185 protein-coding genes and 3 tRNA genes (2 of these 188 only partly in view) are annotated in these 230,686 nt (G+C 61.9%); 69 read left to right on the forward strand and 119 right to left on the reverse strand.

What is annotated here, in order from left to right; genetic code table 11:
* From LVD10_RS13580 to LVD10_RS13590, 3 genes are all read right to left on the reverse strand, one after another.
* Positions 1–1,906: the 5' portion of an EAL domain-containing protein gene (locus tag LVD10_RS13580; RefSeq protein ID WP_237063966.1), read on the reverse strand. It extends 1,022 nt beyond the left edge of the window; the window shows 1,906 of its 2,928 coding nt (coding positions 1–1,906); its start codon is at positions 1,904–1,906; its stop codon lies beyond the left edge, outside the window.
* Between the two features lie 169 nt (positions 1,907–2,075).
* Positions 2,076–4,052, reverse strand: coding sequence for an ATP-binding protein (locus tag LVD10_RS13585; RefSeq protein ID WP_237063968.1), 1,977 nt, complete (start codon positions 4,050–4,052; stop codon positions 2,076–2,078).
* A gap of 51 nt (positions 4,053–4,103) precedes the next feature.
* The gene (locus tag LVD10_RS13590) at positions 4,104–4,445 is read right to left on the reverse strand and encodes a hypothetical protein (protein ID WP_233005945.1); all 342 of its coding nucleotides are present in this window, start codon (positions 4,443–4,445) and stop codon (positions 4,104–4,106) included.
* A gap of 260 nt (positions 4,446–4,705) precedes the next feature.
* On the opposite strand from LVD10_RS13590, the gene LVD10_RS13595 reads away from it, so the two are divergent.
* Positions 4,706–5,848 (forward strand): acyl-CoA desaturase, encoded by a 1,143-nt coding sequence (locus tag LVD10_RS13595; protein ID WP_233005946.1) that lies wholly within the window; start codon positions 4,706–4,708, stop codon positions 5,846–5,848.
* A 102-nt stretch (positions 5,849–5,950) separates the two neighbouring features.
* Here the strand turns inward: LVD10_RS13595 and LVD10_RS13600 are convergent, their stop codons facing one another.
* From LVD10_RS13600 to LVD10_RS13625, 6 genes are all read right to left on the reverse strand, one after another.
* On the reverse strand, positions 5,951–6,955 hold the full coding sequence (locus tag LVD10_RS13600) for an alpha-L-glutamate ligase-like protein (protein ID WP_233005947.1): 1,005 nt from the start codon (positions 6,953–6,955) through the stop codon (positions 5,951–5,953).
* Positions 6,956–8,488 carry a UUP1 family membrane protein gene (locus LVD10_RS13605; protein WP_233005948.1) on the reverse strand — a complete coding sequence of 511 codons (1,533 nt, stop codon included), beginning with the start codon at positions 8,486–8,488 and terminating at the stop codon, positions 6,956–6,958.
* A 71-nt stretch (positions 8,489–8,559) separates the two neighbouring features.
* A complete protein-coding gene (locus LVD10_RS13610) occupies positions 8,560–9,153 on the reverse strand; it encodes an ATP-dependent zinc protease family protein (protein ID WP_233005949.1) in 594 nt (197 codons plus the stop codon).
* Between the two features lie 313 nt (positions 9,154–9,466).
* Entirely contained in the window at positions 9,467–9,790 is a 324-nt protein-coding gene (locus LVD10_RS13615; protein WP_233005950.1) for a YqcC family protein, read from the reverse strand.
* A gap of 44 nt (positions 9,791–9,834) precedes the next feature.
* Positions 9,835–11,973, reverse strand: coding sequence for an ATP-dependent DNA helicase DinG (dinG, locus tag LVD10_RS13620; RefSeq protein ID WP_237063970.1), 2,139 nt, complete (start codon positions 11,971–11,973; stop codon positions 9,835–9,837).
* A gap of 87 nt (positions 11,974–12,060) precedes the next feature.
* Complete coding sequence (locus LVD10_RS13625) at positions 12,061–13,230, reverse strand: 1-acyl-sn-glycerol-3-phosphate acyltransferase (RefSeq protein ID WP_233005952.1); 1,170 nt, start codon at positions 13,228–13,230, stop codon at positions 12,061–12,063.
* 295 nt (positions 13,231–13,525) lie between these two features.
* On the opposite strand from LVD10_RS13625, the gene nhaC reads away from it, so the two are divergent.
* The 3 genes from nhaC to pgi (LVD10_RS13640) all read left to right on the forward strand — a co-directional run bounded on the left by nhaC (position 13,526) and on the right by pgi (LVD10_RS13640) (position 18,673).
* Positions 13,526–14,998, forward strand: a complete 1,473-nt coding sequence (gene nhaC / locus LVD10_RS13630; protein ID WP_233005953.1) for a Na+/H+ antiporter NhaC — start codon at positions 13,526–13,528, stop codon at positions 14,996–14,998.
* A 28-nt stretch (positions 14,999–15,026) separates the two neighbouring features.
* Positions 15,027–16,079, forward strand: a complete 1,053-nt coding sequence (locus LVD10_RS13635) for a DUF3549 family protein (RefSeq protein WP_233005954.1) — start codon at positions 15,027–15,029, stop codon at positions 16,077–16,079.
* A 956-nt stretch (positions 16,080–17,035) separates the two neighbouring features.
* On the forward strand, positions 17,036–18,673 hold the full coding sequence (pgi, locus tag LVD10_RS13640) for a glucose-6-phosphate isomerase (protein WP_237063976.1): 1,638 nt from the start codon (positions 17,036–17,038) through the stop codon (positions 18,671–18,673).
* A gap of 29 nt (positions 18,674–18,702) precedes the next feature.
* Here pgi (LVD10_RS13640) and LVD10_RS13645 read toward each other — a convergent pair whose 3' ends face one another.
* The 5 genes from LVD10_RS13645 to sbcB all read right to left on the reverse strand — a co-directional run bounded on the left by LVD10_RS13645 (position 18,703) and on the right by sbcB (position 24,465).
* Positions 18,703–19,332 carry a MarC family protein gene (locus tag LVD10_RS13645; RefSeq protein WP_237063978.1) on the reverse strand — a complete coding sequence of 210 codons (630 nt, stop codon included), beginning with the start codon at positions 19,330–19,332 and terminating at the stop codon, positions 18,703–18,705.
* A gap of 77 nt (positions 19,333–19,409) precedes the next feature.
* Positions 19,410–20,183 carry a slipin family protein gene (locus tag LVD10_RS13650; protein WP_233005957.1) on the reverse strand — a complete coding sequence of 258 codons (774 nt, stop codon included), beginning with the start codon at positions 20,181–20,183 and terminating at the stop codon, positions 19,410–19,412.
* Positions 20,184–20,214: 31 nt separating this feature from the next.
* Complete coding sequence (locus LVD10_RS13655) at positions 20,215–21,669, reverse strand: NfeD family protein (RefSeq protein WP_233005958.1); 1,455 nt, start codon at positions 21,667–21,669, stop codon at positions 20,215–20,217.
* Positions 21,670–21,877: 208 nt separating this feature from the next.
* Complete coding sequence (locus LVD10_RS13660; protein WP_233005959.1) at positions 21,878–22,894, reverse strand: aspartate carbamoyltransferase; 1,017 nt, start codon at positions 22,892–22,894, stop codon at positions 21,878–21,880.
* Between the two features lie 143 nt (positions 22,895–23,037).
* Positions 23,038–24,465 (reverse strand): exodeoxyribonuclease I, encoded by a 1,428-nt coding sequence (gene sbcB, locus LVD10_RS13665; RefSeq protein WP_233005960.1) that lies wholly within the window; start codon positions 24,463–24,465, stop codon positions 23,038–23,040.
* 184 nt (positions 24,466–24,649) lie between these two features.
* Between sbcB and argS the strand changes: the two genes are divergently transcribed.
* A complete protein-coding gene (gene argS, locus LVD10_RS13670) occupies positions 24,650–26,386 on the forward strand; it encodes an arginine--tRNA ligase (RefSeq protein ID WP_233005961.1) in 1,737 nt (578 codons plus the stop codon).
* Between the two features lie 86 nt (positions 26,387–26,472).
* On the forward strand, positions 26,473–27,375 hold the full coding sequence (locus LVD10_RS13675) for a dTDP-4-dehydrorhamnose reductase family protein (protein ID WP_237063981.1): 903 nt from the start codon (positions 26,473–26,475) through the stop codon (positions 27,373–27,375).
* 85 nt (positions 27,376–27,460) lie between these two features.
* On the opposite strand, the gene LVD10_RS13680 is transcribed toward LVD10_RS13675, so the two are convergent.
* A complete protein-coding gene (locus LVD10_RS13680) occupies positions 27,461–27,748 on the reverse strand; it encodes a hypothetical protein (RefSeq protein WP_233005963.1) in 288 nt (95 codons plus the stop codon).
* Positions 27,749–27,991: 243 nt separating this feature from the next.
* Positions 27,992–29,713 (reverse strand): GGDEF domain-containing protein, encoded by a 1,722-nt coding sequence (locus LVD10_RS13685; RefSeq protein WP_233005964.1) that lies wholly within the window; start codon positions 29,711–29,713, stop codon positions 27,992–27,994.
* A 570-nt stretch (positions 29,714–30,283) separates the two neighbouring features.
* Between LVD10_RS13685 and gcvP the strand changes: the two genes are divergently transcribed.
* The gene (gene gcvP, locus LVD10_RS13690) at positions 30,284–33,175 is read left to right on the forward strand and encodes an aminomethyl-transferring glycine dehydrogenase (protein ID WP_233005965.1); all 2,892 of its coding nucleotides are present in this window, start codon (positions 30,284–30,286) and stop codon (positions 33,173–33,175) included.
* A gap of 156 nt (positions 33,176–33,331) precedes the next feature.
* Here the strand turns inward: gcvP and LVD10_RS13695 are convergent, their stop codons facing one another.
* From LVD10_RS13695 to LVD10_RS13730, 8 genes are all read right to left on the reverse strand, one after another.
* On the reverse strand, positions 33,332–33,820 hold the full coding sequence (locus LVD10_RS13695) for a hypothetical protein (RefSeq protein ID WP_233005966.1): 489 nt from the start codon (positions 33,818–33,820) through the stop codon (positions 33,332–33,334).
* A gap of 319 nt (positions 33,821–34,139) precedes the next feature.
* Positions 34,140–35,360 carry an acetyltransferase domain-containing protein gene (locus tag LVD10_RS13700; protein ID WP_237063983.1) on the reverse strand — a complete coding sequence of 407 codons (1,221 nt, stop codon included), beginning with the start codon at positions 35,358–35,360 and terminating at the stop codon, positions 34,140–34,142.
* A gap of 150 nt (positions 35,361–35,510) precedes the next feature.
* A complete protein-coding gene (locus LVD10_RS13705) occupies positions 35,511–36,158 on the reverse strand; it encodes a DUF1294 domain-containing protein (RefSeq protein WP_237063986.1) in 648 nt (215 codons plus the stop codon).
* Positions 36,159–36,219: 61 nt separating this feature from the next.
* On the reverse strand, positions 36,220–38,778 hold the full coding sequence (hrpB, locus tag LVD10_RS13710; RefSeq protein WP_237063988.1) for an ATP-dependent helicase HrpB: 2,559 nt from the start codon (positions 38,776–38,778) through the stop codon (positions 36,220–36,222).
* Positions 38,779–38,859: 81 nt separating this feature from the next.
* The gene (locus LVD10_RS13715; RefSeq protein ID WP_233005970.1) at positions 38,860–40,881 is read right to left on the reverse strand and encodes an acyltransferase family protein; all 2,022 of its coding nucleotides are present in this window, start codon (positions 40,879–40,881) and stop codon (positions 38,860–38,862) included.
* Positions 40,882–40,959: 78 nt separating this feature from the next.
* Complete coding sequence (locus tag LVD10_RS13720; protein WP_237063990.1) at positions 40,960–42,120, reverse strand: hypothetical protein; 1,161 nt, start codon at positions 42,118–42,120, stop codon at positions 40,960–40,962.
* Between the two features lie 176 nt (positions 42,121–42,296).
* Positions 42,297–43,595, reverse strand: coding sequence for an ATP-dependent RNA helicase RhlB (gene rhlB, locus LVD10_RS13725; protein ID WP_439651240.1), 1,299 nt, complete (start codon positions 43,593–43,595; stop codon positions 42,297–42,299).
* Between the two features lie 370 nt (positions 43,596–43,965).
* Positions 43,966–44,613, reverse strand: coding sequence for an HvfX family Cu-binding RiPP maturation protein (locus LVD10_RS13730; protein WP_233005973.1), 648 nt, complete (start codon positions 44,611–44,613; stop codon positions 43,966–43,968).
* Positions 44,614–44,876: 263 nt separating this feature from the next.
* Here LVD10_RS13730 and LVD10_RS13735 point away from each other — a divergent pair, with 263 nt between their 5' ends.
* Positions 44,877–46,265, forward strand: a complete 1,389-nt coding sequence (locus tag LVD10_RS13735) for an MATE family efflux transporter (protein ID WP_237063994.1) — start codon at positions 44,877–44,879, stop codon at positions 46,263–46,265.
* 97 nt (positions 46,266–46,362) lie between these two features.
* On the forward strand, positions 46,363–47,835 hold the full coding sequence (locus LVD10_RS13740) for a succinylglutamate desuccinylase/aspartoacylase family protein (protein ID WP_233005975.1): 1,473 nt from the start codon (positions 46,363–46,365) through the stop codon (positions 47,833–47,835).
* A gap of 40 nt (positions 47,836–47,875) precedes the next feature.
* Here the strand turns inward: LVD10_RS13740 and LVD10_RS13745 are convergent, their stop codons facing one another.
* The 4 genes from LVD10_RS13745 to hemA all read right to left on the reverse strand — a co-directional run bounded on the left by LVD10_RS13745 (position 47,876) and on the right by hemA (position 52,112).
* Complete coding sequence (locus tag LVD10_RS13745) at positions 47,876–48,787, reverse strand: cation diffusion facilitator family transporter (protein WP_233005976.1); 912 nt, start codon at positions 48,785–48,787, stop codon at positions 47,876–47,878.
* A gap of 51 nt (positions 48,788–48,838) precedes the next feature.
* Positions 48,839–49,666, reverse strand: coding sequence for a peptide chain release factor N(5)-glutamine methyltransferase (gene prmC, locus LVD10_RS13750; protein ID WP_233005977.1), 828 nt, complete (start codon positions 49,664–49,666; stop codon positions 48,839–48,841).
* Between the two features lie 71 nt (positions 49,667–49,737).
* On the reverse strand, positions 49,738–50,820 hold the full coding sequence (gene prfA / locus LVD10_RS13755) for a peptide chain release factor 1 (RefSeq protein ID WP_233005978.1): 1,083 nt from the start codon (positions 50,818–50,820) through the stop codon (positions 49,738–49,740).
* Entirely contained in the window at positions 50,817–52,112 is a 1,296-nt protein-coding gene (gene hemA / locus LVD10_RS13760; RefSeq protein ID WP_233005979.1) for a glutamyl-tRNA reductase, read from the reverse strand. Before hemA ends, prfA begins: the two co-directional genes overlap by 4 nt.
* 265 nt (positions 52,113–52,377) lie before the next feature.
* Between hemA and LVD10_RS13765 the strand changes: the two genes are divergently transcribed.
* The 11 genes from LVD10_RS13765 to LVD10_RS13815 all read left to right on the forward strand — a co-directional run bounded on the left by LVD10_RS13765 (position 52,378) and on the right by LVD10_RS13815 (position 61,251).
* Entirely contained in the window at positions 52,378–54,171 is a 1,794-nt protein-coding gene (locus tag LVD10_RS13765) for a tetratricopeptide repeat protein (protein WP_237063996.1), read from the forward strand.
* Positions 54,155–54,784 (forward strand): lipoprotein insertase outer membrane protein LolB, encoded by a 630-nt coding sequence (gene lolB / locus LVD10_RS13770; protein ID WP_233005981.1) that lies wholly within the window; start codon positions 54,155–54,157, stop codon positions 54,782–54,784. The genes LVD10_RS13765 and lolB overlap by 17 nt, the downstream gene beginning before the upstream one ends.
* 86 nt (positions 54,785–54,870) lie before the next feature.
* Entirely contained in the window at positions 54,871–55,785 is a 915-nt protein-coding gene (ispE, locus tag LVD10_RS13775) for a 4-(cytidine 5'-diphospho)-2-C-methyl-D-erythritol kinase (RefSeq protein WP_237063998.1), read from the forward strand.
* 15 nt (positions 55,786–55,800) lie between these two features.
* Positions 55,801–55,875: transfer RNA gene (locus LVD10_RS13780), tRNA-Gln, on the forward strand.
* A 446-nt stretch (positions 55,876–56,321) separates the two neighbouring features.
* A complete protein-coding gene (locus LVD10_RS13785; protein ID WP_255774742.1) occupies positions 56,322–57,254 on the forward strand; it encodes a ribose-phosphate pyrophosphokinase in 933 nt (310 codons plus the stop codon).
* A 194-nt stretch (positions 57,255–57,448) separates the two neighbouring features.
* Positions 57,449–58,093 (forward strand): 50S ribosomal protein L25/general stress protein Ctc, encoded by a 645-nt coding sequence (locus LVD10_RS13790; RefSeq protein WP_237064000.1) that lies wholly within the window; start codon positions 57,449–57,451, stop codon positions 58,091–58,093.
* Between the two features lie 5 nt (positions 58,094–58,098).
* Complete coding sequence (gene pth / locus LVD10_RS13795) at positions 58,099–58,707, forward strand: aminoacyl-tRNA hydrolase (protein ID WP_233005985.1); 609 nt, start codon at positions 58,099–58,101, stop codon at positions 58,705–58,707.
* Between the two features lie 84 nt (positions 58,708–58,791).
* Entirely contained in the window at positions 58,792–59,883 is a 1,092-nt protein-coding gene (gene ychF, locus LVD10_RS13800; RefSeq protein ID WP_237064002.1) for a redox-regulated ATPase YchF, read from the forward strand.
* 78 nt (positions 59,884–59,961) lie between these two features.
* Complete coding sequence (locus LVD10_RS13805) at positions 59,962–60,876, forward strand: DMT family transporter (RefSeq protein ID WP_233005987.1); 915 nt, start codon at positions 59,962–59,964, stop codon at positions 60,874–60,876.
* Positions 60,877–61,062: 186 nt separating this feature from the next.
* A tRNA-Met gene (locus LVD10_RS13810) sits at positions 61,063–61,139 on the forward strand.
* 37 nt (positions 61,140–61,176) lie between these two features.
* Positions 61,177–61,251: transfer RNA gene (locus tag LVD10_RS13815), tRNA-Gln, on the forward strand.
* Between the two features lie 430 nt (positions 61,252–61,681).
* Here LVD10_RS13815 and LVD10_RS13820 read toward each other — a convergent pair.
* The 12 genes from LVD10_RS13820 to pgi (LVD10_RS13875) form a co-directional block, all read right to left on the reverse strand.
* On the reverse strand, positions 61,682–62,764 hold the full coding sequence (locus LVD10_RS13820; RefSeq protein WP_233005988.1) for a sulfite exporter TauE/SafE family protein: 1,083 nt from the start codon (positions 62,762–62,764) through the stop codon (positions 61,682–61,684).
* Complete coding sequence (locus LVD10_RS13825; protein ID WP_237064004.1) at positions 62,754–64,280, reverse strand: tryptophan halogenase family protein; 1,527 nt, start codon at positions 64,278–64,280, stop codon at positions 62,754–62,756. Before LVD10_RS13825 ends, LVD10_RS13820 begins: the two co-directional genes overlap by 11 nt.
* A gap of 22 nt (positions 64,281–64,302) precedes the next feature.
* On the reverse strand, positions 64,303–65,832 hold the full coding sequence (locus tag LVD10_RS13830; protein WP_237064006.1) for a tryptophan halogenase family protein: 1,530 nt from the start codon (positions 65,830–65,832) through the stop codon (positions 64,303–64,305).
* Between the two features lie 57 nt (positions 65,833–65,889).
* Complete coding sequence (locus LVD10_RS13835) at positions 65,890–66,606, reverse strand: SapC family protein (RefSeq protein ID WP_233005991.1); 717 nt, start codon at positions 66,604–66,606, stop codon at positions 65,890–65,892.
* 121 nt (positions 66,607–66,727) lie between these two features.
* On the reverse strand, positions 66,728–69,274 hold the full coding sequence (locus LVD10_RS13840; protein WP_233005992.1) for a TonB-dependent receptor: 2,547 nt from the start codon (positions 69,272–69,274) through the stop codon (positions 66,728–66,730).
* Between the two features lie 393 nt (positions 69,275–69,667).
* Entirely contained in the window at positions 69,668–71,104 is a 1,437-nt protein-coding gene (gene pyk, locus LVD10_RS13845) for a pyruvate kinase (protein WP_233005993.1), read from the reverse strand.
* A gap of 65 nt (positions 71,105–71,169) precedes the next feature.
* Complete coding sequence (gene gap / locus LVD10_RS13850; RefSeq protein ID WP_233005994.1) at positions 71,170–72,204, reverse strand: type I glyceraldehyde-3-phosphate dehydrogenase; 1,035 nt, start codon at positions 72,202–72,204, stop codon at positions 71,170–71,172.
* A 70-nt stretch (positions 72,205–72,274) separates the two neighbouring features.
* Complete coding sequence (locus LVD10_RS13855) at positions 72,275–72,907, reverse strand: bifunctional 4-hydroxy-2-oxoglutarate aldolase/2-dehydro-3-deoxy-phosphogluconate aldolase (RefSeq protein WP_237064008.1); 633 nt, start codon at positions 72,905–72,907, stop codon at positions 72,275–72,277.
* A gap of 51 nt (positions 72,908–72,958) precedes the next feature.
* On the reverse strand, positions 72,959–73,672 hold the full coding sequence (gene pgl / locus LVD10_RS13860) for a 6-phosphogluconolactonase (protein WP_334079078.1): 714 nt from the start codon (positions 73,670–73,672) through the stop codon (positions 72,959–72,961).
* Positions 73,673–73,730: 58 nt separating this feature from the next.
* Positions 73,731–75,191: a glucose-6-phosphate dehydrogenase gene (zwf, locus tag LVD10_RS13865; RefSeq protein WP_233005996.1), complete on the reverse strand. Its 1,461-nt coding sequence runs from the start codon at positions 75,189–75,191 to the stop codon at positions 73,731–73,733.
* Positions 75,192–75,263: 72 nt separating this feature from the next.
* Positions 75,264–77,081, reverse strand: a complete 1,818-nt coding sequence (gene edd, locus LVD10_RS13870) for a phosphogluconate dehydratase (RefSeq protein WP_233005997.1) — start codon at positions 77,079–77,081, stop codon at positions 75,264–75,266.
* Between the two features lie 23 nt (positions 77,082–77,104).
* A complete protein-coding gene (pgi, locus tag LVD10_RS13875) occupies positions 77,105–78,769 on the reverse strand; it encodes a glucose-6-phosphate isomerase (protein ID WP_237064010.1) in 1,665 nt (554 codons plus the stop codon).
* Between the two features lie 375 nt (positions 78,770–79,144).
* Here pgi (LVD10_RS13875) and LVD10_RS13880 point away from each other — a divergent pair, with 375 nt between their 5' ends.
* Entirely contained in the window at positions 79,145–80,194 is a 1,050-nt protein-coding gene (locus LVD10_RS13880; protein WP_233005999.1) for a LacI family DNA-binding transcriptional regulator, read from the forward strand.
* Between the two features lie 222 nt (positions 80,195–80,416).
* Here LVD10_RS13880 and LVD10_RS13885 read toward each other — a convergent pair whose 3' ends face one another.
* Genes LVD10_RS13885 through nagK form a run of 4 tightly spaced genes read right to left on the reverse strand, consistent with a single transcriptional unit; the run spans position 80,417 to position 84,947 of the window.
* Complete coding sequence (locus tag LVD10_RS13885; protein WP_237064012.1) at positions 80,417–81,733, reverse strand: sugar MFS transporter; 1,317 nt, start codon at positions 81,731–81,733, stop codon at positions 80,417–80,419.
* A gap of 36 nt (positions 81,734–81,769) precedes the next feature.
* A complete protein-coding gene (nagA, locus tag LVD10_RS13890) occupies positions 81,770–82,900 on the reverse strand; it encodes an N-acetylglucosamine-6-phosphate deacetylase (RefSeq protein ID WP_237064014.1) in 1,131 nt (376 codons plus the stop codon).
* Between the two features lie 34 nt (positions 82,901–82,934).
* On the reverse strand, positions 82,935–83,978 hold the full coding sequence (gene nagB-II / locus LVD10_RS13895) for a glucosamine-6-phosphate deaminase NagB-II (RefSeq protein ID WP_233006002.1): 1,044 nt from the start codon (positions 83,976–83,978) through the stop codon (positions 82,935–82,937).
* Between the two features lie 24 nt (positions 83,979–84,002).
* A complete protein-coding gene (gene nagK / locus LVD10_RS13900; RefSeq protein ID WP_233006003.1) occupies positions 84,003–84,947 on the reverse strand; it encodes an N-acetylglucosamine kinase in 945 nt (314 codons plus the stop codon).
* Positions 84,948–85,292: 345 nt separating this feature from the next.
* Between nagK and LVD10_RS13905 the strand changes: the two genes are divergently transcribed.
* From LVD10_RS13905 to LVD10_RS13915, 3 genes are all read left to right on the forward strand, one after another.
* A complete protein-coding gene (locus LVD10_RS13905) occupies positions 85,293–86,606 on the forward strand; it encodes a substrate-binding domain-containing protein (RefSeq protein WP_233006004.1) in 1,314 nt (437 codons plus the stop codon).
* Positions 86,607–86,813: 207 nt separating this feature from the next.
* Positions 86,814–87,707, forward strand: coding sequence for a DUF6279 family lipoprotein (locus LVD10_RS13910; RefSeq protein ID WP_237064016.1), 894 nt, complete (start codon positions 86,814–86,816; stop codon positions 87,705–87,707).
* A gap of 101 nt (positions 87,708–87,808) precedes the next feature.
* Positions 87,809–89,083, forward strand: a complete 1,275-nt coding sequence (locus LVD10_RS13915; RefSeq protein WP_237064018.1) for an aspartate aminotransferase type Ic — start codon at positions 87,809–87,811, stop codon at positions 89,081–89,083.
* A gap of 110 nt (positions 89,084–89,193) precedes the next feature.
* Here LVD10_RS13915 and olsF read toward each other — a convergent pair whose 3' ends face one another.
* From olsF to LVD10_RS13940, 5 genes are all read right to left on the reverse strand, one after another.
* Complete coding sequence (olsF, locus tag LVD10_RS13920; RefSeq protein ID WP_233006007.1) at positions 89,194–90,867, reverse strand: bifunctional ornithine lipid synthase OlsF; 1,674 nt, start codon at positions 90,865–90,867, stop codon at positions 89,194–89,196.
* Positions 90,864–91,655 (reverse strand): UDP-2,3-diacylglucosamine diphosphatase, encoded by a 792-nt coding sequence (locus LVD10_RS13925; RefSeq protein WP_237064020.1) that lies wholly within the window; start codon positions 91,653–91,655, stop codon positions 90,864–90,866. The genes olsF and LVD10_RS13925 overlap by 4 nt, the downstream gene beginning before the upstream one ends.
* A gap of 131 nt (positions 91,656–91,786) precedes the next feature.
* Positions 91,787–92,572 (reverse strand): hypothetical protein, encoded by a 786-nt coding sequence (locus LVD10_RS13930; RefSeq protein ID WP_233006009.1) that lies wholly within the window; start codon positions 92,570–92,572, stop codon positions 91,787–91,789.
* Positions 92,572–93,945: a coiled-coil domain-containing protein gene (locus tag LVD10_RS13935; RefSeq protein WP_233006010.1), complete on the reverse strand. Its 1,374-nt coding sequence runs from the start codon at positions 93,943–93,945 to the stop codon at positions 92,572–92,574. The genes LVD10_RS13930 and LVD10_RS13935 overlap by 1 nt, the downstream gene beginning before the upstream one ends.
* A 274-nt stretch (positions 93,946–94,219) precedes the next feature.
* A complete protein-coding gene (locus LVD10_RS13940; RefSeq protein WP_233006011.1) occupies positions 94,220–94,552 on the reverse strand; it encodes a DUF1820 family protein in 333 nt (110 codons plus the stop codon).
* Positions 94,553–94,867: 315 nt separating this feature from the next.
* Between LVD10_RS13940 and miaB the strand changes: the two genes are divergently transcribed.
* From miaB to LVD10_RS13970, 6 genes are all read left to right on the forward strand, one after another.
* Positions 94,868–96,247, forward strand: coding sequence for a tRNA (N6-isopentenyl adenosine(37)-C2)-methylthiotransferase MiaB (gene miaB / locus LVD10_RS13945; RefSeq protein WP_237064022.1), 1,380 nt, complete (start codon positions 94,868–94,870; stop codon positions 96,245–96,247).
* A gap of 177 nt (positions 96,248–96,424) precedes the next feature.
* Positions 96,425–97,459, forward strand: a complete 1,035-nt coding sequence (locus LVD10_RS13950; RefSeq protein WP_233006013.1) for a PhoH family protein — start codon at positions 96,425–96,427, stop codon at positions 97,457–97,459.
* A gap of 20 nt (positions 97,460–97,479) precedes the next feature.
* A complete protein-coding gene (gene ybeY, locus LVD10_RS13955; RefSeq protein WP_233006014.1) occupies positions 97,480–97,977 on the forward strand; it encodes an rRNA maturation RNase YbeY in 498 nt (165 codons plus the stop codon).
* A gap of 88 nt (positions 97,978–98,065) precedes the next feature.
* Complete coding sequence (locus LVD10_RS13960; RefSeq protein ID WP_370636787.1) at positions 98,066–98,962, forward strand: CorC family transporter; 897 nt, start codon at positions 98,066–98,068, stop codon at positions 98,960–98,962.
* 31 nt (positions 98,963–98,993) lie between these two features.
* Positions 98,994–100,553, forward strand: a complete 1,560-nt coding sequence (gene lnt / locus LVD10_RS13965) for an apolipoprotein N-acyltransferase (RefSeq protein WP_237064024.1) — start codon at positions 98,994–98,996, stop codon at positions 100,551–100,553.
* Positions 100,554–100,696: 143 nt separating this feature from the next.
* Positions 100,697–101,611 carry a TIGR01777 family oxidoreductase gene (locus tag LVD10_RS13970; RefSeq protein WP_233006016.1) on the forward strand — a complete coding sequence of 305 codons (915 nt, stop codon included), beginning with the start codon at positions 100,697–100,699 and terminating at the stop codon, positions 101,609–101,611.
* A 52-nt stretch (positions 101,612–101,663) separates the two neighbouring features.
* Here LVD10_RS13970 and LVD10_RS13975 read toward each other — a convergent pair whose 3' ends face one another.
* From LVD10_RS13975 to LVD10_RS13985, 3 genes are all read right to left on the reverse strand, one after another.
* Positions 101,664–102,032: a hypothetical protein gene (locus LVD10_RS13975; protein ID WP_233006017.1), complete on the reverse strand. Its 369-nt coding sequence runs from the start codon at positions 102,030–102,032 to the stop codon at positions 101,664–101,666.
* 326 nt (positions 102,033–102,358) lie between these two features.
* Complete coding sequence (locus tag LVD10_RS13980) at positions 102,359–103,138, reverse strand: YdcF family protein (RefSeq protein ID WP_233006018.1); 780 nt, start codon at positions 103,136–103,138, stop codon at positions 102,359–102,361.
* The gene (locus tag LVD10_RS13985) at positions 103,138–103,587 is read right to left on the reverse strand and encodes a zinc ribbon-containing protein (protein ID WP_233006019.1); all 450 of its coding nucleotides are present in this window, start codon (positions 103,585–103,587) and stop codon (positions 103,138–103,140) included. The genes LVD10_RS13980 and LVD10_RS13985 overlap by 1 nt, the downstream gene beginning before the upstream one ends.
* Before the next feature lie 91 nt (positions 103,588–103,678).
* Between LVD10_RS13985 and leuS the strand changes: the two genes are divergently transcribed.
* The 5 genes from leuS to LVD10_RS14010 all read left to right on the forward strand — a co-directional run bounded on the left by leuS (position 103,679) and on the right by LVD10_RS14010 (position 110,252).
* The gene (gene leuS / locus LVD10_RS13990; RefSeq protein ID WP_233006020.1) at positions 103,679–106,276 is read left to right on the forward strand and encodes a leucine--tRNA ligase; all 2,598 of its coding nucleotides are present in this window, start codon (positions 103,679–103,681) and stop codon (positions 106,274–106,276) included.
* Between the two features lie 91 nt (positions 106,277–106,367).
* Positions 106,368–106,856, forward strand: a complete 489-nt coding sequence (locus LVD10_RS13995) for a hypothetical protein (RefSeq protein ID WP_233006021.1) — start codon at positions 106,368–106,370, stop codon at positions 106,854–106,856.
* Positions 106,853–107,380 carry an LPS-assembly lipoprotein LptE gene (locus LVD10_RS14000; protein WP_233006022.1) on the forward strand — a complete coding sequence of 176 codons (528 nt, stop codon included), beginning with the start codon at positions 106,853–106,855 and terminating at the stop codon, positions 107,378–107,380. Before LVD10_RS13995 ends, LVD10_RS14000 begins: the two co-directional genes overlap by 4 nt.
* A 17-nt stretch (positions 107,381–107,397) precedes the next feature.
* Positions 107,398–108,399 (forward strand): DNA polymerase III subunit delta, encoded by a 1,002-nt coding sequence (gene holA / locus LVD10_RS14005; protein WP_237064026.1) that lies wholly within the window; start codon positions 107,398–107,400, stop codon positions 108,397–108,399.
* Between the two features lie 182 nt (positions 108,400–108,581).
* Positions 108,582–110,252 (forward strand): acyl-CoA dehydrogenase family protein, encoded by a 1,671-nt coding sequence (locus tag LVD10_RS14010; RefSeq protein WP_233006024.1) that lies wholly within the window; start codon positions 108,582–108,584, stop codon positions 110,250–110,252.
* A 32-nt stretch (positions 110,253–110,284) separates the two neighbouring features.
* On the opposite strand, the gene LVD10_RS14015 is transcribed toward LVD10_RS14010, so the two are convergent.
* The 10 genes from LVD10_RS14015 to LVD10_RS14060 all read right to left on the reverse strand — a co-directional run bounded on the left by LVD10_RS14015 (position 110,285) and on the right by LVD10_RS14060 (position 123,315).
* On the reverse strand, positions 110,285–111,028 hold the full coding sequence (locus tag LVD10_RS14015; RefSeq protein ID WP_237064028.1) for an SDR family oxidoreductase: 744 nt from the start codon (positions 111,026–111,028) through the stop codon (positions 110,285–110,287).
* Between the two features lie 63 nt (positions 111,029–111,091).
* Positions 111,092–113,065, reverse strand: a complete 1,974-nt coding sequence (locus LVD10_RS14020; RefSeq protein WP_237064030.1) for an aminotransferase class I/II-fold pyridoxal phosphate-dependent enzyme — start codon at positions 113,063–113,065, stop codon at positions 111,092–111,094.
* A gap of 156 nt (positions 113,066–113,221) precedes the next feature.
* On the reverse strand, positions 113,222–113,626 hold the full coding sequence (locus LVD10_RS14025) for an NUDIX hydrolase (RefSeq protein WP_233006027.1): 405 nt from the start codon (positions 113,624–113,626) through the stop codon (positions 113,222–113,224).
* A 99-nt stretch (positions 113,627–113,725) separates the two neighbouring features.
* Complete coding sequence (locus tag LVD10_RS14030) at positions 113,726–114,913, reverse strand: phospholipase A (protein ID WP_237064032.1); 1,188 nt, start codon at positions 114,911–114,913, stop codon at positions 113,726–113,728.
* Positions 114,914–115,126: 213 nt separating this feature from the next.
* Positions 115,127–115,957, reverse strand: coding sequence for a phospholipase A (locus tag LVD10_RS14035; RefSeq protein WP_237064035.1), 831 nt, complete (start codon positions 115,955–115,957; stop codon positions 115,127–115,129).
* A gap of 296 nt (positions 115,958–116,253) precedes the next feature.
* Entirely contained in the window at positions 116,254–116,976 is a 723-nt protein-coding gene (locus tag LVD10_RS14040; RefSeq protein ID WP_237064037.1) for a hypothetical protein, read from the reverse strand.
* Between the two features lie 235 nt (positions 116,977–117,211).
* Positions 117,212–118,522, reverse strand: coding sequence for a lysine N(6)-hydroxylase/L-ornithine N(5)-oxygenase family protein (locus LVD10_RS14045; RefSeq protein WP_237064039.1), 1,311 nt, complete (start codon positions 118,520–118,522; stop codon positions 117,212–117,214).
* 12 nt (positions 118,523–118,534) lie between these two features.
* Complete coding sequence (locus LVD10_RS14050; protein ID WP_237064041.1) at positions 118,535–120,244, reverse strand: IucA/IucC family protein; 1,710 nt, start codon at positions 120,242–120,244, stop codon at positions 118,535–118,537.
* A gap of 106 nt (positions 120,245–120,350) precedes the next feature.
* Positions 120,351–121,319 carry a GNAT family N-acetyltransferase gene (locus LVD10_RS14055; RefSeq protein ID WP_237064043.1) on the reverse strand — a complete coding sequence of 323 codons (969 nt, stop codon included), beginning with the start codon at positions 121,317–121,319 and terminating at the stop codon, positions 120,351–120,353.
* Positions 121,320–121,479: 160 nt separating this feature from the next.
* The gene (locus LVD10_RS14060) at positions 121,480–123,315 is read right to left on the reverse strand and encodes an IucA/IucC family protein (RefSeq protein WP_237064044.1); all 1,836 of its coding nucleotides are present in this window, start codon (positions 123,313–123,315) and stop codon (positions 121,480–121,482) included.
* Positions 123,316–123,599: 284 nt separating this feature from the next.
* Between LVD10_RS14060 and LVD10_RS14065 the strand changes: the two genes are divergently transcribed.
* Positions 123,600–124,826 (forward strand): MFS transporter, encoded by a 1,227-nt coding sequence (locus tag LVD10_RS14065; RefSeq protein ID WP_237064046.1) that lies wholly within the window; start codon positions 123,600–123,602, stop codon positions 124,824–124,826.
* A gap of 50 nt (positions 124,827–124,876) precedes the next feature.
* Here the strand turns inward: LVD10_RS14065 and LVD10_RS14070 are convergent, their stop codons facing one another.
* Positions 124,877–125,398: a GNAT family N-acetyltransferase gene (locus tag LVD10_RS14070; protein ID WP_237064048.1), complete on the reverse strand. Its 522-nt coding sequence runs from the start codon at positions 125,396–125,398 to the stop codon at positions 124,877–124,879.
* A gap of 466 nt (positions 125,399–125,864) precedes the next feature.
* On the opposite strand from LVD10_RS14070, the gene can reads away from it, so the two are divergent.
* From can to LVD10_RS14090, 4 genes are all read left to right on the forward strand, one after another.
* Positions 125,865–126,521 (forward strand): carbonate dehydratase, encoded by a 657-nt coding sequence (gene can / locus LVD10_RS14075; RefSeq protein WP_233006036.1) that lies wholly within the window; start codon positions 125,865–125,867, stop codon positions 126,519–126,521.
* Positions 126,522–126,660: 139 nt separating this feature from the next.
* Complete coding sequence (locus LVD10_RS14080) at positions 126,661–128,325, forward strand: FAD-dependent oxidoreductase (RefSeq protein ID WP_233006037.1); 1,665 nt, start codon at positions 126,661–126,663, stop codon at positions 128,323–128,325.
* Between the two features lie 137 nt (positions 128,326–128,462).
* On the forward strand, positions 128,463–128,975 hold the full coding sequence (locus LVD10_RS14085; protein ID WP_233006038.1) for a flavin reductase family protein: 513 nt from the start codon (positions 128,463–128,465) through the stop codon (positions 128,973–128,975).
* A 146-nt stretch (positions 128,976–129,121) separates the two neighbouring features.
* Positions 129,122–129,895, forward strand: a complete 774-nt coding sequence (locus tag LVD10_RS14090; protein WP_237064050.1) for a glycerophosphodiester phosphodiesterase — start codon at positions 129,122–129,124, stop codon at positions 129,893–129,895.
* 102 nt (positions 129,896–129,997) lie between these two features.
* Here the strand turns inward: LVD10_RS14090 and LVD10_RS14095 are convergent, their stop codons facing one another.
* On the reverse strand, positions 129,998–132,589 hold the full coding sequence (locus tag LVD10_RS14095; RefSeq protein ID WP_233006040.1) for a TonB-dependent receptor plug domain-containing protein: 2,592 nt from the start codon (positions 132,587–132,589) through the stop codon (positions 129,998–130,000).
* A gap of 815 nt (positions 132,590–133,404) precedes the next feature.
* Here LVD10_RS14095 and LVD10_RS18005 point away from each other — a divergent pair.
* Both LVD10_RS18005 and LVD10_RS14115 read left to right on the forward strand, forming a co-directional pair.
* Complete coding sequence (locus LVD10_RS18005) at positions 133,405–135,381, forward strand: S8 family serine peptidase (RefSeq protein WP_305080409.1); 1,977 nt, start codon at positions 133,405–133,407, stop codon at positions 135,379–135,381.
* A 264-nt stretch (positions 135,382–135,645) separates the two neighbouring features.
* Positions 135,646–136,116 carry a SpoIIAA family protein gene (locus tag LVD10_RS14115; RefSeq protein WP_237064052.1) on the forward strand — a complete coding sequence of 157 codons (471 nt, stop codon included), beginning with the start codon at positions 135,646–135,648 and terminating at the stop codon, positions 136,114–136,116.
* On the opposite strand, the gene LVD10_RS14120 is transcribed toward LVD10_RS14115, so the two are convergent.
* Positions 136,082–137,278: a pyridoxal phosphate-dependent aminotransferase gene (locus tag LVD10_RS14120; RefSeq protein WP_233006042.1), complete on the reverse strand. Its 1,197-nt coding sequence runs from the start codon at positions 137,276–137,278 to the stop codon at positions 136,082–136,084. The genes LVD10_RS14115 and LVD10_RS14120 overlap by 35 nt on opposite strands.
* Positions 137,275–138,717 carry an amidase gene (locus LVD10_RS14125; RefSeq protein WP_233006043.1) on the reverse strand — a complete coding sequence of 481 codons (1,443 nt, stop codon included), beginning with the start codon at positions 138,715–138,717 and terminating at the stop codon, positions 137,275–137,277. The genes LVD10_RS14120 and LVD10_RS14125 overlap by 4 nt, the downstream gene beginning before the upstream one ends.
* A 313-nt stretch (positions 138,718–139,030) precedes the next feature.
* Here LVD10_RS14125 and LVD10_RS14130 point away from each other — a divergent pair, with 313 nt between their 5' ends.
* Complete coding sequence (locus tag LVD10_RS14130) at positions 139,031–139,657, forward strand: DUF2799 domain-containing protein (protein WP_233006044.1); 627 nt, start codon at positions 139,031–139,033, stop codon at positions 139,655–139,657.
* Positions 139,658–139,694: 37 nt separating this feature from the next.
* On the opposite strand, the gene LVD10_RS14135 is transcribed toward LVD10_RS14130, so the two are convergent.
* From LVD10_RS14135 to arfB, 4 genes are read right to left on the reverse strand one after another with little or no spacing between them, the layout of a single operon-like run.
* Positions 139,695–140,273, reverse strand: coding sequence for an HD domain-containing protein (locus tag LVD10_RS14135; protein ID WP_233006045.1), 579 nt, complete (start codon positions 140,271–140,273; stop codon positions 139,695–139,697).
* An 11-nt stretch (positions 140,274–140,284) separates the two neighbouring features.
* A complete protein-coding gene (locus LVD10_RS14140; RefSeq protein ID WP_237064054.1) occupies positions 140,285–140,686 on the reverse strand; it encodes a GFA family protein in 402 nt (133 codons plus the stop codon).
* 9 nt (positions 140,687–140,695) lie between these two features.
* Positions 140,696–141,751, reverse strand: coding sequence for an Ldh family oxidoreductase (locus tag LVD10_RS14145; RefSeq protein ID WP_233006047.1), 1,056 nt, complete (start codon positions 141,749–141,751; stop codon positions 140,696–140,698).
* Positions 141,752–141,803: 52 nt separating this feature from the next.
* Positions 141,804–142,220 (reverse strand): alternative ribosome rescue aminoacyl-tRNA hydrolase ArfB, encoded by a 417-nt coding sequence (gene arfB / locus LVD10_RS14150; protein ID WP_237064055.1) that lies wholly within the window; start codon positions 142,218–142,220, stop codon positions 141,804–141,806.
* Positions 142,221–142,336: 116 nt separating this feature from the next.
* Here arfB and LVD10_RS14155 point away from each other — a divergent pair, with 116 nt between their 5' ends.
* The 3 genes from LVD10_RS14155 to LVD10_RS14165 all read left to right on the forward strand — a co-directional run bounded on the left by LVD10_RS14155 (position 142,337) and on the right by LVD10_RS14165 (position 146,981).
* Complete coding sequence (locus LVD10_RS14155; protein WP_233006049.1) at positions 142,337–144,322, forward strand: BCCT family transporter; 1,986 nt, start codon at positions 142,337–142,339, stop codon at positions 144,320–144,322.
* A gap of 105 nt (positions 144,323–144,427) precedes the next feature.
* Complete coding sequence (locus tag LVD10_RS14160) at positions 144,428–146,416, forward strand: BCCT family transporter (RefSeq protein ID WP_233006050.1); 1,989 nt, start codon at positions 144,428–144,430, stop codon at positions 146,414–146,416.
* Positions 146,417–146,465: 49 nt separating this feature from the next.
* Entirely contained in the window at positions 146,466–146,981 is a 516-nt protein-coding gene (locus LVD10_RS14165; protein ID WP_237064056.1) for a GNAT family N-acetyltransferase, read from the forward strand.
* Positions 146,982–147,112: 131 nt separating this feature from the next.
* Here LVD10_RS14165 and LVD10_RS14170 read toward each other — a convergent pair whose 3' ends face one another.
* The 3 genes from LVD10_RS14170 to LVD10_RS14180 are packed head-to-tail and all read right to left on the reverse strand — an operon-like array spanning position 147,113 to position 150,531.
* Positions 147,113–148,819 carry a sodium:solute symporter family protein gene (locus LVD10_RS14170; protein WP_237064057.1) on the reverse strand — a complete coding sequence of 569 codons (1,707 nt, stop codon included), beginning with the start codon at positions 148,817–148,819 and terminating at the stop codon, positions 147,113–147,115.
* Positions 148,820–148,828: 9 nt separating this feature from the next.
* Entirely contained in the window at positions 148,829–149,146 is a 318-nt protein-coding gene (locus tag LVD10_RS14175; protein WP_233006053.1) for a DUF4212 domain-containing protein, read from the reverse strand.
* A 53-nt stretch (positions 149,147–149,199) separates the two neighbouring features.
* Positions 149,200–150,531, reverse strand: a complete 1,332-nt coding sequence (locus LVD10_RS14180) for a DcaP family trimeric outer membrane transporter (protein WP_237064058.1) — start codon at positions 150,529–150,531, stop codon at positions 149,200–149,202.
* Positions 150,532–150,782: 251 nt separating this feature from the next.
* Here LVD10_RS14180 and acs point away from each other — a divergent pair, with 251 nt between their 5' ends.
* Positions 150,783–152,741: an acetate--CoA ligase gene (acs, locus tag LVD10_RS14185; RefSeq protein ID WP_237064059.1), complete on the forward strand. Its 1,959-nt coding sequence runs from the start codon at positions 150,783–150,785 to the stop codon at positions 152,739–152,741.
* Positions 152,742–152,950: 209 nt separating this feature from the next.
* On the forward strand, positions 152,951–153,661 hold the full coding sequence (locus LVD10_RS14190; protein WP_233006056.1) for a response regulator: 711 nt from the start codon (positions 152,951–152,953) through the stop codon (positions 153,659–153,661).
* Here LVD10_RS14190 and LVD10_RS14195 read toward each other — a convergent pair.
* A complete protein-coding gene (locus LVD10_RS14195) occupies positions 153,627–157,082 on the reverse strand; it encodes a hybrid sensor histidine kinase/response regulator (RefSeq protein ID WP_237064060.1) in 3,456 nt (1,151 codons plus the stop codon). The two genes, LVD10_RS14190 and LVD10_RS14195, sit on opposite strands and share 35 nt — an antisense overlap.
* 182 nt (positions 157,083–157,264) lie before the next feature.
* On the opposite strand from LVD10_RS14195, the gene LVD10_RS14200 reads away from it, so the two are divergent.
* Together LVD10_RS14200 and LVD10_RS14205 are read left to right on the forward strand one after the other, a co-directional pair.
* Positions 157,265–157,564, forward strand: a complete 300-nt coding sequence (locus LVD10_RS14200) for a DUF1540 domain-containing protein (RefSeq protein WP_233006058.1) — start codon at positions 157,265–157,267, stop codon at positions 157,562–157,564.
* A 181-nt stretch (positions 157,565–157,745) separates the two neighbouring features.
* The gene (locus LVD10_RS14205; protein ID WP_233006059.1) at positions 157,746–158,495 is read left to right on the forward strand and encodes a 4'-phosphopantetheinyl transferase family protein; all 750 of its coding nucleotides are present in this window, start codon (positions 157,746–157,748) and stop codon (positions 158,493–158,495) included.
* Positions 158,496–158,568: 73 nt separating this feature from the next.
* Here the strand turns inward: LVD10_RS14205 and LVD10_RS14210 are convergent, their stop codons facing one another.
* From LVD10_RS14210 to LVD10_RS14290, 16 genes are all read right to left on the reverse strand, one after another.
* Positions 158,569–160,398: a DUF885 domain-containing protein gene (locus tag LVD10_RS14210; RefSeq protein WP_237064062.1), complete on the reverse strand. Its 1,830-nt coding sequence runs from the start codon at positions 160,396–160,398 to the stop codon at positions 158,569–158,571.
* Positions 160,399–160,613: 215 nt separating this feature from the next.
* Positions 160,614–162,344: an AMP-binding protein gene (locus LVD10_RS14215; protein ID WP_233006061.1), complete on the reverse strand. Its 1,731-nt coding sequence runs from the start codon at positions 162,342–162,344 to the stop codon at positions 160,614–160,616.
* A 217-nt stretch (positions 162,345–162,561) separates the two neighbouring features.
* Positions 162,562–164,727, reverse strand: coding sequence for a prolyl oligopeptidase family serine peptidase (locus tag LVD10_RS14220; RefSeq protein ID WP_237064064.1), 2,166 nt, complete (start codon positions 164,725–164,727; stop codon positions 162,562–162,564).
* A 366-nt stretch (positions 164,728–165,093) separates the two neighbouring features.
* Positions 165,094–166,092: a lipoyl synthase gene (gene lipA, locus LVD10_RS14225; RefSeq protein ID WP_233006063.1), complete on the reverse strand. Its 999-nt coding sequence runs from the start codon at positions 166,090–166,092 to the stop codon at positions 165,094–165,096.
* Entirely contained in the window at positions 166,085–166,801 is a 717-nt protein-coding gene (gene lipB, locus LVD10_RS14230; RefSeq protein WP_233006064.1) for a lipoyl(octanoyl) transferase LipB, read from the reverse strand. Before lipB ends, lipA begins: the two co-directional genes overlap by 8 nt.
* Positions 166,801–167,082, reverse strand: a complete 282-nt coding sequence (locus LVD10_RS14235; protein ID WP_237064066.1) for an HP0495 family protein — start codon at positions 167,080–167,082, stop codon at positions 166,801–166,803. Before LVD10_RS14235 ends, lipB begins: the two co-directional genes overlap by 1 nt.
* A 182-nt stretch (positions 167,083–167,264) precedes the next feature.
* Entirely contained in the window at positions 167,265–168,428 is a 1,164-nt protein-coding gene (locus LVD10_RS14240) for a D-alanyl-D-alanine carboxypeptidase family protein (protein ID WP_370636792.1), read from the reverse strand.
* A gap of 90 nt (positions 168,429–168,518) precedes the next feature.
* Positions 168,519–169,400, reverse strand: a complete 882-nt coding sequence (locus tag LVD10_RS18010; protein WP_305080411.1) for a septal ring lytic transglycosylase RlpA family protein — start codon at positions 169,398–169,400, stop codon at positions 168,519–168,521.
* Between the two features lie 178 nt (positions 169,401–169,578).
* Positions 169,579–170,568 carry a lytic murein transglycosylase B gene (gene mltB / locus LVD10_RS14255; protein ID WP_233006067.1) on the reverse strand — a complete coding sequence of 330 codons (990 nt, stop codon included), beginning with the start codon at positions 170,566–170,568 and terminating at the stop codon, positions 169,579–169,581.
* 91 nt (positions 170,569–170,659) lie between these two features.
* Entirely contained in the window at positions 170,660–171,805 is a 1,146-nt protein-coding gene (gene rodA, locus LVD10_RS14260) for a rod shape-determining protein RodA (RefSeq protein ID WP_233006068.1), read from the reverse strand.
* Positions 171,798–173,687, reverse strand: coding sequence for a penicillin-binding protein 2 (gene mrdA / locus LVD10_RS14265; protein ID WP_233006069.1), 1,890 nt, complete (start codon positions 173,685–173,687; stop codon positions 171,798–171,800). Before mrdA ends, rodA begins: the two co-directional genes overlap by 8 nt.
* 129 nt (positions 173,688–173,816) lie before the next feature.
* Complete coding sequence (gene rlmH, locus LVD10_RS14270) at positions 173,817–174,293, reverse strand: 23S rRNA (pseudouridine(1915)-N(3))-methyltransferase RlmH (RefSeq protein WP_233006070.1); 477 nt, start codon at positions 174,291–174,293, stop codon at positions 173,817–173,819.
* Complete coding sequence (rsfS, locus tag LVD10_RS14275; protein ID WP_233006071.1) at positions 174,290–174,634, reverse strand: ribosome silencing factor; 345 nt, start codon at positions 174,632–174,634, stop codon at positions 174,290–174,292. The genes rlmH and rsfS overlap by 4 nt, the downstream gene beginning before the upstream one ends.
* Before the next feature lie 6 nt (positions 174,635–174,640).
* A complete protein-coding gene (nadD, locus tag LVD10_RS14280) occupies positions 174,641–175,336 on the reverse strand; it encodes a nicotinate-nucleotide adenylyltransferase (protein ID WP_237064068.1) in 696 nt (231 codons plus the stop codon).
* A gap of 37 nt (positions 175,337–175,373) precedes the next feature.
* The gene (locus LVD10_RS14285; RefSeq protein WP_255701158.1) at positions 175,374–176,666 is read right to left on the reverse strand and encodes a glutamate-5-semialdehyde dehydrogenase; all 1,293 of its coding nucleotides are present in this window, start codon (positions 176,664–176,666) and stop codon (positions 175,374–175,376) included.
* Between the two features lie 119 nt (positions 176,667–176,785).
* The gene (locus LVD10_RS14290; RefSeq protein ID WP_233006073.1) at positions 176,786–177,361 is read right to left on the reverse strand and encodes an LON peptidase substrate-binding domain-containing protein; all 576 of its coding nucleotides are present in this window, start codon (positions 177,359–177,361) and stop codon (positions 176,786–176,788) included.
* Between the two features lie 127 nt (positions 177,362–177,488).
* On the opposite strand from LVD10_RS14290, the gene ypfJ reads away from it, so the two are divergent.
* Positions 177,489–178,397 carry a KPN_02809 family neutral zinc metallopeptidase gene (ypfJ, locus tag LVD10_RS14295; protein ID WP_233006074.1) on the forward strand — a complete coding sequence of 303 codons (909 nt, stop codon included), beginning with the start codon at positions 177,489–177,491 and terminating at the stop codon, positions 178,395–178,397.
* Positions 178,398–178,491: 94 nt separating this feature from the next.
* Positions 178,492–178,773: a peptidylprolyl isomerase gene (locus tag LVD10_RS14300; protein WP_233006075.1), complete on the forward strand. Its 282-nt coding sequence runs from the start codon at positions 178,492–178,494 to the stop codon at positions 178,771–178,773.
* A 108-nt stretch (positions 178,774–178,881) separates the two neighbouring features.
* On the opposite strand, the gene LVD10_RS14305 is transcribed toward LVD10_RS14300, so the two are convergent.
* The 4 genes from LVD10_RS14305 to mpl form a co-directional block, all read right to left on the reverse strand.
* Positions 178,882–181,473 carry an efflux RND transporter permease subunit gene (locus tag LVD10_RS14305; protein ID WP_237064070.1) on the reverse strand — a complete coding sequence of 864 codons (2,592 nt, stop codon included), beginning with the start codon at positions 181,471–181,473 and terminating at the stop codon, positions 178,882–178,884.
* A gap of 107 nt (positions 181,474–181,580) precedes the next feature.
* Entirely contained in the window at positions 181,581–181,841 is a 261-nt protein-coding gene (locus LVD10_RS14310; protein WP_255701159.1) for an Rdx family protein, read from the reverse strand.
* A gap of 8 nt (positions 181,842–181,849) precedes the next feature.
* Positions 181,850–182,494: a flavin prenyltransferase UbiX gene (locus LVD10_RS14315; protein ID WP_255701160.1), complete on the reverse strand. Its 645-nt coding sequence runs from the start codon at positions 182,492–182,494 to the stop codon at positions 181,850–181,852.
* Between the two features lie 25 nt (positions 182,495–182,519).
* Positions 182,520–183,911 carry a UDP-N-acetylmuramate:L-alanyl-gamma-D-glutamyl-meso-diaminopimelate ligase gene (mpl, locus tag LVD10_RS14320; protein ID WP_233006077.1) on the reverse strand — a complete coding sequence of 464 codons (1,392 nt, stop codon included), beginning with the start codon at positions 183,909–183,911 and terminating at the stop codon, positions 182,520–182,522.
* Between the two features lie 161 nt (positions 183,912–184,072).
* On the opposite strand from mpl, the gene LVD10_RS14325 reads away from it, so the two are divergent.
* The gene (locus tag LVD10_RS14325) at positions 184,073–185,335 is read left to right on the forward strand and encodes a 6-phosphofructokinase (protein ID WP_237064072.1); all 1,263 of its coding nucleotides are present in this window, start codon (positions 184,073–184,075) and stop codon (positions 185,333–185,335) included.
* Between the two features lie 75 nt (positions 185,336–185,410).
* Here LVD10_RS14325 and LVD10_RS14330 read toward each other — a convergent pair whose 3' ends face one another.
* Entirely contained in the window at positions 185,411–186,406 is a 996-nt protein-coding gene (locus tag LVD10_RS14330; protein WP_237064074.1) for an LLM class flavin-dependent oxidoreductase, read from the reverse strand.
* Between the two features lie 285 nt (positions 186,407–186,691).
* Between LVD10_RS14330 and LVD10_RS14335 the strand changes: the two genes are divergently transcribed.
* Entirely contained in the window at positions 186,692–188,167 is a 1,476-nt protein-coding gene (locus LVD10_RS14335; protein WP_233006081.1) for a M20 family peptidase, read from the forward strand.
* Between the two features lie 156 nt (positions 188,168–188,323).
* Here LVD10_RS14335 and LVD10_RS14340 read toward each other — a convergent pair whose 3' ends face one another.
* The 10 genes from LVD10_RS14340 to LVD10_RS14385 all read right to left on the reverse strand — a co-directional run bounded on the left by LVD10_RS14340 (position 188,324) and on the right by LVD10_RS14385 (position 198,510).
* Complete coding sequence (locus LVD10_RS14340; protein WP_237064076.1) at positions 188,324–188,515, reverse strand: DUF3185 family protein; 192 nt, start codon at positions 188,513–188,515, stop codon at positions 188,324–188,326.
* 350 nt (positions 188,516–188,865) lie between these two features.
* The gene (locus tag LVD10_RS14345; RefSeq protein WP_233006083.1) at positions 188,866–189,120 is read right to left on the reverse strand and encodes a hypothetical protein; all 255 of its coding nucleotides are present in this window, start codon (positions 189,118–189,120) and stop codon (positions 188,866–188,868) included.
* 69 nt (positions 189,121–189,189) lie between these two features.
* Positions 189,190–189,528 (reverse strand): hypothetical protein, encoded by a 339-nt coding sequence (locus LVD10_RS14350; RefSeq protein ID WP_237064078.1) that lies wholly within the window; start codon positions 189,526–189,528, stop codon positions 189,190–189,192.
* A gap of 81 nt (positions 189,529–189,609) precedes the next feature.
* The gene (locus LVD10_RS14355; protein ID WP_237064079.1) at positions 189,610–189,942 is read right to left on the reverse strand and encodes an excalibur calcium-binding domain-containing protein; all 333 of its coding nucleotides are present in this window, start codon (positions 189,940–189,942) and stop codon (positions 189,610–189,612) included.
* A gap of 109 nt (positions 189,943–190,051) precedes the next feature.
* Positions 190,052–190,405, reverse strand: a complete 354-nt coding sequence (locus LVD10_RS14360) for a hypothetical protein (RefSeq protein WP_237064080.1) — start codon at positions 190,403–190,405, stop codon at positions 190,052–190,054.
* 288 nt (positions 190,406–190,693) lie between these two features.
* Entirely contained in the window at positions 190,694–193,528 is a 2,835-nt protein-coding gene (locus tag LVD10_RS14365) for an ExeM/NucH family extracellular endonuclease (RefSeq protein ID WP_237064081.1), read from the reverse strand.
* Between the two features lie 301 nt (positions 193,529–193,829).
* Positions 193,830–194,417, reverse strand: a complete 588-nt coding sequence (gene msrA / locus LVD10_RS14370) for a peptide-methionine (S)-S-oxide reductase MsrA (protein ID WP_237064082.1) — start codon at positions 194,415–194,417, stop codon at positions 193,830–193,832.
* A 78-nt stretch (positions 194,418–194,495) separates the two neighbouring features.
* Positions 194,496–195,665, reverse strand: a complete 1,170-nt coding sequence (locus LVD10_RS14375; protein ID WP_237064083.1) for an iron-containing alcohol dehydrogenase — start codon at positions 195,663–195,665, stop codon at positions 194,496–194,498.
* Between the two features lie 15 nt (positions 195,666–195,680).
* On the reverse strand, positions 195,681–197,069 hold the full coding sequence (locus LVD10_RS14380) for an aldehyde dehydrogenase family protein (protein WP_237064084.1): 1,389 nt from the start codon (positions 197,067–197,069) through the stop codon (positions 195,681–195,683).
* Positions 197,070–197,112: 43 nt separating this feature from the next.
* Positions 197,113–198,510, reverse strand: a complete 1,398-nt coding sequence (locus LVD10_RS14385; RefSeq protein ID WP_237064085.1) for a glutamine synthetase family protein — start codon at positions 198,508–198,510, stop codon at positions 197,113–197,115.
* Between the two features lie 185 nt (positions 198,511–198,695).
* Here LVD10_RS14385 and ppa point away from each other — a divergent pair, with 185 nt between their 5' ends.
* Positions 198,696–199,232, forward strand: coding sequence for an inorganic diphosphatase (gene ppa / locus LVD10_RS14390; RefSeq protein WP_233006094.1), 537 nt, complete (start codon positions 198,696–198,698; stop codon positions 199,230–199,232).
* Positions 199,233–199,313: 81 nt separating this feature from the next.
* Here the strand turns inward: ppa and LVD10_RS14395 are convergent, their stop codons facing one another.
* The 3 genes from LVD10_RS14395 to LVD10_RS14405 all read right to left on the reverse strand — a co-directional run bounded on the left by LVD10_RS14395 (position 199,314) and on the right by LVD10_RS14405 (position 201,505).
* The gene (locus LVD10_RS14395; RefSeq protein WP_233006095.1) at positions 199,314–199,823 is read right to left on the reverse strand and encodes a hypothetical protein; all 510 of its coding nucleotides are present in this window, start codon (positions 199,821–199,823) and stop codon (positions 199,314–199,316) included.
* Between the two features lie 78 nt (positions 199,824–199,901).
* The gene (gene cysE / locus LVD10_RS14400) at positions 199,902–200,729 is read right to left on the reverse strand and encodes a serine O-acetyltransferase (RefSeq protein WP_370636794.1); all 828 of its coding nucleotides are present in this window, start codon (positions 200,727–200,729) and stop codon (positions 199,902–199,904) included.
* Between the two features lie 65 nt (positions 200,730–200,794).
* Complete coding sequence (locus LVD10_RS14405) at positions 200,795–201,505, reverse strand: M15 family metallopeptidase (RefSeq protein ID WP_233006684.1); 711 nt, start codon at positions 201,503–201,505, stop codon at positions 200,795–200,797.
* 294 nt (positions 201,506–201,799) lie between these two features.
* On the opposite strand from LVD10_RS14405, the gene LVD10_RS14410 reads away from it, so the two are divergent.
* From LVD10_RS14410 to LVD10_RS14425, 4 genes are all read left to right on the forward strand, one after another.
* Entirely contained in the window at positions 201,800–202,084 is a 285-nt protein-coding gene (locus LVD10_RS14410) for a TfoX/Sxy family protein (RefSeq protein WP_233006096.1), read from the forward strand.
* Positions 202,085–202,199: 115 nt separating this feature from the next.
* A complete protein-coding gene (gene htpX, locus LVD10_RS14415; RefSeq protein ID WP_233006097.1) occupies positions 202,200–203,078 on the forward strand; it encodes a protease HtpX in 879 nt (292 codons plus the stop codon).
* Positions 203,079–203,162: 84 nt separating this feature from the next.
* Positions 203,163–204,218: a S1C family serine protease gene (locus LVD10_RS14420; RefSeq protein WP_233006098.1), complete on the forward strand. Its 1,056-nt coding sequence runs from the start codon at positions 203,163–203,165 to the stop codon at positions 204,216–204,218.
* A 44-nt stretch (positions 204,219–204,262) separates the two neighbouring features.
* Positions 204,263–204,607: a Rieske (2Fe-2S) protein gene (locus LVD10_RS14425; protein ID WP_233006099.1), complete on the forward strand. Its 345-nt coding sequence runs from the start codon at positions 204,263–204,265 to the stop codon at positions 204,605–204,607.
* A 73-nt stretch (positions 204,608–204,680) separates the two neighbouring features.
* On the opposite strand, the gene sfsA is transcribed toward LVD10_RS14425, so the two are convergent.
* Positions 204,681–205,382: a DNA/RNA nuclease SfsA gene (gene sfsA / locus LVD10_RS14430; protein WP_237064087.1), complete on the reverse strand. Its 702-nt coding sequence runs from the start codon at positions 205,380–205,382 to the stop codon at positions 204,681–204,683.
* A gap of 324 nt (positions 205,383–205,706) precedes the next feature.
* Here sfsA and dksA point away from each other — a divergent pair, with 324 nt between their 5' ends.
* The 10 genes from dksA to LVD10_RS14480 all read left to right on the forward strand — a co-directional run bounded on the left by dksA (position 205,707) and on the right by LVD10_RS14480 (position 216,857).
* Positions 205,707–206,144: an RNA polymerase-binding protein DksA gene (gene dksA, locus LVD10_RS14435; RefSeq protein WP_233006102.1), complete on the forward strand. Its 438-nt coding sequence runs from the start codon at positions 205,707–205,709 to the stop codon at positions 206,142–206,144.
* 90 nt (positions 206,145–206,234) lie between these two features.
* Positions 206,235–207,131, forward strand: a complete 897-nt coding sequence (gene gluQRS, locus LVD10_RS14440) for a tRNA glutamyl-Q(34) synthetase GluQRS (RefSeq protein WP_237064088.1) — start codon at positions 206,235–206,237, stop codon at positions 207,129–207,131.
* Positions 207,132–207,178: 47 nt separating this feature from the next.
* The gene (locus LVD10_RS14445; RefSeq protein WP_233006105.1) at positions 207,179–207,355 is read left to right on the forward strand and encodes a hypothetical protein; all 177 of its coding nucleotides are present in this window, start codon (positions 207,179–207,181) and stop codon (positions 207,353–207,355) included.
* Positions 207,345–210,305, forward strand: a complete 2,961-nt coding sequence (locus LVD10_RS14450; RefSeq protein ID WP_233006106.1) for an ATP-binding protein — start codon at positions 207,345–207,347, stop codon at positions 210,303–210,305. Before LVD10_RS14445 ends, LVD10_RS14450 begins: the two co-directional genes overlap by 11 nt.
* Positions 210,306–210,435: 130 nt before the next feature.
* Positions 210,436–211,827, forward strand: coding sequence for a sigma-54-dependent transcriptional regulator (locus LVD10_RS14455; protein ID WP_237064089.1), 1,392 nt, complete (start codon positions 210,436–210,438; stop codon positions 211,825–211,827).
* Positions 211,828–212,631: 804 nt separating this feature from the next.
* Positions 212,632–213,987: a polynucleotide adenylyltransferase PcnB gene (gene pcnB, locus LVD10_RS14460; RefSeq protein ID WP_233006108.1), complete on the forward strand. Its 1,356-nt coding sequence runs from the start codon at positions 212,632–212,634 to the stop codon at positions 213,985–213,987.
* A gap of 5 nt (positions 213,988–213,992) precedes the next feature.
* Positions 213,993–214,469: a 2-amino-4-hydroxy-6-hydroxymethyldihydropteridine diphosphokinase gene (folK, locus tag LVD10_RS14465; RefSeq protein WP_233006110.1), complete on the forward strand. Its 477-nt coding sequence runs from the start codon at positions 213,993–213,995 to the stop codon at positions 214,467–214,469.
* Between the two features lie 98 nt (positions 214,470–214,567).
* Positions 214,568–215,224 (forward strand): deoxynucleoside kinase, encoded by a 657-nt coding sequence (locus tag LVD10_RS14470; RefSeq protein ID WP_233006685.1) that lies wholly within the window; start codon positions 214,568–214,570, stop codon positions 215,222–215,224.
* Between the two features lie 4 nt (positions 215,225–215,228).
* Positions 215,229–216,044 carry a 3-methyl-2-oxobutanoate hydroxymethyltransferase gene (panB, locus tag LVD10_RS14475; RefSeq protein ID WP_233006111.1) on the forward strand — a complete coding sequence of 272 codons (816 nt, stop codon included), beginning with the start codon at positions 215,229–215,231 and terminating at the stop codon, positions 216,042–216,044.
* A 15-nt stretch (positions 216,045–216,059) separates the two neighbouring features.
* A complete protein-coding gene (locus LVD10_RS14480; RefSeq protein ID WP_237064090.1) occupies positions 216,060–216,857 on the forward strand; it encodes an acyl-CoA thioesterase in 798 nt (265 codons plus the stop codon).
* 112 nt (positions 216,858–216,969) lie between these two features.
* On the opposite strand, the gene zntB is transcribed toward LVD10_RS14480, so the two are convergent.
* The 10 genes from zntB to infB form a co-directional block, all read right to left on the reverse strand.
* The gene (gene zntB, locus LVD10_RS14485) at positions 216,970–217,971 is read right to left on the reverse strand and encodes a zinc transporter ZntB (RefSeq protein WP_233006113.1); all 1,002 of its coding nucleotides are present in this window, start codon (positions 217,969–217,971) and stop codon (positions 216,970–216,972) included.
* Positions 217,972–218,841, reverse strand: coding sequence for a D-hexose-6-phosphate mutarotase (locus LVD10_RS14490; protein WP_237064091.1), 870 nt, complete (start codon positions 218,839–218,841; stop codon positions 217,972–217,974).
* Positions 218,842–218,911: 70 nt separating this feature from the next.
* Complete coding sequence (locus LVD10_RS14495; RefSeq protein ID WP_233006116.1) at positions 218,912–219,322, reverse strand: GFA family protein; 411 nt, start codon at positions 219,320–219,322, stop codon at positions 218,912–218,914.
* Positions 219,312–219,950: a hypothetical protein gene (locus tag LVD10_RS14500; protein ID WP_237064092.1), complete on the reverse strand. Its 639-nt coding sequence runs from the start codon at positions 219,948–219,950 to the stop codon at positions 219,312–219,314. Before LVD10_RS14500 ends, LVD10_RS14495 begins: the two co-directional genes overlap by 11 nt.
* A 138-nt stretch (positions 219,951–220,088) precedes the next feature.
* On the reverse strand, positions 220,089–223,067 hold the full coding sequence (locus tag LVD10_RS14505) for a TonB-dependent receptor (protein WP_233006118.1): 2,979 nt from the start codon (positions 223,065–223,067) through the stop codon (positions 220,089–220,091).
* 803 nt (positions 223,068–223,870) lie between these two features.
* Positions 223,871–225,988, reverse strand: coding sequence for a polyribonucleotide nucleotidyltransferase (gene pnp, locus LVD10_RS14510; protein ID WP_233006120.1), 2,118 nt, complete (start codon positions 225,986–225,988; stop codon positions 223,871–223,873).
* 262 nt (positions 225,989–226,250) lie between these two features.
* On the reverse strand, positions 226,251–226,520 hold the full coding sequence (gene rpsO / locus LVD10_RS14515) for a 30S ribosomal protein S15 (RefSeq protein WP_233006121.1): 270 nt from the start codon (positions 226,518–226,520) through the stop codon (positions 226,251–226,253).
* 80 nt (positions 226,521–226,600) lie between these two features.
* Positions 226,601–227,542 carry a tRNA pseudouridine(55) synthase TruB gene (gene truB, locus LVD10_RS14520; protein ID WP_233006123.1) on the reverse strand — a complete coding sequence of 314 codons (942 nt, stop codon included), beginning with the start codon at positions 227,540–227,542 and terminating at the stop codon, positions 226,601–226,603.
* Between the two features lie 2 nt (positions 227,543–227,544).
* A complete protein-coding gene (rbfA, locus tag LVD10_RS14525) occupies positions 227,545–227,979 on the reverse strand; it encodes a 30S ribosome-binding factor RbfA (protein ID WP_233006125.1) in 435 nt (144 codons plus the stop codon).
* A 76-nt stretch (positions 227,980–228,055) separates the two neighbouring features.
* On the reverse strand, positions 228,056–230,686 hold the 3' portion of the coding sequence (infB, locus tag LVD10_RS14530; protein ID WP_237064093.1) for a translation initiation factor IF-2. It continues 156 nt past the right edge of the window; 2,631 of the gene's 2,787 nt are visible here — the last part of the coding sequence; its start codon lies off the right edge, out of view; the stop codon is at positions 228,056–228,058.

Genomic DNA, 230,686 nt, shown 5'->3' on the forward strand with positions numbered 1-230,686 from the left:
GCGCCCGCTCTCGATCACAGTAACGCAGTAACAGGCCGAATTCGTCGCCACCGAGACGGGCGACACTGTCCGCCTTCTGCAAGTGTCCACGGAGGCATTTGCTGACCTGGCGCAACAGGTCGTCTCCGGCGATATGGCCGGCGCTGTCATTGACCAGCTTGAAGCGATCCAGGTCGAGGTAGACGAGCGAGTGGCAGGCATTATCTTCCAACGCCTCGCGGGTAGCCTCCTGCAGCGCCCGCTTGAATGCATCGCGATTGGGCAGGCCGGTGAGGTCGTCGTGAGACGCCTTGTAACTCAACTGGCGAATCAGCTCACGCTGCTGGCTGACATCCTGGATGACCAGCACCGTCCCCAGCAGGTCACCTTCATGTCTCCGCAAGGGGGATACCGACCAGGTAATGTCATAGCGGTGCCCGCTGAGGCTCGTCAGGCTGGCATCGCCACTACCGAAAATAACCCGCGACTGCCCCAGGCAACTGGCAACGGCAGTGCTGAGGTCGGGACCGTCCTCATCACCTTCCACATGGCAGACTGCATCCAACGGCCTGCCTTCGGCGTCCCGGCCCAGCCAGCCGGTAAGGTTCTCGGCCATCGGGTTCATGTAGTTGACACGCATCTGCGCATCGGTGGAAATCACCGCATCGGTAATCGACGCCAGCGTCACCTGCAGGCGCTCCTTCGCTTCCAACAGTCCCTGTTCACTGCGCTTGCGCCAGTCTATATCTTCGACCTGGGCCAGAATATAAAGGGCTTCCCCGCGGATATTGCGGGCTACCGATGCCCGCAGCTCGCCCCACACCGGATGGCCTTCGCGATGGGAATAACGCTTTTCCAGGCAGAGTGACTGGCCACTGTTCGCGGAAAATTTTTCCAGCAGGTCACGACTGCGCTCCATATCCTCCGGGTGGGTGAAGTCAAGCACGCTCCGGCCAAGAATCTCCCCTTCCGGGTATCCGAGGAAGTCGCAGAAACTCCGGTTTACCTGCCGGACTCGCCCCTCCAGTGAAACCACCAGGACACCGATGCGCGAACTTTCCACAGCGTCGCGAAAACTGCTTTCCATCTCCACGGCACGGGCACTGCGCCGGCGCTCAATATTGGTGAAAACCGCAACCAGGTAGGCCGGCATTACCGCAGCAAATGTGGCCAGCACGAGGCCAAACTGGGGTATTTCGACACCCGGGCCGGCAGGCTTCGGCCAACCGGAAATACCAGTGAGATGGCCCGCCATGGCAATGGTCACCACACAGATCACCACCAGGCTGGCAAGCAGGTTCAACACCGTTGCCGCCCAGACCAGTGCCAGGGAAATAAAAACGAATGGATAGGACTTGTATTCCAGCAGGACGAGGGTCAGCGCGGTGACGGCGATGGTAACCAGGGTGCAGTGCCCCCATCCGGCCCAGTTACCGCGAAAGCCATTCGCATCCTCATACAACAACAGAACTGGCAACAGGATCAGGATGCCCATGGCATCGGCGGCATACCAGAGCGGGAAGACCTCCGTGAACGCCGCGCCGGTATTCAGGACGACAAAGTAAGAGCCGATACTGGCACTGGAGAGCGGCGGCACAATGGCCGAGACCACGACGAATCGCAGCCAATGCCGTATACCGGAGAAATAATCATGCCGCGGGCAGAATTTTCTCAGCAGGACAGCCGCAACCGCGATTTCCGCAAGGCTGGCGAGGGTATATTCAACAGCTGACAACCACTCGAGCCCCAGCCACAGCACGGCGAAAAATGACGCGGTAAAGAAAGAGGCAAACAACACTGGCCAGTGCCGCACCGGGTGCCGATAGAGATAGGCGATAGCCACAGCATCAGCCAGCCACAGGAAAGCCGCACCATCGTCTGCGCTCAGCGCTTTTTTGCAGAAGACAATCAGAGCCGCACTGAGCATCGCGAGCGCCAGAGCACTTTCCCAGAGCGCGGAAGAATGCGCTCTGCGGCTTAACCGGTCATCTTGCCGAATTGAAGAAAACAATGGTTTCCCGCCCTATTATCCTGGTAGCCGCCAATAACGGCTGAATCCTGACTGATAGCCTTTCCCCGCGCCACACACCGTCATTTCAGGCCTGCAGCAGGCGCTTGAGTTGTCGTGCCAGCTGCACCAGGTCAAAAGCTGCAGGCAGGTGATCGGGGCCGCCGCCCTCTCCCGGCTCCCCTACCCGGATAAACGCAACACTACCGGTCAGCGGGTCTTCCCGCAGGATACGTCGCATATCGTCGGCGGACATGCCTGGCATACCGGACTCAAACAACACTGCATCCACTTTACGGGTCCGCGCCATAAAAATCGCCTCAACCGCATCGGTCGCGGCAACCAGTTGCACCTGCTCGGAATCTCCCAGGAGCACTCGCAACCGCTCGAGTTCGGAGGGACGGTTATCCACCAGCATCAGCTGGCACGGGGGCAGCTGCACGGGCGTACCGGCATGGGCTGGCATCTGGATCACTTCCGGCGCTGCGTCGATCAACGGAAAGTCGATCCAGAATATTGACCCCTGGTCCTCGTGACTGTCGAAGTCAATTCGCCCGCCCATCGCCTCTGTCAGGCGCTTGGCAATCGCCAGGCCCACGCCCGTCCCCTCTATTTGACCACGTTCCGCACCGAGGCGATTGAACGGCTCGAACACCTCGGCACGCCGACTCTCCGCAATTCCCTTACCGGTATCCAGGATGCTCAGGCGCAACCAGCCCTCCGCTTGCGGGGAAAAGTTGATCACTACCCGGCCGTTTTCCCGGTTGTACTTGACCGCGTTACCGGCAAGATTCAGGACGACCTGCTTGAAGCGCACCGGGTCAGCACAAATATACGCAGACTCCCACCCCAGCGGCTCGAAGATCACACTCACTTTACGGGTCTCGGCCAGGGGTTCCAGCAACCGCTTACAGTCCTCAACCAGCGCCGCGGGCTTGATCGGCTCCATGGAGGGCGCCAGGCGCTGGCTGTCAATACGGGCCAGCTCGAGCACATCCCCTACCAGGTGCAACAGGTGCTGGCCGGCACGGCGAATTTCACCGAGGCGCTGGCGCTGGTCCGGGTTGAGGCTCATTTCCAGTTCGACCATCTGGCTGTAACCCAGGATCGAATTCAGGGGAGTGCGGAGTTCGTGGCTCAGGCTGAGCAGCAATTCCGCCCGCACGGTACTCTCCTTGCGCTCGCTATCCAGCTCGCGCTCCAGGCGCTGCTGGGCCTCCCGGTACCCGGTGACGTCCTGGGCCAGTCCGAGCACGCGAACCGGCCTGCCTTCGCTGTTCTTCTGCAATTGCCCCCGGCAACGCACCCAGATGATTCCCCCATCGCGATGCCAGAGCCGGAATTCCACGTCCAGGGGCAACTGTTCCGAGATATGGTCGTGAAAAGCGCGTTCAGCGCGGGGCAGGTCTTCTGGCAGGATGCGCGACTTCCAGAGTTTCAGGGCACTGCGGGCATCCCGGTCTATGTGGTCGCTGTCGTAACCCAGCATGGACCAGCATGCCAGGTCCATCACCACCTCGTCCGCGAGCAGGTCCCACTCCCACAGGCCATCGCCCACCGCGCCCAGGGTCCAGAGGGCCCGCTCGCCCTGCAGCCCCGACTGGTCGCGCATGGCCAGCGGGTCAGTGAAGTCGGCGCAGCCACCAATAATCACCACATTGCCATTTTCGTCACCTGGCACACTCCGTCCCCACCAACGCAACCAGAGTTGCCGGCCGTCACGGGCAAAAGCGCGCACAGTGATATCAAAGGCCCCGCCCCCTGCGCTGACCCTGCGCCGGGCAACAAGCAGTTTCTCACGATCTTCACTGTGGACAGGGGTGAGTTCCTCCCCCGCCCAGAGGTTTTGCACCGCCGTGGCACCATCCTCGCCGAACAACGCCCAGATATCGCCGAAAGCGCTACACTGGCCACTATTCGGGTGCCATTCCCACAGGCCACAGTCCACATCGCGTAGCAGCTGGCGCATATGCAGGATTTGTCGCCGCACCAGCCATGGCGGTGCAGTCGTATCAGCCCCGGGCGGGGACAGCTGCAGGGGGAAATCGGTCACTTCGACAGGCATGGCTGGGTCACAGCATTGGTTGTTATTGGGGCTTTACCGGAAGTGAATCACTTATCCGCCTCCAAGAAAAGCCTGATCGATGGCAAGTACCGCGACCCGCAGGCAGGCAGGAGTGCCACCACCTGTCGCCTGGGCAAAAAAAAGGCCCCGCAATGCGGGGCCTGAATCAGCGATGATGAGAGAAAACGGGAAGTCACGCAGTAAAAGCTTTGCCATAAACCCCGTGATGGGTTCCCGTAGCGAGGACCTTTCGGCCGCTCGCAATCTAGATAATGCAACCGGTATGCCAACTTTGGTTTTTTTACGGATTTCCATCCACGGACGGCATGGCGCGGGGTTGGAACAGAGGGCAAAGCCCGCTGCGAAGCCGGATGGCGTGATCAGTACGCTCAATTTTCACCTCCCCCACGCTATCCTGAACCAATTCAGCCCGGAAACTGGTGCTAACGCACCAAAATCACGCACGCACGACCCCATAGCTGCCACATTTCGCAAACAGGCCGTGTCGGGCGTGCCTTGGCCCCCGGGATCGGGTAGGATCAAACCAGCAGCGACATCCTCGCACCGACTGGCAATTAGCCACTACCGGGTGCCCCCAACTACCGGTTCAATCAGGGTGTCGCTGGATGTAGCGCACAATTTAAGGTTGTTCTATGAATGCAGTATCCGAGGCCCCGCGTGTCTGGGTCACCACAATTCTTTTTGCCAGCACCGCGCTGGCGGCCCTCATCCTGGTGCCGCTGTACGGCCTGATGGTCGGTTACCACTGGTACCAGTGGCTGGCCTTTGCTGTTTACGGCGCCCTGTGCGGCCTGTCCATCACCGCCGGCTACCACCGCCTGTGGTCCCACCGCACCTACGAGGCCCACTGGTCCCTGCGCCTGCTGTTTGCGCTGTTCGGTGCCGCCGCGCTGCAGAACAGCGTGCTGGTATGGGGCTCCAGTCACCGCAGGCACCACCGCCATGTGGATGACAACGACCAGGACCCCTACTCCGCCCGCCGCGGTTTCTGGTTTTCCCATATCGGCTGGATGTTGCGCGATTACCCCAGTGGTCGCGAGAATTTCGAGAATGCCAAGGACCTGCAGCGCGACAAGATCGTGATGTGGCAACACAACCACTATATTGCCATCACCCTGGCCATGAACGTGGGCCTGACCTTCCTGCTTGGCTGGGTCACTGGCGACATCATCGGCATGATGCTGCTGGCGGGTATCCTGCGGATCGTGGTCAATCACCACACCACGTTCTTCATCAATTCACTCGCCCATATCTGGGGCCGCCGCCCCTACACGGACGAGAACACCGCCCGCGATAATGACCTGCTGGCGTTCTTTACCTTTGGCGAGGGGTACCACAACTACCACCATATCTTCCAGACGGACTACCGCAACGGCATTCGCTGGTATCACTGGGATCCCACCAAGTGGCTGATCCGCACCGCCAGCTGGTTCGGCCTGGCGAGCAACCTGAAGAAAGTGCCGGATATGCGTATCCACCGCGCCATGCTCACCATGCAATTCAAGCGCGCCGAGCAGAAACTGCAGGAATCCACGCACAAGGAGAGCTGGCGCGAGCTGCTGGAAAAGGAAGCCCAGGAATTTTCCGCAGCCCTTGGGGAGTGGAAAGAACTGCAGTCACGCCGCTATGAGAATGCCCGCGAACGCCTGCTGGCCAAGTGGGAAAGCGCGGCCATCCGCACCCGCGTCAAGGAGCTGGAATACAGCATGAAGATGCAGCGCAAGCGCCTGCAGATCATGATGGAACAATTCCATCTCTGTCCCGCCACTGCCTGACCGGGCAACCGGCGCAGACAAAAAAGGGCGATCCTCGGATCGCCCTTTTTTTATTACTGTACCCTGCGCCAGTCCGGCGGGCGTATCACGGTCGCGCCCGGCTTAATCTGCCCTGGACGCCGCGAACTGTTGCACCGAGTATGCAACGCGCTCTTCCACATTGCGCTCCAGCTCTTCCAGGTCCATGTTTTCAATCAGTCGCAGGCGGTTACGCAGCCCCACTCCATTGGCAATCTGGATTGCCAGCCCCGGCCTCGCATTCGCCTCGAGCAGCAACGGGCCGCGCTTGCGGTCAAGCACGATGTCACACCCCAGGTAGCCGAGCCCGGTCATTTCGTAGCAACTGGATGCCAGGCGCAGCAGGTCACGCCATCCCGGCACCTGTAGTTTGTCGAAGGGCATCTCCGTATCCGGGTGCTGGTTGATGCGCAGTCCATTCTGCACCGCATGGGAACTGCGACCAGTGGCCAGGTCGATACCCACCCCGACGGCGCCCTGGTGCAGGTTGGCCTTGCCGTCAGAAGAATGGGTGGAGCAGCGCAGCATCGCCATTACCGGGAAGCCGCGAAATACAATAACGCGGATATCCGGCACGCCCTCGAAGGAGTAGTTGTCGAAGACCGGGTCGAAATCCACCAGCGCCTCGATCATCACGCGGTCGGGCTTGCCACCCAGGCTGTACAGGCCACTGTGGATGTTGCTGACGTGGCGCAGGATATCCAGTGCTGTAACCCTGGCGCCGGAAGGCTTGATGTACTCATCCCCCTCGCGCCCCACGATCACCAGGATGCCCTTGCCCCCGGAGCCGCGCGCCGGCTTGATCACAAACTTCCACAGGGGCTCGATGACTTCCATCACACGGGCACGACTGGGCTGGGTCTCGAAGGCTGCAATCAGCTCCGGCACCGCGATACCCGCGCGCCGGGCGGCACGCTTGGTATTGAGTTTGTCATCGACAACGGGATAGAGATTACGATCGTTATAGCGTGCAATGTAGTTCACGTTGCGCGCATTCATCCCCAGCACTCCCATCCGCCGCAGTGCAGAGGGAGAAACCAGGCCACCGCGCAACTTGGCGCCGATCCGGGCAAGGGAAAAAGTGTTCATTTATCGCACCAGCTGCCGGAAGCGCATCAGCTCACCGAGGCGGAAACCGGTGTAATTGCCGACGATCAGGATCAGGCTCAGCAGTACCAGCAGCAGCTCCGGGAAGTTGAACGTCCAGTGCTCGATATAGCGGTTGGTCATCACCCAGAAAGCCAGCACCGCCACCAGCAGGCTGCCGCCCGCCTGGACCACCACCTCGTAGGGGCCATCCTCCTCCCAGACGATCGACATCCGCTCGATTGTCCAGGCGAGGATAATCATCGGGAAGAAGGTTACCGTCAGCGCCTGCTCGATACCCAACTTGTAGCTCACCACGCTGATCGCAGCCATCAAGATCACCACCGTGACCACCACGGCAGCGATCCTCGCCACAAGTAACAGGTTAAGCCTGCTCAGGTAGAAGCGGACCCAGAGTCCCAGCACCAGGATCAGCACAAAAATTGCCAGCCCCGTCATCAGGCGCGTTTCGATAAAGGCAATGGCCAGCAGCACCGGCATAAAAGTGCCCGAGGTCCGCAGGCCCACAAACACCCGCAGCAAAACCACTACCAATGCCCCCACCGGAACCAGCAGGATCAGCTTGAAGATACTCTGCTGCTCGATGGGCAGGCTGTAAATGGAGAAGTCCACCAGCGCCTCTTTTTCCATGCTGGTACTCAGCATCGCCACATCGCGGGCGGGGACATCGTTGGAGATGACCGAGAAAGTAACGCGTGAATCACTGCCGCCCTCAACGTCCAGCAGGCTCTTGCCGCCCCGCTGCCAGATAAAGAAGTTCCTGGGCACGCCCGGGGAACCGCTGCGGGGTTCGAACACCACCCAGCGCTTGCCATCGAAAACCTCCAGCAGGTCCTCGGGGTCCAGCCTGCGGCGATCGTCCTCAAGGTAGAGCCCGCGAATCCGGTGGGCCGGGATCTCCGCTGCCGAAAGCATCAGCAGTGCCACATCTACCAGCGAGCGGTCCTTGTAATAGCCGAAAATCAGGTTGCGGTCCTGGTTGCGGGTATCCCCCAGGGAGGTCAGCAGCTGAGTGGTGAAGGTCTCGGTGTCGGAGGAGCGCTCACGGGCGCTGTCCACCATGGAGTAAATGGCCTGGCGGACCGCCTCCTGCTCCCGCGCCCCCAGGAACGGCTTGTCCACCTCGGTACTCAGGTCCAGCGGTTGCTCCAGCGCCGCGCCCGGCGTCTGGTGCACATCCAGCTGGTAGAACAGGGACTGGCTACCGCTGGCGTCACGCCGTGACCAGACCGCGCGATACTCATCGTTGTCACGGATGACGTTGAAACCGAACCCGGATGAACTGAAGGTTTCTCCCAGAACTTCCATATTGCGCTGTTCGCGCGGCAGGGTGAGCGAAGCCTTCACCGGGCCGCCATCAGCATTGAAGCGTACCTTCGCCTCGATGGTCCAGACGGTCCGATACTCCCCCGGCAGCAACGGGAAGCCCAGTTCACGGTTCTTGTAGATGGTAAGGGCCGCGCCCATCAGCGCGAATAAAGCAGCGAGAATATATACCTGAGCGCGTGGCGACATTCGCCAATCCCCATATTCATGATTGGACGGCGCCGGTTCGTGCGCGGCAGCCGCCAGATTGATAGCCAGTGTTATTTTGCGACGGGAAGCCGGGGCTCACCCTGGACCTCGCGGCGGCTGACATCAACGACAGCGGCATCCTTGAGGAAGTTACGGCCCACCAACAGTGGGTGGTCCATCCCGCTGCGCTCGGTCAGGTTGACCTCGACCATGTGGGTCACATCGCCGACGGTAAGGCTCATATTGACAATCGGCCGCCGCTGGCTGCCAAAGCCGGGCCTTTCCACCCGCACCTGGCGCTTGATCGGCAACTCCACGGTAACCGGCTCGTCATCCCCGGGCGTAGACACCAGGAAGCGAACCCAGTCCTTGCCATCACGCTCGAACGGCTTGAGTTCCTTGACGCTGAGGGAGGAGGTCGGTGCCCCCGTATCAATCAGGGCCTTGAGGGTTACGCCACCGGGCTCCAGTGCCACGATTTCCACTTCCCCCAACACCAGCTTGTCCTTGGCGACGGGCACTTCGACTACTTTCTCGTAGGTCCGTTCGATCACCCGCTCGACAACCTTCACTTCCGGCTCGGCGCACACCACTTCCTGCGGCTCCGGGCACTGGGCAGCCGCCCCTGCCGGCGGGACGGTCCCCTCCGGGGGCTGCTCCGGCATCACCGCCCCGGGCTCTTCCGACCAGGGCCCGCGCAGTGTGAAGGACTCGCATCCCACGATTAATTGTGAGGCCAGCAACAGACATAAAATGGGAAAAAACCGCATTTTTGCTTACTACCTTAGGGCCTTTCGGCCAACCTGTGCGACGATCGCAATTTCCTGTCCCTGTTTCTTATTTGGCCGGAGAATCCATGCCCGGCTTGGTATAAACGAAACATACTACCGCATCCGCCCCTGAGCTGAACAGATTCGCGCCTCTGTTCTCATGCTCTAGGTGGAAAACCATTACCCCGGGATAACGGCTGCAAGGCACTCAGCCCCGCTCCAGGCGTGCATCTATTTCACCCAGCAGGGCGATCAGGCGGCCACCGTCATTGCGCTCGCGGAAAAACTCCTCCGCAATGGGTGCGGTGCCGCATTTCTGCGGCAGCGGACCGCCGGCCTCCACCAGCTGCGCCATACGCGGGATAAAGATGAACTGCAGCCACTGGGGCAGGGTCAGGGTATCGACGCAGAACGGCTGGCTGCTGGCCAGGTCCTCGGCGGACGGCGATTCCGCCTGCCAGAGATCCAGCCGCCGCAGTTCCGCTTCCAGCTGCAGCAGCTGGTCCGCTACGTCGAGGTAAATACTGCTCATAGGGACTCCGTCTGTTCGGTTGCGGTGTGATCGGTAACCGCCCACTAGTTTATGTCGCGCCGGAACGGCGGCAGGGAATCCAGCATCGCGCGACCATAGCGGCGCGTGACGACACGCCGGTCCAGCAGGGTGACAGTGCCCTCGTCCCGTTCGGTGCGCAGCAGGCGCCCACAGGCCTGCACCAGCCGCACGGCCGCATCGGGGACGGTAATCTGCATGAACGGGTTGCCACCGCGGGCCTCCACCCATTCCGCCAGGGCCGCCTCGATAGGGTCATCGGGCACCGCGAACGGCAACTTGGCGATCACCACGTGGCGGCAGTAATCCCCGGGAAGGTCAAGCCCCTCGGCAAAGCTGGCAAGCCCGAACAGCACGCTGGCCCCGCCGCCATCAACGGTCTCGCGGTGAATTTCCAGCAACTGCTGGCGCGAACGCTGGCCCTGCATCTGGATACGGTTGCGCCAGGTCCCCGGCAGCGACTCATAGACCGTCTCCATCTGGCGACGGGACGAAAACAGCACCAGGGCGCCACCCCTGTCACCGAGCAGTTCCGGCAGGGCAGCGATGACTGCATCCGTATGCTGGTCCGCGTTACCCGCATCCACGGCGCTCGCCGGCACCTGGAGCGTGGCGCGGGAGAAATCGAACGGGCTGGGCACCACCTCGTAGGTGGCGTTATCGGGGGTACCGGCGCGCATCCGGAAACGGTCAAAGCGCCCCAGTGCGGTCAGGGTCGCCGAGGTCAGCACCGCGCCGTAGCAGCGCCGCCAGAGGCTGTACTCCAGTGTCTTGCCCGCCAGGATCGGCGAGCTGCACACCTCGAAATCGAATGAGCCACCCCAGTCCACCAGGGTCACCCAGCGGGCCTGCGGCAAAGCGTCCCGGGCATCCGGGCGGGCATAATTGGCCCACAACTGCAGGTTGGCCTCGGCGCGGCCGTACCAACTCCCCAGCAGGGGATACCAGCGCTCCAGGTCCACCGCCGGGACGGGGCTGTGCGGATCCTCCAGCAGCTTCTGCGCGGCCTGCACCATCTTGCCCAATACGGCTTCCAGCTCGTCGAAGTCATCGCGCAGGGTCTCAGCCAGGTGCATCAGCGCCTCCGGGACCACCCCACCCTCAAAGCGGTGACGGACGGTATTGCCGCGCTCGTCCTCAAACTCACAGGTCTCCTCGAGCAACGGCCACATCTGCTCCAGTGACTGCTTGGCGGAGGCCAGCAACCCCGGCAACTCCTCACCATGGCGATCCAGTTCGGCGCCATCGCCGATCTCGCCCAGCATCTGGCCGAGATTCTTGTTGGCCTGGTCGAGCCAGCCGGTGGAAGCCCCCACCCGGCTGTGGTGGGAAAAGTGGTTGAGCGCCTTGTCCGGAAGGTGATGCGCCTCGTCGAGCACATAAATGGTCTCTTCCGGCGGCGGCAGAATGGCACCGCCCCCCAGGGCCAGGTCGGCCAGCAGGAGATCGTGATTGGCCACGATTACCTGGGTCTTGCCCAGGTTTTCCCGGGCGCGGAAGAAGCTGCAGTTGCCCACATGGGGGCAGCGCCGACCACTGCATTGGCGATGGTCAGTGGTCACGCGGCTCCAGTCGGCCACCTCGATGGTGTCCGGCCAGTTGTCCCGGTCACCGTCCCAGCGACCGCTGGCTAGGCTCTCTGCCATATCCCGGTACAGCTGCACCCCGGTCTCGTCAACCTTTGGCAGCTCGTCCTCGTAGAGCCCCATGCTGGTGCCCACACCGCTGCCGCTGAATTCGGCCAGCAGCTGGTCGAGTTTGCTCAGGCACAGGTACCGGCCGCGGCCCTTGGCAAGGCTGAAGTCAAATTTCAGGCCACTGTGGCGCGCAACCTCCGGCAGGTCCTTGTGGATAATCTGCTCCTGCAGCGCGACGGTCGCGGTGGAGATAACCAGCTTCTTGTCCTGTGCCTGCGCCAGCGGAATCGCGGCCAGCAGGTAGGCCACTGTCTTGCCGGTCCCGGTGCCGGCCTCCACCACGCAGATATGTTCACCGTCGGTCTTGCTGCTGTCGCGCTCGCCACTGGCATCCTGCTCGATGGCTCCCAGCGAGCGCGCGATAGCCGCCACCATCAGCTTCTGCCCATAGCGGGCACGAAGCTCGCGCCCGGCCAGGAATTCGCTGTAGGCGGCCTGAATGGCCTGTTTGTCTTGTTTGCTTAACACAGTGTGGGAGCGCCGGCTGCTGGTGAATGGTCAGGGGCCGGCATTATCGCGCAAGCGCCCGTCGCACTCCACCATCGCCGCCAGCGATCACAGGTAGGCCAGCTTGGAGACTACCGGGTTGGCGTAGCCCCGAATCGCCCGCTCGCGCCAGCGCTCGTCGATGCGCTGCATGCGGGCCTCGAACTTCTCCCGCGTCTCCCTGTACTCGTCCGGGTTCCACTGCCTGGCAGGCCAGGATACCGGCAGGTCCGGGGTCTCGCCGTAGATCATCTGGTAGGCAATGAGGTTGGTCGGGTGAAGCACATAATTGCCGATCACCTGGCGATCGATCTCCTCCGCCAGTGCCCCCACATCGTGGTAATCACCCTCGATCGGGGTGCCGAAAGCCGCATGGACATGCCCTTTCTGGCCCACCACCCCCTTGGCGATGGAGTTCAGGTCCTCGTGGCGGGCCTTGCGATAGCCTTCCGGGTGCTCGGCGAAATACAGCTCGCGGGCCTTCTGCCGGTCGCAGGGGTCCCACTCGTAGGAGATGGCCAGCGGCACGATGTGCAGCTTGCGCCAGAACTCGGCAAACGGGGTATCCCGGTCCTTGGTCATGGCAAACATGGCCGCCAGCGCCGGGTTGGTGCGGTCCAGCCCATCCTTGGCACGGCCGGACCGCTGCGCGATCCAGACATGTTCATTCTCATTGACCACAGAGTGGTAGATGTAATTCGACAGCTTGGTGGCGGACTCCAGCTTTTCCCGGCGGGTGCTGGCCTTGCGCTTCACCGTAAAGCACTTGTTGAGCTTCATGATGTCCGTGGCAAACTGCTTCGTCAGCAGGTTGTCACCGATGGCGATACGGGCAGTCTCATGTCCCTCCTTGTACATGGCGAGGATGGACAGGGCCGGATCCATGGCAATATCGCGATGGTTGCTGACGAACAGGCAGGCACGATCCTTGGGCAGGGTATCCAGGCCCGAGATGGTCAGCCCGTCACTGGTACGGTTGACCGCCATCTCCAGGTACTTGGCCACCACTTCCTGTACGCCCCGCACGTCGCGCGCATTGCGGAACTCGAAGCGCAGGAACTGGCGCACCAGCCAGGCAATGGGTCCCTCAAGCTTCGCCAGCTTTGGCACCAGGAAATGCGCAGCTGCGTGGGACATTTCCGGGTCGCTGATCAGGCGCTTGAGGGCATCGCGCACCTCGTCGTCGCGGTAGGGGCGAATATCCTCGAACTGCGAGGGATCCAGTTCACTTGCTCTCATGAAATCACTACCTGCCACCTGACGCCACCGGATATCGGTGCCATCGGGCTCATTCTTATTGATGCTAGACCGGCTCACGGGCCGGGGACGATCGGTCCGGGGGGCCGGTAAAGCCCGGCCGGCGCAGAACATACCGGAACCGCCGCCGAACTGCCAGCACCGCCCGCGACCAGCCGGTGTGGACAGCTCGCACCGCAGCCGTGAGAATAGAGCGCTTCGCGCCGGCCGGCGCCCCGACAACGATAACGAGAATGGCCGCTGACCAGGCCCGAGAAGCAGATTTAGGAGCCCTACCTTGACCGAGCCCAGTTCCTCCCCCGCCGCCAAGCAGCCCAGCCTGCTGGACGCGCTGATCCCCTTGCTGATCCTGATAGCCCTGCTGTCCCTGTCGGTCTTCTTCTACGGTGCCGACTCATCTTATGGCCCCAACCAGATTGCCCTGCTACTGTGCGCCGGCATCGCCGCCCTGATGGGAATGAAAAACGGCCACAGCTGGGACGAGATGGAGGGCGGCATGCTGCACGGTATCGGGCTGGTGTTCGGCGCGATCCTGATCCTGCTGGCGGTGGGCGCCCTGATCGGCAGCTGGATCCTCGCTGGCACTGTGCCCTCGATGATCTATTACGGCGTACAGATACTGTCGCCACAGTGGTTCTATGCCGCCTCCTGCATCATCTGCGCGATTGTGGGGTTGAGCATCGGCTCCAGCTGGACCACTGCCGGCACCCTGGGTGTGGCCCTGATGGGCATCGCCGGCGCGCTGGGCCTGTCACCGGCGGTAACCGCCGGTGCGGTAATCTCCGGCGCCTATTTTGGTGACAAGATGTCGCCCCTGTCCGACACCACCAATGTGGCGGCAGCGGTGACGTCCAATGACCTGTTCCTGCATATCCGCAATATGCTCTGGACCACCATGCCCGCCTTTATCATCGCGCTGGTGGTGTTCTCCATCATCGGCCTGCGCACCGATGCGTCCGGGGCCTCGGCGGAAGACATCCAGTTGCTACTGGGTGCCCTGCAGGAGGAGTTCAACATCTCCATCGTCAGCATGCTGCCCCTGGCCCTGCTGCTGTTTATGGCCTGGCGCAAAATACCTGCCTACCCGACGCTGATGATCGGCGCCCTGGTGGGCTGCGCGATTGCCCTGGTATTCGAGCCGGAAACTGCCCGCCGCCTGGGTGGTGATGGCCCCCTGGCAGCCATCAAGGGCGCCTGGTACAGCCTGTTTGACGGCTACAAGTCCACCTCCAGTAACGAGGATGTGGCCGCCCTGCTCTCCAAGGGGGGCATGAGCAGCATGCTCAACACGATCTGGCTGATCGTATCCGCCATGGCTTTCGGCGGTGCCATGGAGCGCGCCGGGTTCCTCGAGCGAATCGTCAACTGGACCCTGTCGCGGGTGAAGACCGTGGGCGGGCTGGTGACATCCACCGTACTGACCTGCTTCGGCATGAACGCCGCTGCCGGCGACCAGTACATGGCCATCATTATCCCCGGCCGCATGTTCCGCGAGGCGTTTACCGAAAAAGGCCTGCATGGGCTCAACCTGTCGCGGACCCTCGAGGACTCCGGCACCATCACTTCGGTACTGATCCCCTGGAATACCTGTGGGGCCTACATGAGCGCGACCCTGGGCATCGCTACTTTTACCTACGCACCGTTCGCGTTGTTCAATATCCTTTGCCCGTTGCTGGCCATTGCCTACGGCTGGACACACTTCAAGCAACTGCCGCTGGATGCGGCACCAACGGCACAAGCCGCAAAATGAATGCACTTTCGCGCGAGACCAACCCGGCATGACCGACAACAGTAATCCTGGCACGCTGAGTGACCTGATCAGCCAGGCCCGCTTCAAATTGCGCTGGTTCGACCTTGGCCGGCGCGTCCGCTCGGTGCCCCGCAGCGCTGCCGATGCATTCGAGGCCGGCGATGCGCCCTGGCCACACCCCTACCTGCGCGAGGCCTGGGTCGGGCTACTGCTGTGGCCGGAGGAAGGTGGCGAGCCCGCCGTCTGGTTCCTGCGCCTGCCTCTCGATGAGCAGGGCAAACTACAGTTTGCGGCGCGGGACAACTTCCTTGCGCTCCTGAACCGCAAGCTCGTCGCCGGAGATGGCAGCGACGCCGGCGAGCAGCTCGGCAGCGCGCTCAGCGAGAGCGGCCTGGTGTATTCCCCCCCGCCCGAGCGCCAGGCAACTTTTCACGCCCACGCAGCCCGACTGCTACGGCGTGCCCCCAGTGCCCATTACGAAAACGTCCTGGCCTACCTCCGTGCGCCGGATTCCGGCACCTGGGGTCACCTGGGCCTGCAGGGGATCGCCGATGTCAGCGCGCGCTGGGAAGAGCACCGGCAGCTCATAGACGAGGCTTTGCCACAAATCGCTGCGCCGGTATTCGTCAGCCTCTGCCAGTGCCTGGAAAGTGAGGCGATCGACCACCGCCTGGCCGCTGCCATTATCCGCCGGGCAGACGCCGAGCTGCAGCAACAGCAACCGGAAGCCGCCATCCTTGCTGCGGCGGTGCGCGGCATTTCCTTCTCCCCGGCCCGGGGCCTGCGGCACGAATTCCTGCAGCGGCTGCTGCACAGCGACAGGGCCCGGGCGGGGGAAACCCTCGCCGCTATGGGCAGCCGCTGCCCGGAGGACCTCCAGGAACCGGCCCTGGCCGCGCTCTGGCTCACGGCGCTGGCCGAGAGCCAGAAACAGGAAACCTTCAACCTGCTGCTGGCCGACCTGATGTTCCTCCCGGCAACCCGCACAGCACTGCTGGATGCCCTGCGTTCGCCGGAACGGCCGGAAGCCCTGGCACGCGCATTCGGCGTGTTTCTCCACGGGCCGCAACCGACACACTGATTGCGCACCCCGGTGCGCCCTCCTCTTCCCGCTCTCACCCCACCTTCCACAATGCGGCGATGCGCACGACTAAAATAGGCCGGTGATCGGGAGAAATCCGGATCGGCGGCATACCCCCGGTATCGGCCACACTTTACGCCCTGAAACAGGGAGTGCCACCGGGCAATTGGCGCGGAAAATTTTGTCGAGACCCACTGGGAAAAAGTTTTTTTCAAGTTTCAAAAAATAAGTCGATGCGCCCCGCAACAGCTTACGCCACCAAATGGCAGGAAAGACTTTAAATATAGGTATTTTAAAGCGCCAAACTGGCGCCTGGTTTATCCTGAGTTAACGGCTGGCAGCTATTTTTCCCGCCCGCCTATTACACTCCAAAGGGCGGCTCTTTGTAGAACATCATTTTACAAAGCAGACCAAACAGGTGACGTTTTATTGGCTATGCTAATGGCTGACATCAACGGAAAGGAGTAAGGGGATGAATTTCACTCCAGCCAAGTACCTAATGGGAATTATCAGTGCACTGGTTTTGGCGGGCTGCTGTGCGGCACCTGCGCCACCGGCATCCTGCCCTCCGGGCTCTGAGCAAATCCCGCTTTCAATGGCTTGCCCGGCGGATGCCGATTGTTGGATGGCTTCCGACAATGTTCGCTGCATGAAAGTGGTCAAGTAAATCCACTTTTCGGCAAACATAGCAATGCCGCTTTTCGAAGCGGCATTTGCTTTTCCGGTACAACCGTTTGCTTTTCAGGTACAACTGCCTGCCCCTCCCCGATCTTCGACTGACCGCGGCAGCCACCACCCGGCACTGGCTGTAATTCCCATTTAGCGCTAGCATTGACGCGAAAAACTCCGTCGCAGCACCCGTCGCCTCTCCAGGTCGTCGACTGGGCAGCGCCACTCCCATTGCGCCGGAACACCTCCAACAGCAATAAAATACAAGCCAGTAATCCGGGGATAACATGACAGCCGAAACCGCAACGGCAAGCCGCTCCGCCGCCATCGCCCAGCTGCAATCACACCAGCGCGAACAGAGATGGTCACTGCGGGAGCTATTTGAAACCAACGCCAATCGCGCCGCGCAATACAGCAGCAGCGCCGCCGGAATTTACCTCGATTACAGCAAGAATCACCTGCAGGACCAGACCCTCGGGCATCTGCTGGATTACGCCGACCTGTGCGGACTGAAGGAGCAGATCGGGGCATTATTCTCCGGCGCAAACATCAATAACACCGAGCACCGCCCCGCATTGCATACAGCGCTGCGTTTCCAGGGGGAACCGGCCAATGAGCACGAGCAGGCGGTGGCCGATTGCCGTGCGCAAATGCGCGACTTTACCCGCCGGGTACACAGTGGCGACTGGCGTGGCTTTACCGGCGAACCGATCCGCCATGTGGTGAATATCGGCATCGGCGGCTCTGACCTGGGTCCACGCATGGTAGTCGAGGCCCTGCGTCCGTGGCAGAAGGAAGGCCTCAAGACACATTTTGTAGCCAATATCGACGGGGCTGACCTGAGCGATACACTCGCTGGCCTGCCGCCCGCCAATACCCTGTTTATCGTTGCCTCAAAATCCTTCTCGACCCTGGAGACGCGCGAGAATGCCCTGGCCGCACGCCAGTGGATGCTGGACGCCGGATGCGATGAGGCACAGCTTGCCAGGCACTTCGTTGCGGTAAGCAGCAACATCGTGGCCGCCCAGGACTTCGGCATCGCTGCGGAAAACATCTTCCCCATGTGGAGCTGGGTGGGGGGCCGCTACTCACTCTGGTCGGCCATCGGGCTTCCCATCGCGCTGGCCTGTGGCTACGAAACCTACGAGGCCCTCCTGTCTGGCGCACACGCCATGGATCGCCATTTTGCGACGGCGCCGCTGGCGGAGAACCTGCCGGTACTGATGGCCCTGATTCATTTCTGGTACCGGCAATGCTGGGGCGCTGGCAGCCAGGTGGTACTGCCCTATGCCCAGCGCATGGCCAAGTTTCCCGCGTGGCTGCAGCAACTGGACATGGAGAGCCTGGGCAAAGGGGTTGACCGGGACGGCCAGCCCCTGCACTACCCCAGCGGCAGCGTCATCTGGGGAACCGAAGGCAGTAATGGGCAGCATTCTTTCCACCAGCTGCTGCACCAGGGTACCGATTTAATCCCGGCAGACTTTATCGCCATCCGGGAACCGACATCCGGCCTGGTGGAACAGCATCGCTGGCTGCTGTCCTGCTGCATCAGCCAGAGCCAGGCACTGCTGCAGGGCAAAAGCCTGCACGAGGCCCGGCGGGAACTGGAAGACCAGGGTTACACCCACCGCGAGGCACATGCGCTGGCCCCGCACAAGGTGGTTCCCGGCAATCGCCCCAGCAATACCCTGGTGGTGGAAAAGCTGGACCCCTATCACCTGGGCGCCCTGCTGGCACTCTACGAACACAAAGTCTTCGTCGGCGGCTGCCTGCTGGGGATCAACCCGTTCGACCAGTGGGGAGTGGAACTCGGCAAGTTACTCGGCAATGCGGTGCACGAGGCAGCCGGTGGCGGCTCGACCGAGGGCTGGGACGGGTCCAGCAAAAAACTGCTGGAGCTGCTGTTCCAGGAAATCCCCGGCTAACCCCACAGTGCCTCGCCGCGATGGTGGGCTCAGGCCATCCACTCCCACCATCGCTCGATCCCCTTGAGGATCATGTCCACACCAAATGAACCGGTGAACAGGGCAGTCGCCCTGCCCGCCACCTCGATATACTTGCGCACGTAACGCTCGTGGCGCGTCTGTACCCAGTCGTAAAGCATTTTCAGCAGGATCAGGGACGCCAGTGCTACCGCCATCGCCAGGGTAATCGATAAAGCCCCTCCCACTGCACCCAGCCGGCTACCCGCCAGCACAGCGGCGCTGATGGTACCGGGACCGACAATAAACGGCATGGCAATGGCGCCGGCGACTTCATGCGAATGCAGGTTGATACTCTGCATCGGGCTCCCCATCCCCAGGGTCAACCGGATTCCCACAATCAGGAAAATAATGCCGCCAAAAATCATAAAGGCGAGAAAGCGGACCTGCAGCACACTGTCAAATATCTTCTCGCCAAACCAGGCAAACGCCAGGAATACCGACAGGCTGATCAGGAATGCCCGCATCAGCAGGCTGGAGAACATCCTCAGGTCCAGCCCGCGGATCAGGTCGAGCAGGTAGACACTGAGAACGAAGGGGTTCAGCAATACCAGCAGCAGCAAGAAAGCATTACTGAACTGTAAAAAATCCAGCTCAACCATGTTACCTCCGCCACTTCCCTTGATCCTGCCGGCTCACAGCAGCGCCGGGGTTGGTCGCTGCTGTCGGCGCGGCCCGGTTATGACTCAGCTTTCTGCTGCCCGGCCATCATGTTTTTCATCAACGGCTGGATCAGGTCCATGGGCAGCGGGAAAACGATGGTGGAATTCTGCTCGCCGGCAATATCAATCAGCGTCTGCATGTAACGCAGGGTGATGGCGTTTGAGTTACGCGACAGCTGGTCGGCTGCCTCGGTGAGCTTCATCGCTGCCTGGGCTTCACCCTCGGCATGGATGACCTTGGCGCGACGGGAGCGCTCTGCCTCTGCCTGCCGGGCGATGGCGCGGATCATGCTCTCATCCAGGTCTATATGCTTGATCTCGACATTGGTTACCTTGACACCCCAGGCATCGGTCTGCTCGTCGAGAATCTTCTGGATATCCACATTGAGCTTGTCCCGCTCGGACAGCATCTCGTCCAGCTCGTGCTTACCCAGCACAGAGCGCAGGGTGGTCTGCGACAGCTGGCTCACAGCCTCGTGGTAGTTCTCCACATTGATGATCGCGGACTGCGGGTCAATCACCCGGTAATACACAACTGCATTGACCTTCACGGACACGTTGTCACGGCTGATCACATCCTGCGTGGGTACATCCATTACCACCGTGCGCAGGTCTACCCGCTCCATGGTCTGGATCACCGGGATTATGATGATCAGGCCCGGCCCCTTGACCGACTGGAAACGGCCCAGGAAAAACACCACCGCGCGCTCGTACTCGCGCAGGATGCGGATGGCATACATCAGGATGAGTGCCACCGCGGCAATCAACAACCCCATAAAATAACTGACCATTTCGGACTCCTGTCTCTATCGCGTTGTTATCTTATTCCGGCCGGACCCGCAGCCGCAGGCCATGCTGTTCAGTAATGATTACCTGCTGGCCCGGCGACACCGGGTCATCGCTGTGCGCAGTCCAGATCTCGCCACCCACGTGTACCAGGATTTCGTCATCCTCTACCCTGTCCACCGTGGCGGTGCGCCCCACCAGCGCCTGGTCGCTGGCGACCCGGGGTCTGCGCAGGCTGCGCCCGACAGCCATCAATAACCCCAGCAGCATCAGGCCGCTCACCCCGGCGATCGCACCGATCAGCTTGCGCGAAACCTGCATACCAGGGACATCCGTATCGATCAGCATCACCGAGCCGATTACCAGCGCGATGACGCCACCGATACCCAGGGCGCCGAAACTGGGCATAAACACCTCTGCCACAATCAGCAATGCGCCGAGGATAATCAGTGCCAGGCCGGCGTAATTGATCGGCAACACCTGCAGTGCGTAGAAGGCCAGCAGCAGGCAGATGACCCCGACAATGCCGGGCACCAGCGCGCCCGGGTTATAGCCCTCGAAAATCAGGCCGTAGATTCCCACCAACAGCAGGATATAGGCCACCTGCGGATTGGTAATCAGGGCGAGCAGCTTGTTGCGCCAGTCGGGCTCATACTCCTGCACGCGGACATCCTCGATCTTCTCGTCGATGGTGACCTCGCCGGATTCCAGCTTCACCTTGCGCCCGCCCAGCTGCTGCAACAGGTCATCGGTATCGGTGGCCACAATATCCACCACATTCTGCTCGAGGGCCTCACCGGCGGTCAGCGTGGCGGCATCGCGCACTGCCTTCTCGGCCCAGTCCGCATTGCGGCCATGCCGGTTGGCGAGACCACGGATATAGGCCACCGAATCGTTGATCACCTTGCGCTCCATGGCGCTGCCAGGTTCTGGCGCCGTCCCCGCCCCTTCTTCCCTGTCGCCATCCTTTTTTTCCGTTTCCCCAGTATCACCAGCGGGCTGGTCGCCCCCTCCACCGGGTTGCTGGCCGGGTTGCGGCTGCCCCGGGGCGCCGCCCATCTGTACCGGTGTCGCCGCTCCCAGGGTGGTGGCAGGGGTCATGGCGGCGATATGGCTGGCGTAGAGGATATAGGTGCCGGCACTGGCGGCGCGCGCGCCGGAGGGGTGCACATAGGTCGCGACGGGGATTGGCGAAGCCAGGATATGCTTGATGATATCCCGGGTGGCGGCGTCGAGGCCGCCGGGAGTGTCCATGCGGATCAGGAACAGCTGGGCACCGTTTTCCTGTGCTTCCTCCATGGCCCTGATGAGGTAATCTGTCGTGGCGGGGCCGATGGCGCCCTCGATGGTGAAGCGGGCAACATGGGGCCCCTCCACGATCTCTCCCACTTCCTCCTGTGCCGCCACCAGGGGGGCGAACAGCGAAAGTAACAACAGTAACACCGACCGCAGGGGCAGGCTGCGCAAACCTCCTGTGAACCGCTTCAGCATGGCATCAATCCTGGATGCGAGAGTTGTTATACCTGCAGGTTAACAGAAATATCGGCCCGCCGTCGTGCGTCGGTGCAGCCCCGCCTTTCCGCCTGGAACCAGCGGGAACAAGGGGACGTGACGGCAGCATTTTGGAGAGGGGCAGCGGGGGAGTGTGGCTATACGGGAAGGGCAACCGGCGGGCCCCATGCCCACCGGCTTAAGGCGGTCAGATGGGGCTGCGGCGGCTGTGCCAGCGCACCGGGCGGGAGTACTTGTCCACATCCCCCTCAACACCCAGCAGCATGGCAAACAGGGCCATGCGCACCAGCAGGCCATTGTCGGTCTGGCGGAAAATTGCCAGGCTGGGGTGTTCGTTGAGATCCGTATCCAGCTCATTGGCTTCCGCACGGGAGTCCCGCGGCAGCGGGTGCATGATCACGGTGTTGGGCTCACAGTGGCGGGTAAAAATTTCCCGGTTCAGGCGGAAGCGACCGCGATAAAGGTTGGCCTCTTCCTGGGAGGCAAAGCGCTCCTCCTGGATGCGGGTGGAGTAGACGATATCGACGTGCCCGATCGACTCCTCCAATTGGTCAGTGACCGTCACCTGGTGGCCGGCGGCCCGCAGCTGCTCCACCACCGCCTCCGGCATCGCCAGTTCCGGCGGGGAGATAAACGTCAGCTGCACCTTGTCGAACAGGCACAACAGTTTGCACAGGGAGTGCACCGTGCGGCCATGCTTCAGGTCGCCAATCATGGCAATACGAACATCGTCGAGGGTACGCCCCTTGCCCGCCAGCTCCTTGCGGATGGTATACAGGTCGAGCAGCGCCTGGGTGGGATGCTCGTTGGCACCGTCCCCGCCATTGACCACCGGCACCCGGCTGGCGGCAGCAAACTCGGCCACCGACCCGGCCTGCGGGTGGCGCATGCAAATGATGTCGCTGTAGCCGGACAATACCCGTGCGGTGTCATACAGGGACTCGCCCTTGGCCATGGCACTGGCGGTAATTCCCACCGTCTCCCGCACCATGCCACCCAGCAGATTGAAAGCCGCGCCAAAACTGAGGCGGGTGCGGGTGCTTGGCTCCAGGAACATATTGCCGAGAATAGCCCCTTCCAGCACACGGGTGACTTTTTCCCGCCGTGCGTAGGGACCCATGCTGTCAGCCACTGAGAAAACACGGTCGATATCCGCGCGCTCGAACTGGCTGACAGAGAGAATGTTGGCTCCGATAAAGTCCATTGTTACTCCACTTGCTGCGCCTTGTGGGCGCGAGTCTTTACCGGGGCCGTATTCTAGCGGCGCGGCGCCCCGGAGCATAGCCGCGGGCTGCCGGCGGCGGTCTTTTACAGGGCCCGCCCGGCGGGCACCCCGGGTATCAGCCCTCAGGTAAGCAGGCCATCACCCCAGGCCTCCAGCTGGTCGAGCAGCCCGGCGCGCTCCGGGTACTGCTGGCGCAGCGCGGCAACCTCCTCGAAATACGGCTCCAGGGTGATGCTGGCACCTGCGGCCGGGTCGGTCAGGCGGCGGTAGCGCCACTCCTCCCAGCGCTGCTGCTCGTCAGCTGACAGGGTGTCCGGGAAGTTCCGGGCCCGCAACCGGAACAGCAGCTCCGGCAGGCGTCGGTCGGCGAACGGCACCTCGCCGGCCAATGCCTCCGGCCCGCGCTCCCCGAGCGCACGGTGGAGCTCCCGGCAGAGGTCGCGGTCACCGTCGTCCAGGAAGCCATCGTACAGGCTGGCCTCCACATCGCGGGGCGGAAATTCACTGTCCAGGTATACCCGGTGGAGCTTGTCGGTCAGCTCCGTATCCCGCAACTGCTGCCAGTGCCTCTCGCAGGCAGCCTTGTCCAGGCCCAGCTCTGCGGCGCGACGGTCGTCGAGCATATTGGCGGGTGCCAGCACCGGGCAGCGGTTCAGGTGTACCAGCTTGAGGCCCGCCGGCAATTCCCCCTCGCCCAGGTTGTCCCGGCCCGTATACAGGCGCTCGCGGAGGGCGTCCGCATCCAGTTCCAGGATCGGCCCCGGGTCCATGGCCAGGTTGGCGACGATAATGGCATTGCGATTGACCGGGTGGCTCGCCAGCGGCAGTACATAGGTGATGTGTCCCTGGCTGGCAGGGACCTTGCCGGATACATGCAACAGTGGCTTGCGCGCCCGCAGGTCAACCAGCTTTGCCGCCTCCTGCTTGCGACGCAGGCGGAAGACGTAATCGTACAGCCGGGGCTGGCGCTCGCGCACCAGGCGCGCCATGTCAATGGTGGCGCGCACATCCGACAGGGCATCGTGGGCGCCCTCGTGGGCAATCCCGTTGGCGGCGGTCAGTTCCTCCAGGCGAAAGGAGGGCGCGCCATCTTCGCGCCGCGGCCACTCGATACCTTCCGGCCGCAGGGCGTAGGCGAGCCGCACCATGTCGATGATGTCCCAGCGACTGTTGCCGCTACGCCACTCGCGCTCATAGGGGTCCAGCAGGTTGCGGTAGAGGGTGTGGCGGGTCACCTCGTCATCGAAGCGCAGGCTGTTATAGCCCACCCCACAGGTGCCCGGGGCGCCCAGCTCGGCCAGGATCCGGCGGATAAAGTCGATCTCCGGCACACCCTCTGCAAGCGCCCGCTGCGGGCTGATCCCGGTGACCAGGCTGGCCATGGGCTGCGGCAGGCAGTCGCTGGCAGGTCGGCAATAGAGCATCAGCGGCTCGCCGACGATATTCAGTTCCTCGTCCGTGCGGATACCCGCAAACTGGGATGGCTTGTCCGCGCCCGGGTCGGTGCCCCAGGTTTCATAGTCGTGCCAGTAGAGTGTGTTTTTGCTCACCTGTTCCCCCCTCTCGGTCTGCCGGCATCATATCATCAGCCGCAGCCCCCCCCGGCACCATGCCCGGAACCGCTACCATTACAGCAGCGCTGCCCGGCCGGGAGCGGGGTTCAGTTGCAAAGCCGGCCCCGCCCATTAAAATCGCGCGTTTCCCTACATTACACAGCAGAAGTCCAATCACCCTATGAATATTCGCCAGCTCCTTTCCGACAAAGTCCAGGCCGCCATGCTGGCCGCCGGCATCCCCGCCGAATGCGGCCCGGTGGTGGCGCAGGCCAAGAAAGCCGGCTTCGGCGACTACCAGGCCAATGGCGCCATGGCCGCCGCCAAGCGCATGGGCACCAATCCCCGCGAGCTGGCCAGCCAGATCGTCGAGCAGCTGGACCGCGGCGATATGATTGCCAGCGCCGAGGTGGCCGGCCCCGGCTTTATCAACCTGCACCTGAGCGAGCAGTGGCTGGCTGACCAGGTGGCAGTGGCAGGCCGCGATCCGCGACTGAATATCGCGGAGGTAGAGAACCCGCAAACAGTGGTGATCGACTACTCCCACCCCAACCTGGCCAAGGAGATGCACGTGGGGCACCTGCGCTCCACCATCATTGGCGACGCCCTGGCTCGCCTGCTGGAATTCCAGGGCCACCGGGTCATCCGCCAGAACCATATGGGCGACTGGGGCACCCAGTTCGGTATGCTGCTGGCACACCTGGCCGACAAGCTGGAAAACAACGATGCCGAGGTAGCACTGGCGGACCTGGAAACCTTCTACCGCGAGGCCAAGGTGCGCTTCGACGAGGAGGAGGGTTTCGACGACCGCGCGCGGGAGTATGTGGTGCGCCTGCAGGGCGGCGACGCCGATTGCCTGAAGCTGTGGCAACAGTTTATCGACATCTCCATCAGTCACAGCGAGGAAATCTACGACAAGCTGAACGTGACGCTGAAGCGCAGCGATGTCTACGGCGAGAGCCAGTACAACGAGGACTTGCCGGTACTGGTCGAGGAACTGCTGGATAGCGGAATCGCTGTCAGGGACCAGGGCGCAGTGGTCGTATTCCTGCAGGAGATGGCGGACAAGGAGGGCAATCCCAGCCCGATGATCATCCAGAAAAAGGGCGGTGGTTACCTCTACTCCACCACTGACCTGGCCGCGATCCGCTACCGCGCAGGCAAGCTCGGTGCCGACCGGATCCTGTACGTAGTGGACGCACGCCAGTCCCTGCACCTGCAGCAGGCTTTCACCGCAGCGCGCAAGGCCGGGTTTGTCGACGAATCGGTCACCCTGGAGCACTGCGCCTTCGGCACCATGATGGGCGATGACGGCAAGCCCTTCAAAACCCGGACCGGTGGCACCGTGAAACTGGCGGCACTGCTGGACGAGGCAGTGGAACGCGCAGAGAAACTGGTGGCGGAGAAGAACCCGGACCTGGGCCCGCAGGAGTGCGCCGAGATCGGCCGGACCGTGGGTATCGGCGCGGTCAAGTACGCCGACCTGAGCAAGACCCGCACCAACGACTACGTCTTCAACTGGGACGCCATGCTGGCCTTCGAGGGCAATACTGCCCCCTACCTCCAGTATGCCTACACCCGTGTGCGCAGCATCTTCCGCCGTGCCGGGGTCGAGCCGCAATCCCTCACCGGTGACATCCTGCTGGAAACGCCGGAGGAGCGGGCACTGGCGGTCAAGCTGAGCCAGTTCGGCGAGGTGCTGGACCAGGTGGCCCGGGATACCTTCCCGCACGTACTGTGCAGCTACCTCTACGACCTGGCCAGCGCCTACATGGCTTTTTACGAGGCCTGCCCGGTACTCAGGGAAGGCGTGCCGGAAGCCCAGCGCAACAGTCGCCTGCAGCTGTGCAACCTGGTTGCCCGCACGATCGCCTGCGGCCTCGACCTGCTGGGTATCGAGGTCCTGGAAAAGATGTGATCCCCTTCCGGGCGGGGCCTGCCGCCCCGCCTGTCCAGCCCGCAGCGGATGCGGGCTCCCGGTTTCCTCTCGACAGGACTGAAATAATGAACATCCTTGTGACCGGCGCAACCGGCCTGCTGGGTCGCAGCGTATTCCGGCAACTGGCCGCCAACCCGGACTGGCAGGTGACTGGCACCTGCCACTCGCGCTCCGGGCCCGGGCTGCTGCCACTGGATCTCAGTGAGCCCGGGCAAATCCGCAATGCCCTGGAACAGCTGCAGCCGGATGTGGTGATCCACTGCGCCGCGGAGCGCTGGCCCGACCGCTGCGCGAACCAGCCCGACGCGGCCTGGGCCCTGAACGTGGATGCCACCGCCCTGCTGGCAGGCGCCTGCGAGGAGCTGGGCGCACAGCTGGTATATATCTCCACCGACTATGTGTTTGATGGCACTGCCCCACCCTACAGCGCCGACGCCCGTCCCGCCCCGATCAACTTCTATGGCCGCAGCAAGCGCGCCGGCGAGGAGGCGGTACTCGCCTGCCACGGGCACTGGGTGCTGCGCCTGCCACTGCTGTTCGGGCCGGTGGAGGAACCCCGGGAATCGGGCGTGACGGCACTGCTGGAAACTATCCGCACACGGGAACCCATGGCACTGGATCACTGGGCCATCCGCTACCCCACCAGTGTGGAGGAAGTTGCCAGCGTCCTGGAGCAGTGCCTGAGGCTAAAGGCCGGGGGCGAGATCCTGTCGGGTATCTACCACTGGAGTGGTGATACCGCCTGTACCCGTTTTGAGCTTGCGATGATGATTGCGGACCTGCTGCAACTGGACTGCCGCCATATCAGCGCCGATAGTGCCCCGCACTTCGTCGAGCCGCGGCCCCAGAACTGCCAGCTGGACAAGGCGCGCCTGCTGGCGCTGGGAATTCGCGGCGGTGCCCCACTGCCACAGCAACTGGCGAGCGTGCTGCGACCGCTGCACGAAGAGCCTGTGGAATCAGGGTAAGCCCGGCGGGAGGCTGATTTACTGGAGGGGGGATCGTGGGAACTGGCAGGGGTACCCCGGGCATCCGGGACAGTTTTCCGTAATCTCAGGCGCCGGTAACTGGCCGCGAATCGGCTGCACGGTGCCGCGCCACTGGTACAGCGGGCGCGACAGTCTCACCGTCGAGCACCTTGCGCAATACTTCCTGGGCGTTGGCCAACTGGCCATCCTGCATAATCCACAGTTCCGAGTACCAGGCTACGGGACCCGATTCCTCCTGCGGCACATCCACCGCCGCCTGCTGGGTGAGCGCCCGGATTCCCGATTTCTCCAGGAGGGTGTAGAGGTGGCTCACCAGCAGCTGGTCGCTGGCGAAGTAGATCCTGCAGGCCATGGCTTACGTTCCGTCGATATTCTTCTTCCCACCGTTCACTGGCAGGGAGTCGTCTTTATGCTTGTGGAATCCCTGCGGGGGCAGGAATTCACTTTCCGTTAACTTAAAACATAGACGACAGGAGAATATGGCGCGACAGGCGCTGGAGGGGAGTGGCGCCAACTGGCAGTAAAAAGCGCGCCCGGATAAAGCGGCGCCCAGGTTCAGGCAGTTACCGGCGATGCCCGGCGAGAGGCACAGGCCTCAGGATTTATCATCGTTGCCGGCTATGGCCGTAGGTACCTGCCCCCGGCGCCGACCAGTGGAAAGGTGTTCGATACAGGATAAGCGGTCGGAATAGATCTGGTAATTGTTCTTGCCGCGATACTTTGCGTGATACATGGCCACATCGGCCCGCTGCAGGATCGCCTCGAGCGTGTGCCCATGTTCCGGAATGGCAACAATGCCGATACTGAGAGTCACCCGCAGCACCTGGTCGCCAATTTTCACCGGTTGTGCCACCACACCAAGCAGCTTCTCCGCCAGCACACGGCAGGCATCATCGCCGCCGGCAGAGGGCACAAACACGCAGAACTCATCACCGCCGAGTCGGGCCACCGTATCGCCCTGGCGCACCACGCTTACCAGTCGCTGGGCCAGCACCCGCAGGAGGTCGTCGCCACGCTGGTGCCCCAGGGAATCGTTGACACGCTTGAAATCATCCAGGTCGATAAAAAAGACATACCCCGTGTTCTGCAGGTGGGACTCGCTGTGCAGGTATTGCTCGAGCTTGTCGACCAGTGCATGGCGGTTGGCGAGGCCGGTAAGCGTGTCGTGCATGGCGATATGCTCCAGCTCGGCGGTATTCTGCGCAACGATTTCCTTCATCACCTCCAGCTGGTCGCAGACCGCCAGGCCGGTATAGTCCAGTACGTCTATCTCATCGAAGTGGGTCCGGGGTTTGCGCACCGGGCGAATCAGTTGCCGCGCGCGGTCGAAATTGCCATCACTGAGCAGCGGCAGCGCTTCGGCCAGGCGACGCAGCCGGAAAATCGGGCTCCATAACATTCCCACCAGTGCGGCGATAAACGTGGCCGAACCCAGTGCCGCAAACCAGAACAGCAGCTTGAGTGAGTCCTCGATATGGCGCACCTGTGTGGTTACATCGTCAATGATGACAAAGCGGGCCCCACCGGGGTTGCCGTCCTGCAACGGGAAGGTGCGGACATCGTAACTGGCCGGACCAAAGTCATAACTGCCCGAGAACCGCAGTTCCGGCACCTGCGCCCCCTGCGCTGCCACCTCCCGCAACAGCGGCATCATCCGCTCGTGCGAAGTCAGGGCGATAACAGACCGGCTCCAGCCATCCAGGTAGGCATCGACCACCTTGTCCCCTTCGTCACCGGTCGCCGACAGGATGCCGATATCGGAGCCGGTGATCTGGCGGAATGCCAGCAGCTCATCGGCGAGGGAGCGGTCCACCTGCAGGACATATTCCTCTGACAGGTCGCCGGCGGTAATACCCATTACCAGGCTCTGTACACAGGACTCGGCACAATAGACCGACTCCCGTGTTTCGCCGCTGACGATCACATCCCGGACCTGTTCCGGCGTCAGGCGCCGGGTGGTCGCGCCCCATACCCTCGGCGGTCTCTGGCCCGGGCTGTATAGCTTGAGGGACTCCAGCCCCCAGCTGTCGCGCAGATGCTCCCACTGCTGGTCAAACAGTTTGTGGAGGATATCGGAATTGGGTGCCAGCCCACCGCGCCACAGCACAAACAGGTCGGTGAGCTGGTTCAGGTCTTCGCGCGACTGTTTCAGCAGGCCGGAAATCTGGTACTGGTAGGTGAGGTAACGACCCTCGCGGTTCTTTTCCAGCAGGGAGTGCAGGCTGCGGTGATCCAGCCAAATAAAGAACAGGCACATGGCGATGACCAGTGCCAGGGAAAATATGCCGACCCTGAACCGCAGACTGTGTAATTGCATATCCCTCGCAACTCCCGCCTCTGCCCTGATTGGATACGGAGCCCCGCGGCTCCCACCGGCCATTCCCTAACCGGTCATTTATTCTCTGTTGTGGTCTTTCAGCCCGGGGATGCCCTTGCCCATTACCCAAATCGCACCGGTGGGCAACCTGCCCCGGGGCAGGAGCCGGCTCCCTCCGGGTATACCAAGTATGATCAAGCCACCCTGCCGTGATTCCCGCGAGGCGGCCCATAGCAGTTTAAAATAGCGCCAACTCGGTCGTTTCTGGATTTAAATCACAAAAATCAGCGCAAAATAGCTTTTCCAGCGCTGCAGATCCGCCGATTGCCCGGCAGCCCGGCGATTGCTAAGATGCGCGCGGCTCACGAGGCCCACAAGCGCCCCGAGCAGCAGGCTGCCACTCCCCGTGGCACCGCGGCCATCCCGCCGCGCAGCGATCCCGCGTCCGTGCCGGCAACCCCGGTACGCAAATGGCGCCCGGGCCGCTCTGCTATTTTTTTAACCGGTGCCAGACCCCGCCGGCGGGCGCAATTCCAGCGACCTATCCCTGCGATACAGGAAACGACGTTTATGACCCAGCCATCTCTGCTGCAGTTGGAACAACACGACGCCTTCATTCACCGCCATATCGGACCCGACGAGGCGCAGATCAAAGAGATGCTGGAAACGCTCGGCGTGGCCAGCCTGGATGAACTGATCGAGAAAACCGTCCCCGCCTCCATTCGCAAACAGGACGAACTGGCCCTGGACGACGCGGTTAATGAGGAAGAGGCTCTCGGTGAGCTTCGCCAGCTGGCCCAGCGGAATAAAATTTACCGCACTTTTATCGGTATGGGCTACCACGACACGATTACACCCAATGTCATCCTGCGCAATGTGCTGGAGAATCCGGGCTGGTACACCGCCTACACCCCCTACCAGCCGGAGATTGCCCAGGGCCGGCTTGAGGGCCTGCTGAACTTCCAGCAGATGATCATGGACCTCACCGGGATGGAGCTGGCCAACGCCTCCATGCTCGACGAGGGCACCGCCGCCGCCGAGGCCATGGCGATGTGCAAGCGCCAGGCCAAGCGCAACAAGTCCAACATCTTCTTCGTGGACGGGGACTGCCACCCGCAGACGATCGCGGTGGTGAAGACCCGCGCAGAGCACTTCGGCTTTGAGATTGTGGTAGGCAACCCGGAGCAGGACCTGCCGGCCGAGCTGTTCGGCGCGCTGCTGCAATACCCTGGCTCCACCGGCGTAGTGCGCGACCTGACCGGCATCATCGACAAGGTGCACGAGGCCAATGGCCTGGTAACCGTGGCCGCCGACCTGATGAGCCTGGTGGCGCTGAAAGCACCCGGTGAAATGGGCGCCGATGTAGTGGTTGGCTGCAACCAGCGGTTCGGCATTCCCATGGGCTACGGTGGCCCGCACGCAGGCTTCTTCGCCTTCCGCGAGGCCTACAAGCGCTCCGCCCCCGGCCGGATCATCGGCGTTTCCGTGGACAGCAAGGGCAAACGCGCCCTGCGCATGGCCATGCAGACCCGCGAGCAGCATATCCGCCGCGAGAAAGCGAACTCCAATATCTGTACCTCCCAGGTACTGCTGGCGGTGATGAGCGCCTTCTACGCTGTCTACCATGGCCCCGAGGGCCTGAAGACCATCGCCACGCGCATCCAGCGCCTGGCCGACATCCTCGCCGCCGGACTGAAAAAGCAGGGTTTCGACCTGGCACACGACAGCTGGTTCGACACCCTGACCATCACTGCCGGTGACCAGCGCGATGCCATTTACCAGCGCGCCCTGGATGCGGAGATCAACCTGCGCAAGGTGGGTGAGGACGCGCTGGGTGTCAGCCTGCACGAGACCGCCAGCCTCGCTGATGTGTCCGACATCCTGCAGGCCTTCACCGGTGGCGAGCACGGCCTGGACCTGCACGAGCTCGACAGTGAGATCGCCGCCAAGGGCCCCCTGGGCGTCCCCGCGGCCCTGGTTCGCGAAAGCGAGTTCCTGACCCACCCGGTCTTCAATACCTACCACTCCGAAACGGAGATGCTGCGTTACCTGAAGATGCTGGAGTCCAAGGACATCGCACTGAATCACTCCATGATCCCGCTCGGCTCCTGCACCATGAAGCTGAACGCCACTGCGGAGATGATTCCGGTGACCTGGCCGGAATTCGGCAAGCTGCACCCGTTTGCCCCCGCTGACCAGGCCCAGGGCTATGCCGAGATGTTCCGCCAGCTGCAGCAGATGCTGGCCGCCTGTACTGGCTACGACGCCGTCAGCCTGCAGCCCAATGCCGGCTCCCAGGGTGAATATGCCGGCCTGGTAGCGATCAAGAAGTATTTCGAGGCCAGGGGCGAGACCCAGCGCGATATATGCCTGATTCCCGCCTCTGCCCATGGCACCAACCCGGCTTCCGCCATGATGGTGAGCATGAAGGTGGTGGTAGTTGCCTGCGACAACAAGGGCAACGTGGACATGGATGACCTCAGGGCCAAGGTGGAAGAACACGGCGATCGCATCGCCGCGCTGATGGTCACCTACCCGTCCACTCACGGCGTGTTCGAGGAAGGCATCCGCGATGTCTGCGAGCTGATCCACAATGCCGGCGGCCAGGTGTATATCGACGGCGCCAACATGAACGCACTGATTGGTGTCGCCGCACCGGGCAAGTTCGGTGGTGATGTCTCGCACCTGAACCTGCACAAGACCTTCTGTATCCCCCACGGTGGTGGCGGTCCCGGCATGGGCCCGATTGCCGTCGGCGAACACCTGAAGCCCTACCTGGCGGGCCACCCGGTCAGCGAGGTACCGGAGACCGATACGGCCAATGGCACCATTTCCGCGGCACCCTGGGGCTCTGCCAGCATCCTGCCGATCAGCTGGATGTATATCCGCATGATGGGCAAGACCGGCATGAAGCGTGCTACCGAGGTGGCGATCCTCAATGCCAACTATGTGGCCAAGCGCCTGAGCGAGCACTATTCCCTGCTGTATACCGGCACCAATGGCTTTATTGCCCACGAATGCCTGGTGGACCTGCGGCCACTCAAGGAATCGGCAGGCATCTCCGAGGAAGATATCGCCAAGCGCCTGATGGATTTCGGTTTCCACGCGCCCACCATGTCTTTCCCGGTGGCCGGCACCCTGATGATCGAGCCCACGGAAAGTGAGTCCCGCGAGGAGCTGGATCGCTTTGTCACCGCCATGGCCACCATTCGCCAGGAAGTGGAAGATGTAGCCAATGGCAAGTACAGCGCAGAGGACAACCCGCTGCACAATGCCCCCCACACTCTCGAGGACGTGATGGTCGACGAGTGGGCCCACGGCTATTCCCGCGATGTAGCGGGGCGCCCGGCAGCGTGGCTGAAGGAACACAAGGTGTGGCCGGCTTCCAACCGCATCGACAATGTCTACGGTGACCGCAACCTGATCTGCTCCTGCCCGCCGGTAGAGAGCTACATGGACTGACCCCGCGCAAATAAGGGGAACAATAAAAATGGCGAGCCAAACAGCTCGCCATTTTTTTTGCGGTATCGTCACCCGTGAATCACCAGGGCACACGACCCGGGTCCGGTTTCATTTCCCGCGCTGCCCCTGAAGTAATTCTCAAGGCTCTCGCTAGCGCTAATAAACCAGTGCACCCAGCTTTGCACGAAAACTGCAGGCATACGGCAGTGGATAAAACCCTTCCGGCTCCAGCTCTACAAAATAGTCCCGGGCTTCCCTGTTCCCGCTGGTCCTCTCCCGCTGGTAACGGAGGTAGCGGAACAGGTATTTATCATGGCCATCATAAACAGCGATCGACGCGGGGGATTCCTGTTCCCATCGCAAGCCTTCCCTCGCGCTTTTCCCTGCCGTCAGCTCGTTCAGTGCCAGCTCGCCACTCTCCTTGAAGCGGAACAGGTAGCGACGCTCGCAGTCCGTGCTTTTCAGCTCGAAGTCCGTAATGGAGAACTCAACCTCCCCCTGTCGCGGACCATCCCAGTCAACCCGGGTCATCGCGCTATCCACCAGGTATAACCCCATATTACCCTCGGTGTAGCGATGGCCGCTGACTTCTGCAGGATAGGCCCCATTCAGGGAAAAACCGCTTTTTGCGACAGCTTCAGTCACTTTGGCAACATGCCTCTCCGAAAACCTGCCCGGCTGGTATACCAGGATACTGCCAAGCAACGTGGCGGGATGGCGGTTATCGCGGGCAATGACTTCAAAACCTGACGATTCCAGGGATTGGGTTACCTGGAGGACCCGGTCTTCAGGTAAATACTTCGTGTGCAGGTGAATCCTTGTCGGCGCACATCCGGGAAGTGCGACTATCAATGCAAGCAACAAGAGGGCGGGACGTCTGCTTGGGAACAAGGGAGCCTCCGGATGTGATCTTGCCTCTCGGGCTGGGACGAGACGTGCGTTAACCCCGTAAAAACGGGTGTGTTCACAGATAACTCAACCACCAGTCGCTGCGCCGCGCCTTGACCCCTGCTAGCCAGCGGCAGAATGGATACAGCAGTGCGACGACCGCCAGCCAGGTTACATAGACCGCTGGCAGGGAAACCCCGTAACCGTCCGGCAGCCCCCACCAGCCTCCCGCTGCGGCACGCCAGCCAAATCCCTGCCACTGGGCGATGGCCAGCGCCAGCAGGTGGGCCAGGTAGATATGCAGGATGTAATAGGCAAAAGGCACGCGCCCGAAGGTATTGATGATATCCACCAGCGGGCCCCGCAGGCGCTCGGACCAGGCCAGCAACAGCAGCCCCGGCCCCAGGGTCATGAGTAGATACAGTAGTGATGGCGGGTATTTATCGACATTGAAGAAAGACACCAGGGTCATGCCATAGCTCGCCTGCGACATCCAGGGAACCGGGTCACCGTAAAAATTGCCCACGCGCAGAACCAGGAACAACACCACTGCGCCGAAACCGAGGGCCAGCAGTACCCTCCTGCGGCGCACCGCGGGCTCTCGGTATAGGCCGGCCAGCAGGTAACCCAGCGGCATCACCGCCAACCAGGGCAGCAGCGGGTAGACCACCACCAGCGGGAGGCCGGCAATACGGGTAAAGATATCCTCGTGCAGCGCATACCAGACCGGCGGTGGCCCCTCTTCCGGCATCACAAGGCGACCATCAAGCAGGTTGTGCCCGGCAATAATGACGACGCTAAGCACCAGCAGGGGATATCGCGGCAGGTGAATGAAAAGCGCCATGAAGATCATGCAGAAACCGATCATCGACAGGGTCGTCAACACCAGTGCGTAGCCCTGTGGCTGCACAAAACTCCAGCCAAATGACATTACCGTCTGCTCGATCAGGATCAACCAGAATCCCCGGGAGAGCAGAAACAGGCTCAACTCCCGCGGTGAGCGGCTGGCCCGCATAAACCCGGCTCCCATTCCCGCCAGGAGTACGAACAATGGCGCACAGAAATGGGTAATCCAGCGGGTAAAGAAGTAGGCGGGAGAGGTCTCCCCCAGCTCCTCAGGGGCGAAGCGCGCTGCGGTGGTGAAGTCGCGGACGTGATCCAGGGCCATGATGACCATCACCAGGCCCCGGGCAAAGTCCACCGACACCAGCCGCCCGGCCCGGGTATCAGAGGCCTCCGCAGCGGGCCTGGACGTTAGCGGCCCGACGGCAGCCGCAGGAGTAGCAGGATTTTGCATGGCAAGCACCCGTTGTTCTAAATTTTGGGATACTTCCTGATTGACGCGGGAATCGCAGGCCTGCTGGTTTGTGCCCCAAGCAGAAACCAATTTCTGCACGCAGTGCAAGTTTCGCCGGTCCCAGGCAATTACACCCGGCCGGCACGCAGCCTACCCCCAGCCGGTAAAATACTGGACGTCCTGCCAGAGCGCCCACAGGTAGGCCAGTGTACCGCTGCCGGCGGGCGACAGCAGCCATACCAGCGCCCCCAGGTTGCCAAGCACGGTTAACCAGAACAGCATCCGGAAAGACGCCTTGGATGTCTTGTGCCGGAATATTTCCCGGCCCACGAGCGCGCCGGTCCAGCCGCCGGTGATTGAAAACAGGTGCAGGGTGTTCTCCGGCGTGCGCCAGCGGCCGTTACGTGCCGCCGACTTGTCTTTCGCGTAGAGCACAAAAGTCAGCAGGCCCAGTGCCAGGAACCATAGTGGCACCAGTGGCGGAAACCGCCCCGCCAGCACCAATGCGGCCAGTACCGTGTAGAAAACCAGGCAGAATAGAACTGCACGACCGCCCCGGCCGCCCGCAACGACAGGGCGGTGATGTCCCCGTCGGGGCCTCACCCGGATGGCGCGTGGCCGCCCCCGGTCGTCAGCCGAAACAGCGAAGCTCACGATCAATCCTTGCTCTGGCCGCCGATGCTGCCGGCTGAAATCGCGGATATGCAGGAACAGTTGCCTGCCGCCACCGGACGGTTCGATAAAGCCAAACCCCCGTGCGTCGTCCCAGGTGACAATGGTGCCAGTACCACTGTTCATCGCCCATTCCTCCCTCTGCAGCCTGATTGGCCTCCCCCGGACCAACCGGGCAATGACCGGGTCACATGCGTTTCCTGGTTTTACTGGTGGCCTGTGCACTGAGCGGATCATCGGGCCAGTAATGTTTCTGGTAACGGATGCGCAATTCCTTTTTGACTTCCGTGTACGTATTCTGCCAGAAGCTTGCCAGGTCGCGGGTAACCTGTACCGGCCGCTGTGCTGGCGACAAGAGGTAAATCATTAGTTCGAACCGGCCCTGCAGGATCGCCGGTGTCTGTGCCAGCCCGAACAACTCCTGCAGGCGCACTGCCAGCACCGGGATATCCTCCCCGTAATCGATCGGCATGCGCGAGCCACTGGGCACGACAATATGCGTGGGTGCAAACTCATCAATCTGCTGCAGGTCCGCCCATTCCAGCTGCCCCTGAAAAATGCCGTGCATGTTGAGCCCGGACAATTGCTCGAGGCTACGCATCCCCGCCAGGTGTGGCAACAGCCAGTCTTCCAGGCTCTCCAGCAGGCAGTCATCATTCCACCGGGGCAGTGACAGGCCCGCCAGCAGGTCGGGATAATTGTCGGCCTGGGCCCGCAGGAACCCCACCCGTGCGCGCAGCGCATTCGCCTCGCGTGTCCAGGGCAATACCCCCAGTCCCTTCTGCCGGACCGCATCGAGCAATGCACGGCTGAGTGCATCCGGGGAAATATTTTCGGCCGCTCTTTCATCCAGTACGATCCGGCCGAGACAGGTGCGCACGCTGGCAACGGCCCGGCCCACCCGGTCATCCCAGCGGACCTGTTCTTCCTGTTCAATCAGGTGGGGGAAATATTCCGGCAATAACTCGCCGGGGATCTGCGCAGCCAGCAGAATACGCGCGTCGCGCCCCTGCCCGTCCAGCTCTGCCACTACCAGGTAATCGGCTACAGCCAGTTCATCATCGTGGGAGAAGTGCGCCCCGCGGCCACTGGCAAGCAGGAAGCGGCGGCCGCGGTCATGGCGATTCCGGGCAATGCGGTCCGGGTATGCCAGTGCCAGCAACAGTCCGGTGCGGTCGGCCGTATCGATGGCGCTTCCCCCGGAACCAGCAGTGGATCCATCCATCCGGGCGAGCTGTGCCTGCCAGGTCCTGGCCTGCTGCCGGATTCTCTGCACCGCACCGCGATCTACAGTGCCGTCCCCTTTGCCCCCCTCGAGTAACCATTCCATGCGCCGGTGCAGGTCCCGGTCCAGGCGTCGCTCGCCGCGAAAGATATCCCGCTCCGACAGCAGCGCCGCCAGCAGGCAGGCTTCCCGCTGCAGGCCCCAGTCGCAACTGTGCAGCATCATATGGGCGAGCCGCGGGTGGGTCCCCAGTGCCAGCATCGCAGCACCATGTGCGGTAATGCGCAGTTCGGCGTCGAGGGCCTCCAGACGCTGCAGCAGGTCGCGGGCCTGGCCCAGCGGCCCCGGCGGCGGCAGGTCCAGCCACTGCAACTCATCCGGGTCGCTCACGCCCCACTGCGCCAGCTCAAGCACCAGCGGGGCCAGGTCACTGTTGAGGATTTCCGGCGTGTTCTTGGCTGGCAGCCCCCCGTGGCGCGACTCGGTCCACAGGCGCAGGCAGGTGCCGGGCCCCAGTCGCCCGGCGCGGCCACAACGCTGGGTGGCGGACGCCCGGGAAATAGTGGTGGTCTCGAGCCGGTTCATACCGGTGTTGGGGTCGAAACGGGATTCGCGCATCAGGCCGGAATCCACCACCAGTGAAATCCCCTCAATGGTCAGGCTGGTTTCCGCCACGTTGGTAGCCAGCACTACTTTGCGGCGCCCCTGCGGGGCGGGCGCAATGGCTGCGTCCTGCTGTTCCCGGCCCAGGTCCCCGTACAGGGGGGCGATATCGACATCGTTGAAAACCTCATCCCCGGCCCTTTCCGCCAGCAGCTCCCCCACCCTGCGGATCTCGCCTACACCAGGCAGGAAAGCCAGCAGGCTGCCGCCGGCCTCAGCGAGCAGTTCGCCGATCTTGCGCGCCATCAGCGCCGGCAACTGGCGCGCGTCTTCCACCACTTCCCGGGGGGCGAGGTAACGGGTCTCCACCGGATAGCTGCGCCCCTCGCTGCTCACCACCGGCGCACCGCCGAGCAGGCTTGCCACGCCCGTCGCATCAAGTGTGGCGGACATCACCAGTAGCTTGAGGTCCTCGCGCAGGACTTCCTGGGATTGCAGGCAGAGCGCCAGTGACAGGTCCGCCTGCAGGTTGCGCTCATGGAATTCATCGAAGATGACCAGGGCCGTCCGGGCAAGCTCCGGATCCGACTGCAGCAGGCGGGTGAGTATGCCCTCGGTAACGACCAGGATGCGCGTGCCTGCCCCGGCCTGTCGCTCACCGCGAACCTGGTAGCCGACGGTCTGGCCCACCGGCTCACCGAGCAGCGAGGCCATACGCCTGGCCGCGGTGCGCGCCGCCAGCCGGCGGGGTTCCAGCATGATGATATTGCGCCCCGCCAGCCAGCCGCACTCCAGCAGCGCCAGGGGGACGGCGGTTGTCTTGCCGGCACCGGGGGGCGCCTGCAGAACGACATTGTTGTGGCCCGCCAGTGCTGCGAGGAGGTCCGGCAGGGCGGCGTTGATCGGTAGTTCCGGCATGGGCGCGATTATATCGGTTTTACCGCCTGCCAGCGTCCGCGATTGGGGCCGGGAAACGGATGCGGGATCTCTCCCGCAGGCTCAGCCCCGGCTGGTGCTATCGAGCAGTGCCAGGTCGAGCAGTCCCGGCACCAGCTTGCGTGCACCATAGGCACTCAGGTGGTCATCGTCGCGATAGAGCGGCACCCCGCGCTCCTCGATTCGGCAGGCGGACGAACAGAGCTCCGGCACCGGGCTGACCTGGTCCGCCCCCAGCTCCGCGGCAATGGTGTCGATAATGTGGTTGGCACGACGGTTGCGACGCTCGACCTCTTTGCGTGTGGGTGCGTGCTCCAGCGACGTACCGATAAATTCCGCGTTGATCACTGCCAGGGGTACAGAGAAACCCACTTCAGGCACCCCCTTCACAATCAACACCCGGCGCCCGGTGGCCCGGATACGCCGGACGGTGTCGGCAAGGCTGCCCCGCACCAGCTCCGCGTTAGTCTCGCGATGGTCATCGCCGGCCACCAGGCCATCATTCCCTGCATCAGCCGAGCGTTGCAGTACCGCATTGTCACCGCCCTCTCCCGGTGCCGGTGTACCTTCCACCGCCTGTGCCCAGCGGGCCACCAGGATAACGGTATCCAGGTCATCCCGAGCCTCGAGAAATTCCATCACCTGCCGGTTGAACAAGTCACAGCGATGGGACTCACCCTTATCAGCCCGCACCAGCCCCAGCAATGGGGGGCAGGCAGACTTGACCGCCGCCAGCCCTGCCTGGCCCCGTCCCCGTACCCAGAGATCAAACCCGGGCAGGAAGGCTCCGGCATGGGAATCGCCCCAGATCAGCACATCCGCAAGCCCGTCCGCCGCCGTGTCACCAAAGCGGCACAACCCCTCGTCCGGCAAACGCCCCATGCAGCGCTCCTGCCGCGGCGTACGCTCCACCGCCTCGGTATATATCGCCAGCAGCTCCGGCGGCAGCCGGCCGGGAAACCCCTTGCCGCTGTTGATAATCACCGCCACCAGCACCAGCGCCACTGCCGCCACACTCCCGGCCCGCACAATCGCCGGGCGTGAACCCCAACGACCGCCGCGACGGCGAAAGGGCCCCTCCACCCAGCGCCAGCTGGCGTACGCCAGCCCTCCGGCCACCACCACCGCCAGCAGGGCGGAGAGCAGCGGTAATTCCGCCGCGCCGTGGATAAGGCGCGCAAATACCAGCACCGGCCAGTGCCACAGGTACAGGGAATAGGAAACCAGCCCCACACCGACAAAAACCGGCAGGGACAGCAGGCGGGTGGCAAACACCGGCCGCTGCGCGCCCGCCCAGATCAGGGCCACCGCCCCGCCGCAGGGTAGTAGTGCCGCGAGTCCCGGAAATGGCGTGGCGCTGTCATAGGCAACCACGCTGCAGGCGATAGCCAGCAATCCGGCGGCGGCCACCACCTCCACCACGATACGGCGCCCGCAACGGGGCACTGCGCCCAGTGCCAGCAGGGCGCCCAGGCCCAGCTCCCAGATACGCGTGGGCGTGAGGAAATAATTTGCGAATGGCTGGGCCTGCGTGGCCCACATCGAGGCACAGAGTGAAACAAGGGAGAGCAGCGCGACCACCGCCAGCATCCAGCCGGATCGCCTCGCCAGCAGGCACAACAGCAGAGGGAAAAACACATAAAACTGCTCTTCCACTGCCAGCGACCAGGTGTGCAGCAGTGGTTCCCATTCCGCCGAAGCGCCAAAGTAGTCACCGCTACTGCGCCAGAACCAGAAATTGGAGACAAAGAACACCGTGGCCAGCACCGATCGTGCATAGCCCTCAAGCAGGTCGGGCGGCAGCACCAACCAGCTGGCCAGGGTGGTGGCGGACAGTACAGTGAAAAGGGCCGGCAGGATCCGCCGCGCCCGGCGCTCGTAAAAATCTGCCAGGGAGAAACGCCCCTGGCGGATTTCCCGCACCAGGATGCCGGTAATCAGGTAGCCTGAAATGACAAAGAAAACATCGACCCCGACAAAGCCGCCGGAAAAGCCCGGCAGGCCCGCGTGGGCAAAAACCACCGGCAGCACCGCCAGCGCCCGTAACCCGTCGATATCCCGGCGGTAACCACTGTTCACTGTCATCGTTATCCAGATTGGCTCGTTACTTGCGGATCCCTGTGTGGATCCCCCGATGCAGTCCCTGCGGTTGCCGCCGGTATCTTACCGGCCGCTGCGTTTTTTCCTCCTGAGGCGACTCCACCAGGGAGTCCTTGCCGGCGCGATGGCCGCGGTGCGGGCAAGGCACTGCCGGATACCCTGCAACTCCCCGGCCACACCCTGCGACAGGGTTCCTGCCGCCACCGGGTCTTCCAGCAGGGAGCGAATGCAATCGTCCAGCAGCGCATCCCTCAGCCCGCGGGGATTCTCTATGCCCGAGCCCAGAAGATCTGCCGACCACTCCGCAAGATCGGCGCAGGACAGCAGGTCATTGCCCGTTTCCGGGTAGGTGGAGAAATCATCACTGAATGCCAGGCCGGATTCATGCTGGAGATAGCGCTCGCTCAACTGGCGGTTCGACTCGGCAAACGCCTCGAAAAAGGCCCGGGCGTTGTCCCGGCCCGGCGTCACACGGCTGCTGTCGCCGCGCATCCCGGGTTTCAACCGGCGGATATCGCCGGGCGCTGCACCCAGCTCGATCAACTTGTGGGTGAGCAGGAATTCCCGGCGCCCCACGCCCTCGTTGACACGACACGGGGGAATATCCAGTCCATCGCCAAGCAGGCTCGCGAAGTCGGTGACGATATCGCCCCCCTGCAGCCTTGCAGGCCTGAACTCGCGCACCTGCAGCGCGTCCCGCCCGAAACTTGCCTCCCACTGCCGCAGCTTGCTGAAGTAATCGTAATAAGTGCGCACCGCCGGCGTCAGTTGCGGCAGCGCGCCTGCCTCGTGGCCCAGCAACTTGCTTGAGGAGCTGCGCCCACGCTCACAGCCCCGCGCACCCTGCTGCTTGAAAGAGCGGGCGTGCAGGTCCTGGCGGCGCAGGTAGGCGACCACCACAGTGCGGTCGAAATGTTCCGCGCAGATATCCCGCACCCGCTCGATATCCACGGGCCGGTACAGAAAGGAGAAGTGCTCGGCGGAGACAATGACGGTATCGCTGCGAGTGGCTGCCAGCAGCTGGCGGAAGCGATCATTCAGGTGAAAGTGCAGGCCAGTGTCCCGCGCCTCCACGTCGATGGCTCCCGATGAATTGCCCTTCTTGCCGAGGGCCGCAAACTCCACCCCGCGATCCAGCAATGCCGCGCGACAGCGGTGCAGGGCCAGTTGCAATGAGCTGGAGCCGGTCTTGTGGAAACCGATATGCAGGTAGAGAGTACGCATTATTATTCTTTACCAGGGGAACAGAGTTTACCGGCCGGGCCGGTGCCGGCTTCCCCGCCCGTTTTTGATCAGTAAAACGTCACCAACAAGGATGTCACCAATAAAAAAGGCCGGTCTTACCGGCCTTCAGGCTCCCGGCGATACTCCCGCAGGAGTTCGACCGGGATTACAGTCTGTCAGCGACGCGGCCCGCGGCTCCCGCCGCCGCGACGGCCGCCTCCGCGACCATCCCGGCTGTCCCGGCCACCACGCGCGCCGCGGCCATCGCCGCCGCTGCTGCGTTTAACCTTGACCTTGGGCGGCTCTTCCAGCAGCTCCAGGGGCGGCTGTTCGCAGTTCAGCTTCTGACCCAGCAGCGCCTCGATTGGCTCCAGGCGCATGGCATCGTCCTCACAGGCAAAACTGATCGAGGTGCCTGTCTTGCCGGCGCGACCGGTACGGCCGATGCGGTGGACGTAGTCCTCGGGCTCTTCCGGCAGGGTGAAGTTGACCACGTGGCTGATGCCATCGATATGGATACCGCGGCCGGCCACGTCGGTGGCCACCAGTACCCGGGTCTTGCCCGTCTTGAAATCCTCCAGCGTGCGTACGCGCTTGTTCTGCGCCACCTCACCGGATAACAGGCCCGCCTTGAAACCGTGCGCCTCCAGGTTCTCGTGCAGGCGACGGCACTGGTCGCGACGGTTGGCAAAGACAATCAGGCTTTCCACCTCGTCACTCTGCAGGATGTTATACAGCAGGGTGTATTTCTCCTCGCTGGCAGCCAGGTAAACGCGCTGGTCGACGGAATCGGTAGCAACCCGCTCCGGCTCGATTTCCACGATCACCGGCTCGTCAGTCCACTGCTCCACCAGGGAATCCACTTCCGGGGTAAAGGTGGCGGAGAAGAACATGGTCTGGCGATGGGTCTTGCGCGGGGTCTGGCGCACGATCCGGCGCACCTGGGGGATAAAGCCCATGTCCAGCATCCGGTCCGCCTCATCGATCACCAGGACTTCCACCTGGTCGAGGTAGCAGTCGCGGTTGCTGGCGAAATCCAGCAGGCGGCCCGGCGTGGCCACCAGGATATCCACAAGGCGCTCGTTCAGGTTGCGCTGCTGCTTGCCGTAGTCCATTCCCCCCACGAGGGTGTGGATCTCCAGGTCCGTATATTTACACAGGGCCTTGGCATCGTCGGCGATCTGCATTACCAGCTCACGGGTCGGGGCAATGATCAGTGAGCGGGCCTCACCGGCGTAGCGCTCGCCCTCGAACGGGTTCTTGAGCAGGTCGTCGATTATGGTGATCAGGAAGGCCGCGGTCTTGCCGGTACCGGTCTGCGCCTTGCCCACCAGGTCGTGGCCATTGAGGGTGTGGGGCAGCGAGCGGCCCTGGATCGGCGAACAATATTCGAAGCCCAGGTCGTGAATCCCATGCATCAGGTCCAGCGGCAGGTCCAGGTCGTGGAAGCGGACCTTGCCCTCCTGCTCCGGCACCTGGAACTGGTCCAGCGACCATTTGGTCGCCGGGCGTGACTGGCGGCGCTTATTGCCGCCTTTCCCGCCCCGCGAGCCATCTTCATCCCTGCCCCGGCCGGGACCCTTGCCTTGAGGCTTATCCCGAGTCTTGCCCTTGGCGGAACTGCTGGCCTCGCGCGACTCACCGCTGCCCTTGCTGCCGGTATTCCGCTGGCCACGGGCAGGCTTGTCGGCATCTCCGCGCTGGCGGCTGCTGTCCTGACTATTGTCAGTTTCATTGCTGGCATCTGCCGCGTCGGCAGATGAACGGCGAAACAACTTTCCTATCAAGTGAAATACTCGCTTACATGCTCAAATAATCGGCGAGTATATCATCTATGGGCGAAGACTACCTGTTAGCGTCTTGCGGCGGCTGGCCGCGACCGTGAGAGCGCCGGCAAATCCAGTAATCCAGGCTGGCATAGCGCCCCCCACCGGTTCCCAGCAGGGCCAGCAGCATTACGAAGTAGGTGGCTGCGAACTCGATCCCGTTCTTGAGCACGGTGAAGCTGCCCGCCTCCGTAAGCCAGCTGTAATTGCCATGGGCCTTAAGCAGTTCCACCGCTTTGTCCTTACGCGCCACGGCCTCCGCAATCAGGTCCTCGCGCCACTCCCAGGGCATGGTCAGCGTCTGCTCGGGAAGCGCGTGCCAGCCGTACTGCCAGTGGGCGGTAGCTGCTGCCACCACCATCACAAACATCAGCGGGACGGTTGCCAGCCGCACCCCCAGCCCCAGTAGCAGCGCAACACCACCGAGCAATTCGGTCAGCGCAGCCATCCAGGCCAGCAACTGCGGTGCCGGCAGGCCCAGCCCCCAGTCGGGATTGCCGAACCAGGCCGCCACGTCACCGATATGGCCCAGCTTGTTTATTCCCGCCAGGATAAAGATCGGCGCCAGGAACAGTCGCAGGGCCAGTGGCCCCAACCAGTCGGTGGCACTGGCCAGGCGCAGGAAGCTGCCGTACAGGCGATTGAACCAACCCGATGAGCGCTCCATAATCCCTCCCTCCTCTACGATTGTTTGTGCTGGTGGGCTGCACGGGCAGTCTGGTGACTCGTCGCCAACAGGCGAACGCATTCGGGGCACTCCGGTAAAAGACGGGAAAACGCGGGCATAGCAGTGCTATTCCAGGTTTTCTCACCCCGGCCGGGTGTTCGGGAGACGCGGACTGTCACCTGTTGTCCGTATGGTCCATTGTAGGTCGGTCAACCGGCCCACCTGTTACACACCGAATTAAGGTAGCCCAGCGGCGCTCTGCCATGTTCAAGATCTACAAGCGGGCCACCGCCACCGAACTCTCCCGCATTACCACCCTCGGCGGCCCGCTGGTCATCAGCAACCTGGCGGTCATCAGTATGGGGGTCACCGATACCATCGTTGCCGGTCGCGCCGGCGAGGTGGACCTGGCGGGACTGGCGCTGGGTTCCAGCATCTGGGCCGTTTGCGCAGTAACCCTGATGGGCCTGCTGGCAGCGGTATCGCCGGTGGTGGCCCACCTCCGTGGCGCACGCAATGAAGTCGGCGCGGCGGCAGAGCTGCAACAGGCGTTCTGGATCGCACTCGCCGGCGGGCTGGTGGTGGTGGCCGCATTGCTGGCGGTGCCCTGGTGGAGCCAGTGGATCGATACCGAGGAACCGGTGCGCCGCGTGATGCAGCACTACCTGCTGGCACTGGCCACCTCCACCCTGCCGTTTGCGCTCGGCACCGCGTTGCGCGGCTACTGCGAGGGCATGGCCCAGGTGCGGGCGGTAATGCGTATCTACCTGGCCGCAGCAGTGCTGAATATTCCCCTGGATATGGCGCTGGTCTTCGGCTGGGGACCACTCCCGGCCCTGGGCGGGGCCGGCTGTGGCTGGGCCACCAGCCTGGTGAGCTGGGCCATCGCCCTGGCGCTGTTCTGGCATGCCAACAACGACCGAACCTATCGCGCCCTCGACCTGCGCTTCGCGCTGCCGAAACCCCACTGGCCCACACTGCGCCACCAGCTGGCCCTGGGCCTGCCTATCTGTATCGGCGCCGGCAGCGAGGTCACCTTTTTTGCCAGCCTCACGGTGCTGCTGGCTCCCTATGGCGCCACCATCGTGGCCGCCCACCAGATCGGCATGAACATCGGCTCCATTTTCTACCTGGTGGCCCTGGCACTGGCCCAGGCCCTGAGTATCCGCGTGGCCCAGTTGCTGGGCCAGGGGCGGCCGAAACGGGCACGCTTTAGCAGCACGGTGGGGGTTTCCGGCGGACTCCTGTACGCCCTGGCCACCGGGCTGGTACTGATCGTCCTGCGCCATCCGTTCGTGTCCGTATACACCAGCGATGCGGACATCATCGCGGTAGCCACCAACCTGCTGCTGCTATGCGCGGCCTTCCAGCTGGTGGATGTGGCCCAGGCCATGGCCTGGGGCGCACTGCGTGGCTATAAAGATACGCGGGTACCCATGTATATGCAGATACTCTCCTACTGGCTGGTGGGGCTCACCAGTGCCCGCTGGCTGGGTGAGAGCTTCTGGGGTGTCTACGGTTACTGGGCAGGCATCTGCATCGGTCTCGGGGTCGCCTCGGTGCTGCTGGGGGCGCGCCTCTGGCGCACCAGTGGCATGGCGATCAAACACCGGGGCCGGCTGGACATTTCGCCAAGTGGCGCGCAAACCTGAGGGAACGCTTTCGCTATACTCGCGCTCCAATTTATTACAGGCCGGCAACCTCTACGCGACGCCCGGTCATCAACATGCCAACAACCGGAGTTACTGCATGCCCCTGCGCTCGACAATGCGCCATTCCCGCCACGCTTTATTCCTCGCCACCGCCCTGGCATCGTCCCTTGCCCTCGGCCTGACCGAGGACCCGGACGATCCCCAGGAGGTGCCCCTGCCCAAGGCTGAAAACCTGAAGCTGGACGAGCCCACCACCGAGGAGGCCCTGAACAAGCCACGGGAACAGGAACCTGGTGACGACGGGGACGCGCAGCAGGCCCCGGCCCCCGAACCCGCAAAGCCAGCAGAAGACAAGCCGGCCGCTGGCGACAACAGCGAAGCGGGGGAAGAGACCGAAGCAGAGCCCGTGGCTGCCAAGCCGCTGCGCCTGCTGGGGTCCGAGGTGCCGCCGGCCACCGCCACGCGGCTCGCCTGGTCACCCAGCCAGCATTTCGAGGGCGTCTACAGCAATACCGCCGTGCTGGTGGTAAACGGTGCCCAGCCCGGCCCTACCCTGTGCCTGACCGCCGCCGTCCACGGCGATGAGCTGAACGGCATCGAGACCGTTCGCCGGGTGCTGTACAACCTCGAGCCGGCCAGCCTCAGTGGCGCCGTGATCGGTGTGCCGATCGTCAACCTGCAGGGTTTCCATCGCGGCTCGCGCTACCTGACCGACCGCCGCGACCTGAACCGCCACTTCCCCGGTCACCCGCACGGTTCTTCGGCGTCCCGTATCGCCCACTCGTTCTTCAACGAGGTCATTGTCAACTGCGATGCCGTGGTCGACCTGCATACCGGTTCCTTCTACCGTACCAACCTGCCCCAGCTGCGCGGTGACCTCCGCAATCCGAAGGTGGTGAAGATGACCAGGGGCTTCGGCTCCACCGTGGTTCTGCACAGTGACGGTGCCGAGGGCACCCTGCGTCGCGCGGCCGTAGAGGCCGGCATCCCCACCGTCACCCTGGAGGCCGGCGCCCCCATGGTGCTGGACGAGACCTCGGTCAGTCACAGCGTAAAGGGCATCCGCACCCTGCTGAACCAGTTGGGCATGGTGAGCAAATTCCGCCTCTGGGGCGACCCGGAACCGGTGTACTACAACTCCACCTGGCAGCGCGCCACTACCGGCGGGATTATTTTCAGTGAAGTGGAACTGGGGGAGACGGTCAGCAAAGGCGACCTGCTGGGCACCGTCACCAACCCCATCACCAACGTGCGCAAGGAAATTCGCTCGGAGCACAACGGCCGCATACTGGGTATGGCCCTGAACCAGGTGGTGCAGCCCGGCTTTGCCGCCTATCACATCGGCATCCAGGCACCGCAGGAGCAGATCAGCCCGCCGGAGGAAGTGACCGCCGATACTGCGGAGAAAAGTGCTGCCGGGCTGGAATCCAGCCAGCAGGAAACCGCGACCCAGCCTGCGGAGGCCGCCGGGGAGGAAGAGGGACTGGAAGAGGAGTCCGCCGATCCGGGCCCGATTTCCGAAAAGATGGCCAAACCCCAGGCGGTCAGCCCCGAGGGTGAGGACGACTAGGTAACTACCGGCCCCCGGTTTCTGACGGCTGGCCCGGCGATCACTCGCGGGGCTGGCCGGATACCCGGTCGATGATATGGATATGGTGTTCGCCCAGCGGCTCTGGTTGCAGGGTGATATGGTCGATGTCAAAGCGCCGTACCAATGTATCCCGCAGCCGCTCCAGCACAGCGGGCCAGGCCTCCAGGTCATCGACGACAATATGTGCCGACAGCGACACCGTGCGCGAATCCAGTCGCCAGATATGCAGGTCGTGCACCGAGCGTACCCCCTCCACTGCCACCAGCGCCTTGCCCACCACCGGCAGGCTCAGCTCCCGCGGCACCCGCTCCATCAGCACATCGACAGAATCCCGCAGCAGGCGCAGGCTGGATACCAGGATCAGCAGGCAGATAAGCAGGGACAGCAGGGGATCGATCGGCGTCCAGCCGGTGAAGTGAATCACCGCCCCCGCCACCAGCGCGGCCACGGAACCCAGCAGGTCACCCATCACGTGCAGCAGGGCACCGCGGATATTCAGCGTCTGCTCACCGCGGTGCAGGATCCACGCCACCAACAGGTTCACCAGCAGGCCGATGGCCGCAATCAGCATCACCATGCCCCCCTGCACCGGTTGTGGTGAACGCAGCCGGTCGATGGCCGCCACGCCGATGGCAATGATGATCACCAGCATGAAGACCGCGTTGGCCACCGCCGCCAGCACCTCGGCGCGACCCCAGCCATAGGACAACTGCCGGTCGGCGGGTTTCTGCGCCAGCAGGGCCGCCACCGCGCCCAGGGCCAGGGCCAGGGCATCCGTGGCCATATGGCCGGCGTCACCCAGCAGCGCCAGCGACCCGGAGAGCCAGCCACCCACAGCCTCCACCAGCGCGAAGGCGAAGGTGACCACCAGCCCCCAGACCAGGGGACGCAGGTGCCCGCTGCCGTGATGATGGTGTGAGTGTTCGTGCATCGCCGCTGCTTCCCTGGATGGCTTCAATTTATTGCGGGGGCGCCGCGCGGGCTACTTCCGGCCCAGCGTGAGCCGCTCCCGGCCGCTGTAATCGTTGCGGCTGGATACCTCGTGCAGCCCTGCCGCGGTAAATATTCTGCGCGCGCCGGCGGCCTGTTGCCAACCATGCTCCACCACCAGCCAGCCACCGTTTTCCAGGTAGTCGCCACAGGCGGTGGCGATGCGCTCAATATCGGCAAATCCACCTCTCTCAGCCACCAGCGCCGAGCGCGGTTCGAAGCGCACATCGCCCTGTTGCAAGTGCGGGTCAGCGGCGTCGATATACGGCGGGTTGCTGACGATCAGGCCGAACTTCCCGCGGGGAACATCGCTGAACCAGTCGCTCTGTCGCACCTCGACATTCTCCAGCCCCAGCGCCCGGCGGTTCTCGTCCGCGAGAGCCACCGCAGCGGCAGACCTGTCCACCGCCAGCAGGTGCCACCCCGGGCGCTCGGTGGCCAGCGCCAGGGCAATGGCCCCGCTGCCGGTACCCAGGTCGAGCGCGCGCAGTTGCTCCTGCGGACAGAGTTCCAGCGCGGTCTCCACCAGCAGCTCGGTCTCCGGGCGGGGGATCAGGGTGGAGGTATCGACTTTCAGGTCCAGCGACCAGAATTCCCGCCGGCCGACGATATGAGCCACCGGCTCGCCCGCCGCCCGGCGCGCCAGCAGCTGGTCAAACAGCTGCTGTTCTTCTGTGCCCAGCTCGTATTCGGGCCAGGTATAGAGCCAGGTGCGGGTTTTCCCCAGCAGGTGCGCCAGCAGCACCTCGGCATCCAGCCGCGCGCTGTCACTGTGCTCCAGTTCACCACTGCGGGCGAGATTCTGCTTGATGGTGGCCATGGCCGGTTTTCTCGTAATGTCCGCGGGATTCCTGTGGCAAACCCGGCCCGCCTGTTCGGGCGGGACCGGGCTTACTGCCCCAGCGCCGCCAGCTGGTCGGCCTGGTGCTCGGTGCGCAGGGGCTCGATGACCTCGGCCAGGCCGCCCTGCATGATCTCATCCAGCTTGTAGAGGGTCAGCCCGATGCGGTGATCGGTGACCCGTCCCTGTGGGAAGTTGTAGGTGCGAATGCGCTCGGAGCGATCGCCACTGCCAACCAGGTTGCGCCGTGCGTCGGAAATCTCCCGGGCGGCGGCCGCTTCCTGCTCACTGCTGAGCCGCGCCTGCAGCAGCGCCATGGCCTTGGCGCGGTTCTTGTGCTGTGAGCGCTCGTCCTGGCACTCCACCACAATCCCGGTGGGAATGTGGGTCAGGCGGACCGCGGAATCAGTCTTGTTAACGTGCTGGCCGCCGGCACCCGACGCACGGTAGGTGTCCACGCGCAAGTCGGCCTTGTTGATCTCGATCGCATCCTGCTCGTCCGGCTCCGGCATCACCGCCACCGTACAGGCGGAGGTGTGAATCCGGCCCTGGGACTCGGTTTCGGGCACCCGCTGTACCCGGTGGGCGCCGGACTCGAATTTGAGCCGCGCGTATACATCGTCGCCGCTGACACGGGAGATGATCTCCTTGTAGCCGCCGTGCTCACCGGGGTTTTCACTGATGATTTCAATACGCCAGCCCTGCTTTTCGGCATAGCGCGAATACATACGGAACAGGTCACCGGAGAATATCGCCGCCTCGTCGCCGCCGGTACCGGCACGGATTTCGAGGAAGACATTCTTACGGTCGTTGGGATCGCGCGGCAGCAACAGTGTCTGCAGCTGCCGTTCCAGGGGCTCCAGCTGGCCCTCTGCCTCGCGCAGTTCTTCCTGCGCCATCTCGCGCATCTCGGCATCGCTCTCGTCGAGCATTTCCCGGGCCGCGTCCATATCCTCGCGCACCTGCCGGTAGCGGCCATAACATTGCACCACCTCTTCCAGCTCGGAAAACTCGCGCGAGAGATCGCGGAACTGCGCCTGGTCGCTGATGATATCGGCATCGCCGAGCAGGGCGGAAACTTCCTCGTGACGCTCGACGAGGTTTTCCAGTTTATTCAGTAACGAGTCTTTCATCCGTTCTTCTTGGTGCCTTCCAGTTTGCGGCTCTCCGGCCCCGGCTTGGCCGGTGCCTCCAGGCCGATGATCTCCCGCGCGATACGCAGGCGCTGCGGATCCCCTCCGGCGGCGCGCTTCAGGTTCACCGTGGGTGCATGGATCAGTTTATTGGTCAGGGAGCGTGCCAGCTGCTGCATCAGGCGGCGCGGGTCGCCGCCCTTGTCCAGCAGCTGCAACACCTTCTCAAGCTCTGCATCGCCAATTTCCTGCGCCTGCTGGCGATAGGTGCGGATCGTGTCCACAGCACCCAGCGAGCGGTACTGGCGCATAAATTCTGTCGCCGCCTGCTCGACAATTTCATAGGCGGCGCGGGCGGCCGCCTCGCGCGAGCGGCGCCCCTCATCAATCACCCCGCGCAGGTCGTCAACGGTGTACAGGTAGACGTCGTCCAACTGCTCCACCTGCGGCTCGATATCCCGCGGCACGGCGATATCCACCATAAAGACCGGCCGGTGCCGGCGCTGCTTGAGGGCGGTTTCCACCGCGCCCTTGCCGAGGATCGGCAACTGGCTGGCAGTGGAACTGATCACAATGTCGGCCCGCGGCAGGTACTCGGGAATATCCGCCAGCAGGATCGGCTCGGCGCCCAGCTCCTGCGCCAGCTGCTCGGCGCGACTGAGGGTCCGGTTGGCCACGATCAGCCTGTCGATACCCTGCTCCCGCAGGTGGCGGGCCACCAGTTCGATGGTCTCGCCGGCACCGATCAGCAGCGCGGTCTGCCGGGTGAGGTCGGTGAAGATACGCGAGGCCAGGGACACCGCGGCATAGGCCACGGATACGGGGTTCTCACCGATTGCAGTTTCCGTGCGCACCCGCTTGGCCACCGCGAACACCTGCTGGAACACACTGTGCAGCAGGCTGCCGACACTGCCCGACTCCTGCGCAACGGCGTAAGCCGACTTGATCTGCCCGAGGATCTGGGGCTCCCCCAGCACCAGCGAGTCCAGGCCACAGGCGACACGCATCATATGGCGCACCGCTTCCTCGCCGGTATGGCGGTAGGTACAGCCCAGCAACTGGTCGAGCGCAACGCCGTGGTACTCCGCCAGCCACCCCAGCAGCCGGTCGGGATCCGTGTCGGCGTAGATCTCGGTGCGATTGCAGGTAGACAGGATGGCCAGCTCCGGACAGTCGAGCGCGGCGCGAGCCTCCTCCAGGGCCGCTGGCATCACCTCCGGGGCAAACGCCACCCGCTCGCGCACCTCGATTGGTGCACTGTCGTGATTGATACCCAGGGCAAGGATCGGCATAAATTCTCGCTGGCAATGAAACAAGTCGGGCCGCCGGACTGTCTTATTCCACAGTCGTACCGGCCCGGGTCGCAAGGGCTGTCAGGGTGGCGCATTTTCAGGCCCCGCAGCCCGCCTTGCAAGCGCCGGGGCTCTGCGCGTCACCGCGGATGGCGGCGGAAGCAAAGCCCGGCGGGCAATTCGCGACTAGAATTATACGGCTACCGACACACGGATCACGCTTTCCACGCCCTCCCGGCGCGGCGACAACGTATGGATACGCCCTATGCCCGCACTTCGGCTTTCGCCCCTCTCCCGCAACCCCCGGATTCACCCCCTGGCCTGCCTCCTCACCGCCTCATGCCTGCTGGTGGCCTGCGTCCAGGCGCCGCAGCAGGCGGCGGAAATGTCCACCGCCAGGGAAGCCGGCACCGGGGCCGCGACCGCTGGAGCGGATGTGGCTGAAACACGCGCCTTCCCCATCGAGACTTTTTACACACTGCTGGTGGCGGAAGTGGCGGGCAATCGCGAGCAGTATGATGTCGCCCTGGCCAATTACTACCACCAGGCGGCGAGCACCCGGGATGCCGGCATCGCGGCCCGGGCCACCCGTATCGCCCGGTTTCTCAACGCCCGCCGCGCGGCGCTGGAATCTGCGCGCCTGTGGGCGGAGCTGGAACCGGACAGTGCCGAGGCACAACTGGCAGTCACTGCCGAACTGACCCTCGCCGGGGAACTGGATACCGCCCTCGAGCATGCCGAGCTGGCCCTGGCGCTGGGCGGCGATGCCCCGCTGCAATCCCTGGCTGCCACCGCGGTGTCCAATCGCGAACTGACGGAGTCGGTCCAGCCCACCTTCCAGCGCCTGGCGGACAAATACCCGGAAAATCCCGAGGCCGCCCTGGCCCACGCCATGACCCTGCGCGCCACCGAGAACTATGCCGAGGCCCTGGCCATTGTGCAGCGGGTCCAGGAGCGCCACCCGGACCTCCTGGATCCTCCCTTGCTGGAATCCCACCTGCTGGTTGACCAGGGCAAGGAGGCGGAAGCCATCGCCATGCTGGAAAAGCTGGTGGAACTCTACCCACAGGAGAGCCGCCTGCGCCTGCAGTATGCACGGCTTCTGGTGAGCGAAGATCTGGAGCGGGCGCAGACGCAGTTCACCGAACTGGTGCGGCAACGCCCCAGGGATGGCAACCTGATCCTGTCCCTGGCACTGATCCGCTTCGAAACCGAAGACCTGGCCGCCGCCAAGCCCCTGTTCGAAAGGCTGCTGGAACTCGAAGAGCATGAGTCCGCTGCGCATTTTTACCTCGGCGGTATTGCCGAGGATGAGCAGCGTTTCGAGCAGGCAGTGACCCACTATCGCCAGGTGGGCCCGGGCAACGACTATCTCAACGCCATCAAGCGCGGCACCGAGCTGCTGGCAACCAACGGCCTCTCCAACGACAACCGGGACTGGTTCGCCGAGCTGCGCCAGCGTCACCCGGACCAGGCCGAGCATTTCTACCTGGTGGAGGCCGACCTGCTGCGCCGCCACGACCGGCCGGAGGAAGCCCTGCAGCTGCTGGATCGCGCGGTCGAGGACCATAACGACAGCGGCCGGCTGCTCTATACCCAGGCGCTGGTGAACGAACAACTGGGTAACGCGACCGAATTCGAGCAGGGCATGCGCAAGCTGATTGCCCGGGATCCCGACAATGCCACCCTCCTCAACGCACTGGGGTACAAGCTGACGGACTATGACGACCGCCTCGACGAGGCCCGGGAACTGATCGAGAAGGCGCTGGAGCTGCGCCCGGACGACCCCGCCATTATCGACAGCATGGGCTGGGTAGAGTACCGTCAGGGCAATCACGCCGAGGCCGTGAAGTACCTGGAACAGGCACTGGAAAAACTGCCCGACCACGAGATCGCCGCCCACCTGGGTGAGGTGCTGTGGATGCAGGGCAATCGTGAACAGGCCGTTAAGGTCTGGAAACGCGGGCTCGAGATCAACCCGGAAAGCAAGATTATCCCGGCTGCCATGGAGCGGCTGCGGATCAGAGACACCATGGAGCAGCATGTTTCGGATAGCTGACTGGCATCGGGCCCGGTTCAACCACCTAACCATCGCACTTGTGGCACTGCTGCTCGGCGCCTGCGCCGGGCAGCAAAAGAATCCACTGCCCGTACCGGTACCCGGGACTGGTGGGCATTCGGTGGAGCAACTGCAGAGCTTTACCATTGCCGGCAAGCTGGGTGTGCGCTCACCCACAGACAATGGCAGCGCCAACATCAACTGGGAGCAGCAAGCCGCCGCCAACTACCGCATTCACCTGAGCGGTCCCCTGGGGGCCGGCGCCACAATCATCACTGGTAACTCCGGTGGCGTCAGCTTGAAGCGGGGCAGCGAGCCCCCCATGCGCGCCGCCAACCCGGCCCAGCTCACCCAGCAGATGCTGGGCTGGCCGCTGCCGGTACGGGAGATGTTTTACTGGGTTCGTGGCCTGCCGGCACCGGGAGGTACTGCCGGTGAAAAGCGCAATTCCGCCGGCCAGCTACAGGCACTGCAGCAGGCTGGCTGGCAACTGGAGTTCAGCGACTACCAGCGGGTAGGCCGCTATACCCTCCCCACCCGTATCAAGGCCCGCACCAACCAGGCGGCGGGTCCGGTGAAGGTAACCCTCGTCATCAAGGAATGGCAGACCTAGGAGGGGTGCAGGCGCCCGGCCCATGCACAGGGGGCCGGGAGGCGCTATGATTGCGCCTTTTACGACGCACGTATTGCCCATTCCCTATGCCCCTGGAAGAGCCACACACACACCGGCCGCCGGCAGACCTGGTGCTGCCGGCCCCCGCCAAGCTTAACCTGCTGTTACGCATTCTCGGCCGCAGGCCCGACGGCTACCACGAACTCCAGACCCTGTTCCAGTTACTGGATTTCGGGGATGAGCTGGCACTTACCCGAACCGATGCAAAGGACATTACCCTGGCATCCGACGGCGATGCCGCCGGCATCCCGCTTACCGACAACCTGGTTTACCGGGCTGCACGACTGCTGCAGGAGCACAGCAACAGCAGCCATGGTGCACATATCCACCTCCACAAGCATCTGCCCCTGGGCGGTGGAATCGGCGGCGGTAGCAGCGATGCCGCCACCACTCTGCTGGGCCTCAACCATCTCTGGCAATGCGACCTGCCTGTCGACACCCTGGCGGAACTGGGACGACAACTGGGCGCCGACGTCCCTGTTTTCGTGCGCGGCCACACTGCCTGGGCCGAAGGGGTGGGAGAGGAACTGGTCCCGGTGCAGACAGCGACACGCCACTTTATCGTGGTGGTACCTGGCTGCTCAGTGAGCACAGCTGCCGTTTTCGGCCACCCCCGTTTGACAAGAGATTCCGGCGCAATTACATTACCGCACCTTCGCGACGGGCGGCTGGACACAGACTGGCTGGAAAGACATTCCAGCAACGATTGCCAGGCGCTGGTGGAAGACCTCTACCCCGCGGTGCGTGCAGCCAGGCAGTGGCTGCAACAGTTTGCCAGGGCGCAACTGACCGGCACCGGGGCCTGTGTTTTCGCAGCATTCGACAGCGCCTATGAAGCGCAACAGGTTCTGCGACAACTACCGGCCAAGTGGGAGGGCTTTGTCGCGGCAGGCGTGAACATTTCCCCTGCCCACGAGCGACTCGCGAAGGCGACTCAATAAACAGTCGCAATCCACTGGGGCGTAGCCAAGCGGTAAGGCAGCGGGTTTTGATCCCGTCATGCGTAGGTTCGAATCCTACCGCCCCAGCCATATTTTCCGATTCGCACGCAGCGGATCGAAGCTCCGGAATTCGACAGGTTCGAGCCGACTAACTGCGAAGCAAGTTTGGGCGCCGGAGTAGAAGTAAACGGACGGCGGGGCGAAGCCCCGAGCACGAAGTGCGAGTCCACGGGCAGGGCCGCCGGAGACCAGCGAGCCGACAGGCGAAGCTAATCCTACCGCCCCAGCCACTTTTAAGTTTCAGCGAAAACGTCCGTGTTTTCGCTGAAAAGCGCAGTTTGCGGCACATGTCCGCAAGCCGCTCCCGGCACTCCCCGGTGCCACAGAGAACTGATGTTCAACTTCCTCCGCGGCGCCTGTGCCGCCACAGCAAAAGGTGACGCTACTGCGCGCTACAAGCTTTCACAACCGCAGGCATCTAAACTTCAACGACATCAACTTCATCGGATCAAAAGGTACACGCAGTGGCTGACTTAATGGTCTTTACCGGCAATGCCAACCCGGAACTGGCGCAGAAAATTGTTGACCAGATGGCAATCCCCCTCGGCGAGGCCGTGGTAAAACGCTTTTCGGATGGCGAGATTGCGGTGGAAATCACCGATAACGTACGCGGCCGCGACGTTTTTGTGGTCCAGTCCACCTGCCAGCCCACCAACCGCAACCTGATGGAACTGATCCTGCTGGTCGACGCCCTGCGCCGTGCCTCTGCCGGCCGCATCACCGCAGTTGTGCCCTACTTCGGCTATGCCCGCCAGGATCGCCGCGTGCGCTCCCAGCGCGTACCCATCTCCGCCAAGGTCGTAGCTGACATGATGGTCAGCGTCGGTATTGACCGGGTACTGACCGTGGACCTGCACGCCGAGCAAATCCAGGGCTTTTTCGACGTACCGGTGGACAACGTCTACGGCTCCTCCGTGCTGCTGGACGATATCGAGCGCCAGAATTATGAAGACCTGGTTGTCGTCTCCCCGGACATCGGCGGCGTCGTGCGCGCCCGCGCCGTGGCCAAGAGCCTCGAGTGCGACCTGGCCATCATCGACAAGCGCCGCCCGGCCGCCAATGTCGCCGAGGTGATGAATATCATCGGCGAAATCAACGGTCGCACCTGCCTGCTGGTGGACGACATGGTCGACACCGCCGGCACCCTGTGCAATGCCGCCAACGCCCTGAAAGAGCACGGCGCCAAGAAAGTTGTCGCCTACTGTACCCACCCGGTGCTCTCCGGTGCGGCCATCGACAACCTGAACAACTCCGTGCTGGATGAACTGGTAGTCACCGACTCCATCCCGCTGGGCGACAAGATGCAGAAGGCGCCCAAAATCCGCCAGCTGACCCTGTCCGCCATGCTGGCCGAGTCAGTGCGCCGCATCAGCAACGAGGAATCCCTGTCGGCGATGTTCCGGTCCTGACGCCGGGGCGGACCCGAAGTCCGGAAAAACGGCAGGCGCCACTGGCGCCGCCGCTGCGATTCCCTTAGAATACGCGCCCGCCCGGCCCCGCCGGGCGTTTACTATTGGGCCCGGGGTACCCGGGACCCGTTTACAGCAATGCCAGAGCGGTCCGGTCGCAGGTCGCCCTGGACAGACAACCAGAGGTTTACCCCATGTCTGATTTCACCCTGAACGCCACCGTCCGCAGCGACGAAGGGAAAGGTGCGAGCCGCCGCCTGCGTCGCGTGGAAGGCCGTGTACCCGCCATCGTTTACGGCGGCAAGGCCAAGCCTGCCTCCATCTCCATTGAAGCCCGCCAGATGTGGAAGGCCCTGGAGAGCGAGTCTTTCTTCTCTTCCGTACTGACCCTCGATATCGAAGGCAAGAAAGAGACCGTGATCCTGCGTGACCTGCAGCGCCACCCGGCCCAGCAGATCCTGCTGCACGCCGACTTCCAGCGCGTGTCCGCCAACACCAAGGTTCACCTGAAAGTGCCGCTGCACTTCCTGAACGAAGACAGCTGCAAGGGCGTCAAGGCAGGCGGCATCGTCTCCCACACCCTGACCGAGCTGGACATCAGCGCGCCGGCCTCCAAGCTGCCCGAGTTCATCGAGGTAGACCTGGCCGACCTGGAGCTGGACCAGACCGTGCACATCTCCGACATCAAGCTGCCTTCCGGCGTCGAGTCTGTGGACCTGAGCCACGGCGAAGACCACGACCTGGTTGTCGCTTCCGTGCACAAGCCCCGCGGCGCTGTTGAAGCTGAAGCCGAAGAAGGCGAAGGCGAAGCTGCCGAAGGCGAAAGCGGCGAAGAGTAAGCGCTTTGTCGAAGGCACCGGACACGCCCATCCAGTTGATCGTGGGACTCGGCAACCCGGGTCCCGAGTACGACCGGACGCGCCACAATGCCGGTGCCGACTATGTCACCGAGCTGGCACGCCGCCACGGCGTCCAGCTCGCGTCAGACAGCAAGTACCACGGTCTCTCCGGCCGGGTACGCATCGGTGGGCAGGACATTCGCCTGCTGATCCCCACCACCTACATGAATCGCAGCGGCCAGTCCGTCGGCCCGCTGGCGAACTTTTTCAAGATTCCCCCGCAAGCGATCCTGGTCGCTCACGATGAGCTGGACCTGCCACCGGGAACCGCGCGCCTGAAGGCCGGCGGCGGCCATGGCGGCCACAACGGGCTGCGGGATATCATCTCCGCCCTGGGCAACAGCCGCGATTTCATGCGCCTGCGCCTGGGCATCGGTCACCCGGGCAGCGCCCGCGAAGTGGTCAAGTTCGTCCTGCAGCGGGCCCCGCGCACCGAGCAGGAGCAACTGGCAGACGCCATCGACCGGGCCGTGGACGTTACCCCCATGGCCGCCGCCGGTGACTGGGGTGCAGCCATGAAGGAACTCCACTCCGCCAGAGCGGCGGCAAAATAGATCGCCCGATCGCTTTCCCGGAAACAATACACCGTATGGGCGCAACCGCGACCCATCGCTGAACGAGCAAACAGGAACCAGACCATGGGCTTTACTTGCGGTATCGTCGGCCTGCCCAACGTGGGCAAATCCACCCTGTTCAACGCCCTGACAGAAGCGGGCATCGACGCCGAGAACTTTCCTTTCTGCACCATTGAGCCAAATGCCGGCGTGGTGCCGGTACCCGACCCGCGCCTCGACAAACTGGCAGAGATCGTCAAGCCGCAGAAAGTGATCCCCACCACCATGGAGTTCACCGACATTGCCGGCCTTGTGGCTGGCGCCTCCAAGGGTGAGGGCCTGGGCAACAAGTTCCTGGCCAATATCCGCGAGACCGACGCCATCGCCCATGTAGTCCGCTGTTTCGAGGACGACAACGTAATTCACGTGTCCAACCAGGTGCACCCGGTGGCTGACATTGAGGTCATCAATACCGAGCTGGCACTGGCCGACCTGGACACCGTGGAAAAAGCCCTGCAACGCTATACCCGCGCCGCCAAAGGCCAGGACAAGCACGCCATCAAGATGAAGGCACTGCTGGAAAAGATCCAGCCGCACCTGGACGAGGCCAAGCCCCTGCGCTCCTTCGGGCTCAGTGACGACGAACTGGCGGGCCTGCGCGAACTCAGCCTGCTGACCATCAAGCCCACCATGTACATCGCCAACGTGGACGAGGACGGCTTCGAGAACAACCCGCACCTGGACGCCGTGGCCGCCATCGCCGCGGAAGAGAACGCCGTACTGGTGCCGATCTGCAACAAGCTGGAAGCCGAAATCGCCGAGCTGGACGATGAAGAAAAACAGGAGTTCCTGGAGGAGCTGGGCATGGAGGAGCCGGGCCTGAACCGGGTGATCCGCGCCGGTTACGACCTGCTGGGCCTGCACACCTACTTCACCGCCGGCGTCAAGGAAGTACGCGCCTGGACCATCCCGCTGGGGGCCACCGCGCCGCAGGCAGCGGGCAAGATCCACACCGATTTCGAGAAGGGCTTTATCCGCGCCGAAGTGGTCAGCTACGACGACTTCGTCAGCCATAACGGCGAGGCCGGCGCAAAAGAGGCGGGCAAATGGCGCCTCGAAGGCAAGGACTATGTCGTCGCGGATGGCGACGTTATCCATTTCCGCTTCAACGTCTGATACCCGCCCTGCCCGCCGCCTGTGGCGGGCCCCTCCCCTGCCGGCAACAGCCGGCAACAACCGACCCGGTAGCCGCCCATGATCGAATCCAACTGGCGCATCGGCCTGCCCATGGCCCTGATTACCGCGTTTATGTGGGCACTGTTACCCATTGCCCTGAAAGGCCTGCTGGACGAGATTTCAGCCACCACCGCCACCTGGTTCCGCTTTGCCGGCGCAGCCGTACTGGCGGGAGGCTACCTGACGTGGAACCGCAGCCTGAACCTGCGCCAGCTGTTCCAGCGCTCGCTGCTGCCGCTGACACTGCTGGCAGTGGCGGGCCTGCTGACCAATTACCTGTCCTACGCCTCCGGCCTGCGCTTTATCACACCGGGCGCGGCCCAGATCGTCATCCAGCTGGCGCCGCTGTTACTGCTGGTCTCCAGCGTTATCTGGCTGGGGGAGCAGTTCTCACCACGCCAGTGGCTCGGGGTCCTGATGGTACTGGTGGGCCTGCCGCTGTTCTTCAACCAGAGGCTGCCGGAACTGCTGCGAGGCCAGGACACCGAATACCTGCTGGGCCTGGCACTGTTTGTACTGGCGGCAGTGGGCTGGGCCGTCTACGGTTTCTTCCAGAAGAAGATCCTGTCCCGCGCCCGGGCCCAGGACCTGCTGGTGCTGATCTACATCGCCGGCACCCTGTGCTTCCTGCCCGGCGCCGATCCCCTGAGCGTCCGGGGGCTCGACTGGATCGAGTGGGGACTGCTGCTGTTCCTCACGGTCAATACCCTGGTGGCCTACGGCGCCTTCACCAGGGCCCTGGGTAACTGGGAGGCCTCGCGGGTGAGCGCCACCCTCGCCCTGGTGCCACTGATGACCCTGCTGATCGGCAGCGCCATCGGGGCCGTCTGGCCGGACTATATTGAAGTAGAGCCCCTCAACTGGGTGAGCTGGGTCGGCGCCGGAGTGGTGGTCTGCGGCTCGCTGTTTGCGGCAATCGGCCGCGGCCGCTGACAAAAACCGGGCGGCGCTTTTGGACCTCACAGGCCGGCCCAACAGGACCCGTGAGGGTGACCGCACAGAAATCGCTCGATTCGCTAACTTACTGAAAAGAAACGAAAATCAGGGGTTGACAGCCCCCCTCAGGCGCACGATAATGCGCGCCCTCGGTTAAGCCGAGACACAAATTGAAAAGTCAGTGGCAAGGTAGCTCAGCCGGTTAGAGCGCAGCACTCATAATGCTGAGGTCGGGAGTTCAAGTCTCCCCCTTGCTACCATTTTCAATTCGCGAGAGCAGATCTCGCATCCCTTCACTGGGGCGTAGCCAAGCGGTAAGGCAGCGGGTTTTGATCCCGTCATGCGTAGGTTCGAATCCTACCGCCCCAGCCATTTTTCCCGATTCGCACCCAGCGGATCGAAGCTCCGGAGCTCGACAGGTTCGAGCCGGAGGCGGCGGGGCGCCGGGGACCAGCGAGCCGACAGGCGAAGCTCATCCTACCGCCCCAGCCACTTTTCCCCTCTCTCCAATCTCCAGTTTCACCGCATCGGTATAAACACCAGGCGCTATGGTTTCCTGTATCCCGGGTTTCCCCGAGCCCCGGCCGGGCGCACACAAGGTGCGCCCCTACGCAAGCGTCCTGTAGGGGTGGTTCTTGTGATCAGCCAGGATAAAGCGCAGGTTCGTGCACCAGTTTTCGCCCGTCGCGATGCCGGTGCAGCGCACTTGTCTCACCTTTTTTACCCCATGACGCCCCCCGGGAAAAACGCCCATAAAAAAAGCGGCCTTTCGAGCCGCTTTCAGTTATCGGAGCGCCTGTGGTCAGCGACTCTCCATCGCCAGCCCCGCCACAGGCAACCCTGCCGGGGATTCCGAATGCGGCCCGCCGGCGCGCCGGGCACGGGAGTGGCGCCGCGCCTCGCGACGCAGGCCCAGCACCCGCAACCACTCGAAGCCAGCCAGGCACAGCAGGAGTGCCACTATCGCAGCCAGTGTGCCTGTTACACCCAATGTCTCCCGCTCCGCGAGGCAGGTCCAGGCAAACTGTCCCACACACAGCAAGGCGACCACCAGCAGGGTCGGCCGCCTTCCGATCAGGCTCACCACCAGCACACCCAGCGGTGCCCCCAGGGCGACCACCGGTGCCGCCGCCAGCCAGTTACCGAAGACGTCGGGCTGCCAGTCGCCAGCCAGCGATTTCACTGCAACACCAACCACAGAGGAGAACGCCATGATCACCACCGACGTGGGAATGGCCACCTTGAGATCTACCCGGCTCAGGAGCACCAGTGCGGCATAGATCACCATATCGATCCCCACCCCGGTCACCGCCACCGCACTGAAACCCGCGAGCCCGCCCAACAGCAGGCCCACCCGGAAGTCGAGCGGGCAATCCGGGTCACCGGTGTGGTCGTGGGCGGTAATTTCCCGCAGACGATACAGGTGCAGGATACCGAAACTCCCCCACAGGATCGCGAAAGCCAGCTTGACCCAGAGATCCGGCACCAGCGGGGCAAACAACAGGATACCGGCCGGCGTCGCCACCAGCGCCCCCATCAATGCGCCTCGCAGCATCGCCCAGGCAAGGGGCTGCCGCCGGGCGAGGATATACAGGCTGGCACTCACCATCCCGATCGACTGGACCGCAAAACTGAAGTCCCGCCCCAGGCTGGCGGGCATATCAAACAGCAGCACCAGTACCGGGAACCCCACGGTTCCACCTCCCATGGGGGTTGAACCCGCTGCATAGCTGCCGAAGGCCATGGCCAGCGCCATGGGCCAGTGCTCGAGCGCAACGTCCAGCTTTCCCTGGCCAAAAACAATAAGCGCCCATACGGCATAGAACAGGGCCAGCCCGGTATACCAGACCCAGAGGAAGGAGCCGGAGCGGCGCTTACTGAACACCGTCACCTCCGGCCATGTCCTGGCGCACCGTCTCGAGAAAATGCTCATGGGTCTGGCACGCCGGCAATACCTGGCCCACCTGGGCGGAAAAGCGGGAGAATATCCCCATCGAATCACGCTCATCGAGCGACATCGTCAGGCGGGGGTAGCGGTTCATACCATAGAGAACATAGCGATAATTCATGTCGGTAAAGATACTGGCAAAACTGCCGGCAAAGTCCTGGTGCTCGCAGATCTTGTGCTCCCAGACCCGCAGCTGTTGCTCCAGCCACGGGCAACGGGACAATGTTGACGCTGCCGCACGCCAGAACGCCGTATCGTCCCTGTCAGTCAGCGCGTAGTGCAGCACAATAAACTGCTTCAGGTCCTCGTAGAAACCGCGCATCTTGGCGTTGTAGGCCTCCCGTAGCGGGGGCACATCCACTCCCCCGGCGAGGTGCGTTGCCAGCAGGCCAACCCCCAGGTGAATCATATGCAGCCCGGTGGATTCCAGCGGCTCGATAAAACCACCGGCAAGCCCCACCGCCACACAATTACCGACCCAGAAGTCCTGTCTCCGGCCAACACGCATGTCCAGGTGGTTGCAGCTGAGGAACTCTGAATCCCGTCCCAGGAAGTCACGCAACTCGGCTTCAGCCTGGGATGGAGTGAGTCGTTTGCTGTCGTAGACATAACCGCAGCCCTGGCGGCTGGTCAGGTCAATCTGCCAGGCCCAGCCGTGATCGAGGGCGGTGGCCATGGTATAGGGGCGTGGCCGCCCGTCCCCGGGCAGGGCTCTCTGGATCGCAACGGCCTTGTCACAGGGCAGCGCATCTGCGAAGGACTCCCAGTTGTCGGCCTTCAGGCGGTCGATCAGGAGTCCCCGAAAACCCGTGCAGTCGACGAACAGATCCCCGGAAATTGATCCGGAGTCAGTCACAACGCTCCGGATCTGCCCATCGCCAACCACGACATCGGAAACCGTCGCCTCAATATGGTTGACCCCCGCCTCGACCGCCTTGCGCCGGAGGAAGCGCCCCATAAGGGTGGCGTCGAGGTGATATCCGTAGGGCGTGACGCCACCAAAATCGGGCGACCTGGGGGCCTTGGGGCATAGTCCATCGGTAATCAGGTGGGAATTGATACTGACAGCTTCATCGTAGCGTTCACTACCGGCGCGATCACTGAGCAGCCAGGCAGAGGAAATATCGATCGATCCCCCCGGCTGCTGCTGGTCAAAGGGGTGGAAGTACTCATGGACCCTGGCCCCGGACGGTTTTTTCCAGTTGCGGAACATAATGCCGGTTTTGACCGTGGCATTGGTTTCGGCCATCAGTTCCTTTTCATCCAGCCCCATGGCGGCGAAAAAGAAGCGAATACTGTGGACCGTGGCTTCACCGACACCTATTGCCCCGATATCCGGGCTCTCGATGACATTGATCGAGAAATTCTTCCGGGCCTGGTTGAAGTAACGGTTCAGGTAGATGGCCGTCATCCAGCCGGCAGATCCCCCGCCGACAATGTTGATCACTTTCATGGGACTCACGGACATAATTTGACTAGACAGCCTGCAGGCCAAAGCGGGAGATTTTCTCGATCAGCTCGCGGTGCTGCGGCAGGTGTTCACACAACTGTTGCCCGAGTTGTGCGATTTCGGCAAAACGGGCGTTTGCGTGCCCCCCCGCGCCGTACCGGCCATGGACAGCATCCAGGGAGGTGCCGTACTCCATGCCGTAAAGCACATACAGGTAGTTGGGCAGGTTGAAGATTTCCAGCTTGCTGGGAAAGTCATACTCGGTGGGCGGCTGGAACCGCCAGAGCTCCAGCTTCTCGAGCAAACTGTCGGGGATGGATGCAGGATCGCGATTATCCCTCCAGAACTCGCTGTCGTTCCTCCGGGAAATACAGTAGTGGAGCTTGATAAACTCGATAACCCGGTCCCAGGCGTAGCGCGTGTGCCGGTTGAACTGGTCTGCAGCAATACCCATGACGTGCCGGTTGGCCGGGAAGGTATCCGCCAGCATCCGCGCCGTCGCGTCGTAGACCAGGATCCCCGTCGCCTCCAACGGCTCAACAAAGCCCTGGGAGAGCCCGATGGCTACACAGTTACCCTGCCAGAAGCGCTCCCGGTAACCTACCTTCATGGGAATACGGCGTACCTGCGCCGTTTCACCAGCACTACCCAGGTACTGGCGAAATACGTCCTCCGCCCTCTGGTGCTCCGTATGGGCACTGGAGTAGACATATCCAGTCCCCCTGCGGTGCGGCAGGCCGATATCCCATATCCAGCCGGACTCCTGCGCTGTGGCGGTGGTGTGGCTGGGTATGGGTGCACGCTCCTCGCCATAGGGCACCTGGGCCGCAAGAGCGAAGTCGGCAAACAGTTGTCCAGACTTATCCTTGAAGGGGACCCGCATCGCCTGCCCGAGCAACAGGGAGGAAAACCCGGTGCAGTCGACAAAGAGATCTGCGGAAATCTCACCGTGTTTATCGGTTTCTACCGCTGCGATATCGCCATTTTCAGCCTGCCTGGCCCGCAATACATTGCCGGTCAGGTGCCGTACCCCCAGCTTCTCCACTGCGTGCCGGGTCAGCAGGCGGGCAAATTTGGCTGCGTCCAGGTGATAGGCGTAACTGGTATATCCCTGGTATTCGGGCTGCGTAATATCCTTGGGCGCCAGGCCCCGGTCACAGACCCTGCCCTGTACCGAAACGGCATCCACATAAGGAACAGCCCCATCCTGTGCCAGCCAGTATGGCGTCAGGTCGCCAGCGCGACTGTCGGGGTAATCAAACACATGGTGATAGTAGCGGCGGCCAGACTGGCCCGGGGATCGCACCCAGTCGACAAACTTGATGCTCTGCTTGAAGGTGGCATCACACTCGCGAATAAACTCGCTTTCACTGATACCGAGGTAATTCAGGCTCTGCCTGATGGCAGGCACGGTGCCCTCACCGACACCAATGGTGGGGATATCTTCGGACTCGATTAACGTGACCCGGACACCATCGGGATTATCCGGGGAAAGCCTGCGAGCGAGGTGGCACGCCGACAACCAGCCGGCCGTGCCCCCTCCAACTACCAGCACATGTCTTATTTCACCCGGTTCGTGGCTTTTATCCATGAGCTGATACAGGCCAGTCTATCAGGCACCGGCCTGCAGTTTCGCCAGCTTTGACAGCTGGTGCAGGGAACCCAGTTGTGCATACAGCGCCGGCAGGAAGCCGCGCTTGCGGAAGTCGGCAAAGTCTTCCTCGCTCAGCTCGTTGAGTTTCTTCTCGTCGACAATGTAGAGACCAGACAGGTTGATCTTCTCCTCGCCGGCATTGACCGAAACGGACTGCTGGGTCAGCAGCTCCTTGTCGGTCAGGACCTTCACGAATGCCCGGGTCACCTGGTCACTTTCCAGATAGCTTACCAGGGACTCCTTCTTGGCCTTGAGGTACTCGCTCTCTGCACCGCCCTCCTCGAACAGGTCGTTGCCCTCTTCCTCGCTGACCAGGTGGCTGTTCTCAACCAGGCCCACGACCAGTTGGTCCTGGTTCTGGCCGCTGGGAGCGAGCACAAACGGATGGTTGCGAATGCTGGCCGGCAGGAAAACGCCCTGCCACTTGCCTTCCTTCAGGAACAGGTTCTCGCCCACTTTCAGACCCAGCAGGGCCACAGACTGGAACTGCCCGGTTTCGGAGTTCTTTACAAAAACGATCGGGTATTCGGCTCCCAGGCGGGTGAATTCATGGGCGGTGACCGGCACCATGTGGCTACCCTCTACGTGGTCAAAGCCACCGAGTTCACGCACTTTCAGCTTGCCATGAACGTCGCTCTGCAGGGGTACGATTTTGGGAGACTGTTTATTAGTCATACAACACCATCAATGTAACGTAGTTATTCTGTCAGATGATCAGCTAGTATATTTTTTATACGAAAAAAGGGAAGCCTAAACTTCCCTTTCTTCGCTACCGCTTATACTACCAGATTCCCGATCAGAACTTGGCAGAAACGCCCAGGTTTACCCGGCGAGCAGTCTCGTACTCGTACAGCGGGAAGCCCGGCGTAAAGCCGCTGCCCGGCGTCTGCTCGGCATTGTTACCCAGCTGTACAGACTCCTCGGCCAGCAGGTTGTTGACATCCAGCTTTACATCGACATTGTCAGTCGCGTGCCAGACGCCACTCAGGTCGAGGCTGCCGAAGTCATCGTGCAGGCGGTTACCGTAGGAACCGGACTCCCGAATCATGTACTCACTGCGCCAGTTGTAGGCGATACGCGCCGAGAACATGGCATTCTCGTAGTAACCGGTCAGGTTGTAGACGTTCTCGGAGCTGTCGCTCAGGAACGGGTTACCGTCGGTGAAGGTATCCTCGGCAGTTGAGGTGTCGGTCCAGGTGTAGTTCACGATGGTGCCGAAGCCATTGCCGAAATCCTGCTGGTAGCCCAGCTCGATACCGGTAATGTCAGCACTTTCGCCGTTATCCAGCTCCTGTACCGTCCAGCCGAATGCCTCTTCACTGGCTGGCAGGTCAAAGGGAATCTCGCTGGCGTCGGCAGCGTACTCGCTGATGGTCACGAAATTGGACACATCCTTGTAGAACACTGCACCGGACAGCAGGGAGCCCTCGGCGAAGTACCATTCCACACCCAGGTCAAACTGGTTGGCGGTATAGGGCTCGAGGCCAACATTACCCACTACCCAGATCTGGTTGTTGTCGATTTCGTCGTCCGCACCCAGCACATTCGGGTTTACGTACATGTCAACGTATTGCGGGCGCGCAATGACCTTGGCCGCAGAGGTACGCAGGATCACCTCGTCGGTGAGGTCATAGGCCAGGTTGAAGCTCGGCAGGATTTCCGAGTAGTCCGCACCGCTCTCGGTACGCTGCCCGTCCAGGTAATAAGTGGAGGTGGCATCGGTCGCGATATAGCGCAGGCCGAAGTTACCCCGAACCCGGTCACCGGCATAATTTGCCATTACATATAGAGCATCGTTGGTCTCGTCGATCTCGCTGTAGGAACCGAGATCCTCAACCTTGCCAACGATGGAGGAACGAGCCCAGGCCTTGAGGGCATCGGCGTCCAGCTTCGGAATTACATAACCACCGGCACCCGCCTCGATGGTGCCGTCGAGCACGTCAGCCGTGGCGATGGAAGTTTCGAAATCCGGGTCCTGCAGGAACTCGTAACGACGGCTGGTCGCGTTGTGGTCAGCGGTCTTGATGCCGGTCTTGATGCTGTTGATCAGGCCCAGCTCGACATCGAACTCGAGGTCTGCCTGGAAGTAAGACTCTTCGTCGGTTTTCGGGGTCGCATTGAAGTTGGCACCGGTACCCATGGCTACGGAGCCCGGGTCGTAGGAAGCCAGGTCGAAACCATTCAGGTCCCAGCTCTGGCCGCCGCCAAAGAAATCGTAGGTACCGCCCGGAATCGGGGTGCCACCGGAACCATCATCCAGCACCATCTCGAAGTCGGTGCCACCGCTGGAGGTGGTGCGGCCAACCTGGAAGCTCAGCTCGTATGAGTCACCGGAGTAGGTAGTGGACAGATCGAATACATCGGAATTCATGGTCGCTTCGCGGGGACGGGCCTGCAGGAAGGCGACGTTCAGGGGGCCGCGGGCGGTAGTGCCATTCAGCTGGTCAGCCGGGTCAACCTCTACGCCACACCAGCCACAGTTGCCCTGGGTCAGCCACAGTGCGTAGTTGGTATTGTCCGCTTCCATCTGCATGTCGATGGCATTGAACACGATGTCCAGGCGCTCGGTCGGCTGGTACTGGAAAGTGGCGTTGATCGCAGAGCGGTTACGCTCCTGCTCGAATGCCACCGGGCCTGCGCCCCACTCCCAGAATGCCTCGTTGCCCTGGCGCTGCAGCTGGCGCTCCTGGGATACGGCGGATACCAGCACACCAAAGGTTTCAGAATCGTTTTTCCAGCTGGCCAGGCCTGAGAACTGCGGGTCGGTGGAATCGGAATCGGATTGGGAAGACGCTTCAACAGCGCCGTGCAGGGTCATTGCATCGAGGTCCAGCGGCTTGCGGGTATTAATCACCACGGTACCACCAACACCACCCTCGGCCAGGTCTGCCTGGGAGCTCTTGTAGACTTCGATATCGCCTACCAGCTCAGACGGCAGCAGCTCATAGTTGAAGCTGCGCTTGGCCGGCTCCAGCACGAACCAGCCGGTGGATGCCACGTTCTGGCCATTCAGGGTGGTCAGGGTCAGGTCGTTACCGGCACCCCGGATAGACACTGCCGCACCTTCACCGAACTGGCGCTGGATCGTCACGCCCGGGACGCGCTGCAGGGACTCGGCAACGTTCTTGTCCGGGAACTTGCCGATATCTTCAGCAGAGATCGCATCTACAATCGCATTGGAATCGCGCTTGGTGCTGAGGGCATCCTGCAGAGAACCGCGAATACCGGTCACGGTAATCTCTTCAAGGGATTGGTCAGTTTGGGCAACGGCCAGCGGAGCCATCAGGCCGCCACTGAGCACGGCCGCACTAATGGAAAGTGCGAGTTGATTGCGCTTTAGCATCGAGTTTCCCCTTCCTTTTTATTGATATGAAGGTTGGTTAATAATTTTTTTCACCTTGTACCGCCTAAATGATAGCGCTGTCATTCCGTTTTATGATAGCGCTGTCATCTACACGCTCGAAGATACACACAAAAAAAATAAAAAGCTACTGCCCCGCGGGCAAAACAACCGTCAATTACGGACAGGAGATGCGCGAAAAGCGACTAAAAAATACACAACTTTCTGAAAATTGTTTTCGCTTCAGTCACTTACGCAAGCAAAGATGTCTGGGGAAAATCTGGGGAGGGATTGGCCTGTGGGGCGGAGGATGATCAACTTCCGGGCAGAGAGCCGCAATACCGGGAAAGCCGGGCGCAACTCCTGTTCCGCCCGGCCAGCGTTGTTGGCTAAATATCACTCAATCTCTTTAATCCGCATCGAGCTGGTGTGACCACCGACATTAAGCCGCTCACCCTGGGTAATCAGGATTCGCTGGCCCTTCTGCAGGTCGACCCGGGAACTCAGGACTTCGATAATCGACTCGGTCAGGTGGCCGAGAGGTACCGGAGCCGGATCGAATTCCGCCGGCTCTACCCCGCGCAACAGCACCAACTGGCGCGCGACGCGCGGGTGACGGGTCAGGGCGTAGATCGGCAGGCGCGTGGTGGCCCGCGACATGAGACGCGGCGTGCGGCCGGATTCCGTCAGCGCGGCGATCGCACACAGGTTCTCAACCCGCGCCGCCGCGTCGATGGCGGCCTGGGCAATCACGGTATCAATACGCTCGGACGCCCCCCGCTCTACCGCCGGGCGCGGCACGCTGCCCAGGTATTGCTCCGCACCCACGATCACCTCGGCCATGGACTCCACTGCGGCTACCGGGAAATCACCCGCAGCAGTCTCTCCCGAGAGCATCACCGCGTCAGTGCCATCCAGCACCGCATTGGCCACGTCCATGACCTCGGCCCGCGTGGGCGTGGGGCTGGTAATCATGGATTCCATCATCTGCGTCGCGGTGATCACACCACGGTTCAGGGCATTGGCACGGTTGATCAGTTTCTTCTGCACGCCGATCAGTGCCGGGTCGCCAATCTCCACACCCAGGTCACCACGAGCCACCATGATCACGTCGGCGGCCAGGATCAGGCTGTCCATGGTGTCGTCATCCGCAACTGCTTCAGCGCGTTCCACCTTGGCCACGATTGCCGCCTGGCTACCGGCCTCTTCCATTGCGCGGCGGGCGGTTTCCAGGTCTTCCGCACAGCGCGGGAAGCTCACTGCCAGGAAATCCACGTCCAGCTCAGCCGCCAGCTTGATATCGCGGTAATCCTTCTCCGTCAGTGCCGGCGCGGACAGTCCACCGCCGAGCAGGTTGATGCCCTTGTTGTTGGAGAGCTTGCCCCCCTGCAACACGCGGCAGAACAGCTTGGTAGGCGTGGCACCGGTCACTTCCAGGCGGATCTTGCCATCGTCCAGCAGCAGGATGTTGCCGGTCTCGCAGTCCTCGATCAGCGACGGGAAGTCGACACCCACGCGGTGCTCGTCGCCGCCTTCAGGTGGACAGTCCGCATCCAGGGTGAATTCGGCGTCGTTGTCCAGCCAGACACTGCCGCTGGCAAAGCGCGCGATACGGATTTTGGGCCCCTGCAGGTCACCCAGCACTGCCACTAGGCGGTTCTGCGCGGCCGCGGCAGCGCGCACTTCCTCGACACGGCGACGATGGTCGTCGGCACTGCCGTGGGAAAAGTTGAGGCGCACCACGTTGACCCCGGCACGGATCATTTCCTCGATAACGTGTGGCTTGTCGGTGCCCGGGCCGAGAGTGGCGACGATTTTAGTGTGTCGGATCATAAATGGCTGTCGTTCTCTGGAGACTGTTGTTTCCGCTGCGCGGATATTTTGGAGTTGCCGCCTGCTCAGGCAGTTTCTGCGGCAACCCGTTCGAGTTTCAGCGCCTCGGCCATGGCCAGGCTGGTATCCAGCATGCGGTGCGAGAAGCCCCACTCGTTGTCGTACCAGGCCATCACCTTCACCAGGTTGCCGTTGACCCGGGTATGGTTGGCGTCAAAGTGGCTGGATGCGGTGGTGTGATTGAAATCCACCGAAACCAGGGGCTGGTCGCAGTATGTCAGTACCCCACCGCTGGCCTCGGCTGCCTGCTGCATAACCTGGTTTACTTCCTCGGCGGTGGTGTCGCGGCCGGCGATAAACTGGCAGTCCACCAGGGATACATTGCTTACCGGGACCCGCACGGCCATACCGTCCAGGCGCCCTTTCAATTCTGGCAATACCAGGCCCACTGCAGCCGCAGCACCGGTCTTGGTCGGGATCATGTTGTCCGCCGCAGCACGGGCACGGTAGATGTCGGCGTGTACCGCATCCTGGGTATTCTGGTCGTTGGTGTAGGCATGCACTGTGGTCATGAAGCCGCGCTCGATACCCAGCTCGCGGTGCAGTGCCTTGGCTACCGGTGCCAGGCAGTTGGTGGTACAGGACGCATTGGAAACCACCTTGTGCTCGGCGGTGAGCTTGTCGTCATTAACGCCGTAAACCACGGTCAGGTCCGCATCCTTGGACGGGGCCGAAATCAAGACAGCCTTGGCACCCGCAGTAATGTGCGCAGAGGCGGCCTCTTTGCCCGTAAAGCGGCCAGTGCATTCCAGCACAAGATCGACGCCCAGTTTCTTCCACGGCAGCTGCGCCGGGTCCCGCTCCTGGCATACCTGGATACGGTCGCCGCCAATCAGAAGCGCGTCCCCCTCGACACTCACCGGCGTATTGAACCGGCCGTGAATAGTGTCAAACCGCGTCAGGTGCGCATTGGACTCCACCGGCGCGAGATCATTGATGGCCACCAGCTGCACTTTGTCGCTGTAGCCGGATTCGTAAATTGCACGGGTGACATTGCGCCCGATGCGGCCATAGCCATTGATCGCAATTCTGATTTTCATATCCCAAGCCTCAATTATTGAACTTATTACTACCGCGTCTCGCAGCGGGGCTGCACCCCGCCGTTAATTTCTATCCGTTGCCCAGTGCCGCAGCCTCACGCGCCAGCCGCGTAACCTCGTCCCAGTTCTTCTCCTTCACCAGGGCCGGTGACGCCATCCAGGAACCGCCCACACACACCACGTTGGCCAGCCCCAGGTAATCCGTCGCATTGCCGGGACCGATGCCACCGGTGGGGCAGAACTGCACCTGGGGCAGTGGCCCGCCGATGGATTTCAGCATTGGCACACCGCCGGCGGCCTGCGCCGGGAAAAACTTCTGGTACCGATAGCCACGCTCGTACAGGCGCATGACCTCGGATGGGCTGGCCGCTCCCGGCAGCAGCGGTACCGGGCATTCCGCGGCGGCATCCAGCAGCTTTTCGGTCGTCCCCGGGCTCACCATGAAAGTTGCCCCGGCATCCACCGAACGGCGAATGTCCTCCGCACTCATCACGGTGCCTGTGCCCACATGGGCATCCGGCAGGTGTTTGGCGATTTCCTCTACCGCCGCAAGGGCAGCTTTGGTGCGCAGGGTTACCTCGAGCACATTCAGGCCACCCTCAACCAGGGCCTGGGCCAGGGGCAGTGCCTCTTTGGCGTCGTCGATGACCAGTACCGGCACGACACCCGCCTGCGCCAGCACTTCTCCTAATTTGTTCTGCATTGATCAATCCCAATTTCTGTATCTATCAAATCCACCAGATGACCCGGCCAATCAGGGTGCCCAGTAAACCGTGACCGGTTTCCGCCCCTGGCGCAGCACGCTGCGAATCGGCATCTCCAGCTCGTCCGTACCCAGCAGTGCCTCGCGGTAAACTTTCAGTTTCTCGTCACCGGTAATCAGCAGCTTGATATCCCGCGCCTGCAGGATGGCGGCCAGGCTCAGGGTCATGCGCTCGGTGTGGCTGCCAGTCACCTCACTCTGCCGCGCGGTAATGGCACGGCAGAGTTCAGCAGCATCCGCATCGAGGGCCTGCTCCAGTCCCGCCGCATGCGGGAAGAGTGAGGCGGTGTGGCCATCACTTCCCATTCCCAGCAGGCACACGTCAAAAGGACGCGGTAGTTCAGCGTAGGCGCGCTCACAATCGGCCTGCCCTTCTGCCGCGCTTGTGTGAGCGTTCTTCATGCCCAGGAACGGCGCTTCGGCAGCGTTGTTTTGCAACAGGCTCTTTTCGATAAAAGAGTGGTTACTGCCGCTTTGCCCGGGCTCTACCCAGCGTTCATCTACCAGGGCCACATTGATCTGGTTCCAGGGCAGCGGCCGCTTTGACAGCGCCTGATAAACCGGCTCCGGTGAACTGCCACCGGAGACCAGGAAGGTGGCCTGGCCCTGCTCCTTGATACCCCGCTGCAGGGCGCTGGCACAGTCATTTGCCAGCGCCATCACCAGGCGTTCGCGATCCGGATAAAACTTTTCTTCTACCATCATGGCTTGGGGCCCCGATCGGTGTTAATTCAATTGATTTCTGATTTCTATCGGCAAGTGGCTACTGGGCGTTAAACCAGTGCCGCCCGTCCTCCTCGAGCAGCTCGTTGGCAGCCTGTGGCCCCCAACTGCCCGCCCGGTACAGGTCCGGCTGACTATCGGTTTCCCGCCAGTGATCGATGATCGGGTCGACCCAGGCCCAGGCCGCCGCCACTTCCTCCCGGTGGATAAACAGTGCAGCGTTGTTTGCCGCCGCATCGAGCATCAGGCGCTTGTAGGCGTCACTCTTGAAGCTGTCGTAGGTTTCGGACAGTGAAAGGTTGAGTTCAGCAGGCTGCAGTTCCATTTCCAGGCTGTCCATTTTCTTGGACATGAGCACCAGCTTGATGCTCTCCTCGGGCTGCAGTCGGATCACCAGCCGGTTCGGGATGACCTTGCCAGCGCTCTCGCCATACACCCGGTGCGAGACATCCTTATACTGGATCACAATCTCAGCGCAGCGCTTCTCCATCCGCTTGCCGGTACGGAGGTAAAAGGGCACGCCAGCCCAGCGCCAGTTATCGATATGGGCACGGATGGCGACAAATGTTTCTGTATTGCTGGAGGCTGCATCCAGCTCCTCGAGATAACCGGGCACCAGCTGGGTGCCCAGGCCACCGGCCACATACTGGCCACGCACGATATTTTCTTCCACCGCTTCGCCAACCAGCGGACGCAGCGCTTCCAGCACCTTGATTTTTTCAGTGCGGATATTTTTCGAGGACATGCTGTTGGGGGATTCCATCGCAATCAGGCACAGCAGCTGCAACAGGTGGTTCTGCACCATATCCCGCATCGCGCCGGTCTCATCGTAAAAACCGGCACGTCCCTCCAGGCCCACGGTCTCGGCAATACTGATCTGGATGTGGTCAATAACGCTGGCATCCCACAGGTGTTCGAACAGCACGTTACTGAAGCGCAGTGCCAGCAGGTTCTGGACCGTTTCCTTCCCGAGGTAATGGTCGATGCGGAAAATATGGTTTTCCGGGAAGTATTCGCCGATCTTGCCGTTGATCTCTGCAGAAGTCTGGGCGTTATATCCCAGAGGTTTTTCCACCACTACACGCGATTGCTCGTGGATCAGCCCCTTCAGGGAGAGGTTCTCGCAGCAGGGCCCAAAAACAGCAGGCGGGATCGCCAGGTAAAACAGACGTACCCGCTCCTCGCCGGCGCCCAGGATGTCACCGAGTTGATCCCACTTGTCGTCCGGCTCAGAAATATCCAGCGCCACTGCACGCAACAGGTTGCTGAACGACTTCCATACCGACTCGCTGTACTCCCCGTTGCGCAGGTGGGTCTTCAGGGCCTCACGGGCCAGGTCCAGGTAATTGTCTACATCCTCCTGGCGACGGCAGACCGGCAGGATGCGGCTGCCCTCGGCCAGGCCCCCTTCCAGGTGTGCACGGTAAAGGGCCGGAATCAGCTTGCGCAGGGCCAGGTCGCCCACACCGCCAAACAACACCAAGTCAAAAGGATTATTCATGTCTCTTGCTCTGCCATCCTGTAAGAGTTTTTGAGCCCCACGTTAAAAAGCTCCGTGACGTCTTGGCGCCGGTTAGTAGAGAACGCTCGCGCCGCTTTCCGCGCCGCTGGCGAGGGCCCGCAGGTTGTTAAAGAGTTCGCGCCCCATACCCCGGCCATTTGCACTCAGGTCGTGCTCTGCCGGCTCCCGCGCGGCCAGCTCGGCGTCGTCTACATGCACCTGCAGCACACCGGCCTCGGAATCCAGCTCAATGATGTCGCCGTCCTGGATCCTCGCAATCCAGCCGCCATCGGCAGCTTCAGGAGACATGTGGATCGCCGCAGGTACCTTGCCCGATGCGCCGGACATACGGCCGTCAGTCACCAGCGCCACCTTGAAACCGCGATCCTGCAATACACCCAGGGTCGGGGTCAGCTTGTGCAGTTCCGGCATACCATTGGCCTGGGGGCCCTGGAAGCGGACCACCGCGACAAAATCCCTTTCCAGCTCACCGGCCTTGAAACGTTCCAGCAATTCGTCCTGGCTGTTCATGACGATAGCCGGCGCCTTTACTTTCAGCTGGTCATTCTTGAGGGCGGACACCTTGATGACACTGCGGCCGATATTGCCTTCAAGCAGCTGCAGGCCGCCGTGATGGGAGAACGGGTCGCTGACCGGGCGGATGATGTCCGGATTACCGGTTTCCTCGACCGTCGGGCGCCAGACCACATCGGTCTTGTCATCGTTAAGGAAGGGGTCGTGGCAGTAAGGCTTCAGCCCGGAGTTGCCCAGTACTGTGTGTACATCATTGTGCAGCAGGCCGGCGCTGAGTAATTCGCGGATCAGGAACTGCATACCACCGGCAGCGGCGAAGTGGTTGATGTCCGCCACACCATTCGGGTAGACGTGGCACATGAGTGGCACCACGTCGGACAGCTCGGCCATATCCTGCCAGGTGATCTGGATACCGGCAGCGCGCGCCATCGCCACCAGGTGCAAGGTATGGTTGGTGGAGCCACCGGTGGCAAGCAGCCCGACGATACCGTTGACGAACGTCTTCTCGCTGAGGATTTTCGCAATCGGGGTATGCTGGCTCGGCTCGGTGATGTTTACCAGCTGCTTCACTGCCGCATCGTTCAGTGCGTTGCGCAGCTCCGTGCCCGGATTGACAAATGAGCTGCCCGGCAGCTGCAGCCCCATGATCTCCACCAGCATCTGGTTGCTGTTGGCGGTCCCATAGAAGGTGCAGGTACCGGGACTGTGGTAGGAGGCACTCTCGGCCTCCAGCAGTTCCTCGCGGCCCACCTTGCCCTCGGCGTACAACTGCCGCACCCGGGCCTTCTCCGGATTGGGGAGCCCGGAAGGCATGGGACCCGCCGGGACAAATATCGCCGGCAGGTGGCCAAAGGCCAATGCACCGATCACCAGCCCGGGGACAATCTTGTCGCAGATGCCCAGGTACATGCTGCCTTCAAAGACATCATGCGACAGCGCAATGGCCGTGGCCATGGCGATGACATCCCGGGAAAACAGGCTCAGCTCCATCCCGGTGCGTCCCTGGGTCACACCGTCACACATGGCGGGCACACCACCCGCCACCTGCGCGGTAGCACCGTTGCGCGCCGCGGCCTGTTTCAGCAGGTCGGGATAGGCACCATAGGGTTGGTGTGCCGAAAGCATGTCATTGTAGGCGTTGACGATTGCCAGGTTGGGACCGCGGCCAGAGGCAATCAGGTTCTTTTCTTCCTGGCTGGAAGCCGCGATCGCGTGCGCCAGGTTACCGCAGGAAAGGTGGCTGGCCGCCCGCCCCTGGATATGCGACTTTTCGACCTGCGCCAGATATTCCGCGCGGGTCTGTTCGCTCCGCTCGATGATTCGCTCGGTAACCGCTTGAACCTTGCTGTGTACCATAAACTTTCTGCTCTATTGTGTATTTACCCGGCAAACTCCCGGGCTTCACTCCCCGGGTTCGCCCGCCGGTAGTACTCGATCAGGCGCGCGGTGGAACTGTCCTCACCGGCCAGGTCACCACTCCGTAACTTCGGTTGTAGTGCCGATGCCAGGCCTTTACCCAGTTCCACGCCCCACTGGTCGAAAGAATAAATTTGCAGCACAACACCCTGGGCAAAAATCTTGTGCTCGTAAAGTGCAACCAGAGCCCCCAGAGACTGCGGATCCAGCCCGCGCAGCAGCACGGTGTTGCTCGGCCGATTCCCGCGGTGCTCTTTATAGGGCACCAGTTCTTCCACCTGTTGGGCCGGAAGCCCCTTTTCACCCAGCTCGGCAGCCACTTGCTCGCGATTCACACCGGTCATCAGGGCCTGGCTCTGCGCAAACATATTGGCCAGCAGGATTTCGTGGTGCGCCCCGAGACTGTGCCCGGGCCGTGTGCTCCCAATAAAGTCAGCGGGAACCACTTCCGGGCTCTGGTGCAGGTACTGGTAAAAAGCGTGCTGGCCGTTGATGCCGAGCTGTCCCCATATTAGGGGGCCGGTGGTGTAAGCCGCCTCCTCCCCCGTTCTGGTAGTAGATTTACCGTTACTTTCCATCTCCGCCTGCTGCAGGTACGCCGGCAACATGTGCAGCGCCTGCTCGTAGGGCAATACCGCCTGGGCGGGCCAGCCCATAAAAGTGCAGTTCCACAAACTCACCAGCGCCATCAGCACCGGCGCATTCTCTGCCAGCGGCGCCTGCCGGAAGTGCCGGTCCATACTTGCCGCACCATCCAGCACTGCACGGAACCCACCAAAGCCGACCGCAATCGCCAGCGGCAGGCCGATGGCGGACCAGAGCGAGAAGCGCCCACCAACCCAGTCCCAGAACCGGAAGGTAAACCTGTCAGGGATACCGAATTCCCGTGCCCTGTCCGGGCTCGCTGTCACCGCCACAAAGTGGCGCCGCAACAGCTCCGCCTCGGGTGCCAGCTCGCCGAGCCAGGCCAGTGCACTGCGCGCATTGGTCAGTGTCTCGACGGTGGTGAAAGTTTTTGATGACACCAGGAACAGTGTGGTCTCCGGTCGCAACCCCTCCAGCGTGTTTTCCAGCTGGGCGCCGTCTACGTTGGAGACGAAATGAACCCGGATCTTGCCCTGCCAGTATGGCCTGAGCGCTTCCACCGCCATCTGTGGCCCCAGGTGCGACCCCCCAACCCCAAGATTCACCACATCGGTAACAGGAGAGCCGCCGCATCCGCGAATGTCGCCATTATGTAGTAAATTTACAAACTCTTTCAAGCGTGCCAGCTCCGCCTCGACCTGACTGCTCACATTTTGACCATCAACTGTGACAGACGGCCCTGCAGAACCCCGCAGGGCCGTGTGCAGTACCGGGCGTCCCTCGGTGCGATTGATCGGCTCGCCGGCAAACATTGCTTCCCGCCAGTCTTCCAGGCCGGTCTCGCGCGCGAGCTCCAGCAGCGCCTGTAGCACCTGCTCATCGATGAAGTTCTTGGAGTAATCAAGCAGGAAGTGCGGTGTTTCCAGCGAGTAACGGTCGGCACGCGACGGATCCCGGGCAAACATCTGCGCCAGTTTCCGCTGCTTCATTTCCCCCGCGAGCACCTGCAGTTTGTGCCAGACCGGCAATGTGGTGATATCCATGGCTGCCCCCTATTTTCTGTTATCGCCGGCGCCCAGGCCGGGACGGCAATTCTTATTTCCTGGCTGCCACCCTGGTCGACACGCCGGCATAACCGGGGCGCCAAACGGTCAAAATCGGATGACAACGCTGTCATACTAACCGAAACAGAACATCCGCGACAGGCGGTCGGCGCGTTTTTTGTAGTAATACTTCACAAAGCCGGCAGGCCCATCGCCGACACTGCTCCCGGTCCTCGCCGTGGGCACACAACCCTTCAAAGCCGTGCACGCGAAGCACCCGGGAATTGCTGGTAGACTGGGACGATACGCCGCCTGAGAGGGAAGGCCCCGGAATGGAAGTCCCGGCAACCGGGACCAAGGACAAGACCGCCGCCAATGAAAGTTACCATCAACGATGTCGCCGCTCGCGCCGGCGTATCCATAAAAACGGTTTCGCGCGTTATCAATAATGAGCCCTCGGTCCGCCCCGCCACGAGGAAGAAGGTGCAGGATGCGGTGGACGCGCTCCACTACCAGCCCAACCTGGCGGCACGCAACCTGGCCGGATCACGGGCCTATACCATTGCCCTGATCTACGACAACCCCAACGCCTACTACGTCATCAACATGCAGAACGGTATCCTGGATGCCTGCAAGGCACGGGGGTACGAACTGCTGATCCACCCCAGCAACTCCCGGTCGGAATCCGTATACCAGGAGCTGGAAGACCTGGTGCTGCACTCGAAAGTGGCCGGCCTGGTCCTCACCCCGCCGTTCTCGGAAACTCCCTCTGTCATCGACACTCTCAAGAAGCTCAATGTGGACTATGTCCGTATTGTCTCCAAGACGGCCGACCTCGAGGACAGCGAGGACTGTATCCAGGTGGACGATACCGCAGCTGCATTCGACCTGACCCAGCATCTCTTGCAGCTGGGCCATAAACGCATTGGCTTCCTCTGCGGTGGCGAAGAGCACGTCTCGACCTACGGCCGCCTGGAAGGTTACCGCCAGGCCCTGGAGCAGGCCGGGATCCCGGTCGAGGATGACCTGGTCCTGAAAGGGGAGTACTCGTTCGACTCCGGCGTGCAGGGAGCAAAAAAACTGCTGGGCCAGGACAACCCGCCCACCGCCATCTTTGCCAGTAACGACGAAATGGCGGCCGGCGCCCTGTTTGCCGCACGGCTGATGAATATCGATATTCCGGGGCAGCTCTCCATTGTCGGCTTTGAGGACAGCCCCTTCTCAAGGCAGACCTGGCCCAAACTCACCACCGCCCACCAGCCCAACAATGAAATTGCCAAGTGCGCTGCCGCCCTCGTACTGAGCAAGGCGAGGGGCCATACCGCTGCCGAGAGCGGCTCGGCCAGCAAGGAGGCGGGCATCAAGCGGGAGTTCACTCCGGAGCTGGTGGTGCGCGATTCCAGCGGCCCCGCACCGGCGGAATAATCTCGCCATCCCCGGGCCCCGCACCAGCGGGCGCCCCGGCACACCCGGCTTTGCCCTCCCCTTATGCCGCAATCAACCGGCAATTGATCCCCCGCTTTCACGGCCCCGGCCCCACAGGCGCATCGAGGCGATTCCCCACGCATAAAAAAGCCCTCCAGTGGAGGGCGAAGTCACGAGAACCAAAGGTTACAACGATGAGAAAACAAAACTGATTGACGCGGGTCAGCTCCAGCTGCGCATCTTGTGCCCCTTGAGGGCATAGAAAAGGATAAACAGGTAACAGGGTAGTGCCACCCAGTAGCCCACCTGGGTATTGTCTGCAAAGTGCGCCATCTTGCCGAACACCAGCGGGATAATCGCACCACCGGCGATCCCCATGATCAGCAACGCTGAGCCCTGGGCGGTAAAGCGGCCCAGGCCTTCCAGCGCCAGCGGCCAGATTGCGGGCCAGCAGAGGGCATGCGCCAGACCCATCAGGGCGACAAAGGTCACGGTGTCCGGCACCACCGGGATACCCGACCAGCCCCACAGGATACTGGCAATCGCCGTGCTCTCGGATGAACCGAACAATACCCCCATAACACACAGGCTACCGGCAACGGCCGAGCCCAGCAGCGCCTGTTGCTGGCTGATATAGCGCGGGATACCGACCACCCCAACCAGGTAGCCGATCACCATAAACACCATGGTGTAGGAAGTCAGCGAGGCATAATTGGCCAGGCCCAGGCGCTCGCCGTAAAGGCCAATGGTGTCGCCGGCAATCACTTCCACCCCCACGTAGGTGAACAGCGCCAGCGCCCCGAGCACTACCTGGGGAAACTGCAGGATGCCGGATTTCGTCTCGCTGTCCTCGCTCTCCTCTTCGTCGATATCAGGCAGTCCGGACAGCTTCACCAGTGCCACCAGCATGAACAGCAATGCCGCCATATAGACATAAGGCATGATGAGGCGGTTGGAAACCTCTTCCAGCCGTGCCGCGCGCTCCGCTTCACCGAGCCTGGAGATCGCCTCGGTATTGAAATCGGCGAGACCCGAGAGCACCAGCGCCGTGAACACGATCGGCGCCAGGACACCGGCGCTCTTATTGATGATGCCCATTACCGCGATGCGCGTGGCAGCGCTCTCCGCCGGACCCACCTTGACCACATAGGGATTGGAGGCGGTCTGCAGGATGGTCAGGCCTGCACCCAGGCCGAACAGGGCCAGCAGGAATACCGGATAGCTACCCGTCTGCGCCGCGGGGATAAAAACCAGTGCGGCCACGCCCATGATCGCGAGGCCGATAGCCATGCCGTCGCGATAGCCCGTCCGGCGCAGGATATAGGACATCGGCAGGGCCATGACGGTGTAGGCAATATAAAAGGCGAAGGTAACGAACAGCGCCTGGAACTCATTCAGGTCGCACAACACCTTGAGAAACGGGATCAGTGAACCATTCAGCCAGGTCACAAAACCAAAAATAAAAAACAGCATGCCAATGATTGCCATGGGCAACAGGCTGCTGCGGGATTCGTTCTGGCTCAGAACTGCAGTTTCCATAGGGAGCACCTTTTATCGTTATAATTACAAGTCTGTTTACTGGGCGGAAAAGACTTCCTGTCCGGCAATCCAGGTTTTCGTGACCCGCTGATCGCCATTCAACAAAATCAGGTCTGCACGCACACCTGCCGCAATCTTCCCGCCCGCAAAACCGAGAAACTGTGACGGGTACAGCGAGGCCATCCTCAGCGCCTCAATCAACTCGACACCGCACCAGTCGCGAATGTTGCGCACCGCGCTGATCATATCCAGGTGTGATCCCGCCAGCTCTCCTGTGGTGGAGGTCAGGCGGTCGCCCTGCCGCACCACCGTGCGATCGAACAGCGGGAAGCTCGTCTCCTCGCTGCCCACCAGGGACATGGCATCGGTGACCAGCATGACCTTGCCCCGCGGCTTGGCCTTCAGCGCCAGGATCATGGCTTCAGGGCTCACGTGGTGGCCATCCGCAATCAGGCCACACCAGGCGTCGTCGCTGATCAGGGCCGTACCCACCATGCCCGGCTCGCGCGAGTGCAGCGGCGACATGGCGTTATACAGGTGGGTAAAGCCGGTGGCCCCGGCCTCCAGTGCCGCAGCGGCGGTAGCGCCATCGGCGTTCGAGTGGCCAAGGCAGACTCTCACTCCAAGGTCCACCAGCTTACGGATATCTTCCGGCGCAACATTTTCAGGGGCCAGGGTGACCATCTTGATCCCCAGGTCGTCACGGGCGTAGATGGCCAGCTCCCCGTCGGTCAGCGGCCGGATGAAACGCTCTTCATGGGTACCCTTCTTGGGCGCACTCAGGTGGGGCCCCTCGAAATGCACACCCAGCACGCCCGGCACGCCCTCTCGCAGTGCAGCACTTACGGCGTCCGCCGCCCGCTGCATCACCTCGATTTCATCCGTGATCAGCGTGGGCATAAAACCGGTGGTGCCATAACGCGCATGGGCGCGACTCATTCTGACCAGTGATTCCACGGTAGGCTCATTGTTAAACAGTGCACCGCCGCCACCGTTGACCTGGACATCAACCAGGCCCGGGGCCAGCAGGCCCCGCAGCCGCTGTGCCCCCTCCGGCGCAGGGCCTCCCACACTGGAAATCCGGCCTTCGCCATCAACCTGCAGGGCTACATCCCGATGTAACTGCTCGCCGTCGAATAACTGTTCGGCTACCAACACCTGGCTCACGAGTATCTCCAAATCCGCTTACAGCGCCCTGTCATCAGACCGTCTGGGTGACTTTCTTGAGGCCGGCAGGTTCGTCCGGGTTGATCCCGCGACTGACCGCCACATGAGCCACATCGATATAGAAACGCTGCAGCAGGGCCAGGGGCGCGACGCGCGGGTGTACGCCCTGGCTGGGCACATGCAGGTTGATCAGGGTGCCACCACGGCGGATGATATCGGCAATCTGTTCGCTGTGTGCCTGGAAGGACTCGTCCTCGATCGGTACGTTGATCACGGTGAGCTTCTGCTCCACCAGGGTGACCGGCCCGTGCAGGAACTCCGCACTGGAGAAGGATTCCGCGTGAATGTTGCAGACCTCCTTCAACTTCAGAGCAAGTTCACGGGTAATGCCGTAACCGGGGCCGCGCCCCAGCACCACCAGGTTTTTCACCGCGGCCAGGTCCTCCGGGCGCAGCTGGGTCTCCGCGTCGACAGCGTCGCGCAGGACCTGCGGCAGTGCGTCCACCCCGGCCAGCAAGTCGTCGCTCTCGGTCCAGTTGGCCACCAGCTGCAGCACCGCCGAGAGCGTCGCCAGGTAACTCTTGGTGGCGGCCACCGCCTTTTCCGGGCCAGCCTTGAGCGGTACTGTCAGGTCGGCGATATCCTTGATCGGGGCCGATTCATCATTTACCAGTGCCACGGTGTAGGCACCTGCCTCCTTCGCCATGCGCGCCTGCGCCAGGATGTCCGGGCTGCGGCCGGACTGGGAAATTACCAGCACCAGCGCGTCCTCGAGCTTCAGCTTGCGGCCGTACACACTGGAAACAGACGGGGCCGCGGCAAAGGTGGGAACACCGGTCTCGATTTCTATCAGGTACTTGGCGAACACCCCGGCGTGATCCGATGAGCCGCGCCCGACGATCATTACGAAGCGCGGTGGCTGGCGCCGCAGCCGCTCACCGAGCTCTGCCATGACGCCGGCGTTGGCCTGTAGCTGTTCGGCGATCCTGTCCGGCGCCTCGCGGGCCTCCATCTCCATAACCGTCTTGACCATGGTGCTACCTACCTGTGTTGCCTCGGCGGGATTTCCTGCAGTCATAATATTCTCGAGCTTCTCTGCTTGTTAACCGAACAGGGCCTTGCCCTCAGCTTCTGTGGCCGTCTCCCCGGCACTGATTTCCGTTGCCATCGACTGCTGCGCGAAGTGCACGCATCCGATTTCCGGCGGGTCCAGCGGATCCGCCAGTCGCTCGACCACGTGTGGCGCCAGCCAGGGCCGCAGGCGCGGCGCCAGGCCGCCAATAATCGACAGGCGCGGCGCATTGAATTCCAGCAACTTGTCTGCAAGGTCACTGATATAGGACGCACCATCACGCATGATCGCGGAGGCTACCGGATCACCGGCTTCCGCACACTCAACCACCTGCACTGCCAGACGAGCGTAGTGACTGGAGGACTTGCCTCCAATTTTTTCGAACACGTCGTTGGCGTCACTGCTCTCCAGGACGCGCAGCAGCTCGTCTTTCAGCTGCGAGTCCTCCGCCAGGCCATCGAGGGCGAGGAACAGGTACTTCACCGCTTCCATGCCCATCCAGGCACCACTGCCCTTGTCTCCGTGGGGGAAACCGTGACCACCCAGGACTTCCGCGCGCCCGCCGACCCAGGCATAACCACAGGATCCGGTACCGGCAATAATCACTGCGCCCTCGCCGCCACGATGGGCACCCAGGCATGCCGAATGCTGGTCGGTGGTGAGGTACATTTTGCGGAAGGGGTGTGACCAGGAGGCCATTTTGTTGTAGAGGCTGGGCATATTGACCCCGGCGAGCCCTACACCGGCCACCAGCTCACCCAACAGGTCTGCGGACAGGCCGGCATCTGCCAGGGCGAGGGAGGCGGACCGCACCACAGAATCTATCGTCTGTGCGTAACCATGCAGGGGATTGGCGGGACCTGCGACTCCTGTACCCAGTACACGGTTATCGCTGTCGACGACTGAAGCGCGGCATTTGCTGCCACCGCCATCGATACCTATATAAAGGAGTTCCCTATCTCTCGAAGCAACCATCTCAATCGGCCTCTAAGAATTTCTTTTGTTATGTATCTCTTCCCCTACCCGTTCCCAAATCCCCCGGGAGGCAGGAGCGGCGCACGGGGCGCCGGTGCCATACGATAAAAACCATACTACAGGACGCATGACAGCGTTGTCATCCCCTTTTTGGGAAAAATTCCGCTCTCGGGCGGCAAACTTCACCCCGCGTAACCTCCCTGTGCCACGCACGTGACAAACCGCCTCCTTCCCGCAACGACCCTGTCACACTTTTCTGCGATAACAGCGTCCGCTTTCCCCGCTGGCAGGCGGTCGGACAGGGAGGCGCCTTGAAGCATAAAGCAGGATAGAGGGGATTTATCAATGGGGGCTTTCACGCAGCTGGGTGTAGCGTTGCTAATGGTTCTGGTGGCACTGCCCGTCACCGCCCTGGAGACACAGACCCTGTTCAGGCTTACCGGTTCCAATACCATCGGTGCCGAACTGGGCCCCGCCCTGGTCCGCGGTTACCTGGAAAGCCTGGGTGGCAGGCGCATCGACCAGCGCAGTGCCGGCGAGCAACACTGGATAACCGCCGAGCTCTCGGGCCGCCGTGTGCAAGTACCGATCATCGCGCGGGGATCCAGCACCGGCTTCAAGGCCCTCGACACGGGAAGCGCAGACATCGGTATGGCCTCGCGGAGAATAAAGCCGGCGGAAATTAACCGGCTGGCACGTTTTGGCGATATGACCGGGGTTGCGGCGGAACATGTCATTGGCCTCGACGCCCTGGTGGTTTCCGTGCACCCGATGAACCCGGTACAGCAGCTCACCATCGAGCAGTTGCAGCGCATCTATCGCGGCGAGATCCGCAACTGGCGCGAACTAGGCGGCGCAGACCAGCCTGTATACCCGCTGCACCGGGATATCGAATCCGGTACCCGCGCCACTTTCGACAGTGAAATCTTTGGCGGCAGCCGACAGGCAGAGCCCCATGTCTACGAGGTCTCCGGCAATGCCGAGACCCGTGAACTGGTGATGTCCAGGCCCGGTGCGATTGGCTATCTACCATTCGCGGATGCCACAGGCGTCAAGAAGGTTGCCATCAAGGCGGGACAACTGGCTGCGGTAGTGCCAGACCGGGGCATTGTCGCCACAGAAGACTTTCCCCTGACCCGACGCCTCTACCTGTACCGCAATCCGGCCCAGTACCACCCGCAAGTGGAGGATTTCCTGCGTTATGTTGAGTCGGCCGCCGGCCAGGCACTGGTCGCGGACACCGGCTTCATCAACCTGTCACCGGTCGCCCTGGAAATAACGCCTTACCCGAACGCACCCGGCGACTACCAGGCACTGATGCGTGAAGCACAGCGCCTCAGTATCTCGTTCCGGTTTGCCGACGGCAGTGCCGAACTGGACAACCGCGCCCTCAAGGACCTGCGACGACTGGAAGACTACCTGCAACAGGCCGAGCGGGAGCTGGAACTGACCCTGGTGGGGTTCTCTGACCATGGTTCCAACAGCAATATTACCGACCTCATCTCCCGCTTCCGCGCACTGAAAGTCCGCGGGGCGCTGTTGCGGGAGCACAGCATCAGCAATATCAATGTAATGGCACTGGGTGCCTTCGCCCCCCTCGCAGCCAATGCCGGCCAGGCGCCATTCAAGAACAGCCGCGTCGAGGTCTGGATCCGGTAGCGGCCCGGCCTCGATTACCTGCCAATCCACGCCACTTTACCGCACGTATGTGAATCGATGGGCCGCGTTTCTGTCCAATGCTATCCAGCATACGCAGGCAGCAGGTCTGCCAGCGTCCGTCTTGTCCTGGATTGAGTAGACTTACCAGTGGGACCTATGCGTGCGCGGGCAATGGCTCACCGGGGATAACAGCAGAAGGCGTGAACAATGTACGGTGTCGATGACTACCGACTTTTCCAGGCAGGACGAGGTACCGGTGGTGGCCGGCGATGGCGCCGGACACTACTGATTAGCTGCCTGTTGCTGCTGGCCAGCTGTTCCAGCATCCAGTTTGCGTACAACCAGCTCGACCGCTGGATGCGCTGGCAGATTGACGACTATGTGGATTTCAATGACCGGCAGGAGCTGATGCTGCGACAGTCACTGGACCAGTTTCACATCTGGCACCGGCGCACCCAGCTCCCCCGCTATGCAGATTCCCTGGAAGAACTGGCAGCACGAGTCGATTCACGCGACTTCGGCCCCGAAGACCTGCCAGCGGTAGAGGCACAACTCGAGGAATTCTGGGAGACCTCCAGCGCCCAGCTCTACGACCTGCTCCTGCCGCTCAGCGCCACTCTCACCCGGGACCAGGTGCGCGAACTGGCGCAGGAAATGCGCGAGAAACGTGAGGAGAGCCTGGAGAAGTGGCAGAAGTCCCCGGAAAAAATCGAACAGAAGCGCAGGAAACGCATTCGCAAGCAGAGTGAGCGCTGGCTGGGCTCCCTGAATGATGAACAGGAACAACTGATCTCTGCCTGGGTGCACCAGGTGGCCTATAACCCCCTGCTCCGGGACCAGCAGCGACAGAAGTGGCAGGCAGCCTTTCTCGACCTCCTATGGCGTCGCCCCGAAGGTTACCAGGAGAAACTGCGGGACCTGATCGACAACCCCCAGCAACTCTGGTCCGCGGAGTACCGCCAGCTGCAGGAGGAACGCCAGCGCCGGGCGCGGCAACTGGGAGAAAAGATCTTCGCCACCATCACTGACCGGCAGCGCAATCACCTGACCCGCACATTGCGGGAATACGCCCGGGACTTTCGCACGCTCAGCGCGCAATAATTACTACTGTAACGAACGCCGCGCCATCAATAGTTGCTGACGGCGACGGCGCCGGCCTGCTAAGCTCGCCACCTCAGTTATCAGCTATACGAGGGATGAACGTGCGTATCGACTCCGCCAGACGCGACCAGTTACTGGAATGGGAACAGGAACTGGAGGCGCAGTACCGGCGTATCTGCCAACACGAACTCAACCTGGACCTGACCCGGGGCAAGCCATCCGCGGATCAGCTGCACCTCTCCGACAAGCTGGACGGTATCCTGAATGGCGATTACCGCTCGCCGGACGGCATCGATACCCGCAATTACGGTGGCCTGGAGGGATTGCCCTGCACCCGCGCCCTGGGGGCAGACATCCTCCAGGTGCCCACTGAAGAAGTTCTCGCCGGGGGCAACAGCTCGCTAACCCTCATGTACCACGCAGTGCTTACCGGCTACCTGTTCGGTTTTGCCGGCACCACGCCCTGGCGCGAACTGCAGGCACCCAAGTTCCTCTGCCCGGTCCCCGGCTATGACCGCCACTTCACCATCTGTGAGCAGCTGGGCATCGGCATGGTGAACGTGCCGATGACAGCGACCGGCCCGGATATGGATGCGGCGGAAAAACTGGTGCGCGAGGACCAGGACATTATCGGTATCTGGTGCGTGCCCAAGTTCTCCAATCCCACCGGCGTCACCTACGACCAGGATACGGTCAACCGCCTGGCCCAACTCGGGCAGGTAGCCAATCCGGGATTCCGGATATTCTGGGATAACGCCTATGCCATCCACGACCTGGACCAGCATATCAACCTCCCCAGCATCCGCTCGGCGACGATCGAAAATGACACCGCCGACTCCGTGCTCCAGTTTGCCTCAACCTCCAAGGTCACCCACGCCGGCGCCGGCGTCGCCTTTGTCAGCGCCAGCCCGGCGAACCTGGATTCGCTCAAGCAGCAGATGCAGGCCATGACGATCGGCCCGGACAAGGTAAACCAGCTGCGCCACTCACGTCTCTTTCCTGAGTTCACCCTGCTAAAAGAGCATATGCAGCAGCATGCCAATATCCTCAAACCCAAGTTCGAGTGTGTGCTGAAGCACCTGCAGGACGCCTTTGGCGACTCCGACCTGGGCGAGTGGGAAACACCCCACGGCGGTTACTTTGTTTCCTTCGACACGCGTCCCGGCTGTGCCACTGAGGTAGTGAAGCTGGCCGCCGAGGCCGGGGTAAAGCTCACCCCGGCCGGTGCCACCTTCCCCTATGGCAAGGACCCGCAGAACCGCAATATCCGTATCGCCCCGAGCTTCCCGCCACTGGAGGAACTGGATACCGCCATGTCGGTACTGGTGCTGTGCATCAAGCTGGCCAGCGTACGGGTGCAGTTGCAGCAGGCCTGACCCTTCCGCCACCGGAACGACACCCGGCCAATCAAGAAGGGGCGCAGCGGCGCCCCTTTTTGTTTTGCTGGTTCTGCCGGATATCGGTGACCCGGGCAATGAAGCCGCTGTCAGCCGGCCAGGTACCTGCGGGAAAATTTCGGGTCCATTTTCTGCAGGTCCACCACCACCAGCCCGTCCACCGAATCACAGAAATCCGGATCCACATTGAAGGCGTGGAAACTGGTCCCCCCGGGAGTGGTCACCGCAGTGTATTTCTTGAACAACGGCGGCAGCAAAACACCCTCCTGCTTCAGGACCTGCTTGAGCTGCAGCATATCCTCTCCGGCACTGCCCACCAGGGGTGGCAGGTCCTGCCGGACCTCCTCGAACGGCAGGCGCGCATCGCCGAGCGGGTTGTCGGTGGAGAAGTGGTGCAGGAAATAACGCACGATCGCGGACTTGGCCCGCACCGTGAATGTGCCCGGCATTGATACCGGGCCAAACAGGTAACGCACATCATTCCTGGCAATCCACTGGCCAATACCGCACCAGAGCAGGTCCAGGCCGCGGCCACGCCAGTAGTCCGGCAACAGGAAACTGCGGCCCAGCTCCGCCGAGCCGGGCAGGCACTCCTGCGGCGGGCGCGGATAATTGAACAGGGTGCTGCTGTAAACCTGCTCCGGCTGCAAGCTGTCGGTGCTGGCAAGCCGGTAGGCGCCGGCAATCTGCCGGGCGTCTTCATCCCACAGCAGCAGGTGATCGTAGTGCGCGTCAAAGGCATCCCAGTCGCGGCTCAGGCCAGTGCCCTCCCCCACAGCCCGGAATGACACCTCGCGGCAGCGAGACAGCTCCCGCATTACCGGGCAGTCTGGCTGCTGGCGGTACAACCGGACCGTAAAGCCGCCCTGCTCCACCAGCGCTTCACACTGGCGGATGACCGCGGCCACTTTTCCAGCTGCTTCCGGTGCGGCAACCGGCTCGGGCCCCAGAGGGCGCGGGGAATGACTCAGCTGGTAGACATGCTTTCGCCACAGGCGCGCCTGGGTAGGGGGCGTGAGCGGCCACTGGCGAAAATAATCCGCCTCCACCGGGCTGCCGATACGGATGTCGATACTGCGGCTGGCCTGTTTGAACATTTCGCGGATCAGCCACAGGGTCGATAGTGGTTTGTTGACCATCGACAGGCCGTAGAACCACAGGGAGTTGCGGCCACGCACCTGCACCGGCAGGATCGGCGCCCCGGCCCTGGCGGCAAAGCGGACAAACCCCGGATTCCAGCGACCGTCACGCACGCCCTTCGGGGTCAGGCGCGAGACTTCGCCGGCGGGAAAAACAATAACCGCACCACCCCGGTGAAGATGCCGGTGAATCCCCTCCACGTCTGCCCGCCGGGTGCGCCCGTTGAAATTGTCGACCGGCAACAGGTATGGGCGCAAGGGCTCGATGTTCCACAGCAACTGGCTGGCCACCGCCCGCACATCGCCACGCACTCGCGCCACCATGTCGATCAGGGCCAGGCCATCGAGGCTCCCCAGCGGGTGGTTGGATACAATCACCAGGGGGCCGTCCCTGGGGATCCGCTCCAGCTCGCCGGGATACAGGTCATAGTGGAAATTGAAGTGGGCGAACACCTGCCGGATAAAGTCCAGGCCGCCCAGGTGGGGGTAGAGGCGCCCAAACTCCTGCAGTTTCTGTTCGCAGCATATTATCTTCAGCGTGGCTGAAGCCAGCCGTCGGGCGGGCTTTTGCGGCGCGGCACTGAACCATGGGTTGCGGGCCAGCAGGCTGTCCAGCTGGATCATGCCGCCACCACTTCGGTCATGATATGGGCGATTTTCGGGGCGCGCCGCCAGTGCAGCAATTCGAGACTGCCATCACGCTGCTCCACGACTGCACTCATGGAGTCGACCCAGTCACCGCAATTCGCGTAGGTGACTACGTTATCCCCAACCCGGTCATCGCGAACCGCCCCACGATGGATATGGCCGCAGATCACACCATCGTAGCCGCGGCTGGCGGTCTCGCGGACAGCCACCTGTTCAAACCGGTTCATCATTCGCCGCGCCGCGTTTACGCGGTTCTTGACGTGATTGGCCAGCGACCACCAGGGCAGGTCGAAACGGCTGCGCCAGTAATTGATCCAGCGATTGAAGCGCAACATCAGGTAATAACTCTGGTCACCGATATGGTAACTGACAGGATTGATGCTGATATGGTGCTCGAACTGGTCGCCATGGGTTACCCAGTAACGCTTGCCACTGGCGGCCTCGTGCACCCACTCCCGCTCGATGCGGATATTACCCAGGCGCTTGCCGGCCCAGCTCCGCATGGGGGCGTCGTGGTTGCCCGGCACATAGATTACCTCGGGCGTACTGCTGCTGATTTCAGATAGTATCTCCAGCAACAGGGTGGAAGCCTTGCACCAGCTGCCCTTACCCTGGGAAAGTGCTTTCATATCGAAGATATCGCCCACCAGGTAGACGGTATCGGCGCGGTGCTGGGCGAGGAAGTCGGCCAGGCGCTGGGGTTCACTGTCCCGGCTGCCCAGGTGAACATCGGAAATCCACAGTGCGCGGTAGCGGTTACTCATTGCAAGGCCCCAAGTAGCGGTTTGCACTAACTTGCAGGATATTTTTTACATTACAGGGGCGATTTGTTGACGGTTATGTTGCGCGTAACAGCTGCGGGCTCGCGCCAGCCTCGCCTGTGCCTGGCAAGGGCCTAGTTGCGCACCCGCTCTATCTGCTCAAAACGGGAAACACTGGCCAGGTAATCCTGCCAGCTGCGCTGGAGTTCGGTAGTCTGGTATTGGCGATATTTCTCCCGATCCAGCCAGAGCACCGTCGTCCGCGCCCTCCTCAGGTTGATCAGGGGCAGGTTGTCGATGGCAGCCGAGCCACTGCTGAACACGGACCCCGCCCTGGAGTTCTGGATCATGTCGCTGACAATCGTCAGGTGTACCTCCTGTGCCCGGCCATCCAGGCGATCCAGCGCCACCACATCCGACAGCGCCTCGTAAATCGGCGACACTTCCTGGTCACCGGCGGCAACCACCTCCGCGATAGCCCGGTCCAGTGGCTGCTCGAAGCGCTCCAGGTAGAGTCGCTCGACAAAGGCGCGGTTTGCGGTCAGTGCACTGACGGCGTCGGCGGTTTCGGGCTTGCAGATATCCACTACAGACTCGGAGAGTCCATGGTACTTCTCATCCAGGACAAAGAGGGTAAAGCGGTCGTTTACCGCGGCCTGCTCCAGCACACCGGATATATGCGTGCGGAGGAAGTGTTTCTGGTAATCCGACAGGGCGTCAGAAACATCAATGATAAAAACATGGTGCAGGGGGCGCGGCAGGCTCGTATTACACAGCGTTTTACGGTCGTAGTCATTCTCCGGTGCATTGATCACCCGCACGACGGTTACCGCAAGTGCGGCCAGGATCACGACACCGAGCGCCGCCACCATCAGGCCTTTCCTGTCATCGCCGGACAGGCGACTGAATATCTCCCTCATTAAACCCCACTCAGTCCCTTGTCCTGCTCTATCCGCTCGATGGCGGCATTGATCTGCCCATTGATGCTCTCGAGTTTCTCGCTGATCGCTTCCATGGCCGCGGCATATTCCTCATCGAGGCCTGCAATGACCCGTTCGAAACAGGACAGGTCCTCCCGGTGCTGGTCCAGCCCGGCGGTATTCAGCTTTGGCAGTTTTTCCAGCTCCACCTGCAGCAGCTTGCCAAAATAGGCGGCGCGCCGGTTGGTGATGCGCTCGGCATGGGACTGGTAGTGGCGGATCAGCTCGTCGAGCAGCCCCTGGGCCTTGACGATATCTTCCTCGTACTGCCGGCGGATATGCTCGCTGCGCTCGATACTTGCCTTGAAATCGATAAACTCCGAGCGTATTTCCTGCTCTCTCCCGGACACTTCCCGCCGGGTCTCCTCGGCCTCCCTGCCAACCTCGCGGAAAGCATCGGCACAGCGCTGCAGCCAGAGCCGGCGGGCCTCCCGGTGCCGGCGGGTCACCGCCGTATAGCCCGGATACCGATCGTCAACCAGGAAGAACTTGGCCGCCAGCAGCATTACCGCCATACCGCTGACAATCACCATGATCCAGGAATTGAAATCGCGGATGCCCAGCGGCTGGCCCGACAGGCTGGCGACTGCCAAGCCCGAGGCCGCAAACGGGTCGGCCTCGAGAGCCTCCCGGTAGTGGCCCACGCCCAGTACAAACAGGGTGGTCAGCGCTGCCGCGCCCAGGAACAGGCAGAGGAACAGGCTCTTCCTCAGGATACTGACGTGAAACAGGTTGCGCAGCGTGAAGGCCAGGAACGCCGCAAGGCCCAGGTTCACCAGGGAAATGATAAAGGCCTGGAAGAAGCCCCCCACCAGTCCCAGCTCGCTGCCTTTCGAAAGGAAAAAGGAATTGAGGGCGGTCTCGAGGATCACCACGAAGAAAATCACGGAAAAATGCAGGATCCTCGACTCGCGGTACTCCGCGTCCCGGGTCAGTCCGTTGCGGAGCCGGAATATCTCCAGGTCCATGCGTGTCGAAGATACCGTCGCGGCGGCACCTTCCATTTCCCGGCTCAGCAGGGCAAAGCGGTTCGCCAGCCGCTGGTGGATAGTGCGGCCGGTATTTCGCAGTTCCTGGTAGTGCTGGCGGATTTTGGCCTCACCGCGACGTTCGGCCTGTTCGTCCAGTGCCGCCTGCCGCTCCCGGTGGACACGGCCGATGATCTCACTGGTGACATAGGAGCGCAGGCTTTCTTCGCTCTCGGTGTGACTGTTCCGGTCCGATTCGGGTATGCCGGCTTTGACATCCCGCTCGACGCGCTGCTCGATCTTGAGGGTTGAGATGGCAGCCTTGGTCGCAGGTATTGAGGCCATATCCGTCACCTAAAAGACATCCCTTACATTTAGGTATCCGCGCTGCGCCCGACCACTGCGGTGCCGGTACTGGCAACGGCACCCGGAGGGTAGCGACACACGCATCCCTTATTCTTCAAGAATAGTGCTGATTCGCGGCGCCGGGTCGATTCGGCCGCCGGGGCGCGACGACCGGTTGCCCATCGCTGACGGGGAGAGCGGTATAAGGCCTGAATGGAAACGGGGTATGGGGGAAACGGGAAGCTGCGGGGCGGCACACCGGTGCCGCCGGAGTTCACTCGCCGTCTTGCGGCGGCTGCATGGGACTCGGGAAGGGGAACTTGGCGACCTTGTCACCCTTGACCTCGACAATCTTGCCGGTGCCCTCTTTCTCCACCTCGTCGATGCGCACGATGCTGTGCATGGGGATGTAGGAACGGGTCACCGAGGCGAACTCGGTCTTGAGCTTCTCCTCACTGGGATCCACTACCAACTGCGACTTTTCGCCGAAAACAAATTCCTCTACCTCGATAAAGCCGTACATATCGCTCTGGTAGATGGCCCGGGCGTAGAGTTCATACACCTGGTTCTGGTTGTGAAAGATGACTTTGTAGATCGGATTCGCCATAGAGTTCCCAGGATGGAGGTTGTCCCTCGCGGATTCTGCTTTTGGTACGGGGATCTCCCCGCAGTGCTCACTCACCGTCCCTGGCGCGACTAGCGGACATTCGGCCAGTCTCGGGCCCAGCCATCCATGGCTGGTGGATGGCCCCAGCGCGAAGCATTGCTTCCCCTGCGCCTGGACCATCCCGGAAAAAGCGCGCAAGAATAGCACAGGACCGCAGTCCCACATATAGTAGCTGCCCCGCCATCTATGCAGTGCCGGCGCGGGTCGCTATAATGCCCGCCCCTTTGGATTGCACAGTTTTTAACCAGGCCAGTTATGTCCGAAACCACGCCCCAGGCAAAAGTGAAAAAGCTCTATATCAAGACCCACGGCTGCCAGATGAACGAGTACGACTCGGCGCGCATGCGTGACCTGCTCGGGGAGTCGCACGCCATGGTGCCGACGGATGACCCGGAGGATGCGGATGTCCTGCTGGTGAACACCTGTTCTATCCGCGAGAAGGCCCAGGAAAAACTGTTCCACCAGCTGGGGCGCTGGAAGCACCTGAAGGAAAAGAATCCCGAGCTGATCATCGGCGTCGGCGGATGCGTGGCGAGCCAGGAGGGCGAGGCCATCTCCAAACGCGCACCCTACGTGGACCTGATTTTTGGTCCGCAGACCCTGCACCGCCTGCCGGACATGATGCAGACCCGGGAACAGAAAAACGGTGCTGTAGTGGTGGATGTCACTTTCCCGGAAATCGAGAAGTTCGACCGCCTGCCCCAGCCTGAGGCCGACGGCGCCACCGCCTTTGTCTCCATCATGGAGGGCTGCTCGAAGTACTGCACCTTCTGTGTCGTGCCTTACACCCGTGGCGAGGAGGTCAGCCGCCCGGTGGCAGACGTGCTGGAGGAAGTGGCGCACCTGGCGGACCAGGGTGTGCGCGAGGTCAACCTGCTGGGCCAGAATGTGAACGCTTACCGGGCCACCGGTGACGACGGCCAGGTGGTGGATTTTGCCGAACTGATCACCTACGTGGCGGCCATCGACGGGATCGACCGTATCCGTTACACCACCTCCCACCCGGTAGAGTTTTCCGACGCACTGATCGATGTCTACGCCGAAGTTCCGGAGCTGGTAAACCACCTGCACCTGCCGGTCCAGAGCGGCTCCGACCGTATCCTGATGGCGATGAAGCGAGGCCATACGGCGCTGGAGTACAAATCCAAGATCCGTCGACTGAAGAAGATCCGCCCGGAAATCTGCCTGTCTTCCGACTTTATTATCGGCTTCCCGGGGGAGACCGAGCAGGATTTCGAGGCCACCATGAAGCTGATCCAGGACGTGGGTTTTGACATTTCCTTCAGCTTTATTTACTCGGCGCGCCCGGGCACCCCGGCCGCCGACCTGCCGGACGACACCCCCGAAGCAGTGAAAAAGCAGCGCCTGCAGCTGCTGCAGCACCGTATCAACCAGCAGGCGGCGGAGATTGCCCGCCGCATGGTGGGCAACACCGAGCGGGTGCTGGTAACCGGCGTCTCCAGGAAGGACCCGGGCCAGCTGCAGGGCCGGACCGAAAACAACCGCGTAGTCAATTTCCGTGCCGACGATATGGCCCTGATCGGCAAGTTCGCCGATGTGGTGATCGAGGAAGCATTGCCAAACTCGCTGCGCGGCACGCTGGTGACCTCGGAACTGGAGGGGCCGCTGTTCTAGCGGCACCCCATCCAGGCTGGCGGCAGGCAGAGGACGGCGTCCCGGTTCTGTAATACCAGCCTGGTATAAAGGCCTTATAAGCTTAGAACCGATTCGTCACAGCCCGCCCTTTCCCCTACAGGGAAAATGGGTATACCCTAGCAATGAAATCCCGGATATAGGTGCACGGAAACCAATTTGGAAACACATACCCTCGCTCACAGCATCACCCTTGAGCCCAACGACGCCCGCCGCCTGGCCAACCTCTGTGGCCAATTCGACCAACACTTGCGCCAGATAGAACAGCGACTGGATATCGAGATCCGCAATCGCGGCAACGAGTTCGCGTTTTACGGTGAACCAGAGTCGGCGCGTGCCGCCGGGGAACTGCTCAGCTTCCTCTACCGCGAAACCGGCAGCCACGATCACCTGACGCCTGAGGAGATCCACCTCGCCCTGCAGCAATCAGGCGTGGAAGAGCTCCAGAACAAGAGCACAGGGGACAGCGAAGGCAGCGCGGAGGAATCCGAGCCGGTGGTGCTGATCCGCACCAAGAAATGCTCCGTGCGCCCGCGGGGCCTGAACCAGCGACGCTACGTGCGCGCGGTGCAGACCAACGATATCAACTTCGGCATCGGCCCCGCTGGCACCGGCAAGACCTACCTGGCCGTCGCCTGCGCTGTGGAAGCGCTGCTGAAGGACGAGGTGGAGCGGATCCTGCTGGTGCGCCCGGCAGTCGAGGCCGGCGAAAAGCTGGGCTTCCTGCCCGGCGACCTGAGCCAGAAAGTGGATCCCTACCTGCGACCGCTGTACGACGCCCTGTTTGAAATGCTGGGCTTCGAGACCGTGGGCAAGCTGATCGAGCGCAATGTGATCGAGGTGGCCCCGCTGGCCTACATGCGTGGCCGCACCCTCAACAACGCCTTCGTGATCCTGGACGAGAGCCAGAACACCACCCGCGAACAGATGAAAATGTTCCTGACCCGGATCGGCTTCGGCTCCACCGCCGTGATTACCGGTGACCCCAGCCAGATCGACCTGCCCCGCGGACAGGCCTCCGGCCTGCGCCATGCGATTGAGGTCCTGGGCAAGGTGAACGGCATCAGCTTTACCCATTTCGGAGCCAAGGACGTGGTACGCCACCCGCTGGTCCAGCGTATTGTGGAGGCTTACGACGCCCATGAGGCGGAGCGTGACGCCCTCGCGGGGAAACCCGACGAGAACGCGGCCTGACCCGGTGATGCCCAACCCCCATGACTGACCTCCACCTGGACGTGCAGCGGCCCAGCCGCTGCACCGACCTCCCCTCTGATGGCCAGATCGCCGAGTGGGCGTCAACCGCCCTGCGGGACCACCGCGATGAGGCAGAGCTGAGCGTGCGCATCGTCGATGAGGCGGAAAGCCGCGAGCTTAACCGGCAATACCGCGGCAAGGACAAGCCCACCAACGTACTCTCATTCCCGGCGGACCTGCCGGCAGACATCGCCGTGCCCCTGCTCGGGGACCTGGTAATCTGTGCCCCGGTGGTTGCCGCGGAGGCGGAACAGCAGCACAAAGCCCTGCCTGCGCACTGGGCACACATGGTGGTCCATGGCACACTGCACCTGCTCGGTTACGATCATATTGACGATGCCGAGGCAGAAATCATGGAGACCCTGGAGACCCGCCTGCTCGGGGAGCTGGGTTTCCCGGACCCGTACCGCCCCCCGCAGGGGCTGGACACCCGGCGCCCGCAGGGCCATCCGGAGTGATGACGGATCATTCACGCCGCCCGCAGCAGTTGCGGTAGCGGCCCTGATGTACGACTAATGTACAGGTATAGAGAGAGAAAGACGGAGCATGGCCACATCCATGACCACTGACGAACCCCCAAGTAGCCAATCCTCCAGCAAGCCCCGTTCCGGGGAGAAAAACTGGCTGGAAAAGCTGTTTGGCGCGTTTTCCGCCGAACCAAAATCGCGCGACGAACTGCTGGATATCATCAAGGATGCAGCAGAAAACAAGCTGGTAGACGCCGAGGCCCTATCGATTATCGAGGGCGCCCTGGACGTATCCAGCCAGCAGGTGCGCGAGGTCATGATTCCGCGCTCACAGATGGTTGTGGTCAGCCTGCAGGATTCCCCCGAGGAGTTCCTGCCCAAGATCATTGAGTCCGGGCACTCACGCTTCCCCGTGATCGGCGAGAGCGTGGACGATATCCGTGGCATCCTGCTGGCCAAGGACCTCTTGCCGCTGGTACTCAAAGGGCTGGAGAAGTTCAGCCTCGAGGAAATCATCCGCCCCGCCAATATCATTCCCGAGAGCAAGCGCCTGAATATCCTGCTGCGTGAGTTCCGAGAAAACCGGTACCATATGGCTGTGGTGATCGACGAGTACGGCGGTGTATCCGGCGTGGTCACCATTGAGGATATCCTCGAGGAAATCGTCGGCGAGATCGAGGACGAGACCGACGAGGAAGAGGAAGACAGCTTTATCCGCAAGGTGGGCGACAACGACTTTATCGTCAAGGCGCTCACCCCGATCGAGGATTTCAACGAGTACTTCGACAGCGAGCTCAGTGACGAGGAGTTCGATACCGTGGGCGGCCTGGTGATGCAGTCTTTCGGCCACCTGCCAGGACGCGACGAGATCACCCAGCTGGGCGAGTTCCGCTTCCGGGTACTCTATGCGGACAACCGCCAGGTGCACCTGCTACGGCTCAGCCGCCAGCAGTCGCCGGCCACCGACGCGGAATAACCCCGCGCCGCCTGTAGTGAACCGAAAACCCATGCGCAGACTCATCTACCCCCTTGCCAGTGCCGCTGCGGGCGCGCTCATGACACTGTCCTTCGCCCCGTTCAATCTCTGGGTGTGTGGCCTGTTGTCACTGGCAGCCTTCGCCGGACTGGTTTTGCATCGCAGCGGGGGGCTGCAGCTGCGCGGGCGCAGCAGCGCCTGGCTGGCGTTCTGGTTCGGCCTGGGGCTATTCGGCAGTGGCGGTTCCTGGGTTTATGTCTCGATCACCCAGTTCGGTGGCTCCTCCATGCCACTGGGCCTGCTCCTGACCGGCGGCTTTGTGGTGATCCTGGCGGCCATGCTGGCCGCGCCCTTCTATTTCCTCGGTCGCTTTACCGACCGCGCCCTGCCATTTGCGCTGGCATTTCCCGCACTGTGGTTTATCGGCGAATGGCTGCGCAGCTGGCTGTTTACCGGGTTTCCCTGGCTCTATGCCGGCTACGCGCACACCGGTACCTGGATGGCGGGCTGGGCACCACTGCTCAGCGTCTTCGGTATCGGCCTGCTGCTGGCGCTGACCGCCGCTGTCATGGCCCTGCTGGTGGCGGGGCGCCCCCTGCCCCTGGCCCGGCGCACACGCGTAGGCCTGTTGGTAGCGGCCCTGCTGCCGTGGCCCGCCGGTGCCCTGCTCGAGCAGGTGGAGTGGACCCGCGCCACCGGAGAACCGGTGACCGTGGGCCTGGTGCAGGCTAATATCCCGCAGGAGAAGAAGTGGCTGCCGGAGTTTCGCGCTGAAACCATCAATCGCTACCAGAGCGGCAGCCGGGCACTCGGCGAGAGCGGTGCAGAGGTGATCATATGGCCCGAGGCAGCCCTGCCACTGCTCTACAGCCAGGCCCCCAACCTGATGTCGACGCTGCAACGCAATGCCGAGGAAACGAAGATCGACCTGATCACCGGCGTGCTCTACGACCGGGTCGATAACGGGCTGCGTGTGGTGCACAACTCTGCTGCGGTCTTCGGCGGCAGCCCCCACGTCTACCACAAGCGCCACCTGGTGCCTTTCGGCGAATATGTACCGCTGGAGGAGTGGATCCGGGGCACTATCGAGTTCTTTGACCTGCCGACTTCATTTATCCGCCCGGGACCGGACGAACAGCCCCCCCTGGCTGCCGGCGGCCTCACCTGGGCCCCGCTGATCTGCTACGAGATTGTCTATCCCACACTTGTGGCCGGGTCCGCACAGACCTCCCAGGTCCTGCTCACGATCAGCAACGATGCCTGGTTTGGTGATTCCATCGGCCCGCTGCAGCATATGCAGATGGCGCAGATGCGCGCCCTGGAAACCGGGCGCTACCTGGTGCGCGCCACCAATACCGGCGTAACCGCAATCGTCGACCCGCAGGGGCAGGTCGTGGAGCGGCTGCCGCAGTTCCAGCGCGCCAACATGATTGGGAAGGTGACCGGCAGGAGCGGTTCCACCCCGTTTATGTGGGCCGGTATCTCCCTGGTATTCGCACTGGCGCTGCCGATGCTGGCCGCCGCCGTCGCCCTGCGCATCCGCCGTCGCGGGCCGGCAGTGGCACCTGTCGCCGGCCAGGCAACCGACTGACGAGCCGCTGGCGGGGCGGTCCTCCCGCCCCGGTGAGCCAAGACGCAGCTTTCCTCGTACCACCTCCTGCACCGCCCTTGCGGCCTGCTATGATGCAGTCACATCAACAACTTAAACGATCTGGCAAGGACGCCCTTGGCAATATGCACTGTTTAATCACTGGCGGCACGGGGCTGATCGGCCGCCTGTTCTGCCAGCACTGGCTGGCCCGGGGAAACTCTCTGACCGTGTTGAGCCGGCGCCCGGAACGTGTGCACGACCTGTGTGGTGAGGCGGCGCAGGGCTGCCGTGAGCTGCACGAGGTCAATGGCCCGGTGGACGTCATCGTCAACCTGGCCGGGGAACCCATCAGCCACCGCTGGACCAGCAAACGCAAGGCCGAGATCCGCCGCTCCCGCGTGGAGACCACCGAGAAACTGGTGGAGTGGACCCTGGCCCAACCGCAGCGACCGGCCTATGTCCTGTCGGGATCCGCGGTGGGCTACTACGGCGACCGCGGCGGCGACCTCCTGCGTGAGAGCAGCTCTCCCGGTGGCGGCTTCGCGGCCCAGCTCTGCCGTGACTGGGAGGCGGCCACCCTGCCCCTGCAGCAGGCCGGCATCTGTGTTGGCACCATGCGCACCTCCATTGTGCTATCCACCCGTGGTGGAGCCCTGCCGCAGATGCTGCCGGCATTTCGCCTTGGTCTTGGCGGCCCGATGAGTACCGGTGAGCACTGGATGAGCTGGATTCACGAGGAGGACATCGTCGGCCTGATGCTGCACGCCATCGATCACCACCTGTGCCAGCCATTCAATGCCTGCGCACCCGAGGCAGTTACCAACAACAGTTTCTCCCGCCTGCTGGCCAAGCAGCTACACCGGCCGTGCCTGATGCGCACGCCCGCGTGGATGCTGAAGCTGATGTTTGGCCAGATGGCCGAGGAATTGCTGCTGGCGAGCCAGAAGATGGAACCGCGCACCGCCCTGGACAGCGGCTACAGCTTTCGCTTCCCGACCCTGGAGCAGGCCCTGGCGGACCTGCTGGAGAATGGCCACGCGAACAAGGCACGAGCCTGATATCCCTGCCCCCGTTTGCTGCCTACAGGTTCATTACGCCCCCGACCGCCCGTCAGGCGGCCTCAGTACGCTGCTCGAGCGCCTGCTCCAGATAACGACGACTGGATACCGCCACCACCTCTTCAGAGCGGCATTCCATCGGAGCGGAGCCCACCCACTGGGCATGCCAGCGAATCCAGTGCCACTCTTCACCATCACCACGCACTTCAATGAAATCGGTCTGCGCCGGGTCCAGGTGAAACTCACGCACTACCTGTCCGGCAAAGGTTTCGAAGTTCTTGCTGACCAGGCCGCTGGTACTCGCGGTCAGGAACACCAGCTCGCGGCCGTCGCGCTGCACGCGCCTGATGCCCAGCCATACCGGGCGATTGAGCCGGTTATGCAACTGGATCGGGGAGAAGGATGAAGGCAGGTCCGTCATCTCTGGGTACCTCTGTTATTTTTATCTTTACTGACCACAGCGGCGCTCCGACTGCAAAATTCTTTTTTATCCGCCGGTAATGGCTACCAGGCAATACCTTGTGTCCGGAAAAGCCCGCTGGCATCTGGCGCTTGCATGATTGGCGGCCCGAGCCAGCCTGCTGTCACTGCGGTGGGGTGGACATCTTAGTGCGCGGCCCCAAACTGGACAAGCTCAAAGAGTGACCGGATCTTTGAACCGGCCACAACGCCAGGGTTCCCGTCTGGCCAGCGATTTAACTGCCCCGGCACTACTTCTGCGACCGATACGGGCCGGAACGCCACCGCTTAACAGTTATATTCCGGTGGCAGGGGTCGCCAGTGGTACCACGCAGAGGCCAGCACTTCCCGCCAGTAGACCTGGGTTCGCAACAGGGCCCCGGCACTGGGCATCCAGCGCAGCAGCCCTTCCTGGGCACGGGGCAACAGTTCTGCGGCACTGCCCACCGGCAACGGCTTTACCTGCAGGCCGGCCCGGGCGAATACCCGCGCTGCCCGCGGCATATGCCACCAGTGGGTGACCAGCACCACACTCTCAACCCCGGAATCATGCAGAATACTCGCACTGTTAACGGCATTTTCCGCGGTAGTGCGACTGCAATTGTCGCGCCAAGTCACCGGCCGCTGCAGCAAATCCTGCATCGCCGACGCCATAAGCTCCGCTTCCGGGGCGCGTTCCGCCTCGTATACACGTCCGCCTGAGACCAGCACTGGCAACTGTGCCGGCGCCTCCCGGGCAGCCCAACTCACCCGCTCCAGGCTGGTGGCCGACAGGCGTTCGTTACCGGAATTCCCGTCCCGGTAACGGCCACCCCCAAGCACCACGACGGCCTGGGGCACGCTCTGGGTCTCAATCGATTCTCCCACCAGGCGCGCACCCAGCCAGGCGGAGAAGGCCGGTGTCGCACAAATCCACAGCACGGCAAACGAGAGCATAGCCAGTGGCAGTGACAGTTTGGCGACAGGGGAGGATTCCGGGAAACACCAGAATACGAAAGCCAGCACCATGCCCAATAATGGTGCAAGCGGCGGCAGCACCAGTGTGGTCAGTATTGCCTGCAACTCCATTATTCCTGCAGACCACCCTTGATCTGGCGGAAGCAGCCGTAGCCACAGCGGTGACAGGGGGTGATCTGGCTGCCGCGGGGCGGCAGGGCGCGATAGCCGCAACCGAGGCACTGCAGCTCCTCGTCAGGACCGACAATCTCCCCGGCCAGCGCCCAGGGCTCACCGGAGCGGATACAACGCATCAGGTTGGGCCAGGCGGTCTCCGTGGGGTCGGCGGCATCCAGTAGCCAGTCGCCAGTGCGCTCCTCCAGGGTCTGCAACTCCCCGCCGAGCCCCCGTAGATAGTCGACTGCACGGTGCAGGTCATCTTTTAACCAGGCGCGCAGGAAAGCGGCCTTGTTGGCGGTCAGGTCTTCCACCGCCAGCTCATCCTCGATCAGATTTTCCAGATCGCGGCGCAGTTCTTCCGCCAGATCGTCTTCCTGTGGCAACTTCGGTTCCTTCGCCATGGCATCCCCCATATAATTCGGCGCTCGCCAGCCTATCCGGTAGATGGCTATTTGACCAAGAAATGAATCACAAGAGTATAGGTTCCCGCCGATGGAAGAGCAGTACAACCCCGCCGCAGTCGAGGCCGCCGCCCAGCAACACTGGGAGGAGCAGAAAAGCTTTGAGGTGACGGAGGACGCCAGTAAGGAAAAATTCTACTGCCTGTCGATGTTCCCCTACCCCAGCGGCAAGCTGCACATGGGCCACGTGCGCAACTACACCATTACCGACGTGATCTCGCGCTTCCAGCGTATGCAGGGCAAGAATGTCCTGCACCCCATGGGCTGGGATGCCTTCGGCCTGCCGGCCGAGAATGCGGCGATCCAGAACAAGACTGCCCCTGCAAAGTGGACCTACGCCAATATCGATTACATGAAAGGCCAGCTGAAGGCGCTCGGCTTCGGTTTCGACTGGTCCCGCGAGCTGGCCACCTGCCAGCCTTCCTACTACCGCTGGGAACAGTGGTTCTTCACCCGCCTGTACGAAAAGGGGCTGGTGTACAAAAAGAACTCTGCAGTCAACTGGTGTCCCCACGACGCCACCGTACTGGCCAATGAGCAGGTGGAAGACGGCTGCTGCTGGCGCTGCGGCACCACTGTCGAGCGCCGTGAGCTGGCCCAGTGGTTTATCAAGATTACCGACTACGCCCAGGAGCTGCTGGACGACCTGGACAAGCTGCCCCACTGGCCGGAGCAGGTCCGCACCATGCAGCGCAACTGGATTGGCAAGAGCAAGGGCGTCGAGCTGAGCTTTGCCCTGCCCCGGACCGTTGCCGGCGTGGGCCATTTCGATGTCTACACCACCCGCCCGGACACCCTGATGGGCGTCACCTATGTCTCCCTGGCCGCGGAGCACCCCATCTCGCTGGCGCTGGCGGAAGACAACGCCGAACTCAAAGCCTTCATTGACGAGTGCAAGAAGCAGTCCCTGTCCGAGGCCGACATGGCCACCATGGAAAAGAAGGGCATGGACACCGGACTGGTGGCCATCCATCCAATCACCGGCGAGGAAATCCCGGTTTGGGTGGCCAACTACGTGCTGATGGATTATGGCTCCGGTGCGGTGATGGCGGTGCCCGCCCACGACCAGCGCGACTGGGAGTTCGCGCGCAAGTACGGCCTGCCGATCAAACAGGTAGTGGCGCCCAACGGCGAAGAGACTGTCGACCTGGAGCAGGAGGCATTTGTCGACAAGGGCGTACTGGTAAATTCCGGCGGCTTCGATGGCCTCGACTTCGACGCCGCTTTCAATGCCATTGCCGACGCTCTCAAGGCAGCGGGCAAGGGCCGCGTCACCACCAACTTCCGCCTGCGTGACTGGGGTGTATCCCGCCAGCGCTACTGGGGCGCGCCCATACCCATGTTCAACCTGCCCGACGGGGGCGAGATCCCGGTGCCGGCGGAAAAGCTGCCGATCCTCTTGCCTGAGGACGTGGAGCTGGACGGGGTCCAGTCGCCCATCAAGGCCGACCCGGAATGGCGTGTGGACGACCTCAACGGCGAGCCCGTCGAGCGCGAGACCGACACCTTTGACACCTTTATGGAGTCCAGCTGGTACTACGCCCGCTACACCTGCCCCGACTTCGAGGAGGGCATGCTGGACCCGGACCGCGCCAACTACTGGCTGCCTGTAGACCAGTATGTGGGCGGTATCGAGCACGCTATCCTGCACCTGCTGTATGCGCGTTTCTTCCACAAGCTGATGCGCGACGAGGGCCTGGTCAACAGCGACGAGCCATTCAAGCAGCTGCTGTGCCAGGGCATGGTACTGGCCGAGTCCTTTTACCGGGAGGAGAACGGCCACAAGACCTGGATCAACCCGGCAGATGTGGACGTCGAGCGGGATGACAAGGGCAAGGCGGTAAAAGCCGTGGAGCGCGCCACCGGCGAGGAAGTGATTGCCGGCGGCGTGGTCAAGATGTCCAAATCCAAGAACAACGGCATCGACCCCCATGCGGCCGTGGAGCAGTATGGCGCCGATACCGTACGCCTGTTCACCATGTTCGCCGCCCCGCCCGAGCAGACCCTGGAGTGGCACGATGCGGGCGTGGAGGGCGCGAGCCGCTTCCTGCGCAAACTGTGGAAGACTGTGCATGGCCATATTGCCGCCGGCGGCAGCAAGGTTGCCATCGAGCCCGGCAGCCTCGGTGACCAGCAACAGCAGTTGCGCCGCAAGACCCATGAGACCATCCAGAAGGTCAGCGACGATTACGGTCGCCGCCAGACCTTTAACACGGCCGTTGCCGCAGTGATGGAGTTGCTGAACGAAGTAGGCAAGCTCGCCCAGCGCGACAGCGACCAGGGCCTGGCAGTGGAGCGTGAGGCACTGGAGGCCGCGGTACAGCTGTTGGCCCCGGTCACCCCGCACATCTGCCACCAGCTCTGGGCGGCCCTGGGTAACGATACCCCCCTGGTGGACGCCGAGTGGCCCGCCGTGGATGAGCAGGCCCTGGTGCGCTCCAGCATTACGCTGGTAGTACAGGTGAATGGCAAGGTACGGGCCAAGCTGGATGTCCCCGCGGATGCCGATAAGGAAACCCTGGAGAAGCTGGCGCTGTCCAATGACAACGTGCAGAAATTTATCGGCGATGCCATGGTGCGCAAAGTAATTGTCGTACCGGGTAAACTGGTCAACGTTGTTGCCAAGTAAGCGACCTGCGGATGCCCCGCGTGGCGGTCCGGCGGCAGCGCCCCGGTTCCGCCGCCATCTACAGACTCGCTTACCCGAGGGGGACACGACAATGAGCAGAACCCTGGCTACCCTGGCCGCAACCCTGCTGGCCACAGGCATACACGCAGACACCGGGACGGAATCGCTCGACCAGCAGCTGGTGGGCAAATGGCTGAGCCAGTGCAAGGAGACGTCCGGCAGGTATGTGCAGATCGCCAGCGAATTCAGCGATGCGGGCAGATACCGGGCGCGTTCCAGGTTCTATCTGGACGCCAGCTGCACCAACGCCATGAGCATGGACATTGTTTCCACCGGGCGCTATCGCCTGGGCAAGCCGCTGGCTCTCGCCAGCGGTAAAACCGCGCGGGAAATCGATATCGATGTTGCCGAAATGCGCAGCGGCCAGATGGAGCTGCCCGGGGCCGGCCAGCAGATCCAGCAGATTATCGCCATCGTCGACGGGCGCCTGGTCTTTGGTGATGCGCCGGCGTTACACGCCGTGACCGGCGGCGCGCGCCCGCAAAAACTCAACCTGCAATTTTACTCCCATAAACAATGATAAAAACTCTCCGACGTTCACTGACCATTGCCCTTATTGCCATCATCGCCACCGGCTGTGGCTGGCACCTGCGCGGCGCCCCGAAGAATTTTCCTCCCGGCAGCCAGCTCTATATCACTGCACAGGACACCCAGAGTGATATCGCCGCACGGCTTACGCGCCTGCTACAGAGCAGCGGCCTGCCGATGGCGGAGTCGCCCGAACTCGCCGACTACACGCTGGTCATTCATGATGAGATTGAGCGCAAGCGCACAGTATCGGTGGATGCCAAGGGACGCGCATCGGAATACGAACTGATCACCAGCGCGGTTTACAGCGTGAGAGACGCCAACGGGCGGGTGCTGCTCAACAACGCCCAGGCGGATGTCTACCGGACTCTCGAGTGGGATGACAACGAGGTAGTGAGCAAGGGTGAGGAAGAACTCCTGCTGCGCGAGGAAATGCGCCGCGAACTGATCGGCCGTATCATCGACCGGCTGCGCCGGATCGATGTGAACGCCAGCCCCGCAGACCGCTCTTACTGATCGGCAGGAAAGCAGTAATGCGCATCAACCCCCGACAGCTACCGCAAAATCTGAAACAGGGCCTGGCCCCCATTTACCTGGTATCCGGCGACGAACCGCTGCTGGTGCAGGAATGTTGCGACAGCATTCGCGCCGCAGCCAGGCAGCAGGGATTCAGTGAGCGGGAGCTGCTGCATGCCGAGGCCAATTTTGACTGGGGCCAGCTGCTGGCCTCTGCGGGCAGTATGTCGCTTTTTGCCGAGCGAAAAGTGATCGAGGTGCGGCTGCCGAATGGCAAGCCCGGAGACAAGGGCAGCAAGGCACTGCAGGAGTTCGCCCGGCTCGCCAGTGAGGACCTGTTACTGCTGCTGGTGTTGCCGCGACTGGATCGCTCGCAGCTCAACAGCAAGTGGGTCAAGGCGCTGGACCAGCGCGGCGTGATACTGCAGGTGTGGCCGGTGGACACACAGGAAATGCCACGCTGGATCCACCAGCGCCTGCGCGCGGCGGGGCTGGACGCGGAGCCCGAGGCAATACAGATTCTCGCCGAGCGCGTTGAGGGCAACCTGCTGGCAGCACGGCAGGAAATCGACAAGCTCAAACTGTTAAGCGACGACAACCTGATTACTGCCGACACCATGCGCCACGCTGTCGCCAGCTCGGCGCGCTATGATGTCTTCGGCCTGATCGACCGGGCCCTGGCGGGTGACGCGGAGAATGCCGTGCGCACCCTGCAGGGGCTGCGTGCCGAGGGTGTCGAGGCACCGGTGGTACTCTGGGCTATCGCGCGGGAAATCCGCAGCCTGCTGGAGATCGGTGAAAAACTCGACCAGGGCCAGCCGCTCAGCCGCCTGGTGCGTATCCAGAAGCGCCAGCCACTGGTGCAATCCGCCCTGTCGCGCCTGCATCCCCGCCAGCTGGAAGCCCTGCTGTTGCGGGCACGGGCAGTGGACGGCGCCATCAAGGGCGGCCGGGACCAGCATCCCTGGGCCGGACTGCTGGAGCTGACCATCAACCTGTCCGGCCGGCGCAGCCTCTGACCTTTCGCGCCTGCATTCCAACGCGCCATACCGAATCCTGTCCCGCGATCAGGCACCGGAAAGATCATCGGCGTTGGCAGGAATTACAGTTTGCTTTGGACTCCACCACGGCTAGATTGTAGGTTGCCACGCTGCCTGACCGCAGGCGGCGGAGAATAAAACCAGTCCCTGCGAGGTCCGCCATGCGCGAAGCCGAATTCAGTGCCGACTCGGCATATACCCACGAAGTCACCAACCAGGCCCCACCGCTGGCAGGCCACAACCTGTTTGCCGGTGACGCGGCATTGCGCGATGCCGTCAACCACAATGGTGGCCACTGGGCCGAGGACGACCTGCAACGCTATGGCGAAGTCTGTGGCCGGCCGGAGATGATCGAGCGCGGTTTTCTCGCCAATGAGCACAAGCCCCGCTTCGAGAGCCACGACCGCTCCGGCAACCGTATCGACCTGGTGCGCTATCACCCGGCCTACCACCAGCTGATGCAGCTGGCACTGAGCGAGGGCCTGCACAGCGCGCCGTGGACTGATCCCAAACCCGGCGCGCACGTAGCCCGCGCGGCCAAGTACTACCTGCACAGCCAGCTGGAGTCGGGTCACGGCTGTCCCATCACCATGACCTTCGCCTCCGTGCCGTCACTGAAACTCAACCCGCACCTGGCCGCCGAGTGGCTGCCCAAGGTCACCGCCCGCAGCTATGACTCCAGCAATCGGCCTTATACCGAGAAAGCGGCGCTCACCATTGGCATGGGCATGACCGAGAAGCAGGGCGGCTCGGACGTGCGCGCCAATACAAGCCGCGCCACACGGCTGACCGGCGACCACACCCTGAACGCCTACGAGCTGGTGGGGCACAAATGGTTTATGTCCGCCCCCATGTGCGACGCCTTCCTGATGCTGGCCCAGGCGCCCGGTGGCCTGTCCTGCTTCCTGGTGCCACGCTGGCGTCCGGACGGCAGCAAAAACCCCCTGCAGGTACAGCGACTGAAGGACAAGTCGGGCAATGTTTCCAACGCATCCTCCGAAGTGGAAATGCGCGGTGCGCTGGGCTGGCTGATTGGCGAAGAGGGGCGCGGAGTGAACGCCATAATCGAGATGGTTTCCGCCACCCGCTTCGACTGCATGATCGGCTCGTCAGCCGGACAACGGCAGGCGGTGGTGCAGGCCATCCATCACGCCGCACACCGCAAGGCCTTTGGCAAAACCCTGCTCGACCAGCCCCTGATGCAGAATGTCCTGGCAGACCTGCAGCTGGAAGTGGAGGGTTCCATTGCCATCACCATGCGTATGGCTCGCGCACTGGATCACCTGGACGATGAGCAACAGCAACTGCTGATGCGCCTGGGCACGGCGGCGGGCAAATACTGGATCTGCAAGCGCACCCCCCACCACGCCTACGAGGCCATGGAATGCCTGGGGGGCAATGGCGTGGTGGAAAACTTTATCACCGCGCGCCTGTATCGCGACGCCCCCATCAACGCCATCTGGGAGGGCTCCGGCAATATCCAGGCGCTGGACGTACTGCGCGCCATCGGCAAGACCCCGGCGGTACTGCTGGCCTGGTACGAGGAACTGGAGCGGAGCGCGGGGGCTGATGCCAACCTGGACCGGGCGGTAACCGGCCTCAAGAACGAGATGGCCAACCTGGACCAGCTCGAATACCGGGCGCGCCACCTGGTAGACCAGCTGGCACTCACCATGCAGGCCCACCTGCTGGTACAGGGCGGCGACAGTACCGTGGCCGAGGCGTTTATCGCCTCCCGGCTGGCGAGCAAGGGCGTCCACAGTACCGGCACCCTGCCCACCGGGCTTGATACCGGCAGAATCATCGAACGGGGCAATCCACTGGTTTCCTGATACTGGCCCGCTGCCCGGCCACGACCCGGCAGCTACCAGGGCAGGACCTCGCCGTCCCAGAACAGCAGTTTGCCGTTTTTCTCCCCGGTGAGCTGCCCGAGCACATCGATGATGCGCCCGGCACTGGTGGCGGGGCTGTAGAGCCTATCGTCTTTGATATTCTCCTGAAACGGCCTGGACAGCGCAGTATCGGTGGTGCCCGGGTGGATGGCGACCACACAGCAATCATCCACCTTGCGGCCCCACTCAATCGAGAGGTTGCGCACCAGCATATTGAGTGCGGCCTTGCTCATTCGATAGCTGTACCACCCGCCAAGGCCATTATCCCCGATGCTGCCAACCTTGGCCGACAGGGAAGCCCACACCAATGGCCGGCGCTTTTTCAGTAACGGCGCCAGCGCCTGGGCCAGGTGCAGGTGCGTGATGACATTAATGCGCATGGACTGCAGCAGCCAGTCGTCATGGCACTGGTCTAGGGATTTTTCCGGCCCGTGGTTGTCGTCGTGGAGAATGCCACAACAGTGCACTACCCAGGACGGGGCCGCCCCCTGCTCCTGGAGAAACTCCCGTGCCGTCTCTACCGCCTCCGGTTCTGTAAGCTCCAGGCTGCAGTGTCCATGAGCAATATCGGTTTCCAGCTCCCGCTCGCGACTCATGGTCAGCAATTGCGCGTCCGGCCAGCGCCTTGCCACCTCCGACAGGATTGCATCGGCAATACCGCCGCCGGCGCCGGCCACCAACACGGATTCCGGTTCGGCATGGGGTTTATCGACCACGACTTCCTCCCTTCCCGTTTGATTCAACCAGGGCCTGTGGCCGGCAATACGCGGTTCCGCGGCCTATGGTTCAGTGCCGTCGGTGTCACCCTCAACAGGGGGCCGTTCACGTACCACCCGCAGCATCGGCTCATCGGAGCGGAAGATCAGCCCGTGAATCTCGGTTGCGGTCTGGGCCTGCAATAACTGCTGCAGGAACTGGACAATTTCCGCGGAGATTTCCTGGCCCGGCACCAGTACCGGGATTCCCGGCGGGTAAGGCACTATCTCATCGGCGCTGGTGCGTCCCACCAGGCGTCGCTCGGCCTGGATGCCGTTGTCCATCAGCGGCAGCTCCTCCGCATCGGAGAAATAGGCGTCCGCGGGCAGGCAGGTGAGGCGCGTGAACTCCGGCAACCGTCTCGGGCTGCCGATATAGGGGCGACGGCGACATTGCTGTGCCAGTTGCTTGAATGCGTGAATCAGGCGCAGCAGCTTGCTTTCGGTGCTGCCCAGGGTTACCAGCACACTCACGGTGTTGTAAGTGGTCTTTTCCACCTGGATACCGTACTGGTCAAAGAGCCGGATCTGCATCTCCTTGCCCGAGTAGCCACTGGCGGAAATATCGATGGTCACCTTGGTGGGGTCCAGCCGGATATTGTCGCCGGCCAGTGGGGCGGGAATCAGGTCCTCCAGCTCCAGCGCCCGGAAAACCCCGGTTTCATCCAGTGCCCGGCGCAGTTTCTCCACCATCAGCATGCAGCGCCGCAGGCAGCTGTAACCTTCCATCGCCATCTGCTTGCGCGCCACGTCGAGGCTCGCAATCATCGCGTACTGGGGACTGGTGGAAGCGTGCATATTCAGGTTTTCGCGAAAGCGGAACTCGTCGAAATCCGGGTCTTGCACATGGATCATGCTGGCCTGGGAGAATGCCGACAGCATCTTGTGGGTGCTCTGGGTGACATAGTCGGCACCGCATTCCAGCGCGGTGGGCCGCAACTCCGGGTGAAAGTAGCCGTGGGCATACCAGGCCTCGTCCACCAGCACCTTCACGCCCTGGCGGTGGGCGAGTTCGATGATCGGCCGCAGGTCATAGCGCAACCCATCGTAGGTGCAGGAAGTCACCACCAGCAGGCGGGCATCGCCATGTTCCTCCAGCGCCCACTCCAGGTCCGCGCGGCGCACCGGCCCGTAAATCCCGTACTCCGGATGCAGCGTGGACTTGAGGTAAACCGGTTCGCAGCGATTCATCACAATCGCATGGTGAACTGACTTGTGACAGGCCTGGTCGACGATGATCTTGCCCCCGCCGCCCAGTACCTGCTGGATTACCACCTTGTTGGCGGTGGAAGTGCCGTTGGTGAGGAAAAACGTGTGCTCGGCACCAAAAGTCTTCGCCGCCAGGTCCTGCGCCTCCTGGATTACCGAGTGGGGTTCCAGCAGGCTGTCCAGCACCTGTACCGACACCGACAGGTCGGTATTGAAAATGTGCTCGCCCATAAAGCGGTAAAAATCACTCACCCAGGGACTGTTGCGCAGGCTGTCACCGCCAGAGTGCCCCGGGGTATGCCAGGCGTCACGGGCACTGAATACGTACTGCTTGAGGGTATCGGCGAAGGGCGTGGAAGCGCGACGGGCGATAAACGCCTGCACCAGCCGGAACATCTGGTTGAAGTTGCCTTCGCGCCGGTCGAACAGTTCGTCGAAACGCTGGCGTGCGGAAACCGATAACGAGCAATCCTGCGCCACCAGGAAGATATCCAGCTGCGCCCGGAACGCGTGCAACCGATCCACCAGCTGTTCCGCCGCGGTGAGGCCGGCCGGCTCCGCACCCGCATCGACAATCAGCGCCTGCAGGTGGGTTTCCTCCCGCATCAGGCGGTCGACTCCCGGCAGTGGCACCGACTCGAAACGCAGGCCAAAAGGGTTTTCATGCTGGGCTGCGGTGATATTCAGCGCCTCGACCCAGTCGCCCGCCAGCTGTGGGTCCGAGCTGATCAGGACAACCCGGCACTCCAGCGGCTGGCGGCGTTCGGTCAGATTGCCCAGGTCAGGCATGCTTGGGTCCCAAAGGGTAACTCACCCCTTGAGCATAGCTGCTGCAGTGGCGCCGGGGTGTCCCTCCGGAACTTAACTCACTGATTTTTCAGGGGTTCAGGAGCGAACCGGAACGTAAAGAAAAAAACGCCAGCCGACAGGCTTCCCCGGAACGGGTCAAAACTTGTCGCTGCGCACCCGGCCATCGAACTCCAGGCATTCGAGCACCCGCTGTCGCTGCACCGGCGACAGGTCGTCCAGAGCAAAATATGCCAGCTCGGAATGTTCGTCGGACAGGGAGATGGCGCCGTGGTCGGCAAAATGGGCGCGAAAGATAAAGACATGCGAGCGGTAAACACGGTGGTAATACACGCCGCTCAGGTAATCGATCCGGACTTCCCGTCCCAGCTCCTCGCGGCACTCGCGCAACAGGGCTTCATGAATCGTCTCGCCCGGATCCAGCGCCCCACCCGGCAGGCCCCAGTTGCGATCGGCATAGGTGGCCCTGAGCTGCAGCACCTCGCCCAGTTCATTGGTAATCACGGCGTGGGCACTGAGGCGATAGGTATCTTCAAATCCCATGCTCACTCCTTCTACTGGAGCCCTGTGAAGGCCGGGCCAGGCGGCCCTGACCAGTATCCGCCAAAAGCCCGGGCGTTGCTACTCCATCAGGGCAACCACCTATTGCGCCCCGCGGGCCAGCTCAAAGCCGATACCCAGAGTATTCACTGACTCATCGTAATCGATCAGGCTTTCCCCATAACCACCAAAGTACTTGACGAAGCCCCGCACGCGGCCACCAAGCGGGAAGCCCCAGCGCAGCTCAACCGCACCGCGATTGTCCGAGCGCAGGTTGTTACGCAGCATCAGCGACACGCTGTGGCCATTGTCCCCACTGTAAGTGCCCGCCAGTTCAAAGTGCCCCAGGTAGGCCTCGATGTCCGGGTTATCATCGTCATCGCGGTCCTCCGGAATGCGATACCAGGGCTTGAAACTGATGAATATATTCTCGCGCTCGAAGAAGAAGTTGGCATAGACCCGGTTCCAGCTGCGGGACAATGGCTCACTGCGACCGTTGGACTGGTGGTTGATCGCCAACTGGTTGGCCACATTCTGGAAACCGAACAGGGACCAGTCGTTGAGCCAGGTCATCAGCAGCTCCGGCTCGTGGTTGGTCTCGCGAAACGGCGAGGAATCGTCCGAATTGTACGCCTGCCAGAAGCTCTTGTTGGTGTACGCCAGGCTCATAAACGAGGCCTGGCCCAGGAAGCCCCGCCAGATGGGCACCTGCACCGAAAGCTGGAACTGTACCTCGATTTCATCCAGGTCGATATCTACGCCATTGACCTGGAAATCCTCCAGGCCGGCCTCATTCGGTGAAGGGTTGTAAACCACCGGCAGCAGGTAATTGACCTTGTGGGACGCGAGCGTGAACGGGTTGTTGGCAGCGTCGCGGATCGCCTGGGCAGCCTTGCTGGACTCCGGCGCCACGGTGGTCTCCGTCTCGCCCGGCAGAGGCTCGGTGACCGTACCGAACACCGGCTGCGGCTCACGCTCATCCGGCGTTTCCCGCACACGCTGGGCGCAGAAGCGCCGCATTTCCTCGAGTGTGATGCTGGCAGGGGCCACCAGCAGCTGCTCCCGCAAGCAGGCCTCCTCGCGTTCCCCGAGGGTCAGCTCTTGGGAAAAAACGGTTTCGTCATCCGCGTTCCCTCCCTCAGGGGCATCGCTAGAGACATTGGTAACAGTGGCTTCTCCTGCCGGCAAAGGGCCGGCACCGGTGGCTTCAGCCTGCTGCGCCGCAGCGGGCATAACACCAACCAGCAAAAAGGGCACTAGCAGGCCCAGCGAAAATTGACGCTCCGACAAATTTCCCTCCCCAACCAAAAACCGGCGACCGCCGGATATGTTCCAGTCGGCATCATACACAGGTTGCCCTGATCTGGAACGCCAAGCGCCAGCATCCGACTGATACTTACCGAGAGATACCCTCTCGGCCAATGAATTCCATACACCGGGTGAGTAAATTCATGGTAACTATCCTTTTACCGGGGAAGTATTGGCGACCACTGATGCGTAGGCCTAGAGCCCGCGCGCCAGCTCGATTCCCAGCCCGAGAGACTCCTGCTCCCGATTGTAATCCAGCAGTGTGTCCCCGTAGCCATTGAAATAACGGACGAACCCGTGCACGCGCCCACCGATCGGGAAGCTCCAGCGTAACTCGACTGATCCGCGGTTATCCGAACGCAGGTTGTTACGCAACACAAACGAGGCACTGTGACTGGCCGCACGATATCCGCCGTGCAACTGGAAATTCCCGATATAAAACTCGATATCGGGATTATCGTCACCAATTTCATCTTCGGGCAGGCGATACCAGGGCTGGAAATTCAGGAACAGGTCGCCGCGCTCGAACATGAAATTCGTATATACCCGATTCCATCCCCGGGAAAATTCATCCCCCCGCCCATTGGACTGGTGACTGACACCCAGCTGGCTGGCCACACACTGAAACCCGAGGAAATCCCAATCACTTAACCAGGTCATGATCAGCTCCGGCTCATGATTCACCTCCCGGAAAGGTGCCGAACTGCTGTATGCCTGCCAGAAACTGCGGTTGGTGTAGGCGAGACTTACGAAGGACGACTTGCCCAGGAAACCGCTCCAGAGCGGCACCTGGACAGAGAGCTGGAATTGCATTTCCAGATCGCGGTAGGCCTGCCCACGAGGCCCCGGCTCAGTACTGAGGGCGTCGTTGTAGGAAGCGGGGAGAACGTAATTGACCTTGTGCGACGCCAGCGAGAAGCGGTTGCGGGCGGCCTCCCGGACAGCTTCCACCCGATCGCTGGCGGGGGCGCGTGCCGGCGGTCCAGCAACATCAGTGGAGGGCTCAGGGAGATCCTGAACTTCCAAGCCCCTGGCGATCTCTGCCGGGGTACAGTTGGACCCGTTTGGCGGAATCTCCGCTGCAGTGGCACCCACCCCGCCATGATAAGGCTCACAGCGCGCATCTTGCGACACTGGCCCGGGCAGGCTCTTCTCTGCGGCAACCTGTCCGGGCTGCAAGCAAAGCAGTAAGATGATTGGGGCAGCCCACCAATCCCTGAGGGCATTCGACACGGCTTTGACTCCCTGTTAAAGCCCGAACACCCCCAAAGACTAGACCTGGTACGGTCGAACTGCTTGATCCCTCCCTGCTGCGGGACTGGTCACACCAATGCGCCCAGCGCCCCGGACCACTCCAGGTCGCGCAACCTGACCTGCCACAGTCGCCCGGTGCTCGACGGCCAGTCGTACCCCACCAGCAGGCCGCGCTCATCGACATAACAGTGGGCGTCGCGTTCCGCCTCATCACCCTGGTAGATATAGCCGACTACGTCCGGCCCCAGCTCGTGGGCGCCCTGGTTGGTGCCGACACTGGACATCGCACGTGCCGTCCTGTGACTAACGCGCGGTGCCAGCAGCTTACCGCGCTGGGAGGGATCAACAATGTCCGGCGATACCACCTCCAGGCCCCGCTCGCACTGTTCCAGCTTGAGCAGTAACGGCCCCATAAAGATTCGCATCAGCGGAAACAGCAGCCGCGAACGGCCCCCGACCCGAGCCTCCTGGGGACCATTGGGTCCGCTCCAGTGTGCCTCGATATCGTTGCCGAGCATCTGCGCCCCGGGCCCCTCGCCCAGCAGTCGATAGCGGGCTGTCACCTCGTCGACCTCATCGCGCCAGCTCAGCTCGCATTCCGTCACCAGGCCCCGGTCCAGCACCGCACCGACCTCCAGGCCAAACCGCTCGGACCCCACCAGGCGCTGGCTGATCAGCACCTGGCGATCCGCCTCATCCCGGCCCAGCTGCCAGTAATCCCGCACCGGCATCTCCCGGCCATCGCAGCTGTAGTAGTAGCGTCCCTGCGCCAGATTGGACTTCAATCGCATTTTCAACCTCCTCAACGTCCTGTGAACACAACCCTGTGAATACACGGGACTAATGCATGAAAAAGTATTGCACAAGGAGGGAGAAAAACGCCGCGATTGGCGCGACAGGGGACCCTGAATAGTATTTGCGCCAGCATGGTGCATGCTTCCGGCAGGCCGCATCGCTATCGGAACTACCGGGATAAATGTAATCCTGTCGCGGCCGGGGCATCGGCTCGGACGCGACAGGGCCGGCTCAGGCCACCGCAGATGCCTCCTCCCCTGCCATCGACCACTGCATTATTCCTCCCGCCTGGCCAGTATCGTAGAGACTACTTCCCACCAGGTCGTTGACAACCCGCGCCGCCCGCCATGCCGCCAGGCTGAGTTGTGGCTCTGCGATCCCATGTGTGTAGCGGCCGCCACCGAGGATATATACCTGCCGCCCGGTGGCACCACGGAGGTCCGCCGCAAACGCACGATTGAGGACCAGTCTTCCCTGCCCATCCAGCAAGAAACGCTCCCGCAGGGGCTCAAGGCAGTGCGGAATGGTTTCCTGCAGGCCGGTGCAGAGGATTACCAGGTCTGCGCGGTAATGTTCGGGAGCCCCCTCGAGGCTGTTATAAAGGCCCAGCTCATAACTGCCGGTGCGTGAAAGTTCGCATAGCTCGCGTCCCGGCAGAAGCGCGATGCCGTCGCCCTTCCCCTCCAGGTGCACCAATCCATAGAAGCGCCGGTAAAGCGCCTTCAGCGTGGTTGTCGAGATACCGTCAGAGGCCAGTTTCTGGGCCTCGACGATTTCTTCACGGCGCACCCCCGACAGGCGATGGAATACATCCACGTAGTCGGGGCTAAACCACGCATTAGTAAAAGGCGTTTCATCGAGTGGAAGGTAATTCTCGCGACGGGAGATCCATAGCACCCGCCGGGGGTGGCCCCAGTGACCGTCCAACAGGTTGAGAACCAACTCCGCCCCTGTCTGGCCACCGCCAACGACCGCGACCCGCAGTCCCTGCACCGCAGGTTGCCGAAGGGCGGTTTCCAGCGCGTGAAAACAGTGGTCCGAGAGCAATGGCCGCGCGCAGTCCGGTATGTACGGTTCCTTGCCGGCGGCAACACACAGATTGCGTGCCCGCACGAGCCGGCTTTTGCCCGCCACGTCCATTTCCAGCTCAAACCAGTGATCCCGGTCCATTACCCGCTCTACGCAGCTGCCCATCTGCAACCGGTTCAACCCCGCCAGCCGCTCGGCCACCCATGCCAGGTAATCGGCAAACTCGCGTCGCCCAATCGCCGGCTGGTCTGCGTTCAGGAAATCATAGAAGCGCCGTTTGGCAACCAGGTACGCAAGAAAACTGTAGGGATTGGTGGGGTCAACCGGTGTTACCAGGTCCTTGAGATAGGAAGTTTGCAACTCGGCGCCTGGCAACATCAACCCGGGATGCCAGGAATGGCTGGCTTTACTGTCAAAAAAACGATAGGCCAGCGCTTGCCGGTGCAACAAAGCAGCCACGGAGAGGTTGAAAGGACCGGCCCCGATGCCGGCCAGGTCTAGGGGAGTATCCATGCTTGGGCCTCGTTAAAATCCTTGTTCTGAAGGTTGGTGATCTGCGAGCCACAGGGGGTTCTCCAGCGGCGTACCGATAGCGGGCACGGGTCTATCGCCGGTGTCGTCATACCCCTGCTGCAGCCGCACACGGTTGATACATACCCGCTCCATGGCTGGCCGGAAGATATCGAAGCTGGCAAACCGCTCATCCATATCCGGCCAGTTACTTCGCGCTTCTTCCTGGTAGCGACGTAGTACTCCCGCCAGGGAGCGGTAGAAATCCAGTTCCTCCAGCCCAGTTTCCCGCTCCAACTGTGCAGACAGATAGCGGAGCACTGAAACAAAATGACCGGTGTATAGATCGTGCGTCAGGTGTGCCGCCGGCAGTCGCGACAGCACCTGGTCCGCGCTCGGTGGCAGTCCGTCCCGCTCGGGGAAGCGCCCCTCTGCCAGGCGCAGGTCGCCCTGGAAGTCCTTGAGCAGGACACCGTTTACGACATCATTGCGCAGCATCAGGGTCAGGTTCTGCCCGTGCGCGACCAGGCCCACCCCGTAACGGCAGAGAAGGTGGTAAAGCGGCACCACCACCCTGTCGAAAAGCTTTTGTAACCAGTCTCGCGGCCCCAGTCCGGAGGACTCGATCAGTGCACCAGCGACTGACCTGCCGTGGTCATCACATTGCAATAGGGCTCCGGCCATGAGGCAACGCTCCCCCGTACCGCAGTGTGAAACCGGGCTCTCCCGCCAGGTAACGCCGAGCATTTCCCGGTAGCGATAGGGAGTTCCCGCAACCTGTTCGTGATGTGGATGGGGCACGTGGATCCCTGCCACTTCCTGCATCACGCCCGTTTCCCGCATTTTCAGCTGGGGGTCCTCTTCACATAGTGCCTGCATCCACTGCGACAGTGCCGGACCACAGGCCATATATTGGCCGGGGATACCGCGGTAACAGGATGTATTCAGAACCGTGAGCGGCAGCTTCAGGTGCAGGGCCGCTGGTCTCTTCAGGTTCGAGAGCGTGCGCAGGGAAACCTGCGGCAGGTATTCATCGCCAAAAGTGCCGAGGTACCGGATCTGACCACGGGCAATCATCCCGCCGTAGTTATGGCGGATGTGCCGCTCCCATTGCCACGGGTGAACCGGCAAGGGCAGGTACTCATCCCAGTTTATCCCGTGAGACCGGCACCCCCTGGCAAGGCGCTGTAACTCTGACTTATCCATGCTCTGCTCGAGCAGGCATGCAAAATCCCAGTCACGGTGGTTCCCAAAAACCGCCACGCCCGGTTTCACTGCCAACCAGACCAGGCCCACACCCGCCCCCGACTCGGTACCGTAATGGGCAAACTCTCCCGCGCCCCAGCCGATACGGCCCTTGTTGACGATCGCCTTGGGATGACCATCCAGGAGACACTGGAGTTTTTCGTCCGGTAGCTTTGCAAGGGCACCCGCTGTTATTCCACGACGGGACTCCAGCAGAGCAGTATCTGCAGCCAGCGTATTGGCGGTTTCATGCAACAGGTTGCCCAGTGTGGCCGCGCTCAAAGCAAGGTCTTCACCGGCATCGACAAAAAACTGGGCCGCGTCCGTCGCTGCGGTGCGCTGGCCGTTGTAACTACGCTGTACGCTGGCGCAATCGATATCGAGCCAGGTCCAGATAGTCTCACGAGCGGCAAACTCATAATGCGCACCCGAAGCGAGCGCAACACGGTACTTGCCAGGCGTAACCTGCTCGGCTGACATTACCTCCTCATAACACAGTTCTGCCAATGACTTGGCAATAAGCGCAGTGTTCGCACGTTCCCAGTAATGCTCTGTGGGCTGTGTCGGGGCCGTCCCTGAATTCGCTTCAGTCACAGCGACCCCCTCCAGCCATGCCGCGGAAAAAAGCACCGCGCTCTCCCATGACCAGCGCCGCACGCTTGTGGGGAAAATCAAATTCCTTCACTTTGCGCCAGCCGGGCATATGTTCGATATATTTGAGTATGCCGTGATTATCGGCGCGTGGCTCGCCGACGAGACGCTGGGTGCGATCATCATCGAGGAACATGAAATGGAAAATGCATTCGAGCCAGGCATGGGCAAAACGGCGCCCGAGAAATTCCGGGTTCCCCACCAGCAGGTGTAATCCCCGGTCATACGGTTGCGCATCGTAGTATGCCCCCAGCCGGTCTTCCATTGCCCAGTAGAGTTCAAAATAGGCGAAGGGACGACCATCAAATGCTGCGATCATTGGATCCTTGTGCGGTTCTGCCAGCACGCTTTCGATATAGCGGCGCTGCTTTCCTGCATCACCCTGTTCCTCCCAGAACTCTGCCACCCGCGGCTGGTTCATCCAGTCCACAAAGCGCTTTGTATCCAGGGCCGGATCAACACGCCGCAGGGTAAAGTCCATTCCCAGGGAATAACAGTGCCGCCGAAATACCTCACCGGCAGGCACTTCCCGGCGCAGGGGATGACGCCCCCCCTCACCTTCTCCCTGTACCCATTGCAGTGGTACGCTCCCTCCATTCACTCCCCGGTACCAGTCTCCTTGCGACTGGAAAAATTCAGCCCGTTCAATCACACCGTGGATCCCAGGGACAGCGGCCCGCAGGTTGCTGCCGGGGACAATGCGCTCAAGGGCCCCGTCGCTTGCGAACAGCCATTCCATCCATGGAGCCAGCGAATCCAGTTCGACTTGAGACGCTTCGCTTCCCGGGATATCAAGGCGAGCTTCCCCCCGGCCCAGGTCCATGCTGATTACCAGTTCCCGCCCGGACCCGAGTTCGCCATCAATTTGATTGCCACGGATAGACCAGGCACGACCGTCAGGCAATTGCCCGCAGTCACCATCCGCTCCCCCATATGTAGTCGGTACACTCAGTTCGTTAAGTACCCGTTGCCTCTTCATTGCAAGTTCCCTGTCGTTATCGATGAATCTTGTATCGGGTGGAAATTGTGGTCAGTTACCGGAGTCCTTTCGCCGCCATGCCCAGTCACGGGGCCAGCAACGGGTTATCCATGGTGTGATAGATGGCGAGCGGATCTTCCGTAGTGGTCTCATTCATGCCCCGCATGGCACACAGGAAGTTTCCCTTGGCCCAGAGTTGCTTCGAGCCGAGCAGGTAATCTAGGCAACTGGTATCCCGGCGTGGGCCGTCGGCAAGGGCCTGCAGGCGCGTGCGCAGTTGCTGCAGCAGTTCGACCTCAGACAGCACGCCCGTAGCACCCAGCGCACCAATCAGGCCGAAACAACTGTTCACAACCAGGTAATAAACGAACAACCGGTTGGCCATGGTCTCGTTGAGCAGGTTCTCGGTATCCGTTGCAAGATCCGGCAGGTAGGGCCGTAACAGGGATTTACCCAGTGGGCTATAGGCACTGCCCTGGCAATCACGGAAGTACCCGGCTCGGGGCAGGTCGCCCTCGAATGCGATAATCAGGTTCTGTTGGTGGGCGCCGTACAACAGCCCGTAATCAGACTGGGCAATCAGCAGGGGTTCAACAATCACATCCAGGAACCGCCCGAACCATTCGCGCGCAGCATTAGCGACAGGTATTCCCTGCGTCTTGGCATGGCGATAAATCATCTGTGCCGCCCGGCAGTCCGCCCTCCCCGGGTGGTCCTGGGTCAGGGTCGCGAGAAGACTGGTATTTCGGGCAGCATGACCGAGGAAAGGGTTTTCCCGGAACATCACCAGGCTCTCAGTTACAGGCTGGTCGTCCCGGTCGAGTAACAGCAGGTAAGCGGGTTCCGCCAACACTGCAAAATGCGGGTAGCGCTCGGCGAACTCCCGCCCCACCGGTGTGCGCTGCACCCGGGGCACTTCCAGCCCGCGGGCCATTTCCCTGGGTAGCAGGGTGCGCACGGAATTGGTAAGGCGCAGGCTGAGTGAGAACTTGAGCATGAAAGGGCTGTCCTCGCTGTACAAAGCCCGCAATGAGGAAGTAGCCCGCCACGGCCGGGTGCCGGAACCCAGCTGCAGGATATCGCCGCTCTGCAGGAGCGCAGCGACCCGGGCATCCCGGCGCAGCTGCTGCCACTGCCACGGATGCGCGGGAAATGGGATAAACCCCTCGGGAAAGGGCTGGCCGGTAAACTCCTCGTGCCATAGGCTGCAGGCAAACTCATCGGCCGTGTCGCTGCTTCCGCTGCCACCCCCAAGGCGTTCCGCTGCCACAGCAAGCCACTGGAGGGGAAAGCCCCGGCCAAATTCAGGCGCGTACTGCATTGCTTCAGAGTCCGTAAGCGGCTCTCGACTCTTTGGCGTCGGGTGCATGGCATGACCGCACAGGAGTGCCTGCTCCGCATCGGCAAAGTCCAGCGGTGCGGAGAATATCGTCGTAAATTCCTCGCGCCGCGCCTCAATCGCCAGGGACATATTGCGCACGCTCTCTTCAGTACGCCGGACGAACTCGCGCCGGGAATCCGGCCCTGCATCGGGGAAAAAGCCCTGTTCCCCCGCAACGAGTTCCGCTGCATCCGTGAGGGAAATTACTTCGCACTGGCCCTGCCCGCGCTCTACCAGCAATGGCAGCTCGAACTGGTGCCGACCAGCCCTGCTGCGGTAGCGGACACTGAGCCACAGGCGCGCAGCGCTTTGCGGCAGCTCGAGCGCGACTGCGGGAGGCGTTACGGCCGCGGGTAGTCCAGCCGCGGTCTCATGCCACTGTCCCACCCCACTCTCACGTAGCAGCGCGTTGAAAAAGCTGTTGGCAGACAGCCTCTCGGCATCCCGGCACTCACTCGCCGGAGCAGCCCCTGTCTGCGTAACTGTTCCCTGCCCTGCCATTTCCCGCTGTCCCAACAGGTGCTGTAAGGCCTCTCCCATGGACTGACTCCTGTATTCCGCTGTTCGCGCACCGATTCCGGCGATACTCCGGTGCAATCCCCACGGATTCTCTGCTCAGCGGGGAATGCCGAATCCACCCAACCCGGGCCGATACTCCGACAAAGGCAAATAAATTCAAATACGAATCATTTGCATTATTAAAAGCATGAAGATACTTTAGCCGCGTTGCAACCGCCAAATGAGAAAAATTCACCGATCCCCAACCGGGGATAGGACCGGTGCCATGGAATCAGGTGGCTGACAGAGAGGAAGGCGAGATTGGAATGAAAGTTGGTGTGAATGCTTCAGGTGCGAAGCCGCATTCCTGGCGACTTTACGTGGTGGTCGCCAGCCAGGGGGCTGCACAGGTTATCCTGTTGTCACTGGTTCCGGTCATTGCCCGGCAGTGCAGCCTTGATCTTGCCGCTATTGGCAGCCTTGTCGCGGTTGGGACGCTGTCCCTGATGGCATCAAGCCGGGCCTGGGGAATCGCGAGCGACCGTTACGGCCGCCGGCCAGTCCTCCTGCTCAGCCTGTTCGGGACACTGATAGCGCAGGCATCGTTCGTGACTCTGCTGCTGTTGCTGGCTGCCAGGGAAATCAATGGCGCCACCGCAATGCTGCTACTCGGGTTGAGCCGGATTCTCTACGGTATCAGCGCCGCCGGGGTTTATCCTGCTTGCCAGGCCTGGGCAGTCGATCTGTCCCGTCCCGGCCGGGAACTCGCAGCCCTGTCTTCCGTGTCTGCAGCAGCCAACCTCGGTCGGGGATTCGGCCCGTTGCTTGTAATAGCAACACTCGGAAGCGGGGAAATCTGGACTCTGGGCTGGCTTGCACTGCTGCCCCTGATCGGCCTCATGGTAATCACTGGCAGCGGGCGGGGGAGTCGCGCTCCCGGGGTGCTGCCGGTGGCGCCCCGGAACACCGGGCTACCGATGGCCCTGTTTGCCCTTGCGGTTCTGGGCACGGCCTCAATCGGCCAGCTGCAACTGGCACTGGGTCCGGTGCTGATGGATTATTATGGACATGAGGCGGGCAACGCCTCTTCCACCGCCGCGCTAATCCTGGTCGCTGCCGCCGGCTGTGGCGCACTGGTTCAGTGGACACTGGGGAAAAGACTGCGCGGGCCCCGCACTGCCCTGGCGCTCGGGGCCCTGCTATTCGCGGCGGGTGCCGCCATTGCCAACCTCAGCCTGGGAAGCTGGCCGGCTTTCCCGGGATTACTCCTGGTGGTGGCAGGTGCTGCGCTGCTGATACCCGGCTACACGACACTGCTTGCTGCGCAGGGCAGCCAGGGCTTCGGGCGGCAGTTCGGCAGCCTGTCACTACTGCACACTGGCGGATATACCCTCGGTTTTGCTGTGGGCGGCTGGATCTACCAGGCGATGCCGCAGGCCCCACTTTCGGGCTTATTGCTGGGCGCCGTGCTGATTGCGGTAATCACACTGCTCAAACTGGCACAGGGTCACAGGCGGGCCAGTGAGAAACCCTCGCACCAGCCCGCAAAATAAGCGGCTACGATAACCGGGCTCAGGACCAGATCCACTTGAGTGGATTGATGTCAGAGATAACGCTCCCAGAAGAGCGCCGCCCCGTGCGCCTCGTCGAGGATATAAGGCTTGAAACCAGACTTGCGGTAAGCGGTCTGCGCCGGCAGGTTCTTTTCCAGCACTTCCATTGTCAGTTTGCAGCAGCCTCTCACCCGTGCCTCTGTCACCACCAGGTCGAGCATGGCAGCGCAGATGCCGGCGCCGCGGGCATCCCGGTGAACCACCACATCGTGAATATTCACCAGGGGCGCGCACTGGAAAGTCGAGAACCCGGTAAAGCAGTTGACCAGGCCGACCGCACGCCCCTCACTGTAGGCAAGCACAGTAAAAGCCCCGGGAAACTTGCCCAGCTTCTCCACCAGCTCTGCGCGGCAACGCTCACTGAGCGGTTCACCCCCGCCGAAGGGATCGCGGGAATAGTGGTCCATCAATGCGACGATATCCGCCCCGTGGCGCGGGTCACTGTAATCCGCCAGGCAAATGCCCACAGACAGGTCGGGTGCTTTGGCGACTTCGGGTTGGTCGGTGGTCATACTCCACTCCAGTTGCAGATTCGATGAATGTCTTCAGGAGGCAGGCCCGGCGCCATTTCAGGAGCTGGAATCCCCTTCTTTCCGGCCATTTTTTTCATCTTCGGGAAACAACCGCTTATAGCTGCGTATGCGGGTCCGCTGCTTCAACAGCCATCGCACCCGGGTCCGGTGGCGACAGAGGGGCGTGGCGCGGAAGGCGCGGCGGCGGGTGCGCAGGGAGAGCCGGGCGGGACGACGACGGGCCATAATCAGGAAACCCCAGTTAAAAGTCTCTTGTTCCAGACCGGCCAGCGCCTGCTAGGGCCAGATAATACCGGTCGGCTGGGAGGCAGCTTACCAGATACGCGGGACCGCAGACGACGCCCCGGGACGGTACTCCCAAAACTTGGCCGGCCGGGGTAAACCGGATATGCTCTGTGCACTGTCCGACCAAAGGGTCAACCCGCATTCATACTGGGAAACGATATTGCACCCGCTCAAGCACCTGTTAAAAAACAATCAACAATGGTCCCTGGCTACGCGGCGGGAAAAGCCGGACTTTTTCGTCAAACTGTCCAGGCAACAGACGCCCGAGTACCTGTGGATCGGATGCGCCGACAGCCGTGTTCCCGCCAATGAGATCGTCGGCCTGCTGCCGGGTGAGCTGTTCGTACACCGCAATGTCGCCAATGTTGTGGTGCACACTGACCTCAATTGCCTGTCGGTGCTGCAGTACGCGGTGGAGATCCTCAAGGTCAAGCACATCATCGTCTGCGGCCACTACGGCTGTGGCGGCGTCCAGGCGGCCCTGGAAAACCAGCAGCTGGGCCTGATCGATAACTGGCTGCGCCATATCCAGGACGTGCGGGAAAAACACCACACCCTGATCGACCTGTTCCAGCAGAAAGAGCGGATCGACCTGTTGTGCGAACTGAACGTACTTGAACAGGTCATTCATGTCTGCCAGACCACCATCGTTCGCGACGCCTGGCGCAAGGGCCAGAAACTGTCAGTCAATGGCTGGGTCTACGGCCTGCGGGACGGACTGGTGCACGACCTGGGCATATCCGTAACCCACCCCGGCGAGATTGCCGAGGTCTATCACAGCGCGCTGACCAATATCGCCCAGCGCGACGTCGAGTAGCAGACTTAGCCCGCGATTTTCCTTACACTGCCACGCTTACCTCGCCGGGCCAGGAACGGCGAGGACGGTAGTGCCTGCCTGTTTTTCCATCTCGGTCCGGGCCGCATACCGCATTCACGCATAATTAGTCGGGGGAGCAATGACTGAATACCGTGTCTGGGAATGCCAGATCTGTGGCTGGGTTTACGACGAATCCAAGGGCTGGCCGGAGGACGGCATCGCCCCGGGTACCCGCTGGGAGGACATCCCGGAAGACTGGAGCTGTCCCGAGTGCGGCGCGGCGAAGGAAGAGTTTGTGATGCTCGAGGTGAAGGCCGCCGCCGAACCTGCCCCCGGTACAGCAGCCGTATCCACCACCCACAGCGGCCCGGCAAAAGCAGAATCCTCAGCACAGGTGCCGACGGGCACCCGCATCTGGGAATGCATGGTATGCGGCTGGGTTTACGATGAATCCAGGGGCTGGCCGGAAGACGGCATTGCCCCGGGCACCCGCTGGGAAGATATACCCGAAGACTGGTGCTGCCCGCAGTGCGGCGTGGGCAAGGAAGAATTCGATATGGTGCTGGTATCCGATGGCGCGGAAGCACCGGAGCCCGAAGCGGCACCGACCCCGGCCATCGACGGCAACGCCGAGCCCCTGGTGATCATCGGCACCGGCCTGGCTGGCTACAACCTGGCACGTGAATTCCGCAAGCTGGATCGCACCACACCGCTGGTGCTGGTTACCGCAGACGATGGCACTTTCTACTCCAAGCCGTTGCTGTCCGCGTCACTGGCCCATGGCAAGACACCCCAGCAGCTGGCCAACAGCTCCGCGGAGGAGATGGCGCGGGAACTGGATGCCGAAATCCTGGTACACACCCATGTAAACAATATCGAAACGGCCACGCGAACCCTGACCGTGGCACCGGTGAACGGCAGCCACCAGGCGACCTTGCGTTACGGCAAGCTGGTTCTGGCCACCGGTGCCAGCTGCCGTCCGCTGCCCGCCATCGAGGGTGATGGCCTGGCCCGCCTGTTCCGCGTCAACAGCCTCGACGACTACCACGGTTTCCGCACCGCGCTGGCCGGCAGGCGCCGGGTACTGTTACTGGGCGCCGGGCTGATCGGCTGTGAATTCGCCAACGACCTGGTGCAGGCGGGCTACGAGGTCAATGTGGTCGATCCCCTGCCCTGGCCCCTGGCCACGCTGCTGCCGGAGACCGCCGGCCGCGACCTGCGGCGCAAGCTGGAAAGTGCCGGCGTGCGCTTCCATCCCAGGAGCTGCCTCACCCGACTGGATCGACAGGGTAGCGGGCTGCGAGCAGAACTGGACAATGGCAAGACCCTCGAGGTGGATATTGCCCTCGCGGCCCTGGGCCTGCAGGCCAATACCGGACTGGCGGAAATGGCCGGACTGGACGTGGACCGGGGCATCCGGGTGGACCGCCACCTGCGTACAAGTGACAGCAGCGTGTTTGCCCTCGGTGACTGCGCCGAGGTCGAGGGCCACCAGCTCTACTTCGTGGCACCGTTGATGGCCTGTGCACGTGCGCTGGCAAAGACCCTCAGTGGCGAACCTGAAGCCGTACGCTACGGCGCCATCCCGGTGGCGGTGAAGACGACCCTGCGACCCACTACCGTGTGCCCGCCGCGTTCCGGGGCCGAGGGCGAATGGCACGTGCAGGCGGACAGTGATGGTGTGCAGGCGGAATTCCGCGACAACAGCGGCCAGCTACTGGGCTTTGCACTGACGGGATCACGCATCGCTGCGCGGGATGAACTGGTATCCCGGTGTGCACCGCTGATGCAGGCTGACCAGTAAGTCACACCCCGGATAGCCGCCCGCGGGGGGCTATCCGGGGGGCAACGTTTTTCCGCAGGATGCAAAACGCGCAATAAGCCAGATTTTCGCGTAGAATGGCCGCCAACCTTAAATTTGCTCAATTTTTAAACGACGGTATGACCACAGACAGCACCACAGCGTCCTCTCCCGCCACCCAGCCGGACCGCGCCCTGCGCGACACCCTGGGGCTGTTCGCCACTGGCGTGACCGTGGTCACCACCACCGACGCGGCCGGGCAACCTGTGGGCATGACCGTGAACAGCTTCAATTCCGTATCGCTGGACCCGCCCCTGGTGCTGTGGAGCATCGACAAGCAGTCCCTGGGTTACGATGCCTTTACCGCCGAGGGGCACTTTGCGGTGCATGTGCTCAAGTCCGACCAGCAGCATATCTCCAACCTTTTCGCCGGCCGTGGTGCCGACAAGTTTGGCCACGTGCAGTGGCGGCCGGGCCCGCACCAGGTTCCCCTGCTGGACGACTGTGCGGCCCTGTTCCAGTGCCGCCTGGCCCAGTGTATCGAGGGCGGTGATCACACCATCCTGCTGGGCGAAGTGACCGATTTCACCGCCTCGGGCGGCGAGCCCCTGGTTTTCCACCGCGGCCGCTACCGCGCCCTGGCCGGAGACTGACAGGCCACTGGCGCCCCCGGCTCCGCCGGGGGCGTACCACCCGCCAAAACTGCATTTAAGACCCTTCCCGCGCTTGGTTGCCCTGTCATTTTGACGTCATAATTCAGGGGCAAACTGTAAAGTGAGCACTTTTTGAGCAGCGACCTATGCAGACACCCGGCTCTCTCTTCTGCTTCGCCCACCGCGGCTACCGGCAGAAAGCCACTGAGAACACCCTGCAGGCCATCGAGCACGCACTGGAGTTCGACGTGGACGGTATCGAGATCGATATCTGGAATATCGGTGGCCAGCTGCTCGTCAAGCACGACCGGCGCCTGGGCCGGTTGATTGCCGGCAGCGAACTGCTCACCGACCTTTGCCCCAATGCCCTGCGCGAAAAACTGCTGCCCTGTGGGGGGCGCGTACCCACCCTGCGCGAGGTGCTGGAAACCGTGGGCAACCACTGCCAGCTCAATATTGAAATCAAGGGCCCTAGCTGCGCCGCGCTGGTGGCAGAGGAACTGGAATCCTTTGTCCGCGACACCGGTGCCAGCTTCGAGCAGTACCTGGTATCTTCCTTCGATCACCGCCAGCTCTATGAGAGCCTGCAGATGATCCCGGAAGTCCGCCGCGGCGTGTTATTGGGCAGTATCCCCCTGGACCTGGCCGCCTGTGCCGAGCCGCTCAAGGCCTACTCCATGCACCTGAGCCTGGATTTCGTCGATGCCGAGCTGATTGCCGACGGCAAGCGTCGCGGGCTGCGCAATTATGTGTTCACGGTCAACAACCTCGACGACCTGCACCTGGTCGCCGCCATGGGCGCCGATGGCGTTTTCACCGACGAACCGCAGCTGGTGATGAACTACAATGCTGCCCGCACTGCAGAAGTCCTGTTCCTCAATGAGGAAGAACAGGATTCCCGCCCCGCCGGACCACTCTGACAAGCATATGCACCGACAGCTGCTTTGAAGCAAAAGCAGCTGGACAGAAACAAAAAAAGCCGGCGCAAGCGCCGGCTTTTTTGTTGGTTGCCCGGGAACGGGTCAGAACTGCGCGCTGGCCCGCAGGTACCAGAAGCCTCCGTTAAAGCCAAACGGCGAGGTCAGGGACTGCTGCACTCCCAGGAACTGCAGCGTCGGGTCCGCTTCCTCATCAGCCTCGACATCAAAGATATTCTCACCGCCGACAGCCACCTTGTAGTTGTCTGCCAGGTTGAAGGTCACCTCGAGGTCAGTCAGCAGCTCGCCGCTATACGTAGCCGGGCCAGACTCAAACAGGCCGCCGGTGGATTCCCAGTCGCTGTAGCGATTGAAACGCAGGTAACCATTCACCAGGCCGCCGGTGTCGTAGTCGAAGGTCAGCGTGGTGCGGTCGCTGGGCACCTGGTTTTCCAGGTCGTAAACGCGCAGGTCATTGATCGTGTTGGCAGCAACATCGGTCACTTCCTGCTGGTTGTGATTGTGGCGCAGGTCCACCACCAGCAGGTTGCCGGCAACTTCGAAGTCGCTGGTGATCGCCAGGTCGATGCCACTGACCTCGGAATCATAGGCGTTTACGAAGAAGTTGGCATTACTTCCCTGCAGCAGTGCGGCATCCTCGATTCCGGCGTTCGACAGCAGGGCTACCTCGTCTGCGCCAATGGTGTTATTGCGCAGTGCCAGTCGGTCCTGGATGTCGATGTTGTAGTAATCGATAGTGATACTGGTGTTGTCCAGCGGGTTGATCACGGCACCGATGGTAAAGCTGGTGGACTCTTCCGGGTTCAGTGCCACCGCGCCGAGAGCTTCAGCGACCGGGTGATTGACCGGGTAGGTACCGTTCGGAATCAGGTTACCGCTGGCATCTGCAGTGGTGGTGACATTGAGCGTATTCACCTGGCCCGGGGTCGGCGCACGGAAACCGGTATTCATGGTAGCCCGCAGCGCGAAAGCCTCACTGAAGTCGTAACGGCCGGAGAGTTTCCAGTCCGAGGTAGAACCAAACTGGTCAAAATCCTCGTAGCGCAGCGCCGCACCCACTGTCAGCTGGTCAGTGATATCCGTTTCCAGGTCCACATAAGTTGCGACGCTGTCGCTGTCGTAACTTCCGGCAGCCTCTTCCGGGAAGCCCTGGAACCCGTCGGAGCCCACGCCAAATTGTGCGGCGGTCGGACCGGATACAATCGATGCCTCGTCACCGGCACCTATCTTGTAGGTCTCGCGACGCCACTCCATACCGAAAGCCACGTTCAGGGGCGACGCAAAGGCCGCTATATCAACCGGTTGCACAAAGTCGGCATTCACACTGGTCTCTTCCTGGGTCAGTGTGCCCGGATTGAAAGACGTCGGCGACAGTGCACCAAGGCTCGGGTTGATGGAGTCCTTCAGTACGTAGGAAACCTCGTTTTCCGCCGTGCGAGCCCGCACATCCCAGCTCAGGCCGGAAGCCAGCTCGCCACGTGCACCGAATACCGCTGACAGGTCGGTAATATTGGCGCCGAACTGTGGGTTGTAGCCGCCGGGAAACATGGAGTAAATCGGGTTGCGCAGCACGTAGCCACTGGGGCTCGAGGCATCGGCCACCAGGTAGTCGGATGGGGTCAGCCCCTGGCCGACAATGCTGTCGATGAGCGACTGCGGTGCGGGATCCGGCATAAAGTCGCCATCCCCGTCTACCTGCAGTGTGCCGCGGGCAGCGAATTCATACTGCGGCTCCAGCACCGGTCCGCGGTAGAAGAAATCCGAAATGGTCTCGTTGTCAGAGTACCCGAGGTTGCCGTACAGCTCGACGCTCTCGCTGAGATCGTAGCCGGCGTTCACGAATAGCTTCGTGGTTTCCACTTCCGGGTCGCCCCAGCGCTGGCCGAGGCCTTCCAGCGGCACCAGGTCCTCACCGACAACACTGCCGACAAATTCCGCATCCGGGCGGGCCGCACCGCGCCATGTCTTGTCAGCCGTAGAGCGCTCGATGGTCGTGTTCACAAAACCACGATCGCCCAGACCGAAACCGGCGTTTACGGAAACACTGTTGCGGGTGCCATCGCCCTCAAAATACTCACCGGTCTGCGCCGCTACATTAATGCCCTCGGCATCGTCTTTCAGGATCACGTTAACCACGCCCGCGATGGCATCGGAGCCATACTGGGCCGAGGCGCCATCCCGAAGTACTTCCACACGCTCAATTGCGGCAGACGGCAGGGCAGAGAAGTCCACCGCCTGGGCACCCTGGTTAACAGTACCCAGTGGGGCCACCTGCAGGTTTACCAGCGCCGAGCGGTGCCGGCGGGTACCGTTCACCAGCACCAGGGTCTGGTCCGGGGACAGGTTACGTAAGGTCACCGGGCGGATAAATGCGGTACCGTCGGCAATCGGGAAGCGCTGGGTATTGAATGAAGGCGCAATCTTGGACAGCGACTCGGTCAGGTCAAAGCTCGCCTGGTCGGCCAGGTCGCCCCCACCAACCACATCCACCGGAGACAGGGTCTCGGTGGGCAATGTGCCCTCCCGCCGCGTACCGGTGGCAATCACTTCTTCCATAACCCGGTTGTCGGCACCGGGCGTGGACTCTTCCTGCTCCTGGGCGAAAGCCCCGGAAACCGGCACCGCCAGGGCGGCGGCAATCGCCAGTGACAACGGCTTGAATGAATATCTACTCATGATGGGCCCGTCCTCTCTCTTATGGTTATTCCATCGAGCTTCCCGCCATCTGATACCCCAGGAAGGCGCGCGATGCTTATTTTTTGTGCAACTACGTACGGTAGACGCACTTTTTATGTGCAGCCAGAGTATGCAAACGTGGCAGTACGGGCAATGCTTCAGGACAATTGACAAAACACCGGCCGCTTCACCGGATAATTTGTTACAGGTGAGACTGAATTTCGCGCCAAGCGTATGTTTTATTATCGTTTTTAGCGGTTTTTGAAGAGATGCCTCCTCCCAGCAAATCCGACCTCGCAATGGCGTCCGCCCAGTTGTCGGACCGACTGGTACAGGTAGCTTTCACAAACACAAACAGAGTTCACCAATTGTCAGCAAAGACACAATATTGTGAACTCCTGGCACTTACCAGTTTCGGCCAGTCTCACACCGAGCCCGGCAATGGCTCACTATTGATGAATGGGGTTTCTCAAAGGACTTGAGAAACGGCAGTCACATACTCCCGGACGCAGTATCTCTCTTCGGGCAACTTCTACCGCAGCTGCCGGCTCTATCATCATTCCTCCAGGGGAGCTGTCAGCTCCTTCGACACACTCCCGTGAGCGGGGTCTCGTTTCCGGGACAGCTCCCTTGCATACCCACCAGTATTGGAAAATGTTTTAACTTCCGGAACCGAATTTACTGTGTCCTGAAGTGAGGTATCCAGGAGCATATACCACCCCGGTTTTGGGGGCGCGGGGGCGCGATCGCCAGCGGCGACCCCGCACCACGCGCTTTTCAATCACTCCATTTACCAATTCGGGAGAAGAATAAGAATGCAATCCATTCTGAAGGGGTCTCGTCTCGCCGCGCTCACTGCCGCCCTCACCCTGGGCGCAGCCTCAAGCGGCACTCTTGCGGTAACCGGCAGTAACGTCACAGATTTTTCCAATATGCCCCAGCGCATCATCGTTCAGTACAAGGACACAGCGCAGCGTGACTGGCCCGCCCGGGCCAAAGCCTATGGTGCACGGGCCAATACCAGCCTGGCCCATGTGCGCGGGCTTGCCCTGCGCGACCGGCAGGTTTACCAACTCGGCCAGCGTATGGCACCGGGGCAGCTGCAGAAGTTGATGGCAAAACTGGAAGCCGATCCCAACGTGGTGTCGGTTGAGGAAGATGCGCTGATGCAGCCACAGTTCGTGCCCAATGACACTTACTACGATCTTCAATGGCATTACTATGAGGCCACCGGCGGCATCAACCTGCCCGCCGCCTGGGACAAGCAGACCGGCACCGGTGCCACTGTCGCGGTGCTGGATACCGGCTATGTCTACCACTCGGACCTGGACGCCAATATCCTGCCGGGCTACGACTTTATCGACGATACCTTCGTCTCCAACGATGGCGACGGTCGCGACGCCGATCCCAGTGATCCCGGCGATGCGGTTAGCTTCAGCGAGTGCGGTTTCCTGAGCCCGCCGCAGGACCAGCCCAGCAGCTGGCACGGGACCCACGTGGCCGGAACCGTTGCCGCGGTTACAGACAATGGCAAGGGCGTTGCTGGTGTAGCCTTCGATTCGAAGGTAGTGCCGGTGCGGGTACTGGGCAAATGCGGCGGCTACCTGTCCGATATCGCCGACGGTATTGTCTGGGCTTCCGGCGGCAGTGTGTCCGGCGTACCGGTGAACAGCAACCCGGCGCAGGTAATCAATATGAGCCTGGGCGGCAGTGGCTCCTGTGACTCCACCTACCAGGCGGCTATCGATGTCGCGGTAGCCAATGGCACAACCGTTGTCGTGAGTGCCGGCAACAGCGATGCGGATGCCTCAGGTTATCGCCCGGCCAGCTGCGACAACGTCATTTCCGTAGCAGCTACCGAGCGCTTTGGTGCCCGGTCTTACTATTCCAACTACGGCTCCACTGTGGATGTAAGTGCCCCCGGAGGCGACCTGCAGTACGATTCCACCCACGGGGTGGCTTCCACCCTCAACGACGGCCAGACCAGCCCCGGTAACGAGACCTATGTTTATTACCAGGGCACCTCGATGGCAGCACCGCATGTTTCCGGTGCTGCGGCCCTGATGTATGCCACCGATAGCGGCCTCACCCCTTCCGAAGTGGAGAGCATCCTCAAGTCTACCGCGCGTCCCCTGCCCGGGGCCTGTAGCGGCGGCTGTGGTGCGGGGATTATTGATGCGAGCGCGGCGATCGACGCGGTCGGCGGCGGTGGCACCCCCACCAACCAGGCGCCGGTGGCCGGATTCAGCTTCAGTGCCAGCGACCTGTTCGTGACCTTTACCGATTCCAGCTCTGACAGCGACGGCACCATTGTCAGCTACAGCTGGGACTTTGGTGACGGAGGCTCGTCCTCAGACCAGAACCCCACCTACACCTACAGTGCTGCGGGTACCTACTCGGTCACCCTGACCGTCACCGACGATGATGGCGCCACCGGCAACAGCACCCAGGCTGTGACTGTCAGCGACGGCGGCACAGAGCCCACCAGCGACGGCTTCACCGCCACTGGCGTCAGCGTCGCCGCGGACGGATGGCAGTACTACACCATCGACGTGCCGGCCGGCGCCACCAGCCTGGATGTATCAACAACCGGTGGCAGCGGCAATGCCGACCTGTACCTGCGCTTCGGGGCCGAGCCGACCCGCAGGAACTACGACTGCCGTGACGCAGGTGGTGGCAACGACGAGACCTGCACCATCAGCAACCCGGCCGCGGGCACCTGGCATATCGGCCTGAATTCCCGCCGCGGTGCCAGTGGTATGCAACTGGATGCCTACTGGTTCAGCAACTGACAGGCCAGACTGGTAGTACATGAGACAACAAGGGGCGCAGGGCGCCCCTTTTTTATGGCTGCCTGCCGCTGTCCGGGAAAACGGGAGCACTGTAACAAGTCACTGCAAGGCAGTACTGCCAGGTTTCCAACCGGCGTTTGCAAACCATCAACCAGGTTGATCCAGGTCAATATCGAGGGATCCTGCATCGGCAATATATTGGTACCAGATTGTCGAGTGTGGCCTGCGAAACCCAGGACCGGCCGCCAACAAAGGGAGAGAAAAATGCTCAGCATCAAACGCACCGGGCCAAACCGGATCGATATCGAGTTCTCGGGCGACCTGAACGGCGCAGGAATGGAGAAAGCACTCGATGAATTCGTCGCGCTGTCCAGGGAGCTTGAAAACGGAAGGATGCTGTACCGGATCCGGGACTTTCATTTGCCAAGCTTCGGGGCCATGGTCATCAAGTTCTCACGCCTGCCGGAGTTACTCCGCGCAATGACACATTTTGAGCGTGCGGCAGTAATCACCGATGCCGACTGGATACAGACTGCCAGTGAGCTGGAGGGGAAGCTATTCCCGGGCCTGGATATCAAGGGGTTTGACCTGGATGAGGAAGACGAAGCGGAGGCCTGGTTGGCCGGCGGGTCATGCAGCCGGCATGAACAACCAAACCGGCCGGGTAGAATATCGAAAAAAGCGAATTTACAGCCTGGGTTCAACCAAAATCCTGCTTCTCCATCCACGGAATGATCCGCTCGAACGCCCGCTCTATCTGGTCGATGGAGGTGGCATAGCTGATGCGCAGGGCGTTGCGACAGGACTCGCCAAAAGTGTCACCGGCAATGGTACAGACACCGGTTTCCCGCAACAGCCGCAGGGCCACGTTATTGCCGTTAACCCCTTCCGGCAGCGCCGGGAACAGGTAGAAGGCCCCGTCCGGTACATACCCCTCCAGGAACGGGGTTTCCTCCACCAGCTGTACCAGCCGATCCCGGCGCGCCTTGTAGGTACTGATTATATCCTTGATAAAACCGCGGTCGCCGCGTAATGCGGCCACCCCGGCCCACTGGCACGGGGTGTTGGCCACCGTGGTGGTGAACATATGGTAACGGCGCAATTTGCGGATCGCGCCCTGGCTGGCAATCAACCAGCCGATACGCATACCCGCCATACTGAATGTCTTGGAGAAACTGCTGATGATCATCACGTGGTCGAGGTCGGAACAGCAGGACAGCACCCCGGCATAGTCGCGGTCGTAAACCAGGTGATCGTAAACCTCGTCACTGATCACGTAGATGCCCCGGTAGGCCGCTTCCTGCACGATGGTCTCCACCGTCTCCCGCGGGTAAACCGTGCCAGTGGGATTGCTGGGGGAGTTGAGCACAATCGCGTGGGTGTTGGTGTCGATCGCGTCAATCACCTCCTGCGGGTCCAGCTGGTGATTGTTCTCGGCGCGGGTGGGAATATGCCGGACTTCGCCGCCGTTCATGCGGATCAGCGGTGCATACAGCATAAACGCGGGGTCCGGCACGATAAATTCCCGCCCCGGCGCGGAAACTGCAGTCAGCGCCAGGTAGATGGCCTCGGTGGCGCCGGTGGTTACGAGGATATTCTCCGGCGTGATGGCCCTGCCGTAGCGCTCGCCATTGTACTCGGCCAGGGCCTCCAGCAGTTCCGGCAGGCCCGCATCCATGGTGTAACCGGTCTGCCCCGCCTCCAGCGCATCCACCGTGGCCTGGATCACATGGGGCGGCGCCGGCGCATCGGGCTGGCCAATGGACAGGTGGATTACGTCGTCCATGGTGGACGCCAGGTTCACCATCTTGCGGATTCCCGGCACCGGGATGGTCAGCAGTGCCGGGTTCCAGACCGGATCCTCGGATTCATAGAAATCGAAATCCAGCCGGCTCATACCTGCACTCCAGCTTCAGCACCTTCGTGGAACAATGCCGGGCGGCGGTCGGTCAGCGGCCGCGCCAGCTGGTAGGCCTGCGCGGCGCGCAGCACCGCGGCGTCTTCGAATCGCCGCCCCACCAGCTGCAAGCCAATCGGCAGGCCGTCGCCGGCAAAACCACAGGGTACCGAGATCGCCGGCTGGCCCGTCATATTGAAGGGATAGGTATAGGGCGTCCACGAAGGCCAGCGGGTGCTGGGCCAGTCCTCTGGCACCTCGCGCCCGGCCTTGAAGGCGGTGATCGGGAGGGTCGGGGTGAGCAGCAGGTCGTACTTGCGGTGGAAGGCCACCATGCGCTCGCACAATGCCATGCGCTCATTCACCGCCCCCAGGTAATCCAGCATTGAAAGCTGCGCCGCTTTTTCCGATACCGCCACCAGCTGCGGATCCATCTGCGCGCGCTGGCGCTTGCCCAGGTCGCGCAGGGCATTGGCGGCGCCACCGTAAAACAGGTGACCGAACGAGGCCAGGGGATCGTCAAAACCCGGGGCCACCTCCACCACCTGCGCGCCCAGTGACTGCAGTACATGGGCGGCCTCACGCACGCTTTCTTCCACTTCCTGGTCCACGCTCACATAACCCAGGGTGGCACTGAAGGCGATCTTGAGGCCCTTGAGCAATTCTTCCGGCTCGCCCTGTATCGACGCCAGGTAATCGATATTGCGGCGCGGGATGGCGTTGGTATCGCGGTCATCGGCCTCGCTCAGCACGTTCATCATCAGCGCGCAGTCGGCCACGGTCCAGGTCATGGGACCCGCGTGGGCGAGGGTCCCGAACGGGCTGGCGGGCCAGTGCGGCACCTCACCGAAGCTGGGTTTCAGGCCCACATGGCCACAGAAACCCGCGGGAATGCGAATCGAGCCGCCAGCATCGGTTCCCAGTGCCAGCGGCCCCATACCCAGTACCACCGCCGCCGAGCTGCCACCACTGGAGCCTCCGGCGGTCCTGTCGGTATGCCATGGGTTGCGGGTAACGCCGTCGATTGGGTTATCGGTTACACCTTTCCAGCCGAATTCCGGTGTAGTGGTCTTGCCCAGGGGCACGTAACCGTTGCGGTCCAGCGCGGCCACACAGGGGGCCTGCTTGTTGAGCGTGGATTCCGGGTTGACCGTTTTCGAGCCCTTCAGGGTGGGCCACATGGGTGTGAGGAATACGTCCTTGATTGCCACCGGTACACCGTCGAGCACCCCCCGGGTCGCCCCGGATTGGTATCGCTGCTCCGAGGCACGTGCGTATTCCAGCGTGGTCTCCGGGTCCACCAGGTTATAGGCGTTCACTGCGCTGTTGCAGCGCTCAATCTGCTCCAGCAGTGCACCGGTAACTTCCACGGGGGAAAATGACTTGTTCCGATACCCTTCCAGTAGTTGCAGGGCGGTCATACCGACGAATTCGTTCATCCGCGGATCCTCTCGCTTGTGCTTCTTCTGTATTGCCATCCAATCCTAGTACCAGTTGGCGCCAATTCGGGCGTCTTCTCGTGGACTATGGCGCCCCGATTTTCTCACTGGCATCAACTGGGACAGAGGTACTCAAACAAGATCCCTTCCGGGGCGGGGAAATCCTCATGCATCGACTGCCGGATGCGGCATGCCCTCTCTTGCTTCTCGCCGAATTTGTGATGCGTCTCACGATTTCCGTGTCGGCTTCAGGCTACAGACAGGATGAATGCGGTACCTTAGGCGCAGTAATCATCGCGAACGGGAAGCAATCGTGAACAAACTGATACGGATAACCTTCGCCAGCCTGCTGGCGCTGTGGCTCGGTGGCTGCGCCACTATGAGTGAAGAGGAATGCCTGGTAGCCGACTGGCACGGCATCGGGTTCGAGGACGGCGCCGCCGGCCAGCCTGTCGCCCAGCTGGGCCGGCGCCGCGAGGCCTGTGCGGAACACGGGGTGCAGCCGGATACCAGTGCCTATCGCGCCGGCCGCAACGAGGGCCTGGAGCATTACTGTACAGAAATGCGCGGGTTTCGCCTGGGCCGCGCCGGGGGCAACTACAACGGTGTGTGCCCCGCGGACCTGGAAGGGCTGTTCCTGCACGCCTATGAAGCCGGCAGGGAAATTTATGTGGCCCGCAGTGCGGTCAACAGCGTCGCCGGTGCCATCGGTGATCGCGCCGAGGAGCGCGAGCATATCCTCGACGATATCACCGGCATGAGCGCCCGCCTGATCAGTGACGAGGCTACCCGCGAGGAGCGCATCACCCTGCTGGCGGACATCGCCCGGCTGAAGGAACGCCATACCGAACTGGGTATAGAGATCGAGGACCTGGAACACGAACTGGCATTGCGCGAGGCGGAGTACCAGGAGGTCCAGCGCCGCTCGCCCTACCGGTAAACGCCCAACTGCCGGGGAAGCCTGCCGCAGTAACCCGTTACTTCAGCAGGCCATCCTCGGCCGCTCCCCGCAGGCGCTTTTCCATCTCCTCCCAGAGCGCCCTGCTGCCCAGGGCGATGCGGCTGTTCAAATCCATCACGCGCTCTTTCGATACCTGGTGCTTGCGCCAGGAGTGGCCGCCGCCATGCAGGTTGTGGAGCAGCGGCGGCACCCGGTCCACGGCGCGGGCAAAGCGGGCATCGGCGGTGGCGCCCTCCTCAAACTCCTCCCACAGGCGAAAGTATTCGTCCCCGCGCCCCTCCGGCAACAGGTCCAGCAGCCGGCGGACACCGGCTGCCTCACGGCTTTTCTGCTCGGCAGTTTCACTGGCATAAATGATCTTGTCACCGGCATCGATCTCACCCAGGTCATGAATCAGCAGCATGCGGATCACCCGGTCGATATCGATCGGATCGTCGGCATAATCCTTCAGCATCAGTGCAGACAGGCAGACGTGCCAGCTGTGCTCGGCAGAATTCTCGTAGCGCTCCAGGCCCACCGGGCGAGTCTTGCGCGTAACGCTTTTCAGTTTTTCGATCTCAACAATAAAGTCGAGGACACGTTCTATCGCATGCATCCAGTCAGCCTTTACCTGTCTGCGGGGTGGTTGACACCGTCATTGGTGGGTACTTCCTCCAGGTCCGCCGGGTTTACCCCGTCGAGGCAACCGACATTAAAACCATACTCTCCCGGGCTGGAACGCCGCTGGTGATGGGTGTAAATGCCACAACGGCCACAGAAATAATGCCTCGCCGTGTGGGTGTTGAACTGGTAGAGGCGCAGGTCCGCCTCACCCTTGCGGATGCGGATTGCGGCCAGGGGTACCGAAGCCATGATGGCCCCGCGGCGGCGGCACAGGGAGCAGTCGCAACGCCGCGGGTCCACGACCCCATCCGGTAACTGCAATTCCAGTTCAACCGCGCCGCAATGGCAGCGGGCAAGATGGACAGGGTTGATTGCTGTTCCACCAATAGACCTGATCATTTTCATGCCTGCTCCTCAGGCAATGGGCTCCGGTATGGCGACACCGAGTTTTTCCGCCCAGGGCCGGATATCCTCCATGATCGACGGGTAAAGTGATACCCCATCGCGCAGCTGCTCAGTCCGCGCGTGCCAGGCACGCTGGCCCGGCACCCGAACCTCCCCGCCCCCGTCACTGGGATTGTTTTCCCACAAGTGACACAGGGCTCGGGTCTGGCGCAAGAAGTCGGACTGCGGCCCGAAGGCACGCGGATCAATTATCTGCAGGAACACCGAGTTGGCCTCATCGTCACCACTGGCAGTCTCGTCGGCGCGGCCGTAACCACCCAGCCCCATGGACAGGACTTCCAGCATTGCGCTAAGGGCAGCACCTTTGTAACCGTGGTCGGCACCGCCCACCGGCAGGATGCTGCCACCATCCTGGAATGCCGCCGGGTCATCGGACAAGCGGCCTTCACTGTCTTTCAGGCAGGCCTGGGGCATCTTCCTGCCCTCGCGCGCGGCGCGGGCCACGTAACCGCCTGCCGTCACCGACATACTGATATCAAACAGGAGCGGGTACTCCCCGGCAGGTGCGGCAAACGCCAGCGGGTTGGCAGAAAACAGGGGCGCGCGCCCTCCCTGGGGCGAGACGGTATTCTCCGCCGGGGTGGAGCAGGTGAGAATAGCCACGCAACCCGCCTCGATCACCGGCGGCAGGTAGGCTGCCAGGCAGGCAATATGCTGGCTGCGGCGAATGGTCGCGGTCACCACGCCGTGTTCCTCGACCCGCTGCAGTGCGAGGCCGACGGCCTGTGAGAGCACCCAGGGACCCGGCAGGAAATTCGCATCCCAGTTGAAGCAGTTGCCACGATCAGACAGCTCCACCGGCTCCCCTTTCGCCCGGGATTCACCGCTCTGCAGCCAATCCAGGTTGTGCGGCACCCGGTTGAGGCCGTGGGTAGTGAATCCCAGCAGGTCTGCCTGCAGGAAGATATTGGCCATTACCGCGGCGCGTTCCTGCGCCAGTCCCGCTGCCTGGAACAGCCGGGTGGCGAATTCATGAAGTTCGGCGGCGGAGTAGCGGGTGTCCATGGAATGCTCCTGTTTCATTTATACGGGTTAATCAATGTAGTCGCCCCGACCGTCAGTGATCACTTACTTTCCCGCGCAGTGACTTCACCTGCCCGCGACGGGTCTTCTGCTTCAGGCGGCGCTCTTTCGACGCACGGGTCGGCCTGGTCGCCAGGCGCTTCTTGCGCCGTCGCGTCGCTTTCCCGACCAGCGCCGCCAGTCTCTCCAGCGCATCCGCGCGGTTTTTCTCCTGGGTACGGAAGCGCTGGGCCTTGATCACGATGACCCCATCAGCGGTGATGCGCTGGTCCTGCAGGTTCAGCAGGCGCTCCTTGACTTCTTCCGACAGCGAGGAGGCACGGATATCAAAGCGCAGGTGAATGGCACTGGCCACCTTGTTGACATTCTGCCCACCCGCGCCCTGCGAGCGCACAGCGTGCATGTCAATTTCCTCGAGCGGAATCGCGATTTTGCTAGAAACTTTTAACATGTCAGACTTGTTTCTTATAAGGCGCCTTAATAAATAGTTTTATTGTCTATGCTGAGAGCGGCGGGCGCAAAATTTAACCTTTCAATGTGTCGGCAACGTAAGGTGGTATCCGCACTATGACCGAAAACAAACCCCGGACCCAGGGGCATTATGACCCGCCGGTATTCTACACTGCCACCGCCGTGCTACTGCTCCTTGTCGCCTATGCGGTTTTCTTCCCGGATAATGCGACCTCCCTGTTCAAGGATGTCCAGGCATGGATCGTCACCAACATGAGCTGGTATTACGTCATGGTGGTAGCGATCATCCTGGTCAGTGTGATCGTAATCGGCCTCTCCAAGCTCGGGGAAATCAAGCTGGGACCGGAACATATCGAGCCCGATTACGGGTTTGGCTCCTGGTTCGCGATGCTCTTCTCCGCCGGTATGGGTATCGGCCTCCTGTTCTTCGGCGTTGCCGAACCGGTCATGCACTACCTGAACCCCCCGGTGGGAGGCACCGGTACGGTTGAGGCAGCTCGCGAAGCCATGGTGCTGACCTTTTTCCACTGGGGTTTCCACGCCTGGGCCATCTACGCCATCGTGGCCATGATCCTGGCGTATTTCAGCTATCGCCATAACCTGCCGCTCACGCTGCGCTCCGCTCTCTACCCGATGATCGGTGAACGCATCCATGGCCCGATCGGCCACGCGGTGGATGTTTTTGCCATTGTCGGCACGGTCTGTGGTGTGGCCACAACACTTGGCTACGGCGTCCTGCAGATCAATTCCGGCCTGAATCACCTCTTCGGCATACCGGTGGGCAGCGGCGTCCAGGTCATTCTTATCATTGTGACCACCATCCTGGCCACCATATCGGTGGTAATGGGCCTGGATGCGGGCATCAAGCGCCTGTCGCAGCTGAACATGACCCTGGCCGGCATCCTGTTGGTGATGGTGCTGCTGCTGGGCAGCACCGTCTACCTGCTCCAGGCCTTTGTGCAGAACTTCGGCAGCTACCTGTCGGTGATCGTGAGCAAGACCTTCAACCTCTACGCCTACAACCCCACCGACTGGCTCGGCGGCTGGACTATTCTCTACTGGGGCTGGTGGATGTCCTGGTCCCCCTTTGTGGGTCTGTTTATTGCGCGGATTTCCCGTGGTCGCACGATCCGTGAGTTTGTCGTGGGAGCGATGCTGGTGCCCGCCGCGGTAACCCTCCTGTGGATGACTTTTTTCGGCAACTCGGCGATCCACATGATCCTGGACGAGGGGCTTACCCAGCTGGGCGAAGTGGTTGCAAAGGACCAGTCGGTGGCACTGTTCCAGTTCCTGGAGCAGTTCCCTTTTTCCGGCGTGTTCTCCTTTGTGGCCGTGATCATGGTCGTGGTGTTTTTCGTTACATCCGCTGATTCCGGCGCGCTGGTGGTGAATATGCTCTCCTCCCATGGGCGTGACGATACCCCGGTATGGCAACGGATTTTCTGGTGTTTCCTGATCGGCGCAGTGGCGGTCGCCTTGCTGCTCGCCGGTGGCCTGGGTTCACTGCAGACAGCAGTAATCGCCAGTGCACTGCCGTTCTCGGTAATCCTGATGGTGGCCATTTACGGGCTCGTTGCCGGTCTGCGCACCGATACAGTCAAGCGCATTACCCAGTCGGCACCGGTCTCCCCGATCAGTGCACGCAACCCCGTGGTATGGCAGCGTCGCCTGAAAAATGCCTTGCAGCTGCCATCGCTGGAGGAAGTGCGCGAGTTTATCCGGGAAACCGGCAAGCCTGCCCTGCACGAATTCGCGGAAGAGATGAAGAAAAATGGTTACGAGGCCACGGTTACCGAGGGCGAGAACGAGTGGGTGCAGATTGAGGTTCACCAGGGTGAAGAAACCAGCTTCGTTTACGGGCTGCACCCCAAGGCCACACTCAAGCCCGATGCCACCAACGCGGACAAGGTGCTGGACGATACCCTGGATGACGGCTCCCCGGACACCTATTTCCGTGCCGAGGTCCACCTCTACGAAGGCGGCCAGGACTACGATGTCATGGGCTGGACCAGGGATCAGCTGCTGACTGACATGGTGTCGCAATACGAGCGCCACCTGCAGTTCCTGCATACCCTGCGCTAGCGGGAGCCACGGGGCGTGACGGAGCGTCCCCGGACTATGCTGGAAAGATGATGTCCGGCCCCCGGCCCGGGGGCTGGCAGACAGTTTCACATCCGGTTGACGTTTATGAAGCTCCGCACCACCGATGAGGGCAAGGCCCGCTTCGATCCCCCGGTGTTCTATACCTCTACCGGCATACTGCTGTTGCTGGTGGCCTACGCGGTCTTTTTCCCCGATGATGCAACCGAACGCTTCAAGGCCATGCAGGTCGCCATTGTCGACTACATGGGCTGGTACTACGTCCTGATTGTCGCCATCCTGCTGATCACCGTGGTAGTACTGGGCGTCTCCCGCCTCGGGGATATCAAGCTGGGGCCCGAACACGCCAAGCCGGAATACGGGTTCACCTCCTGGCTGGCAATGCTTTTTTCCGCCGGTATCGGCATCGGCCTGCTGTTCTTCGGGGTGGCCGAACCAGTGATGCACTACCTAAACCCACCGGATGCCGACACCGGCACTGTCGAGGCGGCGCGGCAGGCACTGGTGCTCAGTATTTTCCACTGGGGCCTGCACGTCTGGGCAATTTTTGCCGGCGTGGCACTGATCCTTGGCTACTTCAGCTATCGCCATAACCTGCCCCTGACACTCCGCTCGGCCCTCTACCCCATGATCGGCGAGCGTATCCACGGGCCCATTGGCCACGCCGTCGATATATTTGCGATTGTCAGTACTGTCTGCGGTGTGGCCACTACCCTGGGCTTCGGCGTGCTGCAGATGAACTCCGGCCTCAACCACCTGTTCGGTGTGCCGGTCGGGGAAGGTGTGCAGGTCATCCTGATCGTGGTGACCACCGCGCTGGCGACGATCTCCGTGGTGGTGGGACTGGATGCCGGTATCAAGCGCCTCTCGCAGCTGAATATGGGCCTGGCCGCTATCCTGATGGTCACCGTGCTGGTCCTGGGCAGCACCGTCTACCTGCTGCAGGCATTCGTCCAGAATGTCGGCAGCTACCTATCAGTGCTGGTCAACCGCACCTTCAATCTCTACGCCTATGCTCCCACCGACTGGATCGGTGGCTGGACCATCTTCTACTGGGGCTGGTGTATGTCCTGGTCGCCCTTTGTGGGGCTGTTTATTGCCCGTATATCGCGCGGGCGCACCATTCGCGAGTTCGCCATCGGCACCCTGCTGATGCCCACCCTGATTACCATCATCTGGCTCACGGTATTCGGCAATTCAGCCATTCGCATGATCCGGGATGAAGGGCTGCAGTCGCTGGCCGACACGATCCAGAAAGACCAGTCACTGGCACTGTTCCAGTTCCTCGAGCAGTTCCCCATGTCCGGTTTCCTGTCGATGCTGGCCATCATCCTGGTGGTGATCTTTTTCGTCACCTCGGCCGATTCCGGCGCCCTGGTAATGAATATGCTCTCATCCCACGGCCGCGACGACACCCCGGTATGGCAGCGGATCTTCTGGGCCGGCATTATCGGTGTGGTCGCCATTGCCCTGCTGCTGGCAGGCGGCCTCGCCTCATTGCAGACTGCGGCCATCACCAGCGCCCTGCCCTTCTCGCTGATATTGCTGGTGGCCCTTTATGGGTTGATCAAGGCTCTGCGCACCGATACCGCCAAACGCGACGCCCAGAGCGCACCGGTTGCCCCGGTCAGCGCCCGGAACCCGGTGTCATGGGAGCGTCGCCTGAAAAACCTGGTGCAGCTCCCCTCCCTGCGCGAGGTGCACGAATATATCGCCGAGGTAGGCCGCCCGGCTCTGCAGGACTTTGCCACGCAGATGGAGAAAAACGGTTTCTCCGCGCAGGTCTCGGAACTCGACAACGCGGTCGTGCAGCTGGAGGTGATGCAGGGGGAGGAGCTGGACTTCCTCTATAGTATCCACCCCAAGGCGCACCTGAAGCCCAATGCCGGCAACCCGGACGCGGAGCTAGACGACAGTCACGACGACGGTTCCCCCGACAAGTACTTCCGGGCCGAGGTCCACCTGCGTGAGGGCGGCCAGGATTACGACGTGATGGGCTGGACCCGCGACCAGCTGCTGACCGATGTGCTGTCCCAGTACGAGCGCCACCTGCAGTTCCTGCACACCCTGCGCTGACAGGCGTCCCCTGCTCGTGCAGAATGGCTTCCTTTCAAGGGAGCCCCACATGGTTATTCTCGAGACTGACAGGCTGTTACTCAGCGAGTTTACCGGAGACGACACCGCCCCGGTCCTCGCCGTCCTCAACGACCCGGACTTTATCCGCAACGTCGCCGACCGTGGGATCCGTACCGCCGACCAGGCTCGCGGATACCTGCGGGAGACGCTGCTGCCCTCCTATTGCCAGAACAGCTTTGGCATGTACCGGGTCATGCTGCGCGACGGCACGGATATCGGCATGTGCGGGCTGGTAAAACGGCAATGGCTCGATCACCCGGATATCGGCTTCGCCTTCCTGCCAGCGTATCGTGGCCAGGGGTATGCCCAGGAAGCGGCCGGGGCAGTAATCGAACTCGCCCGCAACAAGCTCGGGCTAGCCGTGATAAAAGGCATCGTCAACCCGGATAACGGGCCTTCCATCCGCCTGCTGGAAAGACTCGGCCTGCAACCGCTCGGGAAGACACTCTATCCCGGGGAGGACCAGGAAGTGCTGGTCATGGAGTGGCGGAAACCCGGCACCTAGGCCAGCGGGTATTGCAGGCACACAAAAAAGCGGGCCTTTATCGGAAGTATCCCGGGCCCGCCATGGATGGTGAAGAGAAGTGGGATTGGATTGAGTGGGCCGGTTACCGGCCCACTCACCCGGGCGCGTTATCAATGAGCGCTTGCGGCACCAGCTCCTTTCGGGAAGCGAATATCCGCAACCATGGCCTGCACATCCCTGGGTGCATCGGCGGTAAAGCGGGCAACTGTGATAGCCACTGCGAAATTCAACAGCATACCCAGGGTACCAATGCCCTCCGGTGAGATACCAAACCACCAGTTCTCCGGGATATTGCCCGCCGGGTTAATGAACTTGAAGTAGATGATATAGGCCGCGGTAAAGCTAATACCGGAAACCATGCCGGCAATCGCCCCTTCCTTGTTCATCCGCTTGCTGAAGATGCCCAGGATAATCGCCGGGAAGAACGACGATGCCGCAAGCCCGAAGGCAAAGGCCACCACCTGCGCCACGAAGCCCGGTGGATTGATACCCAGGTAGCCGGCAATACAGACGGCCACCCCCGAGGCAATCCGCGCGTACATCAATTCCTGTTTGTCCGAGATATTGGGCATCAGGTTGCGCTTGAGCAGGTCGTGGGAGATCGACGTGGAGATCACCAGCAACAGGCCCGCAGAAGTGGACAGCGCGGCGGCGATACCACCGGCGGCCACCAGCGCAATTACCCAGGCGGGCAGGTCCGCAATTTCCGGGTTGGCCAGGACCATGATGTCGCGATCGATGTTCATCTCGTTGCGCTCATCGCCGGAGTAGAACATCTTGCCATCGCCATTCTTGTCCTCCCAGCTGATCAGGCCGGTACTCTCCCAGTTACTGATCCAGCTCGGGGCCTCCTCGTAGGCGGTACCCTGCGCTTCCGGACCATTGATGGTGTCGATCATATTGACCCGCGCAAAGGTGGCGATGGCCGGCGCGGTGGTGTACAGCAGGGCGATAAAAAGCAGTGCCCAGCCGGCGGACTTGCGCGCATCGCGCACCTTGGGAACCGTAAAGAAACGCACTATCACATGCGGCAGCCCGGCAGTACCCACCATCAGCGCCGCAGTGATAAAGAAGACATCGATGGTGCTCTTGGTCCCCGAGGTGTACTCGGCAAAGCCCAGCTCCGTCGACAGGCCATCGAGCTTATCCAGCAGGTAAGTCCCCGAGCCGTCATTCAGCTCGGCGCCAAAACCGATCTGGGGAATAACGTGGCCGGTCATCATGATGGAGATAAAGATCGCCGGCACCAGGTAGGCACAGATCAGTACGCAGTACTGGGCCACCTGGGTGTAGGTGATGCCCTTCATGCCGCCGAGAACGGCATAGAAGAACACGATCGCCATGCCGATGATCACACCGACGGTGATGTCCACCTCAAGAAAGCGGGAGAACACCACCCCGACACCACGCATCTGGCCCGCCACGTAGGTAAAGCAGACGAACACCGCACAGATGACCGCCACGGTTCGCGCGGTATTGGAATAGTAGCGGTCGCCGATAAATGCCGGCACGGTAAACTTGCCGAACTTACGCAGGTACGGAGCCAGACACAGTGCCAGCAATACGTAGCCACCGGTCCAGCCCATCAGGTAGACGGCACCGTCGTAGCCCATAAAGCTGATCAGCCCAGCCATGGAAATAAACGAAGCCGCTGACATCCAGTCGGCCGCCGTGGCCATGCCATTGGCAACCGGGTTGACACCGCCGCTGGCGACGTAGAAATCGTGGGTGGAGCCGGCCCGGGACCAGATGGCAATGCCGATATACACGGCAAAGGTCAGCCCCACGATAATGAAAGTGAGAGTTTGAATATCCATGACCCGCTCCTAGTGTGTGAACTCTTCTTCGAGGGCTTCCTCGAATTCTTCCGGTTCCTCGTGATCCTCGTGCACGTTGTACTTGCGGTCGAGCTTGTTCATCTTGACCACATAGACAACGATCAGCGCCAGGAATACGTAAATGGCACCCTGCTGGGCGAACCAGAAGCCGAGCTTGAAGCCGCCGAGGCGGATTGCATTCAACTCATCGACAAACAGGATTCCACAGCCGAAGGACACCGCAAACCAGATACTCAGCAGGGTGAGCATCATGCGCAGGTTTTCTTTCCAGTAATCCTCTGCATGCTGTTCGCTTTCAAAGCTCATGATTGATCTCCAGGTTTATTGTTATCGCTTTCCGGGTACATGGGGCTTATGCCTCAGAACCCATACTTGACGGAAAATTGCAGCCTTTGCAAGTCACCCTCATCGTCGACCAGGGTCCCGCTGGCGTTTTCCACCTGCTTGCTGGCAAAGATGTACTCACCGCCAAGGGTCATTCCGGGCAACGGTGAATAGAGCAGGTTCAGGTGGGCGCTGCGATACTCCGAGGCAGTGGTGTCCCCCACAAAGTCGGGATTGTCAGCACTGGTCATGGAAAGCACCAGGTTGGAGCGCCACCGCTCACTCCAGAAATGCCGCAGCGCAACAAAACCGCCGGACTGGTCGATCAGCTCGATATCACCATCCGCATCGATAATTCCCGCGCGGTAGCCGTTCAGGCCCATATACCGCCCGAGGGCGTTGCCGTAGCTGTACATAAAGCGGATGTCGTCGGCCCCGAGCGGATACTTGCCCGACAGGCTGATGGCGTAGCCCCGGCGCGACTCCTGGCCCACCGCATTTTCGTAGGCCAGTTCACGGCTCATTGAGGCAATCGAGTAATTCAATCCACCGGCGTTGTTGTTATAACGCAACACCACATCCGGCGTACTGTTGTCGTCGTAGGGGTTCTCGGTGCCGTTGTAGAGTGTGGTGGCCGGGTTCTCTGCCGCCAGCTGCAGGCTGCCGTCTCCGATACTGTGGGTGTAGCGCAGCTGCGGCTGGCGCTCGAAGATGGTGCCCACCGGGCCGACAAAGTCCATGCCCTCCGGCAGGGCCCCCACATTGAAGAAGGTGGACCAGGTCTGCCCCGCCAGCAGTGAGCGCCTGCCGTCGATATCCCAGTCCACATAGGCGTGGCGCAGGCGCTGGGAATAGGAGTTACTGATACGCTCGTCGCCCTGGGCACTGCCCATGGCGTCGATTTCCAGGTGGGTGTTTACCTGGCCCGTACCGAACCTGGTGCGGGTCTTCACGAACAGCCGGGTCGACTTGGCATGGGCATGGTACTTGGCCTCCCCGCCCTCTCCCCCGATCGGAATGGTGGATGGCACCAGGAAGTCCTCACCGATACCCGCCGTGGCCGAGTCGCCGTCGGAGTAGTCGCTGACGGCGCTGTCGAGCTTGACGAATCCGCCGAACTGCAGCTCGGTTTCGCCGTCCGCAGGACGCGTGGGTTCGGGATCTTCCGCTATATCCACAGCCTGGCGCTGCCGGGCCGCTTGCGCCTCTTCTGCCAGGTTCTGCACCTGCGCCTGCAGCTCCTGGATGCGCAGCTGCAGTTCCTCGTTGGTCAGGGGTTCCGCTGCGGCACTGGCAAGGCCACCGGCAGAGGAGACAAGAATGCCCGCCGAGAGGCGAGCCATGATTTTCCGTGTTGTTATGGTCATAACCTCTCCCTCATCGCTGTTTGAATGGACGGCTACCGTTCGCAATCAAACCCTGTCCTGGCGACAGAGGGTATTAACCATTGGTCTAAGTCACCCACCGAATTAGACCAATGTCTAAGTTGGGATCAGGCCCTTCCTTTATATTTTCCCCGGGTTTCGACGTTTGTCTAATACGCCGATGTGCGCCCCGGTGACAGAATTCGATGCAATCCAGAATATTCCCATCATTGAACCCAGCGAGGCAGCGCAAGATGACAGAACCAACGCTCTACCCCGTACCCGATTCCTATGCCGGCAGGACCCTGCTGGATGAACAGGGCTACTTCGAAATGTACCGGCGCTCGATCGAGGACAGCGAGGGCTTCTGGCGCGAACAGGCCCGGCGGCTCGACTGGATGAAGCCGTTCACACAGGTAAAGGATGTCTCCTTTGCCCGCGATGACCTGCACATCCGCTGGTTCGCCGACGGCACCTTGAACGTGGCCGCAAACTGCCTGGACCGCCACCTGGCCACGCGCGGCGACGATACCGCCATCCTGTGGGTTGGCGATGAGCCCGGCAACAGCCGTGAGATCAGCTACCGGGAACTGCACAATGAGGTATGCCGCTTCGCCAACGGCCTGAAGTCCCTGGGGGTAAGGCGCGGGGATGTGGTCACCATCTACATGCCGATGATCCCGCAGGCGGCGGTGGCCATGCTCGCCTGTGCCCGGATCGGCGCGGTCCACTCGGTGGTCTTCGCCGGCTTCTCCCCTGAAGCGCTGGCAGGGCGTATGGACGACGGCCAGTCGCGGGTGATTGTCACGGCCAATGCCGGCCGGCGCGGTGGCCGCTCAGTGGTGCTGAAGGAGAACGTGGATCGGGCCATCGACCTGTGCCGGGAAACCACTGTGGAAACAGCGGTGGTGGTGAACTACACCGACGACCCGGTGGACATGGTGCCCGGCCGGGACGTGGACTATGGAGAGCTGCTGACGGCACAGAACGACGAATGCCCGGCCGAGGAAATGGGCGCTGAGGACCCGCTGTTTATCCTCTATACCTCCGGTTCCACCGGCAAGCCCAAGGGGGTCCTGCACACCAGCGGCGGATACCTCACCTATGCGTCCCTGACCCACGAATATGTATTCGACTACCGTCCCGGCGAGCGCTACTGGTGCGCCGCGGATATCGGCTGGGTCACCGGCCACACCTACATTATCTACGGGCCGCTGGCCAACGGCGCCACCACGGTGATGTACGAGGGAGTCCCCAATTACCCGGATGTACGCCGCGTGGCACAGGTAATCGACGAGCACCGGATCAATATCCTGTACATTGCCCCCACTGCCATCCGCGCCCTGATGGCCGAGGGTGACAGGCCCACGGAGGGCGCCGACCTCTCCTCCCTGCGACTCCTGGGGACCGTGGGCGAACCTATCAACCCCGAGGCCTGGCGCTGGTACCACCGCAGCTTCGGCTGCGGCAAATGCCCGATTGTGGATACCTGGTGGCAGACGGAAACCGGCGCCGCCCTGCTGACGCCCCTGCCCGGTGCCACGGCATTGAAGCCCGGCTCCGCCACCCGCCCCTTCTTTGGCATCCGCCCAGCGCTGGTGGACAACGATGGCAACATCCTGGAAGGGGCTGCCGAGGGCAACCTGGTGATGCTGGACAGCTGGCCGGGGCAGATGCGCACCGTGTTCGGGGATCACCGGCGCTTTGTCGATACCTACTTCAGCACCTTCCCGGGAATGTACTTCACCGGCGACGGCGCCCGGCGGGATGCAGACGACTATTACTGGATCACCGGCCGCGTAGACGACGTGCTGAATGTCTCGGGCCACCGCATGGGCACCGCGGAAATCGAGAGCGCACTGGTGGCCCATCCCGCTGTGGCAGAGGCCGCGGTGGTGGGTTTCCCCCATGACATCAAGGGCCAGGGCATCTACGTATACGTAACCCTGAACAGTGATGTGGAGCCGGATGAGAAGATGCGCATAGCCCTGCGTGACTGGCTGCGCCGAGAGATCGGTCCCATCGCGACACCGGATATCATCCAGTGGGCGCCCGGGCTGCCAAAGACCCGGTCCGGCAAGATTATGCGGCGGATCCTGCGCAAGATCGCCGCTGACGAGTGCGACCAGCTGGGGGATATTTCCACGCTGGCGGACCCGGGAGTAGTGGAGCAGCTGATCGAGAACCACGCGCAACTGGCCGAACCGGCCTGAGGACTGGCCCGGCGGCCCCGTTGCCCCTGACGCCTGTACCGGCCCTCACGGCGCCGGTGCGGGCAATTGGCTATGGCCACCAGGAGTGTCACATTCACAGATAACCGAGCCAACAGACCCCGTCCCGTCGTAAACTGAGCCGCACCCGGCGTTACAATAATGAAAATGACAAAGGGCTCCGCGAGAGCCCGCACGATGATGAGGGAGTTATGGGCATTCAATCCGATTCCCATCGGCACAGGCGCCAGTTTATCGTCGCCGATGACCACCCACTGTTCCGCAGTGCGCTGCGCCAGTCCATCCGCCAGATCTTCCCCGAAGCGGAGCTGCACGAGGCGCACGATATGGAATCCCTGCAGGCATGTGTGGCCGGGCACGGCGACTGCGACCTGCTGCTGCTCGACCTGCATATGCCGGGGGCACATGGCTTCAGTGGCCTGGCCTTCCTGGCCGGGCAGTACCCGCAGTTGCCGGTCATGGTGGTGTCCGCCAATGAGAAGCCGGAGGTGATGTGCCGGTCGATCGACTACGGTGCCTGCGGTTTCCTGCCCAAGTCAGCCCCGGTAGAGACCATTGCCGAGGCCATCGGGGAGGTGCTTGCCGGCGAGATTTGGCTGCCCGAGGGGATTTCCAGTCTGTGCGCAAGGCAGGAATCGGACAGCGACGCGGTAGCGGATGTGGTTGCCGCGCTGACCCCCCAGCAGTTCCGCGTCGCCACCATGCTCGGAGAGGGCCTGCTCAACAAGCAGATCGCCTACGAGATGAATGTAACCGAGGCGACGGTGAAGGCACACCTGACCGCGCTGTTCCGCAAGCTGGGCGTCAATTCGCGGACCCAGGCGGTGCTGGCCCTCAACAGCCTGGACGTCGAGCAGCCGGGCCAGTTCAATCCACCTCCTCGGCAACCTGAGCCCGCCTGACCCGCCGTACCAGGTTACGCAACGCCGCCGGCTTTACCGGCTTGGGCAGGTAGTGCAACCCGGCAACCCGCGCGCTGTCTCGCACCTGTCCCGAAATATCAGCGCTGATCAGTATCCCCGGCACGCGCTCCCCCCATACCTCGACCAGTCCCTCGAAAGCGTCCACGCCGGTTTCATCGTTATCCAGGTGATAATCGACAATTACCAGCTCCGGAGGCGGGGACGCCGCACTGATGGAAAACGCCGCCTCCAGGGAATGGGCTACAGATACCCGGCAGCCCCAGCCCTCAAGCAGGCTCTGCATGCCCCGCACTATCGCATCCTCGTTATCGATACACAGCACCCGCAGCCCCCCAAGTCCGCCGGGCCCGGCGCTGGCGCCCGGCTCCCGCCCGGGCCGGCGACCAGTCGAGACACTCCCCAGGGGCAGCCGGATGGAAAACATGGCGCCGCGGCCCGGTGTGGAGCGCAGGTCAATGGCATGCCCCAGCAGGCTGGCACTGCGGCTGGCAATTGCCAGCCCCAGTCCCAGGCCCTTGTCGGGACCGCGCTCGGCCGTCGACAGGCGCACGAACTCGTCGAATATCCGCGATTGCTCCTGCGGGGCAATACCGGGCCCCGTGTCCCAGACCTGGATCTCCAGCTCGCCGCCGCGGCGGCGCACACCGAGCAATACGCGCCCGCGGCGGGTGTAATGCAGCGCATTACCCAGGAAATTCTGCAGGATACGCCGCAATAACTGCCGGTCACTGTAGACCCAGGCGCTGCAGGCCACATACCGGAACTGCAGGTTGCGGTCTGCGGCAATGGCCGCGAACTCGGTCGCCAGCCCCCCCAGCAACTCGGCCAGCGGAAAATGTTCGCGGTTGGGCGTCAGCTTGCCCGAGTCCAGCCGGCTGATTTCCCGCAGGGCGCCGATCAACTGCTCGGCGGAATTGAGGGCACCGTCGATACCGGCGATATCGTGCATGGCCTCTGGCCAGTCCTGGCGCCCGGCTTTCTGCTGGGCCGAGGCGATAAAAAGCCGGGCCGCGTTGATGGGCTGCAGCAGGTCATGGCTGGTGTGGGCGAGGAAGCGGGACTTGGCTGCATGGAGGTCCGCCAGTTCAGCAGTGCGCTGCGCCACCCGCTGTTCCAGGGTACGCTGGTTCTCCTCCAGTGCATCCACCGCCGCCCGGTAATCGCTGATATCGGTGAAGGTGCTTACGAAACCACCGCCCGGCATCGGCGTACCCCGCACTTCGACGATAACGCCATTGGGCAGGCGGCGCTCGAACCGGTGGGCACTGCCGTGGCGCAACAGGTCCAACCGTCTCGCCACCTGGGCATCCAGGTCACCCTGGTTGTCCCCGTAGAGTCCCCGCTCGGCGTTGTGGCGGTAGAGGCGCTCGATCGGGCAACCGATATACAGCAACCGCCGGGGATACTCGAACAAATCGATGTACTGCTGGTTCCAGGCCACCAGGCGCAGCTCCGCATCCACCACGCTGATTCCCTGGCTAATTGTCTCGACCGTGGTCTGCAGCAGCTCCTGGCTGAAACGCAGTTTCTCCGAGGCACCGTCCACCAGGCGCGCGATATCCTCCACTTTCAGGGGCCGGTTGCGCCGCAGCAATTCCACCACCTGGTGCGCGGTGGCGGAACCCACCACCCCGGCGAGGACGCCTTCGGCCTCACGCACGGCAAATCGCGGGGCCTGGTCGTCGGGCAGCAGGCGCTGTCCCGAACGCTGCTCGAACTCGCGCCATATCCCATCGAGGCGCCCGGCACCGACAAATGGCTTCATCAGGCTGTGCAACTGCCCCATGGGAATGCTGGTGGGGGACAGCTCGATACTTTCATCCCGCACCGTTTCACCGCTGCCCACGAATAATTCCGCCTGGCGCCGATCGAGCTTGCCCTGCCGGCACAGCCCTGACACCAGCACAAACAGCGAGATATTGGCCAGCAGGCTCCAGAAGACACCGTGACTCAGGCTGTCCAGTCCCGCGAGCCCCATCATCTGCTCCGGGCGCAGCCAACTGATTCCCAGCGGGCCCGACTCGACCAGGCTCGCCCCGGGGAAGATCGCCGGCACTACCAGGCAGTAGAACCAGAGCGCATAGCCGGCGGACAGGCCCGCCCAGACGCCATTGCGATGGGCACGCCGCCAGTAGAGGCCCGCCACCAGTGCCGGGGCCAGTTGCGCCGCGGCTGCAAAGGACAGCAGGCCAACGGGCGCCAGGGCATCCAGTCCGGTGATGGCGCGGTGCACCCCCCAGCCCATCAGCATCAGGAGCATGATGCTGGCAGCGCGTACCTGGCGCAGGTAATTGCCGAAGGAAACCGCGGACAGCCGTGTATAGCGACTCAGGTAGAGCCACACCGGGCCCACCAGCTCATTGGAAATCATGATCGCCAGTGTCACCGCCGCCACCACCACCATGCCGGTGGCCGCGGAAAAGCCCCCCAGGTAGACGAGCGCGGTCAGGGCGCCCTGGTCGGCGGCCATGGGCAGGGTCAGCACCAGGCTATCCGGCGCCAGTCCCTGTGCAAGCAGCGGCTGGCCGGCCATGGCGATAGGCAGGATCAGGATCGAGAACAGCACCAGGTAGAGCGGCAGCAACCAGCGCGCGGCCTGCAGGTCCCGGGGTCCCTGGTATTCCACCACCGCCATATGGAACTGGCGCGGCAGGCAGATGATGGCGACGGTGGCCAGTAAAGTCTGGGTGAGGAAACCGGCATCCAGTTCCAGAGGGTCCCAGCGACGCTCCAGCACCGCGCCGGACGCGAGCGTCTCGTCCAGCAGCAGCCAGCAGGCGAACCCGCCGATTGCGGCGAAGGCCAGGAGTTTCACCAGCGACTCCAGGGCGATCGCCGCCACTACACCGCGGTTGCGCTCGCGCCCCTCCAGGTGGCGGGTTCCGAAAAACACCGCGAACAACCCCATCAGCAGCGCGGTGACCAGGGCCGTATCCAGGTTCACAAAGCCACCGCCGGCACCACCGCCGACCGTATCCCAGGCCATGGTGACGGCGCGCAGTTGCAGCGCGATATAGGGCAGAGTCCCGAAGATTGCCAGCAGCGCCACCAGCGCAGACAGGCCGCGACTCTTGCCATAGCGGGAGCCAATGAAATCGGCGATGGAGGTGACTTTCTGCCGCTCGCCAACCACCAGCAGCCGGCGCAGGAAGGATCCACCAAACAGGAACAGCAGGATTGGCCCCAGGTAAATGGGCAGGTAGCTCCAGGTACTGGCTGTCGACTGGCCCACCCCGCCGAAAAATGTCCAGGAGCTGCAGTAAACCGCCAGCGCCAGGGCGTAGACCAGTGGCCGGTAGCGCCCCTTCCCACTGCCCCGGCGGTCTGCTCGCCATGCCACCGCGAACAGCAGTGCCACGTATACCAGGGCCAGCAACAGCAGGAGGGGTTTGCCGATCATATCTCAGTCCACCGAGTACAGGGGTGCGCCTAAAACATCTTTCCCTTTATACCCGAAGCCCGGGGGCCCCCGCTATTAGCGGATGGTCGCAAGGGTGGCGCCGGGTTCCGTTGACAAGCACGGGCGCTGGGCTAGTCTCCAACATATCTCCCCATCCATCCCAGGAGCAGCCAAGCGAGGCCATGATGATAATTGCCACCGATATGCCGGAAGTCGCCAACTGCGCTGTCACCCAGTGCGCCTTCAACACCGATGATTCCTGCCACGCCCGCGCCATTACCATCGGCCATGGCCAGGATCCGGACTGTGACACCTTCTTCGACAACTCGCAGCACACCGACAGTGACCGCACCGCCGGGGTCGGCGCCTGCAAGATGACCGACTGCAGCCACAACGATGACTTCGAGTGCTCCGCGGACAGTATCCAGGTGGGCAAGAGTGGTAATTCGGTCAATTGCCTGACCTACAGCGCCCGGCACTGAACCTCCCCATTCCACCCGGCCACCTGGCCGGGTGGGAAACCCGCACCTTGCATCCCAGCCGCTGCGGCCCTTCCGCCGCAGGCAATTCCCCCTCCGCAGGATCTGTGTTGAAATCAGTGGTCAAAGCCGCCGCTTGGCGGATATGGACACCTTCAATGCAAATGGCAAGGATGGCTGAGGCATGCTGGATTCCGCCGACCCGGTCGAACTATCACGGCGATTTGCCGGCCCGATAACAGCGGTCGAGTTGCCGGGCCTGAGTGGCGTGGCGGGGCTGTGCGCCGAGACCCGGTTCGACCCCGGGGCCTACGATGACCAGCTCTACCAGACCCTGCAGGTCACCTTTCCCCGCTCTCTCGCCAGAGCCGTGCCCCGGCGCAGGGCTGAGTTCCTCGCCGGTCGTTACCTGGCCGGCACCCTGCTGCGCCGCCTGGGATCCGTGCAAACCACAGTCGGCATGGGTCAGCAGCGCCAACCACTGTGGCCAGAGGGTTTCACCGGCTCCATCACCCACGACGCCGGCCGTGCAATCTGCACCGTTGCGCCTGCGCCTGCCATCCTCGGGATCGACTACGAGCCAGTGCTCCCCCGGGGACAGTGCGCAGAAGTGCTCGCAGCGATTACCGCCGGTGGTGAGGCGGGGCAACTGACAAGAGTATTCGGCGACCCGGCGCTTGGAACGACTGTGCTGTTCTCGGCCAAGGAAAGCCTGTTCAAAGCCCTCTACCCGCTGGCGCGAGACTACTTTGAATTTACCGATGTGGGACTGGCGACTGCCTACCCATCGAAAGGACTGCTGCAACTGGAAGCCCTGCGGGACCTGTCAGCAATAGTACACCGGGGGCAGGTATTCAGGCTCGGCTTCCGTCGGCATGGCGGCGGCATCCTTACCTGGCTGGTCGATGGTGCAGAATCCCGGCCAGCCGGTTAGCCACCGGGTGCGGGATGCCAAACCGGAACCAGGAACTGCTGCCCCGGCTCCCGGTTCTGGAAGAGGCCAGTGATCAGGCTGCTGCGCTGCCCGATGCCAGGGTGTCCGCGATATATCGGTTCACGATTTTCTCGAGAATATCCAGCGGCACCGCGCCGTTCTTCAGCACCACATCGTGAAAGTCGCGCAAATCAAAACGATCACCCAGCTGTTGCTCGGCCTGCTCGCGCAATTCCAGGATCTTGATCATGCCGATCTTGTAGGCTGTCGCCTGGCCGGGCATGACGATATAGCGCTCGATTTCCGCGGTGACATCGCTCTCTGCCATGCCCGTATTTGCCAGCATATATTCGATCGCCTGCTCCCGCGTCCAGCGCTTTTGGTGAATGCCGGTATCCACCACCAGGCGCACCGCCCGGAACAGCTCCGCTACCAGGCGACCGACATTGTCGTAGGGGTTGTCCTGGAAACCAAGCTCCCAGGCCACCCGCTCGGCGTACAGCGCCCAGCCTTCGGTGTAGGCCGTGAACGGCGCCATACGGCGCAACAACGGCATACCTTCCAGTTCCTGCGCAATCGCGATCTGGAAGTGGTGCCCGGGGATGCCCTCGTGGTAGGCCAGGGTGCGCATTCCGAATTTTGGCGTTGCCTCGATATCATAGAGGTTGGCAAAAAACCGTCCCGGGCGGCTGCCATCCAGTGCCGGCTGTTGATAATAGGCACCGGGCGCGGTCTTTTCCTTGAACTCGGGAATGCGGACAACCTCCAGCCCGGCCTGGGGACGCACGCGGAAAGCGTCATCCAGGCCCGCACTGATCTCATCCAGGATCTCCTGGTAATCAGCCAGGATCTGCTGACGCCCCGCATCGCTGTCCTCGTAATAAAATTCGGGACGGTCATTCAACTCATCTATGGCCGCGGTAAATCCGTCGGAGGTGTCCATGCCCTGCTGTGCCAGGATCTCCAGTATTTGCCCCTGGATCCGCTCAACTTCTGCCAGCCCAAGGCGGTGAATTTCGTCCGCGCTGTAATCGGTGGTAGTGAACATCTTCAGGGCCAGCCGGTAAGCCTCTTCCCCCTGCGGCAGGTGCCAGTAGCCATGGTCGGTGCCGGCGCGGTCAGACAGGTTGGCGAAGTAACTGATCAATCCCTGGTATGCGGGATACACATGGGACTCGATCCGCGCTTCGGCCTTCTCGAGCATGGCACCTGCCTCTGCGGGAGCGATGGCAGTGGACTCATCCATCTTTTTCGCCAGTGAGGTGTAGAGAATATTCTCCTCCACCGGCGTTTTCACAAATCCACGCATTTCGTCGAGTACCCGTTCAATCACAAAGCGCGGCGGGATGATGCCGCGGTCCTCGCGAATGCGGAGGTCGTCCAGTAACTGGGCGAATTTGGTTTCCACAGCCTCCAGGCGCGAAAGGTAATTCTCCGCGTCCTCCAACTCGTGTACCTGGTGCTGGGCCTCCATAAAACTGGGATAGCCGTTCTGAACGCCAAACAGCTGGTTGACCGGGTAGGTGTGATAGCGAAACTTTTCCGCCTCGGTCACCATATCGGCCAGGTAGATGGCAATTTCCCGGGTCAGTTGCTGCTGTTCGTCCAGGCCCTCATAGCGGTCAAGCGTCTTCCGGAACTGGCGGAAGTCCGCAAACATGGCCTCGGTTTTTGCCGTGCTGATCTCGTCCAGCTCCGCGTTGTGCCCCTTGATCCCGAGGGATTCCAGGAAACCCAGTGAGGTGAGCATTTCCGGGCTGTCGAACGCGACTTTCACCAGCTGGCGATCGACAAAGACACGGAATGAGAAAGGTTTTTCGGCATACCATTCATGGGCAGCCAGGGAGCCGGCGGCCACTACCAGTGCCAGCAGGCTGCCGCCGATTATTTTCAGGATTTTCACAGTAAGGCTCTCTGTTCTTTTCGATCAGCCACGCATTCGGCACAGGGGCCAGCCGGTAGCGATCCAGGTCTTGTATATCAGGACACGCCTATTTCATGCCCCATCGGACTCACACCACCACGATGCGGAATTGCGACCGTATTCTTTTTATAGTCACAGAGAGAATACACTGATCCCGCCAGTGAATCACAACGAATCACAGCGGGACGCCCTTGCTAGTCGATGTCCGTGGCCGGTCGTTCGAAGCCACTGTCCCGGGGCGAACGTTCGGCCGGGGCAGCAACCGGCTCCCGGACCACCCCGGTGGCGGTCGGGTGCGCCTCGATCCAGGGACGATACTGTGCCTCCACGGCCTTACGCTTGATTTTAAGCGTGGGTGTGGCCAGTTCATTCTGCGGTGTCCAGTCGCCCCGGACCAGGAATATCGCCCGTATGCGCTGATGATAGGCCAGCGTTTCATTGACGGCTTCCAGGTCCCGGGACAGCTGCTCCGCACACTCGTGCGGATCCATTTTTTTTGCCAGCTCGGACAGAGTCGCCAGCATTACCGGCTGGTCCATGCCGTGCCCCAAAACACATACCTGCCCCAGCAGCGGGTTATCACCGAAGCGGCCCTCGAGCTCGGGAGGCTGGATAAACTTGCCCTTGCTGGTCTTGAAGGAATCGGCCAGGCGGCCTGTAACGTGCAGCAGCCCATCACTGTCGATATAGCCTTCATCACCGGTGTGATAGTAGCCGTCCCGGAGCACTTCGGCGGTTTTCTCCGGCTCCAGGTAGTAGCCCTTCATCAGTGCGCGACTGCGAAACAGGATTTCGCCCCGCTCGGATATTTTCACTTCGCAGTCCCAGAACGGCTTGCCCACTGTGCCCGGAACCGGCGTTTCCCCCATGTGGGTAATGCAGCCATAAATAAAATTCTCGGTCATGCCATAGCCATCAGTGACCATCATGCCCATGCGGTGGTACCACTTCTGCAAATCGATGGAAATCGGCGAAGCGCCGGTTACCAGCATTCGCGCCTGGTCCAACCCCAGTCCCTTTTGCACCTTGTTGCGGAACCAGCGATTGACCCCGGGGAGCTGTAACAGCAGATGCTGGATGCGTGGCGGTATCTTTGCGTCGATCCCTTCCTTGAACTTGGCCCACAGGCGCGGTACCGAGAAAAACATGGTCGGGCGGGTACGCTGCAGGTCTGCAAGGAAAGTATCGAGGGACTCGGGAAAGTGTACCGGGGTCCCCGCATAAAGGCTGTGGAACTCGACCACGATCCGCTCGGCGGCATGCGCCAGCGGCAGGTAGGAAAAAAAACGGTCACTTTCATCAAAACCGAAGCCACGCACCATATTCGGCACGGCGAAAGAGATTGCCGACCAGGTATGCATGACTCCCTTGGGGTTACCCGTGGTACCCGACGTGTACATGATGGTGAAGACCTGGTCATCGGGATAGAGGGGACAGTCGGTTATGGCCCGGTGCTCGGCCACCAGCTGCTCCAGGGATTCATCACAGTCAATCTCACAACGCTGGATTGCTACAGAAGGCAGGGTCGCAGCGACTTCCTTCAGGGCCTCATTGTCGTCACTGGCACCACAGAAAATCAGCCGTGACTCGGAATGCTCCAGCACATAGCGCATGGATGTTGTGGACTGGCCCGGGTATAGCGGGACACTGACCATACCCGCCAGCATGATGGCAATATCGACGATGATCCAGTCAGCGCAGTTCTTGGCATGAATCGCGATCCGGTCACCGGGCTGGTACCGCTCACCGAGGAATGCAGCAATACGGCGAGCCCGGTCCATGACCTCGCCCCAGGTGTATTCGCGCCACTGGCGTTGCTGCATCTGCCGCAGGTATATGCGGTCGGGCTGCTCCCGCTCCCGTTGGTAGAGGATATCCAGGGGCTGCCGGCCCTGCAGGCCAGCGTACTTCTCTTCAGGGGTCATACCGGCACCTCACAATCGTTATTGTGTTTGTTGTGGCTCTGCGGCTACCTCATCGCTGTTTTGCGGTCCCTCTGCCAGGACCAGAAGCTAGTATAAGCATAATTTTTTGCGCCTGTCGCAGCTGTTCGGCAGGCCCCAGCCGGGCAGCGGGTGACTTACCCGGGCAAAAAAAAAGCCCGGCAATGCCGGGCTTCCAGATAACACTTTAAAAGTGAACTTAATTTGGCAGCGATTTCATCCCCATATTGAACAGGGTAAAGCTGAAGATATCCGCGTACTGTTCGATGCTCTTCGAAACGGGGGTGCCCGCCCCGTGGCCGGCCTTGGTTTCGATACGGATCAGTGTCGGGGCCGCCCCCGCCTGCTTGGCCTGCAGCTCTGCGGCAAACTTGAAGGAATGAGCCGGCACTACACGGTCATCATGGTCTGCGGTGGTGACCAGGGTGGCCGGATACTCCACGCCCGCCTTCACATTGTGTACCGGCGAGTAACCCTTCAGGTACTCGAACATCTCCTTGCTGTCCTCAGCAGTGCCGTAATCATAGGCCCAGCCAGCACCGGCGGTGAAAGTGTGGTAACGCAGCATATCCATCACGCCCACCGCCGGCAGGGCGACCCGGAACAGGTCCGGTCGCTGGGTCATAACCGCACCAACCAGCAGCCCGCCATTGGACCCACCACGAATGGCGAGGTAATCGCTGGATGTGTAGTTCTTCTCGACCAGGAACTCGGCCGCAGCGATAAAGTCATCGAACACGTTCTGCTTTTGCAGCTTGGTGCCCGCCTTATGCCAGTTTTTGCCGTACTCGCCGCCACCTCGGAGGTTGGGCACCGCATACACGCCGCCCAGCTCCAGCCAGGCTGCGTTGGCGATACTGAATGATGGCGTCAGGCTGATATTGAAGCCGCCATAGCCATACAGGATGGTCGGGTTCTTGCCGTCGAGCTCGAGCCCCTTCTTGTGCGTGATCATCATGGGCACACGTGTGCCATCCGCGGAGGTATAGAACACCTGGGTGGACTCGTAGCGATCGCTGTCAAAGTCCGCACCGGACTTCCGGAATACAGTGGAGTCACCTTCATCCGCATCCAGCGCAAAGATGGTTGAGGGTGTCTTGTAGTTGGTGAACGAGTAATAGAGGACATCGTCCTCACGCTTACCGCTGATGGAAGAGGCACTTCCCGGCCCGGGCAGCTCGATCTCGCGCACACGCTCGCCATCGTAGTCATACTGGTAGACCTTCGACAACGCATCGACCATGTATTCAGCAAAGAGGTAGCCACCGCCAGTGGATGCAGTCAGTACATTCCCGGTTTCGGGAATAAAATCCACCCAGTTGTCAGGGGAGGGAACCGACGCATCAACAGTCACAATCTTCTTGTTCGGTGCATCGCGATTAGTCACCAGGTAAAGCTTGCTGTCGACATTATCGATCACGTAGGTATCTGATTCGAAATCCTCCAGCACCGGTACCAGTGGGGCCGACTCCTTTGTCAGGTCGCGGATGAAAAGATCATTACCGGACGTGGAACGGGCCCCGGAGATAACCAGGAAGCGGTCGTCCTCGGTCACGTAACCCTGAACATAGCGGCGCTTCTGTTCTGGCTTGCCTCCGAAAACCAGGCGGTCCCCGGATTGCGGCTGGCCCAATTTATGATAGTAGAGCTTGTGCTGGTCGGTTTTCGCGGACAGCTCACTGCCCTCTGGCTTGTCATAGCTGGAATAGTAGAACCCCTCATTGCCTTTCCAGGAGATGCCGGAAAACTTCACGTCCACCAGCGGCTCCTCGAGGACCTCTTTCGTTTCGGCATCCATGACAATGATCTTGCGCCAGTCACTGCCGCCCTCGGAGATGGCATATGCGGCGATAGAGCCGTCCCGGGAAAAGCTCAGGGTAGCGAGCGATGTGGTTCCATCCTCGCTGAACTGATTCGGGTCGAGGAAGACCTCGGCCTCGCCTTCGCCCTTGCGGCGCCATACCACGTACTGGTCCTGCAGGCCGTCGTTGCGATAGAAGTATGTGTATTCCCCCTCGGTGAAGGGGCGCCCCACTTTCTCATAATTCCACAGGGATTCCAGCCGCTGCTTCAGTGTCTCGCGATAGGGGATACTTTCCAGGTAATCAAAGGTGACAGCGTTCTGCGCCTCAACCCAGGCCCCGGTTTCCTCACTGCGGTCATCCTCCAGCCAGCGATAGGGGTCTGCCACTTCAGCACCGAAATAGGTATCGATCACCTCGCCCTCCCTGGTTTCCGGGTAAACAATATCGGCGACGGGATTGTTCGCCACGCTCTCGCTTGCCGAGACCTGTGATTCCCCCGGGGACTCCCCGGAACAGGCAGCGAGGAGGCCGACAACAGCCAGTGAGGTAAGCTTTCTCATGCGTAAGTTTCTCGCGTCTTCTTATTGGACATTCCGGCAGGACAACCTGCCTCCAGCTACGGCGACTTCCGTCACCACAGCAAGGGAAACAGCAAACCGCTTCCGGCAATAAATAGCAAGCCGCCCCCGGGCGACAGGATATTTACCCGGGAAAACAGCGACTGGCAGCCGCATACCCCGCCAGCCCGCCGTCTTACAAAGGAATCTGTCAACCGTTATTCCGGAGTGAACAGCTGAAAGGGAGAGTGTGTGCGGGGGAAACCTGCAGCCATGGAACAGCTCGGCAGCAAGGTTAATGGGGCGGGGAAAAATAAAGGGCGATGCCCGGTTGGGCACCGCCCTCAATCGAGACGCCAGCGGTGGGACCTAGCCCACCTTTTCGCCGTGCGCCTGCTTGTCGGCGTGGTAGGAGGAGCGCACCAGGGGACCGCAGGCCGCATGCTTGAAGCCGATCTGCTCCGCATAGCGGCGGTATTCCTCGAACTCGTCGGGGTGCACGTAACGCTGTACCGGCAGGTGTTCCTTGCTGGGCTGGAGGTACTGGCCAATGGTGAGCATATCGATGTCGTGCTCGCGCATATCATCCAGTACCCGGAAAATCTCTTCCTTTTCCTCACCCAGGCCCACCATCAGGCCGGACTTGGTCAGCACATCCGGGCGACGTTTCTTGTATTCCTTGAGCAGCTTCAGGGACCACTTGTAGTTGGCGCCCGGGCGGGACTCACGATAGAGGCGCGGCACCGTCTCCAGGTTGTGGTTGAACACATCCGGGGCCTCGGCTTCAAGGATATCCAACGCCACATCCATCCGGCCGCGGAAATCCGGCGTGAGGATTTCCACCTGCAGGTTGGGGGAGTGCTCACGGGCAGTACGAATGCATTCCGCAAAGTGCTGGGCACCACCATCGCGCAGGTCGTCTCGGTCCACGGAGGTGATCACCACGTAGCGCAGGCTCATGGCCGCGATGGCCTCGGCCAGGTGCTTGGGCTCTTCCGGATCCAGCGGGTTGGGCTTGCCGTGGCCGACGTCGCAGAAAGGACAACGGCGGGTGCAGATCTCGCCCATGATCATGAAGGTAGCGGTACCACCGCTGAAGCACTCGTGCAGGTTCGGGCAGCTGGCCTCCTCACACACGGTGGCCAGCTTCTGCGAACGCAGGATTTTCTTGATCCGGTCCACTTCCTTCGAAGCCGGCACCTTCACCCGGATCCAGTCCGGCTTGCGCAGTACCTGGTCACTGGCAATCACCTTGACCGGGATGCGCTCAACCTTTTCGCCATCCCGCAGTTTCTCGCCCTGCTTCAGTCGGCGGGTCCGTTTTACCGGTACCAGGTCGGGCTTCTCAGTTCTGGAATCGTCAGCCATTACTCGTTTCCTGCTCCTCTTTGCCCTTTTCAGGGGCGCTTGCACGCGCAAAAATTTGCTCGTCTACCGGTTGCCAGTCGGCTGCCGGCAGCGAGAGTGCACGAAGCAGTTCGCGCACGAAAATATCCGCTACCTGCGACCAGGCAGGTGTCGGTTGAATCAGCTCGGCCATCTGCACCATCTGCATGCCCGCGTAGCCGCAGGGGTTGATCCGCAGGAAGGGCGCCAGGTCCATATCAATATTGATGGCAATGCCGTGGAAACTGCAGCCGCGGCGCACGCGCAGGCCGATCGAGGCAATTTTACTGCCCGCCCGCGGCCCATCCGTGAGGTAGACACCGGGGGCATCGGCACGGGGTGCCGCAACAATACCGTACTCGGCCAGCATGGCCACTGTCGCCTGCTCCAGGCCCGAGACCAGGTCCCGTACTCCCACCTTGATCCGGCGCAGGTCCAGCAGCGGATAGACCACCAGCTGTCCCGGGCCGTGGTAGGTCACCTGCCCGCCGCGATCCACCTGCACCACCGGGATATCCCCGGTATTGAGCAGGTGCTCGGCCTTGCCGGCCTGGCCCTGGGTGAATACCGGCTCGTGCTCGACACACCAGATCTGGTCTGCGCTGTTCTCGTCGCGCCGATCGGTGTAGCTGGACATGGCGCGCCAGACGGATTCGTAGTCGCGGCGCCCGAGGTTACAAACCCTGGTCATCACATCACCATATGGACGGAGGGGTGGGCCTTCAGCTCATCGAACAGGGCCTGCAGCTGGGGCTCGCCGGTGGCGAGGATATAGAAAGTCATCGAGGTAAAGCGACCGTTGCGGCTCTCCCGCAGCGTGACGCGGTCCTCATCTAGGTCCGGCGCATGGCGGCGCATCACCTCTAGGACAAATTCATGGGTCTCATCATCGGAATCCCGCACCACTTTGACCAGGTAGTCTTCACAGGGGAATTCGATCTTCGGGGGCTGCTGGCTTTGATCTTGGCTCATTGCACTCTCTCCGGGCCGCATAATTGCACATTAAATAAACACAGTAGCGGCCGGGCGGCGATTATACAGCCCCGGGAGTGGAGTGGACAGGGATCACAGGATTTGGCGGGAACCGCACAGTTGGCGGCGAAAATGTCCGCCCCCGCGCCCCGCATCAGGGGCACAGGGGGCGGACAGGAGAGTTATTCGAAGAAGCTCATCACGAAGCGTTTCAGGGCATCCCACATACGCTTGAAGAACCCGGCCTGCTCCACCTCTTCCGCGGCAACGGCACGAACATCTGCGACCGTTTCACCATCAAGGGTCACGACCACCTTGCCCAGCTGTTGGCCCTTTTTGATCGGTGCCTCCAGCTCGCCATCGATGATCAGGTCAGCCTTGATGCTCTCCTCGCCACCGCGGGGAATGGTGACGAAAACATCTTTCTCCACCGCGATGCCCACCTGGGGCTCCTTGCCACCCCAGACACGCTCGCTCTGCAGCACATCGTCGGCACTGTATACCTTGTGGGTCTGGTAGTAGCGAAAGCCGTAGGCCAGCAGTTTCTGGGACTCGGCAGCGCGCTTGTCATCGCTATCGGTTCCCAGTACCACGGAGATCAGGCGCATGCCCCGCTTCTGCGCGGATGCCACCAGGCAGAATCCGGCGGCCTCGGTGTGGCCGGTCTTGATACCGTCCACTGCATTGTCGCGCCACAACAGGCGATTGCGGTTGGGCTGGTTGATACCGGCGTAGCTGAAATATTTCTCGGAGTAGATCTGGTAGTGCTCGGGGTGATCATTGATCAGTGCCCGTGCCAGCGTCGCCAGGTCACGCGCCGTAGTCATATGCCCCTCGGCCGGCCAGCCGGTAGCATTCTTGAAGCTGGTATCGCGCATCCCCAGCAGCTCTGCCTGCTGGTTCATCACCTCGGCAAACACTTCCTCGCTGCCGGACACGTATTCCGCCAGTGCGATACTGGCATCGTTACCGGATTGGATGATAACACCGCGCAGCAGGTCGATCACCGGCACCTTGTCACCGACCTTGACGAACATCTTGGAGCCGCCTTTCTTCCAGGCCTTCTCCGAGATGGGGACCAGGTCCGTTTCCTTGATGCTGCCTTTCTCGATCTCCTCCGAGACGATATAGGCAGTCATCATCTTGGTCAGGCTGGCCGGCGGCACCTGCTTGTCCGCATTGTGCTCCACCAGCACCTGCCCGGTGTGGGCATCAACCAGCAGGTAGGCGGTCGCGGCCAGCTGGGGCGGCGCGGGAATCAGCGGCTGTTCAGCAACGGCTACGCCGGTGGTCAACGTCAGTAGCAGGCTGGCAAAAAGGCGCTTAAGCATGGCTGAAAGTCTCATTATTCCTCATGTCAGTTGGATATCCATACAAATCGGGCCGCTCTTCCGGCCCGGCTGTTCGCGGCGACCCCCACTGGGCCCATATGCCGCTCAGTCGTAAACGACCTGGGGGGTGCCGAGACGGTTCTCCTCGACCGACTCGCGCAGCGCCACCAGCGCGCGTTGCTGGGCAATGGGCCCGATACGCACCCGGTAGAGCGTTGTGCCGTCAGCCCGAACCGGACTGACCGATACAGGATAGTCGACCACAGCCGATACCTGCCCGCGTATGCGATTAGCCTGGGTGGCGTCGCTGAACGCGCCCACCTGCAGGAAAGTATTATCAGGCAGCTTGAAGCTGGCATCCTGGGCCAGGGCTTCCCTGGCGGCCACATCCTTTTCACGGACCAGCGTCTCATTCGCGGCCGGCAGGGTCTGCGGGTCGATGGCCGTCACTTCCACCCGGGCCACCCCCTTGTCGATATACCCCAGCTTCTGTGCCGCGGTATAGCTAAGATCAATGATGCGGCCCGGCACAAACGGTCCGCGGTCGTTGACCCGCACGATCACGCTGCGACCGTTCTCGAGGTTGGTTACCTTGGCATAGCTGGGCAGCGGCAGGGTTTTGTGCGCCGCGGACATGGCGTACATATTGTACACCTCGCCATTGGCGGTACGACGGCCGTGGAACTTGGTGCCATACCAGGACGCATGGCCGCGCTCACTATAGCCCTTGACTCCCCGCAACACCGAATACCTGACACCGTTCACCACATAGGGGGATTTGTTGCCCGCCTTACCGATGGGCTCCCGGACCGGGGTCGGTTCCGGCGCCGCCAGCATATCCACTGGCTGCGGCGGACCACTGTCCTTGACCGTATCCGGCGCCGGGCCCGGAACCGGTTTGCGTGTTGGCTTCTGGGCCTGGTGGCTACACGCCGCCAGCGCCAGCACGGCAATCATCGCCGCAATTCGCGAATTGGTAAGAATCATGGTCCCCCCACATACGGTGCCCAACCGCACACCCACTAGTTATTGGATTTGAACAGGCAAAGAAGAAAATCAGGTCAAATTGATTCTTTTCTGGTTATTTGGTTCAGTCTAAATACACGAATCCCGCGAGTTCCAGGCGGAAGGAAGCGGGATTCGGGGCCATTCGGCACTCGCGCGATCAGGAACGGCCGCCGCGCGCCTTGACGATTTCCTGGGCCAGGTCGTAACCGGCCATGGCGTACAGGCGGCTGCGATTGTAGCGTGTTATGACGTAAAAGTTTTTGAGCCCGATCCAGAATTGCTTACCGTTTTCGGTCTGCAGTGAGAAAACATTGGCCACCATATCGTCCTCGACCTGGGTAGTCGCCGGGAACCCCTTCTCCGCCAGCTGGCCGACGGTCCACTTGGGCTCAAGTGAGTCGTTGACGATGGTCATGTCCGCATTCGGGCGCGGGTTGGCCAGCACAGTCACCGGCTCCAGCGGCAACCAGCCATGGCGGGCCAGGTAGTTGGCGACACTGCCGATGGCATCCTCGGTATCGCGCCAGATATCGACGCTGCCGTCGTTGTTGAAGTCCACCGCATAGGCGCGGTAACTGGAGGGCATAAACTGGCCGAAGCCCATGGCACCGGCGTAGGAGCCCTTGAGTTCGCGGGGATCCATGTTCTGGTCGCGGGTCAGCAACAGGAAGTTTTCCAGCTCCTTGGTAAAGAACTTGGAGCGGCGTGGATAGTTGAAGGCCAGGGTCGCCAGGGCGTCCAGCACACGATAACCGCCCATATTGCCACCGTAGCGGGTCTCGATGCCGATAATGGCGACAATCATCTCCGCCGGCACGCCGTAGCGCTTTTCCGCCTCGGCCAGTGCATTGGCATTTTTGTCCCAGAAATCCACTCCACCGCTGATGCTCCGCGGGGTGACAAACAGCTTGCGGTATTCATACCAGGGCTTGGCTTTTTCCGCCGGGCGCTGGATAGCCTTGAGGATCGAATCCTTGCGCTTGGCCTCGCGCATCAGCTGGGACATTTCCTCGCGGTCGAAATCGTGTTCGGACACCATGTAATCGACAAAGGCCTGCGCCTCCGGGTTGTCCGCATGGCCGGGCTCCTGCGCGCATGCGGCGAGCACGAGCCCCATCCCTGCCAGTAATCCTGTGGTCCACTTCAAAACAACCGCTCCTGTTCTCATATAGTGCTTCTCTACGTCCAAGTTTTTATTTACTACAGCAGACCACCCACAATGATGGCAGCTGACGGCACTAAAACGACACCCGTCGCCTTTCCGTGCCTATGGCCATGAGGATACCGAAGCCCGCCATCAGGGTGATGACTGAAGTGCCGCCGTAACTCACCAGCGGCAGGGGCACCCCCACCACTGGCAGCAATCCGGTCACCATGCCGATATTCACAAACACATAGACAAAGAAAGTCAGCGTAATACTCCCCGCCAACAATCGCCCGAATACATCCTGGGCCATAAAACTAATATAGATCCCCCGGGCAATGATCAGCACGTATAGCAGGAGAAGCAACAAAGCACCGCGCATGCCCCATTCCTCGGAGAGTACCGCGATGATGAAATCGGTATGGCTCTCCGGCAGGAAATCCAGCTGCGACTGTGTTCCCTGCATATACCCCTTGCCGTAGATGCCGCCGGAACCGATCGCAGCCTTGGACTGGAAGATGTTCCAGCCGGCGCCAAGCCGGTCTGCATCCGGGTTGAAGAGGGTGAGAATGCGCTGGCGCTGGTAATCCCGCAGGCCCCACTGCCAGATCGGCCAGGCTGCCATCAGCAGCGCCAGCAATGCGCCGCCGATCATGCGCCAGCTGAGGCCGGCCAGGTAGAGGGCGAACACACCGGAGGCTGCGATGAGGATCGAGGTACCCAGGTCGGGTTGCTGGACGATCAGCGCCGCCGGTATGGCGGCAATCGCCAGGGCGCCGGCGATGCTGATCAGTGATGGCGGCAGGGTGCGCTTGTGCAGGAAGGCCGCCACCGACATTGGCACCGCCAGCTTGAGGGCCTCCGAGGGCTGGAAGCGGAAACCGCCAATCTCCAGCCAGCGCTGCGCGCCCTTGGCCCCCACCCCCACATAGAGCACCGCCACCAGCAGGCAGCAGCCAATGACATACAACCAGGGCGACCAGCGCCGGTACATATCCGGTGGTATCTGGGCGGCCACCAGCATGCCGGCGAAGGCGACCCCCATAAAGATCGCCTGGCGGCGCACATGGTGAAACTCCCCCCCGGAGGCACTGTAGAGCACCACCAGGCCGGTACCGCATAGAATCAACAACAGCACCAGCAGGGGTACGTCGATATGCCAGCGGCGCGACAGGCTGACCGGGCGGCTGAGGCTGCTGTGGGAATCCGGCAGCCGGTGCATGAAATCGCGACTAGCCACTGGTCACCTCCTCCCCGGTTTTCGTGTGGGCGCGTGCTGTTTCCTCGAGCGGGCGCGATATCCAGTCGGCAAACAGCTCCCGCGCCACCGGCGCGGCAACGCCGCCACCGGTCTCACCATTTTCCACCAGCACCGCCACAGCGATCTGCGGATCATCCACCGGGGCAAAAGCGATAAACAGGGCGTGGTCCCGGTGACGCTCTTTCAATGCTTCGGAATCGTATTGCTCCCCCTGGGCGATGCCCACCACCTGCGCCGTGCCGGATTTGCCGGCGACGCGGAAATCCAGGTCAGCACCGGCCTTCTTGCCGGTACCCTTCTGGTGATAGACCACCGACTCCATGCCCTCAAAAATCAGGTCCCAGTTCTCTTCGCTGGCCTCGACGTGGTGCAGCACTTCCGGCGGCTGCTCGACACCGTCAATCGCCATTACTACCTGCGGTTTGAAGTGCGTACCGCGGTTGGCCATGGTGGCGGTCATCACCGCCAGCTGCAGCGGCGTGGCCAGCACAAAGCCCTGGCCCAAGACGGCGTTCAGGCTGTCCCCCGGGAACCAGGGCATGCCGCGGGCGCCGCGCTTCCAGGCCCGCGACGGGAACAGGCCCGGCCGCTCGATGGGGAGGTCGATCCCGGTCCTCGCGCCGAGGCCGAAGCGGGTGGCGATGTCGTGCATACCGTCGATGCTCCAGCGGTGTGCGGTGTCATAGAAGAAGACATCACAACTCTCGGTCAGGGCCTGGATCAGGTCGATCTTCTCCCCGTGCCCCCAGCGCTTCCAGTCCCGGTACAGCCGGGTGTCGTTGGGCAGCCGGTAGAATCCCGGGTCCTTCACCTCGGTCTCGCGGTCAATCACACCGGCGGCCAGCGCACCCAGGCCCATCATCGGCTTGAGCGTCGACCCCGGCGGGTACTGGCCCTGCAGGGCACGGTTGAACAGGGGCACATCGAGGGAATCACTCAGGGCCCGGTAATCCTTGAAGCTGATGCCGGTCACGAAGAGGTTGGGGTCAAAGGACGGCTGGCTGACGAATGCCAGGACACCGCCATTCTTCACATCCAGGGCCACGACAGCACCGCGGTTATCGCCCAGGGCTTCAGTGGCCACCTGTTGCAGGCGGGCGTCCAGGTGCAGGGTCAGCTCGCTGCCAGGCTTGGGATCGTGGCGCTCCAGCACCCGCAGGACCCGGCCGCGGGCGTTGGTCTCCACATTCTCATAGCCCACTTCCCCGAGCAGCACATCCTCATAGGAGCGCTCCAGCCCCACCTTGCCAATACTCTGGGTACCGCGGTAGCGCCGCACGTCCTCCTCGGTAAAGCTGGACAGCTCCCGGTCGTTGATACGCCCGACATAGCCGACACTGTGGGCAAACAGCTTCTTGAGGGGGTAATAGCGCACCAGCTCCGCCTCCACCGACACCCCCGGCAGGCGAAACTCATTGACACTGATGCGGGCAATTTCCTGCTCGGACAGGCGAAAGCGCAAGGGGATTGGCTGGAAGGGCCGACGGCGCTCCAGGCGGTCGCGGAATTTCTTGACGTCACTCTCGTCGAGCTGCACCAGGCGACCGATCAGTTCCAGGGACGCATCCAGGTCGGAGACCCGCTCCATCACCAGGGACAGCGTATAGCTGGGCCGGTTGTCCGCCAGCATGGTGCCGTTGCGATCGTAGATCAGGCCGCGGGTGGGGGGCACCGGACGCACCTGGATACGGTTCTCGTCCGACTGGGTGCGGTAGTCCTCGTAATTGACCACCTGCAGGTGATAGAAGCGCGCCACCAACACAGAAAGCAACGCCACTACACCCGCCAGCGCCACCAGCATACGATGGCGGAACAGCCGCTGCTCGGTGTGGCGGTCTTTGAGTTGCAGATCTTCGACCATGGGAATTCGCTGGCGATACTCAGGCTAAGTGGCGCAAAAATTGTCTATTTTGCATACATTATCACAACTGACCAGCGATTAATGGGCAGTGGTCATCACTGCCCAGACAGGCCAGCCGCGGTTGTCGGGTCACTTGTGGTAGGGATGACCGGTCAGCAGGGTCCACGCACGATATAGTTGCTCCGCGAGCACCACGCGCACCAGCGGGTGCGGCAGTGTCAGGGGCGAGAGCGACCAGCGCTGGCGGGCCCGCGCGAGCGCCTCGTCAGCAAGCCCGTCGGGGCCGCCGACCAGCAGGCTGACGTTTTCCCCCAGCATCTGCCAGTCCGCCAGCTGGCGGGACAGCTGCTCGGTGGACCAGGGCTTGCCCTTCACGTCCAGCGCCACCACATGCTCTCTCGGGCCGAGTGCGGCCAGCATGGACTCCCCCTCCTTGCGCCGGGCCTTTTCGACCAGCGCCGGCGAGTTTTTCTGGCCCCGCTGCCCCAGGGGGATTTCCACCATCTCGAGGGTCATCTCCCGCGGCAGGCGGCGGGCATACTCGCTGTAGCCCTCCTGCACCCAGCCCGGCATCTTTCCGCCGGCGGCCAGGATACGGATCTTCACTGCTTGCCGTCGCGCGATGCCGGGGTCATGGACCAGAGTTTCTCCAGCTCGTAGAAGCTGCGCGTCTCGGCCTGCATCACGTGCACCACCAGGTCGCCGTAGTCCACCAGTACCCAGTCGCTCTGCTCCATGCCCTCGACACCGATCGGCCGGATACCGGCTTTTTCCCGGACCTCGTCCACCACGTTATTGGCCAGCGACTTCACCTGGCGATTGGAGGTGCCGGTGCAGATCACCAGCGTGTCCATCACGTCGCTCAGCTCCGAAACATCCAGGGCCACAATGTCCTGGCCTTTCAGGTCCTCGAGCGCGGTAACGGCAATATCTTTAATCTTTGTCATAACACCTTAATTCTGGCCGGCACCATCGCCGGCCCCTGTATAGAGTTGATTGTCTTCAATGTACTGTAAGACCGCCGCCGGCAGCAGGAAGCGCGGCGAGCGGCCGTCCGCCACCAGCTGGCGGATATGTGTGGCCGAGATCGGCAACAGGGTCTGCTCGCGCAGCACCAGGCGGCCGCGGGGTTCCGAGAGCAGGTGGCTCACCTCGCCGGCATGCCGCTCCACCAGTACCGCCACCTCCTCGTGGCCCGGCCCCGAATTCCGGTGCGGTAGCTGCCAGCCCGGACGCGTCACCACCACCAGGTGGGCCAGCTCCAGCAGGTGCTCCCAGCGGTGCCAGGACGGCAGCGTGAGCAGCGAGTCCAGGCCCATGCAGAAAGCCAGCGATACCTCTTCGCCCAGCTCCGCACGGAGCTCCTCGAGCGTATCCACGGTATAAGTGTCGCCAGCCCGCCGCAGTTCACGTTCATCCAGTTGCAGTTCACTGCAACCCCGCAGGGCGATCGCCAGCATCTCGCGGCGATGCGCCCCCGATACCCCGGGGGTCTCGCGGTGAGCGGGGCGATGGCTGGGCAGCATACGCATTTCGTCGACCCCCAGCGCCTCTTTCAGTTCCAGCGCCATGCGCAGGTGGCCGAAATGCACCGGGTCAAAGGTACCGCCGAACAGCGCAATGGAGCGAAGTCTGCGCGCATCCGCCATGGCTGCCTCCCCTGTCCCCGTCACCACTCGCGCCGGCTCACTGGCGAACCTGCCCGTCGCCCAGCACAATCCATTTCTGTGAAGTGAGCCCCTCCAGTCCCACGGGGCCGCGGGCGTGGATTTTATCCGTACTGATACCGATTTCAGCCCCCAGGCCGTATTCAAAGCCATCGGCAAAACGCGTCGACGCATTCACGATCACAGAGCTGGCGTCAACCTCGGCCAGGAAACGCCGGGCACGACTGTAGTCCTCGGTGACAATGGCCTCGGTATGCCCGGAGCCGTAACTGGCGATATGCTCCATGGCGCCATCAATGTCTGCCACCACCCGGATCGCCAGGATCGGCGCCAGGTACTCCTCACTCCAGTCGCCCTCGCTGGCCTCGGCGCAGTCACCCAGCACCTGCCGGGTACGCGGGCAACCACGCAGTTCCACGCCCTTGTCACGGTAGGCCGCAGCCAGTCGCGGCAGGATATCGTCGGCAACCCCGTCCGCCACCAGCAGGGTTTCCATGGCGTTGCAGACGCCGTAGCGATGGGTCTTGGCATTCAGGGCAATATTGAAGGCCTTGTCACGATCGGCGCGGTCGTCGATATACACATGGCAGACGCCGTGCAGGTGCTTGATCACCGGTACCCGCGCATCGCGGCTGACCCGCTCGATCAGGCCCTGGCCACCGCGGGGGACAATCACATCCACGTACTCGGGCATGCTGATCAATGCCCCCACGGCCGCGCGATCGGTGGTATCCACCACCTGGACCGCAGTTTCCGGCAGGCCGGCCTCCCCGAGACCAGCGGCGATGCAGGCGGCAATGGCGCCATTGGAGTGCAGGGCCTCACTGCCACCACGCAGGATCGTGGCATTGCCGGACTTGAGGCACAGGCTGGCAGCATCGACCGTCACGTTGGGGCGCGATTCATAGATGATGCCCACCACACCCAGTGGCACACGCATCCGGCCCACCTGGATACCGCTGGGCCGGTAGGCCATGTCCTCGATCTCGCCAACCGGGTCCGGCAACTCGGCGATCTGCTGCAGGCCAGCGATCATCGCGTCGATGCGCTCGTCGTTCAGCTCCAGCCGGTCGAGCAGTGCCGCGTCCAGGCCACTGTCGCGGCCGGCCTGCATATCCCGCGCATTGGCTTCCCTGACCGCCTCACGGTCACTATCCAGTCGCGCCGCGATCGCCCGCAGGGCACGGTTCTTGGTGGCCGTATCCGCCCGGGCCATCAACCGCGAGGCGGCGCGGGCGGCACGCCCCATCCCTGCGATACGTTCCTCGGCGGACTGCTGCCCGGCCTCTGCCGGGGTACTGGCGCTGTTCACTATGGCTCTCCGTGCTGTTTACTGCATGACCGGTAATAAATAAGGCCGCGCAGTATAACGCACCGACAGCGCAATGCGGCCAAACGGCAGCGCGGAATGAAACCCGGCCGGGCTGCGGACTACTCCCGGGTCCAGCGGTCCAGGTTGGATGCGATGGTGGCGAGGCGTTCCAGCGGGTCCCCGGTACCCAGCAAGTCGATCCGCACGCTGTCCTCCAGCGGCAGCAGCTGGGCCAGCTGCCACGACAGGGCATCCGCAGAGTCGACCGGGGAAAACTTGAGGGACAGCATGGCGGCGTGGTCTTTCAGCTCCTCCAGCATTGCCAGCAGGCCGTCGCACTCCGGGGGGACGGGCCGCTCCGGCTCGTCGGGCAGCCACTCCACATCGCCCAACAACAGGCCATCCTCCGCCCGCCGGGTGTCCAGTAGCCGGAAGCGGCGCTGGCCGAGCACGTCCACATGCAACAGGCCCTCGTCGCCCTGGCTCCAGTCGACAATCTGCACTTCCACGCCAACCGGCCAGACCTGCGCCCGCCCCACCTCACTGCCGTCGCGAATCAGCACCACCCCGAAGCCGGTACCGGATTTCAGTGATTCACTCACGAGCCGCAGGTAGCGCTGCTCAAAAATCCGCAATGGCAGGGTGATGCCGGGAAACAACGCGACACGCAGGGGAAACAGGGGGATCTGCTGCAAAACGGGCTCTCACTCCGGACCGGTAACTCATTAAAAGATAACATCTGCCGTCCGCCAGCCCACCCCCGAAAAAGAATTTTGTGCCACCTGGTCTAGACTCTAGGAAAAGTGGTTGTGGAGAATGCCCATGCGGTGGCAGAAAGGTCGCAGAAGCAGCAATGTGGAGGACCGCCGCGGCGAATCCGGGGCCGGGGGCGCCGGTGGCCTGGGTAACCTGCTGGCCCTTGCGCCGCTGTTGCTCCGCAGCAAGACCGGCTGGATCATCCTGGCGGTACTGGCACTGTTCTACCTGTTCGGCGGAAACCAGCTCTTTACCGGCGCCCCCCGGGAAGCCCCCCCGGGGCTGGACAGCGGCCAGGCTGGCCAGCCCGGCACGGCAGCGGGCTCCGGCAGTGATACGGTGGCGGACTTTGTCTCGGTCGTGCTCGCCGACACCGAGGACACCTGGGGCAAGCTGTTCCAGACCGCCGGTTCCCGCTATACCCCCCCCAAGCTGGTCCTCTATGACGACATGATTCGCTCCGCCTGCGGCACCAACTCCTCCGCCGTGGGGCCCTTCTACTGCCCTGGCGACGGCAAGGTCTACCTGGACCTGGATTTCCTCGGTGAACTGCGCAGGATGGGTGCTTCCGGTGACTTTGCGTTTGCCTACGTCATCGCCCACGAGGTCGGGCACCATGTGCAGAACCTGCTGGGCACGTCCCAGAAAGTGCAACAGGCGCGCATGCAGTCTGACAAGGCCACCGGCAATCGCCTGTCCGTCATGCTCGAGCTGCAGGCCGACTGCTACGCCGGCGTCTGGGCCTTCTATGCACACCGTGACCGCCAGATGCTGGAGCCCGGCGATATCGAGGAAGGCCTGGCCGCTGCCTCGGCGGTTGGTGATGACGTGATCCAGCGTCGCTCCGGCCGGGCGATCACGCCCGACGCCTTCACCCATGGCAGCGCCGAGCAGCGCATGTTCTGGTTCAAGCGCGGCTTCACCACCGGGGACGTGAACCAGTGCAATACATTCGCTGCCATGTCCGGCCAATAACGCACGCTTCACACGCAATATTGAGAATGCGGCTGCTAAGCTCACACCGCATCCGCTATCATCGACAACCTTTCAGACCAATTGGAGAAATACCATGCCGAAAGCCACTGCGCGCCACATCCTGGTAGAGACGGAAGAAAAGTGCCAGGAACTGAAAAAGAAAATCGAGGAGGGTGGCGACTTTGCCGCTATCGCCCAGGAACAATCCAAGTGCCCTTCCGGGCGCAACGGCGGCGACCTTGGGGAGTTCAGCAAGGGACAGATGGTGCCGGAATTCGATGAGGCCGTGTTTACCGGTGAGCTGAATAAAGTCCTGGGGCCGATCAAGACACAATTTGGCTATCACCTGGTAGAGGTCACCAGTCGCAGCGACTGATCAATTGCCTGCGCCCACTGAGACCAACGGCCCAGGGGGCGCAGCTATTGTCACTTTATGTCAATGCACCCTCTCGGGCTATCGGGCGCTCGCCAACCCTGGTCCATCTCACTCGGCCACCGCGCGGGCTTCGCCTTCCCCTTCAGTCACCACTGCGGGCTTTCCCCGCGCCTCCGGGGCCGTCAGCGGCCTGATCAGCAGCAGCAACAGCGGCAGCAGGGTCAGGGAACCCAGCAGCGCTGCCGACATAGCCAGGGCGGTCAGCAGGCCAAAGTAGATCGACGGCACGAACTTTGACAGTGCCAGGATCGAGAAGCCGGCAATAATGGTAACCGCGGTGTAGAACATGGCCCGGCCGATGGTCGCATGGCTGCGGTGCATGGTCGCTACATAATCGCCGTCTTTGGCAAACTCTGCGCGGAACCGGTACAGGTAGTGGATCGCATGGTCCACACCGATCCCCACGGTAATCGCCGCGATGGTGATGGTCATCATATCCAGCGGGATCCCCGCCAGGCCCATCCCGCCGAGCACCACGGTGGCCGCCAGCATATTGGGAATCAATGCGATGATCGCCAGCCACAGCGAGCGGAACAGTACCAGGAACATCAGCAGAATACCGATAAACACAGCACCCAGGGTGAGGATCTGCGACTTGAACAGGCTCTGCAGCATGTTGTTGTAGAGCACCAGCAGGCCGGTCTGGCGGATATTCTCGGGTGCGATGCCCAGGTCGTTGTGCGCGTAATCGTGGATACGCTGGATCAGCTCATCGCGGCGCAGGTTCGGGTCTGTCTCCATGACCCGCAGGGTGATCCGTGCCTGGTTGTGCTCCAGGGACAGGTACGGCTCAACCAGTACATCGGTGATTTCCTGCGGCAGGCTGGTACGGGCCACGGCCAGCTCAAAATCGTTCAGCGGGCCGTTATTCAGGTCGCGCGCCACCTTGTACAGGGTCGCCAGCGACTGCACCTTGCCGATTTCCGGCTGTTTCTCCAGGTAGTCGTGCAGCTTCTCGATCTTGTTGAGGCCGGCCACGGTAAACCAGTAGCTGTCCTGCACGCCCTGCCCCTCTGATGCAAAGGGGTCCTCCTCCACCGCGAAAGGATCCTCGGCCTTGCCATACTCATCACCGCCTTCCGCAGCGAAGGGATCCTCCTCTCCCTCGAAGGCAGGCTCTTCCTGCTCCGGCTTGTCGAGGATGATGTCCAGCGTCACCGTACCGCCCAGGCGGCGATCGATCACCAGCATGCCCTGGTAGATCTCGGTGGAGCTGTCGAAATAATCGATAAAGCGGTTTTCCACTCGCAGCTGGGTGGCCCCGGCCACGCTGATTACCGCGGCGACGGCGGCAGCGCCCAGTACGATCCCGCGGCGGCGCTCGGCAAAGCGCGAGAACAACAGGGTGAATGCGTGGGAGTTGTCCTGGCTGACCCCGTCACTGCGCTTGGGCAGCAGTACCAGCGCCGCGGGGATAACCAGGAATGACATCACCAGCGCCAGTGAGACACCAATCACCATCATCCAGCCGAAATCGATCACCGGGCGGATACCACTGACAACCAGCGATGCGAATGCGACGATGGTGGTAAGGGCTGTGTACAGGCAGGGCTTGGCCATAAAGCGCACCGCCGCCAGCGCCAGGTCCTCCCGGGTCCAGTCCGGGTTCTGCGCGATGAATTCCCGGTAGCGCACCGACAGGTGGATGGTGATGGCCAGGGTGATGATCAGCAACAGCGCCACAAAGTTGGCGGAGATCACCGTCAGGCGCCAGTCCAGCCAGCTCAGCAGGCCCAGCATGGTCACCGCAGTGACGATACAGGTGGCCAGGGGCAGCAGCACCCAGCGCACCTGGCGGAAAATGATCAGCAGGGTCACGATGATGAACAGCAGGATGCCCACCCCGAACACCACCAGGTCGCTCTTGATAAACGCAATCATGTCGGCGGTGATCATGGACACACCGCCCAGGAACAGCTCTGCATCAGCCCGGTAACCGTCGAGGATCCCGCGCACTTCCGCCACGCGCTCACGGGACTCGAGGTCCATCCGGGTGCGGTGCTCCAGGTAAGTCTGGCTGACCTCTTCCAGGCGCGCCGCCTCCGCTTCAGTCAGGCCCTCCTCATTGCGCTTGCGGCGCAGGGCATCCCGCTCGCGCACCAGCTCGATACCGCGCTGGTCCAACTCCAGGTTTACCAGCAGCGCCGTGGTCTGGCCGTCGGGACTCAGGATCAGGTCGCGGTAAATAGGGCTAGACAGGAACTCCTTGCGCGCCTTGTCCTTGTCGGTACCCGGCGTGGACAGGGTGCGGATACCATCGGAGATTTCCGAGATGGCGGGCTTGGGGCTGTACAGCAGCGGCACGTCCAGGATCGTCTGTACGCTCTCGACACCGTCCACCTGCACCAGCTCGTCCCGCAGGTTGCCCAGGGTGGCCAGGGACTCGTCCTGAAACAGGTCGCCGTGGCGATACTTGTAGGTAACAACCAGGAAATCGCCGGTAGCGTAGCGCTTGGCGATCTTGCGGTAGTAATCCAGCGCGTCGTCGGTTTCCAGCGTCAGCGAGTCCGCCGAGGCATCGATCTTGAAGCGCGGCAGGCCGGCGGCCGCGGCCAGGGTCAGCAGCACCACCACCGCGAGCACCGTCTTCGGGCGCCCGGTTACCAGCTTTTCGTAGAAGGTCTTGAAAGCAGACAGCATAAATTTTCGCTATGTAATCGTAATAACAGGTTCACGCGCGCCGCCAGGCGGCCGTGAACTGCCGGCCACGGGGATACCCGCGGTGACGGCACCGGGCCCGGGAACGCTCATCGGTCCACGTGCCCCAGGTCTCGGTCCGGGAATAACAGATCCCGGACCCGCCGTTTGAGTTCCTTGGGCGAGGGAAATCCCCCGTCCCGCACGCGCTCCCAGATGGGCTGCCCGTCCACGGAAATCTCGAACACTCCCCCGCTGCCCGGCTGCAGGGCCACCTGCTGCAGGTCGTCGGAAAAGGTATATAACAGCTCCTGCGCCATCCAGGTGGCGCGCAGCATCCAGTTGCACTGGACACAGTAATGAATGGTCACCGTGGGCTTCACCGGCCACGCCCTTCGCCGGCGGGCTCGCCCCAGCGCGGCAGCAGGGCCTGCTCCACGCCCAGCTGGTCGAGCAGGCGCGCGACGATAAAGTCCACCAGGTCTTCCACCGTCTGCGGGCGCTGGTAAAAGCCAGGGCTGGCGGGCAACACGGTGGCACCCATGCGCGTCAGCTTGAGCATATTCTCCAGGTGAATCTCCGAATACGGCGCCTCACGGGGTACCAGGATCAGCTGGCGACGCTCCTTGAGCGCCACATCTGCCGCGCGCTCGACCAGGTTGTTGGAGGCCCCGCAGGCGATTGCCGACAGGGTGCCGCCGCTGGCCGGGCAGATCACCATACTGGCCGGGGCACCGGTGCCGGAGGCCACCGGCGAGAACCAGTCCCGCTTGCCGAACAGCTGCAGCTGGCCCTCGCGGGCACCGAAGCGCGCCGCCAGGAAGGCCTCCACTTCGGCATCGCCGCCCTCGGGCAACCGGCAGTCGGTCTCGGTATCAATCACCACCCGCGCAGCGTCGGACAGCAGCAGCCAGACGCGACAGTCCGCCGCCAGCAGGCACTGCATCAGCCGCAGGCCATACTGGGCCCCGGAGGCACCGGTAATCGCAAGGGTGACGGTTTTGCTGAACGGGTTCTGGGACAAATCGGTTTCCCTCAGGAACGGTGCGTCACGACGGTGCGCCGCCGTACTTCTGCTCCAGCGTATCGAGCAGCCGCTGGTGAATACCGCCGAAGCCGCCATTACTCATGATCACAATGTGACTACCCGGTTCGGCCAGGTTTACGGCGGATTCTACCCCAGCCTCTATATTGTCGAAAATCTTTGCCGGCACAGGGGAGTGGTGAACCACATCACCCAATGACCAATCCATGCCCTCCGGTTCATACCAGAGCACCAGGTCGGCGCCGGCACAGGCCTTCGCCAGCCTGCCCTGGTGGATTCCCATACGCATGGTATTGGAGCGCGGTTCAATCAGGGCAATGATGCGGTCACTGCCCACTTTGGCGCGCAGGCCATTGAGGGTGGTTTCAATAGCGCTGGGGTGGTGGGCGAAATCGTCGTACACACTGATATTGCCGACGCGACCCAGGCACTCCATGCGCCGCTTGACTCCCTCGAACTGCTGCAGCGCCTCGGCCGCCACCGCCGGGTCCACGCCCACATGGCGCGCCGCTGCCATGGCCGCCAGGCCATTGCGGACATTGTGCAGGCCGGTAAAGGGCCACTCCACGCGCGCCACTTCAGCCCCGCGGAACTGCACCGCAAAGGCGGTACCGTCGGCAGAGATATTCACGGCACACCAGTCTCCCAGCCGCACACCGTCCTCGCCCTCGCAGGTGAAGCGCTGCACCTCGGTCCAGCAGCCCTGCTCCAGTACCTGCTCGACGGACTCATCGGGCGCAGACACGATCAGGCCATTGCCGGGCACGGTGCGCACAAGGTGGTGGAACTGGCGCTGGATATCCTTCAGGTCATTGAAGATATCCGCATGGTCGAACTCCAGGTTATTGATCACCAGCGTACGCGGGCGGTAGTGCACGAACTTGGAGCGTTTGTCGAAGAAGGCGGTATCGTACTCGTCCGCCTCCACGACAAAGAACGGGGTTTCCCCCAGTCGTGCGGAAACGCCGAAGTTGCGCGGCACCCCGCCGATCAGGAACCCGGGCTTCATATCCGCGCTCTCGAGGATCCATGCCAGCATGCTCGCGGTGGTGGTCTTGCCGTGGGTACCGGATACCGCCAGCACCCAGCGACCGCCCAGGAAGTGGTCACACAGCCACTGGGCGCCGGAGGTATAGGGCAGCCCGCGATCCAGAACCGCCTCCACCGCCGGGTTACCCCGGGACAGCGCATTGCCGATGATCACCAGGTCCGGCGCCGGCTCCAGCTGGGCCGGGTCATAGCCCTCGGTCAGGTGTATCCCCGCCTGCTCCAGCTGGGTGCTCATGGGTGGGTAAACGTTGGCATCGCTGCCGGTCACTTTGTGCCCCTCGGCCACCGCCAGCTGGGCCAGGCTGCCCATGAAGGTGCCGCAGATACCTAATATATGAATATGCATACCGTAAAAGATTGCTCTTGCTGGTCGCGAAGGCGGGCAAGCTTACCACGCCGCCGGGCAACCGTGATTGTCAAATCCCGCCGTTTCCTGTGCAAATGCAACGGCATTCCAGTAAACTCCGCCCCCAAATTTGCCCGTCTCAGCCCCCCTGTAGGATGACTATGCCCAAGAAGAACGCTTTTTACGCACAATCTGGCGGCGTGACCGCCGTGATCAACGCCTCGGCCTGCGGTGTCATCGAGGCCGCCCGCGAACACAGCGACCAGATCGGCAACGTTTATGCGGGCCTGAACGGTATTGTAGGCGCCCTGCGTGAGGAGCTGATCGACGTAAGCCAGGAGAGCGTTGAAACCATCGCTGCCCTGCGCCACACCCCTTCCGGCGCCTTCGGTTCCTGCCGCTACAAGCTGAAGAGCCTGGAGAAGAACCGGGCCGAGTACGAGCGCCTGATCGAGGTCTTCAAGGCCCACGATATCGGTTACTTTTTCTACAACGGCGGCGGTGACTCCGCAGACACTTGCCTCAAGGTCTCCCAGTTGTCCGAGAAGATGGGTTACCCCATCCAGGCAATCCATATTCCCAAGACCGTCGACAACGACCTGCCGCACACCGACAACTGCCCGGGCTTCGGCTCCGTCGCCAAGTACGTGGCCGTATCCACCCGGGAGGCGGCGCTGGACGTGGCCTCCATGTGTGACACCTCGACCAAGGTATTTATCCTCGAGGTAATGGGTCGCCATGCCGGCTGGATCGCCGCCGCCGGCGCCCTGGCGCAGGAGCAGGAAGGCGATGCACCGCACATCATCCTGCTGCCGGAAGTGGCCTTCGACCGGGAGAAATTCCTCGAGAAGGTGCAGAAAACCGTGGATGAAAAAGGTTACTGCGTGGTGGTGGCCTCCGAGGGCACCCAGTATGCCGACGGCACCTTCCTCGCCGACGCCGGCAGTGTGGATGCCTTCGGCCACAAGCAGCTGGGCGGCGTGGCCCCCACCCTTGCCACGATGGTGAAAGAGGAACTGGGCCTGAAATACCACTGGGCCCTGGCCGACTACCTGCAGCGCGCCGCCCGCCACATCGCCTCCGCCACCGATGTGTCGCAGGCCTATGCCGTCGGCCACGCCGCAGTGGAGATGGCGGTAAAGGGCAAGAATGCGATCATGCCCATCATCGTCCGCGACAGCGGCCCCGAGTATGGCTGGTCCATCGGCGAGGCCCCGCTGTCGGAAGTGGCCAACGTGGAAAAGATGATGCCGGAAGATTTTATCAGCGAAGACGGTTTCGGTATCAGCCAGGCCGGCCGCGATTACCTGCTGCCGCTGATCCAGGGTGAGGACTACCCGCCCTACAAGAACGGCATCCCCCACTATGCACGCCTGAAGAAGAAGCTGGTGGAAAAGAAGCTGCCGGACGGCTTCGACGTTTAAGCGTCCTCCTGGCTGCCCTCCCGGCGAACGAAACCCCGCACTGCGGGGTTTTTTCATTTTCGGGCCCCACCAGGGTCAGCGGACACGCCCGGCGAGGATTTCTCCCGCGATCCGGAAGGATTCGAGCCGGGCGTCGTGATCGTACATGGCCCCGGTCACAATCAGCTCGTCGACCCGGGTCCGCTCCAGGAACCGGTCGATCCACGCGGACACCATCTCTTCTGTGCCCACGGCTGTCTCTGCCAGCGCCTGTGCCACCTGCATCCGCTCTGCAGCGGGGGCAATCATTTCCGGATCGTCCACCGGTGGCTTCAGGGGCCCGGGATTACCCCGGCGCAGGGCAATAAACTGCTGCTCGACAGAAGTCATCAGCCTCCGCGCCTCTAGCTCGGAGTCCGCGGCGAATACATTGATCGCCGCCGCAGCGTAGGGGGCATCGAGGTATTGCGAGGGCTGGAATTGCTCCCGATACAGGTGCAGGGCCCGGTCCAGCATCGCCGGGGCAAAGTGGGAAGCAAAGGCAAATGGCAGGCCCATGGCGGCCGCCAGCTGCGCGCTGTACAGGCTGGAGCCCAGCAACCACACCGGCACCCGCAGCCCGGCACCGGGCACGGCCTGCACCCGCTGGCCCGGTTGTGCCGGCTCGAAATACCGCAGTAACTCCTGCACATCATCGGGAAACTGGTCGGCAGCCGTCATCGGGTCACGGCGCAGGGCGCGCATGGTGGCGCCGTCAGTGCCAGGCGCGCGCCCCAGCCCCAGGTCGACCCGGTCCGGGTAGACCGCAGCCAGGGTACCGAACTGCTCGGCGATCACCAGCGGCGCATGGTTGGGCAGCATCACGCCGCCCGCGGCCACCCGGATCCTGCGGGTGCCCGCGGCAATATAGCCCAGCGCCACCGAGGTCGCGGCACTGGCAACGCCACCGAGGTTGTGGTGCTCGGCCATCCAGAAGCGCCGGTAGCCCCAGTCTTCCGCATGCTGCGCCAGGTCGAGGGAATTACGCAGCGCGCGCCCGGCATCGCTGTTTTCGGTAATGGGGGACAGGTCGAGCAGGGAATAGGCTTGCACAACAGCTCCTTTCTGCGTCTGGGGAAGGCGCCGGTCACCGGGACCGGTCTTGCTCTGGCCACCGCGCGATAACGCCCCGGCTGCCACGACGTTAGTTGGGGCCCGCCCCGACGGAAATCAAGCGCATCCACGGAATCCCGCACCCGGCCCCAGGGCAGTAACAGCGCCAGAGCTGGATGGTCAGCTGGCGCCAGCGCCCCGGTCAATGCAGGTGCCACGGCCCTGCCGGTAAGATAGGCTCACTTGGAGATTACACAACACAGAATAACGACAATGGAAACCGCCATGAAAAAAGCCCTGCTGGCAGTGGCCGGCCTGTCCCTGCTGCTGGCAACCGTACTCCTGGTGCGCACCGCCAGCTACTCGGCCCCGGCACCCGTGGACACAGCGGCCGATACCCATGTCCCGGACGGACAGCAGATCGCCCGCCACCTGTCCGAGGCCATCCGTTTTCGCACCATCTCCGCGGACATGGAGTCGGCCTCCACGCGGGCGCAGTTCGCGGCATTTATCGAGTGGCTCGCGGCCACCTACCCCGCCGTCCACACCGCCATGCCACCGCAGCAGCTGGGTGTGGACACCGAGCATCCCTACACCCTGCTGTTCACCTGGCCCGGCCAGCGCGAGGACCTGGCGCCCATCCTGCTCTCCGCCCACTACGATGTGGTACCGGTAATCCCGGGCACTGAAGACGAGTGGCAACACCCGCCCTATGACGGCATCGTGGACGAGACCCATATCTGGGGCCGGGGCACCCTCGATGACAAGGGGGCGGCCATCGCACTGATGGAGGCCACTACCGCACTGCTGGAACAGGGCTTCCAGCCACAGCGCACCATCTATATCAGCCTCACCAGCGACGAGGAGATCGGCGGCGATCACGGCACGGCCGCCGTGGTGCAGAAACTGCAGGATGACGGCGTACAGCTGGCCTGGAGCCTGGACGAGGGCTCATTCCTGCTGGACGGCTTTATTCCCGGCGTGGACCAGCCGGTGGCCAGCATCAATATCGCGGAGAAGGGTTACCTGACCGTGGACCTGGTGGCCCGCGGCCGCGGCGGCCACTCCTCCATGCCGCCGCGGGAAACCGCAGTGGATACCCTGGCAGCGGCGCTGGTGCGGTTGAAACAGCAACCGCTGCCCGGCGGCCTCGAGGGCGTGGGCGCCGGCATGTTCGATGCGGTGGCCCCGCATATGCCGTTTGGCAAACGCATGCTGTTCGCCAACCGCTGGCTGTTCGGCGGCCTGATTGAATCGGTACTGGAAGACCAGCCCGGTACCGCCGCCATGCTGCGCACTACCACCGCCCCCACCATGCTGTCCGGCAGCGTCAAGGACAATGTCCTGCCCATCGAGGCGGTGGCCACCGTCAACCTGCGCGTACATCCGCGGGACACTATCGACGGCATCGTGAGCCACCTGGAGCAGGCAATCGACGATGAAAGGGTTGAGGTAAGGGTACGGGAAGGTCGCCCTGCCTCCCGCGTCTCCAGCAAGGATGCCGACGGCTTCCGGGCAATCGCGACCGCCAGCCGCGCGACCTACGGCCCGCAGGTAATTGCCCCGGGCCTCACCATCGGCGGCACCGACAGCCGCCGCTACGAGGAAGTGGCGGATAACAGCTACCGGTTCAACCCCATGGTGGTCACCAGCGAGGATACCCACGGTTTCCACGGCACCAACGAGCGCATCAGCATCGACAACATGGTCGGCGCCACAAGGTTTTACCGGCAACTGATGGAGGAAGCTGGAAACGAGTAACTCGGCTGGTGCCGGCTCCAGCCCTGGCAAGGCCAGCTGGAGTCGGTGCCCCGGAGCAGCCCGGTTCGCTTCAGGAATAAGCCCACGCAGTGAGAGGCTGCGGTGACAAACTCGGGACAGGAGCGGTGGCTGCTACGCCGGCAGCCACTACAGACTTTACTTTACTTTCAGTAAGCCGATGGCAAAACAGATGGCACCACCAACCATGCCCGCCCAGGCTTCCGCCGGCGAGTCGCCAGTCAGCGCCCGGGTAACCTCCGAACTGGCTGAATCGTAAATGTTGTAGCCCCAGACGACTGCCGCGATGCCCACGACCATCAGCACAACGCCGAGATATTTCTTCTTCATACACCCCCCAATTTCAAAAGCCAGACGCATTGGCAAATGCGTTGGGACTGCTTCCGGGTAAAACTTCCAGGCCTTGTCAAGGCCGGCCAAATCACAACCATAACGAAGCCCCGGAAGTTATGGACAACTATTATGTCAGTCCGAAGTCTGACTATACAGGTGTCTGCTATTCGAGGGTAGCGTGTACCTTGTCGTAGCTACAACTTACCGCTTTCATATATCGCCTCTCATTTTTTGCCATGCTTTACTCACCTTTTAGCTAGAGCACGCCCACACCACTTTAAAGATGCGACAGCAGACAACCTCTACTTTTTATCACCTATTCCGCTTTCTTAACTCTTCTGTGTGAGCTACCCCACAACACTGCCTTTCTTATTATATTGACCATCGCGCATTGCAAAGATAGATAGCGCCGCAAGGTAAACCCAGTTCCACAACATGGAAAAACTGAGCATCACCGCCAGAAATGTACACGCGAGCCGGGCCTGCCAGGTACGCCCCCGGGTAAAGTAGAGAGCAACTGTTACCGAGACAATGATTGAAAACACCATATATGCGGTAAACAGAGACGCAGGAAACGAGAATCCATTGATTGAAACTGACATACTTAACTTTCCTCCCTGAAAAAATGATACATCAACATGACGCATGCGTCCGCGATCTGCGTTAACTTTTTAGCTGGCCGCACCAGCAACGATCCAGATATAAAAAAAGTACAAAACCAGCAGCAGATAACTAAGTGTGAAAACCCCATTTATAGCCCAGATGCCATGCCAAAACATACCATGCAAATTCGCTCGCAAACGGTTTCCATTCCATAGCAATGCTATAGAAGTTGGAACAACCATTATCGCTGAAGCCCCCAGGGCTGGGACTAAGACAAACATGATAACCAACCCCGCCGCCCCGGCAGCAGAACTTCCAGTATCCGGCCCAACTGGATCTAAAAAAATGTAGCCGATAGAAAGCGCTATCAATCCGGTAATCAACCCGGCTAATTTCAGGCCTTTCATATTTCTCCTTGGGACAACTAACGCCCCGCGAAGGGCCGGAGGGCCTTAGCATACTGCCTGTGATTATTAGAGTTGGCGGACTCAGAACCTGGAATCGTTCTCACAGGGAATACCATCATTGTCTCCATCCATTTTTGTATTAGGACAGTTTCTTATGAAGAAAACCGCCTCTTCTCTGGACGTCATTTGGCTACAATGCTGCCGGCCATCACATTTAAACTTTTGATATAAAACCTGGCTAGATTTATCAGCCCCCCTAGATGGAGAAAGTTTGATCGTTTCCATGCCATCAACGGAACGACCGACCTTCTCTACCTCATAATCTCCCCAACGAGCTCCATGAGCAGCGAATTTTTCTTGGTACAGCTTCCAGCCAGCGAATGCTAATAGGCCGAAAATTACTATTTTTTTCATTATTACCACTCAAAGCTCTCACGCCCGGCTTTTGGAGCGGACTTGGAGCCGCGAAGCGGCGGAAAGACTGTTCCAGCCCCACAGGGGCGATAACAGCCGCTTGTATGGTTCATACGAGCTTACGCCACCTGTACGAACCATACAATTTGCCGATAAGAACACAAGGCACGAGCAATAGGAAAACCACCTTTTCTATTTCACTGGCATACTTCGCCGCCAAAATTATAGGTGTTGCAATGATACCTACAAATAGAGGAACCCAAAGTAGCATACCAACTACAAAAATTGCTCTTTCGATACCTCTAATATTTTGCGTCGGCCTGGCAAGAAACAGAACAAGCCTATTTTTTGTGTTTGGTCTACGCCCAAGCAATACATCATTATGCGAACTCAGTGCAAACCCAAAAATTACACCGAAAAGCACATATAGAAATACAGATATTGCGATGATGAGGACGTTCATGGGCAAAACCTAACAGTTTATTCATGGGCATGGTCATATCTGCCCATATGCCTATATCTGGACATACATGGCTACATCTAACCATTGATGTCGATATCTAGCCACATATCGGCGTAACAGTCACTCTTACCGCCGGACCCAGCAATTACACGCAATTACGCCTACCTTTCGGTTTCGACGGCCATAAAACATACAAAGCCGGCACTCACGCAGTGAAATGCAATAAAAAAAGGGCCCTGACAGGGCCCTTCTGTGCTCAAAATCCTGTTGGATCCGGTGGAATACCAGTTACCACCCCATGCGTGCGATGGTGACCGGACGGCTGGCCGACAGCTCGCGGCCTGTGTCGTCTGTGGCTGTCAGCGTGATCCTGTAGCTACCGCGCTGGTCGTAGCGGTGCCAGCCTCCGGTGCCCTGCTCCAGGGTACCGTCGCCGAAGTTCCAGCTGTAGCTCTGGTACGCCGCGCCCCGCCCACGGGCGCTGACCCATACCCAGTTCAGGAAGCGGTGTACGCGGAAGCGCAGTAGTTGCGCGTTTTGAGCATCCGGAGCCACGACCTGGCGCTGGGCCATTGTGGTGGCCCCGAGATCATCTTCCACCAATAGCGTCGCGGTGTATTCGCCCGGCGCGGCGTAGCGGTGCTTCGGGTTTTGCTCGGCGCTGGTTGCACCATCGCCGAAAGTCCACTGCCAGCGCACGATTTCACCGTCCGCATCCGAACTGAGGTCGGTGAACTGGACATGCCGATTTGCGGTATCAACAGTGAAATCGGCCTGCGGCGCGCTGTTGGCCGGGGTCAGGTCCAGCTCCACGATTACCGGGTCGTGGTCCGAGGCTCTGTAGGCGTCGGCGCTGTAGAGGCTATTTACCTGCTCCGCACTCTTGTACTCCGTGTTGTAGTCCAGCGCCCGGGGCTCATCGGCGTTGATATGCCAGGCAGTGGCACCGGTGACCGAAGGCGCCAGGGCAGCGTTGGCCAGGGCATGGTCCAGGTAACCCGCCTGGCCGGCGAAGATATAGGAATACGCCCCGCTGCCGCCGAACTGGTCCAACAGATCGGTATAGCCGGCCTCCTTCAAGGTGGTGATGGGGTTTTCCCGTGCATAGCTGTTCAGGTCGCCGAGGACCAGCACCCCCTCAGTGCCGGTACCAGCGGGATCGGTGGCGATCCAGCTGGCCAGCGCTTCGGCGGCCTGGGTGCGCACCCGGTTCCAGCAGCCCTGGCCGTCGTTCTGGTCATCATCGAGGCTACCGTCACCGGAACAGCTGCCCTTGGACTTGAAGTGGTTAACGGCTATCGCCACGGTTCCGCCACTGGATATTTCCGTAAACCCTTGCAACAGCGGCTGGCGGTTAAGGTCATCAAACGGGTAGCTGTCCAGGGTGACGGCGGGGCCCAGCGGCTGCACGCGGTCGCTGCGGTAGACGATACCCACCGTAATCTGGTCGTCGCCCAGCTGCGCGGTGCCCGGATCGACAACACCATACACCTCGGCACCGGCGGTGGTATTGAGACCATCCACCAGGTCCCGTATGGCACTATCGGCGCCGTAGCCGTCGTTCTCGATTTCCATCAGGCCGATGATGTCTGCGTTCATGGCCCGGATTGCAGCGATGATTTTGTCCCGCTGGCGCTGGAACTCTTCCGGGGTGTCAGCACCGCGATCGGTCGGGAATCCTCCACCATTACCGTCGCCGTTGAAGTAGTTCAGCACATTGAAGCTGGCCAGCCGCAGGCTGCCCTCACCCGGTAGCTCCGGCGCCGGGTTTCGTGGGTTGGTATCGCTGAACTGCGGCGCCTCTACCGGGTGTACACGGTAGGCTCCGAAACCGTAGCCGATCACCCCGCGCAGGCCGGCAACCCTAGCCCCCGCGCGCAGGCTGTTAGTGGCATCCAGCTGCGGTGCCGGGTAGGGAATTACCCCTGGGTTCTGCACCGTTGAACCGTCATCCAGCAGTATGCGGTTCAGGTCATTGGCGGCCTGCTGGGCCAGGGCCGCCGGCCCCGGCTCGACGATATTGGTGGGAATAAACAGGCGGCCGAAAGACAGCTCTGCCTCCCCATAACGGGCCAGGTTGTAATGGCCGGTGACGGTCAGTTCCTGCGCAAATTCCACCAGCATGCCCTCGAAACGCTCGGGCGCATCGGCGCTGGCAAAAGGCAGTACCGGCTGTGCAGCGGTAACACTGTGACCGCTGCTACAGACCTTGACGCCGTCGATCCCGGTCAGCTCGGTAAAGTCGTAATACTCGGTGACATTGCCGACGACACGCACCAGGTCACCGACCTGTACCTCGACACCAAAACCGCTGTCATAGACGAATAGGCCCTCTGAGGTAGTATCGAGCCCATCCTGGTCTGCGTCCTCTTCCTGCAGGAAGAATCCCCCCAGGCCACTGGCCGTGTCCCGGAAACTCCCTACCACCACGGCCTCCACCTCGACGCGTTCACCGTCGAGCGGGCTGGCGGCACCACTGCCCTGTACGGCGCTGACCAGGGTGGCGGAATCGCCGCACTGGCCCATCGCGACGCCGCCACCGCCAGTGTCGCCATCGGCCCCGCCGTGAGAGCCGAGGTTGTCAAAGTTGTCCTGCCCGGCACTGGTCCATTCAAGAAGCGGATCAAAGGTGTTGCCGCCATCGGTACGGCCGCTGTTGACCCCCTCATTGCGCCGTAGTGTCTGGTTCTGGGTGCCCACCGCGCTGTCGCCCCACTGGCTGCCGGGGTCCACGCCGACCTGGCCGATCACATCCACCGGTTGTCCCAGCCGGCTCAGCACGACTGCGTCATCGCCATTGAACAGGCCGCCGCCATAGGTCTGGTCCGCCTGCGCCAGCATGGCGGGATCGGCGCTGCCATGAGCCAGCACGAATACCTGGCCGTCGGCCAGGGCCCCTGTCAGGCCAATACTGGCACCCGGCGATACCGAGCCGTTGAAATAGACCTCTACCGCATAGTCCGCCAGGTCCACGGGTGCACCGGTACCGTTATAGATTTCCAGTGCCTTGTTGTTACTGCTGCCCTCGATGTATTCGGATATCAGCAGGTCCGCGGAAGCCACACCGGGAAGCATGCCGGAGAGAAGTAACGTGGGCAGCCATGCGCCCTTGAATCGTTTCATTAGGTTTGTCCCTGTCGTTATCGTGCAGTGGAGGCTGCGTTCACAAGTGCCCGGGATGACACTCTCAACCCGGCCCCAGACACGCGGTTTATTCCCCCTGCGCTAATGGATTTCCGGAACAACCGCTTCCGGGAGCGCGACAGGATGACAGCCGTTTTCTAACAACAGATGAGAAAAGGATGAAGAATTGCGGTACAGGAGGTTACCGTGTGGAGCATCCCACACTTGCAATGTGACTGGTGACCATTCATAAAAAACCCGCGTTATGGCGGGCTTCACTCGTACAAATCCAGGTGGGCGATCAGGTCCCTCCCCACACCTCTTCCAGCCGCTGGTCGCGGCCACAGCGGTAGCGATAAAACTTGTAGCGCACGGGGTTGCGCTGGTAATAATTCTGGTGGTACTGCTCGGCAGGGTAGAAGGTAGCGGCTGGGACAATTTCAGTAACGATTTTCTTGCCCAGTTTTTCCTCTAGCACTTTCTTGCTTTCCTCGGCCTGGCGCTTCTCGCGCTCATTGGCATAGAAGATGGCACTGCGGTACTGGCTGCCGCGATCACAGAACTGGCCACCGGCATCGAAGGGGTCCACATTGCGCCAGAACACCTGCAATAGCTGCGGGTAGCTTACCTTGCTCGCGTCATACTTCACCTGCACCACCTCGGCGTGACCGGTACCCCCGCTTGAAACCTGGTCGTAGGTGGGGTTTTCCACCTCGCCGCCGCTGTAGCCGGATGTTGTCTCCAGTACACCCTCAAGCTTGTCGTAGGGCGGTTCCATGCACCAGAAGCAGCCGCCAGCAAAAACCGCGGTACGGATGCTCTTGGTATCGTCCTGGGCCAGCGGGCCCGCCGCACCGATAATCAATAATAAGGCCAGTAGCCAGCGCATCCTCACATTCCTTCTCCGGGTTATGTATATGTGCACCATACGTGTATAGCCGCGCTCCGGATTCCGGGGCGGTATTTCTCAGACCACGCCCCGCAGCGCCCGTTCAAGGATGGCGCTGTATCCGGCCGCATCGAACTCCAGCGGGTTGCCCGCCGCCGCCGCGTCGGCCACAGCCATATTGCCCACCTGCTCCACCTGGTCAGTGCCGATACCGATTTCCTCCAGGCTGTGGGGAATACCGATCTCGGCGCGCAGGGCCAGGATCCAGTTGAGTACACCGGCAAACCCCGCCTGTGGCAGGTCCAGGTAGCGCGCCAGCCGCTCCATGGGTGCCTCCAGTGCGTCGCGATTGGCCTGCAACACGTAGGGCATCAGTACCGCATTCAGCAGGCCGTGGTGCGCATCGTAGAGCGCACCCAGCGGGTGGGACAGCGCATGCATGGCCCCCAGCCCACGCTGGAAGGCGGTGGCACCCATGCTGGAAGCCACCAGCATCTGCTGGCGCGCCTCGATATTACGTCCATCCGCCACCGCACGCGGCAGGTATTCATGCACCAGCCGCATGCCCTCCAGCGCGATGCCCTCGGCCATGGGGTGGTAGCCGCGCGCGCAGTATGCCTCCAGGTTGTGCGAGAGTGCGTCCATGCCGGTGGCAGCAGTGATACTGTGCGGCAGCCCGGTGGTCAGCTCCGGGTCCAGGATCACCAGTGCCGGCAGCATTTTCGGGTGGAAGATAATCCGCTTGACCCGGGCCACATCGTCGGTGATCACCGAGGAGCGCCCCACTTCCGAACCGGTACCGGCGGTGGTGGGCACGGCGATGACCGGCACCATGCCGGCCTCGTCCACACGCCGGAAGTTGTCCCCGACGTCCTCGAAATCCCACAGTGGCCGGCCCTGGCCAGCCATCAGGGCGATGGCCTTGGCGGCATCCATGGCCGAGCCGCCGCCGAAGGCTATTACCCCGTCGTGCCAGCCGGCACGCAGGGCCGCCACCCCACTGTCCACATTGGCGCCGTTGGGATTACTTTTCACATCGGCAAACACCGCAATCTTCAGTCCGTCATTGCGGCAGATCCGCAACGCGGTTTCAACCATTGGCAGGTCCGCCAGGCCGGGATCGGTCACCAGCATTGGCGTGTGGATTCCCAGCTCCCGGCAGGCCGCGGGCAGTTCATTCACCCTGCCGGGCCCCACGCGCATGGCGGTGGGGTAATTCCAGTTTACGGAGGGGGCTCGGGTGTTCATGGCGGGCCTCGGGGCTCAGGGTTGGTGTTTCAGGTGAAAAGACTTGGGACGGGTCAGGTGTTCGTAGCCGATGCCGGACAGGGTGCAGCCGCGACCGGAGTTCTTGACACCGGTCCAGGCCAGGGCCGGATCGAGGTAATCACAGCGGTTCATAAATACCGTACCGCATTCCAGCCGCCCACCCAGTGCCAGTGCGGCCTGTTCATCGGCGGTGAAGATGGCCGCGGTCAGGCCGAATTCGCTGTCGTTCATGAGTGCCAGCGCCTCGGCATCATCGCGTACCGGCATCAACCCCACGACCGGTCCGAAAGACTCCTCGCGCATCACCCGCATACTGTGGTCCACGCCGGTAAGCAGCTGGGGCGCCAGGTAGGCAGTGCCGCGCCGGTCCATGGCAAAACCGGACGGATCGATATGGGCGGTGGCACCCGCGGCAATGGCCTCGTCCACCTGGGCGCGGACAAAGTCGGCCGCCTCGGCACGCACCAGCGGGCCCAGGTTGGTGTCCGGGTCATCGGGCCGGCCCAGCCGGTAGGCGCCCACAATCCCGGCCGCGCGCTCCACAAACTCGTCGTGCAGCGACTCGTGTACGTAAATACGCTCGATACCGCAACAGGACTGGCCGGAATTGAAATAGGCCCCGTCGATCGCGGCGGCCACCGCATGGTCCAGGTCCGCGTCCGCCCGGACATAAGCGGGATCCTTGCCGCCCAGCTCCAGGCCCAGCTTGATAAAACGACCCGCGGCAGCGCGCTCCACCATGCGACCACCGGCCACCGAGCCGGTAAAGGCCACATGAGCCACTTCCGGTGCGCGCACCAGGTTCTCGGTGTCGGCATGGGACAGGTGCAGGTACTGGAATACCCCCTGCGGCAGCCCGGCTTCGGCAAACACCTCCACCATCTGCTCAGCGCACAGCGGCGTCTGTGCGGAGTGCTTCAGGATCACCGCATTGCCCGCCAGTAGCGCCGGCACCACGGCATTGACCGCCGTCAGGTAAGGGTAATTCCACGGCGCCACTACCAGGGAAGTACCCAATGGTTCGCGCCGGATCAGTCGCGTGAAGCCGGTCTTTTCCGGCAGGCGGATATCCGCCAGGGAGTCTGCGGCAATATCTGCCATGTAATTGGCCCGCTCGGCAAAGCCGAGGATTTCGCCCTCGGCGAAGCGGATCGGCCGGCCCATCATCCAGCACAACTCTTCCCCCAGCCGCGCCCTGCGATCCAGCATCAACATCACTGCCTGGCGCACGATGGCGACCCGCTCGGCCAGCGGGGTGCGGGCCCAGGCCGATTGCGCACCAGCCGCCAGCTCCAGTGCCGCGCTGATTTCAGGAGGTTCCGCCAGCGGGCGCTCGACGTAGACCGAGTGATCGATGGGCGAAATACACTGCAGTTTTTGCATGAATTCCAGTATCCGGTAATGGTCGGCGCGGGCCTGCCCGCGCTCAGATAATCTCGAAGTAGCGCTCCAGCTCCCAGTCGCTCACATGGCGACGGTACTCCCGCTCCTCCCACTCGCGGCTGGCGACAAAATGGTCCACGAAGCTGTTGCCGAACAATTCCCGCGCGGCGTCTGACTCCCTGAGGCGTTGAGCCGAGTCCCACAGGGTGAGCGGCAGGGCCAGTTCCTCCGGCTGCTCCAGCGCGTAGGCATTGCCGGCTACCGGCTCGCCGGGCTCCCAACCCTGCAGGATGCCGTAGAGGCCCGACCCCAGCGCTGCCGCCAGGGCCAGGTAGGGATTGGCGTCGGCCGCGCCCAGCCGGTACTCGAGCCGCTGTGATTTGTCGCTGCCGGGAATCACCCGCAGGGCCGCGGTGCGGTTCTCCACCCCCCAGGTGGCTCCGGTGGGCGCCCAGAAACCGGGCACCAGCCGCCGGTAGCTGTTGACCGTGGGAGCCATCATGGCGAGGAGTTCGGGCATCAGGCGCTGCTGGCCGGCGAGGAAATGCCGCTGTACGGCGCTCATGTTCTGTGGCTGCTGCGGGTCGAAGAAGGCCGACTTGCCCGAGTCGCAATCGCGCAGGGACAGGTGTATATGGCCGCTCTGGCCCGGGTAGTCGCCGGACCATTTGGCCATAAACGTCGCCATCAGCCCGTTGCGCTGGGCCAGCACCTTGAGGAAGGTCTTGAACAGGGCAGCCTTGTCACCGGCAGCCTCGGCGCCGTCCACGGTGATCGCCGCCTCCAGCACGCCCGGCCCGGTTTCCGTATGCAGCCCCTCGATGGGGAAGTCCATCCGCTCGCCCAGCTCCAGGATCTGGCGATGCAGTTCCGAGTGGACCGAGTTGCGGATGACCGAGTAACCAAACCAGTCCGGGGTAAAGGGTTTGAGGTTGCGGAAACCTTTTTCCCGCGCGGAATCCGGCGTCTCGTCAAACAGGAAGAATTCGTACTCCAGTGCGCCCATGGGCTCGAAACCCGCCTCGCGGCAGCGTTGCACCACCCGGCGCAGGGTGCCGCGGGGACAGACCTCCTCTGCCTGGCGGTCAAACTCCGCCAGGAACAGCAACATGCCATCCTCGAAGGGAATCTCACGACAGCTTTCCGGGAGAACCCGCACCGGGGCATCGGGATAGCCCGTGTGCCAGCCGGTGTAGCTGGCATTGTCGTAGAGCTGGTCCTTGACGTCCCAACCCAGTACCACGTCGCAGAAAGCGAAGCCGTGCTCCAGGGCGGAGAAGAATTTGTCGCGGCTCATGTACTTGCCGCGCATCACGCCGTCGTTGTCAAACAGCCCCACCTTGACGTGGGTCAGCTGGCGTTCTTCGACAATCTGCCGGGCCTGGGCGGCAGTCCGTACCTCTCGCGGCAATAATCCGGGGGTCTGGCTCGGATCGAGCATCGGGGGCCTCGCTATTGTTGTTATCCACCAGCGGGTATCTCGCTAACAGCATAGTCAATGCGGGGCCATTCGGTGACCACAGGGCCAGATGTGCACTTCCCGCACGCCGGTGCTTTCAGCGACGCCGCGCAGGGTTTATAATCCGCCCTCCCGAATTTTCGTCCACTTTTTAATCAGGAACAGCAATGAGCTTCGACAAGGTTTCCGCAGGTAAGGACCTGCCCAACGATATCAACGTCATCATCGAAATCCCGGCCAACCACGACCCGATCAAGTACGAAGTGGACAAGGATGCAGACGCGGTGTTCGTGGACCGTTTCGTGGCCACCCCGATGTTCTACCCGGCCAACTACGGCTACGTGCCGCAGACCCTGTCCGAGGACGGCGATCCCCTCGACGTGCTGGTTGTGGCCCCCTACCCGGTAATGGTTGGCTCCGTGATCCGCTCCCGCGTAATCGGCGTGCTGAAGATGACCGATGAGTCCGGTGTCGACGCCAAGCTGCTGGCGGTACCGCACACCAAACTGACCAAGCTGTACGACCACGTACAGGAAATCGGCGACCTGCCGGAACTGCTGCTGAAGCAGATCGAGCACTACTTCGAGAACTACAAGGCGCTGGAAGCCGGCAAGTGGGTGAAGGTAGACGGCTGGGACAACGCCGACGCCGCCCGCGCCGAAGTTATGTCCTCCCGCGAGCGCTACCTGAAAGAGGAAGGCTGAATACGCCATTCCGCCCAGGTATAAAAAAAACCGGCCATATGGCCGGTTTTTTCGTTTCTGGAGCTGTCCGTGGCAATAGCCCTATTGCAGCTGCCAGTCCGGCACGCTGATCGGAGCGGCGGCCGGCCGCTGGTGTTCATTCTCCTCCACCAGGTTGCCCTGCTGCGGTTTAAGGCTCAGGTGGCCGGTATCCACGTCCACAGCCGCACTGCGCTGGCGCTCGCTGTCCCGCACCAGGTTGCCTTCCATCGGGGCAACACTGAGGCCTGCCGCACCGGCAGCCGGTTTCTGCTCCGGGGCACCGGCTGTCCCGGCTCGCGATTGCGAGGGAGTTGCAGCGGATGAACTTCCCGGCTGTCCCTCGGCCTTCAATACGGCCTTTGCCCCCACTTTCTCCAGCGCCGCGAGCATCTGCTGCGCCTGCGCCTCGGGCAGGTTTTTCTTGATCGCCAGCGGGCGACCGCTGAACAGTTTCTCCACGGTGTCCGGCCCGGCCTTGAACAGGCGCGCCAGGTTGGCCTTGACGTCGCCGGCAGTAAAGCCCGGCACCAGGTCGCCGCGGAATATCAGGCTGTAGCGAGGTTCGGACATGGCTTCCTCAATCCCCTGTCATGCTTTCTTCATTGTTGTTATGGCTATTATGCCGGCCTGGCGGTGGGATTCCGTCGCTCAGTCGTCAGAATCCAGGGTCTGGTCCATGGTATAGGCCGGAGCCGCCGCCGTCCTGCCGCCCACCTGGCGCGCCGGCACACCCGCCACCGTGTAATGGGCCGGCACATCGGCCAGCACCAGGCTGCCGGCGGCAATCTTTACCCCCTCCCCCACATGCACCGGGCCCAACACCTTGGCACCGGCACCGATCATTACGCCACGGCCGATCTTCGGGTGACGATCACCCCCACCGCTGCCACTGCCGCCCAGGGTCACCGAGTGCAGGATGGAAACGTCGTCGCCCACCACCGACGTCTCACCCACTACCAGCCCGGTGGCGTGATCAATCATGATGCCGCGGCCGAAACGGGCCGCAGGGTGTATATCCACTGCGAACTGTTCCGATACCCGGCTCTGGAAATACAGCGCCAGCGTGCGGCGCCCCTGCTCCCAGAGCCAGTGCGAAACCCGGTGCGACTGCAGGGCATGGAACCCCTTGAAATAAAGGAAAGGCGTGAGGTAGTGCTCACAGGCGGGGTCGCGGTCATACCAGGCACAGATATCCGCCTGCATGGCCCGGGAAATTTCCGCGTCGTTCTGCAATGCGGCGGCAATCACTTCCTGCAGCGCCGTGGCCGTCAGCGCGCTGTGGTCGAGTACCGAGGCGAGCTGGTAAGACAGCGCATCGTCCAGGGATTTGTGCCGCAGGATGGTATTGTGGAAATAACTGGCGAGCACCGGCTCACCCGCGGCCAGTTCCTGCGCCTCGACGCGCATCATGCCCCAGACGTCGCGCCCATTGCCGCCGCCATGATTGCTTCCCTCGATTGCGCTTCCCTCTCCCATTGGCTACCGCCTGGCTCCCGTCTGGCTCATGTCATTCTCTTAGCTGGCATTCTCACAACCGGTACTCACCCGGTATCCGGGTAGCATTCCGGCGGCACACGGATAAACCGCCGGTAGATATCGTCGAGATTTGCGCAGACAGTGTCGCACAGTTCCAGCTCATTGTGCTCCCACAACCGCCGCAGGCCATCCGCTGTCAGCAGGTCGTCCAGCTCGCGGGAACGGGGCGCATAACTCAGGTGCCAGCGTTCCGGCGCGATACCGCCCCGATCCTCTGCATAGGGCCGGAACAGGCCATGGCTTTCCCCGGCGGCAATGCGCTGGTCCAGCCAGCAATGGAATGGACCGAATACGCCGCAATCCTCCACTTCCCGGGGGGTGAGCTGCGGGCGATAGTCCTCCGGCACCGCAGCGGCGTCAATAACATCAAAGTCCGTACCCCAGTGGTGTCGCGAGGCGCCGGGCAGAGCCGACCAGCGCAGGATGGCGTAAACCCGGTCCCGGGGTGAAAGTGCCGCCGCATCCAGGGGCTCCCCCCCGCTGTCCAGCAGCGGGCGCTGGCCACCGGCCTTGCCGTTCCAGATCGTGCGTTGGCGCTCGAAGTCGCGGAATCCTGATACCACACGGGGTTCAAACCCGGCCGCACGTGCATCCTGGCGCAGGCGCTCAAAGGCCACCAGGGCCTCCGGGTGCAAAAGCTGCCCGGAAATCGGTTCAAGAATGACATGTTCATCCGAGAGCCCAAACAACATCCGCTCAATCGCGGCATCTAACATCACATGTACCCCGGTTTAAGGCCTGAATCCCAGTAAATTCCAGCTAAATTTACTACATTTCCGATATTGGACGGTATCAAAAGTCAGCTGAGGTCCAGGCGACAAGTCGCCGGTTCAAAACTGGCATGTAACTCCAAAAAAGTTGCTTACTTCTTTTGCTAATCAGCTTTTGACTGCTTATCCACTTATGTTATTTTGCATAGCCCGGTTCAAGGAATGAGCCGATCCGTGCATTGCCGGCGCCAGAATCTGGCACCGCCGATTAAAGTGGCGTATCTACCAGGGAAGATCACCATGCACCCGAGTCAATCAGAGCTCCTCAAACTCAAAAACCTCGGACTCGCGTCAGTCAATATTCTCCATTCCATCGGGATTCGCACTTGTGATGACCTGCGCCGGATCGGTCCGGTGGAGGCCTTTACCTGCATCCGGGCCCGCGGTATCAACGCTTCCCGTGTACTCCTCTACGCATTGCAGGGGGCACTGCTGGATGTTCACTGGAACGAGCTGGACCCCGACCTGAAACGACGCCTGGCCGATGAGGCGGATCGCGCCATGTCCGCGCAGGGCCAGGACTGACCCGGGCGCGGGAACCAATCCGGCATGCCACTCCCGCGGCGGGGCGAATCTTGTAATCTCCCCGCAGCGCCCCAATCTACACTTCTCCCAAGGATTACTACTGGAGAGTGAGCCGATGTTGCGCATTGGTTTGTTTTTACTGACTAACCTGGCCGTGCTGGTGCTGGCCGGGATCATTTTTAACCTGTTCGGTTTCCAGGGGATTCTCGCCGCCAACGGCGTGGACCTGAACCTCACCGGGCTGCTGACTTTGTGCGCCGTATTCGGTTTCGGTGGCGCCCTGGTGTCGCTGCTGCTTTCCAAGACCATCGCCCGGATGAGCACTCGCACCCAGGTGATCACCCAGCCGCAGACAGCCGACGAGCAATGGCTGGTGGATACCGTGCGGGACCTGTCCGAAAAAGCCGGCATCGGGATGCCCGATGTGGGCATCTTCCCCATGCAACAGGCCAACGCCTTTGCCACCGGCTGGAACCGCAACAGCGCGCTGGTAGCGGTGAGTGCCGGCCTGCTGCAGCGCTTTAACCGCGACGAGGCGCGGGCGGTCATCGGCCACGAGATCGGTCACGTCGCCAACGGCGACATGGTGACCCTGGCACTGGTCCAGGGCGTGGTAAACACCTTCGTCATGTTCTTTGCGCGCCTGGTGGGCTTTTTCGTGGACCGGGTGATCCTGAAGAACGAGCAGGGCCTGGGGATCGGTTACTTCGTGACTTCCATCATCATGGATATCCTGTTCGGCTTCCTGGCCATGATGGTGGTGGCCTGGTTCAGCCGTCGACGGGAGTACCGCGCCGATGCAGCGGGCGCCGACCTCACCACCCGCGAGTCGATGGCCGCGGCCCTGATGCGCATCAAGTCTGAATCCGAGGCCGGCCGCGAGCAACCGCTGCCCAGCAACATGAAAGCCTTTGGCATCTACGGCAATATGGGGGCGCTGATGGCCAGCCATCCGCCGCTTGAGGATCGTATCCTGGCCCTGCAGAATCGATAACCGGGGACGGCCCCGCCCCCAGGTATGGCCGGTCCGCGCCAGCGCGGCCGGCTGCTGTCCCAGTTAGAACAACATACCCGGACCATGAAAAAACTGGTTTCACTGATTTTCGCCATCACCCTCCTGGCGTTCCCCTGCCTCGCCAGTGCGGGATCCCTGCTGCCCGACTTCTCCACCGACGACGAGAAGAACACCATGCAGGTGTTCAATTTTGCCAGCCCATCCGTGGTGTATGTCACCAACGAGACGCTGGTGCGGGATCGCTGGAGCCTGCGCATGCACACGGTGCCCAAGGGCGCCGGCAGCGGCTTTATCTGGGACCGCCAGGGACATATCGTCACAAATTTCCATGTGATCGAGGGCGCGCGCAAGGTAACCATCACCCTGCAGGACCGCAGCGAGTGGCCGGCGGAGCTGGTGGGATCCGCACCGGAGAAGGACTTGGCGGTGCTCAGGATCAATGCGCCACCGGAGCTGCTGGCACCCCTGGTGCCGGGAACCTCCAACACCCTCTCGGTCGGCCGCAAGGTGCTCGCCATCGGCAATCCCTTCGGGCTGGACACCACCCTGACCACCGGTGTGGTGAGCGCCCTGGGTCGCGAGATACAGGCTGCCAATAACCGCACCATTCGCAATGTGATCCAGACCGACGCGGCCATCAATCCCGGCAATTCCGGTGGTCCGCTGCTGAATTCCCGCGGCCAGTTGATCGGGGTGAACACCGCCATCTACAGCCCCAGCGGCGCCAGCGTAGGCATCGGCTTTGCCATCCCCGTGGACACCGTGAAAAAAATCGTACCGGAACTGATTGCCCACGGCCGCCTGGTGCGGCCAGTACTGGGTATCGAGTCCGCGCCGGACCAGTGGGCCAGCCGCTTTGGCTTCGACGGCGTGGCAGTGCTGCGCATTGCTCCCGGCATGCCCGCGGAGGAGGCCGGGCTGCGCGGCGTGTTCCGCACCGAACGCGGTGGCTGGCAGTTGGGGGACGTGATCATCGCCGTGGATGACGATCCCGTGCGTAATTATGATGACCTGCTGAATGCCCTGGAAAAACACCGTGCGGGCGACCAGGTAAGGCTGGAGTTCCTGCGCGACGGCCGGGAACAGCAGGCTTACATCACACTGGCCGCACCGGAGTAAACTGGCGCGGCCGATAAAACGCAGAAAACACTAAAAGGGTTAGCGTGCAGAAATACTTTCTTTGTCGTTACGACGAGTTGAGTGAGGGGCAGTCGAAAGGCTTTTCCCTGGGGGACACGGCCGCAGGCACGGACAATGTCTTTGCGGTGATGAAAGACGGCGAGATCTACGCCTACAAGAACAGCTGCCCGCACCAGGGCATCAACCTGGACTGGCAACCCGACCAGTTCCTGGACCCGGATGGGGCACTGATCCAGTGCGCCTCCCACGGCGCCCTGTTCATGATCGAGTCCGGCGAGTGCATTGCCGGCCCCTGTGCCGGCGACGCCCTGACCCCGGTGCCGATCGAGCACAGCCCAGAGGGACTGTACGTTATCCTGGCGGAATGACAGCGCGGTGGCGGCTGCCAGGGCCAAGGTGTCGTCGCAGCCCCGGGGCAAACGGGCCCCTTACTGACCTGCCCTAGACGCTGAAGGGCACGGAATCCGCCAGTGCAATTTCCCCGGCGCCCAGGTGCGCGCGATACGCGATAACCTCAACGCCCGCGGCAACCGCCGTGTCCAGCGCAGCGGCATAAGCCGGGTCGATTTCCCGAGCCGGCGCCACCGTCTGGATGCCCGAGTGCTGCACACAGTAGAAGAGCACCGCGCGCACACCTTCTTCGGCCAGCTTCTGCAGTTCCCGCAGGTGCTTGGTGCCCCGCGCACTGACTGCATCCGGGAACAGTCCCCGGCTGCCCTCGGCCAGGGTGACGTTTTTTACCTCGACATAGCAGTCGCCCCTGTCGCCGGACAACAGCAGGTCGATGCGGCTGTTTTCGGCGCCATAACGCACTTCCCGCCGCACCCGCTCGTACCCCTGCAGCTCGGTAACAATGCCGTTGGCAATTGCCTCCTCCACCAGGGCATTGGAGCGGCCCGTATTCACCCCCGCCAGCGCCTGCTCCGGAGTGGTGGTGATCTCCAGGGTGTGCCGGTACTTGCGCTTGGGATTACCGGAATCCGAGTACCAGCAGGGGCTGTTCTCTACCCAGCAGTTCTTCATCGAACCGGTGTTGGGGCAGTGAATGGTGAAAATGTCGCCGGTTTCCGTTTGGATATCGGCGAGAAAGCGCTTATAGCGACGCAGCAGCGTGCCCCGTTGCAATGGAGGATTAAACTTCACAGTAAGACCTTTGCGGACAAATCTTGCGCCACAAAATACCAGACAACATTTTGTGGCGCGAACTGCAGAGATTTGATAGTTTCCTCGCTCTCGGTCGCCCGGGGTATGGCGCCGGGACAGGAGCAGCCTGCCGCTTATCGGTCCGATGCATCTTCCCAGACGGTTACCAAACCGCCAACAAGGTTAAAAATGCATCAACCCGGTAAAATCCGGTCTAGGCTAGTGTCCAGCCTCACGCGAATTGCAGGCGCGGGACCGGACATATTGAATTTGGTGGTACAGCCCTCATATCAGGGGGCCCGTATAGAAAGAGAGGCAACGACTATGCCCAAAACTGCTGCGAGCACCGAATCTCTGCACGGCTTTGAGCCCTACAAGGAGAAGAAGGGCGAAGAGTACATGAACGAGAAGCAGCAGGAGCACTTCCGCAACTTGCTGCTGGCCTGGAAAGCCGAGCTGATGGCGGAAGTGGACCGCACCGTTTCCCACATGAAAGACGAGGCAGCCAACTTCCCGGACCCGGCCGATCGGGCCAGCCAGGAAGAGGAGTTCAGCCTGGAACTGCGCACCCGCGACCGCGAGCGCAAGCTGATCAAGAAAATCGACGCCACCATCGAACTGATCGACCAGGACGATTATGGCTTCTGCGAGGCCTGCGGCGTGGAAATTGGCATCCGTCGCCTGGAGGCCCGGCCCACCGCCACGCTCTGCGTCGACTGCAAGACCCTGGCGGAAATCAAGGAACGGCAGATCTCCGGCTGAGCTCTGCCAGCCCCTGCGGGCGATCCCGGTGATCGCCCCGCTCCCCTCCCGGGGCAGCGGTGTCCAGCGCCGCTTTGCACACACCTTCCCATGATGACCTCGGCACGCTATATCGGTCGTTTCGCGCCCTCGCCCACAGGCCCGTTGCATCTCGGCTCACTGGTTTCCGCCGTGGGGAGCTACCTGGATGCCATCGCCCATGGCGGCCAGTGGCTGGTGCGGATGGAGGACCTGGACCCGCCCCGCGAGGAACCGGGCGCGGCCGACCGTATACTGAAGTCCCTCGACGCCCACGGCCTGCACTGGCACGGCCCCCTGTGCCGGCAGAGCCAGCGCCATAAGCGCTACGACGAACGGCTCGCAGAGCTGGCCGGGCGCGAACTGACTTATGCCTGCCACTGCTCCCGTGCCCAGATTCGCCGCCGCGGCGGCCACGACAACGACGGCTGCCGCGCCACCCGCGAGGAACAGGGACCCAGCGCGGTGCGCCTGAAGTGCGCGGGCGGAGAGGAGCACTTCGACGACATCTGGCACGGCGCGCAGCACCAGGCGATCGCCGAAGACACCATCCTGCGCCGCCGCGACGGTCTCTATGCCTACCAGCTGGCGGTGGTGGCGGACGATATCGACCAGGGCATCACGCATATCGTACGCGGCGCAGACCTGCTGGAGACCAGTGGTGCGCAACAACGACTGTTCCGGCTTTTTGGTGCGGCAGTACCGCAATTCGGGCACCTGCCCCTGGTGATGAACCCCGGCGGACAGAAACTCAGCAAGCAGAACCAGGCACCGGCACTGGACGACCGGCGGCCATCCGCCAACCTGGTGCAGGCGCTCGGGTTTCTCGGTTTCCATGTCCCCCCGGGCCTGGAGGCTGAGACGCCAGAGGCTATCCTGCACTGGGCCACTGCCCGCTGGCAGCGACACCAGGTGGACCGGCGCAACCGGGAACCGGCGCAGATTGCACAGACGGGCACCGGCCATTAACATTTTCCCGCCAATTTCCACCGGAATCCCGCTGCCCGGGCGCAACCATGAGTAATCGCACACTGCTAATCCTGCTGGTACTGGTGGGCTATGTCTTCTCCCCCACCGTGTTTACCTGGATGATCAATCCGTCCGGGGCCTGGTATCGCCCGTTTATCCTCTGGTTTGTGCTGATCCTGCTGGCACTCTTCATCCAGCTCAGGCGCGGCTCCAATGACATTTGATATTGTCCATATCGCACTGATCGGCGTGGCGTATATCGCCATGCTGTTTTTTGTCGCCTTCGCCACCTCCAAGGGCTGGATGCCGACCCGATGGGTGCGCCGGCCACTGGTTTATGTCCTTTCACTGGGTGTATCACTCAGCGCCTGGACCTTCTACGGTGTAGTGGACCTGGCCTGGCAGCACGGCTATGGGGTTCTTGCCTACTACCTGGGTACCGGCGCCATGTTCCTGTTTGCGCCAGTGGCGCTGGAACCCCTGTCAAGACTGGCGCAGCGCTACCAGCTCACCTCGCCCGCGGACCTGCTGGTATTCCGCTACCACAGCCGCGGTGCCGGCACCCTGGCCACGCTGTTTATGTTGCTGGGCCTGCTGCCGCTGATTGCCCTGCAGATCCAGGCGGTGGCCGAGACCCTGGCCCTGCTCTCCAGCGACAGCGTCGCCGCGCTGGCACTGCCGGGGGCCGGTATCAGCGCCAAGAACCTGATCGCCTTCTTCTACTGTGTGCTGCTGGCGGTCTTTACCGCCCTGTATGGCGCCAACCGCGAACGGCGCACTGGCCTGGTGGCGGCGATGGCGGTGGAATCCAGCGTCAAGCTGGTGGCGCTGCTGGCAGTGGGCCTGTATGCGGTATTCGGCGTGTTCGGCGGTATGGGCGGGCTCGACCAGTGGCTGGCGGACAACAGCGACATGCAGCAGCTCCTGTACAGCCCAATCGAGCAGGGTTCCTCCCACACCCTGCTGCTGGTATTTATCGCCACCGCGGTGGCCATGCCCCATATCTTTTACCTGAGCATCGCCGAGCGCTCCGCAGAGAAAACCCTGCGCATCGCCAGCTGGGCATTCCCGCTGTTCCTGCTGCTGATGGCACTGCCGATCTTCCCCATCATGTGGGCCGGCTTCGCGCTGGATGTGACCGAGCCAGTGCAGTACTTCGCCCTTGCCGTGCCTCGAGCGAGCGGTTCGGCGTTGCTGACGGTGGCCGCGTTCGTGGGCGGACTCTCGGCTGCCACCGGTGCCCTGATCATGATCACCCTGGCCCTGTCCACCATGGTGATGAACCACTGGCTCCTGCCCGGGACCCGCTGGCACTCCGAAGACAATATGTACCGCCAGCTGGTATGGCTGCGCCGGGCGATCGTAGGCGCACTGTTCCTGGCCGGCTTTGCGTTCTACCTGTTGCTGAACAACCGGCTCTCCCTTTCCGACCTGGCCCTGATGGCGTTTATCGCCTCACTACAATTCCTGCCCGGGATCTTCGCTGTCATTCACTGGCCGCGAGGCAATCGCCGCGGGTTTATCGCGGGTTTGCTGGCGGGCATGCTGGTTTGGGGAGGCGGGCTCCTGCTGCCATCCATCTTCGCGATCGACGGCTTCACCCTGCCGGGTACCGACCTGCAGCTGCCTCTGGGCATGGCCATCTGGACCCAGGTCACCACCCTGTCGCTGGCAGTGAATGTGCTGCTGTTCGTGGGGCTCTCACTACTCACCCCGACCAGTAACATGGAGCAGTATGCCGCCGACCTCTGCAGCGACGACACCCTGAGCCAGGCCCTGCGGCTGGAGCTGGACGTGCAGTCCGCCGCCGATTTCCGCCTGCGGCTGGCGGAGAGCCTGGGCGCCGCCACCGCCAATCACGAGGTCAAAAAAGCCCTGCGACAGTTGCGGTTACCGGCAGACGAACGCCGCCCCTACGCCCTGCGCCAGCTCCGCAACAAGGTCGAGGCCAACCTGTCGGGCCTGCTGGGGCGTGTGCTCGCGGGCCAGATCATCGATCGCCACATCCCGTTCAAGAACAGCGACCAGCCCGCCAACCGGGATATTCACCTGATCGAGTCGCGCCTGGGCCGCTACAAGAACCAGCTCACCGGCCTGGCCGCGGAACTCAACAACCTGCGCCTGTACCACAGGCAGATGCTGGAGGAGCTGCCCCTGGCCGCCTGCTCACTGGGAAGTGACGGCGAGGTCCTGCTATGGAACTATGCCATGCAGGACGTCACCGGCATCGCCGCCGGCGATGTCCTGGGCGCCAAGCTGGATTACCTGCCCGAGCCCTGGCACAGCCTGCTGCGCGACTTCGCTGCATCGGACGAGGGCAGCCGCTTCAAGCAACAAGTGGACATCGACGGCCACAGCCACTGGCTGAACCTGCACAAGACCCGCCTCAGGAGCAGTGCCAGCCCCCGCGGGCGCCGGGAGCCCAGTGATGCCCAGATGCTGCTGGTGGAGGACATCACTGAAACCCAGGTGCTGGAGCAGGAGCTGATCCACAGCGAGCGACTGGCTTCGGTCGGCCGCCTGGCCGCTGGGGTCGCCCATGAGGTGGGCAACCCGGTCACCGGGATCGCCTGCCTGGCCCAGAACCTGCAGTTTGAGTCGGACAGCAACGAGGTGCGGGATACTGCCGACCAGATCCTCAGCCAGACCCAGCGTATCAGCCGCATCGTCCAATCCCTGGTCAACTTCTCCCACAGCGGCAAGCAGGAGAGCGAGCGCGCCCCGGTAGATCTCTACGCCACCGTTCAGGAAGCGGTGCAATTACTTTCCCTGCAGCGCGACAAGACCCAGGTGACCTTCACCAACACGGTTCCGGAGGACCTGGTGGCACCGGGCGACAACCAGCGCCTGATCCAGGTCTTTATCAACCTGCTCAGCAATGCCCGCGACGCAAGCCCCGATGGCGGCAATGTGCACATCCACGGCTACATCGAGGGTGGTTACGCCTGCGTTTCGGTCACCGACGAGGGGCCGGGCATTTCCCCACGCCACCGCGAGCGCATCCTGGAGCCTTTTTTCACCACCAAGGAGCCCGGCGAGGGAACGGGGCTGGGCCTGGCAATGGTCTACAGCATCGTGGAGGAGCATGAGGGGCAACTGGAACTGGTCAGCCCTGCCGACCAGGAATCCGGCCGCGGAGCAAAGTTCATAGTCCAGTTACCCCTGGCAAGATAAATGTCGCTGGGGTGCGGATCTGGGCAAAATTCGTGCAAAGTTGGTGACAAAAGTCCCAACTGAGTTGCAACGAAACGCTTTGCGGGTAAAACTAGGCCCCCTCTGAGTGTTTTGTAACCAGGCGTAACACATGAGCCACATCCTGATCGTCGAAGACGAAGCCATCATCCGTACCGCACTGCGCAAGTTGCTGGAGCGGCACAAATACCGGGTGAGCGAAGCGGGCTCCGTGCGCGAGGCGACCAGCAAGTACCGTCTCGGCGAAGTTGACCTGATCATCTCCGACCTGCGCCTGCCCGGCGCCCCCGGCACTGACCTGCTCAAGCTTGCGGGCGACGTTCCGGTACTGATCATGACCAGCTATGCCAGCCTGCGCTCGGCCGTAGACTCCATGCGTATGGGGGCCGCAGACTATATCGCCAAGCCCTTCGATCACGATGAGATGATCGCCACCGTGCGCCGGGTCATCGGCAAGGCGGAGCAGAGCCGTGCCGCCAGTAACAACCAGCAGGCCCCCAGCCGCACTATTGCCGGCATGATCGGCAACAGCCCGGTGATGCGCGAGCTCTATGCCCGCATCCACAAGGTAGCGCCCACTGACGCCACGGTGCTGGTCCACGGCGAGACCGGTACCGGCAAGGAGTTGGTTGCCCGCGCCATCCACGAGGAAAGCCGCCGGGCTGACAAACCCCTGATCTCGGTCAACTGTGCCGCGATCCCCGACACGCTGATCGAAGCGGAACTGTTCGGTCACGAGAAAGGCGCATTTACCGGCGCCCAGACCGCACGCGAGGGCCTGGTGGCCGCCGCTGACGGCGGCACCCTGTTCCTGGACGAGATTGGTGAGCTGCCGCTGGAAGCCCAGGCACGGCTGCTGCGTGTGTTACAGGAGGGAGAGGTACGGCCAATTGGTGCCATCGAGTCACGTAAAGTGGATGTACGCCTGGTGGCAGCAACCCACCGCAACCTGCGCCAGCTTGCCACCGAACGCAAGTTTCGCGAGGACCTCTACTACCGCATCAATGTGGTACAGATGAGCCTGGCGCCCCTGCGGGAGCGCGGCAAGGACGTACTGGCCATCGCAGAGCACCTGCTACAGAAGTTTTGCACCAAGGTGGGGCGAGCAATCCTGAAGCTCTCCCCGGAAGCGGTACAGGCGGTAACGACCTACACCTGGCCGGGTAACGTGCGGGAACTGGAGAATGCGATCCAGCGTGCCGTAATCCTGACCGAGGACAACAGCACCGAAATCGATCACAAGACGCTGGATATCGACCTGGACCTGGTACCGGTGGAAGAGGCCGATCCGGAGCGCCGCCCCCGCAGCCTGCACTCCGATCCCCGCGAGGACCTGTCCCTGGAAGACTACTTTGCCCGCTTCGTGCTCGAGCACCAGGACACCATGAGCGAGACGGAACTGGCCAAGAAGCTGGGCGTCAGCCGCAAGTGCCTGTGGGAACGCCGACAGAAGCTGGGGATCCCGCGCAAGAAGAGCCGCCGCGCAGCCGCAGAGGCCTCCTGACCACCTCCCGATCCCCCCTTTCCGGGCTGCTCCTGCGGCCCTTTCTCCTCGCAGCCGCGCCAGAAACCTGACCTTCCTGACTTTTCATCCATGGTGCGGCTGGCCGGATGATTACCGTACGGCCAGAAAGTTCCCACCTGGAGCACTCAAAGTGTTACCCCGGTCTCACCGTCCGTAACAACTGCGGCGACTTACGTAACGCCGGGCCCGGGCTTTGTGGCACAAAATTTTACCCAAAAAACCATAAGTCATTGATTTTAAAGGACTTTAAAAAGTTGGCACGCTAAATGCTTTCTTACTAGTACAACAATGAAGAACAGCCAAGAATAAAAATAAATGACTGTTTAAGCCCTAAGAACAACTGACAATAAGTGGGCGCAACACAATAAAAATAAAGGGGCGGTCGACAATAAAAGCAAACAGTGACCAAAACCTGAACAACAATAACAACAAACAATAACAATAAAGAATAAAAATAAAGAAAGCAGAACAAAAATAACCACAAGCGCGTTACAAACTGACTGATTGTACCTGGGAGAGGGTGTTTGCTAGACAGCAAATTGATAGCGCAAGGATGCCGCTGCCTTCATAGCCATAACAATAACTCCCTTTACTCCTTTCTCTTTGGAATGGAGAGTCTGTAAGGGGGCGGTTGCTGCCAGCACCGCCACCATCCTATCCCCCCCCTGAGCTTTCCCCCTGTTCAAGCAAGCGCCGGGCCGTCCATGGCTGTGGTAGAATTCGCGCGTCAATCCAGACGGGATCTATCGCCACACGTTGGCAGCAGTCAAGACAGACAGCCGTATGCTCAATTCCCTGATCAGCAGTATCAAGCGCTGGCGCAAGCCGGCCAGTAACAACACCCTGCGTGTTATCCCGCGCAGCGACCACAACCTGTCCCGGCGCGATATCAGCCGCGCGGCGCTGACCGTCCTGAAGCGCCTCCAGGAGGCGGGCTTCGAGGCCTACATTGTCGGGGGCGGCGTACGCGACCTGCTGCTGGGCGGTCACCCCAAGGACTTCGATGTCGCCACCGATGCGACACCGGAGGAGGCGAAGAAACTCTTCCGTGGCGCGCGTATTGTCGGCCGGCGCTTCCGCATCCTGCATGCCCGCATCGGACGGGAAATTATCGAGGTCACCACTTTCCGGGGGCACCACAGCGAGGGCGAGGACCACGAGGCACAGCAGTCCGAGCATGGCATGCTGCTGCGGGACAACGTCTACGGTGACCTGAAGAGTGATGCCGTAAGGCGTGACTTTACGGTCAATGCCCTCTACTACACCACCAATGGTTTCGAAATCCACGACTACACCGGTGGTGTGAAGGATATCGAGGACCGCCTGATCCGGATGATCGGCGACCCGGAGACACGCTATAAGGAAGATCCGGTACGGATGCTGCGAGCTGTTCGCTTCGCCGCCAAGCTGGATTTCCAAATCGAACCGGATACGGCCGCCCCGTTGCGGGAACTGGCCCCCCTGCTGCGCAATATCGCGCCTGCACGGCTGTTCGACGAAGTACTCAAGCTGCTGATGAGCGGTCACGGCGAGCGTACCTTTGAGCTGATGCGGGAGCACGGCCTGTGGCAACACCTGTTCCCTGAAAACGATGCCCTGCTCGGCGACGCGACAGCCCTGGAACTGACCCGGATTGCCTTGCGCAACACCGACGACCGAATCCGCGCCGACAAGCGCGTCACCCCCGCTTTCCTCTATGCCGCCCTGCTCTGGCCTGCGGTCAACCGCGAGCAGCAGCGACTGACAGGCAAGGGAACTCCGCCGGTACCGGCCCTGGCGGGTGCGGCGCAGAAGGTGATTGGCGCCCAGCTGGCGCACACGGCCATTCCCAAGCGCTTCTCCCTACCCATGCGCGAGATCTGGGAGATGCAATCGCGCCTGCCCCGCCGCAACGGCTCGCGGGCACAGCGACTCAGCGAGCACCCGCGTTTCCGCGCCGCCTACGATTTCCTGCTGTTGCGCGAGGAGTGCGGTGAGATAGCACCGGGACTTGGCCAGTGGTGGACCGATTTCCAGCAGGCCGATGCGGATAGCCGCGAGCAAATGGTCAGCAAATTGCCGCGTTCCGGTGACGGCCGGCGCAGGAGTCGCGGCGGTCGTCGCCGGAAGCCCCGCTCTTCCGCGCCACGCCAGGACTGAATACCATGCAGCGATGTTACGTCGGCCTGGGCAGTAACCTCTCGCAGCCGCAGCGACAGCTGCAGGATGCGCTTGCCGCAATGGGCAGCACTCCCGGCATCCGCCTGCTGCGCTGCTCCAGCTTTTATCGCAGCGCACCGGTCGGCCCGGGGGACCAGCCCGACTACATCAATGCGGTCGCGGAGCTGGAAACAGCGCTGGCCCCGCACGAATTACTCGACCGGCTGCAGCAGATCGAGTCCGACCAGGGGCGGGAACGCGATGTTCGCTGGGGGGCGCGCACGCTTGACCTGGATATCCTGCTGTTCGGCCAGGACACGCTGGATACGCCCCGACTGCAGGTCCCGCATCCACGCATGGGTGAACGCAATTTCGTGCTATTACCACTGGCAGAACTGGCACCTGCACTGGTTTTACCTACGGGTGAGTCCCTGGCGGCCCTGCTGCGGCAGTGCCCGTCGAATCGCCTGGAGAAGCTCTGACGCAGTCGCCCGGGCCGGATCCGGTTGCGCGGGCGAGGATGGAACAACAGAAAAAGGAGTAGAGGCCGGTGTCTACTGAAACCGAGATCCCGCCGTCGATGGAACCCGATATCTCCGCCGCCGCCCCGCCCCGCTTTATCGCGGTGGAGGGTAATATCGGCGTGGGCAAAACCACCCTGGCGAAAAAGCTTGCCGCCACTTTCAATTACGATACGCTGCTGGAACTTCCGGAGGAAAACCCGTTCCTTGAACGCTTCTACCGGGATCCCAAAAGTGCCGCTTTACCGACCCAGCTGCACTTCCTGCTGCAGCGCTCGCAGCAGATCCAGTCGCTGCGCCAGGACGATATATTCAATCCGGTACGCGTTTCCGATTTCCTGATCGAGAAAGACCAGCTGTTTGCCGAGGTCACACTGGATGCCGACGAGCTGGAGATCTACCAGCAGGTATACCGGCACCTGACCCTGCAGGCCCCCAAGCCAGACCTGGTGATCTACCTGCAGGCTCCGCTAAATGTGCTGCAGGAACGCATCCGCACCCGCGGCATTGCCGCCGAGCGCTCTATCAGCAATGAATACCTCGCCACCCTCAACGAGGCCTATACCCAGTTTTTCCACTACTACGACGAGGCCCCGCTGCTGATCGTCAACAGTGAAGATATCGATATCGTCAGCCGCCAGGATGACTACTGCCAGCTGGTGGAATACATGCTGAACATCACCAGTGGCCGCCACTACTACAACCCGGGGAACTGATCTCATGCCTTACGGACCCTCAGCGCTGACCAAGCCAGTTACCGTGCAAACACTCCAACGAATGAAGGCCGACGGTGAGAAATTTATTACGGTGGCCCTATACGACGCCCCCATGGCAGCCATGGCCCAGAAGACCGGAGTGGAGGTGCTACTGGTAGGCGACTCCCTGGGAATGACCGTGCTGGGCTACGACAGCACCATCCCGGTCACCATGGACCATATGATCTACCACGTGGAAGCGGTGGCCCGGGGAAATAAAAAGTCGCTGATCATGGGCGACATGCCTTTCATGACCTACGCCACCCCGGAGCAGGCCCTCGCCAACGCCACACGCATCATGCAGGCCGGCGCACATATGGTGAAAATCGAGGGCGGCGCCTGGCTGGCGGAAACCGTCCGTATGCTCACGGATCGGGGCATCCCGGTCTGCGCCCACCTGGGCCTGACACCCCAGTCGGTACACAAGCTGGGAGGGTTCCGGGTACAGGGCCGCGACGAGGACACCGCCGGTACCATCCTCAGTGATGCCGCGCTGCTGGACGAGGCCGGCGCGGACCTGCTGGTACTGGAGTGCGTGCCGTCGACGCTGGCCAGGCGCATTACCGAAGCCGTCTCCATGCCCACCATCGGCATTGGCGCGGGCCGCGATACCGATGCGCAGGTGCTGGTAATCAACGATATCCTTGGCCTTACGGAAAAGCCGCCGAAGTTCTCAAAGAATTTCCTGGTAGAAGCCGGGGATATTCCCGGCGCGCTGCACAAGTACGCCGAGGACGTGAAGGCCGGCACCTTTCCCGATGACAGCCACACCTTTGGTTAAGCGGATGTAAACCCGATGGAATTCGATGTATTGATGTCCCGCAGCCGCGCAGCCGGCGCCACAGTGGAAATCCCGGAGGGCTGGGCCCAGGGGCGCGCCACCTTTGGCGGGCTGGTGGCAGCCATGCTGTACGAGCAGCTGGCCGCACAGGTCGATCCGGACAGTACCCTGCGCTCGATCACCTTTTCCTTCGTCGCCCCCGTCGCCGCGGGCCCGGTCTCACTGCAGGGCAGCGTACTGCGCGCCGGGCGCTCGGTGAGCCAGGTGGAAGCGCGGATGGAACAGGACGGCCAGGTGGTACTGGCGGCTTTTGCCAGTTTCGGCAGCAGCCGCGATTCCAGTATTCATGTGCCCGCGGACACCGCCCCGCACTTTGTCGCCCCCGAGGAGCTCCAGCCGCTGCCCTATATCGGGGGCCTGGTGCCGGAATTCACGCAGAAATTTGACTACCGGATTTCCGCCGGCGACATGCCCTTCAGCGGCAGTGCGAGCAACCGGTTCGGGGGCTGGGCTCGCTTCCGCGGCGAAGAAGCCGCCACCAGGCGGGTAGAGATAGGTCACCTGCTTGCCCTGATCGACGCCTGGCCGCCGGCAGTCCTGCCGATGCTCAAGCAACCGGCCCCCGCCAGCTCACTGACCTGGACGCTGGAGTTTATGGAACCATTGCCGGAAGCCACCTGTGGTGACTGGTGGCAGTACCTGGCCGACGTGGAGCAGGCCGCTGACGGTTACGCTGTCGCCCAGGCGCGCCTGTGGAGCCCCGCGGGCAAACCGGTCGCTTTCAGCCGCCAGACCGTGACCGTGTTTGGTTAACCACCGAGCCACGCATTACGCTTTCGCTCAACGCGCCCTGACCTCCTGATAAGGCCGGCAGGGTGCAATAAGCGCATTCCTGAAGGGCCTTCGCCAGGGCCCATGGCCGAAGCTACAACCAATTTTTCCAGCGAAAAATAACAAGCTGGACGATGACCGCCACAACCAGCAAACCGCTGAACAGGTAAAAGGCCCCCGGGTTTTCCGCCCCGGGGATACCTCCCACATTCACCCCCAGCAGACCGGTCAGGAACCCCAGGGGCAGGAAGATGGCGGCGACGACGGAAAGTACATACATGCGGCTGTTGAGCTGTTCGGAGATGCGGCTCATCAGCTCTTCCTGGGTAACCGCGGCGCGCTCGCGCACGGCATCGATATCCTCGATATGACGGAGCAGGCGGTCACTCACTTCTCGCAACTGCAGGCGACTGCCTTCCTGCATCCAGGGGGCTTTCTCCTGGACCAGCCTGGCGAGCGCTTCCCGCTGCGGCGCAAGATAACGACGCAGGGTGATGGTCTGCTTGCGCAGCCGGGCCAGGTCCACCCGCAGGGCCGCACTGCTGCCATCGAGCACCCGGTCTTCGAGGCTGTCGATGGTATCCTCAAAAGACTCCACCGTCGCGCCCATACGCCACACCAGCAGGTCCGCCAGCTCCACCAACAGGCTGGCACTGTCCCGTGGCCCCCGCCCATTGTGGATATGCTCCTGCAATTCGGTTACCGACAGCAGGCGCCGCTTGCGGGTGCTGATCACCCGGTGCTCTTCCACCCACAGCCGGATCGAGACCATGTCCTCCGGCTGCGATTCAGGGTTGAGGTTCACCCCGCGCAACGCAACCAGCAGACCGTCATCGATCGACGTGGTGCGTGGCCGGGTCTCCTCCGTCAGCAGGGCCTCGGCCACCAGTGAGGGCACGTCGTCCCGGCCCCGCAGCCATGAGGCAACGCCATCGTCGGTGTAATCCAGGTGCAGCCAAAGGCAGCCCTGCTCCGGAGTCCATTGCTCGACATCAGGCCAGGACAGCGCCCGGCCCCCGCCACGCCCGTCCAGTAACAGGGCATGCAGCAGGCCTGCCTGCTCCCGTTGCCCACTCCCTGCAGCCGCAGTAACCATTTACTCGCGCTCCAGTTCCAGCCAGGCGTTGCGGCGCTCACCCGGACCCAGTTGCCAACTGTCGGCAAAGGCATTGCCGTGCTCTACGCATACGAACCCGGCATAGTGCTCGCCCACATCTGCAAGCGTGGTTGCCAGCTCGGCGCCCGGGTTCCAGGTAATCACGGAACAACAATCACCACTGTGCGCCTGAATCGGTGCACGTGTCTCAATCCGCTGGGTATCGCCTGCGTGTTCGTAGACCCGGTCCACTTCGCCGGGAAAGCGGACCGCGCCTTCCTGCCGGGCCGGTTGCAGCCCGCGGGTATTGTCCAGGTAGCCGGTATCCTCCAGGCCGTGCACCCGGATATCGTGCACGTTATCCACCGGGAAATAGGTATGCCAGGCCCAGCTGAACCTGGCTGGCTCATCGGCGGAATTTTCCAGGTCCAGCGCCAATCGCAGTTTTTTGCCAAGCTGCAGGGTGACACGGCAATTAAAAGGCGTGAAATCCTCATCACCGGGGTGACAGTAGGTAAACACTAACTCGCGGATACCGCCCGGCAGCTCCCTGACAGCATCCAGCTCCCACGACCTGGTACGTGCCAGTCCGTGCTTGGGCCTGGCGGGATCCGGGTGAACGCCAAACCATGGCAGGCACAGGGGAATACCGCCCCGCACTGCCTTGCCCGGCTCAAATACCGCCGCGGGACTCAGCCACAACAGGGGCTCGTGACCCTTTGCCTGGAATTCGAGTAACTGCGCCCCCTGCAGGGCAACTACCGCCCGGCAGAGGTTGGTCTCCACCACCACCAACTCCAGCCCGGGCTTGCCATAGAGGACGCCACTGTCGGTATATGTGACGTTTCCGGTTTGTACCTGCTCACTCACAGCGGGTTTATCTCCTCTCAATCCTTCCGGGACTCGATAACCGTCCCGCTTGTCTTATCGATATGCAACTTCAGCCCTTGCTGAGATGAGCCAGCGCGCCGGCATTGCGCTCCCAGTTCCGGCCATCAAACGGCTCCACCTTTACCCCTTCGGGCAGTTGATCCAGGCAGCGCAGGTTGATGCTGTAACCGTCGGGGTTGGAGCGCGGGATGTAGAAAGACTTCACCCCACAGTGACGGCAGAAATAGTGCTTGGCCACACCGGAATTAAATGTGTAACAGGTGAGGTCGCCCTCTCCCTGCTGCAGGTCGAACGCCGAAGCGGGCACGATCAGGTGCTGGAAACCCACCATTTCACACATGGAGCAGTTACAGGCATGGGCGACCAGCGCCTCCCCCGGCCGGCGGGGTATACGCGCTTCAAAACGAACAGCGCCACAGTGGCAGCCACCCTGCAGTTCCCAGTGGGAGTTACCATCCATTCTCACCCTTCCTTTGCTCGAATAGCGGCCGTGCGCAGAGCAGCGTCAGTACCGCCAGCGCCAGCAGCAGGTGGAACCAATTGAGCCGTGGCATGCCCAGCAGCTCCACATGGCTGGTGCCCACCAACAGACTGGCGACCACAACCAGCACCGGGCCACAGGCCAACAGGCACGCGGGTAGTGTCGACAGCCCCCCTCGCAGGCGACCGATTATTGCGGTGGCAAACCAGGCCCCCAGCCCCAGCATACTGAGAAGCCGACCTGCCGGGCCGGCGTCGGTCATCAGTAACACCGCGACCGCTGTCGCCACGGTCAGCACCACGTAGGCCGGAGGCCGGCTGCGATTGCCGAGATCGGGCTTCAGGGCGACCCATATGAGTGCCAGTCCGGAAAGCAGGAAGGTCAGCTGCCCGGAGAGACCGGACAGGATCCGGTGCAGTCCGTTGACACCGGGATCAATGGTGTAGCGATAGGCGCCAACCAGCGCAGCCATCGCCAGCAGCGACATTCCCGCTACCACCAGCAGGGACGGCGACAGGCAACGATCCCGCGCGATATACCAGTACTGGCTGGCAACCAGCAGTGCAGCCAGCGCCAGCAGGACTTCCAGCAGCCAGAAACTTACCAAGGGGTCGCTCTCCCGTTATTGTTTATTGGGATTCTAACGGACTGGGACGGGGATTGCTCTGGGGCAAATAAAAATGCCCCGGCGAGCCGGGGCATTGGAGAGGTACATTCCCGCTAAGAGAAGCAGGACGAACGTCGCTTAAAAGTCCATGCCGATTGAGAGCTGCAGACGACGCGGATCATAGTAGCTACGCGGTTCGCCAAAGGCGAAGTAGCCTACCTCGGGATCGATATTGTAACCAGTCTGGCGATTAAACACGTTGAACAGGTCTGCACGGAACTTCAGCGTGTAATCTGCATACACATTGAAATTCTGGGTGTAGTTCAGGTCCATTTGCCAGTGGCTATCAGTACGGCGGCTACCTGCCGGTTCGGCATAGCGGTTAGTGGCGCTAGAATAACCATAGACGCTGCCATCCCAGGCTTCCCAGGGTTCGCCAGACTGGTACACAAAATAGGCACCGACATTGGCCTTCCAATCCAGGGTGTACTGGCCAAAGAACTTCAGCAGGTTTGGCTTGTCACCACGAAGTGTACCGTCCTTGTTATCCCAGACCTGGCGACCAGCACCATCCGCGAGATACGAAGAGCCAATAAAGGTATTGGCATCGTTGGTCCAGGTGGTGTTGTCCTGGTCGAAGTTGCCACGATAACGGCTGCGGGTGTAGGAGGCGTTCAGGTAAGTGCGCTCCCCCATCCAGGAGGCTTCGAGACTGAACTCCAGGTACTTCGTATAAGCATCATCCAGTTCGGCGATCACGTAACTCGAGCCGCTACCGATCTGCTCGAGTTTCTCATCGAGATCGGGGATGTAGAGGCCTTTTGCAGCGATGTCATCCGGCACACAGGTCTGGTTGTCTTCGGGACCGTAGCAACCATAAGTACGCGAGCCATTCCACGTATCTTCCCAGAAATGCGAGCCTTCACGGTAACGTAGATGCGAACGCAGGCTGATGCCATTGTCGAACTCTTTGGTTGTGCCGAGTGTCAGTTCGTCAACCCTGCGGGGATCCAGGTCATCTGCAAACAACTTGCCAGATGAACCTTCTCGAGGTGTGGAGCTGATGTAATTGCCGTTTTCATCCCAGTAAACCTCCACTGTGGCGCGGCTGTTACGATCCCATGACGCGGCACGGGCAAGGGAGGAGGCTGCCGGGTTGTACTGGGCGAAACTGGCGAAAACCGTATCGACACCGTTGTAGGCCCAGGTAACCCCGAGGCGCGGCTGGATCATATCTTTCCAGTCGACCTTGTACATTTCGTATTTGTTGCCCGGTGCGGCCTCGTAGCCCGAAATGGTGTTGGCCTCACGCAGCCCCTGGCCATACAGGGTGTCCTGGCTGATCAGGAAGCCCACATCGAAGGTGAAATCCCCCCAGGCAATCGAGTCGTTAACTTCGAAGTTCTGGGTCTCTGTGAAGGAGTCGATGGGTGGCACTCTTCCACCATCCTCACCGATGAAGCTCATCTGCTCGGTATAAGCACGGAAACGCGCATTATCCGGGGCATTAACATCCTCTGCTCCATCTATGACACTAATAGAACCCCAGCCATTAGACAGGCGAGCCAGCTCCTCGTGACCTTCCGACCACTGGTAGCCAACATGGATCTCGTGAGAAGTGGAGCCAATCTCAAGGCTATGGTCCAGTGCGATTTCAAAGCTTTCACGATAGAAGTTTTGCACATTGGACTGATAGTAAGCACCGACACCGCCACCGCCGACACGAGTACCGTTTTCGTCATAACCGTATTGGTTAATATAGGGTGCTACGGCAGCATTCCAGGCATCATCGTTATCGCGAAAATCGGGCACATTGAAATAGCCCAATTGATCCAGACTGGCAGCATCGAGCATCTGCCCAATCGCAGGTTGTACACCCAGTCGGGTATCCGGCACACCCGCAGTTTCAAGCGCGTAGTCGCTGTACTGGAAGCTGAGCGTGGTCGCGTCGTTGATAATCCATGAGCCGTCAAGAGAGAGAATGTCCTGGCCGGACTCCTCCCCTACCGATACCGAATCTGCCTCATCGAAGGAAATAGAAGCGCCTTCATTAACCCGGTCTGAAGTACGGTATGCCGCGTTGAGCAGCACATCCTCAATCGGTGCCCATGTCAGCTTGCCGTAATACTCATCACGCTCACTGGAGTAATCCTTGGTCGGTCCGTAGGCTGTTTCTTTATTGTCCCGGGATTCGCGCGGGCCATAGTAGGAACCATAGAAAAACAGCTGATCCTCGATAATGGGACCACCTACATTTGCAGTCATCCAGCTGTAGTCGGTCTCGGCCTTGGTGCCCTCTTCCGTCTTTTCGCGCATATCGGCTGTCTGGAACTTGTATTCCACACTACCTTTGTACTCGTTAGTACCGGACTTGGTTTTGGTGTTGACGGTAATACCACCAGACCGGTTGAAACCTATCGCTCGCGCGCCGCCTCGCTCAACAGACAGTTGCTCAACATCCTGGCTGGAAGGCTCCGCCGACAGGGTGCCGAACATCGGCAATGTTACGTTCACACCATCAAAATTGTAGACATTGTCCTGACCACTGCCGCCGGCGCTGGGACCGCGAACAGAGTTCTGGGTGTACTGTACACCGGGGGCCAGCTTTATCAGGTCTCTCAAGTCCTGGCCGACGGGCAACCCCTTGATCACATCCGCCCCAATGGCATCAGACAGCGAGGAGTTGCCACCGACAGTAATTGCCTCACCGGTGACCACCACCTGTTCAAGGTCCCCTTCTACCTGGGGCGTCAGGCTCATGTCCACCATCGTCATCTGGTCAAGCAACACCTCTGCTTGCACAGTGCGCGTTGTCCCGTCTGCAGAAGTGAAGGTCAGCTGGTAGATACCGGGAATCAGCATGGGTAGCCGAAACTCACCATCCTCGTCAGTGGTTGCAGTCCGGCCGCGCGGCATTACGCTACTAGTGGCCTTGACGGTAACCCCTTGGGCCTCAATACCTTCATCGAGGAATACCTGGCCCTCAATACTGCCAACCTGCTGTGCCATCGCAGTTGCTGAGAACATAACCCCCGCAGTGACAGCGGCGGCACGCGCGAAGTTGGAAGCGCCTTTCAGCGATTCCAGTGTGCTACTGAGTTTTTTCTTGTGGAACATGAGTGAGTCTCCCAGACTGTTTTATCTTTATTTCCTGGAACGGTCTTCCGCCCTGATAATCCGCGCCGCCTTCCCCGGGGTGCCTCCCCGGATTACAGTCAGCGCGATCATCCCGCCTGCGTATCACAACCCCACTCGCAGATCGGGAACGACTAAATACTTTATGTACGCCCAATTAAAGTCGAGGAATATCTTATTCCTAGGTGCATTCTGCGGATTTTTTTAATGAATCGCGACAGAAAAATGATAAAAAATTCAAAAAAATATTCTTGAAGTATCTTAATGGCAGGTAAGACAGTCAATTATTCCGGGTTTATTCCTGCCGAAGGGGGAACCTTTAACTTGAAGTACCCAGGAAATTTCGCAGTTGCCAGCCGGCCTCCCCGCAGGGCCAGGTAAGAACTTTCATTTTTGGTGTGTACGATCGTACAAGAATTGGTGAGGGAGACTTTGTAGATACGGGACAGGAAGGATCCGGCGTGTCCCGCAACCACCGACAGGACAGCGCCCCGGGCGATCACAAGGATCGCCCCTACATCAGGGCACGGGATATAGGAACCAGTAGGGGCGGATCTTGTATCCGCCCAATCCCACGCACAGGGAACCGGCAGCCCGGGCGATCACAAGGATCGCCCCTGCACCAGGGCACGGGGTTAGCAACCAGTAGGGGCGGATCTTGTATCCGCCCTTCCCTGGTTGTTGCTGCAGCGTCGGGCACAAATAAAAAAACCCGGCCATGGCCGGGTTTTTTCGTTCGAAGGCGGGCGGCCAGGGCCGCACCACTCAACGTACAGGGCTATACATCAGCCCTCTTCGGAGGCAGAACCTTCCGCTTCGGCACGGTCCGCGTTCGCTTCCTTGATGGACAGCTTGATGCGGCCACGCTGGTCCACGTCCAGCACCTTGACGAATACCTTCTGGCCTTCGCTCAGGTAGTCCGTGACCGCATTGACGCGCTCTTCGGCGATCTGGGAGATGTGCACCAGACCGTCCTTGCCCGGCAGGAAGTTGACGAAAGCGCCAAAGTCCACGATACGCACCACGGTACCCTCGTAGATAGCGCCGATCTCGGCTTCCGCGGTGATTTCCTCGATGCGGGTAACTGCCGCTTCCAGGCTCTCGCCATCCTCACCGAACACCTTCACGGAGCCGTCGTCCTCGATATCGATGGAGGCACCGGTTTCCTCGGTAATAGAACGGATGGTGGCGCCGCCCTTGCCGATCACGTCGCGGATCTTGTCCGGATGGATCTTCAGGGTCGCGTAGCGCGGTGCGTTCTCGTTCACGGTGGCACGGGATTCGCCGATCACCTTGTTCATTTCCGCGAGGATGTGCAGGCGCGCGTGCAGGGCCTGCTCCAGGGCGGTTTCCATGATCTCTTCGGTGATGCCCTCGATCTTGATGTCCATCTGCAGGGCGGTCACGCCGGAAGCAGTACCGGCCACCTTGAAGTCCATGTCGCCGAGGTGGTCCTCGTCACCGAGGATATCAGTCAGTACTGCGTAACCCTCGTCTTCCTTCACCAGGCCCATCGCGATACCGGCTACCGGCGCCTTCAGCGGCACACCTGCGTCCATCAGTGCCAGGCTGGAGCCACACACGGAGGCCATGGAGCTGGAACCGTTGGATTCAGTAATCTCGGAAACCACACGCAGGGTGTAGGGGAACTCTTCCGGGTTCGGCAGTACTGCAGCAATGCCGCGGCGCGCCAGGCGGCCATGGCCAATCTCGCGACGGCCGGTAGCGCCGACACGACCCGCTTCACCCACTGAGTAGGGCGGGAAGTTGTAGTGCAGCATGAAGTAGTCTTTACGCTCGCCTTCCAGCGCATCAATGATCTGCGCATCACGGGTCGCACCCAGGGTGGAAACCACCAGGGCCTGGGTTTCACCGCGGGTGAACAGCGCGGAACCGTGACCTTTCGGCAGGACGCCTACTTCGACGCTGATCGGGCGCACAGTCTTGGTGTCGCGACCGTCGATACGGGGCTCACCGCGTACAACAGCGCCACGGACAATCTGCTTCTCGAGCTTGCCGAAGTACTTCTTCACCGTGCCCTCGTCCACCTCTTCGGTAGCCAGGGCCTCAGCGGCTTCGTTGCGCAGCTCACCCAGGCGGGTGGTACGGGCCTGCTTGTCAGTAATCTTGTAAGCTTCCGCCACCTTGTCGCCGAACTGGCTTTCCAGGGTGGACTTGAGCTCTTCGTTGACGGCTTCTGGCTGCCAGTCCCACTCGGGCTTGCCAGCTTCGGCCTTCAGTTCCTCGCAGACCTTGATGATGGACTGCATCTCCTGGTGGGCGTACAGCACGGCGCCCAGCATGATGTCTTCCGGCAGCTCTTTGGCCTCGGACTCCACCATCAGCACGGCGTCCTTGGTGCCGGCAACCACCATGTCCAGCTCGGAGGTGGCCAGGGCCTTGTAGCCCGGGTTCAGCAGGTAGCCGTCTTCCTGGGTGTAACCCACGCGCGCAGCGCCAATCGGGCCACCGAAGGGGATGCCGGAGACGGACAGGGCTGCGGAGGTGCCGATCATGCCGGCGATATCCGGGTCCACATCCTTCTCGGCGGACAGTACGGTGATCATCACCTGGACTTCATTCATGAAGCCGTTCGGGAACAGCGGGCGGATCGGGCGGTCGATCAGGCGGGAAGTGAGGGTCTCTTTCTCGGACGGGCGGCCTTCGCGCTTGAAGAAGCCACCGGGAATCTTGCCGGCCGCATAGGCCTTTTCCTGGTAGTGCACGGACAGCGGGAAGAAAGCCTGGTCCGGCTTGGCTTCCTTGGCGCCTACCACGGTACACAGCACCACGGTCTCGCCCATGGTGACCAGCGCCGCACCGGTAGCCTGGCGCGCAACGCGGCCGGTCTCGATGGTGACCTGGTGTTGTCCGTACTGGAATGTCTTGCTTACTGGATTCACGTTTTTTTCCTATTTCCTGTCGGTTACTGGCCCATTCCAGTAACCCCTACATGTGGCTCGAATAATGCCAACGAGCCTCGGACAGTGCGGCACAAGATGTACCGCGACCGGCGGGGAGCCGGTCGTAAAAGCGCCGGGAGACCCGACCATCCATACTTCCAGGCCTAGTTTCCCGACGCGACTGCCGGAAAGTGGCATGAATCCCACTTTCCAACAAGTATCTGAAAAAAGAAAGCCCGCCGGGGGCGGGCATTCCAGGGTCTTAGCGACGCAGGCCGAGCTTGGCGATCAGCTGTGCGTAACGGTTCAGATCCTTCTTCTTCAGGTAGTCCAGCAGCTTGCGGCGCTGGTTTACCATGCGGATCAGGCCACGACGGGAGTGGTGATCCTGCTTGTGCTCAGAAAAGTGAGACTGAAGCTTGTTGATGTTGGCGGTCAGCAGGGCCACCTGGACTTCCGGGGAACCGGTATCGCCTTCGGATTGGCCGTGCTCTTTCAGGATTGCGGTTTTTTCTTCGGCTGACAGTGCCATAACGAAATACCTCGTCGTAATATGCTTTGATGATCCGGCTGGCCCGTGCATATTTACAGACCAGCTAGTCGGTTTTGTGGCTAATTGCCACTTACCAGTCGACGCGGTGCCACGCACCCGTCGTCGGTAATCTCTCCAACGCCCAGAAATTCGCCAGTTTCCAGGAAGAGGCGCACCATATCACCTTCTTGGCCGATACGGTAGACCTGCAGGTCCATGACGGGTTGTCCCTGGCGCACATAGTAGCCGGTGCTTTCCGGCAGGGTCAGTTTCGGCAGTCCCGAGGCGGGTGCATCCACCGGTAACAGGTGGTGGTCCAGCTCTTCGGCGCGACCCTCACCCCGCTCTTCGGTCAGCTCATCCAGGGTCAGGGCATCGGCCTCATCGAAGGGGCCCGCGGCGCTGCGGTGCAGCTTCTCCACGTATGCCCCCACACCCAGGGCCTCGCCCAGGTCCTCCGCCAGGCTGCGCACGTAAGTGCCCTTGGAACAATGGATCTCCACTTCGGCGCGGGGCTGGGGGCCGGGAGTAAAGGCCAGCAGCTCGTACTCGAAAATCTCGACCTCGCGCGCCTCGCGCTCCACCTCCAGGCCCTGGCGGGCCAGCTTGTAGAGTGGCTGGCCCTTGTGCTTGAGGGCGGAGTACATGGACGGCACTTGCTGGATACGGCCACGGAACTGGGCCATCGCCTCCCGCACATCCGCCTCTTGCAGGCCGGAGGCGTCCGCGGTGGCAATCACATCACCATCCGCATCGCCGCTGGCCGTTCGCATCCCGAACACGAAGGTGCTCCGATAGCGCTTGTCGGCATCCAGCAGGTACTGGGAGAACTTGGTGGCTTCGCCAAAACACACCGGCAGCACGCCGGTGGCGAGCGGGTCCAGCGCACCGGTATGCCCGGCACGGTTGGCGAAAAACAGTCGCTTGGCTTTCTGGAGGGCGTCGTTGGCGGTGATTCCGGCAGGCTTGTTCAGCAGCAGGACGCCGCTAACCGCACGGCCCCATTTTGGTCTGCGGCCCATGGTTACTCTTTGTCGTCGCCCTTGTTGTCACCCCGGTCACCGCTGTCGTCGTTACCGGCATCGTCCGGATGATGACTGCGATCGGACTTTACCGCCTTTTCGATCAGTGCGGACAGTTCCTGGCCGCGAACCGACGTTTCGTCATAGCGGAACTGCAGGCGGGGGATAGTGCGCATCTGGATGGCACGCGCCAGCTGGCTGCGCAGGAATCCGGCAGCCTTGTTCAGGACCTGCATCGAGGTATTGATCTTGCTGCGGTCATCCTCACCGACAAAGGTGACATAGACCTTTGCGGATGCCAGGTCCCGGCTGACCTCAACGTCATTGACATTGACCATGCCCAGGCGTGGGTCGCGCACTTCACGCTGGATCAACTGCGCCAGCTCGCGGCGCATGGCGTCAGCGACTCGGTCGGCGCGGTAAAATTCTCTTGCCATTGGTTACCTGTAAGAGTGGCTGGCATAACACGCCATCCCGGCAGCGGGCCGGGATGGCGCTATGGAGTGGTCCCGGTTACAGCTCGCGGGCGACCTTGACGATGTCGAAGACCTCGATCTGGTCCCCGGACTTGACGTCATTGTAGTCTTTCACGCCAATACCGCACTCCATCCCGTTGCGCACTTCCTGGACGTCGTCCTTGAAGCGGCGCAGGGACTCCAGCTCGCCCTGGTAAATCACCACGTTGTCACGCAGGACGCGGATCGGCTTGTTGCGGTATACGGTACCCTCGGTGACCATACAGCCGGCGATGGCGCCGAACTTGGGCGACCGGAAGACATCGCGCACCTCGGCGATACCCACGATTTCCTCGCGCACTTCCGGCTCCAGCATACCCGACAGGGCCTGCTTGACCTCGTCCAGCAGATTGTAGATCACGCTGTAGTAGCGGATTTCCACGCTCTCGGCCTCGGCCAGCTTGCGGGCCGCAACATCGGCACGGGTGTTAAAGCCGATGACGATTGCACCGGAGGTCAGGGCCAGGTTGATGTCGTTTTCTGCGATACCACCCACGCCACTGGACACTACGTTAACCGAGACTTCCTCGTTACCGATGTCCGCCAGCGCCGACAGGATAGCTTCCAGCGAGCCGCGCACGTCGGCCTTGATGACTACCGGCAGGACCTTCCTTTCACCGGCTTCCATATCGGCAAACATGTTTTCCAGCTTGGCCGCCTGCTGGCGCTGCATACGCTCACGACGCTCCTTCTCGGAACGCTGCTCGGCCACTTCACGGGCCTTGCGCTCGTCGGTAACCACCATGAACTCGTCACCGGCATTGGGCGTGGTGTCGAGACCCAGCAGTTCCACCGGAGTGGACGGACCAGCCTCGGTTACGCTCTTGCCCAGCTCGTTGGTCATGGCACGCACACGGCCATAACTCTGGCCGGCGAGAACAATATCGCCGCGCTTGAGCTCGCCGCTCTGTACCAGCAGGGTAGCAACCACACCGCGGCCCTTTTCCAGGCGCGATTCGATGACAACACCGCGTGCGGGCACGCCCACTTCGGCTTTCAGTTCCAGCATTTCTGCCTGAAGGGATACTGCTTCCAGCAGGTCGTCGATGCCCTGGCCGGTATGGGCGGATACTTCGATAAACTGCGTGTCGCCGCCCCAGTCCTCGGGGATAACCTCTTTCGCTGCCAGCTCGTTCTTGACGCGATCCGGATCCGCACCTTCCTTGTCGCACTTGTTGATGGCGACAACCAGCGGCACACCGGCCGCCTTGGCGTGCTGGATGGCCTCCTCGGTCTGCGGCATGACACCGTCATCCGCTGCCACCACCAGGATTACAACGTCAGTAGCCTGGGCACCGCGGGCGCGCATGGCGGTAAATGCGGCGTGGCCAGGGGTGTCGAGGAAGGCGACTTCGCCCTGGCTGGTCTGCACCCGGTAGGCACCGATATGCTGGGTGATACCACCGGCTTCACCGGAGGCCACCTTGGTCTTGCGGATGTAGTCCAGCAGCGAGGTCTTGCCGTGGTCCACGTGGCCCATCACGGTGACGACAGGGGCGCGGGAGACCTGTTCACCCTCGGCCTTCTCGACTTCAGCCACCAGGCTTTCCTCGAGCTCGTTCTCGGAACGCAGTACCACCTTGTGGCCGAGGTCCTCGACGATCAGGGTGGCGGTCTCGCGATCCAGGCTCTGGTTGATGGTGACCATCTCGCCCATTTTCATCAGGCGCTTGATGAGTTCGCCGGCCTTCATGTTCAACTGCTTGGCCAGTTCGCCGACGGTGATGGTTTCACCTAACTGTACTTCGTACACCTGTTTTCCCGTGGGCTTCTTGAACCCATGTGTGTTCTTGATCTTGAGCGTCGGGCGGGACAGGGAGCGCGTGCTGCGCTTCTCGCTTTCCGAATCCTCAAACGCTTCCAGTGCCTGCTCGTAGAGCGCGGTCTTGCTGGACTTCTTCGGGCCACCCTTGGCACCGCGACGACCGCGGCGCTTGCGCGGCTCGTCTTCCTCTTTCTCGGTGACGGTGGGGGTCGCCTCCAGCTTGCGACGCAGGGACGGCTTGACCGTTTCGGCCTTGGCCTTGCGCTCGCGCTCCTGCTTTTCCTGCTCGGCGCGCTGGCGCTCCTCCTCGAGGCGGGCCTTCTTCTCTTCCAGCTCCTGGGCCTTGAGTGCATCTGCCTCTTTGCGGCGCTCCATCGCGGCGATACGCATCGCTTCGATGTCGTCAACGTAAGTCGAGCGTGCCGGCGCGGGCTTGGCTTCCTCTGCTGGCTGGGGCTTTTCCTCGGCGGGCTCCGCTGCCTGCTCGGGCTCGGCCTCGGAAGCCGGTGCTTCTGCCTCTTGCTCCGGCGCAGCGGCCTCGGCTGCCTCCTGCTCGGCCGCTGCAGCTGCAGCCGCCGCCTCGGCTTCGACACGGGCCTTCTCGGCTTCCGCCTCGGCCTGCTCGGCGCGCACGCGTTCCTGCTCGGCCTGTTCCGCCAGTGCTTTCTCCAGCTCTGCCCGCTGCTCCTCGCGCTCCGCTTCCGCGGCCTGCTCGGCCTCGGGGCGCTTCACGTAGGTACGCTTCTTGCGCACTTCCACATTCACGGTCTTGCGGCCGGTGCCAGAGCCGGTTTTGAGCGTGGTGGTGGTCTTGCGCTTGAGGGTGATTTTGCGTGGCGCAGAAGTCTTCTGCTCCCCGTGACT

It is taken from the genome of Microbulbifer zhoushanensis (genome assembly GCF_021729055.1).
In the GTDB taxonomy this organism is placed as follows: domain Bacteria; phylum Pseudomonadota; class Gammaproteobacteria; order Pseudomonadales; family Cellvibrionaceae; genus Microbulbifer; species Microbulbifer zhoushanensis.

Coding starts and splice junctions, on each gene's coding strand:
- LVD10_RS13585 (WP_237063968.1), bottom strand. CDS start 4,052: ATGCCTGTCGAAGTGACCGATTTCCCCCTGCAGCTGTCCCCGCCCGGG.
- LVD10_RS13595 (WP_233005946.1), top strand. CDS start 4,706: ATGAATGCAGTATCCGAGGCCCCGCGTGTCTGGGTCACCACAATTCTT.
- LVD10_RS13600 (WP_233005947.1), bottom strand. CDS start 6,955: ATGAACACTTTTTCCCTTGCCCGGATCGGCGCCAAGTTGCGCGGTGGC.
- LVD10_RS13605 (WP_233005948.1), bottom strand. CDS start 8,488: ATGTCGCCACGCGCTCAGGTATATATTCTCGCTGCTTTATTCGCGCTG.
- LVD10_RS13610 (WP_233005949.1), bottom strand. CDS start 9,153: ATGCCGGAGCAGCCCCCGGAGGGGACCGTCCCGCCGGCAGGGGCGGCT.
- LVD10_RS13615 (WP_233005950.1), bottom strand. CDS start 9,790: ATGAGCAGTATTTACCTCGACGTAGCGGACCAGCTGCTGCAGCTGGAA.
- LVD10_RS13625 (WP_233005952.1), bottom strand. CDS start 13,230: ATGAGAGCAAGTGAACTGGATCCCTCGCAGTTCGAGGATATTCGCCCC.
- LVD10_RS13635 (WP_233005954.1), top strand. CDS start 15,027: ATGACCGACAACAGTAATCCTGGCACGCTGAGTGACCTGATCAGCCAG.
- pgi (WP_237063976.1), top strand. CDS start 17,036: ATGACAGCCGAAACCGCAACGGCAAGCCGCTCCGCCGCCATCGCCCAG.
- LVD10_RS13645 (WP_237063978.1), bottom strand. CDS start 19,332: ATGGTTGAGCTGGATTTTTTACAGTTCAGTAATGCTTTCTTGCTGCTG.
- LVD10_RS13650 (WP_233005957.1), bottom strand. CDS start 20,183: ATGGTCAGTTATTTTATGGGGTTGTTGATTGCCGCGGTGGCACTCATC.
- LVD10_RS13655 (WP_233005958.1), bottom strand. CDS start 21,669: ATGCTGAAGCGGTTCACAGGAGGTTTGCGCAGCCTGCCCCTGCGGTCG.
- LVD10_RS13660 (WP_233005959.1), bottom strand. CDS start 22,894: ATGGACTTTATCGGAGCCAACATTCTCTCTGTCAGCCAGTTCGAGCGC.
- argS (WP_233005961.1), top strand. CDS start 24,650: ATGAATATTCGCCAGCTCCTTTCCGACAAAGTCCAGGCCGCCATGCTG.
- LVD10_RS13675 (WP_237063981.1), top strand. CDS start 26,473: ATGAACATCCTTGTGACCGGCGCAACCGGCCTGCTGGGTCGCAGCGTA.
- LVD10_RS13680 (WP_233005963.1), bottom strand. CDS start 27,748: ATGGCCTGCAGGATCTACTTCGCCAGCGACCAGCTGCTGGTGAGCCAC.
- LVD10_RS13685 (WP_233005964.1), bottom strand. CDS start 29,713: ATGCAATTACACAGTCTGCGGTTCAGGGTCGGCATATTTTCCCTGGCA.
- gcvP (WP_233005965.1), top strand. CDS start 30,284: ATGACCCAGCCATCTCTGCTGCAGTTGGAACAACACGACGCCTTCATT.
- LVD10_RS13700 (WP_237063983.1), bottom strand. CDS start 35,360: ATGCAAAATCCTGCTACTCCTGCGGCTGCCGTCGGGCCGCTAACGTCC.
- LVD10_RS13705 (WP_237063986.1), bottom strand. CDS start 36,158: ATGAACAGTGGTACTGGCACCATTGTCACCTGGGACGACGCACGGGGG.
- hrpB (WP_237063988.1), bottom strand. CDS start 38,778: ATGCCGGAACTACCGATCAACGCCGCCCTGCCGGACCTCCTCGCAGCA.
- LVD10_RS13715 (WP_233005970.1), bottom strand. CDS start 40,881: ATGACAGTGAACAGTGGTTACCGCCGGGATATCGACGGGTTACGGGCG.
- LVD10_RS13720 (WP_237063990.1), bottom strand. CDS start 42,120: ATGCGTACTCTCTACCTGCATATCGGTTTCCACAAGACCGGCTCCAGC.
- LVD10_RS13730 (WP_233005973.1), bottom strand. CDS start 44,613: ATGGAGCGCTCATCGGGTTGGTTCAATCGCCTGTACGGCAGCTTCCTG.
- LVD10_RS13735 (WP_237063994.1), top strand. CDS start 44,877: ATGTTCAAGATCTACAAGCGGGCCACCGCCACCGAACTCTCCCGCATT.
- LVD10_RS13740 (WP_233005975.1), top strand. CDS start 46,363: ATGCCCCTGCGCTCGACAATGCGCCATTCCCGCCACGCTTTATTCCTC.
- LVD10_RS13745 (WP_233005976.1), bottom strand. CDS start 48,787: ATGCACGAACACTCACACCATCATCACGGCAGCGGGCACCTGCGTCCC.
- prmC (WP_233005977.1), bottom strand. CDS start 49,666: ATGGCCACCATCAAGCAGAATCTCGCCCGCAGTGGTGAACTGGAGCAC.
- prfA (WP_233005978.1), bottom strand. CDS start 50,820: ATGAAAGACTCGTTACTGAATAAACTGGAAAACCTCGTCGAGCGTCAC.
- hemA (WP_233005979.1), bottom strand. CDS start 52,112: ATGCCGATCCTTGCCCTGGGTATCAATCACGACAGTGCACCAATCGAG.
- LVD10_RS13765 (WP_237063996.1), top strand. CDS start 52,378: ATGCCCGCACTTCGGCTTTCGCCCCTCTCCCGCAACCCCCGGATTCAC.
- lolB (WP_233005981.1), top strand. CDS start 54,155: ATGTTTCGGATAGCTGACTGGCATCGGGCCCGGTTCAACCACCTAACC.
- ispE (WP_237063998.1), top strand. CDS start 54,871: ATGCCCCTGGAAGAGCCACACACACACCGGCCGCCGGCAGACCTGGTG.
- LVD10_RS13785 (WP_255774742.1), top strand. CDS start 56,322: ATGGTCTTTACCGGCAATGCCAACCCGGAACTGGCGCAGAAAATTGTT.
- LVD10_RS13790 (WP_237064000.1), top strand. CDS start 57,449: ATGTCTGATTTCACCCTGAACGCCACCGTCCGCAGCGACGAAGGGAAA.
- ychF (WP_237064002.1), top strand. CDS start 58,792: ATGGGCTTTACTTGCGGTATCGTCGGCCTGCCCAACGTGGGCAAATCC.
- LVD10_RS13805 (WP_233005987.1), top strand. CDS start 59,962: ATGATCGAATCCAACTGGCGCATCGGCCTGCCCATGGCCCTGATTACC.
- LVD10_RS13825 (WP_237064004.1), bottom strand. CDS start 64,280: ATGAAAGTGATCAACATTGTCGGCGGGGGATCTGCCGGCTGGATGACG.
- LVD10_RS13835 (WP_233005991.1), bottom strand. CDS start 66,606: ATGACTAATAAACAGTCTCCCAAAATCGTACCCCTGCAGAGCGACGTT.
- LVD10_RS13840 (WP_233005992.1), bottom strand. CDS start 69,274: ATGCTAAAGCGCAATCAACTCGCACTTTCCATTAGTGCGGCCGTGCTC.
- pyk (WP_233005993.1), bottom strand. CDS start 71,104: ATGATCCGACACACTAAAATCGTCGCCACTCTCGGCCCGGGCACCGAC.
- gap (WP_233005994.1), bottom strand. CDS start 72,204: ATGAAAATCAGAATTGCGATCAATGGCTATGGCCGCATCGGGCGCAAT.
- LVD10_RS13855 (WP_237064008.1), bottom strand. CDS start 72,907: ATGCAGAACAAATTAGGAGAAGTGCTGGCGCAGGCGGGTGTCGTGCCG.
- pgl (WP_334079078.1), bottom strand. CDS start 73,672: ATGATGGTAGAAGAAAAGTTTTATCCGGATCGCGAACGCCTGGTGATG.
- zwf (WP_233005996.1), bottom strand. CDS start 75,191: ATGAATAATCCTTTTGACTTGGTGTTGTTTGGCGGTGTGGGCGACCTG.
- edd (WP_233005997.1), bottom strand. CDS start 77,081: ATGGTACACAGCAAGGTTCAAGCGGTTACCGAGCGAATCATCGAGCGG.
- pgi (WP_237064010.1), bottom strand. CDS start 78,769: ATGGATATCACCACATTGCCGGTCTGGCACAAACTGCAGGTGCTCGCG.
- LVD10_RS13880 (WP_233005999.1), top strand. CDS start 79,145: ATGAAAGTTACCATCAACGATGTCGCCGCTCGCGCCGGCGTATCCATA.
- LVD10_RS13885 (WP_237064012.1), bottom strand. CDS start 81,733: ATGGAAACTGCAGTTCTGAGCCAGAACGAATCCCGCAGCAGCCTGTTG.
- nagB-II (WP_233006002.1), bottom strand. CDS start 83,978: ATGACTGCAGGAAATCCCGCCGAGGCAACACAGGTAGGTAGCACCATG.
- nagK (WP_233006003.1), bottom strand. CDS start 84,947: ATGGTTGCTTCGAGAGATAGGGAACTCCTTTATATAGGTATCGATGGC.
- LVD10_RS13905 (WP_233006004.1), top strand. CDS start 85,293: ATGGGGGCTTTCACGCAGCTGGGTGTAGCGTTGCTAATGGTTCTGGTG.
- LVD10_RS13910 (WP_237064016.1), top strand. CDS start 86,814: ATGTACGGTGTCGATGACTACCGACTTTTCCAGGCAGGACGAGGTACC.
- olsF (WP_233006007.1), bottom strand. CDS start 90,867: ATGATCCAGCTGGACAGCCTGCTGGCCCGCAACCCATGGTTCAGTGCC.
- LVD10_RS13925 (WP_237064020.1), bottom strand. CDS start 91,655: ATGAGTAACCGCTACCGCGCACTGTGGATTTCCGATGTTCACCTGGGC.
- LVD10_RS13930 (WP_233006009.1), bottom strand. CDS start 92,572: ATGAGGGAGATATTCAGTCGCCTGTCCGGCGATGACAGGAAAGGCCTG.
- LVD10_RS13935 (WP_233006010.1), bottom strand. CDS start 93,945: ATGGCCTCAATACCTGCGACCAAGGCTGCCATCTCAACCCTCAAGATC.
- LVD10_RS13940 (WP_233006011.1), bottom strand. CDS start 94,552: ATGGCGAATCCGATCTACAAAGTCATCTTTCACAACCAGAACCAGGTG.
- miaB (WP_237064022.1), top strand. CDS start 94,868: ATGTCCGAAACCACGCCCCAGGCAAAAGTGAAAAAGCTCTATATCAAG.
- ybeY (WP_233006014.1), top strand. CDS start 97,480: ATGACTGACCTCCACCTGGACGTGCAGCGGCCCAGCCGCTGCACCGAC.
- LVD10_RS13960 (WP_370636787.1), top strand. CDS start 98,066: ATGGCCACATCCATGACCACTGACGAACCCCCAAGTAGCCAATCCTCC.
- lnt (WP_237064024.1), top strand. CDS start 98,994: ATGCGCAGACTCATCTACCCCCTTGCCAGTGCCGCTGCGGGCGCGCTC.
- LVD10_RS13970 (WP_233006016.1), top strand. CDS start 100,697: ATGCACTGTTTAATCACTGGCGGCACGGGGCTGATCGGCCGCCTGTTC.
- LVD10_RS13975 (WP_233006017.1), bottom strand. CDS start 102,032: ATGACGGACCTGCCTTCATCCTTCTCCCCGATCCAGTTGCATAACCGG.
- LVD10_RS13980 (WP_233006018.1), bottom strand. CDS start 103,138: ATGGAGTTGCAGGCAATACTGACCACACTGGTGCTGCCGCCGCTTGCA.
- LVD10_RS13985 (WP_233006019.1), bottom strand. CDS start 103,587: ATGGCGAAGGAACCGAAGTTGCCACAGGAAGACGATCTGGCGGAAGAA.
- leuS (WP_233006020.1), top strand. CDS start 103,679: ATGGAAGAGCAGTACAACCCCGCCGCAGTCGAGGCCGCCGCCCAGCAA.
- LVD10_RS13995 (WP_233006021.1), top strand. CDS start 106,368: ATGAGCAGAACCCTGGCTACCCTGGCCGCAACCCTGCTGGCCACAGGC.
- LVD10_RS14000 (WP_233006022.1), top strand. CDS start 106,853: ATGATAAAAACTCTCCGACGTTCACTGACCATTGCCCTTATTGCCATC.
- holA (WP_237064026.1), top strand. CDS start 107,398: ATGCGCATCAACCCCCGACAGCTACCGCAAAATCTGAAACAGGGCCTG.
- LVD10_RS14010 (WP_233006024.1), top strand. CDS start 108,582: ATGCGCGAAGCCGAATTCAGTGCCGACTCGGCATATACCCACGAAGTC.
- LVD10_RS14020 (WP_237064030.1), bottom strand. CDS start 113,065: ATGCCTGACCTGGGCAATCTGACCGAACGCCGCCAGCCGCTGGAGTGC.
- LVD10_RS14025 (WP_233006027.1), bottom strand. CDS start 113,626: ATGGGATTTGAAGATACCTATCGCCTCAGTGCCCACGCCGTGATTACC.
- LVD10_RS14040 (WP_237064037.1), bottom strand. CDS start 116,976: ATGCGATTGAAGTCCAATCTGGCGCAGGGACGCTACTACTACAGCTGC.
- LVD10_RS14045 (WP_237064039.1), bottom strand. CDS start 118,522: ATGGATACTCCCCTAGACCTGGCCGGCATCGGGGCCGGTCCTTTCAAC.
- LVD10_RS14050 (WP_237064041.1), bottom strand. CDS start 120,244: ATGTCAGCCGAGCAGGTTACGCCTGGCAAGTACCGTGTTGCGCTCGCT.
- LVD10_RS14060 (WP_237064044.1), bottom strand. CDS start 123,315: ATGGGAGAGGCCTTACAGCACCTGTTGGGACAGCGGGAAATGGCAGGG.
- LVD10_RS14065 (WP_237064046.1), top strand. CDS start 123,600: ATGAAAGTTGGTGTGAATGCTTCAGGTGCGAAGCCGCATTCCTGGCGA.
- LVD10_RS14070 (WP_237064048.1), bottom strand. CDS start 125,398: ATGACCACCGACCAACCCGAAGTCGCCAAAGCACCCGACCTGTCTGTG.
- LVD10_RS14080 (WP_233006037.1), top strand. CDS start 126,661: ATGACTGAATACCGTGTCTGGGAATGCCAGATCTGTGGCTGGGTTTAC.
- LVD10_RS14085 (WP_233006038.1), top strand. CDS start 128,463: ATGACCACAGACAGCACCACAGCGTCCTCTCCCGCCACCCAGCCGGAC.
- LVD10_RS14090 (WP_237064050.1), top strand. CDS start 129,122: ATGCAGACACCCGGCTCTCTCTTCTGCTTCGCCCACCGCGGCTACCGG.
- LVD10_RS14095 (WP_233006040.1), bottom strand. CDS start 132,589: ATGAGTAGATATTCATTCAAGCCGTTGTCACTGGCGATTGCCGCCGCC.
- LVD10_RS18005 (WP_305080409.1), top strand. CDS start 133,405: ATGCAATCCATTCTGAAGGGGTCTCGTCTCGCCGCGCTCACTGCCGCC.
- LVD10_RS14115 (WP_237064052.1), top strand. CDS start 135,646: ATGCTCAGCATCAAACGCACCGGGCCAAACCGGATCGATATCGAGTTC.
- LVD10_RS14120 (WP_233006042.1), bottom strand. CDS start 137,278: ATGAGCCGGCTGGATTTCGATTTCTATGAATCCGAGGATCCGGTCTGG.
- LVD10_RS14125 (WP_233006043.1), bottom strand. CDS start 138,717: ATGAACGAATTCGTCGGTATGACCGCCCTGCAACTACTGGAAGGGTAT.
- LVD10_RS14135 (WP_233006045.1), bottom strand. CDS start 140,273: ATGCATGCGATAGAACGTGTCCTCGACTTTATTGTTGAGATCGAAAAA.
- LVD10_RS14140 (WP_237064054.1), bottom strand. CDS start 140,686: ATGAAAATGATCAGGTCTATTGGTGGAACAGCAATCAACCCTGTCCAT.
- LVD10_RS14145 (WP_233006047.1), bottom strand. CDS start 141,751: ATGGACACCCGCTACTCCGCCGCCGAACTTCATGAATTCGCCACCCGG.
- arfB (WP_237064055.1), bottom strand. CDS start 142,220: ATGTTAAAAGTTTCTAGCAAAATCGCGATTCCGCTCGAGGAAATTGAC.
- LVD10_RS14155 (WP_233006049.1), top strand. CDS start 142,337: ATGACCGAAAACAAACCCCGGACCCAGGGGCATTATGACCCGCCGGTA.
- LVD10_RS14160 (WP_233006050.1), top strand. CDS start 144,428: ATGAAGCTCCGCACCACCGATGAGGGCAAGGCCCGCTTCGATCCCCCG.
- LVD10_RS14165 (WP_237064056.1), top strand. CDS start 146,466: ATGGTTATTCTCGAGACTGACAGGCTGTTACTCAGCGAGTTTACCGGA.
- LVD10_RS14170 (WP_237064057.1), bottom strand. CDS start 148,819: ATGGATATTCAAACTCTCACTTTCATTATCGTGGGGCTGACCTTTGCC.
- LVD10_RS14175 (WP_233006053.1), bottom strand. CDS start 149,146: ATGAGCTTTGAAAGCGAACAGCATGCAGAGGATTACTGGAAAGAAAAC.
- LVD10_RS14180 (WP_237064058.1), bottom strand. CDS start 150,531: ATGACCATAACAACACGGAAAATCATGGCTCGCCTCTCGGCGGGCATT.
- acs (WP_237064059.1), top strand. CDS start 150,783: ATGACAGAACCAACGCTCTACCCCGTACCCGATTCCTATGCCGGCAGG.
- LVD10_RS14190 (WP_233006056.1), top strand. CDS start 152,951: ATGGGCATTCAATCCGATTCCCATCGGCACAGGCGCCAGTTTATCGTC.
- LVD10_RS14195 (WP_237064060.1), bottom strand. CDS start 157,082: ATGATCGGCAAACCCCTCCTGCTGTTGCTGGCCCTGGTATACGTGGCA.
- LVD10_RS14200 (WP_233006058.1), top strand. CDS start 157,265: ATGATGATAATTGCCACCGATATGCCGGAAGTCGCCAACTGCGCTGTC.
- LVD10_RS14205 (WP_233006059.1), top strand. CDS start 157,746: ATGCTGGATTCCGCCGACCCGGTCGAACTATCACGGCGATTTGCCGGC.
- LVD10_RS14215 (WP_233006061.1), bottom strand. CDS start 162,344: ATGACCCCTGAAGAGAAGTACGCTGGCCTGCAGGGCCGGCAGCCCCTG.
- LVD10_RS14220 (WP_237064064.1), bottom strand. CDS start 164,727: ATGAGAAAGCTTACCTCACTGGCTGTTGTCGGCCTCCTCGCTGCCTGT.
- lipA (WP_233006063.1), bottom strand. CDS start 166,092: ATGGCTGACGATTCCAGAACTGAGAAGCCCGACCTGGTACCGGTAAAA.
- lipB (WP_233006064.1), bottom strand. CDS start 166,801: ATGACCAGGGTTTGTAACCTCGGGCGCCGCGACTACGAATCCGTCTGG.
- LVD10_RS14235 (WP_237064066.1), bottom strand. CDS start 167,082: ATGAGCCAAGATCAAAGCCAGCAGCCCCCGAAGATCGAATTCCCCTGT.
- LVD10_RS14240 (WP_370636792.1), bottom strand. CDS start 168,428: ATGAGACTTTCAGCCATGCTTAAGCGCCTTTTTGCCAGCCTGCTACTG.
- LVD10_RS18010 (WP_305080411.1), bottom strand. CDS start 169,400: ATGATTCTTACCAATTCGCGAATTGCGGCGATGATTGCCGTGCTGGCG.
- mrdA (WP_233006069.1), bottom strand. CDS start 173,687: ATGGTCGAAGATCTGCAACTCAAAGACCGCCACACCGAGCAGCGGCTG.
- rsfS (WP_233006071.1), bottom strand. CDS start 174,634: ATGACAAAGATTAAAGATATTGCCGTTACCGCGCTCGAGGACCTGAAA.
- nadD (WP_237064068.1), bottom strand. CDS start 175,336: ATGGCGGATGCGCGCAGACTTCGCTCCATTGCGCTGTTCGGCGGTACC.
- ypfJ (WP_233006074.1), top strand. CDS start 177,489: ATGCGGTGGCAGAAAGGTCGCAGAAGCAGCAATGTGGAGGACCGCCGC.
- LVD10_RS14300 (WP_233006075.1), top strand. CDS start 178,492: ATGCCGAAAGCCACTGCGCGCCACATCCTGGTAGAGACGGAAGAAAAG.
- LVD10_RS14305 (WP_237064070.1), bottom strand. CDS start 181,473: ATGCTGTCTGCTTTCAAGACCTTCTACGAAAAGCTGGTAACCGGGCGC.
- mpl (WP_233006077.1), bottom strand. CDS start 183,911: ATGCATATTCATATATTAGGTATCTGCGGCACCTTCATGGGCAGCCTG.
- LVD10_RS14325 (WP_237064072.1), top strand. CDS start 184,073: ATGCCCAAGAAGAACGCTTTTTACGCACAATCTGGCGGCGTGACCGCC.
- LVD10_RS14335 (WP_233006081.1), top strand. CDS start 186,692: ATGAAAAAAGCCCTGCTGGCAGTGGCCGGCCTGTCCCTGCTGCTGGCA.
- LVD10_RS14340 (WP_237064076.1), bottom strand. CDS start 188,515: ATGAAGAAGAAATATCTCGGCGTTGTGCTGATGGTCGTGGGCATCGCG.
- LVD10_RS14345 (WP_233006083.1), bottom strand. CDS start 189,120: ATGTCAGTTTCAATCAATGGATTCTCGTTTCCTGCGTCTCTGTTTACC.
- LVD10_RS14350 (WP_237064078.1), bottom strand. CDS start 189,528: ATGAAAGGCCTGAAATTAGCCGGGTTGATTACCGGATTGATAGCGCTT.
- LVD10_RS14355 (WP_237064079.1), bottom strand. CDS start 189,942: ATGAAAAAAATAGTAATTTTCGGCCTATTAGCATTCGCTGGCTGGAAG.
- LVD10_RS14360 (WP_237064080.1), bottom strand. CDS start 190,405: ATGAACGTCCTCATCATCGCAATATCTGTATTTCTATATGTGCTTTTC.
- LVD10_RS14365 (WP_237064081.1), bottom strand. CDS start 193,528: ATGAAACGATTCAAGGGCGCATGGCTGCCCACGTTACTTCTCTCCGGC.
- msrA (WP_237064082.1), bottom strand. CDS start 194,417: ATGCGCTGGCTACTGGCCTTATTATTGATTATCGGTGCGGCGGGCCCG.
- LVD10_RS14375 (WP_237064083.1), bottom strand. CDS start 195,665: ATGAACACCCGAGCCCCCTCCGTAAACTGGAATTACCCCACCGCCATG.
- LVD10_RS14380 (WP_237064084.1), bottom strand. CDS start 197,069: ATGCAAAAACTGCAGTGTATTTCGCCCATCGATCACTCGGTCTACGTC.
- LVD10_RS14385 (WP_237064085.1), bottom strand. CDS start 198,510: ATGCTCGATCCGAGCCAGACCCCCGGATTATTGCCGCGAGAGGTACGG.
- ppa (WP_233006094.1), top strand. CDS start 198,696: ATGAGCTTCGACAAGGTTTCCGCAGGTAAGGACCTGCCCAACGATATC.
- LVD10_RS14395 (WP_233006095.1), bottom strand. CDS start 199,823: ATGTCCGAACCTCGCTACAGCCTGATATTCCGCGGCGACCTGGTGCCG.
- cysE (WP_370636794.1), bottom strand. CDS start 200,729: ATGGGAGAGGGAAGCGCAATCGAGGGAAGCAATCATGGCGGCGGCAAT.
- LVD10_RS14405 (WP_233006684.1), bottom strand. CDS start 201,505: ATGTTAGATGCCGCGATTGAGCGGATGTTGTTTGGGCTCTCGGATGAA.
- LVD10_RS14410 (WP_233006096.1), top strand. CDS start 201,800: ATGCACCCGAGTCAATCAGAGCTCCTCAAACTCAAAAACCTCGGACTC.
- htpX (WP_233006097.1), top strand. CDS start 202,200: ATGTTGCGCATTGGTTTGTTTTTACTGACTAACCTGGCCGTGCTGGTG.
- LVD10_RS14420 (WP_233006098.1), top strand. CDS start 203,163: ATGAAAAAACTGGTTTCACTGATTTTCGCCATCACCCTCCTGGCGTTC.
- dksA (WP_233006102.1), top strand. CDS start 205,707: ATGCCCAAAACTGCTGCGAGCACCGAATCTCTGCACGGCTTTGAGCCC.
- gluQRS (WP_237064088.1), top strand. CDS start 206,235: ATGATGACCTCGGCACGCTATATCGGTCGTTTCGCGCCCTCGCCCACA.
- LVD10_RS14445 (WP_233006105.1), top strand. CDS start 207,179: ATGAGTAATCGCACACTGCTAATCCTGCTGGTACTGGTGGGCTATGTC.
- LVD10_RS14450 (WP_233006106.1), top strand. CDS start 207,345: ATGACATTTGATATTGTCCATATCGCACTGATCGGCGTGGCGTATATC.
- LVD10_RS14455 (WP_237064089.1), top strand. CDS start 210,436: ATGAGCCACATCCTGATCGTCGAAGACGAAGCCATCATCCGTACCGCA.
- pcnB (WP_233006108.1), top strand. CDS start 212,632: ATGCTCAATTCCCTGATCAGCAGTATCAAGCGCTGGCGCAAGCCGGCC.
- folK (WP_233006110.1), top strand. CDS start 213,993: ATGCAGCGATGTTACGTCGGCCTGGGCAGTAACCTCTCGCAGCCGCAG.
- LVD10_RS14470 (WP_233006685.1), top strand. CDS start 214,568: ATGGAACCCGATATCTCCGCCGCCGCCCCGCCCCGCTTTATCGCGGTG.
- panB (WP_233006111.1), top strand. CDS start 215,229: ATGCCTTACGGACCCTCAGCGCTGACCAAGCCAGTTACCGTGCAAACA.
- LVD10_RS14480 (WP_237064090.1), top strand. CDS start 216,060: ATGGAATTCGATGTATTGATGTCCCGCAGCCGCGCAGCCGGCGCCACA.
- zntB (WP_233006113.1), bottom strand. CDS start 217,971: ATGGTTACTGCGGCTGCAGGGAGTGGGCAACGGGAGCAGGCAGGCCTG.
- LVD10_RS14495 (WP_233006116.1), bottom strand. CDS start 219,322: ATGGATGGTAACTCCCACTGGGAACTGCAGGGTGGCTGCCACTGTGGC.
- LVD10_RS14505 (WP_233006118.1), bottom strand. CDS start 223,067: ATGTTCCACAAGAAAAAACTCAGTAGCACACTGGAATCGCTGAAAGGC.
- rpsO (WP_233006121.1), bottom strand. CDS start 226,520: ATGGCACTGTCAGCCGAAGAAAAAACCGCAATCCTGAAAGAGCACGGC.
- truB (WP_233006123.1), bottom strand. CDS start 227,542: ATGGGCCGCAGACCAAAATGGGGCCGTGCGGTTAGCGGCGTCCTGCTG.
- rbfA (WP_233006125.1), bottom strand. CDS start 227,979: ATGGCAAGAGAATTTTACCGCGCCGACCGAGTCGCTGACGCCATGCGC.